Origin of the sequence: Dickeya sp. NCPPB 3274 (assembly GCF_000406205.1) — a bacterium.
GTDB lineage: Bacteria > Pseudomonadota > Gammaproteobacteria > Enterobacterales > Enterobacteriaceae > Dickeya > Dickeya fangzhongdai.
Window position 1 is genome coordinate 4238621 of record NZ_CM001979.1, and the last position, 178940, is coordinate 4417560.

The 178940-nt window shown below is 56.5% G+C and carries 151 protein-coding genes, 2 tRNA genes and 1 other annotated feature; of the genes, 54 read left to right on the forward strand and 99 right to left on the reverse strand.

Annotated features, from left to right (window positions below; translation table 11 throughout):
• Positions 1 to 123 precede the first annotated feature (123 nt).
• The 9 genes from DXX3274_RS18900 to DXX3274_RS18935 form a co-directional block, all read right to left on the reverse strand.
• The gene (locus DXX3274_RS18900) at positions 124 to 699 is read right to left on the reverse strand and encodes a hypothetical protein (protein ID WP_042861096.1); all 576 of its coding nucleotides are present in this window, start codon (positions 697 to 699) and stop codon (positions 124 to 126) included.
• 249 nt (positions 700 to 948) lie between these two features.
• Positions 949 to 1335 carry a hypothetical protein gene (locus DXX3274_RS18905; protein ID WP_042861097.1) on the reverse strand — a complete coding sequence of 129 codons (387 nt, stop codon included), beginning with the start codon at positions 1333 to 1335 and terminating at the stop codon, positions 949 to 951.
• On the reverse strand, positions 1336 to 2031 hold the full coding sequence (locus tag DXX3274_RS18910; RefSeq protein WP_042862219.1) for a hypothetical protein: 696 nt from the start codon (positions 2029 to 2031) through the stop codon (positions 1336 to 1338). It abuts the gene before it with no gap.
• Between the two features lie 40 nt (positions 2032 to 2071).
• Positions 2072 to 2551 carry an Hcp family type VI secretion system effector gene (locus DXX3274_RS23105; protein WP_071603990.1) on the reverse strand — a complete coding sequence of 160 codons (480 nt, stop codon included), beginning with the start codon at positions 2549 to 2551 and terminating at the stop codon, positions 2072 to 2074.
• 238 nt (positions 2552 to 2789) lie between these two features.
• Positions 2790 to 3485 carry an ABC transporter ATP-binding protein gene (locus DXX3274_RS18915; protein WP_042861099.1) on the reverse strand — a complete coding sequence of 232 codons (696 nt, stop codon included), beginning with the start codon at positions 3483 to 3485 and terminating at the stop codon, positions 2790 to 2792.
• A complete protein-coding gene (locus DXX3274_RS18920; protein WP_042861100.1) occupies positions 3478 to 4257 on the reverse strand; it encodes an ABC transporter ATP-binding protein in 780 nt (259 codons plus the stop codon). The genes DXX3274_RS18915 and DXX3274_RS18920 overlap by 8 nt, the downstream gene beginning before the upstream one ends.
• On the reverse strand, positions 4247 to 5290 hold the full coding sequence (locus DXX3274_RS18925; RefSeq protein WP_042861101.1) for a branched-chain amino acid ABC transporter permease: 1044 nt from the start codon (positions 5288 to 5290) through the stop codon (positions 4247 to 4249). Before DXX3274_RS18925 ends, DXX3274_RS18920 begins: the two co-directional genes overlap by 11 nt.
• A complete protein-coding gene (locus DXX3274_RS18930) occupies positions 5290 to 6189 on the reverse strand; it encodes a branched-chain amino acid ABC transporter permease (RefSeq protein ID WP_042861102.1) in 900 nt (299 codons plus the stop codon). The genes DXX3274_RS18925 and DXX3274_RS18930 overlap by 1 nt, the downstream gene beginning before the upstream one ends.
• 239 nt (positions 6190 to 6428) lie before the next feature.
• Positions 6429 to 7565 (reverse strand): ABC transporter substrate-binding protein, encoded by a 1137-nt coding sequence (locus DXX3274_RS18935; RefSeq protein WP_038669270.1) that lies wholly within the window; start codon positions 7563 to 7565, stop codon positions 6429 to 6431.
• A gap of 580 nt (positions 7566 to 8145) precedes the next feature.
• Between DXX3274_RS18935 and DXX3274_RS18940 the strand changes: the two genes are divergently transcribed.
• From DXX3274_RS18940 to rluA, 3 genes are all read left to right on the forward strand, one after another.
• Positions 8146 to 10518 (forward strand): DNA polymerase II, encoded by a 2373-nt coding sequence (locus DXX3274_RS18940; RefSeq protein ID WP_042861103.1) that lies wholly within the window; start codon positions 8146 to 8148, stop codon positions 10516 to 10518.
• A gap of 212 nt (positions 10519 to 10730) precedes the next feature.
• On the forward strand, positions 10731 to 13634 hold the full coding sequence (rapA, locus tag DXX3274_RS18945) for an RNA polymerase-associated protein RapA (RefSeq protein WP_042861104.1): 2904 nt from the start codon (positions 10731 to 10733) through the stop codon (positions 13632 to 13634).
• Between the two features lie 80 nt (positions 13635 to 13714).
• Positions 13715 to 14368, forward strand: coding sequence for a bifunctional tRNA pseudouridine(32) synthase/23S rRNA pseudouridine(746) synthase RluA (gene rluA / locus DXX3274_RS18950; protein ID WP_038920257.1), 654 nt, complete (start codon positions 13715 to 13717; stop codon positions 14366 to 14368).
• 96 nt (positions 14369 to 14464) lie between these two features.
• On the opposite strand, the gene djlA is transcribed toward rluA, so the two are convergent.
• Positions 14465 to 15442 carry a co-chaperone DjlA gene (gene djlA, locus DXX3274_RS18955; protein ID WP_042861106.1) on the reverse strand — a complete coding sequence of 326 codons (978 nt, stop codon included), beginning with the start codon at positions 15440 to 15442 and terminating at the stop codon, positions 14465 to 14467.
• 150 nt (positions 15443 to 15592) lie between these two features.
• Here djlA and lptD point away from each other — a divergent pair, with 150 nt between their 5' ends.
• From lptD to apaH, 6 genes are all read left to right on the forward strand, one after another.
• Positions 15593 to 18022 (forward strand): LPS assembly protein LptD, encoded by a 2430-nt coding sequence (gene lptD / locus DXX3274_RS18960; RefSeq protein WP_084478830.1) that lies wholly within the window; start codon positions 15593 to 15595, stop codon positions 18020 to 18022.
• Positions 18023 to 18120: 98 nt separating this feature from the next.
• Positions 18121 to 19413: a peptidylprolyl isomerase SurA gene (gene surA / locus DXX3274_RS18965; protein ID WP_042861107.1), complete on the forward strand. Its 1293-nt coding sequence runs from the start codon at positions 18121 to 18123 to the stop codon at positions 19411 to 19413.
• Positions 19413 to 20414, forward strand: coding sequence for a 4-hydroxythreonine-4-phosphate dehydrogenase PdxA (gene pdxA, locus DXX3274_RS18970; protein WP_042861109.1), 1002 nt, complete (start codon positions 19413 to 19415; stop codon positions 20412 to 20414). The genes surA and pdxA overlap by 1 nt, the downstream gene beginning before the upstream one ends.
• Positions 20407 to 21225, forward strand: coding sequence for a 16S rRNA (adenine(1518)-N(6)/adenine(1519)-N(6))-dimethyltransferase RsmA (gene rsmA / locus DXX3274_RS18975; protein ID WP_042861110.1), 819 nt, complete (start codon positions 20407 to 20409; stop codon positions 21223 to 21225). The genes pdxA and rsmA overlap by 8 nt, the downstream gene beginning before the upstream one ends.
• Positions 21226 to 21240: 15 nt before the next feature.
• Positions 21241 to 21618, forward strand: a complete 378-nt coding sequence (gene apaG, locus DXX3274_RS18980; RefSeq protein ID WP_038665589.1) for a Co2+/Mg2+ efflux protein ApaG — start codon at positions 21241 to 21243, stop codon at positions 21616 to 21618.
• Between the two features lie 6 nt (positions 21619 to 21624).
• Positions 21625 to 22464 (forward strand): bis(5'-nucleosyl)-tetraphosphatase (symmetrical) ApaH, encoded by an 840-nt coding sequence (apaH, locus tag DXX3274_RS18985; RefSeq protein WP_042861111.1) that lies wholly within the window; start codon positions 21625 to 21627, stop codon positions 22462 to 22464.
• A gap of 55 nt (positions 22465 to 22519) precedes the next feature.
• Here apaH and DXX3274_RS18990 read toward each other — a convergent pair whose 3' ends face one another.
• The 4 genes from DXX3274_RS18990 to DXX3274_RS19005 form a co-directional block, all read right to left on the reverse strand.
• A complete protein-coding gene (locus tag DXX3274_RS18990; protein ID WP_042861112.1) occupies positions 22520 to 24424 on the reverse strand; it encodes a PhoX family phosphatase in 1905 nt (634 codons plus the stop codon).
• Between the two features lie 188 nt (positions 24425 to 24612).
• Entirely contained in the window at positions 24613 to 25095 is a 483-nt protein-coding gene (gene folA / locus DXX3274_RS18995; protein WP_042861113.1) for a type 3 dihydrofolate reductase, read from the reverse strand.
• Between the two features lie 107 nt (positions 25096 to 25202).
• A complete protein-coding gene (locus DXX3274_RS19000) occupies positions 25203 to 25673 on the reverse strand; it encodes a threonine/serine exporter (protein ID WP_042861114.1) in 471 nt (156 codons plus the stop codon).
• Positions 25658 to 26440, reverse strand: coding sequence for a threonine/serine exporter ThrE family protein (locus DXX3274_RS19005; protein WP_042861115.1), 783 nt, complete (start codon positions 26438 to 26440; stop codon positions 25658 to 25660). Before DXX3274_RS19005 ends, DXX3274_RS19000 begins: the two co-directional genes overlap by 16 nt.
• Before the next feature lie 159 nt (positions 26441 to 26599).
• Between DXX3274_RS19005 and DXX3274_RS19010 the strand changes: the two genes are divergently transcribed.
• On the forward strand, positions 26600 to 27214 hold the full coding sequence (locus DXX3274_RS19010) for a LysE family translocator (RefSeq protein WP_042861116.1): 615 nt from the start codon (positions 26600 to 26602) through the stop codon (positions 27212 to 27214).
• Positions 27215 to 27316: 102 nt separating this feature from the next.
• Here DXX3274_RS19010 and carB read toward each other — a convergent pair whose 3' ends face one another.
• The 9 genes from carB to ribF all read right to left on the reverse strand — a co-directional run bounded on the left by carB (position 27317) and on the right by ribF (position 40153).
• Positions 27317 to 30541, reverse strand: coding sequence for a carbamoyl-phosphate synthase large subunit (gene carB / locus DXX3274_RS19015; protein ID WP_038920264.1), 3225 nt, complete (start codon positions 30539 to 30541; stop codon positions 27317 to 27319).
• A 185-nt stretch (positions 30542 to 30726) separates the two neighbouring features.
• Entirely contained in the window at positions 30727 to 31899 is a 1173-nt protein-coding gene (gene carA, locus DXX3274_RS19020) for a glutamine-hydrolyzing carbamoyl-phosphate synthase small subunit (RefSeq protein ID WP_042862222.1), read from the reverse strand.
• A 454-nt stretch (positions 31900 to 32353) separates the two neighbouring features.
• Positions 32354 to 33175: a 4-hydroxy-tetrahydrodipicolinate reductase gene (dapB, locus tag DXX3274_RS19025; RefSeq protein ID WP_042861117.1), complete on the reverse strand. Its 822-nt coding sequence runs from the start codon at positions 33173 to 33175 to the stop codon at positions 32354 to 32356.
• Positions 33176 to 33432: 257 nt separating this feature from the next.
• On the reverse strand, positions 33433 to 34350 hold the full coding sequence (rihC, locus tag DXX3274_RS19030; protein ID WP_042862223.1) for a ribonucleoside hydrolase RihC: 918 nt from the start codon (positions 34348 to 34350) through the stop codon (positions 33433 to 33435).
• A gap of 72 nt (positions 34351 to 34422) precedes the next feature.
• Complete coding sequence (gene ispH / locus DXX3274_RS19035; protein WP_042861118.1) at positions 34423 to 35373, reverse strand: 4-hydroxy-3-methylbut-2-enyl diphosphate reductase; 951 nt, start codon at positions 35371 to 35373, stop codon at positions 34423 to 34425.
• Positions 35354 to 35827 (reverse strand): FKBP-type peptidyl-prolyl cis-trans isomerase, encoded by a 474-nt coding sequence (gene fkpB / locus DXX3274_RS19040; RefSeq protein ID WP_042861120.1) that lies wholly within the window; start codon positions 35825 to 35827, stop codon positions 35354 to 35356. Before fkpB ends, ispH begins: the two co-directional genes overlap by 20 nt.
• A gap of 3 nt (positions 35828 to 35830) precedes the next feature.
• On the reverse strand, positions 35831 to 36337 hold the full coding sequence (gene lspA / locus DXX3274_RS19045) for a signal peptidase II (protein ID WP_038665559.1): 507 nt from the start codon (positions 36335 to 36337) through the stop codon (positions 35831 to 35833).
• Entirely contained in the window at positions 36337 to 39177 is a 2841-nt protein-coding gene (gene ileS, locus DXX3274_RS19050) for an isoleucine--tRNA ligase (RefSeq protein WP_042861122.1), read from the reverse strand. The genes lspA and ileS overlap by 1 nt, the downstream gene beginning before the upstream one ends.
• 34 nt (positions 39178 to 39211) lie before the next feature.
• Positions 39212 to 40153 carry a bifunctional riboflavin kinase/FAD synthetase gene (ribF, locus tag DXX3274_RS19055; RefSeq protein WP_042861123.1) on the reverse strand — a complete coding sequence of 314 codons (942 nt, stop codon included), beginning with the start codon at positions 40151 to 40153 and terminating at the stop codon, positions 39212 to 39214.
• A gap of 395 nt (positions 40154 to 40548) precedes the next feature.
• Between ribF and rpsT the strand changes: the two genes are divergently transcribed.
• The gene (rpsT, locus tag DXX3274_RS19060; protein WP_038665549.1) at positions 40549 to 40812 is read left to right on the forward strand and encodes a 30S ribosomal protein S20; all 264 of its coding nucleotides are present in this window, start codon (positions 40549 to 40551) and stop codon (positions 40810 to 40812) included.
• 76 nt (positions 40813 to 40888) lie between these two features.
• Here rpsT and nhaR read toward each other — a convergent pair whose 3' ends face one another.
• The 4 genes from nhaR to dnaK form a co-directional block, all read right to left on the reverse strand.
• On the reverse strand, positions 40889 to 41779 hold the full coding sequence (nhaR, locus tag DXX3274_RS19065) for a transcriptional activator NhaR (protein WP_042861124.1): 891 nt from the start codon (positions 41777 to 41779) through the stop codon (positions 40889 to 40891).
• A 34-nt stretch (positions 41780 to 41813) separates the two neighbouring features.
• Positions 41814 to 42989 carry a Na+/H+ antiporter NhaA gene (gene nhaA, locus DXX3274_RS19070; RefSeq protein WP_042861125.1) on the reverse strand — a complete coding sequence of 392 codons (1176 nt, stop codon included), beginning with the start codon at positions 42987 to 42989 and terminating at the stop codon, positions 41814 to 41816.
• A gap of 199 nt (positions 42990 to 43188) precedes the next feature.
• Complete coding sequence (gene dnaJ / locus DXX3274_RS19075) at positions 43189 to 44322, reverse strand: molecular chaperone DnaJ (protein ID WP_042861126.1); 1134 nt, start codon at positions 44320 to 44322, stop codon at positions 43189 to 43191.
• A gap of 109 nt (positions 44323 to 44431) precedes the next feature.
• Positions 44432 to 46342 carry a molecular chaperone DnaK gene (gene dnaK, locus DXX3274_RS19080; RefSeq protein WP_042861127.1) on the reverse strand — a complete coding sequence of 637 codons (1911 nt, stop codon included), beginning with the start codon at positions 46340 to 46342 and terminating at the stop codon, positions 44432 to 44434.
• Positions 46343 to 46726: 384 nt separating this feature from the next.
• Between dnaK and satP the strand changes: the two genes are divergently transcribed.
• Entirely contained in the window at positions 46727 to 47299 is a 573-nt protein-coding gene (gene satP / locus DXX3274_RS19085; RefSeq protein WP_022634932.1) for an acetate uptake transporter, read from the forward strand.
• Positions 47300 to 47393: 94 nt separating this feature from the next.
• Here satP and DXX3274_RS19090 read toward each other — a convergent pair whose 3' ends face one another.
• Positions 47394 to 48713, reverse strand: coding sequence for an MFS transporter (locus DXX3274_RS19090; RefSeq protein ID WP_042861128.1), 1320 nt, complete (start codon positions 48711 to 48713; stop codon positions 47394 to 47396).
• 128 nt (positions 48714 to 48841) lie between these two features.
• Complete coding sequence (gene mog, locus DXX3274_RS19095; protein WP_038665531.1) at positions 48842 to 49429, reverse strand: molybdopterin adenylyltransferase; 588 nt, start codon at positions 49427 to 49429, stop codon at positions 48842 to 48844.
• Between the two features lie 413 nt (positions 49430 to 49842).
• Here mog and DXX3274_RS19100 point away from each other — a divergent pair, with 413 nt between their 5' ends.
• Positions 49843 to 50991 (forward strand): GGDEF domain-containing protein, encoded by a 1149-nt coding sequence (locus tag DXX3274_RS19100; protein ID WP_042861130.1) that lies wholly within the window; start codon positions 49843 to 49845, stop codon positions 50989 to 50991.
• A gap of 30 nt (positions 50992 to 51021) precedes the next feature.
• Here the strand turns inward: DXX3274_RS19100 and tal are convergent, their stop codons facing one another.
• Positions 51022 to 51975, reverse strand: a complete 954-nt coding sequence (gene tal, locus DXX3274_RS19105; protein WP_042861131.1) for a transaldolase — start codon at positions 51973 to 51975, stop codon at positions 51022 to 51024.
• Positions 51976 to 52278: 303 nt separating this feature from the next.
• Between tal and yaaA the strand changes: the two genes are divergently transcribed.
• Positions 52279 to 53058, forward strand: a complete 780-nt coding sequence (gene yaaA / locus DXX3274_RS19110; protein WP_042861132.1) for a peroxide stress protein YaaA — start codon at positions 52279 to 52281, stop codon at positions 53056 to 53058.
• A 109-nt stretch (positions 53059 to 53167) separates the two neighbouring features.
• Here the strand turns inward: yaaA and thrC are convergent, their stop codons facing one another.
• The 4 genes from thrC to DXX3274_RS19130 form a co-directional block, all read right to left on the reverse strand.
• Positions 53168 to 54457, reverse strand: a complete 1290-nt coding sequence (gene thrC, locus DXX3274_RS19115; protein ID WP_042861133.1) for a threonine synthase — start codon at positions 54455 to 54457, stop codon at positions 53168 to 53170.
• Positions 54458 to 54460: 3 nt separating this feature from the next.
• Positions 54461 to 55390 carry a homoserine kinase gene (thrB, locus tag DXX3274_RS19120; protein WP_042861134.1) on the reverse strand — a complete coding sequence of 310 codons (930 nt, stop codon included), beginning with the start codon at positions 55388 to 55390 and terminating at the stop codon, positions 54461 to 54463.
• A gap of 2 nt (positions 55391 to 55392) precedes the next feature.
• On the reverse strand, positions 55393 to 57849 hold the full coding sequence (gene thrA / locus DXX3274_RS19125; RefSeq protein ID WP_042861136.1) for a bifunctional aspartate kinase/homoserine dehydrogenase I: 2457 nt from the start codon (positions 57847 to 57849) through the stop codon (positions 55393 to 55395).
• A 114-nt stretch (positions 57850 to 57963) separates the two neighbouring features.
• Positions 57964 to 58083: a sequence feature (Thr leader region), on the reverse strand.
• 201 nt (positions 58084 to 58284) lie between these two features.
• Entirely contained in the window at positions 58285 to 58986 is a 702-nt protein-coding gene (locus DXX3274_RS19130; RefSeq protein ID WP_042861137.1) for a tRNA/rRNA methyltransferase, read from the reverse strand.
• A gap of 564 nt (positions 58987 to 59550) precedes the next feature.
• Here DXX3274_RS19130 and arcA point away from each other — a divergent pair.
• Positions 59551 to 60267, forward strand: a complete 717-nt coding sequence (arcA, locus tag DXX3274_RS19135; protein WP_012768295.1) for a two-component system response regulator ArcA — start codon at positions 59551 to 59553, stop codon at positions 60265 to 60267.
• Between the two features lie 97 nt (positions 60268 to 60364).
• Here arcA and creA read toward each other — a convergent pair whose 3' ends face one another.
• Entirely contained in the window at positions 60365 to 60838 is a 474-nt protein-coding gene (gene creA, locus DXX3274_RS19140; protein ID WP_152495317.1) for a protein CreA, read from the reverse strand.
• Positions 60839 to 61043: 205 nt separating this feature from the next.
• Here creA and robA point away from each other — a divergent pair, with 205 nt between their 5' ends.
• The gene (gene robA, locus DXX3274_RS19145; RefSeq protein WP_042861139.1) at positions 61044 to 61910 is read left to right on the forward strand and encodes an MDR efflux pump AcrAB transcriptional activator RobA; all 867 of its coding nucleotides are present in this window, start codon (positions 61044 to 61046) and stop codon (positions 61908 to 61910) included.
• On the opposite strand, the gene gpmB is transcribed toward robA, so the two are convergent.
• The gene (gene gpmB / locus DXX3274_RS19150; RefSeq protein ID WP_042861141.1) at positions 61907 to 62557 is read right to left on the reverse strand and encodes a 2,3-diphosphoglycerate-dependent phosphoglycerate mutase GpmB; all 651 of its coding nucleotides are present in this window, start codon (positions 62555 to 62557) and stop codon (positions 61907 to 61909) included. The two genes, robA and gpmB, sit on opposite strands and share 4 nt — an antisense overlap.
• A 51-nt stretch (positions 62558 to 62608) precedes the next feature.
• Here gpmB and yjjX point away from each other — a divergent pair, with 51 nt between their 5' ends.
• On the forward strand, positions 62609 to 63148 hold the full coding sequence (gene yjjX, locus DXX3274_RS19155; RefSeq protein ID WP_042861142.1) for an inosine/xanthosine triphosphatase: 540 nt from the start codon (positions 62609 to 62611) through the stop codon (positions 63146 to 63148).
• Positions 63149 to 63162: 14 nt separating this feature from the next.
• On the opposite strand, the gene trpR is transcribed toward yjjX, so the two are convergent.
• Positions 63163 to 63495 carry a trp operon repressor gene (gene trpR, locus DXX3274_RS19160; protein ID WP_033567439.1) on the reverse strand — a complete coding sequence of 111 codons (333 nt, stop codon included), beginning with the start codon at positions 63493 to 63495 and terminating at the stop codon, positions 63163 to 63165.
• A 194-nt stretch (positions 63496 to 63689) separates the two neighbouring features.
• Positions 63690 to 65621, reverse strand: coding sequence for a murein transglycosylase (gene sltY / locus DXX3274_RS19165; protein ID WP_042861144.1), 1932 nt, complete (start codon positions 65619 to 65621; stop codon positions 63690 to 63692).
• A 468-nt stretch (positions 65622 to 66089) separates the two neighbouring features.
• Here sltY and ettA point away from each other — a divergent pair, with 468 nt between their 5' ends.
• Positions 66090 to 67754, forward strand: a complete 1665-nt coding sequence (ettA, locus tag DXX3274_RS19170) for an energy-dependent translational throttle protein EttA (protein WP_038665495.1) — start codon at positions 66090 to 66092, stop codon at positions 67752 to 67754.
• 183 nt (positions 67755 to 67937) lie between these two features.
• On the opposite strand, the gene DXX3274_RS19175 is transcribed toward ettA, so the two are convergent.
• Positions 67938 to 69644: a methyl-accepting chemotaxis protein gene (locus tag DXX3274_RS19175; RefSeq protein WP_042861146.1), complete on the reverse strand. Its 1707-nt coding sequence runs from the start codon at positions 69642 to 69644 to the stop codon at positions 67938 to 67940.
• Between the two features lie 510 nt (positions 69645 to 70154).
• Positions 70155 to 71051, reverse strand: coding sequence for a LysR family transcriptional regulator (locus DXX3274_RS19180; RefSeq protein WP_042861147.1), 897 nt, complete (start codon positions 71049 to 71051; stop codon positions 70155 to 70157).
• A gap of 110 nt (positions 71052 to 71161) precedes the next feature.
• Here DXX3274_RS19180 and DXX3274_RS19185 point away from each other — a divergent pair, with 110 nt between their 5' ends.
• Entirely contained in the window at positions 71162 to 72163 is a 1002-nt protein-coding gene (locus DXX3274_RS19185) for a zinc-binding alcohol dehydrogenase family protein (protein WP_042862224.1), read from the forward strand.
• 90 nt (positions 72164 to 72253) lie between these two features.
• On the opposite strand, the gene serA is transcribed toward DXX3274_RS19185, so the two are convergent.
• Positions 72254 to 73486: a phosphoglycerate dehydrogenase gene (serA, locus tag DXX3274_RS19190; RefSeq protein WP_042861148.1), complete on the reverse strand. Its 1233-nt coding sequence runs from the start codon at positions 73484 to 73486 to the stop codon at positions 72254 to 72256.
• A 303-nt stretch (positions 73487 to 73789) separates the two neighbouring features.
• Positions 73790 to 74452 (reverse strand): ribose-5-phosphate isomerase RpiA, encoded by a 663-nt coding sequence (gene rpiA, locus DXX3274_RS19195; protein ID WP_042861149.1) that lies wholly within the window; start codon positions 74450 to 74452, stop codon positions 73790 to 73792.
• A 195-nt stretch (positions 74453 to 74647) separates the two neighbouring features.
• Between rpiA and DXX3274_RS19200 the strand changes: the two genes are divergently transcribed.
• Positions 74648 to 75541: a LysR family transcriptional regulator ArgP gene (locus DXX3274_RS19200; protein WP_013319558.1), complete on the forward strand. Its 894-nt coding sequence runs from the start codon at positions 74648 to 74650 to the stop codon at positions 75539 to 75541.
• 31 nt (positions 75542 to 75572) lie between these two features.
• Here DXX3274_RS19200 and DXX3274_RS19205 read toward each other — a convergent pair whose 3' ends face one another.
• The 9 genes from DXX3274_RS19205 to speA form a co-directional block, all read right to left on the reverse strand.
• Positions 75573 to 76301: an oxidative stress defense protein gene (locus DXX3274_RS19205; protein WP_042861150.1), complete on the reverse strand. Its 729-nt coding sequence runs from the start codon at positions 76299 to 76301 to the stop codon at positions 75573 to 75575.
• 122 nt (positions 76302 to 76423) lie between these two features.
• The gene (locus tag DXX3274_RS19210; RefSeq protein ID WP_152495281.1) at positions 76424 to 77242 is read right to left on the reverse strand and encodes an IclR family transcriptional regulator; all 819 of its coding nucleotides are present in this window, start codon (positions 77240 to 77242) and stop codon (positions 76424 to 76426) included.
• A gap of 139 nt (positions 77243 to 77381) precedes the next feature.
• Entirely contained in the window at positions 77382 to 78266 is an 885-nt protein-coding gene (mscS, locus tag DXX3274_RS19215; RefSeq protein ID WP_042861151.1) for a small-conductance mechanosensitive channel MscS, read from the reverse strand.
• Positions 78267 to 78357: 91 nt separating this feature from the next.
• Positions 78358 to 79434, reverse strand: a complete 1077-nt coding sequence (gene fbaA, locus DXX3274_RS19220; protein ID WP_024107364.1) for a class II fructose-bisphosphate aldolase — start codon at positions 79432 to 79434, stop codon at positions 78358 to 78360.
• Positions 79435 to 79620: 186 nt separating this feature from the next.
• Positions 79621 to 80784, reverse strand: a complete 1164-nt coding sequence (pgk, locus tag DXX3274_RS19225) for a phosphoglycerate kinase (RefSeq protein WP_042861153.1) — start codon at positions 80782 to 80784, stop codon at positions 79621 to 79623.
• A 67-nt stretch (positions 80785 to 80851) separates the two neighbouring features.
• On the reverse strand, positions 80852 to 81868 hold the full coding sequence (gene epd / locus DXX3274_RS19230; RefSeq protein WP_042861154.1) for an erythrose-4-phosphate dehydrogenase: 1017 nt from the start codon (positions 81866 to 81868) through the stop codon (positions 80852 to 80854).
• Positions 81869 to 82193: 325 nt separating this feature from the next.
• On the reverse strand, positions 82194 to 84188 hold the full coding sequence (gene tkt, locus DXX3274_RS19235; RefSeq protein ID WP_042861155.1) for a transketolase: 1995 nt from the start codon (positions 84186 to 84188) through the stop codon (positions 82194 to 82196).
• A 444-nt stretch (positions 84189 to 84632) separates the two neighbouring features.
• Entirely contained in the window at positions 84633 to 85826 is a 1194-nt protein-coding gene (gene tsgA / locus DXX3274_RS19240; protein ID WP_042861156.1) for an MFS transporter TsgA, read from the reverse strand.
• A 228-nt stretch (positions 85827 to 86054) separates the two neighbouring features.
• On the reverse strand, positions 86055 to 88031 hold the full coding sequence (speA, locus tag DXX3274_RS19245; RefSeq protein ID WP_038665455.1) for a biosynthetic arginine decarboxylase: 1977 nt from the start codon (positions 88029 to 88031) through the stop codon (positions 86055 to 86057).
• A gap of 847 nt (positions 88032 to 88878) precedes the next feature.
• Here speA and metK point away from each other — a divergent pair.
• The 7 genes from metK (at position 88879) to ruvX (ending at position 94386) form a co-directional block, all read left to right on the forward strand.
• Entirely contained in the window at positions 88879 to 90033 is a 1155-nt protein-coding gene (gene metK, locus DXX3274_RS19255; protein WP_038665452.1) for a methionine adenosyltransferase, read from the forward strand.
• A 111-nt stretch (positions 90034 to 90144) separates the two neighbouring features.
• Positions 90145 to 90657 carry a SprT family zinc-dependent metalloprotease gene (locus DXX3274_RS19260; RefSeq protein ID WP_042861159.1) on the forward strand — a complete coding sequence of 171 codons (513 nt, stop codon included), beginning with the start codon at positions 90145 to 90147 and terminating at the stop codon, positions 90655 to 90657.
• A gap of 99 nt (positions 90658 to 90756) precedes the next feature.
• Positions 90757 to 91455, forward strand: a complete 699-nt coding sequence (gene endA, locus DXX3274_RS19265) for a deoxyribonuclease I (RefSeq protein WP_042861160.1) — start codon at positions 90757 to 90759, stop codon at positions 91453 to 91455.
• 133 nt (positions 91456 to 91588) lie between these two features.
• Positions 91589 to 92323: a 16S rRNA (uracil(1498)-N(3))-methyltransferase gene (gene rsmE, locus DXX3274_RS19270; RefSeq protein WP_042861161.1), complete on the forward strand. Its 735-nt coding sequence runs from the start codon at positions 91589 to 91591 to the stop codon at positions 92321 to 92323.
• An 11-nt stretch (positions 92324 to 92334) separates the two neighbouring features.
• Entirely contained in the window at positions 92335 to 93288 is a 954-nt protein-coding gene (gene gshB, locus DXX3274_RS19275; RefSeq protein WP_042861162.1) for a glutathione synthase, read from the forward strand.
• A gap of 103 nt (positions 93289 to 93391) precedes the next feature.
• Positions 93392 to 93955, forward strand: a complete 564-nt coding sequence (locus DXX3274_RS19280; protein ID WP_042861163.1) for a YqgE/AlgH family protein — start codon at positions 93392 to 93394, stop codon at positions 93953 to 93955.
• Entirely contained in the window at positions 93955 to 94386 is a 432-nt protein-coding gene (gene ruvX / locus DXX3274_RS19285; protein WP_042861164.1) for a Holliday junction resolvase RuvX, read from the forward strand. Before DXX3274_RS19280 ends, ruvX begins: the two co-directional genes overlap by 1 nt.
• Before the next feature lie 102 nt (positions 94387 to 94488).
• Here ruvX and fbp read toward each other — a convergent pair whose 3' ends face one another.
• Positions 94489 to 95493: a class 1 fructose-bisphosphatase gene (fbp, locus tag DXX3274_RS19290; RefSeq protein WP_038665429.1), complete on the reverse strand. Its 1005-nt coding sequence runs from the start codon at positions 95491 to 95493 to the stop codon at positions 94489 to 94491.
• 170 nt (positions 95494 to 95663) lie between these two features.
• Between fbp and mpl the strand changes: the two genes are divergently transcribed.
• Positions 95664 to 97046: a UDP-N-acetylmuramate:L-alanyl-gamma-D-glutamyl-meso-diaminopimelate ligase gene (mpl, locus tag DXX3274_RS19295; protein ID WP_042861165.1), complete on the forward strand. Its 1383-nt coding sequence runs from the start codon at positions 95664 to 95666 to the stop codon at positions 97044 to 97046.
• Between the two features lie 105 nt (positions 97047 to 97151).
• Here mpl and DXX3274_RS19300 read toward each other — a convergent pair whose 3' ends face one another.
• From DXX3274_RS19300 to DXX3274_RS19355, 12 genes are all read right to left on the reverse strand, one after another.
• A complete protein-coding gene (locus DXX3274_RS19300) occupies positions 97152 to 98450 on the reverse strand; it encodes an adenylosuccinate synthase (protein ID WP_042861166.1) in 1299 nt (432 codons plus the stop codon).
• 99 nt (positions 98451 to 98549) lie between these two features.
• Positions 98550 to 98750, reverse strand: a complete 201-nt coding sequence (locus DXX3274_RS19305; RefSeq protein WP_038923952.1) for a DUF2065 domain-containing protein — start codon at positions 98748 to 98750, stop codon at positions 98550 to 98552.
• Between the two features lie 62 nt (positions 98751 to 98812).
• Positions 98813 to 99808 (reverse strand): protease modulator HflC, encoded by a 996-nt coding sequence (gene hflC / locus DXX3274_RS19310; RefSeq protein WP_033567468.1) that lies wholly within the window; start codon positions 99806 to 99808, stop codon positions 98813 to 98815.
• A gap of 3 nt (positions 99809 to 99811) precedes the next feature.
• Positions 99812 to 101077 carry an FtsH protease activity modulator HflK gene (gene hflK / locus DXX3274_RS19315; RefSeq protein WP_042861168.1) on the reverse strand — a complete coding sequence of 422 codons (1266 nt, stop codon included), beginning with the start codon at positions 101075 to 101077 and terminating at the stop codon, positions 99812 to 99814.
• A 72-nt stretch (positions 101078 to 101149) separates the two neighbouring features.
• Entirely contained in the window at positions 101150 to 102430 is a 1281-nt protein-coding gene (gene hflX, locus DXX3274_RS19320) for a ribosome rescue GTPase HflX (RefSeq protein ID WP_042861169.1), read from the reverse strand.
• A gap of 89 nt (positions 102431 to 102519) precedes the next feature.
• Positions 102520 to 102819 (reverse strand): RNA chaperone Hfq, encoded by a 300-nt coding sequence (hfq, locus tag DXX3274_RS19325; protein WP_033567471.1) that lies wholly within the window; start codon positions 102817 to 102819, stop codon positions 102520 to 102522.
• 127 nt (positions 102820 to 102946) lie between these two features.
• Positions 102947 to 103888 (reverse strand): tRNA (adenosine(37)-N6)-dimethylallyltransferase MiaA, encoded by a 942-nt coding sequence (gene miaA, locus DXX3274_RS19330; protein ID WP_042861170.1) that lies wholly within the window; start codon positions 103886 to 103888, stop codon positions 102947 to 102949.
• Positions 103881 to 105812, reverse strand: a complete 1932-nt coding sequence (gene mutL / locus DXX3274_RS19335; protein ID WP_042861171.1) for a DNA mismatch repair endonuclease MutL — start codon at positions 105810 to 105812, stop codon at positions 103881 to 103883. Before mutL ends, miaA begins: the two co-directional genes overlap by 8 nt.
• Before the next feature lie 26 nt (positions 105813 to 105838).
• A complete protein-coding gene (gene amiB, locus DXX3274_RS19340) occupies positions 105839 to 107524 on the reverse strand; it encodes an N-acetylmuramoyl-L-alanine amidase AmiB (RefSeq protein ID WP_042861172.1) in 1686 nt (561 codons plus the stop codon).
• On the reverse strand, positions 107521 to 108003 hold the full coding sequence (gene tsaE / locus DXX3274_RS19345; RefSeq protein ID WP_042861175.1) for a tRNA (adenosine(37)-N6)-threonylcarbamoyltransferase complex ATPase subunit type 1 TsaE: 483 nt from the start codon (positions 108001 to 108003) through the stop codon (positions 107521 to 107523). Before tsaE ends, amiB begins: the two co-directional genes overlap by 4 nt.
• Positions 108000 to 109541 carry a bifunctional ADP-dependent NAD(P)H-hydrate dehydratase/NAD(P)H-hydrate epimerase gene (nnr, locus tag DXX3274_RS19350; protein WP_042861177.1) on the reverse strand — a complete coding sequence of 514 codons (1542 nt, stop codon included), beginning with the start codon at positions 109539 to 109541 and terminating at the stop codon, positions 108000 to 108002. Before nnr ends, tsaE begins: the two co-directional genes overlap by 4 nt.
• A gap of 109 nt (positions 109542 to 109650) precedes the next feature.
• Complete coding sequence (locus DXX3274_RS19355; protein ID WP_042861179.1) at positions 109651 to 110523, reverse strand: hypothetical protein; 873 nt, start codon at positions 110521 to 110523, stop codon at positions 109651 to 109653.
• A gap of 175 nt (positions 110524 to 110698) precedes the next feature.
• Between DXX3274_RS19355 and queG the strand changes: the two genes are divergently transcribed.
• Positions 110699 to 111853, forward strand: coding sequence for a tRNA epoxyqueuosine(34) reductase QueG (queG, locus tag DXX3274_RS19360; RefSeq protein WP_042861181.1), 1155 nt, complete (start codon positions 110699 to 110701; stop codon positions 111851 to 111853).
• A 285-nt stretch (positions 111854 to 112138) separates the two neighbouring features.
• Here queG and DXX3274_RS19365 read toward each other — a convergent pair.
• Positions 112139 to 112214, reverse strand: a tRNA-Gly gene (locus DXX3274_RS19365).
• A 139-nt stretch (positions 112215 to 112353) separates the two neighbouring features.
• On the opposite strand from DXX3274_RS19365, the gene DXX3274_RS24050 reads away from it, so the two are divergent.
• The 9 genes from DXX3274_RS24050 to DXX3274_RS19405 all read left to right on the forward strand — a co-directional run bounded on the left by DXX3274_RS24050 (position 112354) and on the right by DXX3274_RS19405 (position 121675).
• On the forward strand, positions 112354 to 112506 hold the full coding sequence (locus tag DXX3274_RS24050) for a hypothetical protein (RefSeq protein WP_193747048.1): 153 nt from the start codon (positions 112354 to 112356) through the stop codon (positions 112504 to 112506).
• 325 nt (positions 112507 to 112831) lie between these two features.
• Positions 112832 to 114229, forward strand: coding sequence for a mannose-1-phosphate guanylyltransferase/mannose-6-phosphate isomerase (locus tag DXX3274_RS19370; RefSeq protein ID WP_039693176.1), 1398 nt, complete (start codon positions 112832 to 112834; stop codon positions 114227 to 114229).
• Between the two features lie 24 nt (positions 114230 to 114253).
• Complete coding sequence (locus DXX3274_RS19375) at positions 114254 to 115627, forward strand: phosphomannomutase/phosphoglucomutase (protein ID WP_042861183.1); 1374 nt, start codon at positions 114254 to 114256, stop codon at positions 115625 to 115627.
• A 35-nt stretch (positions 115628 to 115662) separates the two neighbouring features.
• Positions 115663 to 116781 (forward strand): GDP-mannose 4,6-dehydratase, encoded by a 1119-nt coding sequence (gene gmd / locus DXX3274_RS19380; protein ID WP_038665385.1) that lies wholly within the window; start codon positions 115663 to 115665, stop codon positions 116779 to 116781.
• A 64-nt stretch (positions 116782 to 116845) separates the two neighbouring features.
• Positions 116846 to 117619 carry an ABC transporter permease gene (locus tag DXX3274_RS19385; RefSeq protein ID WP_042862227.1) on the forward strand — a complete coding sequence of 258 codons (774 nt, stop codon included), beginning with the start codon at positions 116846 to 116848 and terminating at the stop codon, positions 117617 to 117619.
• Between the two features lie 3 nt (positions 117620 to 117622).
• Complete coding sequence (locus DXX3274_RS19390; protein ID WP_042861185.1) at positions 117623 to 118354, forward strand: ABC transporter ATP-binding protein; 732 nt, start codon at positions 117623 to 117625, stop codon at positions 118352 to 118354.
• Between the two features lie 10 nt (positions 118355 to 118364).
• Positions 118365 to 119303: a GDP-L-fucose synthase gene (locus tag DXX3274_RS19395; protein ID WP_042861186.1), complete on the forward strand. Its 939-nt coding sequence runs from the start codon at positions 118365 to 118367 to the stop codon at positions 119301 to 119303.
• Entirely contained in the window at positions 119300 to 120499 is a 1200-nt protein-coding gene (locus DXX3274_RS19400) for a hypothetical protein (protein ID WP_042861188.1), read from the forward strand. The genes DXX3274_RS19395 and DXX3274_RS19400 overlap by 4 nt, the downstream gene beginning before the upstream one ends.
• A 51-nt stretch (positions 120500 to 120550) precedes the next feature.
• Positions 120551 to 121675: a glycosyltransferase gene (locus DXX3274_RS19405; RefSeq protein WP_042861190.1), complete on the forward strand. Its 1125-nt coding sequence runs from the start codon at positions 120551 to 120553 to the stop codon at positions 121673 to 121675.
• A gap of 42 nt (positions 121676 to 121717) precedes the next feature.
• Here the strand turns inward: DXX3274_RS19405 and DXX3274_RS19410 are convergent, their stop codons facing one another.
• The gene (locus DXX3274_RS19410; RefSeq protein ID WP_042861192.1) at positions 121718 to 122644 is read right to left on the reverse strand and encodes a D-2-hydroxyacid dehydrogenase; all 927 of its coding nucleotides are present in this window, start codon (positions 122642 to 122644) and stop codon (positions 121718 to 121720) included.
• 127 nt (positions 122645 to 122771) lie between these two features.
• Positions 122772 to 122847, reverse strand: a tRNA-Gly gene (locus DXX3274_RS19415).
• A 689-nt stretch (positions 122848 to 123536) separates the two neighbouring features.
• Between DXX3274_RS19415 and DXX3274_RS19420 the strand changes: the two genes are divergently transcribed.
• Positions 123537 to 124214, forward strand: coding sequence for a hypothetical protein (locus DXX3274_RS19420; protein WP_042861194.1), 678 nt, complete (start codon positions 123537 to 123539; stop codon positions 124212 to 124214).
• Here the strand turns inward: DXX3274_RS19420 and DXX3274_RS19425 are convergent.
• Positions 124198 to 125193: an LLM class flavin-dependent oxidoreductase gene (locus DXX3274_RS19425; protein ID WP_042861196.1), complete on the reverse strand. Its 996-nt coding sequence runs from the start codon at positions 125191 to 125193 to the stop codon at positions 124198 to 124200. The genes DXX3274_RS19420 and DXX3274_RS19425 overlap by 17 nt on opposite strands.
• A gap of 428 nt (positions 125194 to 125621) precedes the next feature.
• Here DXX3274_RS19425 and DXX3274_RS19430 point away from each other — a divergent pair, with 428 nt between their 5' ends.
• The 6 genes from DXX3274_RS19430 to DXX3274_RS19455 are packed head-to-tail and all read left to right on the forward strand — an operon-like array spanning position 125622 to position 131275.
• Entirely contained in the window at positions 125622 to 126998 is a 1377-nt protein-coding gene (locus tag DXX3274_RS19430) for an LLM class flavin-dependent oxidoreductase (RefSeq protein WP_042862228.1), read from the forward strand.
• The gene (locus DXX3274_RS19435; protein ID WP_042861198.1) at positions 126995 to 127915 is read left to right on the forward strand and encodes an ABC transporter substrate-binding protein; all 921 of its coding nucleotides are present in this window, start codon (positions 126995 to 126997) and stop codon (positions 127913 to 127915) included. The genes DXX3274_RS19430 and DXX3274_RS19435 overlap by 4 nt, the downstream gene beginning before the upstream one ends.
• A gap of 46 nt (positions 127916 to 127961) precedes the next feature.
• Positions 127962 to 128909 (forward strand): ABC transporter substrate-binding protein, encoded by a 948-nt coding sequence (locus DXX3274_RS19440; RefSeq protein ID WP_042861199.1) that lies wholly within the window; start codon positions 127962 to 127964, stop codon positions 128907 to 128909.
• A gap of 29 nt (positions 128910 to 128938) precedes the next feature.
• Positions 128939 to 129484: a GNAT family N-acetyltransferase gene (locus DXX3274_RS19445; protein ID WP_042861201.1), complete on the forward strand. Its 546-nt coding sequence runs from the start codon at positions 128939 to 128941 to the stop codon at positions 129482 to 129484.
• Positions 129485 to 129496: 12 nt separating this feature from the next.
• Positions 129497 to 130438: an amino acid ABC transporter permease gene (locus DXX3274_RS19450; RefSeq protein ID WP_042861203.1), complete on the forward strand. Its 942-nt coding sequence runs from the start codon at positions 129497 to 129499 to the stop codon at positions 130436 to 130438.
• Positions 130439 to 130456: 18 nt separating this feature from the next.
• Positions 130457 to 131275 (forward strand): amino acid ABC transporter ATP-binding protein, encoded by an 819-nt coding sequence (locus DXX3274_RS19455; protein ID WP_039693163.1) that lies wholly within the window; start codon positions 130457 to 130459, stop codon positions 131273 to 131275.
• 60 nt (positions 131276 to 131335) lie between these two features.
• On the opposite strand, the gene DXX3274_RS19460 is transcribed toward DXX3274_RS19455, so the two are convergent.
• The 6 genes from DXX3274_RS19460 to DXX3274_RS19485 form a co-directional block, all read right to left on the reverse strand.
• Complete coding sequence (locus DXX3274_RS19460; RefSeq protein ID WP_042861205.1) at positions 131336 to 132346, reverse strand: alpha/beta hydrolase; 1011 nt, start codon at positions 132344 to 132346, stop codon at positions 131336 to 131338.
• 72 nt (positions 132347 to 132418) lie between these two features.
• On the reverse strand, positions 132419 to 132844 hold the full coding sequence (locus tag DXX3274_RS19465) for an organic hydroperoxide resistance protein (protein WP_042861207.1): 426 nt from the start codon (positions 132842 to 132844) through the stop codon (positions 132419 to 132421).
• A 121-nt stretch (positions 132845 to 132965) separates the two neighbouring features.
• On the reverse strand, positions 132966 to 133436 hold the full coding sequence (locus DXX3274_RS19470; protein ID WP_042861209.1) for a MarR family winged helix-turn-helix transcriptional regulator: 471 nt from the start codon (positions 133434 to 133436) through the stop codon (positions 132966 to 132968).
• Between the two features lie 183 nt (positions 133437 to 133619).
• Positions 133620 to 135143 (reverse strand): p-aminobenzoyl-glutamate transporter, encoded by a 1524-nt coding sequence (gene abgT / locus DXX3274_RS19475; protein WP_042861211.1) that lies wholly within the window; start codon positions 135141 to 135143, stop codon positions 133620 to 133622.
• 246 nt (positions 135144 to 135389) lie between these two features.
• A complete protein-coding gene (locus DXX3274_RS19480) occupies positions 135390 to 136841 on the reverse strand; it encodes a M20 family metallopeptidase (protein WP_042861213.1) in 1452 nt (483 codons plus the stop codon).
• On the reverse strand, positions 136838 to 138169 hold the full coding sequence (locus tag DXX3274_RS19485) for a M20 family metallo-hydrolase (protein ID WP_042861215.1): 1332 nt from the start codon (positions 138167 to 138169) through the stop codon (positions 136838 to 136840). Before DXX3274_RS19485 ends, DXX3274_RS19480 begins: the two co-directional genes overlap by 4 nt.
• 160 nt (positions 138170 to 138329) lie before the next feature.
• Here DXX3274_RS19485 and DXX3274_RS19490 point away from each other — a divergent pair, with 160 nt between their 5' ends.
• Complete coding sequence (locus tag DXX3274_RS19490; protein ID WP_042861216.1) at positions 138330 to 139226, forward strand: LysR family transcriptional regulator; 897 nt, start codon at positions 138330 to 138332, stop codon at positions 139224 to 139226.
• A 178-nt stretch (positions 139227 to 139404) separates the two neighbouring features.
• Here DXX3274_RS19490 and DXX3274_RS19495 read toward each other — a convergent pair whose 3' ends face one another.
• From DXX3274_RS19495 to nifL, 5 genes are all read right to left on the reverse strand, one after another.
• Entirely contained in the window at positions 139405 to 141075 is a 1671-nt protein-coding gene (locus tag DXX3274_RS19495; protein WP_042861218.1) for a methyl-accepting chemotaxis protein, read from the reverse strand.
• A 406-nt stretch (positions 141076 to 141481) separates the two neighbouring features.
• Positions 141482 to 141994 (reverse strand): nitrogen fixation protein NifQ, encoded by a 513-nt coding sequence (locus DXX3274_RS19500; protein WP_042861220.1) that lies wholly within the window; start codon positions 141992 to 141994, stop codon positions 141482 to 141484.
• Positions 141994 to 143391 (reverse strand): nitrogenase cofactor biosynthesis protein NifB, encoded by a 1398-nt coding sequence (nifB, locus tag DXX3274_RS19505; protein ID WP_042861221.1) that lies wholly within the window; start codon positions 143389 to 143391, stop codon positions 141994 to 141996. Before nifB ends, DXX3274_RS19500 begins: the two co-directional genes overlap by 1 nt.
• A 176-nt stretch (positions 143392 to 143567) precedes the next feature.
• Entirely contained in the window at positions 143568 to 145139 is a 1572-nt protein-coding gene (gene nifA / locus DXX3274_RS19510) for a nif-specific transcriptional activator NifA (RefSeq protein ID WP_042861222.1), read from the reverse strand.
• Positions 145136 to 146665, reverse strand: coding sequence for a nitrogen fixation negative regulator NifL (nifL, locus tag DXX3274_RS19515; RefSeq protein ID WP_042861223.1), 1530 nt, complete (start codon positions 146663 to 146665; stop codon positions 145136 to 145138). Before nifL ends, nifA begins: the two co-directional genes overlap by 4 nt.
• Positions 146666 to 147085: 420 nt before the next feature.
• Here nifL and DXX3274_RS19520 point away from each other — a divergent pair, with 420 nt between their 5' ends.
• The 3 genes from DXX3274_RS19520 (at position 147086) to DXX3274_RS24425 (ending at position 149815) form a co-directional block, all read left to right on the forward strand.
• Complete coding sequence (locus DXX3274_RS19520; RefSeq protein WP_042861224.1) at positions 147086 to 147616, forward strand: flavodoxin; 531 nt, start codon at positions 147086 to 147088, stop codon at positions 147614 to 147616.
• Positions 147617 to 147857: 241 nt separating this feature from the next.
• A complete protein-coding gene (locus DXX3274_RS19525) occupies positions 147858 to 149222 on the forward strand; it encodes a DNA-3-methyladenine glycosylase 2 family protein (RefSeq protein WP_042861226.1) in 1365 nt (454 codons plus the stop codon).
• A 50-nt stretch (positions 149223 to 149272) separates the two neighbouring features.
• Entirely contained in the window at positions 149273 to 149815 is a 543-nt protein-coding gene (locus tag DXX3274_RS24425) for a methylated-DNA--[protein]-cysteine S-methyltransferase (RefSeq protein WP_084478879.1), read from the forward strand.
• Here the strand turns inward: DXX3274_RS24425 and nifM are convergent.
• The 6 genes from nifM to nifU are packed head-to-tail and all read right to left on the reverse strand — an operon-like array spanning position 149736 to position 154495.
• On the reverse strand, positions 149736 to 150530 hold the full coding sequence (gene nifM / locus DXX3274_RS19535; protein ID WP_042861228.1) for a nitrogen fixation protein NifM: 795 nt from the start codon (positions 150528 to 150530) through the stop codon (positions 149736 to 149738). The two genes, DXX3274_RS24425 and nifM, sit on opposite strands and share 80 nt — an antisense overlap.
• Positions 150502 to 150972: a nitrogen fixation protein NifZ gene (locus DXX3274_RS19540; protein ID WP_042861229.1), complete on the reverse strand. Its 471-nt coding sequence runs from the start codon at positions 150970 to 150972 to the stop codon at positions 150502 to 150504. The genes nifM and DXX3274_RS19540 overlap by 29 nt, the downstream gene beginning before the upstream one ends.
• Positions 150956 to 151225 (reverse strand): nitrogenase-stabilizing/protective protein NifW, encoded by a 270-nt coding sequence (locus tag DXX3274_RS19545; RefSeq protein WP_042861231.1) that lies wholly within the window; start codon positions 151223 to 151225, stop codon positions 150956 to 150958. The genes DXX3274_RS19540 and DXX3274_RS19545 overlap by 17 nt, the downstream gene beginning before the upstream one ends.
• A 4-nt stretch (positions 151226 to 151229) precedes the next feature.
• Positions 151230 to 152378 (reverse strand): homocitrate synthase, encoded by a 1149-nt coding sequence (gene nifV, locus DXX3274_RS19550; protein ID WP_042861233.1) that lies wholly within the window; start codon positions 152376 to 152378, stop codon positions 151230 to 151232.
• 12 nt (positions 152379 to 152390) lie between these two features.
• Positions 152391 to 153635 (reverse strand): cysteine desulfurase NifS, encoded by a 1245-nt coding sequence (gene nifS / locus DXX3274_RS19555; RefSeq protein WP_050569908.1) that lies wholly within the window; start codon positions 153633 to 153635, stop codon positions 152391 to 152393.
• A gap of 32 nt (positions 153636 to 153667) precedes the next feature.
• Positions 153668 to 154495 (reverse strand): Fe-S cluster assembly protein NifU, encoded by an 828-nt coding sequence (gene nifU / locus DXX3274_RS19560; RefSeq protein ID WP_042861235.1) that lies wholly within the window; start codon positions 154493 to 154495, stop codon positions 153668 to 153670.
• 120 nt (positions 154496 to 154615) lie between these two features.
• Here nifU and DXX3274_RS24430 point away from each other — a divergent pair, with 120 nt between their 5' ends.
• The gene (locus DXX3274_RS24430; RefSeq protein WP_256379565.1) at positions 154616 to 154738 is read left to right on the forward strand and encodes a hypothetical protein; all 123 of its coding nucleotides are present in this window, start codon (positions 154616 to 154618) and stop codon (positions 154736 to 154738) included.
• A 142-nt stretch (positions 154739 to 154880) separates the two neighbouring features.
• Positions 154881 to 155684: a glycoside hydrolase family protein gene (locus tag DXX3274_RS19565; RefSeq protein ID WP_042861236.1), complete on the forward strand. Its 804-nt coding sequence runs from the start codon at positions 154881 to 154883 to the stop codon at positions 155682 to 155684.
• 481 nt (positions 155685 to 156165) lie between these two features.
• Here DXX3274_RS19565 and DXX3274_RS23120 read toward each other — a convergent pair whose 3' ends face one another.
• The 4 genes from DXX3274_RS23120 to nifE form a co-directional block, all read right to left on the reverse strand.
• A complete protein-coding gene (locus DXX3274_RS23120) occupies positions 156166 to 156645 on the reverse strand; it encodes an Hcp family type VI secretion system effector (protein WP_071603991.1) in 480 nt (159 codons plus the stop codon).
• A 525-nt stretch (positions 156646 to 157170) separates the two neighbouring features.
• Positions 157171 to 157638 carry a NifB/NifX family molybdenum-iron cluster-binding protein gene (locus DXX3274_RS19580; protein WP_042861241.1) on the reverse strand — a complete coding sequence of 156 codons (468 nt, stop codon included), beginning with the start codon at positions 157636 to 157638 and terminating at the stop codon, positions 157171 to 157173.
• The gene (gene nifN, locus DXX3274_RS19585) at positions 157625 to 159010 is read right to left on the reverse strand and encodes a nitrogenase iron-molybdenum cofactor biosynthesis protein NifN (RefSeq protein WP_042861243.1); all 1386 of its coding nucleotides are present in this window, start codon (positions 159008 to 159010) and stop codon (positions 157625 to 157627) included. Before nifN ends, DXX3274_RS19580 begins: the two co-directional genes overlap by 14 nt.
• Positions 159011 to 159019: 9 nt before the next feature.
• Positions 159020 to 160393: a nitrogenase iron-molybdenum cofactor biosynthesis protein NifE gene (gene nifE / locus DXX3274_RS19590; protein ID WP_042861245.1), complete on the reverse strand. Its 1374-nt coding sequence runs from the start codon at positions 160391 to 160393 to the stop codon at positions 159020 to 159022.
• Positions 160394 to 160739: 346 nt separating this feature from the next.
• Here nifE and DXX3274_RS19595 point away from each other — a divergent pair, with 346 nt between their 5' ends.
• Positions 160740 to 162332: a methyl-accepting chemotaxis protein gene (locus DXX3274_RS19595; protein ID WP_042861246.1), complete on the forward strand. Its 1593-nt coding sequence runs from the start codon at positions 160740 to 160742 to the stop codon at positions 162330 to 162332.
• A 276-nt stretch (positions 162333 to 162608) separates the two neighbouring features.
• A complete protein-coding gene (locus DXX3274_RS19600; RefSeq protein WP_042862231.1) occupies positions 162609 to 162959 on the forward strand; it encodes a hypothetical protein in 351 nt (116 codons plus the stop codon).
• A gap of 11 nt (positions 162960 to 162970) precedes the next feature.
• On the opposite strand, the gene DXX3274_RS19605 is transcribed toward DXX3274_RS19600, so the two are convergent.
• From DXX3274_RS19605 to DXX3274_RS19640, 8 genes are all read right to left on the reverse strand, one after another.
• Positions 162971 to 164182, reverse strand: coding sequence for a type II toxin-antitoxin system HipA family toxin (locus DXX3274_RS19605; protein WP_042861248.1), 1212 nt, complete (start codon positions 164180 to 164182; stop codon positions 162971 to 162973).
• On the reverse strand, positions 164182 to 164655 hold the full coding sequence (locus DXX3274_RS24080) for a helix-turn-helix domain-containing protein (protein ID WP_202960825.1): 474 nt from the start codon (positions 164653 to 164655) through the stop codon (positions 164182 to 164184). Before DXX3274_RS24080 ends, DXX3274_RS19605 begins: the two co-directional genes overlap by 1 nt.
• A gap of 18 nt (positions 164656 to 164673) precedes the next feature.
• The gene (locus DXX3274_RS19615) at positions 164674 to 165336 is read right to left on the reverse strand and encodes a NifB/NifX family molybdenum-iron cluster-binding protein (protein ID WP_042861250.1); all 663 of its coding nucleotides are present in this window, start codon (positions 165334 to 165336) and stop codon (positions 164674 to 164676) included.
• Positions 165337 to 165348: 12 nt separating this feature from the next.
• The gene (nifT, locus tag DXX3274_RS19620) at positions 165349 to 165567 is read right to left on the reverse strand and encodes a putative nitrogen fixation protein NifT (RefSeq protein ID WP_042861252.1); all 219 of its coding nucleotides are present in this window, start codon (positions 165565 to 165567) and stop codon (positions 165349 to 165351) included.
• Between the two features lie 100 nt (positions 165568 to 165667).
• Positions 165668 to 167236 (reverse strand): nitrogenase molybdenum-iron protein subunit beta, encoded by a 1569-nt coding sequence (nifK, locus tag DXX3274_RS19625; RefSeq protein ID WP_042861254.1) that lies wholly within the window; start codon positions 167234 to 167236, stop codon positions 165668 to 165670.
• Positions 167237 to 167323: 87 nt separating this feature from the next.
• A complete protein-coding gene (gene nifD / locus DXX3274_RS19630; protein WP_042861256.1) occupies positions 167324 to 168772 on the reverse strand; it encodes a nitrogenase molybdenum-iron protein alpha chain in 1449 nt (482 codons plus the stop codon).
• 60 nt (positions 168773 to 168832) lie between these two features.
• Positions 168833 to 169714 (reverse strand): nitrogenase iron protein, encoded by an 882-nt coding sequence (gene nifH, locus DXX3274_RS19635; protein WP_038665259.1) that lies wholly within the window; start codon positions 169712 to 169714, stop codon positions 168833 to 168835.
• Positions 169715 to 170141: 427 nt separating this feature from the next.
• Entirely contained in the window at positions 170142 to 170858 is a 717-nt protein-coding gene (locus tag DXX3274_RS19640; RefSeq protein ID WP_152495283.1) for a hypothetical protein, read from the reverse strand.
• A 604-nt stretch (positions 170859 to 171462) separates the two neighbouring features.
• Between DXX3274_RS19640 and nifJ the strand changes: the two genes are divergently transcribed.
• Entirely contained in the window at positions 171463 to 174975 is a 3513-nt protein-coding gene (gene nifJ / locus DXX3274_RS19645; protein WP_042861261.1) for a pyruvate:ferredoxin (flavodoxin) oxidoreductase, read from the forward strand.
• An 84-nt stretch (positions 174976 to 175059) separates the two neighbouring features.
• Here nifJ and DXX3274_RS19650 read toward each other — a convergent pair whose 3' ends face one another.
• Together DXX3274_RS19650 and DXX3274_RS19655 are read right to left on the reverse strand one after the other, a co-directional pair.
• The gene (locus DXX3274_RS19650) at positions 175060 to 176568 is read right to left on the reverse strand and encodes a TolC family protein (RefSeq protein WP_042861262.1); all 1509 of its coding nucleotides are present in this window, start codon (positions 176566 to 176568) and stop codon (positions 175060 to 175062) included.
• Between the two features lie 89 nt (positions 176569 to 176657).
• Positions 176658 to 178940 (reverse strand): putative Ig domain-containing protein (locus tag DXX3274_RS19655; RefSeq protein ID WP_238556061.1); only part of this gene is annotated, 2283 nt, incomplete at its 5' end.

Here is a 178940-nt window from a genome sequence, read left to right on the forward strand (position 1 = left end):
ACATCAGGTAGTTGTAACTTCAAATTTTCATTAAACTCTTGGGGCATCATTATAGAAGCAATATCACTTAAATCTCCGATAGGTAAAATATAAGGTCCGGTTTTTTATTGTTAGTCTTAATTTTCACTCTGTACTCACGCTGATGAGCGAAAAGACTTCGTTTTTGAAAGCCAAGATTATCTTTTGCCATATATCCGTGATACTTATGCTCATCAAAATAGTCGACCAATCCAAGATGACCGGCAAAGTTTTTTCCAAAATTGCGGCACGGCAACGGTCGATAAATTTCGAAGCATTCAAAAAAACTACACAGAATTTACCTAAACCAAAACATGATTTATTAAGTTCAATAGTACGCTTAAAATCAGATAAAGTTTCTGTTGAAACTGAACTATATCCTCGGCTATTCAATGAGTATATGCAAAAAACATTATGGTCTAATAAATCCTCTCCATGAATGACTATTGGTGCCGCATGATCTGAAGCCGGAATTGTAACCTCACCAATTTTTACCTCTCTTAATTTCTCAGGTTGATAAAGAGCAATAATACCTTCATATTCATCACCACTTAACTCACCATTTTCATCTTTGTATTCCTTGAATGAGCGGATTGTATTCATGAAAAGCTTACCTTTAAGAAAATCTTCTGCATATTCCTTACATTCAAACAATTTGACGAACGCAAATATTGTAGACATTTCGCCCCTTTGGTTTCATGGAGATTGCTTAACGCTTTCTGAGAAGCTTATTTATCAGAGACCCAAATTTTTTCGTGCAAGTTTGACCTATTTCCGGTTAATTAGCATACCTGAAATGTAAGCATATCCGCCACTGGCACAAAGCTATCCGTCAGATTAGTTATAATTTTGCACCACAAAATTATCAATTCAAACCTGAGTTAATATAGCTTAAATTTAATTATCAAACATTTAAATTAAATAGTATTTTTATAACAAAACCTCAAAATAAGTAGCATTATCCTCACGGTTAACGGAAAGCACAATAAACTTATTTTTATCTGGCGATTCCCACACTTCTCGGTAGCCGTCATCTATCTTAATCATAAAACCTAATGATTTAACATACTTCCTTAACGTATTAATATCCGTAGTGTTTTCAAAATATACACCTATCACCTGCTTCCCTGGCCCCTCTGCATCTCCATGTTTAATTTGATACTTTTGAGATATTTTTGGTACGTTTTTTATTATTGGATCAGTTATACTACTATCTTCCAAAGAAGAAATTTGATTTTCTGAACTATTATTATAAAACAAAAAATAAGCGATCGCTGCTCCTAAGAGGAAAAACAATATTATAGCTTTATTTCTCATTTAATCACCATTAAAGTAATTATTATGTATCTCAGTACCATCCTCTACTGCAATACCAACTTTATCTGATGTGAAACGAGAGTATGGTTTTATAGTTAGCATAAACGATGGCAAAAAACCCCAATATGGTCTTGAATTTGGTTCTTTATCTGGATCAGGGAACAACATAGGCCTGAATGTTTTATTCTTAAATGAGCCAATAGGGCCATAAAAATCCCATCGTTTCAAAGCACTTTCTTTACTCACAGGCCTTAATTCAGGAAAGTAATTCTTATTATATATTGCCCGATAAAAGCCAAGTAAATCAGACACCAAGTCTTCACCACTAAATCCACTGTCAGTAATAGTGCTGAAAGGAAACGAGTCCTGCAAATTCTCAAATCGAAAAGCCACCTTCATCATCATGGCAAGAGCAATGCTATATCTTTCATACAAAGTAGTTCCTTTCTTTATTCTCCAAACAATATATTTAGATATTCCAACTTTTTTTTTGAATTTCCACATCCCTTGGAAGTACTTGACATCATAGTATGGTTGACTTCCATTTTCACCGGCCTCAAACTGACTCATCAAAGCCTTTATATCAAGACCTTGAGCATGACCCAAATCGACCCACCCCAAAACTTCTGTATAGACTAAACCATAGCTTTTTAAGGTGGCTTCAGAGCCATTTAATATATCGGAGCGTTTACTCATAATCATCTCATTCCATTGAATTTGATATAATCAAGCGATACTACATTGTAGAATCCCTCCAAAACATATAAGAATTTGTGCGCGCAGCAACATTTTCCCACTCAATTGTATTGAATTTGATAGAAATATTTTCACATGGCTGTATATCGTTATGCGTTAATGAGTTTGGATAAAAACTGCTAATATTAGATATTATTGCTCCCAGAAGATTTATCTTAAAGTACAACTCTACCCCTCCAGAGATACTAGTCCTGAAAATGGAAAAATTACATGTCAGCGTTTCATTCTCATTTAATGCTTGAGATATCAATGGTGTGGCTTTATCTATTGGTTTTCGTACCTGAACAGGCTGGAATGATATATTCTCTTCACGCATGATATTGGTATTTAATTCATATATAAATATTTCATCCTCATGCCCAGCCTGATACAAATTCCCTATTGATGGAACAGTAGAACATCCTGCTGATATAAGCCCTTGTTTTTCTCCATGAAGCGAAAGATAAATAATGTTTGCCATATCAAATCCCTGATTACATTAGTTTATAGGTATAAAGTTACTAACCATTACATTTTATGTCAACGATAAATAAAACCGAAACGGATCAAGCCCAATGCTGCCGTAATACCTCAAAAGGAGTTTTGGTTTTCCGCTAACTCGCTCACTGGATATGGAAAAACCGATTGCTCAGAGGCAACCGGCTTTTCACATGATACCTCCACCTTAACATTTGATAAGCAAAGTACCGCTATTCACTCTACCCCCCCAAATACATCCGCTTCACCTCCGGGTTGGCGAGAATGTCCTGCGCCGGACCGTGCAATGCGATACGCCCGTTTTCCAGCACATAGGCGCGATCGGCGATTTTCAATGCGGCGGTGGCGTTCTGCTCCACCAGCAGGATGGTGATGCCTTCCCTCTGCAACTGCTTGATGGTGGAGAATAATTCCCCGACTACCTTTGGCGCCAGCCCCAGGCTTGGTTCGTCCAGCATCAGTAACACCGGTTCGCTCATCAGTGCACGAGCGATCGCCAGCATCTGCTGTTCACCGCCGCTCATGGTGCCCGCCATCTGGCTGCGCCGCTCCTGGAGACGCGGGAACAGCGCGTACATTTTGTCGCGCAGATAGGCGAAATTGACCGGGTTGTTGTAGGCGCCCATACGCAGGTTCTCCTCAATGGTCAGATTGGTGAACACCTTGCGCCCTTCCGGCACCAGCGCCAGCCCTTTACGCACGATCTGATGCGTTGGGCTGTGGGAAATATCCTCGTTGAGAAAACCGACCGTTCCGGTAGATTTCACCAGATTGATGATGCCGTTGAGGGTCGAGGTTTTCCCGGCGCCGTTACTGCCGATCAGGGTGACGATTTCGCTGTTGTTGACCTCAAGATCGATGCCTTTTAGCCCCTGAATCAGCCCGTAAAACACCTGCAGATCGCTGGCTTTAAGCATAATCGATGTCCCCCAGATAGGCGGCGATCACCTCGGGGTGATTCACCGCATCCTGCGGCGTACCGCTAAATAGCGGTTTGCCGTAATCCAGCACCATCACCCGTTCGCACAGCGTGTTGACGAACGACATATCGTGCTCGATCAGCAGCACCGTCAGGCCGTAGTCGGCGCGCATGCGGAAAATCAGCTGCGCCAGCTCGGCCGTCTCTCGTGGGTTCATGCCGGCCGCCGGTTCGTCCAGCAGTAAGAGCTTGGGCGAGGTCGCCAGCGCGCGGGCAATCTCCACCTTGCGCTGATTGCCGTAGCTGAGATTGGTGGCCAGCGAATGCGCGTGTTCGGCGATACCGATGTATTCCAGCAGCGCCATACCGGTTTCCCGCGCCTGTCGCTCGGCGCGGAAAAAGCGGCCGATACGCAGCGCCGCCTCCAGAAACGAGTACGGGATAAAGCGATCGAGACCGATCAGTACGTTCTCCAGCACCGTCATTGATGGAAACAGGCGGATGTTCTGGAAAGTACGGGCGATACCACGGTTGACCACCTGATTGGGTTTCAGCCCGGCCAGCGACTGCCCGTCCAGCCAGACGGCGCCGCCGGTCGGTTTATAGTTGGCGGTGATCACGTTGAACATCGTGGTTTTACCGGCGCCGTTGGGGCCGATCAGCCCAAAGATCTCCGCCGGACTGATAGTAAAGCTGACGCTATCGATGGCGCGCAGGCCGCCAAATTGCATGGTGACGTCCTCAACGCGCAATAACGGGTTATTTTCCATTCGCGCTTCTCCTGCGGATATCCCAGACTTCCTGCTTGCCCAGCAGCCCTTCACGAGCGAACAGCATGATCACCAGCAACACCAGCGAGAACACCACCATGCGCAGCCCCGGATGGGCGCCCAGATCCTGGCCGAACAGCGTTAGCGGTTGATCGAGGAAGCGCAGCCACTCGCCGCTGCCGATCACAATGATCGTGCCGAGAATGGCGCCGGTGGTGCTGCCCAGCCCGCCGAGTACGATGATGATCAGCAACTGGAAGGTCAGCATGAAGTCGAACAGATCCGGCGAGATGATGGTCAACAGCGACGCCAGCAGCCCGCCGCCGATCCCCTCGAAAAAGGCGCTGGTGGCGAAAGCGCAGGTCTTGATGCGAAAGGTATTGATGCCCATCGCAATGGCGGCGTCTTCATCGTCACGCACCGCTTTCATGGCGCGGCCGTATTTGGAGTACACCACCTGCAGGATAAACAACACCGCCGCCAGCGCAATGAAACCGCACCAGTACAGAATGTGGCTGACCTGCGGGATCTCGTTCAGGCCGATGGCGCCGTTGGTGAATTGTGGATTGTTGATAGCGAAAATCTTGATGATGAAGCCGAACCCCAGCGTGACGATCGCCAGATAATCGCCGCGCACGCGAAATACCGGAAACGCCAGGCACACCGCCACCACCGCCGCGCATACGCCGCTGATGATCAGCGCCGGCAGAAACGACGCATGCACCGCCAGAATCAACGGGCTGGGCGCCGTCATCTCGAACATGTTGGTTTTGGCGTCCGAGCTCAGCAACAGCAGCGCGGTAATGTAAGCGCCGATCGCCACAAAACCGTTAGGCTCCAGAGACAATTGCCCGGTCACGCCGTTAATCAGGTTATAGCTGACTGCCAGAATCATAAAAATGAAGATGTTACAGAAGATGCGCACGATATAGTCGTCGAACAGCGTATCCAGCCCGGTCAGCGCCAGCAAAGCCAGCGCAAACACAGCAAGGTACCCCAGCCACATCGTCGGGGAAGTCCGCGGCATTCTCATCAGAAACGGCTCCTTTCCAGTCGTTCGTCGCCCATGATGCCCACCGGTCGGAACAGCAGCACCAGAATCAAAAACATGAAGGCAAAGGCGTCTTTATAGCCGCCCAGTTCCGGAAACATCGCCACCGCCACCACTTCGGTGAACCCAAGGATAAAACCGCCGATCACTGCGCCGGTGACGCTGCCGATGCCGCCCAGCACCGCCGCCGCGAAGGCTTTCAAACCGATCAACACCCCCATCAGCGGATCGATGGAGGGGTAACTGATGGCGTAGAACACGCCGCCCAGCGCCGCCAGCGCGCTGCCGAGGGCGAACACGAAGGCGATAATCTGATTGGCGTCGATGCCCATCAGCCGCACGGTGTTGACGTCAAACGCCACCGCGCGGATCGCCATCCCCTGCCGGGTGCGATACAGAATGCACAGGATCACTGCCAGCAGCGCCAGCGTCATCAACGGTACGATCCAGGCCACATTGGTGACGACGATCGACCCGAGATTGATGGTCTGATTAAAGAACGGCGGCGACTCGAAGTAGCGCGGGCTACCGCCGAACACCACATTGAACAGGTTCTCCAGAAAGAAGCTGACGCCGATGGCGGTGATCAGCATCGAGATCTTCGACGCCTGCCGCAGCGGGCGGTAAGCGATTTGATCGATGGCGATCCCCAGCAGCGCGGCAATGAGAATGGCAAGAATCACGGCGGCCCCGAAAGGCAGCCCGAGGGAAGTAAAACCGAGCAGGGCCATAAAAGCCCCGACCATCATGATATCGGCATGAGCAAAGTTGATCAGCCGCAGCACGCCGTACACCATGGTGTAGCCGATAGCGATCAGCGCGTACATGCTGCCAAGGCTCATGCCATTGACCACTTGCTGTAAGAAAACGGCAAGATCCATCATGTCATCCTTTACTGTTAGGCTGCGCCCCGCCTTTTTATTCGCGGATGTCGCTGGCGGCGAGGGTTCCGCGCGGCAGGGCGCAAGCCGTGAAGTGTGGTAGACCAGACCAGCGGCGAGTCACGCAGCGGCGCGAAAAAATAGGGCATCCGCTTTCTGCATTATCGGGCTTGTCCATCGGCTCTTGTGAACCCGCGTCCAGTGCATTGATAGCGACAGTCGGCCGCGGGCACCGCCGATTACGGATTGATCACCGTTTTAAACACCATCTCGCCGCCTTTCACCTCGTTGATCACCGCCGGACGAATGGCGTCGCCGTCTTTCAGGGTCAGGGTGCCGGTGATGCCGGTGAAGTTGCTGGTGGCGCGGATCGCCTTGTTGACGCAAACGCGATCGTGCGGATCGCTACAGGTGTTCATGGCGTTGACGATCATCTTGTAAGCGTCCGCCGTCATCGCTCCCCAGGTGTGGGTCGGTTCCTTGTATTTGGCGGTCCAGGCTTTGATGAACTTTTCCCCTTCCGGCGTCTGCTCTTTGGCGTTCGGCGAGTAGTAGTCGGTGGTCATCCACCCTTCCACCGCGTCCTGCCCCATTTTGAAGAACACCGGGTCCGCCGCCAGACCGTCGCCGCCGACCACCGGCACCTTCAGCCCGAGCTGTTTGGCCTGCACCGCGATCAGCGCGCCTTCGGTGTAGTAAATCGGCATGTAGATCACGTCCACATTGTGAGATTTGATGGTGGAGAGCTGGGCTTTGAAATCCTTACTGCCGCCGGGCGCCTGCACTTCAATCGGAATGGTGCCGCCGTTTTTCAGGAACTGGGTGCGGAAGGATTTGGCCAGCCCGACCGAGTAGTCATTGCTGCTATCGAACATAATGGCGGCTTTCTTCGCTTTCAGGTCGCGCGTCGCCAGGTTAGCGCCGACCACGCCCTGAAAACTGTCGGAGAAGCAGACGCGGCTGACGTACTCTTTGCCTTTGGTTACCCGGTCGTTGGTGGCGGTCGGCGAGACGATCGGCGTTTTAGTGTCTTCCGCCATCTTGGTCATCGCCATCGTGTTGGTGGAGGTTACCTCGCCGATCACCGCGTCCACCTTATCGCTGGACACCAGTCGCTGCATGGCGTTGGCCGCTTCCACTTTGTCGCTCTTGTCGTCAATCACCACCAGCTTGATGGTGTCACCATTCTTCAGTTTGGTTTCGATACCGTTAATCAGTTCCAGCCCTTTCAGGGACGGCTGACCGTAACCGCTCAATGCACCGCTCAGGGGCAATACCACGCCAATCTTGATGTCATCCGCCCACGCCCCCACTGAAGCCAGTGAAGACGATACGGCTACCGCTGCGACAGTAAATCTGAAAAATTTGTTCTTCATGATCGCCTCTTCAAAAATAACGTTCACATTTCAGTGATGAAATGACGCTGTATACAGGGTGATAAAAAGAAGATCTGTGTGACAGGATATCCAGGCTGTTCACCGGGGAAGAGGCAGCAATAAATATGCCAAATACACAAAAATAATTAATGTATTAATAATCAAAACGTAAAAGAAAAAGATATGAATAATTTCCAGCGCAGCTGATTAAGCGTTAACGGTCATGCACCACTTCGTCACCGCCATGCTTTTTATTAGTGCGAAAGCGGCGTAATTTTTCACAGATAAATCAACCAATAGCAAAACATGCCATCCTGGCGTTCATGCATTTCCCCATAAATGTATTATTCTCTGTTTATCATTTTTCGGTCTGCCGGTTTCAGCGATTATTTCTGGAATGCTTTCGTTTTCATCGTTTTATTCTGAATGGAATATGTTCAGGTTAAATAAATAAACGTTTTTAACAATCACACAACACGCCGGACCAGCCATCACGATGCCGGGGAATAGCGCTGGACAAACACTGTATGTATATACATAATTTACTGCATTATTTCCTTTATCCATCTGACTACACGCCATGACCCTTTCACCACCGCGTCAGGGATTCGTATTGACCCGCCACTGGCAGGACACGCCCGCCGGGGTTCAGGTCGAATGCTGGCTGGCGACCGATAACGGTCCCTGCCGGGTCAGGCTATCGCCGCAGCAGGCCGTGGCGTTTGTGCCGATGCGGCATCAGGCACAGATTACCCAGCTACTGGGCGGTGAAAGGAACTGGCAACTGCGGCCGCTGGCGCTGAAAAACTTCCGCCACGAGCCGCAACTCGGGCTCTACTGCCTGCAATATCGCCAGTTGCTGCGTCTGGAGAAGAAGCTGCAGGAAGCCGGGATTGCGGTGTACGAGGCGGATATCCGCCCGCCGGAACGGTTTCTGATGGAACGCTTTATTACCGCCCCGGTCTGGTTCAGCGGCGAAGAAACCGCTGATGGTTTGATCGACCAGGTCAGGCTGAAACCGGCGCCCGACTATCGCCCGCCGCTGAAAACCGTGTCGCTGGATATCGAAACCAGCCGTCACGGCGAGCTTTACTGCATCGGTCTGGAAGGCTGCGGCCAGCGTCAGGTATTTATGCTGGGGCCGGAGAACGGCAACGCCGACGATGCCGGCGATCTGACGCTGGAATACGTCGCCAGCCGCCCGCAACTGCTGGAAAAACTCAATCAGTGGCTGCAAACCCACGACCCGGATGTGATCATCGGCTGGAATCTGGTGCAGTTTGACCTGCGGGTGCTGCAACAACACGCCGAGCGTTACCGTATTCCGCTACGGCTCGGGCGCGGCGGCCAGGAGCTGGAATGGCGCGAGCACGGCTACCGGCAGGGGCACTTTTTCGCCGGCGCGCCGGGCCGGCTCATCGTGGACGGCATCGAAGCGCTGAAATCCGCCACCTGGAACTTTGCCTCGTTCAGCCTGGAATTTGTCTCCCAATCGCTGCTGGGCGAGGGCAAGGCCAGCGACAATCCCTATCAGCGGCTGGAAGAGATCGAACAACGCTTTCAGCAGGACAAGCCCGCGCTGGCGCGTTACAACCTGAAAGACTGCGAACTGGTGACGCGCATTTTCGAGAAAACCCACCTGATGCCTTTTCTGCTGGAGCGCGCCAGCGTGACCGGGCTGGCGGCGGACCGCAGCGGCGGTTCGGTAGCGGCGTTCACCCACCTGTACCTGCCGCGCATGCACCGGGCCGGGTTTGTGGCGCCCAATCTCGGCGAAGTGCCGCCGGAAGCCAGCCCCGGCGGCTACGTGATGGATTCCCGCCCCGGTCTGTACGATTCGGTGCTGGTGCTGGACTACAAAAGCCTGTATCCCTCGATCATCCGCACTTTTCTGATCGACCCGGTCGGTCTGGTAACCGGTTTGCAGCAGCCGGATGAGCAACATGCGGTGGAAGGTTTTCGCGGCGCCTGGTTCTCCCGCCGTCACCATTGTCTGCCCGCCATCGTGGAAGGCATCTGGCATGAGCGCGACCTCGCCAAGCAGGAAAACAACAAGCCGTTGTCGCAGGCGCTGAAAATCATCATGAATGCGTTTTACGGCGTGCTGGGCTCCAGCGGCTGCCGCTTTTTCGATCCGCGCCTCGCCTCCTCCATCACCCTGCGCGGCCATGAGATCATGCGCCAGACTCGTTCCCTGATTGAAGCCAAAGGCTATCAGGTGATTTACGGCGATACCGACTCTACCTTCGTCTGGCTTAAACGCGCTCACCGCGAGGATGAGGCGGATGCTATCGGCCGTGAACTGGTGGCCTATATCAACGACTGGTGGCAGTTGCACCTCCACCAACAACACGGGCTGAACAGCGCGCTGGAGATGGAGTACGAAACCCATTTTCACCGTTTTCTGATGCCCACCATTCGCGGCGCTGAACTGGGCAGCAAAAAACGCTACGCCGGCATGACCATTACCGAGCAAGGCGAGCAGATGGTGTTCAAAGGGCTGGAAACGGTGCGTTCCGACTGGACGCCGCTGGCGCAGCAATTCCAGCAACAACTTTACCAACGCATCTTCCATCGAGAACCGTATCAGGAATGGGTGCGGGAGTACGTGGCGAAGACGCTGAACGGCGAACACGACGACCTGCTGGTGTACCGCAAACGTCTGCGCCACAAACTGAGCGACTATCAGCGTAACGTGCCGCCGCAGGTACGCGCCGCCAGAATGGCCGACGACTACAACCGCCAGCATGACCGGCCGTTGCAATACCAAAGCGGCGGCTGGATAAGCTACGTCATCACGGTGAATGGTCCGGAACCGCTGGAAAATCGCCGCTCGCCGCTGGATTACAGTCACTACGTGGAAAAGCAGTTACAACCGGTGGCCGATGCGATACTGCCTTTCATTCACGATGATTTTGCTACACTGATTACCGGACAGATGGGGCTATTTTAACAATCCGGTGGTGCCTGACAGGTGACGAACAGGCTACCATCCAGTACCATAGCGCCCTTTCAAAAATATCAGGCGTTCCCCACACCCGCATCACAGGCTGTGCCCGACATCACCACTGTCGCGCAGGGCGGGTAAGGTATTGCCGGCCGCAGGGGTCGGCGGCCCTCTGTTCAGACATTCTCCGACAACGACGAGTATCGAGCTTAGAATTTATGCCTTTTACACTTGGTCAACGCTGGATCAGCGATACAGAAAGCGATTTAGGATTGGGTACGGTAGTGGCGATGGACGCCCGCATGGTTACTCTGCTGTTTCCGGCCAGTGGCGAAAACCGTCTCTATTCCAGAAGCGACGCCCCCATTACCCGTGTCATGTTCAATCCCGGCGATACCATCACCAGCCACGAAAGCTGGCAGTTACGGGTGGAGGACGTGCGTGATGAGAATGGCCTGCGCACCTACATCGGCCAGCGGCTGGACACCGATGAACCCGCCGAACTGCGGGAAGTGTTCCTCGACAGCAAGCTGACGTTCAATAAGCCGCAGGATCGGCTGTTCGCCGGTCAAATCGACCGAATGGATCGCTTTGCGCTGCGTTATCGCGCGCACCGCCATCAGCTCGAACAGGCGTTGCAGCCGTGGGGTGGACTGCGCGGCATGCGCGCCAGCCTTATTCCGCACCAGTTGCACATCGCCCGCGAAGTGGGCCAGCGCCATGCGCCGCGCGTACTGTTGGCGGATGAAGTGGGGTTGGGCAAAACCATTGAAGCTGGCATGATCATCCACCAGCAGTTGCTGGCGGGCCGGGCGGAACGCGTGCTGATCGTGGTACCGGAAACATTGCAGCATCAGTGGCTGGTGGAGATGCTGCGCCGCTTCAACCTGCTGTTCTCGCTGTTCGACGACGAGCGCTACGCCGAAGCCCGCCTTGACAGCGACAACCCGTTTGAAACCGAGCAGTTGATCATCTGTTCGCTGGATTTTGTACGCCGCAACCCGTCCCGTTTCGAACAACTGCTGGACGCCGACTGGGACCTGCTGGTGGTGGACGAAGCGCACCATCTGGTATGGAGCGAAGCCGCGCCCAGCGCAGGATACAAGGCGGTTGAGCGTCTGGCGCGCGCCATCCCCGCGGTGCTGTTGCTGACCGCGACGCCGGAACAATTGGGTCAGGAAAGTCATTTTGCCCGCTTGCGGCTGCTCGATCCGAACCGCTTCCATGACTACCACGAGTTTATCGCCGAACAACAGCAATACCGCCCGGTGGCCGACGCGGTCACCCTGCTGCTGAGCGGCAACAGCATCAATGACAGCGATCGCAACGCGCTCGGCGACATGCTGGGCGAGCAGGATATCGAGCCGCTGCTGAAGTCCATCGCCAGCGGCAGCGACGACAGCGCCGCGGCGCGTCAGGAATTGATCACCATGCTGATGGACCGCCACGGCACCAGCCGCGTGCTGTTCCGCAACACCCGTCAGGGGGTGAAAGGCTTCCCGAAACGCGAACTGCATCAGATCAAGCTGCCGTTGCCGACGCAGTACCAGACGGCGATCCGCGTGTCCGGCATCATGAATGCCCGCAAATCCGCTGAAGACTGCGCGCGCGACATGCTCTATCCGGAGCAGATCTATCAGCAATTTGAAGACGACAACGCCACCTGGTGGAGCTTCGATCCGCGCGTCGAATGGATGCTGGATTTTCTGACCAGCCACCGCGACGAGAAGGTGCTGGTTATCTGCGCCAAAGCGGCCACCGCGCTGCAACTGGAGCAGGTGCTGCGCACCCGCGAAGCCATCCGCGCCGCGGTATTCCACGAAGGGCTGTCGATTCTGGAGCGCGACCGCGCCGCTGCGTACTTCGCTTCCGAAGAGGAAGGCGCGCAGGTGCTGATCTGTTCCGAGATCGGCTCCGAAGGCCGCAACTTCCAGTTCGCCAGCCACCTGATCATGTTTGATCTGCCGTTTAACCCGGATCTGCTGGAACAGCGCATCGGTCGACTGGATCGTATCGGTCAGAGCCGCGATATCCAGATTCTGGTGCCCTATCTGGAAAACACCGCCCAGGCGCTGCTGGTACGCTGGTACCACGAAGGGCTGGATGCGTTCGAGCACACCTGCCCGACCGGCCGCTCGATTTACGACAGCCACTACGAGCAATTAATCAACCTGCTCGCCAAGCCGTCCGAGCAGACGGGGCTGGACGAGTTCATCCACACCTGCCGCCAGCAACATGACGCGCTGAAATCCCAACTGGAACAGGGCCGCGATCGCCTGCTGGAGATGCATTCCAACGGCGGTGAACAGGCGCTGGCGCTGGCCGAAGCGATCGCCGAGCAGGATAACGACGTCAATCTGGTGAATTTCGCCCTCAACCTGTTCGACATCATCGGTATTCATCAGGATGACCGCAGCGATAACCTGATCGTGCTGACGCCGTCCGACCATATGCTGGTGCCGGATTTCCCCGGCCTGCCGCAGGACGGTTGCACCATCACCTTCGACCGCGATCAGGCGCTGTCCCGCGAGGACGCTCAGTTCGTCAGTTGGGAACACCCGCTGATCCGCAACGGTCTGGATCTGATCCTGTCCGGCGACACCGGCAGTTGCGCCGTGTCGCTGCTGAAAAACAAGGCGCTGCCGGTCGGCACCCTGTTGGCGGAACTGGTATACGTGGTGGAAGCGCAGGCGCCGAAGAAATTGCAGTTGACTCGCTTCCTGCCGCCAACGCCGATTCGCGTGCTGCTGGACCGCAAAGGCACCAATCTGGCGGCACAGGTGGAATTCGAGAGCTTCAACCGCCAACTGAGTTCGGTCAATCGCCACACTTCCAGCAAACTGGTGAATGCGGTGCAGGACGATGTGCATGACATGCTGCAGAAAGCCCAACCGCTGGTGGAAGAACAGGCGCAAGCGCTGATCGCCGAAGCGCAACGCAACGCCGAAACGCAGTTGCGCCGCGAACAGGAGCGGCTGGAAGCGCTCAAGGCGGTCAACCCGAACATCCGTGACGACGAACTGGAGGCGCTGGAAGAACAGCGCGAGCAGGTGCTGCTCAACCTGCAGCAGGCCAACTGGCGTCTGGATGCCATCCGTCTGGTGGTGGTGGCGCACCAGTAAGCCCCATCGGTTGTCTATATACTTCTGTCTATATACACGTCGCGGCAAGATCTGTTCTTGCCGCGATGCCGGAGCCATGCATGGAACCCTACAACCCGCCCCGCGATCCCTGGCTGCACATCCTGTATCAGGATCAGCACATCATGGTGGTGAACAAACCCAGCGGACTGCTCTCCGTCCCCGGCCGCGCCGAGGAACACAAGGACAGCATCATGACCCGCATTCAGGCCGACTTTCCCGCCGCCGAATCCGTCCATCGTCTGGACATGGCGACCAGCGGCGTGATGGTGGTGGCGCTGACCAAAGCGGCGGAACGGGAACTGAAACGCCAGTTCCGCGAACGGGAACCGAAGAAATCCTACATCGCCCGCGTCTGGGGCCATCTGGCGTCGGATGACGGACTGGTGGATTTGCCGTTGATTTGCGACTGGCCGAACCGCCCAAAACAGAAAGTCTGTTTTGAACAGGGTAAACCGGCCCAGACCGGTTATGCCGTGTTATCACGGGACGGCGACGGCACCACCCGCGTGAAACTGATGCCGATCACCGGCCGCTCGCACCAGTTACGCGTCCACATGCTGGCGCTGGGCCACCCGATTCTCGGCGACGGCTTCTACGCCCACCCGCAGGCAAAAGCCATGGCGCCCCGCTTGCTGCTGCACGCGCAGGAACTGGCGATCACCCATCCGGCTTTTAACACGCCGATGCATTTTCGCTGCGAAGCGGATTTCTAGCGCACGTGCCCGGGCGCTAAATCGGGTTCGCAGCAAACGACTATTCCTGAAAAACAAACGCTAACAGGAGACGGTCAGAGGACAAAGGGAAGAGAATCAGCGGGAAAACTTGTTGATTTTGAGAAACTCATAGGCGGCCTGAATATCCTGCGCTTTGCGCTTGGCCATTTCAATCATGCGCGGCGACAGGCCTTTACCCATCATCTTATCGGGGTGGTGTTCGCTCATCAGTTTACGATAAGCCCGTTTCACCGTGGCGGCGTCATCGCTGCTGCGCACTCCCAACGTGCGGCAGGCGCTCTCAACCGTCGGCCCGTGCGACGACACAGGCGGCCGCTGGCCGTAAGACTGCCCGCCGCCATACGACTGGTTTCGCCGCTGGTAAGATTTGTTGCCCTGACGCGATGACTGATTGCTGTTTTGTCGGGACTGATAGTTGTTCTGCCGTGACTGGTAATTGCTGTTCTGCCGCGACTGATGGCTGCCCTGCCGCGACTGGTAACCGCTGCTGTTGTTCTGCTTTGATGATTGGTGGTTGCCGCGTTCCATATTCCGCATGAACAACTCGAACTGTTCGCGGGTCACGCCCAGTTCATCGGCGAACAGGTACAGCAACCGCCGCTCGCTAGGGTGCAATGCGCCGTCCACAAACGCCACCTGTAGCTGAATCTCCAGAAACATCCGGATCAAATCAAAGCGGCCGATACAGGCGTCGCGCAATTTGCGCAGTTTGTTGCGTACCGGAAACTGGCTGGCTTTACCTTCCCGAAACGCCTGTTGCGCGGCATTGCGCGCCTCGCCATGCAGCTCCAGCCGGTCCATCATGGTGGTGGCGATACGGATATCGGACTCCGTCACCCGGCCTTTCGACTTGGCCAGGTGCCCCATCGCCTGAAAGGTTGTCAGACAAAACAGCGCCTGGCGGGTGGCTTGCGCGGAAAAAAAGTCGCGCTGACGGGATGCACGGGCTCTGTCAAGCAAATGACCCAACAACAGTCCGATTATCAACCCGCCGACACCGGCGCTGGACGCAATCCCCAGCGCTAGCCCCAGCAACTTTCCCCAATACCGCATATACTCCTCAAATCCCCATGCCGTCGGCCAAAAATTGCTTTATCATACCCGTCATTTATCTTTGCTCCTAACGGCAACGCATAGAAAATGGCGGGGATTTTGCACTGGCGCCACGCCGGTGGCTGATATAGTCTCTGACCGTTTGCCGGCATGATGCCCTTGATGACGGAACACCAGATACCGCGTATGAAAAAAAGTTTTCCAACCCTGCTGGCCTCATTAATTTGGTCGGCGCTGTACAGCCAGCACGCGCTGGCCGATCTCGCCTCTCAGTGTATGTCGGGCGTTCCCGTATATAATCGTCCGCTGGTTAATGGCGACACCAGCCAGTTGCCGGTGCACATCAAAGCCGATCAGTCACAGGCTAATTACCCGGATAGCGCCGTTTTTACCGGTAACGTCAACGTCGAGCAGGGTAACCGCGTGCTCACCGCCGACCAGGTACAGCTGCATCAGAAGCAGCAACCCGGTCAGACTGATCCTATCCGCACCGTCACCGCTATCGGCAACGTGCATTACGATGACAACCAGGTCATCCTGAAAGGCCCGCGAGCCTGGTCCAACCTCAACACCAAAGATACCGACGTGGAAAACGGCGACTATCTGATGGTGGGTCGTCAGGGGCGCGGCGATGCCGACAAGATGAAACAGCGTGAAAATAACCGTTACACCATTCTGGATAACGGTTCGTTTACATCCTGTTTGCCCGGTGATGATAGCTGGAGTGTAGTCGGTTCGGAAGTGATCCAGGACCGGCAGGAAGAAGTGGCTGAAATCTGGAACGCTCGCTTCCACATCGCCGGCGTACCTGTGTTCTACAGCCCTTACATGCAACTGCCTATCGGCGATAAGCGCCGTTCCGGTTTCCTGATCCCCAATGCCAAATACGGTAACCGTAATGGTTTTGAACTGATCACTCCTTACTACTGGAACATCGCCCCCAACTACGATGCCACCATCACGCCGCATGTGCAGACCAACCGCGGCATCCAGTGGCAGAACGAGTTCCGTAATCTGTCCCGCTTCGGTTTCAGCGTGGTCGAATTCGACTGGCTGCAAAACGACAGACAGTATAAAAGCGATGTGCTGTCCGGAAAGTCAGGCTACGCGGCTGATGATAATTACACCCGTTGGCTGTTCCACTGGATGCACAGCGGCGTTGTCGATCAGGTCTGGCGTATCAACGTCGACTACACCAAGGTCAGCGATCAGAACTATTTCACCGACCTGGACTCGGTCTACGGCAACACCACCGACGGCTACGCCACCCAGAAGTTCAGCCTGGGTTACGCCACCCGCAACTGGGACGCCACGCTGTCGACCCGCCAGTATCAGATCTTCAGCAACCTGGCTAATCGGGACGTGTACCGGGCCATGCCGCAGTTGGATATCAACTTCGCCAAGAATGATATCGGCCCCTTTGACTTATACCTTTACGGTCAGGCGGCGAAGTTCACTAACGTCAACCCCACTTACCCGGATGCAACCCGGCTCCATATCGAGCCGACGCTGTCGCTGCCGCTTTCCAACGGCTGGGCCAGTCTGAGTACCGAAGCCAAGCTGATGGCCACCCACTATCAGCAGGATAATCTGGATACGTATCTGGCCAACCACGCCGACAATACCGATGCAACATTGTTGAAAGGCAGTGTGAATCGCGTCATGCCGCAGTTCAAAACCGACGGCAAGATGGTGTTTGAACGCGACATGGATTGGGCCAAAGGTTACACCCAGACGCTGGAACCACGTGTGCAGTATCTGTACATCCCATACAGGGATCAGTCATCCATTCGCACCTACGACTCCACCCTGTTGCAAGCCGACTATGCCGGCCTGTTCCGTGATAAAACTTTCGGTGGTTTAGATCGTATCGCCTCTGCCAATCAGGTGTCCAGCGGCGTTACCACCCGGTTGTACGATAGCGCCCTTGAAGAACGTTTCAACGCCTCTCTCGGCCAGATTTATTACTTTGAGCGCCCGCGTACCGGCGCAAATTCCACCATTGACCAGAATGATGATAGCGGTAGTCTGGCTTGGGCCGGTGACGCTTACTGGAAGTTTGCCGACAACTGGGGGCTTCGCGGCGGTGCACAATATGATAAACGAATTAACAACTTCACTTTGGGCGACGCAATACTGGAATACCGTGGCGGCGGTGAAAAATTGCTCCAATTGAACTATCGTTTTGCCAGCAAAGAATATATCCAGTCAGTCCTTGCAGAGAGCAGCAAAAACTCAAGTTTCGTTCTCCCTGCATATCAGCAAGGCATTTCCCAGATTGGCGCCACCGCCAGTTGGCCGTTGACGGATCGCTGGGCTATCGTGGGCGCTTACTACTACGACACCAAGGCCAACCAACCGGCCGACCAGTTGCTGGGCCTGCAATACAATACCTGCTGCTGGGCGGTGAACGTCGGCTATGAGCGCAAAATCACCAAGTGGGATAGCAACACCAATCAAAGCGTTTACGACAACAAGATTGGCTTCAGCTTTGAACTGCGCGGCCTGAGCAGCAATTACGGTCTGGGTACGGAAAAAATGCTGAAAAACGGTATTTTGCCTTACCAGCGCGCGTTCTGATGAGGTAACGCCGGGAACTCTGGCGGCAATAAACGTCTAATGACCGGTAGCGATTAAACATTTAACCCGCCCTGGCGGATAAAATTAACGGGAAAGGTATGAAGAACTGGAGAGCGCTTGTTCTGGGACTGGCACTGAGTGCCAACATGGCGTTTGCGGCGCCGCAGGAGGTCAACAAGATCGCCGCGGTCGTCGACAACAGTGTGGTTCTGGAAAGCGATATCAATAGCCTGCTGCAGTCCGTCAAGCTGAACGCGCAAGAAGCCGGTCAACAGTTGCCGGACGACGCCACGCTCCGTCACCAGATTCTGGAGCGCTTGATCATGGATAACATCATCCTGCAGATGGCGCAGAAGATGGGCGTTCAGGTAACCGACGAGCAACTGGATCGTTCCATCACCAACATCGCCGCGCAGAACCGCATGAGCGTGGACCAGTTGCGCAGCCGCCTGGCGGCCGAAGGCGTCAGCTTTGATACCTACCGCAACCAGATTCGCAAAGACATGGTCATTGCCGAAGTGCGCAACAGCGAAGTGCGCCGTCGCGTCACCGTGCTGCCGCAGGAAGTGGATTCGCTGGCCCAGCAGATTGCCAGCCAGGGAGCGAGCGGCCCCGAGGTTAACCTGAGCCAGATTCTGATCCCGCTGCCGGAAAACCCGACGCAGGATCAGGTCGACAAGGCGGAAAGCCTGGCTAATCGTCTGGTGAAAGAAGCCTCGCAGGGCGCCGACTTCGGCAAACTGGCTATCACCTACTCCGCCGATCCACAGGCGCTGAAAGGCGGGCAAATGGGCTGGGGCCGTCCGCAGGAATTGCCGTCGCTGTTCGCCGAACGGCTGACCAATCCGCAGAAAGGCCAGGTTATCGGGCCGATCCGCTCCGGCGTCGGTTTCCATATTCTGCGCGTAAACGACACCCGCGGCGGCGATCAGTCCGTATCGGTGACCGAAGCACACGCCCGCCATATTCTGCTGCGTACCTCGGTGGTAATGAACGATGCGCAGGCCAGAGCCAGACTGGAAGACATCGCAAACCAGATCAAAAGCGGCAAGTTAAGCTTCGCCAACGCCGCCAAACAGCTGTCTCAGGATCCGGGCACCGCCAATCAGGGCGGCGATCTGGGTTGGTCATCGCCGGACATGTATGACCCCTCATTCCGTGACGCGTTGACCCAATTGAAGAAAGGCGAAATCAGCGCGCCGGTGCATTCCTCCTTCGGCTGGCATCTGATTCAGTTGCTGGATACCCGTCAGGTGGACAAGACCGACGCCGCCCAGAAAGATCGCGCCTATCGCATGCTGTTTAACCGTAAATTCGCCGAGGAAGCGCAAACCTGGATGCAGGAAAAACGCGCCGCGGCTTACGTGAAAATCCTGAATGGGCAGAACTGATGCCGACTGAAGCTCTGGTGCAGCGAGTGGTGATCACGCCCGGCGAACCCGCCGGGATTGGTCCTGACCTGGTGGTGGCGCTGGCCCAGCAAAACTGGCCGGTGGAACTGGTGGTATGCGCTGACGCAGAGCTGCTGTTGAGCCGCGCGCTGGCGCTGAAACTGCCGCTGACATTGCGTGAGTACCAGCCGCATCAGAATGCGCAGGCGCAGGCTGCCGGGACGCTGACGCTGCTGCCGGTCGCCGCCGACGCCGCCGTGGTGCCGGGGCAACTGAACGTGGCGAACAGCCGCTATGTGCTGGATACGCTGACCCGCGCCTGCGACGGTTGCCTGAATGGCGACTTCGCCGCGCTGATCACCGGGCCGGTGCACAAGGGCATCATCAACGAGTCCGGTATTCCGTTTTCCGGCCACACGGAGTTTTTTGCCGAGCGCAGCCACTGCCAGCGCGTGGTGATGATGCTGGCGACCGAGGAGCTGCGCGTCGCGCTGGCGACCACGCATCTGCCGTTAAAAGACGTCGCGGACGCCGTCACCCGCGACAGCCTGCATGAAGTAGTCACCATTCTGCATCAGGACTTGCAGCGCAAGTTCGGCCTCGCCCAACCGGTCATCTACGTCTGCGGCCTGAATCCGCACGCCGGCGAAGGCGGCCACATGGGGCGTGAAGAACTGGATGTCATTATTCCGGCGCTGGATGAACTGCGTCAGTCCGGTATCCAGTTGGTCGGCCCGCTGCCGGCCGATACCTTGTTCCAACCCAAATATCTTGAACACGCCGACGCCGTACTGGCGATGTATCACGATCAGGGCCTGCCGGTGCTGAAATATCAGGGCTTCGGCCGGGCCGTCAACATCACGCTGGGGCTGCCGTTTATCCGTACTTCCGTCGACCACGGCACCGCACTGGAGCTTGCCGCCAGCGGTCAGGCCGATCCGGGCAGCTTCCGCACCGCATTGAATCTCGCTATCCACATGATTGCTAACCGTAATGAATAATCGCGTCCATCAAGGTCACTTCGCCCGTAAGCGTTTCGGCCAAAATTTTCTCAACGATCAGTTTGTGATCGACAGTATTGTTTCCGCCATCCACCCGCAGCCGGGTCAGGCAATAGTGGAAATCGGCCCCGGTCTGGGGGCGCTCACCATTCCGGTCGGCGAGCGTATCGACCGCTTTACCGTGGTGGAACTGGACCGCGATCTGGCCGCCCGGCTGGAGGTTCACCCGACGCTCAGGGACAAGCTGACCATCATCCAGCAGGATGCGATGACGGTGGATTTCGCCGCCCTGTCACAACAGGCGGGACAACCGCTGCGGGTTTTTGGTAACCTGCCGTATAATATTTCGACACCGCTGATGTTCCACCTGTTCAGCTATACTCAGGCTATTCGCGACATGCACTTCATGTTGCAGAAAGAGGTGGTAAACCGGCTGGTGGCGGGGCCGGACAGCAAGGCTTATGGTCGACTGAGCGTGATGGCGCAGTACTATTGTCAGGTGATTCCGGTGCTTGAAGTGCCGCCGACCGCGTTTAAACCAGCCCCGAAAGTGGATTCCGCAGTGGTTCGCCTGGTGCCGCATACCACATCGCCTTATCCGGTAGTGGATACCCGTATGTTGGGCCGGATTACCACGGAAGCCTTTAATCAGCGACGCAAAACGCTGCGCAACAGCCTGGGCAACCTGTTCACGCCGGAGCAATTGACCGCGCTGGAGGTGGACCCGAACGACCGGGCGGAAAACGTCACTATTGCGCAATACTGCCGTCTGGCCGAATGGCTGACCGCGCACCCCACATCGCAGGAATAAGCTGGAGTTGTCGTCATGATGAACGCGCCCCGAGTGTGTATACAGGTTCAGAGCTTCTATGTAGAAGCGCAGTCCCAGCCAGAGGAAGGGCGCTTCGTGTTCGCTTACACCATCACTATCCGCAATCTGGGTCGTCATGACGTCAAACTGCTCAGCCGTTACTGGATGATTACCAACGGCAACGGCAAACAAACCGAAGTACAGGGCGAAGGCGTGATCGGCCTGCAGCCCGTGATTCAACCGGGCAATGAATTCCAGTACACCAGCGGCGCCATTCTGGAAACGCCGATGGGCACCATGGAAGGCCATTACCAGATGATTGACCATCAGGGTGAAACATTTCAGGTCCCCATTACGGTATTCCGCCTGGCCATTCCCTCACTGATACACTGAAAGACTATGGCTACCTATCTTATTGGCGACGTTCACGGCTGCGCCGTCGAACTCAAGGCGCTGTTGGCGCAAGTCGCCTTTGACCCCGAGTATGACACGTTGTGGCTGACCGGCGATCTGGTCGCCCGCGGCCCCGATTCGCTGGACGTGCTGCGCTATGTCCGTTCGCTGGGCGATGCGGTGCGCATGGTGCTCGGCAACCACGATTTACATCTGCTGGCGGTATACGCCGGCATCAGCCGCAACAAACCCAAAGATCGTCTGGACGCGCTATTGTCGGCGCCGGATGCCGACGACCTGATCAACTGGCTGCGTCGTCAGCCGCTGTTACAGGTGGACGACGAGCGCAAACTGGTGATGTCTCATGCCGGCATCACGCCGCAGTGGGATCTGGACACCGCTAAAATGTGCGCGCGGGAAGTGGAAGCGATCCTCAGCAGCGACAGTTACCCGCTGTTTCTGGACGCAATGTACGGCGATATGCCGAACCACTGGAGCCCGGAACTGAGCGGGCTGGCGCGTCTGCGATTCAGCACCAACGTATTTACCCGCATGCGTTACTGCTTCTCCGGCGGTCAGCTCGACATGCTGTGCAAGGAGCCGCCGACACAGGCGCCGTCGTTGCTGAAACCCTGGTTTGACCTGCCGGGACCGGTAACGGCCGAATACGCGATTGCGTTCGGCCACTGGGCGTCGCTGGAAGGAAAAGGCACACCGGAAGGCATCTACGCGCTGGATACCGGCTGTTGCTGGGGCGGCGTTCTCACCTGCCTGCGCTGGGAAGACCAACGCTACTTCACCCAACCGTCGCTGATGGCGCCGGATACGGAAGCCTTCGCCATCTGATGTAACCGGCGGTTCTGCCGCCGGTCATATTGCCTCTCGCGTGTATCTCGCGCCGTTACGCCCCGATCACGCCGCCGTCTTCACGGGTGATCATGATGACTGAGGAACGGGGCCGCACACTGTTATTCGGGAAATGCGAATCCCCCTTTTCTCCGGGATGCTGCACATTGACGAACATCGTGCGGTAGTCGGACGTGAACGCAATGCCGGTGAGTTCGCAGGATTTCGGGCCGACCATAAACCGACGGATCTCGCCGCTGGTCGGGTCGCCCGCCAGCATCTGGTTATTTCCCTGCCCGGCAAAATCGCCCTTGTTGCTGTAATTGCCGTCGGTCAGGATCCACAGACGCCCGTCGTGATCGAACCCCAATCCATCCGGGCTGTTGAAACTGTTTTCCGCCGTAATGTTCGGCGTACCGCGATTAATGCCATCCGGATGCGCCACCGGATTGCCGCACAGCGCGTACATGTCCCAGTCGAATACGTCCGCCGTCGCATCGCCGTTTTCGTTCCAGCGAATGATCTGGCCGTAGACGTTATTCGGCCGCGGATTGGCCGCATTGATCGGCATACCGTCCTCGCCGCGCTTGCTGTTATTGGTCAGGGTACAATAGGCACGGCCGTCATGCGGGTTGACCGCAATCCACTCCGGGCGATCCATCCGCGTCGCGTTCACCTGCGAGGCGGCTTTGCGGGCAAAGACCAGCACCTCCGCCTGATCGCGGAACCCGTTTTCCGGCGTCAGCCCGTTCTTGCCGAACTCCAGCGCTACCCAGCGCCCTTTGCCTTTCAGCGGCGTGCCGCCCGCATCGCCGTCAAACTGCGCCACATATAGTACGCCGTCATCCAGCAGACGTGCGTTGGCCGAGGGATTAGCGTGATCCACCTTGCCGTTGGAAACGTATTTGTAGATGAACTCGCCGCGCTCATCATCCCCCATGTACACCACCAGATGCCCGTTCTTCGCCACCGTCACCGCGGCGTTCTCATGCTTGAAACGCCCCAGCGCGGTACGTTTTACCGGGGTCGATGCCGGATTCAGCGGGTCGATTTCCACAATCCAGCCATGCCGGTTGAATTCATTGGGGTGCTTCGCCACATCGAAACGCTCGTCAAAATCCACCCAGTTGCGTTCCGGTTCATGCACTTTCAACGTATAGCGCTTCTGTTCCGGCGTGGTTTGGTAATCGGCCTGCCGGGTGCCGAAATAGGTATCGAAATTCTCTTCGCAGGTCAGATAGGTGCCCCACGGCGTTTTGCCGTTGGCGCAGTTACCGAAGGTGCCCAGCACTTTCATGCCCTGCGGATCAGCCGCCGTTTTCAACAACGCATGGCCCGCCGCCGGGCCGCTGAAGGTCATAACCGTATTGGCGGTAATGCGACGGTTGTAACGTGCAGGGCGCTCCACTTCCCAGCGCGTCGAATCGGCTACGCGTTTCACCGCCACTACCGACACGCCGTGCGCCGCCTGAGACTTGCGCACATCTTCCAGGCTGGCTGCTTTGGCGCCGCCGTGCGCAAACAGGTATGGCTCGTTCACATATTCGTTGTTGATCGCCATCACGCCGTGACGGTCATCAATCGGGAAAAAACTCATGCCGTCGTTGTTGTCGCCAAACTGCTTTTCCTGATCGATGGCGCTGTTCTTGCCTTCGGCATGAAACGCCGGCGCGCCGTCCACCAACGGGTCGCCCCAGGAAATCAGCACCTCGGCCCGGTAGCCGGGAGCGATGGCGATATGATCATCGACGGAGGCGGCAATACCCTTGAAACCCAACAGTTTGCTGCCTGTCGGCTGACCTTCCGCCAGCCCCGTTGCCGGAAAAGACCAGATACCGCCGCCGAGGAAACCGGCCAGCCCCAGTGCCCCCGCATTGCCCAGCAGTTTGCGGCGGGCAGGATTGCTCAGGCGGTCGACATTCAGCTCATCAGTACTCAGGTGCTCAATCTTGTCGGTCATGTTCGACTACGTCCTCTTGCTTTCGTTCTGGTTCCAGCGCCGTTACCGTCCGGTGCTGAGGCGATGATGAAAAACAAAAGCAAATACTACGCAATGATTGTGACTAAATGGTTACATATGGATACATTAAGATAACAAAAGAAAAACCCGCTCGGTGAGCGGGCTTGAGATGGGAAAATCAGCGGCAATCAGCGGCGTTCGAGGATCTCGAAGCAATAGCTGTGGGAGTTTTGTTCGTCCGCGTCATGGAACTCGCTGAAGGTGGAAACCCACTCATCCGGCTCGTAATCCGGGAAATGGGTATCGCCTTCCACCTCGGCGTCAATGTGGGTCAGATAGAGACGGCTGGCTTGCGACAACATCTGCTGATAGATACTGCCGCCGCCGATCACCATCACCTCGTCCACGTCGCCGGCGGCCGCCAGCGCCGCTTCCAGCGAAGCCACCCAGGTCACACGGTCATCGTCGCCCGGTTGAGTGCTCACCACAATATTCAGCCGCTCCGGCAACGGCCGACCGATGGAGCGGAACGTGTTGCGCCCCATAATCACGGGTTTGCTGAGTGTATTGCGCTTAAACCACGCCAGATCGGCCGGCAAATGCCACGGCATGGCGTTCTCCATACCGATCACACGATCCACTGCCAGTGCGGCAATCAAACTAATCACCATGGTAAAACCCTGCAGGCTACAAAATTGGTGCCACTATACGGAAAGCCCGTTCATGCGTCGATATGATTACCGGGTCGCCGCCCAATATTTAAGAGAACACCGAATCCTTATACTCCCGGCCGTTTACGATAAATCCAGATCCCCGGCAACGACAGTCCGATGGAGAGCGCGCCGACGATAAAACTGGCCTTCAGGAAGTTGGTAATCAGCATTTGCATCAACGCTTCGCTGTACCCCTGATGGGAAAGCTGCACCACTGAAATCATCGCGGTATAGGCTGAGATGCCGGGGAACATCGGGATCACGGCCGCGACGGTAAACACTTTGGGATGCGCCAGAAACCAGCGGGACCAGCGAATACCGATGATGCCCACCATGATCGATGCCACGAATGTCGCCCATTCGATGGGGATGCCGAAGTGAATCATCAGAAAACGCGCGCCGTGCCCCAGCCCGCCCAGCAACGCGCAGTAAGGCAATGCCTTCACCGGCACGTTAAATACCATGGCGAACCCCACCGCCGGTACCGCGGCCAGCACCATGTCCTGAACCAGCGCCCAAATCAATTCAATGACCATCCGTGCAGCCCCCATACCGCCATTGCCGTTACCACGCCAATACAGGTCGCCAGCGTCAGCAGGCTGGCCATCGTCCAGCGCGCCAACCCGGTGTTGACATGACCTTTGAACATATCCGCTACCGCATTGATCAGCGGGAAGCCGGGCACCAGCAGCAACACGCTGGCGGCCATCGCCACGGAGGAACTGTGTTCCAGACCAGGAACTCGCATCAGCAACCCGGACGCCGACGTCGCTACAAAAGCGGTAATACAGAAGTTAATCAACGGATTGAGATGCCGGCCGGTCAGCACCTGCCGCACATACATCGCCATGCCGCTGGCAAGCAGCGTGACCAGAAACGCATCCCAGCCGCCGCCGTTAAGACGGCTGAAGCAGCCGCACGACAGCGCCACGATCGTCACCATCAACCAGCGCGGATAACGCAGCGGTTTGATATGACTAAAGCGCTTTGCCACCCCGTCCACATCCAGCAGCTTATGTTCAGCCATGATCACTACATGCTGCACCTCGGTCACCACGTGCATATTGATGCCGCGATCCACATTTTTACGGGTAGATGTCAGGCAATGCCCCTGCATGATGGTGGTCAGCACAATCGCGTTAGCCGAAATCGAGCTTTCCACACTGTCCATCCCCAGCGCAACGCCGAGCCGCGACGACAGCTGCTCGACCAACATACTTTCCGCGCCATGCTGCAACAGCAACAGCGCGCACTGAATACACAACCGGGTGATATCCCGCTGCTGTGTGGTTTCATTTACCATGTTACTTTCCGTCCCCTGCCTGAATACAACCACTATAAGCGCGGTTTTTATAAGTTTATTAACATTTCAAATCGATGATTGAGAGTGCGAAAAAATGCCACCGGCGGTATTATGCCCACATTTTCCAGTCGGATCCTTGATTGTCATTCGTAATCCATCATGCTTGAAACTTCTTTATTTGTTGCGACCATCGCCGCGCTGGGGATGATCTCCCCCGGTCCGGACTTCTTTTTGGTGATCAAAAACGCGGTTCGCTACCCGCGGCTGGCCGCCATGATGACCGCCGTCGGCGTGATCGCCGGCGTCGCCACCCACATGGCGTACTGCGTCGCCGGGCTGGCGGTCGTCATCACCACCACGCCCTGGCTGTTTAACCTGTTGAAATACGTCGGCGCCGCCTACCTGATTTGGCTGGGCATTCAGGCGCTACGCTCGCGCGGCGGCAACAAGCTGGACCTGTCCGGTCTGGCGCCGCAGCGCGTCGGGCTATGGAAAGCCTTTATTCAGGGCTACCTCTGCAACCTGTTGAACCCGAAAGCCACGCTGTTTTTCCTGGCGGTGTTTACCCAGGTGCTGAACCTGAATTCCAGCTTTGGCGAAAAACTGTGGTACGCCGGGATCATCTGGGGACTGACGCTGATTTGGTGGCCGCTGCTGGTTATCCTGATCCAGAGCGAGCCGGTACGTCGCGGCCTGACCAAAGCCCAGAAACTGATCGACAAACTGCTCGGCGGCGTGTTGATCACCCTCGGTATCAAAGTCGCCTTAAGCTAAACGCTCCCCCTGTATACGGACGAAAAAAAACCGGTCAAATGCAACTGACCGGTTTTCTCTTTCACAGAACCGTGCCGGAACCGGCACGGTTTTTTTTACCCGTTATCCCTGAATACGGGCATGCATTTCCTGAACGGAAATCACCTGCTCGGTCGGGTCGGCATTCAGCGACATCGCCGTGGCGAAACCGCCGTTCATGGTGGTGTCGTAATGCACCTTATACTGCAGCGCGCTGCGGCGAATCAGTTTGGAATCCTCAATCGCCTGACGGCCGGCCGTGGTGTTGACGATGTAGGTGTATTCGCCATTCTTGATGCGATCCTGAATGTGCGGACGGCCTTCATGCACCTTGTTCACCAAACGGGGGTTGATACCGGCTTCGCCCAGCACCACGGCGGTGCCGTGGGTCGCGTCCAGTTCAAAACCGTGCTTGAGCAGTTTGGCGGCCAGATCCACCACGCGCGCCTTGTCGCCTTCACGCACCGACAGCAACGCACGGCCGGTCTTCTTCATCGGCGAGTTGCTGCCCAGCATCGCTTTGGCAAACGCTTCGGCGAAGGTACGGCCCACACCCATCACCTCACCGGTGGAGCGCATTTCCGGCCCGAGGATCGGGTCTACGCCCGGGAACTTGTTGAACGGCAACACCACTTCCTTGACGGAGTAGTACGGCGGGATCACCTCTTTGGTGACGCCCTGCTGCGCCAGCGTCTGCCCAACCATCACGCGGGCCGCCACTTTCGCCAGCGGCACGCCGGTCGCCTTGGAAACGAACGGTACGGTACGGGCGGCGCGCGGGTTAACCTCAATCAGGTACACTTCGTTGTTCTTCACCGCGAACTGCACGTTCATCAGGCCGCGCACGGAGAGTTCGAACGCCAGTTTTTCTACCTGACGGCGCATCACGTCCTGAATATCTTTGCTCAGGGTGTAGGCCGGCAGCGAACAGGCAGAGTCGCCGGAGTGCACGCCCGCCTGCTCGATGTGTTCCATGATGCCGCCAATCAGCACGCGCTCGCCGTCGCAGATAGCATCAACGTCCACTTCCACCGCGTCGTCCAGGAAACGGTCCAGCAGTACCGGCGCATCGTTGGACACGCTGACCGCGGTCTGGAAGTAACGGCGCAAATCGACTTCATCGTAAACGATTTCCATCGCCCGGCCGCCCAGTACATAAGACGGACGCACCACCAGCGGATAGCCGATGCCGACCGCTTTTTCCACCGCCTGATCGATGGTGCTGACGGTGGCGTTAGCCGGCTGCTTCAGACCAAGACGGTTGACCGCCTGCTGGAAGCGCTCACGGTCTTCCGCGCGGTCGATGGCGTCCGGGCTGGTGCCGATCACCGGCACGCCGGCGGCTTCAAGCTGACGCGCCAGTTTCAGCGGAGTCTGACCGCCGTACTGCACGATCACCCCTTTCGGCTGCTCGATGCGTACGATCTCCAGCACGTCTTCCAACGTTACCGGCTCGAAGTACAGGCGATCGGAGGTGTCGTAATCGGTGGACACGGTTTCCGGGTTGCAGTTGACCATGATGGTTTCATAGCCGTCTTCGCGCAGCGCCAGCGCCGCGTGCACGCAGCAGTAATCGAACTCGATGCCCTGACCGATACGGTTCGGACCGCCGCCCAGCACCATGATCTTGTCGCGATCCTGATTCGGGTTGGCTTCGCACTCCTCGTCATAGGTGGAGTACATGTAGGCGGTATCGGTGGCGAACTCGGCGGCGCAGGTATCCACGCGCTTGTAAACCGGGTGCAGGTCGTATTTGTAACGCAGTTTGCGGATTTCACCTTCAGACACGCCGGCCAGCTTCGCCAGACGGGCGTCGGCAAAGCCTTTGCGTTTCAGCAGACGCAGGAATTCCTTCGTCAGACCGTTGGCGCCCTGCTCGGCTACCTGCTCTTCCAGACGCACCAGCTCTTCGATCTGCACCAGGAACCAGCGGTCGATGTTGGTCAGGTTGAATACGCCGTCAACCGACATCCCGGCGCGGAACGCATCCGCCAGATACCAGATACGGTCGCCGCCGGCGTCTTTCAGCTCGCGGCGGATTTTGGTCAGCGCTTCCGGGTCGTCCAGATCCACTTTCGGATCGAAACCAGTGGCGCCTACTTCCAGACCGCGCAGCGCTTTCTGCAGTGATTCCTGCTGGGTGCGGCCAATCGCCATCACTTCGCCCACGGATTTCATCTGCGTGGTCAGGCGATCGTTGGCGCCGGCGAATTTTTCAAAGTTGAAGCGCGGGATCTTGGTGACTACGTAGTCGATGGACGGCTCGAACGACGCCGGGGTACGGCCGCCGGTGATGTCGTTCATCAGCTCATCCAGCGTATAGCCGACCGCCAGCTTGGCGGCGATCTTGGCGATCGGGAAGCCGGTAGCTTTGGAGGCCAGCGCCGAAGAGCGGGACACGCGCGGGTTCATTTCGATGACGATCAGACGGCCGGTTTTCGGATTAACCGCGAACTGCACGTTGGAACCGCCGGTTTCCACCCCGATTTCACGCAGTACCGCCATCGAGGCGTTACGCATGATCTGATATTCCTTGTCGGTCAGGGTTTGCGCCGGCGCCACGGTGATGGAGTCACCGGTGTGGATCCCCATGGCATCGAGGTTTTCGATGGAGCAGACGATAATGCAGTTATCGTTTTTATCCCGCACCACTTCCATTTCATACTCTTTCCAGCCGATCAGCGATTCGTCGATCAGCAGTTCCTTGGTCGGCGACAGATCCAGACCACGGGTGCAAATCTCTTCGAACTCTTCACGGTTGTAAGCGATGCCGCCGCCGGTGCCGCCCATAGTGAAGGACGGGCGGATAATGCAGGGATAGCCCACGTCCGCCGCCACCGCCAGTGCTTCTTCCATCGTGTGCGCGATGCCGGAACGAGCGGTTTCCAGGCCGATTTTCTTCATTGCAATGTCGAAACGGCGACGATCTTCCGCTTTATCGATGGCATCGGCGGTAGCGCCGATCATGGTCACGCCGAATTCTTCCAGCACGCCCTGACGCTCCAGCTCCAGCGCGCAGTTCAGCGCCGTCTGGCCGCCCATGGTTGGCAGCACCGCATCCGGACGCTCTTTTTCGATAATTTTGCGCACCACTTCCCAGTGGATCGGTTCAATATAGGTGGCGTCGGCCATCTCCGGGTCGGTCATGATAGTGGCCGGGTTGGAGTTCACCAGAATCACGCGGTAGCCTTCTTCGCGCAGCGCTTTACACGCCTGAGCGCCGGAGTAGTCAAACTCGCACGCCTGACCGATCACGATCGGGCCGGCACCGAGAATCAGGATACTTTTTATGTCTGTACGTTTTGGCATTTTTCGCTCCTGCGAACCCGTTTACTCACCGCCGCGCCGGCGTTCTCGCCCTGTACTTTTATCGCAGCGTGACTAAACGGATTCTGATTATTTGGTGTTACGGTATACCCGTCATACTTCAAGTTGCAGGTGTGTTGGCTGCCCTTGCTCACCCCAGTCACTTACTTATGTAAGCTCCTGGGGATTCACTCGGTTGCCGCCTTCCTGCGACTCGAATTATTTTGGGTATAAGACTCAATCAGCTCGATGAAGTGATCGAACAGCGGCGCGGCGTCATGCGGGCCGGGGCTGGCTTCCGGGTGACCCTGGAAGCTGAACGCCGCTTTATCGGTGCGGTGAATGCCCTGCAGCGAACCGTCGAACAGCGACTTGTGCGTCGCGCGCAGCGTGGCGGGCAAAGACGTTTCGTCTACCGCAAAGCCGTGGTTTTGCGCGGTGATCATCACCCGATTGCCGTCCAGATCGTTGACCGGATGGTTGCCGCCGTGGTGGCCGAATTTCATTTTGATGGTTTTCGCGCCGCTGGCCAGCGCCAGCAACTGGTGGCCCAGACAGATGCCGAACACCGGAATCTCGGTTTCCAGGAAGGTTTTGATCGCGTTGATGGCGTAATCGCACGGCTCCGGGTCGCCAGGGCCGTTGGACAGGAAAATGCCGTCCGGATTCAGTTTCAGCACGTCTTCCGCCGGGGTTTGCGCCGGCACGACGGTCAGACGGCAGCCGCGATCCACCAACATACGCAGGATATTGCGTTTCACGCCGTAATCGTACGCCACCACGTGGTACGGCAGTTCACTCTCTTCTTTCGCCGCCGGCAGCTCGCCTTCCAGCGTCCAACTGCCCTGTAGCCAGCTATAGCTGGAACGGGTGGTGACTTCTTTCGCCAGATCCATACCTTTCAGGCCGGGGAAGGCTTTGGCTTTTTCCAGCGCCAGCGCCGCATCCGGCGCATCGCCCGCGATGATGCAGCCGTTCTGCGCGCCTTTTTCACGCAGCAATCGCGTCAGTTTGCGGGTGTCGATATCAGCAATCGCCACGATGTTGTTGCGCTTGAGGTAATCAGACAGGCTTTCTTCGCTGCGGTAGTTGCTGGCAATCAGGGGTAAATCGCGGATGACCAGGCCCTGAGCATGAACGGCGGGGGATTCTTCATCGGCTTTATTGGCGCCGACATTACCGATATGGGGATAAGTAAGAGTGACAATCTGGCGGGAATAGGAAGGATCAGTGAGGATTTCTTGATAACCGGTCATTGACGTATTGAAAACCACTTCCCCCACTGCCGTTCCCTCTGCCCCAATGGCCCGACCGTGGAATTGGGTTCCGTCTTCCAGAACCAATAGCGCTGACTTAATCAAAACACCCTCCAAGGAATAAAAAATCACGTTATTTGCATATTAATTCAGATTTGACGTACTAAATCAATGCAAAAACCACCTGTAAGGCAAATTTTTGGCAAATTGCGCGCATTTTAATGAGGCCCCTGACCGTTGTCTAGCCAAACCGGATTTTTTTTCACTATTTTATGGCTTCAGGAGGTAATGTGCGGTCATACCCGCAAAAACACACATCAACTATCGGAAGTAAACGGTTGCCAGCGCCAATGAGTGATGGAATGATTAAAATCGCGCCAAAAACGGCAAACGGAATCGTAAATGGCTAACGCACACCAGAGAAAAAGACAGATAACTGCAATAAAAATCAGTTTTGATAAAAATTAAGTTCAAAACCAATATTTTCATATAAAAAACAATGGCGCCAAATTTAGCGCCATTAAAATCAATAGATTAAAGACAGGAAAATTTTCACCCGTTATATATCATCAAGCCCCAACACATCTCTCATATCAAAAAGACCATGATTACGAGAGCTTACCCACAATGCAGACCTGACTGCGCCATTTGCAAACGTCATTCGGCTGGAAGCCTTGTGCGTTATCTCTATACGCTCACCGATATCTGCAAACATAGCGGTATGTTCACCCACGATATCGCCGGCCCGAATGGTGGCAAAACCAATGCTTTTCGGCTCCCGTTCGCCGGTATAGCCTTCACGTGCATAAACCGCGCATTGCTTCAGATCGCGGCCCAGCGCCCCGGCGATCGCTTCGCCCATCGCCAGCGCGGTGCCCGACGGCGCATCGACTTTGTGGCGGTGGTGCGCTTCAATGATTTCAATGTCCGTGTAATCGCCCATCACTTTGGCCGCTTTTTCCAGCAGCTTGAGCAACACGTTCACCCCAACGCTAAAGTTGGCGGCAAAGACAATCCCAATGTCGGCGGCGGCCTGCTGGATCGCGGCTTTGCCCTGATCGTCAAACCCCGTGGTGCCAATCACCATCCCTTTACCGTGTTGACGACAAAAAGCCAGGTGGCTCAGCGTGCCTTCCGGACGGGTGAAATCGATAAATACATCGAAATCGTCAACGACCGCCTCAAGGCTGCTTTGTACGGTGACATCCGTTTTACCTGCGCCGGCCAGTTCTCCCGCATCGCTGCCCAGCAGGGACGAACCTTCACGTTCCAGCGCAGCGCCCAGCACTACGCCATCCATCTGCAACGCAGCCTGAATCAACTGCCGTCCCATGCGGCCACCCGCTCCCGCGATGGCGACGCGGATTTGTGCATCACGCATATTCGTACTCTTTATCTGTTGATGAATGAGAAAACGTTATCAGGTTAACCAGCCCGGCCAAGGGCTGCCAGCCGAAAACGCCAATAATTAGAAATTTATGACAAAACAGCGGGGATATCAGTAAAAGCTATCGATTAGCCATAGCCCCCCGGCCGCCGCGGTTATCCGCCGCCAGCGAGTAGACCGACCCCCGCAAATATTCATACCGCCAGCGCCTATTCATGAGGCTGGCCGACGGCGCATCGTTACGAGACCGCTTAGGGAGCCAGCGCCAACACCTGCGCCACCCAGGCGCGAAAACCGTCCACATCCAGCGCTAACGCCACCTGTGCGTTGGCCGGACGATTCAGCCGATGTTGGAGATCCACCACCGTGGTGCCCGCGGTGTACTCGCCCCGGGTTTCCACCGCCACAAAACAGTGTTTCAGGGTAAACAACGCCGGTTTCACCAGATAAGCAATAGCGCATAGATCATGCATCCGCAAACCGGTCGCCATGCTGCCGCTGCGATAGTGACTGAATAACGCATGAAGCATGGCGCCCGTTCGGTTAAGCCCCGGCAACGCTTCCAGATAATCCGGCGCCAGTACCGCGTTATTGGTGACGTCCAGACCGCACATCACGATGTCGATTCCGCTGTCGAACACCCGCCCTGCCGCCTCCGGGTCAATCGCGATATTGAATTCCGCATTCGGCGTAAAGTTGCCGCGCCCTGATGAACCGCCCATCATCACCAGACGCTTGATGTTGTTTTTACATTGCGGGTATTGGGTCAGCAGCAGTGCGACATTGGTGAGCGGCCCGATGGTGACCAGCGTCACCGGTTCGGCGCTGCTGCTCAGGCATTCATACATCGCCTGCACGGCGGGCTTTTCCAGCGCTACCCGGTCATGCGCCACAAAGTCGTACCCCGCCATCCCGGACTCGCCGTGGACGTAGGCCGCATCACGCAACGCGCGCGTCAGCGGCGTCGCCGCGCCTCGTGCGACCGGCACCGTCGAGCCCCAAAAATGCAGCAGTTGCAGCGCATTGCGGGTGGTTTTTTCCACATCCACATTTCCCGCCACCGTGGTGACGAGCTTCAGCTCCAGTTCAGGAGCAAACAAGGCGGCGGCGATAGCAACGGCATCGTCAATGCCCGGGTCGGTATCCAGAATAATGGGGATTCGGTTCATGAGCTTGCTCCCAAAAAAATGCCAGGCGATTTTCATCGTCTGGCATCTTCTCATAATGATAAGGCGAACGTGTTATTCCACTTCACGAACATCCATACGCAGTTCCTTCGGCACTTCGAACACGATGTTCTCTTCGCGCCCCTGCATCTCCATCGCGATCTGTCCGCCCATGTTCTGCAAGCGTTTGATCACCTGCTGAACCAGCACATCCGGCGCGGAAGCCCCGGCCGTGACCCCGACGCAGGCGACATTTTTCAGCCACTCTTCCTGAATATCATCAGCGGAGTCAATCAGGTAAGACGGTTTACCGACGCGCTGCGCCAGCTCGGCCAAACGATTGGAGTTGGAGGAGTTTTTCGAGCCGACCACCAGCACCACGCTGGCTTCCGCCGCCAGATTACGCACCGCTTCCTGACGGTTGGTGGTGGCGTAGCAAATATCGTCCTTACGCGGCCCGACAATCTGCGGGAAACGCGCCCGCAGCGCATCGATCACCGCCGAGGTATCATCTACCGACAAAGTAGTCTGGGTCATGAAACAGAGGTTGGATTCGTCTTTCACCTGCAACGCCCAGACATCATCGGGGCCTTCCACCAGATACATGCCGCCGTTCGGGTTGTTGTACTGGCCCATGGTGCCTTCCACTTCGGGGTGCCCGGCATGGCCGATCAGGATCGCTTCCGTTCCTTTACGGCTGGCGCGCGCCACTTCCATATGCACCTTGGTCACCAGCGGGCAGGTAGCATCAAAAACGGTTAGTTCGCGGCTTTTGGCCTCCGTCCTCACCGCCTGTGATACGCCATGAGCGGAAAAAATCAGAATGGCGCCATCCGGCACGTCTTCGATTTGCTCAATGAAGATGGCGCCGCGCTCACGCAGTCCTTCCACCACATAGCGGTTATGCACCACTTCATGACGGACGTAAATCGGCGCGCCGTAGACTTCCAGCGCCCGCTCGACAATGCTGATGGCGCGATCGACGCCAGCGCAAAATCCACGGGGATTAGCCAGCAGGATTTTCATGCGTTGCCTCCGTCTGAAGGGGATGAATCTCCAGTACTTCTACGTCAAACGTGATGGTGTGCCCGGCCAGCGGATGGTTGAAGTCCACCGTTACCGACTCTTCCGCCACGTCGCGGATGATGCCCGGCATATCGTTACCGGCCATGCCGCTGAACAGCATGATGGTGCCCACTTCGGGCACCCCGGTCTGCGCAAAGTCGCGACGCAGGAAGAACTGGATCAGGTCCGGATTCGAGGGACCGAACGCCGACTCCGGCACCAGACTGAACTGGCGCCGGTCGCCGACGCGCAGGTCCAGCAACTGAGCCTCCAGCGCTGCCGACAGGCTGCCGTCGCCCAGCCGGAACATCGCCGGCTTACCGCTTTCGCGCGTCGCCTCCGCCACGGAACCGTCTTCCAGCATCAGCGCAAAATGCACCAGCACTTCACAGCCGTTTGTCACGAATTCCGCCATGCGTTATTTACCTTCCGCCTGCTTTTTTTGCGGAGAAGCCAAAAACCCCTCCAGCACAATCAGCAGTGCGCCGACCACAATCGCGCTATCCGCCAGATTAAACGTCGGGTAATGCCAGTTGCCGACATAAAAATCCAGAAAATCGATCACATAACCATGTACCAGTCGATCGGCCAGATTGCCGATCGCGCCGCCGATAATCAGCGAATACGCAATATTATTCAGCTTCTGGCTGGCGCTGGAACGATGCATCATCGCCAGCAACGCCACAATAATCACCAACGCGATCACGGCAAACAGCCAGCGTTGCCAGCCGCCCTTGTCTGCCAGGAAGCTGAACGCCGCGCCATAGTTATGGGCGTAGGTAAAATTGAAGAATGGCACCAGCGGTACCGATTCGCCCAGCTGAAAGTGGGTCATCACCCACTGTTTGCTGCCCAAATCGACCACCAGTACCAGTGCGGCCAGCCACAGCCAGCGCAGACCCGTTGCTCCAATAGATTTACTCATCAGACAAATTTACGCTCTTCGCCATTGCCGCCAACATTGGTCGCACAGCGACCACACACCTCTGGATGCGCGGCATCGCTGCCGATATCCGTTTCATAGTGCCAACAACGCGGGCATTTCTCCCCGTCGGCCTTACTAAGGACAACTTTCAGGCCGGGTAATTCACTCTGCTGGGCATCCGCCGGCGCATTTTCGTAATGTTCCAGACGCGCTTTGGAGGTTAACAAGGCAAAGTGCAGTTCGCCTTGCAGGCTGTTGAGCTGCGTAAACAGCGCGTCGTCGGCATATAGCGTCACCGCGGCTTCCAATGAACCACCGATGCGCTTGTCGTTACGCGCCTGCTCGATCACCTTGTTCACTTCGCCGCGCACGTTCAGCATGTCGGCCCAGAAGGCATCGTTCATCGGCTCGCTGTCGGCCAGCCCGAACAAACCGTCATACCACTCTTCGGTGAAGACAAACTGCGCGCGCTCGCCCGGCAGATACGCCCAGATCTCATCCGCGGTAAAGGAGAGGATCGGCGCCATCCAGCGTACCAGCGCTTCGGCAATATGGAACAGCGCGGTCTGGCAACTGCGGCGCGCCACGCTGTCGTGCTTAGCGGTGTACTGGCGGTCCTTGATGATATCCAGATAGAACGACCCCATTTCGATGGAGCAGAACTGCATCAAACGCTGCACCACACGGTGGAAATCGTAGCTCTCATAGGCTTCGACAATTTCGTCCTGCGCGGCTTTGGCGCAGCCCACCGCCCAGCGATCCAGCACCACCATGTCTTCCGGTTTCACCGTATGCTGCGCCGGATCGAAACCATTCAGGTTGGCCAGCAGGAAACGCGCGGTGTTACGGATACGGCGGTAGGCGTCGGCGGAACGCTTGAGGATCTCGTCGGACACCGCGATCTCGCCGGAATAGTCGGTAGAACCGATCCACAGACGCAGAATATCGGCACCCAGCTTATCCATCACGTCCTGCGGGCTAACGGTGTTGCCGATGGATTTCGACATCTTGCGGCCCTGACCGTCCACGGTGAAGCCGTGGGTCAGTACCTGACGGTACGGCGCCTTGCCTTTGATAGCGGTAGAAATCATCAGCGAGGACATGAACCAGCCGCGATGCTGGTCGGAACCTTCCAGATACATATCCGCCGCATGGCCGCTGAATTCCGGACGCACATCCACCACCGAAGCGTGGGTCGATCCGGAATCGAACCAGACATCCAGCGTATCCGGCACTTTTTCATAATCGGCGGCGTCCGCGCCCAGCAGGTCGGCCGGGTTCAAATCCCACCATGCCTGAATACCGTCCTGTTCGACGCGTTTTGCCACCGCTTCGATCAGCTCTGCGGTACGCGGATGCAGCGCCTGCGTTTCTTTGTGGACAAACAGCGACATCGGCACGCCCCAGGTACGCTGACGGGAGATACACCAGTCAGGACGGTTCGCCACCATGGATTCAATGCGCGCCTGCCCCCAATCCGGGATCCACTGCACACCTTTGATTTCAGACAGCGACTGCTTACGCAGGCCCTTCTGGTCCATGCTCACAAACCACTGCGGCGTAGCACGGAACAGAATCGGCGATTTATGACGCCAGCAGCATGGGTAGCTGTGCTGCAATTTTTCATGGTGCAGCAGCGCGCCGCGCTCACGCAGCAGTTCAACAATCTTGTCGTTGGCCTTGAACACAAACAGACCGTCCAGCCCTGGGAAGGTGCCCGACAGGTAACAGCCGTTCGGCCCAACCGGGTTGGCGATTTCCAACTGGTATTTCTGGCTGATAACGTAGTCGTCCGGGCCGTGACCACCGGCAGTGTGTACCGCACCGGTACCGGCATCCAGCGTGACGTGATCACCCAGAATCGCCGGGACATCGAAATCCAGGAAGGGATGACGGAAACGCAGCAGTTCCAGATCGCTACCCTTGACTTTATTAGGCGTTAACTCAATGAAGCTCACTTCCCCGCTAGCATTCCCTGCGATTCTCTGAGCGACAGCAATAGCCAGCCCGTCAGCCACAATGATATTTCTCCCTGCCACCTGAATCAGTACATAGTCAAATTCAGCATTCAGGGCAATCGCACGGTTGGCTGGCAGCGTCCAGGGGGTGGTGGTCCAGATAACCAACGACACATCGCCGTTTACCGCATCGGCGGTCAGGCCGAATTTCGCCAGCACCGCAGCGCGATCGACCGCGTTAAACGTCACATCAATCGCCGGAGAAGTTTTGTCGTAATACTCGACCTCAGCTTCCGCCAGTGCGGAGCCGCAGTCGGCGCACCAGTGCACCGGCTTGGCGCCCTTGTGCAGATGGCCGTTCTCGATGATGCGGCCCAGCGCACGAATAATGTTGGCTTCGGTCTTGAAATCCATCGTCAGGTAGGGACGATCCCAGTCGCCCAGCACGCCCAGACGGATGAAGTCTTTCTTCTGCCCGGCAACCTGCTCGGCGGCATACTTGCGGCACTCTTCACGGAACTGCGCGGCGCTGACTTTCTCGCCCGGTTTGCCCACCAGTTGTTCTACTTTCAGTTCGATCGGCAGACCGTGACAGTCCCAGCCCGGCACGTACGGCGAATCATAGCCGGACAGCCCTTTGGACTTGATAATAATGTCTTTGAGAATCTTGTTAACCGAGTGACCAATGTGAATGTTGCCGTTCGCATACGGCGGGCCATCGTGAAGGATAAAGGTTTTTTTACCCTTCTTGGCGCCACGAATAATCCCGTACAAATCCTGCTCATACCAACGTTTCAGCATGTCAGGTTCGCGCTTGGCCAAATCGCCACGCATCGGGAACCCTGTTTCCGGCAAATTCAGGGTAGTTTTATAGTCACTCATTCGCTTCTCGATTTCGTTTTCGGCTAGAGAAAAATTAAACCGGTGCCTTCAACCCGAAGAACTCACGGGCGGCCACCACATCGTTGGCGATTTGCTGCTTCAGCGCATCCAGCGAAGCAAACCGCTGCTCACTACGTAATTTTTTACACATCACTACATCTATATGTCGTCCATACAGATCCAGTGTCACATCCAGCAGATGCACTTCCAGTTGCTGGCGTTTGTCTCCGGTCACGGTCGGACGAGTGCCGATGTTGGCCACGCCGGGCAACGGCGCGTCGCCCAATCCGTACACCTGAACCGCATACACGCCGCTGACCGGCGATACCTGGCGCTTGAGAGGCAGGTTGGCTGTTGGAAAACCGATGGTGCGCCCCAGTTCATTGCCGTGTACCACCCGACCAGAAATACTGAACGGGTGTCCCAGCAGTTCCTCCGCCAGGATCAGATCGTCCTGTACCAGCGCTTCGCGTACCGCGGTGCTGCTGACCCGCTTGCCGCTGCTGCAGAAAGTGGTGGTGCTGATCACCTCGAAATTCTGTTCGGCGCCAGCTTTCTGTAATAACAGGAAATCCCCTTCCCGGCCAGCCCCGAAGCGGAAGTCATCCCCCACCACCAGAAACTTCACTCCCAGCTTTTCCACCAGCAGACTGGAGATAAAGGTATTGGCATGATTAGCGGCAAAGCTGGCGTCAAACGTCACGCACAGCAGGTAATCCACGCCGGCCTGCGCCAGATATTTCACCTTGTCGCGCAGGCGGGTCAGCCGTGCCGGCGCTTTCTCGGCGGCAAACAGCTCCAGCGGCTGAGGTTCGAAAATCATCACCATCACCGGCAACCCGCGTGCCTGCCCTTCCTGCTTCAGGCGTTCAAGCAGTGCCTGATGTCCGCGGTGGACACCGTCAAAGTTACCAATAGTTAGCACACAGCCGTAATGGCAGGCCTGAAGATTGTGTATACCGCGAATTAGCTGCATAACTGGCTCAAAACAGTGGAAATCGGCGGATTATACCTTGTACAGCGAGCAAGGTTAACCCGCGATTCATGCCTTTTGTGCCGGCCCGGCGGATTTCAGCGTCCCGCTTCGATGAGAATTTTTCATATACCGAAAATCGGGCGCATCGCCGGGTGCGCGGCTTTTGACCCGTAATCAAACGCTTGACGCCACAAAGGCGGCAAACGGTGAATTTATGACGCGAAAGGCTGTATTCCCGGCGCTTAAGCTGTTAAAATCCCGCGCCATCACAACGTAACAAGCGCTGGCGTACAAACGGCGCTTATTTGCACAAATCCATTGACAAAAGAAGGCTAAAAGGGCATATTCCTCGGCCTTTGAATTGTCCTCGATAGAATATATTTGGGAGTTGGACCTTGGCTAATATCAAATCAGCTAAGAAACGCGCCGTACAGTCTGAGAAGCGCCGCAAGCACAATGCAAGCCGTCGCTCCATGATGCGTACTTTCATCAAGAAAGTGTATGCGGCCATCGCCGGTGGCGATAAAGAAGCTGCACAGAAAGCATTTAATGACATGCAACCGATCGTGGATCGTCAGGCCAGCAAAGGTCTGATCCACAAAAACAAAGCTGCTCGTCATAAATCTAATCTGACTGCGCAGATCAACGCGATGCAGTAATCACGTTTACGTGATGAATCGCTGAAAAAACCGGCTCAGGCCGGTTTTTTTGTGCCTGCTCGCCAGTGAAATGGTTTCACTCGCAAAACAGGGAAGAGAAATCCGCATTGCAGACGCGCTGCACCGCCGGATGCTGAATCATACGTTCCGCGAAGATGACGTAATACTCGTCCTGAATGTTGTCGAGGCGGCCGATTTCCATAATGTCGTCTTGCGCGGCCATCTCGCGGGCATGCAGCGACGGCGCGACGAAAACCGCGTCATGGTTCATACCGAAAGCGGTCATCAGCGCCGCGTCATCAAACTCGCCCATAATGTCCACCGGCAGATTCTGCTCGCTGAACCAGTTGAGTAACTTGCGGCCCAGCATGGTGCGACGTGCCGGAATCAATAATTTACGCTGCGACAGACAGGCGGGAAAAGGCAGACTCGGCCCCGGCCGGCGACAGTAAAAACTCACGTCGCACTCGCCGAGCTTGCGGGAAAACAGCCCCGCCTGCTGGCCGGAATCGACCGGGCAATCCGACAGAATCATGTCCAGCTTATGCTGACTCAACTGCTCGATCAGCATCTCATGGGTAGACTCGAAGCAGCGCAGATGAATCGGCGTCTGTTCATTTACCACCGTTTCCAGCACCCGGCTCACCAACCGTTTGGACAAGGCATCCGCGACGCCGACATCAAACAGCAGGCTGGACTCCTTGCGGTAATTCACGATATCCAGCATTTCCTGGCTCAACGCAAACATCTTGTCCGCATAGCGAAACACCAGTTGCCCCAGTTCAGTCGGCTCCAGGCCGCGTCCTCTGCGTTTGAACAGCTTGCCCTGCAAACGTTCTTCCAGCGATTTGATCTGCCCGGTAATCGTCTGCGGCGTCAGGAACAACCGTTCGGCGGCACCCGCCACCGAACCGGTCTTGCACACCTGCCAGAAATAATAGAGATGATTGAAATTGATATGCGACATGCGATCGATCCCCTTCTCTACTCTCGTGCACACCTCAGCGTTGCGCGGCAGGCAATACCGAACGCAACGTCAGGTAGCCCAGCACCGCCGTCGTGAGCGACGTCAGCAAGATCGCCAATTTGGCATACAGAATGTCCTCTGCGGATACGTCGCTAAACGCCAGCAACGTAATGAAAATAGACATGGTGAACCCGATGCCGCACAGCACCGACACCGCCATCACCTGACGGAAATCCACGCCGCCCGGCAATTTTCCCAGCCCAAGGCGGATCACCAGCCAGCTAAACAACGACACGCCAATCGGTTTACCCAGCAATAACCCGCTGGCGATGCCCAGCGCCAATGGCGACAGCAAATGGTCCGCGGTAACGCCCTGCAGCGTAATGCCGGCATTGGCGAAAGCAAACAGCGGGATCACCAGAAACGCGATCCAGCTTGCCAGCCCATGTTCCAGCGTACTGGCGGGCGAGGGGTTGCCCGCCGGAACGCGCAGCGGAATAAAGAAGCCGACAATCACGCCGGCCAGCGTGGCATGCACGCCGGATTTAAGAATGCAGACCCACAACACAATCCCGACCAGCAGATAAGCAGACGTTTTCATCACCTGCTGGCGATTCATGTACGCCAATAAAGCAATCGCCGCCAGCGCACCCGACAATGCTCCCCAGTGCAGTTGCTGGGTATAGAACAGCGCGATAATTATGATGGCCCCAAGATCATCGATAATCGCCAACGCCAGCAAAAACACTTTCAGCCCGATCGGCACTCGCTTGCCCAACAACACCAGAATACCGACCGCAAAAGCGATATCCGTCGCGGTGGGAATCGCCCAGCCTGAACGGGTTTCCGCTTCAGCGGCGTTAAACAGCAGGAAAAACAGCGCGGGAACCAGCATCCCGCCAAAGGCCGCCACCACCGGCAGTATCGCCTGCTGCCGGCTCGCCAGCGCGCCGACCACCAGTTCGCGTTTCACTTCCAGACCGACCTGCAGGAAAAACAGCGCCATCAGGCCGTCATTGATCCACAACAGCAGCGGCTTGTTGATTTCCAGCGCGCCAATGCCCATCACCACCGATATCTCCAGAAAGGACTGATACCACGGCAATGTGGCCGGTATGTTGGCGACTAGCAGCGCCAGTAAAGTCGCGGCAATCAAAATCATGCCGGCGGCCGCTTCCAGCCCGGTCAGATAGCGGAACAGCTTTATCATATTTATTCTCCCTTACAGTATCGGCGGACATCACAGCCCGATAATGGATAGCAAGGTTAAGCCACAGTACTCATCGTTAAAAGCAGTTTTAAATTGGATTAATACTCGTAAAAACCGAATCAGTGAATGATGGCAATAAAAAAACCGGCCAGGATTAGTCCAGCCGGTTTTTATCACAGTGCTACTGTGGTGCTCAGGATCAGCGCGTCAGGTCGTCAAAGAATTTCTTCACGCCGTCGAAGAAACTTTTGGAACGCGGGCTGTTGCTTTCGCCTGTCGGGCCGCCAAAGCTCTCCTGCAATTCCTGCAACAGCTGTTTTTGACGATCGCTCAGATTGACCGGGGTTTCCACCACCACCCGGCACAGCAGATCGCCCTGAATGCCGCCGCGTACCGATTTCACGCCTTTGCCGCGCATGCGGAACAGTTTGCCGGTCTGCGTTTCCGCCGGTACTTTCAGCATCACGCGCCCATCCAGCGTCGGCACTTCAATTTCACCGCCCAACGCCGCCATAGCGAAGTTGATCGGCACTTCGCAGTAGAGGTTGTTGTCTTCGCGCTGGAAGATCGGGTGCTCGCGCACCTGCACCTGTACGTACAGATCGCCAGCCGGGGCGCCAAATTCCCCCGCTTCCCCTTCACCCGCCAGGCGGATGCGATCGCCAGTGTCAACGCCGGCCGGAATCTTGACCGACAGCGTTTTGCTTTTCTCAACGCGCCCGTGACCGTGACACTTCGTGCAAGGATCTTTGATGATCTTGCCGCGGCCATGACAGTGCGGACAGGTCTGCTGCACGGTGAAGAACCCCTGACGCATCTGCACCTGTCCGTTGCCGTGACAGGTTGGACAGGTCACCGCATTGCTGCCCGGTCTGGCGCCGCTGCCATGACAAACGTCGCATTCCTGCAACGTCGGGATACGGATCTCTTTGGTGACGCCGCGTACCGCTTCTTCCAGCGTCAGCTCCATGGTGTAGCGTAAATCAGAGCCGCGGCTCGCACGCTGACGGCGACCGCCGCCAAAGATATCACCGAAAACGTCGCCGAAAATATCGCCGAAATCAGCGCCGCCGAAACCACCAGCACCGCCGCCGCCCATACCGCCCTGCTCAAACGCGGCATGTCCATACTGATCGTAGGCCGCGCGTTTCTGAGCATCGGTCAAAATCTCATAGGCTTCTTTGACTTCCTTGAATTTGGCCTCGGCGTCTTTGTCGCCCGGATTGCGATCCGGGTGATATTTCATCGCCAGCCGTTTGTAAGCCTTTTTGATTTCACGCTCATCCGCGTCTTTCGCAACGCCCAGAATCTCGTAGTAGTCTTGCTTCGCCATTCTTTTTTCCTGCCCTCAACATGCGTGCACGGGCGCAGAGTTTCCCCGACGCCCGTGCTGGTTGCCAGCAACAGTATGAGCTACCGCTACTGCGCCCGCCTAAGGGCGATTATTTCTTGTCTTTGACTTCTTCGAACTCGGCGTCAACGACATCATCATCCTGACGGGCCGCATTGTCGGCACCGGCAGCACCGGCCTGAGCCTGTTGCTGCTGAGCGGCTTCCAGCAGTTTGGTAGACGCTTCCGCCAGCTTCTGGATCTTCGCTTCGATGTCCGCCTTGTCTTCGCCTTTCAGCGCGGTTTCCAGCGCTTTCAGCGCCTCTTCGATAGCGGTCTTGTCAGCAGCGGCCAGTTTGTCGCCGGTTTCTTCCAGCTGTTTGCGGGTGCTGTGCAGCAGGTGGTCGCCCTGGTTGCGCGCCTGCACCAGCTCTTCAAACTTACGATCCGATTCGGCGTTGGCTTCGGCTTCACGCACCATCTTCTGGATTTCGTCCTCGTTCAGGCCGGAAGACGCCTTGATGGTGATGTTCTGCTCGCGGCCGCTGTTCTTGTCTTTGGCGGAAACGTGCAGGATACCGTCGGCATCGATATCGAAGGTAACTTCGATCTGCGGCATACCGCGCGGCGCCGGCTGAATACCGTCCAGGTTGAACTGACCCAGCGACTTGTTATCGTGGGCGCGCTTACGCTCACCCTGCAGTACGTGGATAGTCACCGCGGACTGGTTGTCTTCCGCCGTCGAGAACACCTGGCTGTGCTTGGTCGGGATAGTGGTGTTCTTGGTAATCAGCGGAGTCATCACGCCGCCCATGGTTTCGATACCCAGAGACAGCGGAGTGACGTCCAGCAGCAGCACGTCTTTCACGTCGCCAGCCAGCACGCCGCCCTGCACCGCGGCGCCAATCGCCACCGCTTCGTCCGGGTTCACGTCTTTACGCGGTTCTTTACCGAAGAAATCGGCGACTTTCTTCTGCACCAGCGGCATACGGGTCTGACCGCCGACCAGAATCACGTCTTGGATTTCGGAAACCGACAGCCCGGCATCCTGCAACGCCACTTTCAGCGGCTCCAGAGAACGGGTCACCAGATCTTCGACCAGCGATTCCAGTTTGGCGCGCGTTACCTTGATGTTCAGGTGTTTCGGGCCGGTGGCGTCCGCCGTGATGTACGGCAGGTTAACATCGGTCTGCTGAGCGGAAGACAGTTCGATCTTCGCTTTTTCCGCCGCTTCTTTCAGACGCTGCATCGCCAGCGGGTCGTTACGCAGGTCAAAGCCCTGCTCTTTTTTGAATTCGTCAACCAGGTAGTTGATCATACGGCTGTCGAAGTCTTCGCCGCCCAGGTGGGTATCACCGTTGGTCGCCAGCACTTCGAAGGTTTTCTCGCCGTCGACATCATCGATTTCAATGATGGAGATATCGAACGTACCGCCGCCCAGGTCGTATACGGCGATAGTGCGGTTGCCGACGCCTTTGTCCAGGCCGTAAGCCAGCGCAGCCGCCGTCGGTTCGTTGATGATACGTTTGACTTCCAGACCGGCGATACGGCCGGCGTCTTTGGTCGCCTGACGCTGAGCGTCGTTGAAGTAAGCCGGTACGGTGATGACCGCTTCGGTGATGGTTTCACCCAGATAATCTTCCGCCGTCTTCTTCATTTTTTTCAGCACTTCAGCGGAAATCTGCGGCGGAGCCAGTTTCTGGTCTTTCACTTCCACCCAGGCGTCGCCGTTGTCGGCCGGAAGGATTCTGTACGGCATGATGTTGGTGTCACGCTGTACTTCTTCATCCTGGAAACGACGACCAATCAGACGCTTGATGGCGAACAGCGTATTTTTCGGGTTAGTCACCGCCTGACGTTTAGCCGGTTGGCCAACCAGAGTTTCACCATCTTGCGTATAGGCAATAATGGAAGGCGTGGTGCGATCGCCTTCGCTGTTTTCCAGTACCTTAACCTGCGTACCGTCCATAATCGCTACACAAGAGTTGGTTGTACCCAAGTCGATACCAATAATCTTACCCATCTAAACATCTCCACTTAAAAGTCATATCCGGTGTGGTGGTTTAACCTACTATGCGGGCGAAATACTGCTTTTCAACACCCCGAAATCGTCTTTGTCTTTTCGGTCAAACCGCTTGATGACTCTAAGATGGGGACGACAATTCCTGCATCAAGGGGCACTAACCAAAAAAAACTGCATCTTCCCGGTTTTTGATCAAAGTATTCGCATCCTATCTGGTTGTATCGCCCATTCCCGCCCGCTATGATGCCGCGCTCGCCGCAGAAAAGGGATTGACCCGGCCTGACAGCGGGTACCGGCGACGCTCCGTTTACCTCATGGGAACGCCCGCCGGGCAAACCTTGAGACACAACAACACATTGACCATTTTGTTATTGCAGAGGATGTATGCACGCGAAAACGTTGGCGAATCCGGGCCCACTGGGACTGATGGGCTTCGGGATGACCACCATTCTGTTAAACCTGCACAACGCAGGCTTTTTCCCACTGACTTCCATTATTCTGAGCATGGGAATCTTCTACGGCGGCATCGCCCAGATTCTGGCCGGTCTGCTGGAATATAAGAAAGGCAATACCTTTGGCGTGACTGCCTTTACCTCCTACGGCGCGTTCTGGCTGACTCTGGTCGCCATCATCATGCTGCCGAAAATGGGTCTGGCGGAAGCGGCCGATGCGCAGTTCCTCGGCGTGTTCCTGGCGCTGTGGGGTATCTTCACCCTGTTCATGTTCTTCGGCACCCTGGGCGCCAACCGCGCACTGCAGTTCGTGTTCGCCAGCCTGACCGTGCTGTTCGCCCTGCTGGCGATCGGCAACATCACCGGCAACCACGCACTGCTGACCTTCGCCGGTTATGAAGGCATTATCTGCGGCGCCAGCGCCATCTATCTGGCGATGGCCGAAGTGCTCAACGAACAGTACGGCCGTACCGTACTGCCGATTGGCGCTCGCGGCGCGCACTGACGGAAAACCGTTTAGAGCGGCACCCACGCAAATCAACGCAAAAAAGAGAGGCGCATCAGGCGCCTCTCTTTTTTGTCCGGATGTCCGCGCGAGTCTACACCCCGGCCGGAGAACCGACCTGTTCAGCCTGCGCTTCCACCTCGCGGTGAGTCTGGCTTTGCAGATAAACGCCCAGCACCAGCCCCAACGCGCACAACGCCAGCACATAGAAGGCCGGCGCCAGCGGCGTCCACTTCATCATCAGCGTGACGAAAATGGGCGTCATGCCGCCAAAAATGGCGTAAGCCACGTTATACGAGAAGGAAATACCGGAGAAACGCACCGCCGCCGGGAACGCCCGCACCATCACGTAGGGCACCGCGCCCACCACCCCGACGCTCAATCCCGCCAGCGCATAGCTGACAAACAGCAGGCTATGGCTCTGCGCGGCATGGGAGTAAAACAACCAGCTGCACGTCGCAAACAACAGACTGCCGATGATGAAGGTACGACCCACGCCAATGCGGTCCGCCGCCAGCCCGGCGACGATACAGCCGACCATCAACGCGACGGTGGCCAGACTGTTGGCCTGTAATGTCAACGCCGCCGGGATGCCATGCAATTTTTGCAAATACACCGGCGCCATCAGAATCACCACCACAATCCCGGCGGACAACATCCAGGTCAGCAACATGCTGACCAGTATCGCTTTCTTATGACGCAACACGATGGTCTTGAGCGGCAGTTCCTCCGCCAGCGCTTTGTGCGCCTGCATCTCGCGGAAAATCGGCGTTTCCTGCAACCAGCGGCGCAAATACAGCGCGATAAGTCCGAAGATACCGCCAATAAAGAATGGGATACGCCAGCCACCGGCGACGATCTGCGCGGGCGGCAGCAAGGTATTGAGCAACGTGGCGATCATCGACCCGAACAAAATCCCCAGCGTCAGCCCGGCGGTCAGCGTGCCGCAGGCGAGGCCGATACGGGAGCGGGGAACGTGCTCCGCGACGAACACCCAGGCGCCCGGCACTTCACCGCCGATCGCCGCGCCCTGCAACACCCGCATCAACAGCAGCAGCAAAGGGGCCGCGATGCCGATGGAGGCATAGGTCGGCAACATACCCATTCCCAGCGTGGGCAGCGCCATCAGTAATATGCTCAGGCTGAACATTTTTTTGCGACCGACCCGATCGCCAAAATGCGCCATCACGATACCGCCCAGCGGGCGAGCCAGATAGCCGGCGGCAAAGATGCCAAAGGTTTGAACCTGCCGCAGCCATTCGGGAATATCCGACGGGAAAAACAGATCGCCGATAACAGCGGCAAAAAAGACGAAGATGATGAAGTCGTAAAACTCCAGCGCGCCGCCCAGCGCCGCCAATGAAAGGGTTTGATAATCGTGTCGATTCAATCGACGGTGTTGTTCGCCAGCCATAAATCACCGCACAATGCCAGTACAATAAGAAAATAATTTCAAATCGCTGTGTAAATGAAACCTTACTATAGCGGCAGTTTTTTGACACACCAGCACCGGGCGACGGTTATCAACAAAATGCGTCAACTTCAGCTTTTTATATCGCGTATCGCACTCTTGGGGCGAAAAGCTGCTACTACGTCCGGATTGGTTTCGATATAAGGTCCTTCCAGCAGTTGGATGCAGTAGGGAACACTGGCGAAAATCCCCGGCACGATGACCTGGCCGGACGCATCTTTCAGGCCGGTCAGGGTCTCGCGGATGGATTTCGGCTGCCCCGGCAGGTTGAGGATCAGCGCCTGTTTACGGATTACGCCAACCTGGCGCGACAGAATGGCGGTGGGAACAAAACGCAGGCTGATCTGCCGCATCTGCTCGCCGAATCCCGGCATTTCCCGATCGGCCACCGCCAGCGTGGCGTCCGGCGTCACATCCCGACGCGCCGGGCCGGTGCCGCCGGTGGTCAGCACCAGATGGCAGCCGCACTCATCCACCAGTTCACACAGCGTCTGTTCAATCAGCGGTTGTTCATCCGGCACCAGACGAGTTTGCACGTCGAAGGGAGTGGTCAGTGCTTCCGCCAGCCATGCCTGCAGAGCCGGAATGCCTTCATCCTGATAGACACCGCTGGATGCGCGATCAGAAATCGATACCAAACCAACACATAGACTGTTCATAAGCACCTCTTGTTTATCAAAAAATTTATTCTATCAGTCTGATTAATTATCCGATGCGTTAAATCCATTCAAAAATCCGCTCGCTAATGCGACAATGTTCGAAATCTGCGCGGTTGCACCAGAAAATGCGCTACGACCGTGCACAATATCTAACGATTCAACGAGTTAATTCTCGCTCATCGATTAATGTTTCTGACAATAACAATAATTAAGAGTCTACCTCAGCCAGCGTGATTGTCGCAGCCAGATTGAACAAGGAAAGTGAACGGAAACCACAACGTTAATCACGACGGTGCGAATTCCGGGCACCATTCGGTTCAACCCGGTAAAGGAAATCCCCGAGCGGAGCAGACTCTGTAAGTAAGACCGATTGCCGGGCAACGGCGCATCACCGGGAAATGCAGGAAAAGTGAATGAATTTTATTAAAAATCACATTGTCAGGTTGCTTGCCAATCCGGTTTCCGCTTTTGTCTTGTTTGGCCTGTTCTCGGTTGCTCTAACCAGCCTGTTGTTGCTGAATTCCCGCCAGAAAGACTGGCAGGAGGAAAAGCGCAATTTCGACAGCATCATCCGCCTGTACGAATCCTATAACACCGGCGGCGAAATCGCCGAAAGCGACCATTTCTACAAGGTCGGCAACTCGATGTTTTCCCGGGTGCGGATTATGGCGTTCAACACCCGCGACGTCAGTCATGAATGCATCAACCGCCTGTCAGAACTGAATCTTTCCCTTAACGACATGGCGATCATCCGGGTATGCCAGAATCTGCTGCCGTCCGCCGGTAACCCGCCGGAAAAGGAGCAGCTCACCACCGTCATGCCGATTCTCTCACCCACCGACAAACTGATCGGCTTACGTGTACGCGTCACCACGCTGGGTTCCTCGCCCGGCTTTGGCAACATTGCCACCTCTTCGGCGGAAATCATCACGCTGGCCTGCATCAGCCTGATGATTGCCGTTATGGGTAGCCTGCTGTCGCTGGTCGCAAAAAAATATCTGATTGAACTGCCGACCACGGCTCGTTACGACGACCTGACCGGCTTTCTGCGTCGGGATGCGTTTTACCAGTCAGCCAACCGCGCGTTGAAAGCTGCGCGTCATGAAAACAAGCCGCTGTGCGCCATGCTGATTGATATCGATCACTTCAAGCAGGTGAACGACACGCTGGGGCACGCGGCAGGCGACGAAGCGCTGAAAGCGGTGGCGGACGTCATTCGGCATTCGTTTCGTCGTCATGACATTCTTTGCCGTCTGGGCGGCGACGAGTTTGCCGTCGTACTGCCCAACATCTTGCAGGAAAACGCCGTGCGCGTGGCGGAGCGCGTCAGAGAGGGAATCCATGAGCTTGGCCACGCCTCGACCTCAATGTCGCCGGGAATTACCGTCAGCATCGGGCTGGTGACCGTCGAGTCGCCGGACGAAAGGCTGGATGACATCATCCGCCGTGCCGACGTTAACCTGTATCTGGCGAAAAGAACCCGCAACTGCACGATCACCACCCCGCTCGCACAGCCTCTGCGCCAGGGCGACGCAGAAACAAAAACGGCCAGCGCCAGCTGACCGTTTTCCACACTAACGAGACGTCGCGTCTTACAACAGCGCGGCGATCATTTTTTCCAGTTTTTCCTGGTCTACCGCAAACTTACGGATACCGTCGGCCAGCTTGTCCACCGCCATCGGATCCTGATTATGCTGCCAGTAGAATTCGGACTCGGTCAGTCTGGCCGGGCGCGCTTTCACCTCGCCGCTGTAAGACAGTTTGTGCGCCACGTCGCCCTGGCTTTCCGCCAGTTCTTTGAGCAGCGCCGGCGCGATGGTCAGGCGATCGCAACCAGCCAGTTCCAGAATCTCGCCGACATTGCGGAAGCTGGCGCCCATCACCACCGTTTCATAACCGTGCTGTTTGTAATATTTGTAGATGTCGGTAACGGAGATGACGCCCGGATCTTCGTGCGGCGCGAACTCTTTCTTGTCGCCGTTGGCTTTGTACCAGTCCAGAATACGACCCACGAACGGGGAAATCAGGAACACGCCCGCTTCGGCGCAGGCACGCGCCTGAGCAAACGAGAACAGCAGGGTCAGGTTACAGTTGATGCCTTCTTTTTCCAGTTGCTCGGCGGCGCAGATACCCTGCCAGGTGGACGCCAGTTTGATCAGAATACGGTCATTGCTGATGCCGGCATCGTTGTACAGTTTGATCAGGCGTTTCGCTTTGGCGACGCTGGCTGCGGTGTCATAGGAAAGACGGGCGTCCACTTCGGTGGAGATGCGCCCCGGAATCAACTTGAGAATTTCCAGACCGATATTGACCGCCAGTTTGTCCGTCGCATCGACAACCTGCTGCTCGCGTTTGTTGCTCTGCGCGCGGGCCCAGGCCACAGCGTCATCAATCAGCGCACGGTATTCCGGGATTTGCGCGGCATTCAGAATCAGGGAAGGGTTGGTGGTGGCGTCCTGCGGCTGGTAAAGCTTCATTGCCGCGATATCGCCGGTATCCGCCACCACAGTGGTGAATTGGCGTAGGGAAGTCAGTTTATCCGTCATGTTGGCCTTTCTCATTGTTTGTGCATGAACTGGTGGCAGGAACTGTCGCCAGAGCCTGATAATAACACGCGCCCAAGCCCGCGCAAGCGGACCAGAAAAAAACCGCACGCAGGAAACAGCACCTTTTTTCAATTAAAAATCAACAAAATAAGAGTCATTCATTTTTCTTTTCTCTCTATGTTTGATGAAAAATCACACGGAAGCCTAAACCACGCTGATTTATCGCGCCTGTCACAGCCATCGCCCCTTTTTTACCGGCTTTTGCTACAGTAAGGCCATTCAAGACACCAACGGGATACGTTTATGCTGATCACCCTTTCACCTGCCAAAACGCTGGATTACACCAGCCCGCTGCCCACACAACGCTACACGCAACCCGCTCTGCTGGAGTATTCCCTGCAGTTGATGCGGCACTGCAAACAGCTGACCCCGGCGCAGATTGCTTCGCTGATGGGCATCAGCGATAAGCTGGCGGACCTGAATGCGGCCCGTTTTCAGGAATGGCACCCAGAATTTTCGCTGGATAACGCGCGTCAGGCATTGCTGGCGTTCAAAGGCGATGTCTATACCGGGCTGGCGGCGGAGGATTTCAACGAGGCGGATTTCGATTTCGCCCAGCAGCATCTGCGTATTCTGTCCGGCCTGTACGGCGTGCTGCGGCCGCTGGACCTGATGCAGCCTTACCGGCTGGAAATGGGTATCCGGCTGAAAAACGACGCGGGCAACGACCTGTATCAGTTCTGGGGCGATACCATCACCGACACGCTCAATCAGGCGCTGAAAGCGCAGAACGACGATATTCTGATCAATCTGGCATCCGACGAATACTTCAAATCCGTCAAACCGGCCAGACTCAAGGCGCGGCTGATAAAACCGGTTTTTCTCGATGAGAAGAATGGCAAGTTTAAGGTGATCAGCTTCTACGCCAAGAAAGCGCGTGGCTTGATGAGCCGCTTCATCATTCAGAACCGCCTGACCACGCCGGAGCAACTGAAAGACTTCGGCAGCGAAGGCTATTACTTTGACGCCGCCGACTCCTCGGCAGACGAACTGATCTTCAAGCGCCGCGAGCGCGACGCCTGACAAAACGGGTTACCCGTTCCATAAACGAACACGGCCGGAAAGCGGTTTCCCTCTTTCCGGCCGTAATGCGTGCAGAAGTAATACGTTGCGGAAGTAATACGTTGCCGAATTAGTGCGGCAGTTCCATCAGGAATTTACGCAACTGCGCGAAGTCCGGCGCGAAGTGGTGCGACAGCAGCGCCAAATCGGCGCGTTCGGCCAGCGCCACCGGCAGCGACAATGTCTTAGCGAGAATCGCCTCGACGCTCTCCTTGAACTTCGCCGGATGGGCGGTACCCAGGAACAGACCGTATTCGCCCGGCTGCAACTGATCGCGCAGCAGACGGTAAGCGATCGCCGCGTGCGGCTCGGACGTGTAGCCCAGCGCCTCCAGTTCCAGCATGGTGGCTTTGGTGGTCTCATCGCTCACCGCGCCGAACGCCAGCTCTTTCAGTTGCCAGTTCTTGCGACGGAACAGTTCTTCCACACGCGGCCAGTTGTTCGGCTGACTCACATCCATCGCATTGGACAACGTCGCCACGGTCGGATTCGGCTGCCAGGCGCCGTTTTGCAGAAAACGCGGCACCGTGTCGTTGGCGTTGGTGGCGGCGATAAAGCGTTTCACCGGCAGGCCCAGCGATTTCGCCAGCAGGCCGGCGGTCAGGTCGCCGAAGTTGCCGCTCGGCACCGATACCACCAGTTGATTGCGTGCTTCCTGCGGCAACTGCGCCACCGCTTCAAAATAGTAGCTGATCTGCGCCAGCAGACGGCTGATGTTGATGGAGTTGGCGGAATTCAGCCCTATCGCACGTTTCAGCTCTTCATCATCAAACGCCTGCTTCACCAGCGCCTGACAAGCATCGAAATCGCTGTCGACGGCGATGGTGTGAATGTTGCCGCCCAGCGTACAGAACAATTTTTCCTGCAGCGGACTGATCTTGCCGTTCGGATACAGTATCACCACCCGCACGTTCTTCAGGCCGTAAAACGCATGCGCAACCGCCGCGCCGGTATCGCCCGAAGTGGCGGTCAGAATCGTGATTTGCTGATCGCCCGCGACTTCCGCCAGCATTTGCGCCATCAGGCGGCCGCCGAAGTCCTTGAATGCCAGCGTCGGGCCGTGAAACAGCTCCAGCGCGGCGATGTCTTCGCTCACCGGCACTACCGGCGCCGGGAAGCGGAAAGCCGCTTTAACGCGCTGGTAGACGGTTTCATCGGACATCTCATCACCAATGAACGCCGACAGAATGCGGCTGCTGCGGGTGACAAAATCCTGTTCCAGCAGTTCATCAATCGTCGTGCGGTCGAATTCCGGCAGTTCCAGCGGGAAAAACAGGCCCTGATTGCTCCCCAGCCCTTTGCGGATCGCTTCGGCGAAATTCACCTGTTCATTGTGATCTTTCAGATTGTACAGTTTCATGCGTTATCCCAATTGTCGCGCGCCTGCGGTATCCAGACGGCAAATATGAACAAAACCTTCGTCGTTCTGCAGATAGTTTTCCCGCAGCCAGCTTGCCAGACGCTCTGCCGAGCCCATGTTGTTGCACACGGAGAACAGCGTCGGCCCGGAACCGGAAATGCCGCAGGCCAGCGCGCCCAACTCGTTGGCCGCCTGACGCGCTTCGGCAAAACCGGGCAACAGACGCGTGCGGTAAGGCTCGGCGATGACGTCTTTCATCAGGGTCGCCGCCAGCGCCGCCTGGCCGGTATGGCAGGCGTGGATAAAGCCCGCCAGATAACGGCCGTGGCTGATGCAATCCTGACGACGGTACTGCGCCGGCAGAATCGCCCGCGCTTCAACCGTGGACACCTTGATGCCCGGATAGGCCATCACCCACAGCCAGTCGTCAAATCCCGGCACCGGCTGACTGACGATGCCCATCTCTTCCACCATCAGTTGGATACCGCCCAGGAAGCACGGCGCCACGTTGTCGTAATGCACGCTGCCGGAAATGCGCCCTTCCAGTTCGCCCATCAGCGTCAGCAGGCGGGTATCGTCCAGCGGTTTGCCGCAGAATTCGTTCATCGCCATCAGGCCGGCAACCACCGAACAGGCGCTGGACCCCAGCCCGGAACCAATCGGCATGTTTTTTTCCAGCGTCATCGCCACCGGCACGGTCTTGCCGATCTCCTGACAGAAACGTTCCCAGCACTGATATACGATGTTTTCTTTCGGGTTGTCCGGCAGCTTGCTGACAAAACGCCCTTCGTTGTGCAGGCTAAACAGTTCGGCTTCCCGCACGGTGACGCAATCGCCCAACAGGGTGCCGTCCACCGGCGATACCGCCGCGCCCAGCACGTCAAACCCCACGCTCACATTCCCGATGGATGCCGGGGCATAAATCCTCACCATTCTCACACTCCCACCTTCCACGACAGCGTACGCAACAGGTCTGCAAACACCCCGGCCGCCGTCACATCATTGCCCGCCCCGTAACCCCGCAACACCAGCGGCAGCGGCTGGTAATAGCGGCTGTAAAACGCCAGCGCGTTCTCGCCGTCCTTCACCTTGAATAGCGGATCGTTGCCGCCCACCACGCTGATCGTCACCTGGCACTTGCCGTCGTCGATCTTACCGACGTAGCGTAACACTTTACCTTCCGCCCGCGCCGCTTCAACCCGGCGGGCAAATTCGGCGTCCAGCTCAGGCAGGCGCGCCAGGAAGCTGGCGACATCGCCCTGCGCATATTCCGGCGGCAGCACGGAATCGACCTGAATGTCGTCCAGTTCCAGTTCATAACCCGCTTCACGCGCCAGAATCAGCAGCTTACGCGCCACGTCCATACCGGACAGATCGTCGCGCGGATCCGGCTCGGTAAAGCCTTTTTCTTTCGCCAACAGCGTAGCGGCGGACAACGACATGCCTTCATCCAGCTTACCGAAGATAAAGGACAGCGAACCGGACAGAATACCGTTGAAGCGAATCAGCTCATCGCCGGCATTCAGCAGATTTTGCAGGTTCTCAATCACCGGCAGGCCGGCGCCGACGTTGGTGTCGTACAGGAACTTGCGACGGGATTTGGCCGCCGCCTGACGCAACTGGTGGTAATAACGCAGCGTGCCGGTGTTGGCTTTCTTGTTAGGCGTGACGACATGGAAGCCGTCCGCCAGGAAATCAGCGTATTGATCGGCGACCACCTGACTGGAGGTACAGTCGATGATTACCGGGTTCAGCAAGTGATACTCTTTCACCAGACGGCTGAGCGCGGCCGGGCTAAACGGCTCACGCGCCCGCGCCAGCTCGTCGCGCCAGCGATCCATTGGAATGCCGTGCACGTTGGTCAGCATCGCTTTGGAGTTGGCGATGCCGCATACCCGCACGTCGATGTGTTTTTGTTTCAGCCACGGCTGCTGGCGCTGAATCTGCTCCAGCAATGCGCCGCCGACGCCGCCGACGCCAATCACGAACACGTCCAGCGCCTGATTGGTGTTGAACAGCATCTGATGCGCTACCCGCACGCCGGTGGTCGCCACGTCATTGTTCACCACCACCGAAATCGAGCGCTCGGACGAACCCTGAGCGATCGCCACGATATTGATATTGGCGCTGGCCAGCGCGGTGAACAGACGGGCAGACAGGCCGCGCAGCGTGCGCATGCCGTCGCCCACCACGGAAATGATCGCCAGCCGTTGCACCACGTCCAAAGGCTCCAGTACGCCTTCTTTCAGCTCCAGATAGAATTCGTCTTCCAGCGTTTTGCGCGCGCGCGGTAACTCATTCTGAGACACGCAGAAGCTGATGCTGTATTCGGAAGAGGACTGGGTGATAAGCACCACCGAGATACCGGCGCGGGACATGGCGGCGAACACGCGCGCCGCCATCCCAACCATCCCTTTCATACCGGGGCCGGAAACGTTGATCATCGCCATGTTGTTCAGGTTGGTGATGCCTTTGACCGGATACTGGTTATCGTTGCTTTCCAGCCCGATCAGCGTACCGGGCGCCTGGGGATTTTCGGTGTTCTTGATAAGGCAGGGAATCTGGAACTGGGCGATGGGAGCGATAGTGCGGGGGTGGAGAACTTTGGCGCCGAAGTAGGACAATTCCATCGCTTCCTGATAGGACATCGACTTCAGCAACCGCGCATCCGGCACCTGACGCGGGTCGCAGGTGTACACGCCGTCGACGTCAGTCCAGATCTCACAACAGTCGGCCCGCAGACACGCGGCCAGCACCGCCGCCGAATAGTCAGAACCGTTGCGGCCCAGCACCACCAGTTCGCCTTTATCATTGCCGGCGGTAAAGCCCGCCATCAGGATCACATGGTCAGCGGGGATCGCCTGCTCATCAATGCGGCGGGTGGATTCAGCGATATCTACCGTGGATTCCAGATAATGGCCCTGCGCCAGCAGGCTGCGCACCGGGTCGATGATCGATACCTGATAGCCGCGCGCCTGAAATACGGCTTCCATGATGGCGATGGAAAGTTTTTCGCCCCGGCAGATAATGGCGGCGTTGACGCTGTCCGGGCACTGCCCCAGCAAGGCGATGCCATGCAGCACCTGCTTGAGCTGGGAAAACTCTTCATCCACCCGCGCTTTCAGCCGGTCATGGGCAAAACCGGGCTGGGATTGCGCCAGTCCCTGCAGCAAATCGGCAAAAATGACTTCCGCTTCGGTGATATTTGGCTGGATATCCTGTTTAGCCACGGTTTTTTCAATCATGGCCACCAAGTGATTGGTGATTTTCGCCGGTGCCGACAGCACCGTAGCGACCTGTCCCTGACGTGCATTGCTTTCGATGATATCGGCAACACGCGCAAATCGTTCCGCGTTGGCTACCGAGGTCCCGCCAAATTTCAACACTCGCATTTTTGTCTATTCTCCTGAATTTTCAGTTGCCAAAAACGCCGGGAGCGTTTTTGAAAGCCATTTGCAACGGCCTTATAAGGTTGGCGGGCAGCAATAAACCCGCGATAACGGTAAAAAAAAAAGACCCGCACTGTGAAGTGCGGGCTTTTTCTGGATTCATCTGTACGCGTCAGCCCGCACCGTTACTCGTCGTACCGGTGGTAATAATAATGGTGGTGGTAACCAGGCTGATGTGATGCATTGCGTAACGTTCTCGTAGATCGAAAAATTATCTGCTCTATTAGTTAGGGCAATCGCCCTGCTAAGTCAACGGATTTCTTCATTCCTCCCTCCACTTTACGCCAGTGACGGCGGATAAAGTCACTATGGAAAAACAAAAAACCCAAACAATGATTCAGAAAAAGCGGCCTGTCGTGATGATTCGCCAGAGAATCCTCATTTTCCCTGATCTTCTGCCGATAGCGCTTTTTCCACATCATGCAGTAGCCTATGCAGCATGGCGCTGTCACGTTGCTCCAGTAATCCGAGCCGCTGTTGCAGCCAGTCGCGCAGTTTTTCATCCTGCTGCGCGCCGACCCGAACCAGCAAACGCGCAAACCGCTCGCGCAACGCCGCCAGTTGTCCGGATTCAGCCTGCGTCGGCTCGGCCGCGGTCACCTGCATCAACGACGCCAGTTGATAACAATACACCATCACCGCCTGCCCCAGATTCAATGACGGATAATCCGCCGCCATCGGCACGCCGGTCAGGATGTCCGCCAGCGCCAGCTCCTCATTGGTCAGCCCGGAATCTTCGCGGCCAAACACCAGCGCCGCCGAACCGACCCAGTGCCGCTTTTCCTCCAGCACGTTCAACAACTGCGCTGGTTCACAGTAGTAATGAAAACGGGCGCGGCTGCGAGCGGTGGTCGCCACCGTAAACTCAACATCCGCCAGCGCGTCGGCCAGCGTCGGGAAAACGTCGACCCCGTCAAGAATATCGCCGGAGCCATGCGCCACCCAACGCGCCGCTGGCTCAAGATGCGCTGTGCTGTCGACAATCCGCAACCGGCCAAACCCCATGGTTTTCATGGCGCGCGCCGCCGCACCGACGTTTTCGGCCCGGGCGGGCGCCACCAAAATGATATAAAACTGCACACAACCTCCCAGCCCGCACCTGGCAGGTGCGCTGACGAATAAAATGTAGCGATGATTTACGCTGGAAAATAAGTCCATACCGGGATTTGACGCATCCCGCCAGATGGCCTGAAATCGTAGCCGTATTGACACGCCGCCGGATAGCGCGACGGAAATGGAAACGCTTCAGCTATCAGCATTTATTATGCCGTGGTGAATATAAAAATGTTAAATTGTGATAGATAGCGGTATTCGTGGTGCGTTTTCCACAAATTGCTAACGTGCTACAATGAAATTTGATATATGTCAATGGAACCGTAGATTTGCCAGTCGGCGAAATCAGTGCTCACTGTTATGTTGCTGTTAATAAGGTTAAACTGTGCGCCACAATAGGCTCTGTTGAAAAACCTCATCGCCACCTGTTATCAGGCTCGCGTCGGGTGGAAACAAGTGCTTCAAAACGTATTTACGTACTTGAGTCAGTCGGCGAAAAAACGGTGAACACGATTTCCCAAAGCGCCCGAGAGAACCAGGACTTCTGTACTTTCGAATCTCTATATTAGTTGGCAATTTTAGGTAGCAAACATGCAGACCCCCCACATTCTTATTGTCGAAGACGAGTTGGTAACTCGTAACACCCTCAAAAGCATTTTTGAGGCCGAGGGATACGTTGTTCACGAAGCCACCGACGGCGCCGAGATGCATAACATCCTGTCCGAACATGACATCAATCTGGTCATTATGGATATTAACCTGCCGGGCAAGAATGGCTTGCTGCTGGCGCGTGAACTGCGCGAGCAGGCAAGCGTAGCGCTGATGTTCCTGACCGGGCGCGATAATGAAGTCGACAAGATTCTAGGCCTGGAAATCGGCGCAGACGACTACATCACCAAGCCGTTCAACCCGCGAGAACTGACCATCCGCGCACGCAATCTGCTGTCCCGCACCATGAATCTGGGCGGCGGCACCGAAGAGCGTCGTCTGGTGGAAAGCTACCGCTTCAATGGTTGGGAGCTGGATATCAACAGTCGTTCGCTGGTCAGCCCGAACGGCGAGCAGTACAAACTGCCGCGTAGCGAATTCCGCGCCATGCTGCATTTCTGCGAGAATCCGGGAAAAATCCAGTCCCGTGCCGAACTGCTGAAGAAAATGACCGGCCGCGAGCTGAAGCCGCATGACCGTACGGTAGACGTCACCATCCGCCGGATCCGCAAACATTTCGAATCCACCGCCGATACGCCGGAGATCATCGCCACCATTCACGGCGAAGGTTATCGCTTCTGCGGCGATCTGGAAGACTGATTCCCGGCGCGTACATCACGCGCCAGTATGTAAAAAGCCGGGTCTGCCCCGGCTTTTTTATTTCTGAGATGTTGTTTATTTCCGGGATAGATAGCCGTTACTTGCTCCAGGGCAGAATCGGCACCGCGCTGAGCGCGTTTTTCGGCGACCCTTCCACTATACGATCGGAATAGGTCAGATAAACCAGCGCATTACGTTTTGCATCGTAAAAACGCACCACTTGCAGTTTCTTGAAAATCAGCGACGTGCGCTGCTGAAACACCACGTTGCCTTTTCCCTTGTTGCTGGTGATCTTATCGCTCAGGGTAATCGGCCCCACTTGCTGACAGGAAATGGCGGCATCCGACGTATCCTCCGCCAGGCCAAGTCCCCCTTTGATGCCGCCGGTTTTGGCTCTGCTCAGATAACAGGTCACGTTTGCCACATCCGGATCGTCAAACGCTTCCACGATGATTTTGTGGTCTGGTCCCAGCAGCTTAAAGACCGTATCCACCGATCCGATTTCCTCAGCCCAGACTGACGTTACACCGCAGAGCAGGGCCGCAGCCATCAACACAATTCGTCTTTTCATCATTGCCTTTCTCTCACTTTGTCGCCGCCATGGCGTAGTTTCTGTGGTTCAAAGACCGTTTGTCGGATAGATTTCTTTAGCAGCCTATGTTAATCAGATTCTTTATTCATAAGGCACAAAAATCTTGGTAAGTGCCCCAGGGAAAAAGTTGCTATTATGCCGGGCTTATACGCTTAGCTCTCGGTGTGTTCTATGAGGACGATCTATGGATCAAGCCAGTATCATACGTGACCTGCTCAACTGGCTGGAGGGTCATCTTGACCAGCCTTTATCGCTGGATAATGTCGCAGCCAAGGCCGGCTATTCCAAGTGGCATTTGCAGAGAATGTTCAAGGACGTAACGGGTCATGCCATCGGTTCATACATTCGTGCCCGTCGGCTCACCAAAGCGGCTGTCGCACTGTGTCTGACCAGTCGCCCGATTCTTGATATCGCCTTGCAGTACCGTTTCGATTCACAACAGACGTTCACCCGGGCGTTCAAAAAGCAGTTTGCCCAGACGCCGGCGTCCTATCGTCGGTCGGATGACTGGAATACTTTCGGTATCCATCCACCGATTCGTCTCGGCGCGTTTACCATGCCGCAACCGCACTTCGTCACCTTGCCGGAAACGCAGTTGGTTGGTCTGACCCAGAGCTATACCTGTAATCTGGAGCAAATTACCTGTTTTCGTACCGAAATACGCGTCCATTTCTGGCGGCAGTATTTGGGAGAAGTCAAACAGGTCCCGCCGGTGCTGTACGGTCTGCATCATTCTCGTCCAAGCAAGGAGAAGGATGATGAACATGAAGTGCTGTATACCACCGCGCTGGAACCACATCATGTTCCAGAGGGCGTGCATCCCGGCGAACCGGTGGTATTACCGAGCGGTGACTATGCCATGTTTATTTACGAAGGCCCGGCGGATGATTTGCAGGATTTCATCATCACCCTATACGACACCTGCCTGCCAACTTATAAACTGACCCGCCGCAAAGGTTTTGATGCTGAACGCTTTTACCCCAAAGGCCACAAGGAAGCTGAGCCGCCCAAAATCATCCGCTGCGAATATCTGATTCCAATTCAACGTTAACGCTGCAATTCATCCAACGCCGGAGCGTCAAGATGGGAGACGTCTCCGGCGGTTTCCACTATCCACCCAGGCGCCAGCCAGGGGCTCTGCTGATAATCAACGCGAGACAATGAACAGTTGCGCAGCCGCAAGCGACGCTCCGCCCAGGCCGGTAATCCCAGCAACGTACTCAGCAGGCAGCCCAGCGCAATACCGTGACTCACCAGCAGCGGGCGGCTGCCTTCCGGCAACGCCAGGCACTTTGCCAGCACGCTCTGCATACGCAGAGCCAATTCCGACATGGACTCGCCGTTGGGAATACGGCCATCGCGGGTGCCATCCACCAACTGTTTACGCCAGCGCTCTTCCTCGGGGCTCAGCGAATCAATCAGCCTTTCCTCCAGCACGCCCATGTTCAGCTCTCTCAGAGCTGGCTCCATGATCACCGGGCAGTCGCCGCAAGCCTGCGAGATAATGTCGGCAGTGCGCTGGGTCCGCCCCAGATCGCTGGTAAAGATATGGGTAATCCCCAGTTTCCTGACCCTTGCAGCAACCAGCCGGGCCTGATGCTCGCCACCTGAGGTCAGCGGACTGTCCGACTGCCCTTGAATTCGCCGCGCCACGTTCCACTCTGTTTCACCATGGCGAACAAGATATACCTGTAACATGATTTTTTTCCGTTATACTGCGTCAAATTAACTACAAGGTAGGGAAACATTATGTACCATGTTGTCGCTTCTACGACCAACCCGGCCAAGATTAACGCCATAACTTTAGCATTTGCCGACGTTTTTGGTGTGGATAATTGCCGCATCGAAGGGGTTGATGTAGATAGTGGAGTTCCCAGTCAACCGTTAGGTTCTGTCGAAACCCGAACAGGCGCCAGGAATCGTGTGATGAGAGCGCGGCAGGTCCGTCCGGAAGCTGATTTCTGGGTAGGTGTGGAAGCCGGCATCGAAGAAAGCATGACGTTCGCCTGGATGGTGATTGAAAATGCGGTCATCCGCGGCGAATCCCGTTCAGCCAGTCTGGTATTGCCGGAAAGCATTCTGCAGGGGATTGGCGAAGGCCGCGAACTGGGCGATGAAATGGCCCGCCTGACCGGCATTCAGGATATCAAACGTCAGGGGGGCGCGATTGGCGTCTTCACGGATGGCAAACTGTCCAGAACCAGCGTGTATTATCAGGCGTTGCTGCTGGCGCTGGTGCCGTTTCATAATCCGGTTTATCAGCACCCGATTCATGCGCCGTCCATTTAATCGCTTCCCGAGCGCTAACCCTTCTTCTCTGGTAGCAATTGTTCCTCCAGCCAGACTTTCAGCCTGGCCGGGGCGGATTTGAGGCTGTTGGAACCTCGGGTGATGGTCGCAATGCCCGCACCCAGCTCATTTTTCAGCTCACGCTGGCTCATCTCGCCGCGCATCAATTCCTGAATAATACGAACCCGGGTTCCCAGCGCGGTTCGCTCATCCGGCGTTAACAGCAGTTGCAGCAGCGGTTGCTCCAGCCCTTCCGCCATCGCCTGTTGGAACAGACTGACAAACGCCTGCCAGTTTTCATCGTCTTGTTCGGAAAATACCGGATCATGAAGTGAAGGTGATGTCATAACGGCCGCCATACTATTTAACTAGTACATCAGCATAACATACTCTTCATAATGAAAAAAAGCGTAGCAAATAGGATAAACGCCCGCCTTAGCGAGACGGGCGTGAGGTAATGACTACCGGCATAATGGCTCTTTCTTCACCTGCGTCCTGCGTAAGACGGGGAATGCGCATGTCAGGCAATCCCCGCTAACGGTCAGTAACGCCGCTGCCATTCGTTGTCCATCAGCAACGTAGTCGGGCGCTGTTGCATCAGGCTACGGTAGAAAACGTCATAGGCCAGTACATTTTTGACGTATCCCCGCGTCTCGGAAAACGGAATACTTTCCACAAACGCGATGGCGTCAACCCGGCCGTCGCTATCTTTCAACCAGTTGCTCACCCGCGATGGCCCGGCATTGTAGGCAGCGGATGCCAGAATGCGGTTCTGACCGAACGATTGATAAACATAATCCAGATAGCTGGTGCCAAGCTGGATATTCATCTGCGGATCCAGTAACTGACTGCTGTTGGTATAGCTGGCGATATTAAACATTTCGGCAGTGTGCTGCGCGGTGGCAGGCATCAGTTGCATCAGGCCGGCCGCACCCACGGCGGAACGCGCTTGCGGGTTCCAGGCGCTTTCCTGACGGGCAATCGCCATGGCATAACTCTGGCTGATGCCCTTACCTTGCGTCGCCCGACGGAAATCGTCATTCCATGCCAGCGGGAAACGTTCCTCCAGATTGTCCCAGAGTTTCGCCACAATCGTGGCCTGAACACTCAGGTCATACCAATGCTGTTCGAACGCAAAACGCGCCAGCGCTTCCTGCTGCGGACGATCCCGGCTAGCCACCAGCCCCGCCCATTCAGAACGAGCCAGGCTTTCCAGTCCCCAGAACATCAGCTCGCGTACCCGCGCCACTTCCGGTAACTGCCCAATCGAGCGCTCCGGTTTGGCGGCAATCATAATGGTCAACGGATAGTTCACATTGAGCTTTTGCGCGGCGGCCATCGGGTAAAAACCGCGAATCGTCATCAGTTCGCGCAGTTGGTTCTCGCCTTCCTGCTTTTGCCCTTGTTCTATCAGCAGTATTGCTCGCCAGTAGCGCCACTCATCCTTTTGCTGCACGTCGGCCGGCAAGCGCGCCATCCACTGCTTCAGCCCGGGCCGATCCCCCTGCCCCAGCGCCATACGGACGCGTCGTTCCAGCAGCGGCGCCGAGGCGCTGCGCAGAATGACGGCATCACGCCAAAGCGCCTGCTCCTCGGTGGCATCGCTGCTCATCAGGCGCCAGGCGATGTCATCTTCCATGCTCTGACGTTCCTGCGGGCGCATTTTCTGCAGGCGAATCAGCTGTGGCAGCAACGCCCGCGCCTCATCCGGATCCTGACGGGCAATGCGGCTGAACGCCGATAATACTGCTCTTCGGGTAAAATCCGTCGGGCCGACAGAGCGGGCGAAGCGCTCGATCGTTTTAGGATTGCTTTGCAATCTCAGCAACGCGTCGGTGATGGTCTTGTAATCCGCCGGCAATTGTCTGGAAAGATGATTCACCAGACCTGCGCTGCCTGCATCCATCGCCAGTCGCATCCGTTCAAGAACCATTAACGACGTCAATCCTCCTTGCTGCTGCCAGGCTGAAAATAACTTGTCACAGGTCGGCGGCAATGAGCGGCCGGTCAACCAGATTTCGCGGGTCTGCTCCCAGACGCCTTGCGGTTGCCCCACCATGACTTTGGCATACAGATAATTGCAGAGAGAAGCGACCGGCTTGGGTTGTTCCGGGCTGAACACCAGCAGTCCATTCCAGTCCTGACGACGAGCCAGTTCATTGATAAAACTGTTATTGAGCGTACGCACCGCAGGCAGTGTCGGGTGCGAAGCCATAAACTGTTTGACCTGAGCCTCGCTGACGGTCGATAAATCCTGCGTCAGCGCCCGGTATTCCAGATAAGGGTAAAGCGGGTAATCACGTAGCGTCGGCATTAATTGGGAAACCACATCCATCTGGTTATTATCCCACGCGGACTTTATTTGCTGATAACGCTGCCGCTGCTCATCCAGAGAGTCCGCCAGCGCCTGGCACGATACCCCAATGAGACACAGCGCGGCGGCCACATATCGCCAATACCCTAATTTGAACATAACTGCCCTGACCTCACTCGTTATCGTTTCCGCCATTACCGCCGAACGCCGTCATTAATCGCCGTCATTAATGTTCACGGCAATCGCCCATACCCATGACAGCTGCAGTGCCTTGACTGACGTTGGTTTTTTCAAACTAAATCAGTGTGGCATATCCTGCCCGGCAACGATACGCCGAAAGCAGCTTAAAACAGAACGAAATTCGCAGCGTTAACATCCTTTTACCAGAGCGCCCGCAGTTTCGGCTGGCATTCGCCTCAATGGTTCCATCATGGGTGGAATCTGCCTCGCAGAGTCCACAACACGATGACGGGATGGCTGGGATCATGCGGCGAAAACAGCTAAACTCCGTCAACAGTAAATTCCTTTTGCCGGCGGGGCGTCAGCGCGCTTCCGGCATCATGCCCCTACAGGCGCCATGCTTTAATGGCATAACGCTAAACTGGACAGAAAGAGGCTCAGAGCAACGTGGCTCAATACGTTTACACCATGCACCGCGTCGGCAAGGTTGTTCCGCCGAAGCGTCATATCCTGAAAAATATTTCCCTCAGTTTTTTCCCAGGCGCCAAAATCGGTGTGCTGGGTCTGAACGGGGCGGGTAAATCCACCCTGCTGCGCATCATGGCGGGAATTGATAAAGACATCGAAGGCGAAGCCCGCCCGCAGCCAGGTATCAAAATTGGCTACCTGCCTCAGGAGCCCCAGCTAAATCTGGAACATACCGTCCGTGAAGCGGTTGAAGAGGCTGTCAGCGAAGTGAAACGCGCGCTGACCCGGCTGGACGAAGTCTATGCCGCCTATGCCGACCCGGATGCCGACTTCGATAAGCTGGCGAAAGAACAGGGCGAGCTGGAATCGATTATTCAGGCTCACGACGGCCACAATCTTGATAACCAGCTTGAGCGAGCCGCCGACGCGCTGCGCCTGCCGCCGTGGGAAGCGAAAATCGCCAACCTCTCCGGGGGCGAACGCCGCCGCGTCGCTATCTGCCGCCTGTTGCTGGAAAAACCGGACATGCTGCTGCTCGACGAACCCACCAACCACCTGGATGCGGAATCGGTCGCCTGGCTGGAGCGTTTCCTGCACGACTACGAAGGCACCGTGGTTGCCATCACCCATGACCGTTACTTCCTCGATAACGTTGCCGGCTGGATTCTGGAGCTGGACCGCGGCGAAGGGATTCCGTGGGAAGGCAACTACTCGTCCTGGCTGGAACAGAAAGACCAGCGTCTGGCACAGGAAGCCTCCACCGAAGCCGCTCGTCGCAAATCCATCGAGAAAGAGCTGGAGTGGGTGCGTCAGAATCCGAAGGGCCGTCAGGCCAAAGGCAAGGCGCGTCTGGCTCGTTTCGACGAACTCAACAGCGTCGAATACCAGAAACGCAACGAAACCAGCGAGCTGTTCATTCCGCCTGGCCCGCGCCTTGGCGACAAAGTGCTGGAAGTACAGAACCTCACCAAATCCTACGGTGACCGGGTGCTGATTGATAACCTGTCGTTCGCCATTCCGAAAGGCTCCATCGTCGGGATTATCGGCCCCAACGGCGCCGGTAAATCGACCCTGTTCCGTATGTTGTCCGCGCAGGAACAACCGGACTCCGGCACGATATCGCTGGGCGAAACGGTGCAACTGGCGTCGGTTGATCAGTTCCGCGACAAGATGGACGGCAGCAAGACCGTATGGGAAGAAGTCTCAGGCGGTCAGGACATCATGCGTATCGGTAATTTCGAGATCCCGAGCCGCGCCTATGTCGGCCGTTTCAACTTCAAAGGCGTCGATCAGGGCAAACGTATCGGGGAACTCTCCGGCGGCGAACGTGGTCGCGTGCATCTGGCAAAACTACTGCAGGTTGGCGGCAACATGCTGCTGCTTGACGAACCGACCAACGACCTGGATATCGAAACCCTGCGCGCGCTGGAAAACGCCCTGCTGGAATTCCCCGGTTGCGCCATGGTGATTTCCCATGACCGCTGGTTCCTGGACCGTATCGCCACCCACATCATCGACTATCAGGATGAAGGCAAGGTGGAATTCTTCGAAGGCAACTTCACAGAATACGAAGAGTACAAGAAACGGACTTTGGGTGCGGAAGCGCTGGAGCCGCATCGTATCAAGTACAAGAAAATGGCGTGATATTGCGTCTGCCTACCGTGTCACGGCGTCTTCGCCGTGACAGCAAAAGCCCGCCAACCGGCGGGCTTTTTCATTGTCAGCGTGAAACCATCTCCTGGGAGGTGGTAACTGTTTTGACCATTTAACTCGATCGCATTTGATTCAATCAGATGTGTGGCCTGATACCGCCACACATTACAGCAATCAGAACGTTTCCCAGTTCTGGTCGTTACGACCCGCTCTGCCTGCACCAATAGCGGCTACCGCCGGGACCGGCTGTAAGACCGGCCGGGATGGCAGCGAGGCACGCACCGGCTCGCTTTCCTTGCGATGGTTCAACTTGAAGACCGCCACCGCCTGAGTCAAACGTTCAGCCTGTGATTCCAGCGAGACGGCGGCGGCCGAAGCCTCCTGCACCAACGCGGCGTTCTGCTGGGTTGTGCCTTCCATCTCCAGCACAGCCTGATTCACTTGACCGATACCCCGGCTTTGCTCATCAGATGCTGAAGCAATTTCCCCCATAATATCCGTCACGCTGACCACCGCTTTCACAATCTCTTCCATCGTACTCCCAGCTTTGGCAACCAGTTCCGAACCGGCATCCACCAGCCGACCGGATTCGCCAATCAGAGATTCGATTTCTTTCGCCGCCTGCGCACTACGCTGCGCCAGACTACGTACCTCTCCGGCAACCACCGCGAAGCCCCGACCCTGCTCGCCAGCGCGGGCAGCCTCTACGGCGGCGTTCAATGCCAGAATATTGGTCTGGAAAGCAATACTATTGATAACACTGGTGATTTCGGAAATTTTCTTCGAACTGGACGAAATATCCCCCATGGTTTTCACCACATCCTGAACGATATTTCCGCCCAACTCCGCCTTGCCGGAAGCATTGCGCGCCAGCTGGCTGGCATGGTTGGCGTTATCCGAGTTCTGTTTCACCGTAGAGGTCAGTTCCTCCATACTGGCCGCCGTCTGCTCCAGCGCCGCCGCCTGTTGTTCAGTGCGGGAAGAAAGATCGACGTTGCCGGCGCTGATTTCGGAAGCGCCCTGATAAATAGAGTCAGCGCCTTCACGAACCACCGTCACGGTGTTGGTCAACGACTCCTGCATATGCTGCAGGTTTTGGCCCAGAATACCGATTTCATTGCGACCCAGGTTTTCTGCCGGCTGCGTCAGGTCGCCCTGCGCAATTCTTTGGATACGGGTGATCAGCACATTGACCGGCACCAGAATCGCCCGGCGGATCACCAGATAAGTCAACGCCGCCAGCAGAATCGCCAGAATGAACGACACGCCCATCAGGATATTCCCCAGACGAGCATTATCAGAAGCCAGCGTATTAATATTGTTCGCATGATCCGTCAGGTATTTCACTTCTTTTCGTACCTGCATGGCATAACTGGTATCCAGCTGGCGCGCCAGCGAGGTTTCCAGCTCAATAGTGCTTTCGAATTCGCCGTTACGCACAAACTCCACCATCGGCACCATCACTTTATCCCGATAGGCGGTGTAATTGGTGGTCAGGTCAGCATCCAGCGCCTTCTCTATATCCGACTTATCGCTACGGGCCATATAATCATCAAAGCGCTTCTGCGAGCTTTTGATGCGTTCCATACCTTCATTAAACGCCTGATTGTAGGAGTCTTTATCACCAATACGCGACGCCGCTACCGCCTGCACCAGCAACTGACGGGAAACGCGGAAATTGTCCATGCTGCTGCTGATCCCGGCACGGATCTCGGACACCAGATTAGCCCGCTCCAGAGAAGCGTTACTCTGTTTGAGGAAATAACTGGCAGAGCCAATTGAGAGGGCAAACAGAATCAGAATAATGGTTAACAGCGTGATAAAGAGCGTCACAAGACGAATGTTGTTTATGGAAGAGATATTCCCTTTTTGTTCTGCCATTCCGATTTCTCACTTTCACTACAAGATGCTGATCACTTCCGCCGCGTCAACAGCAGAAGCACATATAGCTTTGCGCCATTCACTAATTTCCTGACAAACACCGACCACAGCCACATAAGCGCCCGGCAAGGCAACAGACGTCACACAGGAGCAGGAAAACAAAACAACATTTTAATTTAATTGCATTGTTGTTTCTTTAAAAAAGAAAAACCGTGATGACTGTAGCATGCTCTGCGGATAAGTGGTCAACAGAAACGGTCAGGTTCCTTTTTCTGGCTGAATCATCCGTGCATGGCAGGGATATAAACCGAAAAAACCGTGTTTGCAGCCAGAAAACGACAAGGATTAAAACCATTAATAGCTAAACCATTAATGCTTAAAACTATTAAGGCTCGAAGCCATTAACGTTTGCAGCGATTGAGGCAAGCAATAACGTTCTCTGACGAGGCGGACGGCGGCGTGTAATCACGCGCGATCAGATCTCCGGCTCCGTGGAGAACGAGGTACAGCTTAACGAGCAGAATAATCACACAATGACTCAAAACTCAGGGCAAAATCAATAAAGCAGTTGAGGGCGGGCGAGTTCAGTTTACGTCCGGGATAAATCAGATACAGATCGTTGGTATCCGCCCGCCACCCAGGCAGCAGGCAGACCAGCTCGCCGTTGTCCAACTGCTCCCGGCACAGGAACTCCGGCAACAGCGTAATGCCGCCGCCGGCCAGCGCGCAGGCTCGGGCATACAGCAAATTATCGGTAATATGCGACTGCGGCAGCCGCCAGAGAAAATACTCCGCTTCATGGTGAAACCCCCACTCCGGCCAGGCTCGATGCGCAATGCAGCGGTGCGACTGCAATTCACGCGGATGCGCGATCGGCGCGGAGCCAGCCAGATACCCGGCCGACGCGACCAGATAATGCGGCACCTGCCCCAGCGAGCGGCCGATCAGGGAAGAATCCTGCGGCTTGCCGGTGCGCAACGCGGCGTCAAATCCTTCCTCCACCAGATCGATGACCCGGTCGGCAACAACGATATCCAGCGAAACCGCCGGAAAGCGCGACTGAAACTCCGCGGTCAGGCGCGCCAGCAAGGTGGCCCCCAATCCGGCCGGACTGGTGATCCGCAAACGTCCGCTGGGGTTATCGCGCAAATGCTGCATCGCCATCTCGGCGCGTTCGCTGGCTTGCCGCATCTCCCGGCAATGCACCAGATAGCGTTCGCCGGCAAAGGTCAGGTTGAGCTTGCGGGTAGTGCGGTTAAACAGCCGCAACCCCAGCGACTGCTCCAACTGACTGATTCGCAGGCTAAGGCTCGACTTGGCCATACCCGCCTGCCTGGCGGCTTCGGTAAAACTGCCGCATTCCGCCACCAGCGTAAATAGCGCCATATCCTGTAATTGTTTGAACATGATTGTTCTTCATAGCCGAACACTTCGTTAGTAATTGTCCATCTTATCAGCACTATCGACAGGTTCTACACTGTTATGCAGTCCAACACGTAACAATGGAAGAACTCATCATGACAGTAAAAGCCATCGCCGTTGACCCCAGACAACCCGATAACTTCGTAGAAATCACCGCCGAATTACCGCAACCCGGCGAACACGACCTGCTGGTAGCCGTAAAAGCGGTATCGGTTAACCCGGTAGATACCAAAGTTCATGCCGGGTTGCGTCGGGACGGCCTGCAACATCCGCGCATTCTCGGGTGGGACGCCAGCGGCGTAGTTATCGAAACCGGCTCAGCGGTAAGCGGTTTTAAACCAGGGGACGAAGTCTGGTATGCGGGCGATATCACGCGCCCCGGCAGCAACAGCACGCACCAACTGATCGATGCGCGTATCGCCGCGCATAAACCCGCCACGCTGGGCTGGGCTGAAGCCGCCGCCCTGCCGCTGACGGCCCTGACCGCCTGGGAAGGATTATTCGAACATCTGAAAATTCAGGATGCGGCTAAAGGCAAAACGCTGCTGATTATCGGCGGCGCCGGCGGCGTCGGTTCGCTGGCTATTCCTCTGGCGGCGCAGCGCAGCGAGGCGACGATCATCGCTACCGCTTCCCGTCCCGACTCCGCACAATGGTGCCGCGACCGGGGCGCGCATCTGGTGGTGGATTATCGCCATCTGGTGGATGAATTGAAAAAGCAGAATATTGAGCAGGTCGATTACATTTTCTGCCTGAATGATACCGACGGCCATTGGGATGCCATCAGCCGGCTAATCGCCCCGATGGGACACATCTGCACTATCGTGGAAAACACCCGGCCGTTGGACCTGAATCAACTTAAGCTGAAAAGCGCGGCGCTGCACTGGGAATTCATGTTTACCCGCAGCATGTTCACTACGCCGGACATCGCGCGTCAGGGCGAAATCCTGCGCGAGGTGGCGCAACGGGTGGATAGCGGCGAATTGCAGGGCACCCTCAGCCAGACGTTTAACGGACTGACGACGACAACGCTGAAACAAGCGCATGATGCCGTACTGGCCGGTCATATGCGCGGCAAGGTCGTGATCACGCTGTAGCGCCAAACCAGTATAAAAAAAGCCAGCCCGGTGGGCTGGCTTCCTCATTATTAAGCCGAATTATCGCTTACAACCGGCCTGCTCTCGCACTTAGTACAGCAAACGGGCGCGAATGGTGCCAGGGATGGATTTCATCAGTTGCAGTGCGGTGTCGGCGCCGTCGGTTTCCACATCGATCACCACATAACCGATTTCCGGGCTAGTCTGCAGATACTGCGCCGCAATGTTAATGCCCTGCTCGGCAAAAATGTGGTTAATCTGCGTCATGATACCCGGACGGTTTTCATGAATGTGCAGCAGACGGCTGGCACGGTCGCTATGCGTCGGCAGCGACACTTCCGGGAAGTTGACGGCAGACAACGTGGAGCCATTGTCGGAATACTTCACCAGCTTACCGGCGACTTCATCACCAATGTTCTCCTGTGCTTCTTCAGTAGAGCCGCCGATGTGCGGCGTCAGGAGCACGTTATCGAACTCGCACAGCGGCGACAGGAACGGATCGCTATTGGTCGCCGGTTCCTGCGGGAACACGTCGATAGCCGCGCCGGAGAGGTGCTTGCTGGCAAGCGCATTGCTCAGCGCCGGAATGTCCACCACCGTGCCGCGTGACGCGTTGATCAGGATAGAACCCGGCTTCATCAGCGCCAGTTCGTCGGCGCCGATCATATTCTGGGTGCTGTCGGTTTCCGGCACATGCAGGCTGACCACATCGCTCATGTTCAGCAGATCGGACAAGTGACGGACCTGTTGGGCGTTGCCCAGCGGCAATTTGCTTTCGATATCGTAGAAATAAACGTGCATTCCCAGGCTTTCGGCCAGAATACCCAACTGGGTACCGATGTGACCGTAACCAATAATGCCCAGTTTCTTGCCGCGCGCTTCAAAGCAGCCAACCGCCTGTTTGTGCCAGATACCACGGTGAGCTTTGGCGTTGGCGGTCGGAATGCCGCGCAGCAGCAGCAGCAATTCGCCGATCACCAGTTCGGCCACGGAACGGGTATTGGAAAAAGGCGCGTTGAAGACCGGAATACCGCGTTTGGTCGCGGCCGACAGTTCAACCTGATTGGTGCCGATGCAGAAACACCCAACGGCCACCAGTTTCTCGGCAGCGGCGAAAATCTCTTCCGTCAGATGCGTGCGCGATCGAATCCCCACAAAGTGTGCATCGCGAATCGATGCTTTCAGCGCTTCCGGGTCAAGCGCCCCCTTATGGTATTCAATATTGGTGTAACCTGCGGCGCGCAGATTCTCCAGCGCATTCGGGTGTACCCCCTCCAGCAGCAGAAACTTAATCTTGTCTTTTTCCAGTGATACCTTTGCCATTTCCCGACCTTATTTTCAGACTTCAGATATGACGGTTTGCAAACCGGTCTCTGCAAACATAACAAAAAATACGCAAGCGGCAATACAAACGATTGCCTACCCGTTTTTTCGCGCCGCCTCGCTCAGACGGTTTCATGGCAAAAAATACTGCCAACCACCAGCCGGACCACACAGGGATGATGCGAAATAAGAAAAACTGATATTAAGTACCAAAAATGAGCCGTTAACAATAGCCGGATTTTTTAGATAAAAAAATCCGGCCGCCGTTAGCGTCACCGGATGTTGGCAAGAAACAACAACGATTTATTTCAGGCGAACCGTTTTCACCCCGTCGGACGTGCCCACCAGCGCGACATCCGCGCCGCGATTGGCGAACAGCCCTACCGTCACCACGCCGGCCAGCCCATTGATACGGTTTTCCATCGCCACCGCATCGGACAGATCCATGTTGTGCACATCCAGAATGATGTTGCCGTTGTCGGTAACCACGCCGTCGCGGTATACCGGCTGCCCGCCCAGCTTGACCAGTTCGCGAGCCACGTAGGCGCGCGCCATCGGAATCACTTCCACCGGCAGCGGAAAACGCCCCAGCACATCCACCTGTTTGGACGCATCGACAATGCACACGAACTGGCGAGCGATCGCCGCCACGATTTTTTCCCGGGTCAGCGCCGCGCCGCCGCCCTTGATCATCTGCATGTGCGGGTTGATTTCATCCGCGCCATCCACGTAAACATCGAGCACATCCACGTCATTACAGTCAAATACCGGGATCCCCAGACTTTTGAGTTTGGCGGTGGAAGCGTCCGAGCTGGAAACGGCGCCTTCGATCTGATGCTTGATCGACCCCAGCGCATCAATAAAGTGGGCGGCGGTGGAGCCGGTGCCCACGCCAACAATAGTACCGGGGCGAACATAGTCGAGTGCGGCCCAGCCAACGGCTTTTTTCAGTTCATCCTGCGTCATGGTGTGCTTGTGCCTGTAGCTACGAAAACGTGTGCGTATTATAGGGCATGACCTGCTCAAAAGCAGAGGGTTGTGCCCTGAGCGCGGCAATATTTCAGTCTTCGCGCGCAGAGTCAGGCGATTTTTTTCGGCGGTGCATCACAAAAATGTGGCATATTGCCGAAATGGTTTTTACGCAAAGGAATCTTCACCTTCATGAAACGCCCGGACTATCGCACCCTTCAGGCGCTGGACGCCGTGATCCGTGAGCGAGGCTTTGAACGCGCCGCACAAAAACTCTGTATTACACAGTCCGCCGTCTCGCAGCGCATCAAACAGCTGGAGAACCTATTCGGCCAGCCGCTGCTGGTGAGAACGATTCCGCCGCGTCCGACCGAGCAAGGGCAGAAGCTGCTGGCGCTGTTGCATCAGGTGGAATTGCTGGAAGAAGAGTGGCTGGGCAACGAAAATAGCAGCGAAACACCGCTGTTGCTGTCGCTGGCGGTCAACGCCGACAGCCTGGCAACCTGGCTGCTGCCCGCGCTGCAACCGGTGCTGGTGGATTCGCCGATCCGGCTGAATCTGCAGGTGGAAGATGAAACCCGCACCCAAGAGCGCCTGCGCCGGGGCGAAGTGGTGGGCGCGGTGAGTATTCAGCCTCAGCCGTTGCCAAGCTGTCTGGTGGATAAACTGGGCGCGCTGGACTATCTGTTCGTCGCATCGCCGGGATTCGCCAACCGTTACTTCCCGAACGGCGTGACCCGCTCCGCGTTGCTGCGTGCGCCGGTAGTGGCGTTCGACCATCTGGATGACATGCATCAGGCGTTTTTGCAGCAGAACTTCGACCTGCCGCCCGGCAGCGTACCCTGCCACATCGTTAACTCGTCCGAAGCCTTCGTTCAGCTCGCTCGTCAGGGCACCACCTGCTGTATGATCCCCCATTTGCAAATCGAGAGAGAACTGGCCAACGGCGAGCTGATCGACCTGACGCCGGGACTGTTCCAGCGCCGCATGCTGTACTGGCATCGTTTTGCGCCGGAAAGCAGGATGATGCGGCAGGTCACTGACGCCCTGCTCACGCATGGGCATCAGGTTCTGCGCCAGTCCTGACGTTAAAAACCGCCGCCCTGCTCAGTCTTTTTCAGGGCGCGCGTTGCAGTTCAAACACCACATCCACCTGATCGTCAAAGTGAATGGTCTGTTGTTCGTAGGTCTGAGAGACTTCGCTTTGCGCCACCATGTCGGCGGTTTTGAACATGCGGGCGACCGGCATCGGCTGATAGTTGGCGACGTGATAGCGGATGCTGTAGACCGGCCCCAGCGCGGCGTTAAACCCGGTAGCCAGCGACTGCGCCTGCTGCGTTGCCTGTTCTATCGCCTTTTTGCGCGCCTGTTCGCGGTAGGCGTCCGGATTGGAGACGCCCAGATCCACCGCCCGAATCTCGTTAAGACCGGACTTGAGCGCACCGTCCAGCAGTTCGTTGAGTTTGTCCAACTGGCGCAATGTCACCTCCACCTGGCGCACCGCCCGGTAACCTTTCAGCACCGAACCGCCGTTTTTCAGGTAGTCGTACTCCGGCTGCGTGCGCAGGTTGGCGGCGTTAATATCTTTCTTATCGATACCGCTTTTATCAAGAAAAGCAAAGTATTGCGCGACCCGTTCATCCACCTGCTTTTTGGCGTCGGCCACATCCTTGGATGAAACGCTGACTTCTATCGCCAGCCGGGCGATATCCGGCGTCGCATCGACGCTGGCGGTGCCGGAAGTCACGATGTGCGGCCCGCTGGGTAATTCATTGCCGGCCTGAACCGTCATCGACGACAGACCAATACCAAGCAGAGTGGTCAGTGCCAGAACTTTCAGCTTCACGTTATCCCCTTTGCATATGAGTGAATGACAAAGCCTACCCCGGGCAGGCTCCATTCAATATAGGCGAATGTCCGAATACCGGTTAAGCATGACGTAACCGCATGAAAACCGGACGAAGGCGCTTACGCCGACGGCGTAAAGCCTAGCTCGTGGGAAATGTTCCGGGCGGTTTCCTGCAACGGCGCGACCAGCGCGTCGATGCCGATCTGCTGCAAACGCGCCATCGACAGCGAAATGGAAACGGCATAAACCACCCGGTGCTGAATATCAAACACCGGCGCGGAAATGCAGGAAACGCCAAGTTCATTCTCTTCCCGATCCATTGCCAGACCCTGGCGACGAATCTCCGCCAGCTCCCGCTCCATGTCGGGTAGTTCGATGATGGTATGGTCGGTCAGCGGACGAATGCTGTCCTGATGGGTATGCCAGTATTCGGCCGGATAGTCATCTGCGCCATAAGCCATGAAAATCTTGCCCATCGCCGAACTGTGCAGAGACATATGCTGGCCGATATAAGCACGGGTTCGCATCATGCCGGTGGTGGGTTCCAGCTTGTAAATCAGGATCGCGTGGTCGTCTTCACGCGTTGAAAAATTGACGGTCTCTCCCACCGTCAGGTTGAGCTCTTCAAGGTGCGGCGCCGCCACATGCAACACATTCAGCGACGAGAGCGCCTTCTGGCCGATAGCGATGAACTTGGTGGTCAGGCGATAGCTGCCCGGCTGGCGTGCCGGCGCGACATAGCCGCACCCGGCCAGTCCTTGCAACAAGCGGTGGACGGTGCTTTTGTTCATGCCGGACAACTCGGCAATCCGCGCCAGTGGGCACCCGTTGGGGTAATCGCTCAGTATTTCGATCAACTGCAAACCGCGAAACAGGCTTTGGCTACCCAGCGGCTTTTCCGCCTTCCCCTCTTCATCAATGCTATGTTCATTTATCACGTCTGATCTTCCTCATCATAACGCCCGTCAGGACATCAACCTCTGACGGGACGGGGACCATCATGAAACAGCATTTTATGTGATGCAATAGAGGAAACCGCCTCCGCGCCGTCATCAGGTGCCGGCCGGAGGTGTGTTGTTACAGCGTAGGCGCGCCCTGGGAGCCAGTCTGCACCGAAGAAGCGGCATGATGCAGGTGCACGTCCATCTGCGGGTAAGGAATACCAATGCGGTGTTCATCCAACGCGCGTTTGAAGCTTTCCAGCAGGTCCCAGTACACCGCCGCCGCATCGCCGTTGGTGGTCCATACCCGAACCACGAAATTGAGCGCGGACGCGCCCATTTCATTCAAACGAATGGTGACGCCCTTATCCTGCAGGATGCGCGTATCCGCCGCCACAATGTCGCCCAGCACCTTTTTCACCACATCGATGTCAGCGTCATAGGCCACGCCGACAATAATTTCGGTGCGGCGATCCGGCTCACGGGAACTGTTGGTGATATTGCCGGCGATAATCTTGCCATTCGGCACCACGATGACTTTGCCGTCGGCGGTCAGCAACGTGGTGGAAAAAATCTGCACCTGCGTCACCGTACCGGCGACCCCGCCCAGATCTACCGACTCGCCGGTACGAAACGGCCGGAACACCACCAGCAGCACCCCGGCGGCAAAGTTCGACAGTGAGCCTTGCAACGCCAGACCAACCGCCAGGCCGGCGGCGCCCAGTACGGCAATGACCGACGCGGTCTGTACCCCGACCCGGCTTAACGCCGCGATTAGCGTGAAAGCGATAATGCCGTAGCGCACCAGCGCGGACAGAAAATCCGCCACCGTGACGTCGATGCCGCGAGCCACCATCAACCGGTTTATCGTGTTCGACATAATGCGGGCGATAAGCATCCCGATGCACAGGATCACCAGCGAGGCGACAATATTCACCGCGTACTGCAGCAAGATATGTTGGTTGTTCACCAGCCATGACTGCAGGCGACCCATGCTTTCGGCTACGTTGAGTTCTTCCATCTGTTCGCTCCTGTTAGCGTTATTAGCGTCATCTGTGCGCAGATAAAATTAAGGCTCCCGTAGGAGCCTTAGTCAAACCATACTGAGAAAATTACAGCACGTCGATCGCGTTCAGTTCTTTAAACGCTTTTTCCAGACGAGCTACCATGCTCGCCTGACCGGCACGCAGCCAGACACGCGGGTCATAGTATTTCTTGTTCGGCTTGTCGCTGCCTTCAGGGTTGCCCAGCTGGCCCTGCAGATAGCCTTCGTTTTTCTTGTAGTAGTTCAGGATGCCTTCCCAGGTCGCCCACTGGGTGTCGGTGTCGATGTTCATCTTCACCACGCCGTAGCTGACCGCTTCGGCGATTTCTTCCGCAGAAGAACCGGAACCGCCGTGGAATACGAAGTCCAGGCTGTTGTGCGGCAGGTTGAATTTCTTGGACACGAATTCCTGAGAGTTGCGCAGGATTTTCGGCGTCAGCTGAACGTTACCCGGCTTGTACACGCCGTGTACGTTGCCGAAGGACGCCGCGATGGTGAAACGCGGGCTGATGGCGTTCAGTTTTTCGTAGGCGTAAGCCACGTCTTCCGGCTGAGTATACAGCGCAGAGTTGTCCAGGTGGCTGTTGTCCACGCCGTCTTCTTCGCCGCCGGTGCAACCCAGTTCGATTTCCAGGGTCATGTCCAGTTTGGCCATGCGCGCCAGATACTTGCTGCAAATCTCGATGTTTTCTTCCAGAGATTCTTCAGACAGGTCGATCATGTGGGAAGAGAACAGCGGTTTACCAGTGGCGGCATAGTGCTTCTCGCCGGCGTCCAGCAGGCCGTCCAGCCACGGCAGCAGTTTCTTCGCGCAGTGGTCAGTGTGCAGAATCACCGGCACGCCATAATGCTCAGCCAACTGATGTACATGGTGAGCGCCAGAAATCGCACCCAGAATTGCCGCCTGCTGACCTTCAGCTTTCAGACCTTTACCAGCGGTAAACACAGCGCCGCCGTTGGAGAACTGAACGATTACCGGCGCGCGCACTTTGGCTGCGGCTTCCAGAACGGCGTTAATAGAGTCGGTACCGACACAGTTAACCGCCGGCAATGCAAAGTGGTTTTCTTTGGCAATTGCGAATACTTTCTGAACGTCATCACCCGTGATGACACCAGGTTTTACGAAATCAAAGATTTTAGACATGTCACGTGTCCTGTTTCGTTGGCCGTGGAGGGTTAGAGATTTGTCTGTTACTACACTACCGACATAACCGCGATTGTGCCGGCATCATTACGATTTACTGCACGATTTACTTGCTGGTTGCCCGACCGGTGACCGGGCAACCGGAAGCGGGAAATACGCCCGCTTCGGATAACGGATTAAAACTGCTTACTGACGAGCGCGCTCTTCAAGCATTACCACCGCCGGCAGTTTTTTACCTTCAACGAACTCCAGGAAAGCGCCGCCACCGGTAGAAATATAGGAGATCTTGTCGGCAATGCCGAACAGATCGATCGCCGCCAGCGTATCGCCGCCGCCTGCGATGGAGAACGCGTCGCTGTTGGCGATGGCATTGGCGATAATTTCCGTACCTTTACGGAAGTTCGGGAATTCGAATACGCCGACCGGGCCATTCCACAGAATGGTTTTGGCGTTTTTCAGAATTTCAGCCAGACGCTCTGCGGACACATCGCCCAGGTCCAGAATCTGTTCATCATCTTTAATGGCGGCAACGGATTTCAATGTCGCCGTGGCAGTTTCGGAGAATTCCGTAGCAACGCGAACGTCGCTTGGTACCGGAATATCACAGGTTTCCAGCAGTTTCTTCGCTTCCGGAATCAGTTCTGCTTCATACAGCGATTTACCGACGTTATGGCCCTGAGCGGCTACGAAGGTATTGGCGATACCGCCGCCGACGATCAGCTGGTCAGCGATTTTGGACAGCGAGTCCAGCACGGTCAGTTTGGTGGAAACTTTAGAACCGCCCACGATAGCTACCATCGGACGGGCCGGGTTACCCAGCGCTTTGCCCAGCGCTTCCAGTTCGTCGGACAGCAGCGGGCCGGCACAGGCGATCGGCGCGAATTTGCCCACGCCGTGGGTGGAAGCCTGGGCGCGGTGCGCGGTACCGAACGCATCCATCACGAACACGTCGCACAACGCGGCATATTTTTTGGACAGTACTTCGTCGTCTTTCTTCTCGCCTTTGTTGAAGCGGACGTTTTCCAGCACCACCAGTTCACCTTCCGACACGTCAACGCCGTCCAGATAGTCTTTCGCCAGACGCACCGGTGAAGACAGGCGATCTTTCAGGTAGTTCACGACCGGCAGCAGGGAGAATTCTTCGTTGTACTCGCCTTCGGTCGGACGGCCCAGGTGGGATGTCACCATCACGCGAGCCCCCTGCTTCAGGGCGATTTCAATGGTCGGCAGGGATGCGCGGATACGGGCGTCAGACGTCACTTTGCCATCTTTAACCGGCACGTTCAGATCCGCACGGATCAGCACGCGTTTGCCAGCCAGATCCAGGTCGGTCATCTTAATTACAGCCATGGTGAATCCTCTTGTTGATTCTCTTTAAAGTTGCTTGAGTGAGGCGTCGGTCTCCCGGCGCCGCCTATCAGAAACCGCAGGCCGCCATCGCCCGAGTTGTATCCAACATTCGGTTGGCAAAGCCCCATTCGTTATCGCACCAGACCAGCGTCTTGATCAGATGCCCTCCGCTGACCCGGGTTTGCGTTCCATCCACAATCGCGCTATGCGGGTCATGGTTGAAATCCACGGAGACCAACGGCAAATCGGTATAGTCAACTATACCACGAAATGTATTCTGCGCTGATTGGCGAAACAGCGTATTGATTTCACTTACGTTTACCGAGTTTTTCACACTGACGCTCAGGTCAATGGCCGTCACATTGATGGTCGGCACCCGCACCGAAATCGCCTCAAAACGGTCTTCAAATTTCGGAAAGAAACGGGTAATACCTACCGCCAGTTTGGTGTCCACCGGAATGATCGACTGACTGGCCGCGCGGGTGCGTCTCAGGTCATGGTGATAAGCGTCAATCACCGGCTGGTCGTTCATCGATGCATGGATCGTGGTGACGGTGCCGCTCTCGATGCCGTACGCATCGTCCAGCAGCTTGATAATCGGAATAATACAGTTGGTGGTGCAGGACGCGTTGGACACCAGACGGTGAACCGGCTGCAAATCCGGATGGTTGACGCCGTATACGATGGTGGCGTCGAGATCCGGCGCGCCGGGATGGGAGAACAACACTTTCTTAGCCCCCGCCGCCAGATGGGCTTCGCCATCGGCGCGACTGCCGTATACCCCGCTGCAATCCAGCACGATATCGACGCCAAGCTCCCCCCACGGCAGGGAACGAAGGTCCGGCTCATGCAACAGGCGGATAGTGTCATCCCCTACCGACAAGCGATCGCATTCCTGACGCACATCCCACGAAAAGCGGCCATGACTGCTGTCGTATTTAAGCAGGTGGGCAATCCCTTCGGCGTTGGCCAGTTCGTTAATCGCCACCACCGCAATCTCGGCCCGCCGACCGGACTCATACAACGCGCGCAGTACGCTACGACCTATGCGACCAAAACCGTTTATCGCAATACGGATTGTCATGAAATTCCCTGTGTAGTGATAAAAGCATCGCGCATCATAGAATAATCAGTACGTCGTCAGGAATAAACCGCTTGTTGCGCGCGGTGGGCTGCGAACCGGATCCTATTGGGATCCCGACTGCCAAATGCTGTCACACCAACAACTGAAACGCTTCAGCTAGCATAAACGAATTGCCGGTCAAAGGAAATATGGCGACAGGGTGGATGCCAGAAGAGTGATCTGCGTCAAAAAATTACCGCACGGTTTGCTACCAAAAAACTGACGGGATCAAAAAAGGCCGGGAGACGATCCCGGCCTTGAAAGAGAGGCTAACGAAGCGATGTGCTTATTTCAGCAGCGCTTTCGCCTTCGCTACCACGTTGTCGGTGGTGAAGCCAAATACGTCGAACAGTTTTTCTGCCGGCGCGGATTCGCCAAAGCTTTCCATACCGACAATCGCGCCATTCAGACCGACATATTTGTACCAGTAGTCAGCGATACCGGCTTCGATCGCCACACGGGCAGCCACAGCAGACGGCAGCACCGCTTCACGGTAGGCAGCATCCTGTTTGTCGAACGCATCGGTAGACGGCATGGACACCACGCGCGCCTTAACGCCTTCGTCGGTCAGTTTCTGCCAGGCGGCAACCGCCAGTTCCACTTCGGAACCGGTCGCGATCAGAATCAATTGCGGCTGGCCGCCGCTGTCTTTCAGCACATAGGCGCCTTTGGCGACGTCCGCCAGTTGCTGAGCGGTACGCTCCTGCTGCGCCAGGTTCTGACGAGACAGGATCAGCGCCGTCGGGCCGTCTTTACGCTCAATGGCGTATTTCCAGGCCACCGCGGTTTCTACCTGATCCGCCGGGCGCCAGGTGCTCATGTTCGGCGTCACGCGCAGGCTGGCCAGCTGTTCCACCGGCTGGTGGGTCGGGCCGTCTTCGCCCAGACCGATAGAGTCATGGGTGTAGACATAGATGCTGCGCACTTTCATCAGCGCCGCCATACGCACCGCGTTACGGGCATATTCAACGAACATCAGGAAGGTCGCGGTGTACGGCACGAAACCGCCGTGCAGCGAGATACCGTTGGCGATAGCGGTCATGCCGAATTCGCGCACGCCGTAGTGGATGTAGTTGCCTGCCGGGTCTTCATTCAACGCTTTGGAACCGGACCAAATGGTCAGGTTGCTCGGCGCCAGGTCGGCGGAACCGCCCAGGAATTCCGGCAGCAGCTTACCATAGGCTTCCAGCGCGTTTTGCGAGGCTTTACGACTGGCGATCTTGGCCGGGTTGGCCTGCAACTGTTCGATCACCTTGGCCGATTCCGCCTGCCAGCTAGCCGGCAGTTCGCCGCTAACGCGACGGGTGAATTCGGCAGCCAGTTCCGGATAAGCGCTGGCGTAAGCGTTAAACGCCTGTTGCCAGGCCGCTTCTTTGTTCTGACCGGCTTGGCGGGCATCCCAGGCGGCGTAGATATCAGCCGGGATTTCAAACGGACCGTATTTCCAGCCCAGCTGTTCGCGGGTGGCGGCCACTTCAGCGTCGCCCAGCGGCGCGCCGTGGGAATCGTGGGTGCCGGCTTTGTTCGGCGAACCGAAACCGATCACGGTTTTGCACAGCAGCAGCGACGGTTTGTCGGTCACGCTCTGCGCTTCTTTGATGGCGCGCTGGATAGCGTCGGCGTCGTGGCCGTCAATACCGCGTACCACATGCCAGCCGTAGGATTCGAAACGGGCGGCGGTGTCATCGGTAAACCAGCCATCGATGTGGCCGTCGATGGAGATGCCGTTGTCGTCGTAGAAGGCGACCAGTTTGCCCAGTTTCAGGGTCCCGGCCAGCGAACAGACTTCATGGGAAATCCCTTCCATCATGCAACCGTCACCCAGGAACACATAGGTGTAATGGTCAACGATGTCATGACCCGGACGGTTGAACTGCGCCGCCAGCGTGCGCTCGGCAATCGCCATACCGACTGCGTTGGCGATCCCCTGGCCCAACGGACCGGTGGTGGTTTCCACGCCCGGCGTATAACCCACTTCCGGGTGGCCCGGCGTTCTGGAGTGCAGCTGGCGGAAGTTTTTCAGTTCTTCAATCGGCAGATCGTAACCGGTCAGGTGCAGCAGGCTGTAGATCAGCATGGATGCGTGGCCGTTGGACAGCACGAAGCGGTCGCGGTTGGCCCAGTGCGGGTTGGCCGGGTTGTGGTTCAAATGGTCACGCCACAGGACTTCGGCGATATCCGCCATACCCATCGGTGCGCCCGGATGACCAGATTTGGCCTTCTGCACGCCATCCATACTCAACGCACGGATAGCATTGGCAAGTTCTTTACGAGAGGACATGCTTTACTCCAGATCGGATTGAACAGTTGCCTGTCGAACATAAAACATATTAATCAATGTGTTAGCTCAAAAAGGCAAAGAAAAGATATTCACAAATGTACATGAAAACCCGGCCGATTGCACATGGAACAGCAAGCGGAAAAAACGCACGAATCTGCTGACATGCAGGCCGGATAGCAGGCGTTTCGCTTTATCAGCGCGGTTTTATTCGTTCCAGCTCACACGATGTAGCAGCTTTGCCTGTTTACGCCTGTCGGTTTTTCATTACATTTTGGGCGGTATGATTTTGAGCGGATATGATTGCTGCGCTCACCGGGGCGACGGATCGTCTGGCGCGCGGATGAGCGCGTCTGCTAAATAATCACCCGGCATCCATCAGAAAGATAGATAAAAAAGCATCCCAGGGATGCCTTTTTGGTGTTACTGGCCGGAGTTTATCTCCGATTAATGGGCGGCGGCTTCATGCCCGTGCAGACGGTGACGGGTCACCAGCCCCAGCAGGAAGCACATCACGAACACCACAAAATACAGACCGTTGGCGGTCACCAGTGCGGCATGCACGCCAAAGTGCTGCACGATCGGCCCGGTGACGATAAAGGTCAGCATGGTCCCGACCGTTCCGCAGGTCAGAATGAAGTTCACCAGTTTCGGCGACGGTACTTTAGTCTGCTGGGAACCCAGAGTAATCAGCGTGGTGTAGATAGCGCTGGAAATGAAGCCCAGACCAAAGATGAAGTATTTCAGCAGTTGGGGCTGATCGCTGCTCACGAACAGGTACATCGCCCCGGCGGCCAGAATAGCCAGTACGGTAACGACGCGCTGCAAATCAAAGAACTTGAGCACAAAGCTAAAGACCCACATGCCAATCATGTATGACGTCCAGAAACTGCTGACCAGTTCACCGGCGTCGCCGATGCTCATGCCAAAGGATTTGGTCACATACTCCGGCACCCACTGGATAAACGCCAGTTGTCCCAGGATGTAGCACAGCGCCGCAATCGACAGAAATACCACGCCCATGCCCCATTTTTCCGTCTCGACAGCCGTCGTCTGAGCGCTGGCTTTATCCGTGCCGATGGCGGGGAAGTCAGACAACAGCGTCAGTACCAGAATCGCCACGTACAGCAGCCCGATGCAGGCGTAAATCCAGTACCAGCCGAAATGGCGGGACAGTAACGCCGCGGCCACAATCGGGAAAATCATGCCGGCCATACTGAAAAACGAGTCGGTGAACAGCAGACGAGCGCCGCGCTGGCGGCCGGAATACAGCTGCGTAATCAGGAAGGTGCCGATCGACATGGTAATGCCGCTGACCACGCCCAGCGTAAACATACAGACGGAAAAGACAGCCAGCGATTTACCCACGAACAGCCCGATGATCGACAGTACGATCAGGACAAAACCGAAGACCAGCTGTTTTTTCAGCGGGAAGATATCCATCAGCCACACATTGAGGAAAATGGACAGCAAAATACCGGCGTTCAGAAACGTAAAGGTATTGCTCATATTGGCTATCGGAACATTGAAATACTGGGCGATATCACCCATGACCATACCGGTCACGATAACCAGCGCACCGGTCAACGCGTAAGAAAAGCAACTGGTAAAAAACAGCCGCTGACGATTGAGATCAGACATATATCATTCCTGTCATAAACGTGAAAAACGCCACCCCGATACTGAATTTAATATCGAAATAACGCGCAACCCACAATCAGAGTATTTATTTGGCCGCAATGATTAAGGTATTGCCAACCAATTATTCTGACTCCGCAGCATGCCTCACTACCGGATCAGGCATTCCGCCACCCTGAAAAAGAAAAAGGTTGAGTACCTCATCAGTACTCAACCTTTCCGTACGAAATATTATTCGTCTTCCAGATACGTATAACCGTACAAGCCGGTTTCAAATTCTTCAAGGAATTGTGCTTGCAGTTCCGGCGCCAGATCGGTTTCCTTGACCTGATCGCGGAAGCGGGACATCAGCACGTCCGGGTCCAACTGCACATATTCCAGCATATCGGCCACGGTGTTGCCTTCATCCGACTCTTCCAGTTCGACGGTGCCGTCCTGGAACACGAACACGTCCACAGTGGAGGTGTCGCCGAACAGGTTATGCATGTTGCCGAGAATTTCCTGATAAGCGCCGACCATGAAAAAGCCCAGCAGCGGCGGGTTTTCCGGGTCATACGGCGGCATCGGCATGGTGGTGGCGACGCCGTCGCCGTCGACATAGTGGTCGATGGCGCCATCGGAATCACAGGTGATATCCAGCAGCACCGCGCGACGCTGCGGCGGCTTGTCCAGCCCTTCCAGCGGCAGCACCGGGAACAACTGGTCGATCCCCCAGGCATCCGGCATCGACTGGAACAGCGAGAAGTTGACGTACAGCTTGTCCGCCATACGCTCCTGCAGTTCATCGATAATCGGCCGGTGGGCACGGTTGCTCGGATCAAGCTGCTGCTGAATCTGCTGACAGATATTGAGATACAGTTGCTCCGCCTGCGCGCGTTGGGTCAAATCCAGCATGCCGTGGGTGTATTGCGTGTGGATGTCGTGCAGGTCCATCTGGCTGTCGTGCAGCCACTCGCGCAGAGAGCGACGGTTGCCCGGCTCCTTGATTTCCTGCCAGGTATTCCACAGGCTTTCCAGCGCGCGCGGCGCGTCTTCATCCGGCGCCACCGGTTCGCTGAATTCGTTGCGCTCCACCCCGATGATGTTGGACACCAGTACGGTGTGATGCGCGGTGACGGCGCGTCCGGATTCGGTGATCACCGTCGGGTGCGGCAGGCCGTATTCGTTACAAGCGTCGCCGATACCCCAGATGACGTTGTTGGCGTATTCGTTCAGGCCGTAGTTGACCGAACAGTCGGACTGCGAACGGGTTCCTTCATAATCGACGCCCAGCCCGCCGCCCACGTCAAAGCACTGGATGTTGACGCCCAGCTTGTGCAATTCGACGTAGAAACGCGCCGATTCACGCACGCCGGTCGCGATATCGCGGATGTTCGCCAACTGTGAGCCGAGGTGGAAGTGCAGCAGTTGCAGGCTGTCGAGACGATTGGCCTTGCGCAGCAGTTCCACCAGTTGCAGTACCTGCGTCGCCGCCAGACCGAACTTGGATTTTTCGCCGCCGCTCGACTGCCATTTGCCGGAGCCCTGCGATGCCAGACGAGCGCGCACGCCCAAACGCGGCACCACGTTCAGCCGCTCGGCTTCTTCCAGCACCATGTTGATTTCCGACATCTTTTCGATGACCAGATACACCTTGTGGCCCAGTTTTTCACCGATCAGCGCCAGACGGATGTACTCGCGATCTTTATAGCCGTTGCAGACGATTACGGAGCGGGTCATACCGGCGTGACCCAGCACCGCCATCAGTTCGGCTTTGGAACCCGCCTCCAGCCCCAGCGGCTCGCCGGAATTGATCAACGATTCAATCACGCGGCGATGCTGGTTAACTTTGATGGGATATACCAGGAAATAGCCGCCTTCATAGCCGAAGGACTCACGCGCGCGTTTAAACGCCGCGTTGATGGAGCGCAGACGGTGCTGCAGAATCTGCGGAAAGCAGAATAACGCCGGCAGACGCTGATTGCCCTGTTGACGGGTTTTCACCAGCTTGGCCAGGTCAACGCGCGCTTCCGGCACATCCGGATCCGGGCACACGCTGATGTGCCCCAGCTCGTTGACGTCGTAATAGTTGTTACCCCACCAGGCAATGTTATAGGTTCTCAGCATCTCGCTGGCGTCGCGGTCATTCATGGCTACCTCCTGCATGGAGCGCAGATGATCGTGTTTACCCGCCGCTGACGAGTACGGTTGAATCATATCGTCAGACATGGCGATCCCCTTCTTCCACTTCTTGATGAATACTCACATTTTTTCCCGCAACAAACACCGGCGGCACGGCAAAAGCGCGCAACGTCGGCAGTGAAAAACCCGACGGGCAGTAGTATGCCGCCGTTTTATGACTCTTATTAGTGTAAAACACGATGTCAGACTCCGAGGTTCGGGTCGTTGAAAACCAGGGAAAACATCACCAGGAAGAATGCAATCGCATTCACTGGCGCGGAGAAAAAAGCAGGTTAGCCAGCTCGGGAGTCCTGCGTTGCGCTGCGGGACAGGCAACTTCGGGCAAATGTCGGAAAGGATTGAGTCAGTGACGCGACGGCGTCAGAAGAAAAGCGCAGCGAGCGCAACTCACTCAATAAACAACGGATCATTAATCCTATCACCTCCACGCTCGCCGCAGATGATGCGGTCAGGCTATCACGAAAAACCATCAGGAAAATGGTCAGACAGTATCGGGCCGAACCCCGTCGTCACCGCTCACGTATCACCCTGGATAAGCGTCGCGCAGCGCGCCGGAACCGCCCGAATTACGGACAACAAAACCGCCCGCCGTTTATACCTATCCGGCCCCGGAAAAGCAAAATGAAAATGGTAAAAAACCCTATCATTTCTGCAAAAGATGCCGATGAACATCTTCAAGCGGCCCGCGCGGCATAAAAACTGCTGGCATGGGGCTACAGTGTGACCTAGAATAGCCATCCAGATGTTAATCCATCTATACTGATTAACTTAATACCCAAAATAATTCGAGTTGTAGGAAAGCCAACGCACCTGCGACTTGAAGTATGACGGTATATATTGCTTAACGGCTTTAGCTTATAAGGTAAAGAAACTCATGGCTAAACACCTTTTTACGTCCGAGTCGGTCTCCGAAGGACATCCTGATAAAATCGCTGACCAGATTTCCGACGCCGTCCTTGACGCGATTCTGGAGCAGGACCCCAAAGCGCGGGTTGCCTGCGAAACTTACGTAAAAACCGGTATGGTGTTAGTTGGTGGCGAAATTACCACCAGCGCCTGGGTTGATATCGAAGAAATCACGCGCCGCACCGTCCGCGAAATTGGTTATGTCAACTCCGAGATGGGTTTTGACGCCAACTCCTGCGCCGTACTGAGCGCGATTGGCAAACAATCTCCGGATATTAATCAGGGCGTTGACCGTAAAGACCCGCTGGAACAAGGCGCAGGCGACCAGGGCCTGATGTTCGGTTACGCGACCAACGAAACCGACGTGCTGATGCCGGCGCCGATCACTTACGCGCACCGCCTGGTACAGCGTCAGTCCGAAGTGCGTAAAAACGGCACCCTGCCGTGGCTGCGCCCGGACGCCAAGAGCCAGGTGACCTTCGCGTACGACAACGGCAAGATCGTCGGTATCGATGCGGTAGTGCTGTCTACCCAGCATTCGGAATCCATCGCGCAGAAAGATCTGCAGGAAGCGGTGATGGAAGAGATCATCAAGCCGGTTCTGCCGTCTGAGTGGCTCTCCGCCAATACCAAATACTTCATCAACCCGACCGGCCGTTTCGTGATCGGCGGCCCGATGGGCGACTGCGGCCTGACCGGTCGTAAAATCATCGTCGATACCTACGGCGGCGCAGCGCGTCACGGCGGTGGCGCGTTCTCCGGCAAGGACCCGTCCAAAGTGGACCGTTCCGCTGCTTACGCCGCCCGTTATGTGGCGAAAAACATCGTTGCCGCCGGTCTGGCGGATCGCTGTGAAATCCAGGTGTCCTACGCTATCGGCGTAGCGGAGCCGACTTCCATCATGGTGGAAACCTTCGGCACCGAGAAAGTGTCCAGCGACCGTCTGGTCGATTTGGTCCGCCAGTTCTTCGATCTGCGCCCGTACGGCCTGATCCAGATGCTGGACCTGCTGCACCCGATCTACCAGCAAACCGCGGCCTACGGCCACTTCGGCCGTGCGGAATTCCCGTGGGAAAAAACCGACGTGGCAGAAAAACTGCGTGACGCCGCCGGCCTGAAATAATCGACCCGCGCTGTTATGCCAAACGGCGAAGCTTCTGCTTCGCCGTTTTTTATTGCCGGGCCGCTGGCGGGCGTTATTGCATCCAGCCGGCTCAGACCGTAAGCTGCCAGCATGAACACGCCACGACTCCCTATCGCCCTGCAGCAAGCGGTGATGCGCTGTTTGCGGGAAAAACTCCAGCAGGCCAACACGGCATTGGGCTGTGATTACCCCGAGCCCGTCATCAACTATCAGCAACGCGGCTCCACCGCCGGCAGCGCCTGGCTAAAAACGTGGGAAATCCGCCTTAATCCGGTATTGCTGCAGGAAAACCAGCAGGCGTTTATTGATGAAGTGGTCCCGCATGAGCTGGCGCATCTGCTGGTATACGCCCGTTTCGGCAAAACCGCGCCGCATGGCCGGGAATGGCGCTGGATGATGGAAAACGTACTAAACGTGCCCGCCCGCCGGACCCACCAGTTTGCGCTCGCCTCGGTGCAGGGCAAAACCTTCCCTTATCAGTGCGCCTGCCGCCGGCATGAACTGACGCTGCGTCGCCATAACCGTGTCGTTCGGGGCGAGTCGGAATACCGTTGCCGGTCTTGCGGCGAGCGGTTACGCGCCCTCGTAACAAACTCTGTTTAAACCAGAAATCCAGCGTTTCATGCTGTCTTTTTTGCGTTTGCCTGCATGGTGTTCTTCAGGTACGCTGCCCACTTTCAACCCTGCTGGTGATTCTGGAATATGCTTCGCAATCTTGTCATTTTCGCTGTGTTAGGCGCCGGCCTGACGACGCTGGCCGCCGCCGGTCAGAACATCAACAATTTTACGCAGGCCAAGGCCGCCGCCGCCAAAATCCATCAGGATGCGCCCGGCACCTTCTATTGTGGCTGTAAGATCAACTGGCAGGGCAAAAAAGGGACGCCGGACCTGGCTTCCTGCGGTTATCAGGTGCGTAAAGACGCCAACCGCGCCAGCCGCATCGAGTGGGAGCACGTGGTGCCGGCGTGGCAGTTTGGCCACCAGCGCCAATGCTGGCAGGACGGCGGCCGCAAAAACTGCGCCAAAGACGATGTTTACCGCCAGATAGAAACCGACCTGCACAACCTGCAGCCGGCGATTGGCGAAGTGAACGGCGATCGCGGCAACTTTATGTACAGCCAGTGGAATGGCGGCGAACGCCAGTACGGCCAGTGCGAGATGAAGACTGATTTTAAAAATCAGTTGGCGGAGCCGCCCGAACGCGCCCGCGGCGCGATCGCCCGCACCTACTTCTATATGCGCGACCGTTACAACCTGAACCTGTCTCGCCAGCAAACCCAGTTGTTTGACGCCTGGAACAAGCAGTATCCGGTCACCGCGTGGGAGTGCACCCGCGAAAAACGCATCGCCGCCGTACAGGGCAACCATAACCCGTACGTGCAACAGGCTTGCCAGCCCTGACGCCGCTCCCTACTATAACGGCTTGTCTCTTATAATGATTGCCTGCCGCTGTCGCCACCGTCGCCGCACGGTGGCTGACGTCCGCCGGGCTATTCGCCCACCCGACTGATAACCACGTAAGGCCAGATTATTCATGCGAATACCGCGCATTTTTCATCCCGATACGCTTGCCCCGCAGGGGGGAGAGACGGATTTGAGCGAAGACGCCGCCAACCATGTAGGCCGGGTGCTCCGCATGAACGTCGGGCAGGCGCTGCAACTGTTCGACGACAGCAACCAGGTATTTGACGCCGAGATTTTGCAGGCAGGGAAAAAAAGCGTGCGGGTTCGTTATGCCGCCGGGCAGACCGAAGATCGGGAATCGCCGTTGCACCTGCATCTGGGCCAGGTGATGTCGCGCGGCGAGAAAATGGAGTTCACCATCCAAAAATCCATTGAGCTGGGGGTTAATGTCATCACCCCGCTGCTCTCCGAACGCTGCGGCGTCAAACTGGACGGCGAACGGCTGGAGAAGAAAATCGCTCAGTGGCAGAAAATCGCCATTGCCGCCTGTGAACAATGCGGCAGAAACCGCGTGCCGGAAATTCGCCCCGTCCAGACGCTGGAAAGCTGGTGCGCGGAACCGGACAATGGGTTAAAACTGAATCTGCATCCGCGGGCGGCGCACAGTATCAACACGCTGCCGTTGCCGGTATCGCGCATCCGGCTGCTGATTGGCCCGGAAGGCGGGTTGTCGGCGGACGAAATCGCCATGACCGCAACCCAGGGTTTTACTGATATTCTGCTGGGGCCTCGCGTTCTGCGAACAGAAACCACCGCGCTCACCGCAATCACCGCGCTGCAGGTACGATTCGGCGATCTGGGGTAAAGGAGATAACTATGATTAAACTCGGTATCGTGATGGACCCAATCTCGTCCATCAATATCAAGAAAGACACCAGCTTTGCGATGTTGCAGGAAGCGCAGCGTCGCGGCTGGGAACTGCACTATATGGAAATGGGCGATCTCTACCTGCATGCGGGTGAAGCGCGCGCCACGACCCGTATTCTGAGCGTTCAGTACGACTACAACGGTTGGTACGACTTCGGCGCGACGCAGGACATCGCCCTGCATGAACTGGACGTGGTGCTGATGCGTAAAGACCCGCCGTTCGACACCGAATTCATCTACGCCACCTATATTCTGGAGCGTGCGGAAGAGAAAGGGACGCTAATCGTCAATAAACCGCAGAGCCTGCGCGACTGCAACGAGAAACTGTTCACCGCCTGGTTCCCGCAACTAACGCCGGACACATTGGTGACCCGCAACGCCGACCGACTGCGCGCCTTCCATCAGCAGCATAGCGACGTGATCCTCAAGCCGCTCGACGGCATGGGCGGCGCGTCGATTTTCCGTCTGAAACCGGAAGACGCCAACGTATCAGTGATCATCGAAACCCTGACCGAACACGGCAGCCGTTACTGCATGGCGCAGAATTACCTGCCCGCCATCAAAGACGGCGACAAGCGCGTGCTGGTGGTGGACGGCGAGCCGGTGCCCTACTGTCTGGCCCGAATCCCCAAAAGCGGTGAAACCCGCGGCAACCTGGCGGCCGGCGGCCGCGGCGAAGCCCGCCCGCTCAGCGAAAGCGACTGGCAGATTGCCCGTACCGTAGCGCCGGTGCTGAAACAGAAGGGACTGATCTTCGTCGGACTGGACATCATTGGCGACCGCCTGACTGAAATCAACGTCACCAGCCCGACCTGCGTGCGTGAAATCGAAGCGGCTTATTCGGATGTCTCTATTACCGGCATGCTGATGGACGCCATTGAACGCCGGCTGGCTCAGCGTTAACGATACACGGACCGTATCCCGGTCGGTGATGTATCCCTGCCCGGTTTGCTGCCCGGCGGCGAACCGGAAACATCCACTCCGACAGAGAAGCGATAATAAGACGATGAATTTACAGCACCATTTTCTGATTGCGATGCCCTCTCTGCTGGACCCCGTGTTCAGGCGGACGGTGATTTACATCTGCGAGCACAATGAGGACGGCGCCATGGGCCTTATCATCAACAAGCCAATGGAACAGTTCACCGTCGAAAATATCCTCAAAAAGCTGAAAATCACGCCTAACCCGCGCGATACGACGATTCGCCTCGACAAACCGGTCTTTTCCGGCGGCCCGCTGGCGGACGATCGTGGTTTTATCCTGCATACGCCGCTCCCCGGCTTCGCGTCCAGCATCAGCATTTCCGACGAAACCATGATTACCACCTCAAAAGATGTGCTGGAAACGCTTGGGACGCCGGAACAACCGCGCAATACGCTGGTGGCGCTGGGTTATTCCGCCTGGGAAAGCGGTCAGTTGGAAAACGAACTGCTGGACAATGCCTGGCTGACGGTGCAGGCGGACCATCATCTGTTGTTCCACACCCCGATTGCCGAGCGCTGGCGCGCCGCCGCGAAAAAACTGGGCGTGGACATTCATAATATCGCCGCCGAAGCGGGGCACGCCTGATGGGAAATCGTACTTTGCTGGCCTTCGACTTCGGCACCCGCAGCATTGGCGTCGCCATCGGCCAGGAGATCACCGGCACCGCCCGCCCGCTAACGTCGCTGAAAGCGCAAGACGGCGTACCCGACTGGCAGAAAGTGGAAAAGTTGCTCAACGAGTGGCAGCCCGCGCTGGTTATCGTCGGCCTGCCGCTGAACATGGACGGCACCGAGCAGCCGCTGACCGCGCGGGCGCGCAAATTTTCCCAGCGCCTGCATGGCCGTTTCGGCGTCAAAGTTGAGCTGCACGACGAGCGGCTCAGCACGGTGGAAGCCCGGGCGGATCTGTTCGAGCGCGGCGGGTTCCGGGCATTGGACAAAGGCAGCGTGGATGCCGCCTCCGCCGTGATTATTCTGGAAAGCTGGTTCGAGCAGCAATTCGACAGACCGCAGTAAATCAGGCTCGGTGGCTCACACCACGCTCTTTCCCTATACTATCAACACCATAAACGACTCAGGCCCGCATTTGCGGGCCTGAATGACATGACTGGCGTGAACTTACGCGTCCGGATAGTCGCGCAGGAACCCTTCCAGATCTTCCACCATCGACGTGTTGCCGACGAAGAACGGCGCACGCTGATGCAGTTTCTTCGGCGTGATGTCCAGAATACGATTCTTGCCATCGCTGGCTTTGCCGCCCGCCTGTTCCGCCAGGAACGCCATCGGGTTGCATTCGTACAGCAAACGCAGTTTCCCTTCCGGGTAGCTGGCCGTGCTCGGATAGAGATAAATACCGCCTTTCAACAGGTTACGGTGGAAATCCGCCACCAGCGAACCGATATAACGGGTGGTATACGGGCGCTGAGTCGCCTCATCCTGCTCCTGACAGTATTTGATGTACTTCTTCACACCCTGCGGGAATTTAATGTAGTTCCCTTCGTTGATGGAGTACATGTTGCCTTTCTCCGGGAAACACACACGTTCGTGAGACAGGCAGAATACCCCCAGCGACGGGTCATAAGTGAAGGCATGCACGCCATGACCGGTGGTGTACACCAGCATGGTGGAAGAGCCATACACGATATAACCGGCAGCCACCTGCTTGTGGCCGGGCTGGAGGAAATCCTCTTCGCGCACCGGCATACCCAGCGGGGTGATACGGCGGTAAATAGAGAAAATGGTTCCGACAGAGACGTTAACGTCAATATTGGAAGAACCGTCCAGAGGGTCCATCAATACCACGTATTTGGCGTTTTCGGCGCGCTCACCGTCGAAGATAACGATCTCGTCTTCTTCTTCGGAAGCAATCCCTGCCACCTCGCCACGTGCTTTCAGCGCCGCTTTCAGCTTTTCATTGGCGTACAGATCGAGCTTCATCTGCACTTCGCCCTGAACGTTGGAAACGCCGCTGGTGCCCAGAATATCCACCAGACCAGCTTTGTTGATGTCGCGGTGGATAATCTTCGCACCCAGTTTGATGGCCGACAGCAGCGCAGTCAGCTCACCAGTGGCGTGAGAGAAATCGTGCTGTTTTTCGACGATAAATTCGCCTAACGTTTTCATAACACTATTCCAGAATCTACGAATGAAAAGCGGTTTCATTTTTGTACCGCCAGCGTTTGCGTCTGCAGTGTAGCCCAAAGAGAAAGCGAGTACCTAGCAAATCCATTTCTTATGACGTATTCCAGGCGTTAGAATGGACGGCAGACTCTCTGAATATAGATGGAAAACGTATGCGTATTCATATTTTAGGAATCTGTGGCACCTTCATGGGAGGACTGGCGTTGCTGGCCCGATCACAAGGGCATCAGGTAACCGGTTCGGATGCTAACGTCTATCCGCCAATGAGTACCTTACTGGAAGAACAAGGGATTACCCTTATCCAGGGATACGACCCTGCGCAGTTGGACCCGGCTCCGGATCTGGTCATCATTGGCAATGCCATGACCCGTGGCAATCCCTGCGTTGAGGCGGTGCTGGAACAAAATATCCCTTATATGTCCGGTCCGCAATGGCTTCATGATCACGTGCTGCGCGAACGCTGGGTTATCGCCGTCGCCGGCACCCACGGCAAAACCACCACCGCCGGCATGGTGACCTGGATTCTGGAAGACTGCGGCTACCAGCCGGGATTCGTCATCGGCGGCGTGCCGGGCAACTTCACCGTCTCCGCCCGCCTGGGCGAAAGCCCGTTCTTCGTGGTGGAAGCGGACGAGTATGACTGCGCCTTCTTCGACAAGCGTTCCAAGTTCGTGCACTACAGCCCGCGCACGCTAATTCTGAATAATCTGGAATTTGACCACGCGGATATCTTCGACGACCTCAAGGCCATCCAGAAACAGTTCCACCATCTGGTGCGTCTGGTTCCGGGCAAGGGCCGCATCATCGTTCCTTCTCACGACCTGCATTTGAAACAGGTAATGGGCATGGGGTGCTGGAGCGAGCAGGAGCTGGTGGGAGAGGAAGGCATCTGGAAAGCGAAAAAGGTCACCACCGACGCCAGCGTGTTTCAGGTGTACCTCAATGACCAACTGGTCGGGGAAGTCACCTGGAATCTGGTGGGCGAACACAACATGCATAACGGCCTGATGGCGATCGCCGCGGCGCGTCATGTCGGCGTCCCGCCGGAAGAAGCCTGTCGAGCGCTGGGTGGTTTCATTAACGCCCACCGCCGGCTGGAACTGCGCGGCACCGCGCACGGCGTGTCGGTCTATGACGATTTTGCCCATCACCCGACCGCGATCCTCGCCACGCTGGCCGCCCTGCGCAGCAAGGTGGGAGGCACCGCGCGGATTCTCGCCGTGCTGGAGCCTCGCTCCAACACCATGAAAATGGGTCATTGCAAAAACGAGTTAGCACCGGCGCTGGGCCGCGCTGACGGTGTCTTCCTGTTCCAGCCTCAGCATATTCCCTGGCAGGTGGCTGAAGTGGCTGACGCCTGCGTTCAGCCAGCCTACTGGAGCGCGGATATCGACACGTTGGTGGAGATGATCAGCAAAACCGCTCAGCCTGGCGATCATATTCTGGTAATGAGCAACGGCGGCTTCGGCAATATTCACAACAAACTGCTGGATGTGCTGAACGCCAAAGCGCAGGCGACGGACAACGAAGACTGACGGGTTTCTCGCAGACTGCGAGCACCGCCGGCAACATGTTTGCCGGCAAGCAGATAGCAAAAAGGACGGGCAAGCCCGTCCTTTTTCATGCAGCCACCATTGCGATTACGCGTCGAAAGGGTCGCGCAGAATCATGGTTTCTTCACGGTCCGGACCTGTGGAAATGATATCCACCGGCACACCGGTCACTTCTTCGATGCGTTTAATGTAGTTCAGCGCAGCCTGCGGCAATTTGCTGTACTCTTTCACGCCAAAGGTGCTTTCAGACCAGCCCGGCAGCGTTTCATAAATCGGCTCAATGCCTTCCCAGCCTTCAGCAGCCAGCGGGGTCACATCCACTTCGTTGCCATCCGGCATACGGTAGCCGACGCAGATTTTCACTTCTTTCAGGCCATCCAGAACGTCCAGCTTGGTCAGGCAGAAGCCGGACAGAGAGTTAATCTGCACCGCGCGACGCACCGCGACCGCATCCAGCCAGCCGGTACGACGGCGACGGCCAGTCGTTGCGCCAAACTCGTTGCCCTTCTGCGACAGATGCTCGCCAACGTCATCGAACAGCTCGGTCGGGAACGGACCGGCGCCAACGCGGGTGGAATAGGCTTTAACGATACCCAGCACGTAATCCACATAACGCGGCCCCAGACCGGAACCGGTCGCCACGCCGCCAGCGGTGGTGTTGGAAGAGGTTACATACGGATAAGTACCGTGGTCGATGTCCAGCAGCGTGCCCTGCGCGCCTTCGAACATCACCAGATCGCCACGCTGATGCGCTTTGTGCAGCAGATCGGAAACATCCACAACCATCGCGGTCAGGATGTCGGCAACCGCCAGCACGTCGTCCAGCGTTTTCTGGTAATCCACCGCATCTGCTTTGTAGTAGTGCACCAGCTGGAAATTATGGTATTCCATAATTTCTTTCAGCTTGACGGCAAAGTTTTCCCGATCGAACAGATCGCCGACGCGCAGACCGCGACGCGCAACCTTGTCTTCATACGCAGGCCCGATACCACGACCGGTGGTGCCGATTGCTTTAGCGCCGCGCGCTTTTTCACGGGCATTATCCAGCGCCACATGGTACGGCAGAATCAACGGGCAGGCTTCGGAAAGCAACAGACGCTCACGCACCGGCACGCCACGTGCTTCGAGTGCGGTCATTTCTTTCAGAAGCGCATCCGGCGCCAGCACCACACCGTTACCGATGATGCTGATGACATTTTCGCGCAGAATACCTGAGGGAATTAAATGAAGAACGGTTTTTTCACCGTTGATAACCAGCGTGTGACCAGCATTGTGACCACCCTGGTAGCGCACAACATATTTGGCCCGTTCAGTCAGCAGGTCTACGACCTTGCCTTTACCTTCGTCACCCCATTGGGTGCCCAGTACGACAACGTTCTTACCCATCTCAAGAATCACCAGATTGGTTAAAAAAGGATTCTAGCATCTCATCTTGCGGCTTTCAGTACTTTTAGCACACGTTTGCGCACATTTTTAGCGGAAATTTCAGCCGCCTGCCCGGCTACGCAACATGTAGTAGATCACACAGCCGGCGACCACAATACCCCCGCCAAACCGGCGTAAAATATTATCGGGCAACTGTGCCATGGTCAGGATCATCCGCCGCCAGATACGAGGAAACAGCAACGGCCCCAACCCTTCCATGATTAGCACCAACCCCAGCGCCAGCCAGATGCTCACATTCATAAAAAAACTCCAGACAGAAAAAAGCCCGTAAACACGGGCTTGATAGTGGCGGTTAAATAACCTTAACGAGTAGAGAGGCTTTTCTCAGGCGATTTCATATAACGGAAGAAATCACTATCGGGACTCAACACCAACACATCCTGATTGGTGCTGTTAAAGCTATTCTCATAGGCTCGCAGGCTACGAATAAAACCATAAAAAGCCGGATCCTGACTAAACGCGCCGGCGAACAGTTTAGCCGCGTCGGCATCCCCTTCACCGCGCAGGATTCGCCCCTGACGCTCAGCTTCCGCCAGTGTACGAGTGACCTCGTAGTCGGCCGCCGCCTTGATTTTCTCGGCCTGCTCCTGACCCTGAGAACGATGACGGCGAGCAACCGCTTCACGCTCCGCACGCATACGTTGGAAGATCGCGTCCGATACTTCAGTTGGCAGGTTGATCTGCTTGATACGTACGTCGATCACCTCGATCCCGAGCGCCGCCATACTGTTAGGGTTAACCCGCGGACCACCGCTGGAGGTCTCGCGCTCCACACGCGCCGCCGCCGAGGCAATGGCGTTATCCGCTTCCGTGGTTTCGCCGGTACCGGCGTTCAGTGCTTCACGCACATCGGACATCAGTTGGCCGCGGGAATCGGTCACGATGCCTTTCACATCCAGACGACCGATTTCAGAACGCAGACGGTCGCTGAACTTACGCTTCAGCAGGACTTCCGCCTGAGACACATCGCCACCGCCGGTAGCCAGGTAGTAACGGCTGAAATCGCTGATACGCCATTTGATATAAGAGTCGACGATCAGGTCTTTCTGCTCTTTGGTAATGAAGCGATCGGCCTGGTTTTCCATGGTCTGGATACGGGCATCCAGCATTTTTACCGACTCCAGGAACGGAATCTTCACATGCAGACCAGGCAAATACACCAGCGGTTTGTTTTCGTTGTCGCGCAGGACTTTGCCAAAGCGCATCACGATACCGCGCTGGCCTTCCTGCACCACAAACAGCGAGGCATAGACCACCAGCAGTAACAGGACAAGAATAAAGAGGACTGACTTACGCATTGATTATTCTCTCCCTACGCGAATGTTCTCGTCGCGCTGCGCGTTGGCGCGGCGTTGATCCATAATGTTGCCGTTGTTGCCGGAAGAACGCGGCGCATAGCCGACACCACTACTGTTTGATGAGGTTGACGGCAGACGCAACGGCGCCTGATTGGCGGCATTGCCGCTCGTCGGCGCACCGGTCGAAACGCCCCCCTGACCACGCATAATTTGATCAAGCGGCAGGACCATCAGATTGTTGCTCTTGTCGCTCACCAGCACCTTGTTGGTGTGGCTCAGCACGCGCTCCATCGTCTCTATGTAAAGACGCTCACGGGTAATTTCTGGTGCGGCTTTATACTCCGGCAACAGACGCGAGAAGCGGGAAACTTCACCCTGAGCTTCCAGCACGGTGCGGTCTTTATAAGCGCGGGATTCCTCCAGAATACGCTGCGCCTGACCATTGGCGCGCGGCTGGACTTCGTTGGCGTAGGCTTCCGCCTCACGAATGTACTGCTGCTCGTTTTCACGAGCGGCGATCGCATCGTCGAACGCGGCTTTGACTTCCTCCGGCGGACGAGCGGTCTGGAAGTTCACGTCCAGCAGGGTAATACCCATATCATAAGGACGCACGGTTTCCTCCAGCACACGCTGGGTATCCGTACGCACAATGGTGCGCCCTTCGGTCAGGATTTTATCCATGGTGTATTTGCCGATCACCCCGCGCAGCGCGCTGTCGGTGGCCTGACGCAGGCTGTCATCGGCATTGGTGACGCTAAACAGATACTTGTCCGGCTGGGTGACGCGGTACTGGACGTTCATCTCCACCCGCACCACATTTTCGTCGGACGTCAGCATAACGCCGGACGTCGCCAGTTCGCGCACGGACTCAACGTTTACGGCACGCACCGAATCAACAAAGGTCGGTTTCCAGTTCAGGCCCGGACCAACCAGATGGCTGAATTTGCCAAAACGGGTGACCACGCCGCGCTCGGCTTCCTTGATGGTATAGAAACCGCTGACGCCCCAGACCACCACGGCAGCCGCCACGACCAGCCCCAGAATACGGCCGCCGTTGCCGCCGCCCCCCTGAGAACCGGTACCGGAACCAGACGACTTGCCACCCAGTTCGCCGAGCTTTTTGCTCAACTTACGGAAGATATCGTCGAGGTCAGGCGGTCCCTGATCCCGTCCACCTTTATTGTTTCCGCCAGAGTTGCCGCTATTGTTATTGCTGCTCCCCCACGGGTCGCGGTCCTGTCCGTTGTTACCGGGCTGATTCCACGCCATGTTTAGCTCCATTCATTATGATAGGTATTTTTCGGGGTCAATGTCCCAGAGTTATGAGACTGTCTGTGTCGCTCAGACAATATAATCCTGCAATTTCTGCTCCTGCTTGCACAGGCGCCGCCAGTCGATAATGGGCATTCTGACCACCAACCCTACGCTGCCGTCTTCCTCAATCCATTCTTTTTCTATTGCCTGAAGCTGGTAGAAACGGCTTCGCAGACGCCCGGCCTGCGGAGGAAGATGCAGAGAATAATGCGCAATTTCTCCGGAAAGCCGTTCAGTCAACGCCTGGAATAATAATGGAATCCCTTCTCCGGTCTGGGCAGAAAGCCATACCCTGATCGGTCGGTTCTCTTCATCACGGTCGATACGCGGTTCAATGTTTTCCAGCCGGTCGATCTTGTTCATGACCAGCAGAAACGGAATATCGTCCGCTTCGATTTCAGCCAATACCTCATTCACCGCATCAATGTTTTCATCGATGCGAGCGTCAGAAGCATCAACCACATGCAACAGCAAGGTCGCTTCCCGGGTTTCCTGCAGCGTCGCTTTGAACGCCGCCACCAGGTCATGCGGCAACTCACGGATAAAGCCGACGGTATCCGCCAGCACGGTATCCCCGACGTCATCCACATTGATGCGTCGCAAGGTCGGATCCAGCGTGGCAAACAGTTGGTCGGCGGCATAGACATCCGCCGATGTCATGCGGTTGAACAGGGTCGATTTGCCGGCGTTGGTGTACCCCACCAGCGAAACCGTCGGCACTTCGGCTCGGGTTCGCGCCCGACGCCCCTGTTCACGCTGCTTTTCCACCCTTTCAAGGCGGGACAAGATCTGACTGATACGGTTACGCAGCAAGCGCCGGTCGGTTTCCAACTGGGTTTCACCCGGCCCGCGCAAACCAATCCCGCCCTTCTGTCTTTCAAGGTGGGTCCAGCCGCGCACCAGGCGCGTCGCCAGGTGGCGCAACTGCGCCAGCTCAACCTGCAGCTTCCCCTCATGGGTGCGGGCGCGCTGAGCGAAGATATCCAGAATCAACCCGGTTCGGTCGATAACCCGGCATTCGCACAGCCGTTCCAGATTACGCTCCTGCGCGGGCGTCAACGCATGATTGAACAACACGACAAAGGCGCCGGTCGCTTTGACCGCTTGAGCGATCTCCTCCGCCTTGCCTTCGCCGACAAAATATTTGGAGTGCGGCGCCTTACGGCTGCCGGTAATCACCTGCAACGCGTCTATTCCGGCTGAAGACACCAGAGATTCGAACTCCAGCAAATCCTCAGTATCTTTCTCTTGCGAAAAGTAAATATGAACTAGTATGGCCTGTTCACCGGCTTCATAACGGTCAAACAACCGGGCACCCTCTCAGAAAAAAGCGACCACGGCAGTGAAAGTCGCTGCAATCAGCGCTTTTCCCGCCGTGGTAAACTGGTAAGGACGCGTTATTCAGCGTCATCACTTTCCTGCTGCGGCTGTTGCTGCGCAGACTGGTTATTGGCATGGTAGTTATTTGAGCCGGGATTATTGCTATGATGCGACACCGGGCGAGACGGAACTACCGTAGAAATGGCGTGTTTGTACACCATCTGGCTAACCGTGTTTTTCAGCAGAATCACAAACTGATCGAAAGATTCAATCTGACCTTGCAGTTTGATGCCATTAACCAAATAAATCGAAACCGGAACACGTTCACGACGCAAAGCGTTCAAGAACGGATCTTGCAAAGATTGCCCCTTAGCCATTCTATATTTTCCTTATTTGCTTGTTATTTGTAACAAAGAACCCTGCGGCCCTAAAATAACGTTATAAAAATTTTGTGCCGAGAATCAGTCAATTGTAGACACAGGCAATTGTACACAATCGTCTAACCTATGCACTAACAACCTGAATCACCTTGCGTAACGCCTCTCCGGGCCGGTCGCTGTCAAGCCAGCAAACTTCTTCCCAGCCACGCAACCAGGTCATCTGGCGCTTCGCCAGCTGCCGGGTGGCGCAGATGCCACGATACACCATCTCATCGTAATCGATCTCGCCCGACAAATATGACCACATCTGGCGATATCCGACACAACGGATTGACGGCAACGCAGGATTCAAATCCGGCCGGGCGAACAGCGCCCGAGCCTCTGTTTCAAAACCTGATTCCAACATCTGCCGGAAACGCAACGCTATCCGCTCATGCAACAACTCGCGCGTTGCCGGAGCAATCGCAAACTGATGAACACGATAGGGCAACGCTTCACCGGATGTCTTTGTCAACTCGGTTAAAGTGTTACCTGAAACGAAAAAAACTTCCAGTGCCCGAGACAGTCTCTGCGGATCATTTGGATGAATCCGAGCCGCCGACACCGGATCGATGGCACTCAACTGACGATGCAACGCTTCCCATCCCTCGGTCCGCGCGCGCTCTTCGATTTCCCGCCGTACCTGCGCATCCGCCGACGGCAGCGGCGACAACCCTTCCAGCAGCGCCTTGAAATACAGCATGGTGCCGCCCACCAGCAGCGGAATGCGCCCGGCGGCGGTGATCTCCGCCATCGCCTGCAGCGCATCGCGCCGAAAATCCGCGGCGGAATAGGCTTCGGCCGGATCAAGAATATCGAGCAGGCGATGCGGGGCTCGCGCCAGCTCTTCCGGACCAGGCTTGGCGGTACCGATATCCATACCGCGATAAATCAGCGCCGAATCCACACTAATCAACTCAACGGGAAGTTGCTCGCGCAATGCCATCGCCAGCGCGGTTTTCCCGGACGCCGTCGGCCCCATGATAAAAATAGCCGGCGGATGCTGCGCCGTTTCAAACTCATTCATGCTTCTTCAACGCCCTGATGGCGGATTCAATATCCATCACATATAACAATTCTGACGGCGGCGTTTTCACGTGCAAAGGACATAAACGCTCTACGTCGGACAGCAGTTGTACGGCCTGAGCAAGCGTCCAGTTTTCACGCTCGCTGCCAAGTCGCCGGGCTATCCACGCCGCTACCGCATCAGGCTTCGCGTCATGAGAATCAGCAAGATAGCCTAGCAGGTCAGAAATCAAGTTTTGTAAATTTTGTTGTCTCAATGGTAAAGGTACCGCCCGCAGCGTAGCGCGCGGCGGCGCCAGTTCCACCTCTATTCCCATACGGGTCATTAGCGGCTGTTGCTGCTGCATGACCGCCAGCTCGGACGGGCTCAGCGTCAGCCGTTGCGGAATCAGCAACGGCTGCGGCCGTAATCCCTCGCCGGCCTCCAACGGCGTCAACTGCGCCTGCCGGAGGTAACGTTCCGCCACGGTCAGCGACAACAACGCCAGACCTTGCTGATATTCCACCAGCGCGTAGCTGGGAGGATACACCGTCAGCACGCGCCCTAGCCCCAATGCATGGCTCTCCAGCGGTGCTTCTACCGCTGCCTTTACCGTCACATCGCGCTGCGCCGCGGGCACATCCCTAACCGGCGGCATCTCCCGGGCGACCGTTTGCTGCCGCGATGACTCAGTATGCAGCAACTGCTGGTACAGCTCGCCCTGTTTCTTTTGATAACCGGCCGTCTCGGTCCGGGCGGACTGGCGCTCACGAGCATGGTGACTCTCCACGTGGCGCCCCGCGCTACCCGACGATGCCGCTCTCGGCGTCTCCGGCGTGGGTTCTGCCGGCCGGGCAAACTGGTTTTCACCTGCGGCAGTCCGGTTTTCCGGCTGCCATGTCGTCGCCGGCGTCTGCGTATCGCCGACGCCGCTCAACCCCGGCGCCGCCGCCTGCTGTAATACCGTTATCACCGCCTGATAGATAAAGTCATGCACCAGACGGGCCTGATGGAAGCGAACCTCATGCTTGGCCGGGTGCACATTGACATCCACCTGATGAGGGTCGACCTCCAGATACAGCACATAAGCCGGCTGTTGTTCATCGCGCAACTGATCCTGATACGCCTGACGAATCGCATGATTGATTAAGCGGTCACGCATCATGCGCTGATTGACGTAGCAATACTGCATTTCCGGCAACTGGCGCGACCCAGCCGGATCCGCCACCCAGCCGTGAATTTTCAGATCGCCATGTTGCCAGGAAACCGCCAGCGCATGCTGCAGAAACGCCGCGCCACAGATGCTGCCAAGCCGCCTCTCGCGCTGGGCAGACTCCGACACCGCGCGATATTGCCGGATCAACTTACCGTTGTGATGCAACGTGATCGCCACATCGAAGCGCGCCAGCGCAATGCGCCGCACCACTTCATCGATGTGCATAAATTCCGTTTTTTCGGTACGCAGAAACTTGCGCCTGGCCGGGGTATTGTAAAACAGATCCAGGACTTCCAGCGTAGTGCCAACCGGGTGCGCCGCCGGTTTGACGGTCACCGCCATCTCTCGCCCTTCGGCGTAGGCCTGCCACGCTTCCGCCTGCGCGTCGGTACGGGAGGTCAGCGTCAGGCGGGAGACCGAACTGATACTGGCCAGCGCTTCGCCGCGAAACCCCAGGCTGACGATCGCTTCCAAATCGTCAAGCGTGGCGATCTTACTGGTGGCGTGACGAGCCAGCGCCAGCGCCAGATCCGCCTTACCGATGCCACAGCCGTTATCCCGAATGCGAATCAGCTTCGCGCCGCCGCGTTCGATTTCGATATCGATCCGCGTCGCTCCGGCGTCCAGGCTGTTTTCCACCAGTTCCTTGACGACGGAAGCAGGCCGCTCCACCACCTCGCCGGCAGCGATCTGGTTCGCCAACTGGGGCGGCAGCACCTGAATCGGCATGGACTCTCCTCGTTTTATCACCCGGATCAGGCAGAAGGGATAATCAGCGTCTGCCCCAACTGCACGGTTCCGGAAGACATGTTGTTCGCCTGCTGGATCGCTTTCATGCTCACGCCATACCGGCTGGCGATGGCACTCAGCGTATCGCCCCGCGACACTTTATGTTTTATCACGGTTGCGCTTTTCTTCGCGCTCGAAGACGACGCGGCCGCAACGGGTTTGCTCTTCGTCGCCGAAGCCGTTTTAACCGCCGATGAGGCGGCGCCGGACGGGATCCTCAGCCGTTGCCCCACCCAGACCACGTCTTTTTTCAGGCGGTTTGCTTCACGAATAGCGTCCATACTGACGCCGTAATGCGCGGCGATCCCCGATAATGTTTCTCCGGTCGCAACAGTATGGCGTACCGTTGCTCCTGTTGCGATCTGAGCTGGCTCAGGGGCTGCTGCGTTTTTCACCGTCTGCGAGCCGAGCGGACGGTTTTCCTGCTTTGGGATATTTTGTAACGGATGAGTCTGGAAATAGCTGCGCAACCCCTGATAGATGGCGTTGGCAATTTTTTCCTGATACTCGTTGCTGCCCAGCAGCCGCTCCTCGCTCGGATTAGAAATGAACCCGGTTTCCACCAGCAAAGACGGAATATCCGGTGAACGCAATACGCCCAGACTGGCGTGTTCCGGCCGGCGCTTATGCAGGCTACCGACACGCTGCAGTTCGCGCAGCACTTTCACCGCCACATCATACCCCACCCGCTGTGAATGCCCGAACTGCAGATCCAGCACCGCCTGACTCAGGTACGGATCGGCCGCGCTGTTGGCCAGCAGATCGCCCGCGCCCCCCAGCAATTCAGACTGTTTTTCATGCTGTTCCAGCCAGTTGGCCATTTCACTGTTGGCGCGCCGGTTGGACAGTACCCATACTGATGCGCCGGTCGCGCCGCGGTTAGGCGCCGCGTCCGCGTGAATGGACACCAGCAGGTTAGCCCCTTGCTTGCGCGCCACGTCGGAACGCCCCATCACCGAAATAAAATAGTCGCCGTCGCGGGTCAGCACCGGTTTAAACGCCGGATCGGCGCTCATGATGGCGCGCAGTTTACGGGCTATCGAAATGGTGACATTTTTTTCATGTAGCCCGCCCGGCCCGGTGGCGCCCGGATCCTCACCGCCGTGGCCGGCGTCAATCGCGACAATGATTTTCTCGCCGCTGCCCGCCCGCCCCGATACCCGGGTCGGCGCAGCCGCTACCGCCGCAGCCGATGTCTGAGGAACCAGAGGATTACGTCCGACCTGCGACGACGGTTGCACGGGCTGGGCCACAGGTTTGCGGGCCGCCGTTTTGCGCTCGCCAGTCAGGGTAAAGACGGCGCCATTGCCTTCTTTCACGGCCCGAACCTGTACCTTTTGGGTCAGGTCCAGCACCAGACGCAGGCTTTTCGGGTCCTTAGCGTTGCTGGTGCGAATGCGGGCAATCAGATTCTGGCCGTTAAACGCTAGCGGCAGTCCTTTCATCACGCCGGATTGGCTGATATCGATAACCACCCGGTTTGGATTATTCAGCGAAAAGTATTCATACACCGGCTGACCGCTAAAACTCAGCGTAACGACCGCCTCGCCGGCAGCGTTGTTCACCCGGATATCGGTCAGGCTGCTCGCCCACAGCGGCCATGACAACATCAGCAATAGCCCCAGCAGGGCCTTCATCAACCGCACGGTCATGGCGCTTCCTGCTCCGGCCAGGCGGCCAGCGCCGCTACGATCTGCTCGCCCTGCGGCGTACGGGCCTTGATCTCCGCCTGTCGGCCCGCAGCCTGATAGCCAAGATGTAATTCAACATCGGCTTGCGGCAAGAAGCCTGCGCCTTGTTGCGGCCACTCAATCAGGCAGATAGCATCCTGCGACAAATAGTCACGAATGCCCATGAACTCCAGTTCTTCAGGATCCGCCAGTCGATAAAGGTCGAAGTGATACACCGGACGCGGCAGCAGCGCATAGGGCTCTACCAGCGTATAAGTCGGGCTTTTCACATTGCCCTGATGACCCAACGCCTGCAGGAATCCGCGGCTCAGCGTGGTTTTACCCGCCCCCAGATCGCCCAGCAGATAAATAATGGTGGCGCGCTCGCAGGCTCGGGCTAACGCCGCTCCCAGCGCAATGGTGGCTGCCTCGTCCGGCAAAGGTAACAAAAGCGTCTTCATTCTGTGTTTTCTAAGGATATCCGCTCAGGATTTACATACTGCGGCAATACCGCCATCAAATCGGTTGCCAACATCCCGCGTGTGCCCTGCCGCTGCGCCAGCCAGTCCGCTGCCGCTCCGTGGGCTACACAACCGGCGCAGGCGGCGTCGTACAACGACAGCCCTTGCGCCAGCATCGCCCCAATCATGCCTGCCAGCACGTCCCCCATACCGCCGGTCGCCATGCCGGGATTTCCCACATCGGCGATCGCCAATTCGCCCTGCTCGCCAGCCAGCACCGTACCGGCGCCTTTTAGCACTACCACGCCGCCATAGCGTTTCACCAGGCGTTGTGCAGCAAGTAAGCGATCACTTTCAATATCGGCAATCCGGCAGTTCAACAGACGGGCGGCTTCGCCGGGATGAGGCGTTAAAACGCGATTCTGACGTTTATGCGGGCTGATTGCCAGCAGGTTGAGCGCATCGGCATCCCATAACATGGATTTGTTACAATTTTCTGCGATCCGCAGTGCGTTTTTTCCCCATTCGCGCTGCCCCAGCCCCGGCCCGATCACCACTACATCCGCCCATTCGACGCCGGCCTTGACCGAATCGGTGGTCAGTTCCTGCACCATCAGTTCCGGACGAGCCACCAGCAAGGCGGCCAGATAGCTTTTGTGAGTAAGCACTCGCACCAGCCCTGCGCCACCGCGTAGCGCCGCCTCTCCTGCCATGAAAATCGCACCGCCGGTGCCTTCGTCGCCGCCGATAATCAACAAACGGCCGTGCTCGCCTTTATGCGCGCCCGGACGCCGTGGTTTCAGCCATTGCGTCAGCGACGCCGCGGTCAAACGCGCGATCGGCGCCGATTGTTGCGCCAGCCAGTCGCCGAGCCCCAAAGCATGGTGATGAAGCTGCCCGACGACATCCCGTGCCTGGCCGGTTAATAAACCGGGCTTCAGCGCAATAAACGTCACCGTGTGCGCGGCGTGGATCGCAGCCCCTGCGCAGACGCCGGTTTGCGCATTCAATCCGGAAGGAATATCCAGCGCGACAATCGGCGCCGAATGGCGGTTGGCCTTAGCGATCAGGGCGTCATAAGGCGCGCGGGGAGCGGACGACAGCCCGGTTCCCAGCAGGCCGTCAATGATCAGATCGATATCATCAGGCCACGGCGCATCGATATGCTGCTCGCGTCCCCCGACATCAAACCATGCCTGACGCGCCAGATGCGCTTCTGCCGGCAGCGGCCGATCGCCGATCGCCGCAACCACCGTGACCGCAATTCCTGCGGCGCGCGCCAGAGCGGCGACCACATACCCGTCGCCGCCGTTGTTGCCATGTCCGCACAGAATCAGCCAGTGCCGGGCGGTAGGGTATTGCCGTTGCGCTATACGAAAAGCGGCATCGCCCGCACGCTGCATAAGCGTATTTAATGAGACGCCGACATAGCCTGCCGCATGAGGCTCCTCACGGCGCAGCCAGTCGGGTAAAAAAACAGTATGAGGCAGGTCGGGTAATGATCCGCCGGGCTGATACACGCGATGATCTTGCTGCATGTCATCCCTCCGTCGGTAGCAGGATAGTGCGCCTCAACTTAGCAAGGTCTGCCGGGAAGCGCCATATGCGGAGAAACGGAAATAAGGATAACAATACGCTGAACGCCATTCAGCGTAGCGATCCTTCCAGCACGTCGACAAACTGTCTTAATGCTTGTACATGCGTCTGCACGGTTTGTTCGTCGTAGCTCATCAGCAACGTTTCACGCACATCGTTAATCAATGTCGCCGACGAAGACAGATCCGCCGAGGCAAAACGGTTCGCTAGCTGGTCGCCGGCAATCGACTGGAACAATTTCCCGGCATTTTCCTGATATTCACTAATCCATTCGGGGTGTTGGGGAAGTTGCTTCACAAAATCGAGATAAGGCGCAAACCAGTCGCCACCGCTTTCCAGCGCGCCCAGATATGCCTGATAGCGGCCGGGATCTTTTTCCTTCATCAGTTCGGCGACATCCACTTTATACTCGTTCGTGCCGGGAACACGCTCAGGCAGGGTAAGATAAGAAATGTTGCCGTTGTCATCGACCTGACGTGTTTTCACTACCGATGCCAGCAGGTTCATGCTTTCCATAAACGCCGTTTTCTTATTGCCACTCAAATAGCGCTCGGCGAAATAGCCGGCCTGAGACAAACCAAGCTCCAGCGCCAGTTGACGCTGCTCGTCGTCCAGCTCAGCCGCATTCACGAAGTTGTCGTCAATTAGGCGGTAAATGGCTTGCGAAACCTGTTCCGGCTGATCGACCAGCGCCGCCGACACCCCATTATCGATCTGCGAAGAAAAATAATACCGGGCCGGCGACGCCACAATATCTCCCTCTGCCAGTTGGCGCCCCTCATTGCTGATTTGGACGTATTCAACCGTCGGTTTCTCCGCAGGAGTCACATACGCCAGAGTCGCCTCCTGTGGCTGATTGGGGTCAATATGCAAATTCAGATCCCGATTCACCAGCCGGTAGGCCGAAAGCGCGACTGTTTCCACTTCATTTCCTCCCAGAGCCATAAAGAAAATTGTCAATTCGCTCAAGTTATCGACATCTTGTGCGAAAATATTAATAAATATGTCTGTTTGTTACCCACCCATCACCGACTCGCCGCGAACGACGCCAGGACAATGTGATAAAATCAGACGCCCAGTTTCTTCTCGATGGTTACGCATGACATACCCCTACGATCTCAACGAACTCGCACAGCTCATCAAGCAATGGGGGCTTGAATTGGGTTTCCAGCAAGTGGGGATTTGCGACACTGATTTGTCTCATGAAGAACCCCGCCTTCAGGCGTGGCTCGACAAGCAGTATCACGGCGAAATGGAATGGATGGCGCGCCACGGCATGATGCGAGCCCGCCCGCATGAACTGTTGCCCGGAACGTTACGCGTCATCAGCGTACGCATGAATTATCTGCCGGCCAAAGCCGCGTTTGCCAGTACGCTGAAAAACCCGCACCTTGGGTATGTTAGCCGTTACGCCCTGGGGCGTGACTATCATAAGTTACTGCGTCAACGGCTGAAAAAGCTGGGCGACCGAATTCAGGAGCACTGCGGCGAGTTGCAGTTTCGCCCCTTTGTCGATTCAGCACCGATCATGGAACGGCCTCTAGCCGCTAAAGCCGGGCTTGGATGGGTTGGCAAGCACTCACTGGTGTTGAACCGGGAAGCGGGTTCCTGGTTCTTTTTGGGGGAACTGCTTATCGACCTGCCTTTACCGGTAGATCAACCGGTTGAAGAACAGTGTGGTAAATGCGTAGCCTGTATGACGACCTGCCCTACCGGCGCAATCGTCGAGCCTTACACTATTGATGCCCGCCGCTGTATTTCCTACCTGACCATTGAGCTGGAAGGCGCGATTCCGGAACCTCTGCGTCCGTTGATGGGAAACCGCATCTACGGCTGTGACGATTGCCAGTTGATTTGCCCCTGGAATCGCTTCTCGCAACTTACCGACGAACCCGATTTCAGCCCGCGGGCGGCGTTGCATGCACCGGAGTTACTGGCGTTGTTTAGTTGGGATGAAACCCGTTTTTTGCGGGTAACTGAAGGTTCCGCTATCCGGCGCATCGGCCACGGGCGCTGGCTGCGTAATATCGCCGTCGCACTGGGCAACGCGCCCTACGACGGTAGGATCATCCCGGCGCTGCAGGGCCGACTGGGAGAAAGTGCCCTGCTGGACGAACATATTCACTGGGCCATCGACCAACAGCTAACCCGACGCAGTCAACAATCGATTGACGCTCAGCCTATTGATGTTCAGCCGCCGCAAAAAAAACGGTTAATCCGTGCGATAGAGAAAGGTTTGCCGCGAGACGCCTGAAATTTTGCGTTGCGATTGTTTGACGATCCTGAACCATCCATCTGTGGATAATTTTAAAAAAGCGTTGTCAATCAATCATCACAAAAAGTACAAGTGATCTGGATAGCGTTTTTTATCATAAATTTATCTTTTTATTTCAATATCTTGAAATCATATCTTTTTCATGACATTTCCAGACAGACGTACGCGACCCATTTTCAGGCTGTGGATAAGTCTGTTCAGAAAAGTATGAACATATGCAGAAAAATTGTATGACAACGGAGAAGATATGAAGAAGTGTAAAACTGGAGCGGGAAACGAGACTCGAACTCGCGACCCCGACCTTGGCAAGGTCGTGCTCTACCAACTGAGCTATTCCCGCACACGCAACGCTTAAGTATTGACGCTTTTCCGCCAAACGCAAACTGACGTGATCACATTTCGCGCTACTTTTATGAAATCACAGCTAACTTATTGATTTAACTGTATTTTGAAAGCTATATCGCGAAGAGGGCAGCATTATGAACCAATCCGCCCATTCTGGCAAGGGGGGGCAAACAATTTTCTTTGCGCCGCACGGACACCCCGGTAAATGGTTTTATCCGCCAACCATCGCCGCCGCTCCGCACTCTGCCGATGACGTAAAAACTTATTCAGCCTTACTTTTGAAATAAGGAAGCTCTGTCCTATTTCAAAACATTCTACTATAAAGGGTAAACGATAAAAATTCTTATTATCGAACATGGCAAATAGGAAAATCACCACTAAAAAAAGTCTGTCATTGCTGTAAAATAGTGACTTAACCTGTAAAATCGGGACAGTAAAACATAGGTACTGAACATAGACGATGCAGGCGCATCTGCTTGATATATATAAAACCCATACAATTCAGAACTTTGGCAACTGTGAGCCAAGGGCGGTAGCTTGTCTGAATTAATATATCCCCAAGCGATTCGAAAAACCCTTTTTCGAACAGAAAACAATCAAGGTTATTACAAGATGTTACTCCCCGTAATCATGGCTGGTGGTACAGGTAGTCGCCTGTGGCCGCTTTCACGTGAACTCTATCCCAAGCAGTTCATTTGTCTCCACGGTCAGAATTCCATGCTGCAGGAAACGGTTAACCGCCTGAGTGGTATTGAAACACGAGCGCCTGTAGTTATCTGTAACGAAGAACACCGCTTCCTGGTTGCAGAGCAGTTGAGACAAATTAACCAGCTATCCAACAATATCATTCTGGAACCTGCGGGGCGTAATACCGCTCCGGCGATCGCGCTAGCCGCACTGAACGCGATCAGACAAGGGGAAGACCCTCTCCTCCTGGTGCTGGCCGCCGACCACATCATTGAAAATAAAGCCGCATTTCACTCCTCCATCAAAAAAGCCATCGCTTACGCCCAGAAAGGGAGTTTGGTCACGTTTGGTATCGTCCCTACCGGCCCCGAGACCGGCTACGGATATATTCAGCGCGGCGAAAAATTACCCGGTGACGAATTTGCGCCTCATAAGGTTTTACGGTTTGTTGAAAAACCAAGCCTTGAGATTGCTGAGGAATATTTGCAATCGGGCGAATATTACTGGAATAGCGGTATGTTCATGTTCCGCGCCAAACGTTATTTGCAGGAACTGGAAAAATTCCGCCCCGATATTTTGAAAGCGTGCCAATTATCTATTGATGGCGTTAGTCAGCAAGGGGACTTTATTAATGTCCAGACCGAGCACTTTATTACCTGCCCGGATGAGTCCATCGATTACGCTGTAATGGAAAAAACGGAAGACGCCGTTGTTGTTCCTTTGGACGCAGGATGGAGCGATGTCGGCTCCTGGTCGGCGCTATGGGAAGTTAATGAAAAAGACGACGACGGCAACTCCCTGAAAGGCGATACCTTCCTGCATAACACCAAGAACTGTTATATCAATACCGATGACCAACTGGTTGCCGCAATCGGCGTTGATAACCTGGTAATTGTAAATACCAAGGATGCCGTGCTGGTCGTCCAGAAAGACCAGGTTCAGGATGTAAAACGGGTGGTTGAATTCCTGAAAGAAAAATGCCGCCGCGAATACCGCCGTCACCGGGAAACTTACTGGCCCTGGGGACGCTGCGACCTGATTGTACGCACCGACAGATTTAACGTTAACCGCATTACCGTAAAACCCGGCGAATCATTCCCACTGCAGATGCATTATCACCGCACCGAGCATTGGGTCATTCTGTCTGGGACAGCCAAGGTTACCATTCAGGACAAAACCCAGTTATTAACTGAAAATCAATCCACTTTTATCCCAATCGGCGCTATGCATAAGCTTGAGAATCCTGGGAAGATCCCGCTGGAAATGCTGGAAATCCAGTCTGGATCCTATTTGGGTGATGATGATTTTATTGAAATAAACTGATAATCAAAATTTCAGAAGGGATATATGTCAGCATTAACGTGTTTCAAAGCCTACGATATTCGCGGTGAATTAGGCAAAGAGTTGAATGAGGATATCGCTTATCGCATCGGCCGTGCCTACGGGCAATTCCTTTCACCCAAAACGGTTGTCGTAGGCGGCGATGTTCGTCTCACCAGCGAATCCCTGAAAATGGCGCTGGCAAACGGGTTGATGGACTCTGGCACCGATGTGCTGGATATCGGGTTAAGCGGCACGGAAGAAGTGTATTTCACCACTTTCCACCTGAACCTTGACGGCGGCATTGAGGTCACAGCCAGCCATAACCCGATGAATTACAACGGCATGAAGTTAGTCCGGGATAATGCAAAACCGATCAGCGGCGACACTGGGTTACGCGATATTCAGCGGCTTGCGGAAGAAAACACGTTCCCTGCGGCTGATCCGCAAAAGCGTGGTTCTTATAAGAAGATCAACATACTGAATGCGTATGTCGATCATCTAATGAGCTATATCGACCTCAACAATTTCACGCAACCGCTCAAGCTGGTCATCAACTCTGGCAACGGCGCTGCAGGCCACGTTATCGATGAGATCGAGAAACGGTTCAAACAAGCCAACGCTCCGGTTGAATTTATCAAGGTACACCATCAGGCGGATGGTAATTTCCCTAATGGTATCCCGAACCCTCTTCTGCCTGAATGCCGCAAAGATACGTCTGATGCCATGCTCAAGCATAATGCGGATATGGGTGTCGCGTTCGACGGAGATTTTGATCGCTGCTTCCTTTATGATAATCATGCCGAGTTTATCGAGGGTTACTACATTGTCGGTTTGCTCGCCGAAGCCTTTCTGCAGAAAGAATCTGGCGCAAAAATCATCCATGACCCACGCCTGACCTGGAATACGATTGATATCGTTAAGAAAGCCGGCGGTGTTCCCGTCATGTCAAAAACCGGCCATGCGTTCATCAAAGAACGGATGCGCAGCGAAAACGCCATTTATGGCGGCGAAATGAGCGCACACCACTACTTCAGGGATTTCGCCTACTGCGATAGCGGCATGATCCCCTGGTTGTTGGTTGCAGAGTTACTGTGTATTAAAAAAACCACGCTTTCAGACACCCTGAATGAAAGAGTGAATTTATTCCCGTGCAGCGGAGAAATAAATTATCGCGTTGAGAATTCAAAAGAAGTCCTGGCCCGGATTGAAGAAGTCTATGTGGGTAATGCCAAGCGCGCAGAATATGTTGATGGAGTGAGTATTGAATACGAGGATTTTAGGTTCAATGTCCGAGTTTCCAACACCGAACCGCTTCTGAGACTGAATGTAGAAACCAACAACAGCAGCGAGTTACTGCGTGCCGAAGTTGAGAAGCTAGATAAAATTATTAAATCTTAATATCAAGACAGTAAAATAATATTGGAGAATTATAGATGAAGAAAGTTGCTTTGATTTCCGGTGTAACAGGGCAGGATGGTTCTTATCTTGCTGAGTTCCTTTTGGAAAAAGGTTACGAAGTTCACGGTATTAAGCGCCGTTCATCACTCTTTAATACACAGCGTGTTGACCATTTGTATCAGGATCCTCATGAAGAGAACGTAAAATTCAACCTTCATTATGGCGATCTGACTGATACTTCCAACCTGACTCGTATTATTGCTGAAGTTCAGCCTGACGAAATTTACAACCTGGGCGCCCAGTCACACGTTGCAGTCAGCTTCGAATCCCCGGAATACACTGCGGATGTTGATGCTATCGGTACACTTCGCCTGCTGGAATCCATCCGTTTCCTGGGCCTGGCCGAAAAGACCCGTTTCTATCAGGCATCCACCTCCGAACTGTATGGTCTGGTGCAGGAAATCCCGCAGAAAGAAACCACGCCGTTCTACCCGAGAAGCCCGTACGCCGTAGCTAAAATGTACGCTTACTGGATTACAGTAAACTACAGAGAATCCTATGGCATGTACGCCTGTAACGGTATCCTCTTCAACCATGAATCTCCGCGTCGCGGCGAAACGTTTGTGACTCGTAAAATCACACGCGGCCTGTCCAACATTGCACAGGGCCTGGAAAAATGCATTTACATGGGCAACCTCGATTCTCTGCGCGACTGGGGTCATGCTCGTGACTACGTCAGAATGCAGTGGATGATGCTGCAGCAGGAAAAACCGGAAGACTTCGTCATCGCGACCGGCGTTCAGTATAGCGTACGTGACTTCATCAGAATGTCTGCGGCTAAACTGGGCATCGAACTGGAATTCACCGGTACTGGCGTCAACGAAAAAGCAGTAGTATCCAAAATCACCGGCAATAATGCGCCGGCACTGAAAGTAGGCGATGTGATCGTGGCTGTCGACCCGCGTTACTTCCGCCCTGCTGAAGTAGATACGCTGCTGGGTGATCCGAGCAAAGCCAAAAACAAACTGGGCTGGGTACCGGAAACAACACTGGAAGAAATGATCGATGAAATGGTCGCTTATGACCTGGAAAAAGCCAAGCAATTCGCTTTGCTGAAATCCAACGGTTACGATGTAAGCGTAAGCGTAGAATAATTCGATACAACAAATTAAAAGAGCTGTATTAATCAGCTCTTTTATTAATTTGGGCATTTTCTACATGTTAAATGACTTAAAATCAGCGTTAAAGAACCCGGAGTCGTGGGTAGTTTTATCCTGGTATGATATTAAGCAGAGATATAAACGCTCAACGCTAGGCCCTTTTTGGGTAACGATCAGTACTGCTATTCTGGTAGGGATGTTGAGCTTATTGTGGTCAACTCTCTTTAAGTTGGATGTAAAAGATTACCTTCCCTTTTTCTGTATAGGTCAGGTATTCTGGACATATATTTCTACCCAACTGACGGAAGCCAGCAACGGTTTTATTCAGTTTGATTATATAATTCGCCAGTCGAAAATATCTTTCACATCAATAATGTTAAGAATATTAAGTAGAAACATTATTGTTTTCCTTCATAACTTCATCATTATTATTTTTGTTATTACTTTTGTCGGTCCGGGATGGACGGTTACCGCCCTGTTATCTATTATAGGGTTTGTATTGCTATCAGTAGCATTAGTCTCAAGCTCTCTGATCTTAGGTGTCATATGTACCCGATTCAGAGATATGCAGATGATTATTCAAAACATTTTGCTAGTCAGTTTCTACTTTACTCCAATTATGTGGAAAACAGATCAACTGAATGAGCAATGGCTTTATTGGGTACAATTCAATCCATTAGTTCATTTCTTTAACATCATCCGTGAGCCCATGCTTGGTCATCTGCCAGACCAGAACTCATTAATTATTGCAACTGCAATAACCATTGTTCTGTTTATACTGTCAATGATAACTCTCAATAAGACTAAAACCAAGATTGCGTACTGGCTTTAATATATGAAGAAAATAATTGAGGCGGTAAACGTTAGCGTTGAGTTTCCGATATATTCATCATCCCAGCGAAGCCTGAAAAAAATGCTTTTCAAGCGCACCGTCGGGGGTGGATTCAACGATAGCACAAGTTATGTCACGGTTAAGGCCCTGAATAATGTCTCCTTTGATGTACATGAAGGCGAGCGGGTCGCGCTGATAGGGCATAACGGCGCAGGGAAAACTACGCTGTTACGTGTTCTGGCCGGTGTCTATCACCCTTCTTCCGGCGCTATCAATATTGCAGGGGAGGTTGTCTCCCTCATCGATATGGCAATGGGAATGGACAGTGAAGCGACGGGATACCAGAATATTTATATACGAGGGATCCTGCTTGGTTTGAGAAGAAAAGAAATCGCCAAGCATATCGATTACATTATCGAATTCAGTGAACTCGGTGATTATATCAATCTCCCCGTCAGAACCTATTCCAGCGGTATGCTGTTACGACTTGCTTTCTCTATCATCTCGATCCTGAAGCCCAGTGTTCTGTTGATGGATGAATGGCTGACCGTTGGCGATACCTATTTCAGAGAAAAAATGGGGAAAAAACTGGAAGAGATGATCAACAATACATCTGTTCTGGTACTGGCCTCTCACTCTAAAGATATTATCAAGAAATACTGTAATAGGTTCCTCTTACTACAGAATGGAACTATTACAGAATTGGCACTCTCTGATATAGATAATTATCTATAATGGTGAATAAATGGAAAGGAAGAGCAAGATTTTAATCACTGGCGCAGGCGGTGTCTTAGGATATGGCTTGATCGATGCGCTGGCGAAAAATGGTTATGACAATGTACTCACACCAAATAGAAATGAGATGAACTGCCTGAGTCAGGAAAGTGTTGATGATTACTTCAATCAGCACCAACCTGATTATGTTTTCCATCTGGCATCGCTTGTATTCGGTTTGAAAGGAAATCTGGATAACCAGCTAAAATCGATATCCAACAATACCATTATCAACCAGAACGTTATTCTGGCTTGCCATAAGTTTAACGTAAAGAAAATCTTCTTTGCTGGTACCGTCGCCTCTTATCCTTTCCCGTATGTTCAGCTACCATTGGATGAAGACGACTTGATGTTGGGCGAGCCTCATGGAGGCGAGTATGGGTATGCCATGTCAAAACGGCATGCTCTGGCCTATCTCAAAATATTGAACCAGTATCATAATGTTGATTATTGTTATGCCCTGTTCACCAACCTGTTTGGCGCAAACGATAAGTTTGATCCAATCAATGGACATGTCATTCCTTCATTGATCGATAAAACATACAACAGCTTGCAACGCGGTGATAATCAACTGACAGTGTGGGGTAGACCGGAAACGACACGAGATTTCTTATATAATAAGCAAGCTGGTCTGGCAGCGCTACACGTCATGAATAACCTGAGCGGTGTGGTCAATATTGCCAGCGGCGTAGAAACGTCAATGGGAGATATCGTTAACGCGATTGCCCGTTATTATGATAACAAGATAACGGCAGTGTGGGACGCGGACGCTCCGATCGGAATTCCGAAAAGAAGTGTATCAATAAAACGCTTGAATGATTCAGGCTTTCAGCCAGAGTTTGATTTAAACCTGCAAATCTCAGATACAATTTCTTGGTATGAGAACAATGTTTCCAGGATAAGAAAATGAAAAAAATAGCTATAATTTCCAGCTTCTCCGAAAGCTGTGGCAACGCTTATTTTACAAAAATTTTAATGGACTCCATGACAGATGCTGGTGTTCAAGTTGAGTGTCTCAGTTTAAACTTGTTGTTAACTCAATCTGTTAACCCTGAGGTCAGAAAGAAAGCCGACAAACATATCGACGATCTGTGTGAAAAACTCAAACAGTTTGACGGTGTGAATATTCAGTTTGAAGCCGGACTTTATGGCACCATCCCGTCCGATATCATCAAGCGCACATTAAAGCTGGTTTCCGCCAACCCGCACACCAGTGTGACGCTGCATAGCCCAAGACTGGTTAGCGATAGCGCGTCACAGCGTGAAGCCATTAAACAGGCTCTCAAGCTGCGTATCAAAACAGCTATCAGGATGTATTTCGCCGAACTCAGACGTAATGTATCGACCCGACTGAACGCGACCATTATCAAGAACTTGATCAAGAGAAGAATCAATATCATCGCTCATACTTTAAGAGCGAAGGAACAGATTGAATTATTCTTTAATTACGACAACGTTCATGTACATCCGTTGAAAATCGTGGATGAATCACATGAAACATCGCCGGACCTCCTGAAGGCGATTAGAGTAAAATATAAATTCCGTGAGAATGATAAAATCATCGGTATGTTTGGCTTTGTGAATGAATACAAAGGCCACTCAATGGCGATCAAGACGTTATCCTGCATGCCGAAAGGTTATAAATTAATGATCTTTGGCAGACAGCACCCTCAGACGATCAAGAATAACGAACTGGTTAACCATTACATTTCATCACTTCAGCATCAAATTCATTGTGATAAAGTCGCGGACCGCGTCTTCTTCATGGGTGAATACGATAACGAAGATTTTATCAACCTTGCAGGATCGGTTGACTACGTTTGGCTGCCATACGTAGAAAACGGTCAGGATGGTTCCGGTATCGCCTCCATTTGTATGGACGTATCCAAACAAGTGCTGTGCTCTTCGTCATTTGCATTTGATGAATTGTTCCGTCTGATTCCAGATTACAGTAACTATTCTCGATTCGATATCGGTAACTATTTGGAACTGGCGACTAAAACAACACGCTTTATTCCTGCCAAACCCAAACAAGCATCATCCGGAGAGAAAAAATATACTCTGCGGTCTCAGGCTGAGCTTTATATCAAACTGTCAACAGAATAAAGCGAAAGAGCCGTCTCTTTATGAGGCGGCTCGTTATCTTCTGGGAAAAACATGATTAACGTTCTGCATTTTTATAAAACTTACTACCCCTATACTTATGGTGGAATTGAGCAGGTTATATTTCAGCTTTGTGAGGGTGCGGCCCATCATGGCGTTAACTCAACGGTTGAATATATTGCTCCCAAAGACAGCGATATAGAAAAGTTTCACCACCATAACGTTACCTGCGACCATAAATTTTTCGAAATATCTTCTACCCCGTTTTCCTTATCATCGATAAGAAAATTCAAAAAGCTGGCCGAATCCGCAGATATCATTCACTACCACTTTCCTTATCCTTTTGCTGATATGCTGCATTTTATCTGCAAAATTAAAAAGCCGACGGTCGTCAGCTATCACTCTGATATCCTGAAACAAAAATATCTGCTGAAATTGTATAAACCGCTGATGTACAATTTTTTGGAGTCGGTGACATCAATTGTGGCAACGTCGCCAAACTATCTGGCTACAAGTGAGACGCTGCAAAAATTCAGCCATAAAACCTCGGTGATTCCTATTGGGCTGGATACCCGCTCTCACCAGGTTATTGATAATGACAATAAGCTGAAATGGCAAAAAACCCTGCCCGAGCGCTTTCTGCTTTTTATCGGAAATCTAAGGTATTACAAAGGGCTGGGCACGCTATTAGCTGCCATAGAGAATAATCCGGAAATAAATATTGTTATTATTGGATCCGGGCCTCAGGAAAAACAGCTAAAAGAACAGGTCGCAAGAAAAAACATTGAAAATGTCTATTTTCTTGGTGCACTGCCTGACAACGATAAAACCACATTACTTGAGCTTTGCTCCGGCATTGTTTTTCCATCTCAATTAAGAACAGAGGCATTTGGGATCACCCTGCTGGAAGGGGCAATGCATGGTAAACCGCTGATCTCCTGTGAAATTGGCACCGGCACATCTTTTATTAACATTGATGGTCAGACCGGGCTTGTCGTGCCGCCATCGGATCCGGCAAAACTGCGTGAAGCGATGGAATATTTGTGGATGAATCCGGAAAAAGCGCAGGAAATGGGCCAAAACGCCCAAAAACGATTCCATGAGCTATTCACGGCTGAAAAAATGGTGAATGACTACGTCAATCTTTACAAAAAGCTTCTGCATAGAGAGCACGTATAGTCATCCCCTCTTCCGGCGGCAAGGATGCCTGATTTCCCGCTATCAGTAACTTCTATAGAAATCCACCTCTCCAGCTAACGCCTGCCCTTGTCTAAAGCGCGGCAGGTTGTCCAGGAACAGTTTCCCCAGCCGAGCAGGTACCAGCGGCCCGGCGACATGCGCCGTGATGGTGAGGTTCAGTGTCCGCCAGAACGGATGATCGCCCGGCAGAGGCTCCTGCCGAAACACATCCAGCACCGCCCCGGCAATCTGCCCCTCGTGCAAGGCTGCGCACAAATCCGTATCCACCACCGCGGTGCCACGGCCAACGTTGATAAACAACGCCGAAGGCTTCATCGCTGCAAACACGCCGGCGTGATAGATATCCGTTGTGGCTGGCGTATCCGGCAAAATGTTGATGACGTAATCCGCAGACGCTACCGCCTGCTCAAGCGATGACAACCCTTCTACCCGTACAAACATCGGCATCTCACGCGGTGAATAAGCAACCCCGAACAGCTCCACGCCAAAAGGCTGCAAAAAAGCCGCCACCTCCCGGCCAATATCCCCCGCGCCGACAATCAGCACCCGACGCCCGAACAGCGACCCCGGCAATATCTTTTTCCACTCGCCGCTTTGCTGACTCCGCAACCGTTGTGATAAATGAAGCTCATGCTGCAACAAGTAGGCCAGCACGTATTCAGCAATAGGCTGCCCAAACACCCCGACAGCCCGGCTCAGCCGATAATCACGCGGCAACCCCGCTGCCAGTAAAGGTTTATAGCCGGCCCAGGTCGATTGTAACCAACGAGGTTTCGCCCCCTGAGCCAGTAGTGGAGCAGCCTTATCCGGCTCGCCCACCCAGATATCACAGGCAGCAGCCTGAGCAACCTCACCGGAGCCGATCAGCAACGGTAAGTCCGGCGCCGCTTCACGCAGCACGTCTCGTAGCTCATCCGCACGGGAGTCCAACAGCAGAATGGATGTCATGTTCGTCGTCTATGGAAAACACATGCGACGATAATATATGAAATCGAGATAGCGCCAAATAGCAGTGGCTTATGACTGAGACTGTTTGGGAAACGATAAGAAAACAAGAAAAAACAGAGAGAAAACTTGGAGCGGGAAACGAGACTCGAACTCGCGACCCCGACCTTGGCAAGGTCGTGCTCTACCAACTGAGCTATTCCCGCGTAGGATGGTTATTCAAAGCGCCTTGAAGCATCTAATTCTTTGTAACCAATTGATTAAAAAGGCTTTAACACTTTAAGGCGTTTGGAATGGCGCTGATTATGGACTGGTTCGCCCACTATGGCAAGTGCTTTTTCGTGCCTTTAGTTTCGTTTGTTTATAATATCGACAATCCGTTACTGTACATCCCCCGGCTGGCGATACAGCGCGGCAATGCCGCCCCGCGCCTTTTCCCGCCATCGACGTCGTTCAGGATACACCGAAGCAGCCGAGGCCACGCCAGCGCCTTCCCTGTTTCCATTTGTCGGACAAGATGGCTATTTAGCGCCACGACTCTCCCGTATTTAGTTTTTGCTCCAATCATTATCATCTATCGCGCAACGTCATAATATCGCCGTGGAATAATTGTCATTTTAGAACGCTCGTCATCACGCGCGTTTATCGGTAATATCCGGCGAGTGAAATAAATAAGATGCGGTAGATATAAAATCTGATTGAGCACGCGCGGGCATTCTGGCAAATTAAATCGACATCCAATGGCGCATCAATCACTGTTGATGTCATGAATTAAAAATAAAGCCGTTAATTTCACATAGCGTTATTACTCGACAACACCACAACCACTATTTCATTCTTCTTTATGCAGGCTTTTGAGAAGCAGGTTGCTGGCTCATTTCTGGAGAGTACGCGTATGCCAGATATCAATATATTTTTTTCTTCCCTGCTCGAACGGCAATTACATGATGCCGCCGGGCGCGCCAGTGCCCGGGCGGCAGCGTTGAGCCGTCAGGAATTGCATCAAAAAGCCCGTGCGCTGCTCGACCAGCTCACCGGTATAGACAACGACGATAGCTATCAGGATGACCGCTCCGGGCAACCCGCTGACGATGCCCCTGAACGGCTGGCGCGCGCCCGGCAGGCCTCCGCTTTTGTCAACGACCACGGCGCAAACCCGTTCAACTGCCTGACTTACCAGCAACTATCGCTGATTGTCTACGATGAAAGCGGCGTGTTTACCCTGAATGAACGCCGGGCCGCCTGGAGCGAAGCCTACGCCCAGGATCAAGCCTGGCGACAGCACATCGTTACGCAGGCTCGCCTAAACTACCGACATCCTCAGTGGCAAATACGCTTTTTTACCGAGGTCCTGAAAAATTATCGGGCGCTGTCGGCGATTGAAAAAGCGCAATACCCGCGTTACTACGAACGGGAATTGCAATGCCACCTGCTGCCTCACCGCGACGGGGCTCACCCCTTCGACTTTTCCGGTCTGGCCGATTACCCAAGCCTACTGGAAATGCTGCTTGCCATCCGGCAGGACAGCCCCAGACGGGAAATGTCGCCGTCTACCGTCAATCCTGCGCCCTAAGCCCGGCGGCCAGCCCTCTGATCGACGTCAGCCGCGCGGCCGGGTCGTTAACCGGGGTATGAATGATGAACTCGCCGACGCCAAAGCGCTGGTGATAGTGCTGCAACTGGCGGTGGACCTCCGCCGCCGTGCCATACAGGATATTCTGCGCCTGCTTCTCGATACGAAACTGCGTGCTGCCGGACTGCCGCACCAACGTGTCCGCCTGTTCCTGCGACAGCACGTTCAGCGGCGCCCGGTCCCCGATATATACCTTGTAGTTATACCGCTCGCCCGCCAGCGCTTTCGCCTCGTCATGGCTGTCCGCCACGATCACCGATAGCGATAACAGCGCCTGTGCCTGCTCAGGCTGATACTCGCGCCAGGTCAACAATGCTTCCGTCAACAGGGTTTCACTGGGCTGGATAAACCCGGCGAACACAAAATTCCAGCCCAGCGACGCCGCCAGACGCGCGCTTTCCGCACTGGCGCCCAGCAGAAAACGCGCCGGCGCCGCCGGTGGCGACGGCGTAGCGCGCAGGTCGGCATCCGGTGCCGCTCCCGGCTCCAGCAGCTCATGCAATTGCCGCAGTTTATCGGCAAACGACACCTGGCGCGCCGGGTCAACCTCCTGTTGCAGCGCACGGGTCGACAGGGGAAAACCGCCCGGCGCCTTGCCGACGCCCAGATCGACCCGATCCGGCGCCAGCGACGACAGTACATGGAAATTCTCCGCTACCTTATAAGGGCTGTAGTGTTGCAACATCACCCCGCCGGAGCCAATCCGGATATGACGGGTATGGGCCAGCAGCCAGGCAATCAACACTTCCGGCGACGATCCCGCCAGTGCATCGGAGTTGTGGTGTTCAGACACCCAGAAACGGGAATACCCCGACGCTTCGGCGAGGCCAGCCAGCTCGACGGTCCGGGCCAGCGCATCGGCGGCGGTCATCCCCTCCGCAATCGGGCTTTGATCCAATAAGCCAAGACGATAACTCATATATTTCCCTTCTGTGATCCAGCCTAAATTTCCCGCATGTTTTCATAGCCTGGAAAAATCCATAAATAACAAAACAGGGTTTGGTTAGTACAAATCCGCACTATAAATAAAATGAGAATCACAATAATCAGCGTAGTGAACTGCATACTTTCCTAACTTAATTTTCATTCTGCTCATGTTCGAAAAATAGGCGCACGCCATAAGCATCAATTTCAATTCCTGAATAAACAAATCACAAAACCCCCTGAGACATTTTTTTGCTTTGTCATATTCAATTTTGTTGTTTTACATCCTGTATCCTCTCATCAATAGTATTTTTCAGTTTTGTTAACCCTCTATTAACCACCTGAACATGAGGTTTCTCCGGCACCTTATCCGTGCCGGAGACGGGTTTCTTTTCGCCAAATTTCGCTGTAGGGAGCATGCTGATGAGTGAAAAAACGATTCCCCGACAAAAGACGAGTCCTGACCAGCGTCAGCTGAGGCTGGGCGTGATATTGCAGGGCGCGGCCGGAAACATGTCGGCCTGGCGGCACGGCAATGTGGTGCCGGACGCCAGCATCAACTTCGGGTTTGTGCTGGATACCGTGAAAAAAGCCGAACAGGGGAAATTCGACTTCGCCTTCGTGGCTGACGGCCTGTACATCAACGAGAAGTCCATTCCCCACTTTCTCAACCGGTTCGAACCGCTGACGCTGTTGTCGGCGCTGGCGGCGTCAACCCATCACATCGGCCTGGTCGGCACCCTGTCCACCTCCTATAGCGAGCCGTTCACCACCGCGCGGCAGTTCGCCAGCCTCGACCATTTGAGCCACGGTCGCGCCGGCTGGAACGTGGTGACCTCGCCGCTGGAAGGATCGGCGAAAAACTTCTCGCGCGCCCAGCACCCGGAACACGCCCTGCGCTATCGCATCGCCGATGAATTTCTGCAGGTGGTGAAAGGGCTGTGGGACTCCTGGGAAGACGATGCGTTTATCCGCGACAAAGCCAGCGGCCGCTTCTTCGACCCGCAGAAACTGCATACCCTGAATCATCAGGGGGAATTTTTCTCGGTCGCCGGACCGCTGAACATCGGCCGCACGCCGCAGGGCCGCCCGATTATCTTTCAGGCCGGCGCGTCGGATGACGGCAAGAAACTGGCCGCCAGCCACGCCGATGCCATTTTCACCCACCAGCACACGCTGGCGGAAGCGCAGGCGTTTTACCACGACGTCAAGCAACAACTGGTGGAACAAGGGCGGCGCGAAGACCAGTTGCACATCTTTCAGGGCGTCAGCGTACTGGTGGGCGACAACGCGGAAGACGTGGAACGCCAGTATCAGAACACCGCCGCGCTGGTCACTATAGAAGACGCGCTGAATTACCTCGGCCGCTACTTCGAACACTACGACTTTTCGCAGCACCCGCTGGATGAACCGTTCCCGGATATCGGCGCGCTGGGCCAGAACAGTTTTCGCAGTACCACTGATGAAATCAAGCGCAACGCCCGCGAGCGCGGACTGACGCTGCGTCAGGCGGCGCTGGAAGCCACCACCCCGCGTCCGCTGTTCAGCGGCACGCCGCAACAGGTGGCGGACGGGTTGCAATTGTGGTTTGAACAGCGCGCCGCCGATGGCTTCATCATCCAGAGCGCCACGCCGGATAACTTCACCCGGTTTGTCGATCAGGTAGTACCGTTGCTGCAACAGCGCGGCCTGTTCCGCCGGGAGTACCCCGGCTACACGCTGCGGGAAAGCCTGGCGTTGGATTATCCGACCAATCGCTACGCCGCCACCCGCCAACCGGCAGAGGAAACGGCACCGTGAACGCGCGCCACGCCACGCCGCTGCTGCTTGCCGCACTGCTGTTCAGCGCTGGCGGGCACGCCGAGCCCGCCACCGTCGGGCGCATCGACCTGAAGGCCAATCAGTTGCCGGTGCGCGCGCCGGGCAACCCGCAGGCCATCGCCGAGATCCCGGCCGGGTTTACCTTTGCCGAACCCGGCACGCTGACGGTGGCGATCTCCAACCACAGTTCCCCGCCGCTGGCGTTGCTGGCGGATGACAACAAGACGCGCATCGGCAGCGATCCGGACATCGCCCGGCTGCTTGCCGACGCGCTGGGGCTGAAGCTCAAGCTGGTGCCGACTGCCTGGGAAGACTGGCCGTTGGGTATCGCCTCCGGCCGCTATGACGCCGCCATCATCAATATCGCGGTGACCAAAGCGCGCAAGGAGCGATTCGATTTCGCCACCTACCGCGTGGATACGCTGGGTTTTTACGTCAAATCCACCAGCCGGATTCAGGCGATTCGCGGGCCGGCGGATGTGGCGGGGCTGAAAGTGATTGTCGGTTCCGGCACAAATCAGGAAAACATCCTGCTGGGCTGGGATCGCCGGAATCGCGCTCAGGGTTTGCCGCCGGTACAGCCGATCTACGTGACCGACGATGCCGCCGCCAACCTGAGTATTCAGTCCGGCCGGGTGGATGCCTTTTTCGGCCCGCATTCCATCGGGGCGTACAAAGCGGCGTTGACCGGCCAGACGCGGATGGTGGGCATCGGCCCCACCGTCGCGCCGGTGGCGGTCACCACCCGTAAAGGCAACGGGCTGGCGCAGCCGATCAGCACCGCGATCAACGGCGTCATCGCCGGCGGGCAGTACGCGCAGGTGCTGGATCGCTGGGGCGAGAATGACGAAAAAGTCACACGCTCCGACGTCAATCCACGCGGTCTGGACGAATAACCCGGCTCGCACCGACCGTCGATTTTTTATGTTCAAGGAATACGCTATGCAGACTCTCGCCGTTCGTTCGTTTTACCGTCTGGTCGCCACGCTGCTCGGCGGCTGGCTGTTGCTCGGCAGCGCACAGGCCGCCGGCATCGACCTCCAAGCTAATCAGCAACCGATCCATGCGCCCAAAAACCCGCAGGCCATCGCCCAGATTCCGGCCGGATTTACCTTTGTCGAACCGGGCAAACTCACCGTCGCGGTCGCGGCATTGGGTTCCTCGCCGCCGCTGGCCTTTCTGGCGGATGACAACAAAAGCGTCATCGGCAGCGAGCCGGACATCGCCCGGTTGGTGGCCGACAGCCTCGGGCTGGAACTGAAGCTGGTATCGACGTCGTGGGAAGACTGGCCGCTGGGCGTCGCTTCCGGCAAGTACGATGTCGCCATCACCAACGTGACGGTGACCAAAGCGCGCAAAGAGCGTTTTGACTTTGCCACCTACCGCGCCGATACGCTGGGCTTCTACGTGAAATCCAGCAGCAAGATCCAATCGATCCAAAGCGCTAAAGACATCGCCGGGCTGCGGATCATCGTCGGCTCCGGCACCAATCAGGAGGCTATCCTGCTCGACTGGGACAAGCAAAACCACGCCGCCGGCCTGCCGCCGTTTCAGCCGGTCTACGTCACCGATGCCGCCGCAGCCAACCTGAGCATTCAGTCCGGCCGCGCCGACGCCACATTCGGCCCGAACGTCACCGGCGCGTACAAAGCGGCGCTGAACGGCCAAACCCGGCTGGTGGGCACGGTCAACGGCGGCTGGCCGCAGGTGGCGCACATCGCGGTGACCACCCGTAAAGGCAACGGGTTGGTGAGCGCCCTCAATACCGCGCTCAACGGCGTGATTCAGGGCGGCGAGTACGACCGGGTGCTGAACCGCTGGGGAGAAAGCGTGGAACGCATCAGCCGTTCGGAGATCAACCCGCCGGGCCTGGGCGACGCGCCGCTGTAATTCGCATCCGGCTGAACAGGGAGGACACCATGTCTGAAGAACGCTTTATTATCACCTACCCGGAAGACGCCCGCATTGCGCCGGTGCTGGACGGCCTGTTCGCCGAATACCGCCAGCGCTACGGCGATTACTTCGCCCATCGGGATCCGGAGCCGGAAGGTCTCTATCTGCAGCCGGACGGCATCTTCATTGTGCTGCTGCGCGATGAGCGGCCGATCGCCACCGGCGCACTCAAACGCTACGACGCCACCACCGCTGAACTCAAACGGATCTGGACCGACAGAACCTTGCGCCGTCAGGGGCTGGCCAAACGGGTACTGCGTGAGCTGGAACAGCACGCCCGCCGACTGGGCTACCGGGATTTATTCCTGACCACCGGTTTTCGTCAGCCGGAAGCGGTCGGCCTGTATCTGAGCGAAGGCTATCAGCCGCAGTTCGATACCCAGGTCGACCCGGAATACTACAGCCTGCCGCCGCACGATGGCCGCTTGCCGTTTCGCAAACCATTGTATGGCCGTTTCACAAACCATTGTATGGCTCGGCGCCTAACCGGGCGGCGCAACAGCAACGGGTAAAGGTATAAGCTCATGACGCAATCCATCCATCCTTCACTGCCCCAGAATCCGGCCGATGTCCCTGCCGCACCGTTGCGCGTGGTGCCGGCGCGTTATCCGCTGCGTATCGCAGGCGCACTGTTTTCGCTGTTTATTTTCGCCGGCATCGCCGAGTCGGTAGCGCTCAACAGCCGCTGGGAATGGCCGGTGTTCGCCAGCTATTTCTTTAATCCGGTGATACTGGAAGGGCTGGGGCGCACGCTGCTGCTGACGCTGCTCGGCACCCTGTTCAGCATTATCGCCGGCACCGGACTGGCGCTGGCGCGGCTGTCGTCGTCCACGTTACTCAGCACGCTGGCCTGGCTGTACATCTGGCTGTTCCGATCGCTGCCGCTGATTCTGGTGCTGATTATCCTCTACAACTTTTCGTACCTGTACGACGCGCTGGCGCTGGGCATCCCCTTCACGTCCATCGAGTTTTTCCGCTACCCGACCATTGATGTGCTCGGCCCGTTCTCCGTGGCGGTGCTGGGGCTGACGCTGGTGCAATCGGCCTATACCGCCGAAATCATCCGCGGCGGCATCCTCGGCGTCGACGCCGGACAATTTGAAGCCGCCGCCGCGCTCGGCCTGCCGGGCTACCGCCGCACCTGGCGGATTATTTTGCCGCAGGCGCTGCGTTCGATTCTGCCGACCGGTTTCAACGAAATCATCAGTCTGGCTAAAGGCACCTCGGTGGTATACGTGCTGGCGCTGCCGGAGCTGTTTTACACCGTGCAGGTGATTTACAACCGCACCCAGCAGGTGATTCCGCTGCTGATGGTCGCCACCGTCTGGTATCTGGTGATCACCAGCGTGCTGTCGGTGCTGCAATATTTCGTGGAGCGCTACGTCGCCCGCGGCGCGGTGCGGGAAATAACGCCTCATCCGCTGCGGCGGTTATTCCGGCGCCTGAGCGCGCGCCGCCGACACTGATTTTCAGGGAGAAGCAACATGTCTGAAGCCATTGATCTCTATTCCATCCCGCGTACCGCGCCCCGCGCCGTGACCGAACAAGGCCGGATCGATATTCAGGGGGTCGGCAAGTGGTTCGGCGCGCACCGGGCGCTGGATAACATCAGCCTGACGCTGCCGCCCGGTTCGGTCACGGTGATTATCGGGCCGTCCGGTTCCGGCAAGTCCACCTTGCTGCGCGCCATCAACCACCTGGAACGGGTGGACGAAGGCACCATCCGCATCGACGGCGACTACATCGGCTACCGCCGTGAAGGCGATACGCTGTACGAACTGAAAGAACGGGAGATCCTGCGCCAGCGCCTCGGGGTCGGCTACGTATTCCAGAACTTCAACCTGTTCCCGCACCTGACGGTGCTGGAGAACATTATCGAAGCGCCGCGGGTGCATCGGTTGTATCGCCGCGCGCAGGCGCAGAGCGTGGCGCTGGCGCTGCTGGACCGGGTCGGATTACGCCACAAGGCGAATGCTTACCCGCGCCACCTGTCCGGCGGGCAGCAGCAACGTATCGCCATCGCCCGCGCGCTGGCGCTGAACCCCAAGGTGATGCTGTTTGACGAACCGACCTCGGCGCTGGACCCGGAACTGGTGGGCGAAGTGCTGGACGTGATCAAGGATCTGGCACGATCGGGCGTCACGATGGTGATCGTTACCCATGAGATCGGCTTCGCGCGCGAAGTGGCGGATCGGGTGGTGTTTATGGTGGACGGCAAAATCGTGGAAAGCGGCGACGCGCATCAGGTGCTGAACCATCCGGCCCATCCGCGCACCGCCAGCTTTTTAAACAAGGTGCTCTAGCTTTAAACAAGGTGCTATAGATTGTGTCCCGATTCCCCGGCTGACGCCGGGGAGAGAGGGTTATTTCAGTCGTTCACGCAATTCGGTGGACGCCTGCAACAGTGCGGCGCGGGTGGCCGGCACGTCGCTCAACGCATTGAGCAGACCGAAGTCATGGATCATGCCGTTATAGCGCGTGACGGTAACATCCACCCCGGCGGCGTCCAGCTTACGGCCGTAGGCTTCGCCCTCGTCGCGCAGTACGTCCAGTTCGGCGGTTTGAATCAGCGCCGGCGGCAAGCCGGTCAGCTGTTCGCGGGTCGCCTGCAGCGGCGAGGCCAGAATATCGCGGCGCTGCTTGCTGTCGGTGGTGTAGGCATCCCAGAACCATTCCATCATGTTGCGGCTCAGGAAGTAACCATTCTGGAACTGCCGGTAAGACGCGGTGTTGAAGTTGGCGTCGGTCACCGGCCAGAACAGCACCTGATAACGAATACGCGGCGTACCCGCCTGTTTGGCCTGCTGCGCCACCGCCGCCACCATGTTGCCGCCCACGCTGTTGCCCGCCAGCGCCAGTCGTGAACCATCAACGCCAATGTCTTTGCCATGCTCCGCCACCCAGCGGGTCGCGGCATACGCCTGACGAATCGCCACCGGATAGTGCACTTCCGGCGATGGAGAATAATCGACGAACACCGCCGCCGCGCCGGACTGTACCACCAGATCCCGTACGAAACGCTCATGCGTCTGGTAATCCCCCAGAATCCAGCCGCCGCCGTGGAAGAACATGAACGCCGGCAGAACCCCGGTGCTGCCCGCTGGTTTAACGATGATCAGCGGGATTTTCTGGCCGTCGACGGTAATGGTTTTCTGGGTGACGTCGGCCGCCGGCAGTTTCGCACCCGCCTGCGCCGCCACCAGCACTTCGCGCGCTTCCGCCGGCGACAGCTGTTCGATCGGCTTGCCGCCGCCCGCGTTCAGTTTATCCAGAAACGCCTGCACATGACGTTCGGCATACGGCGCGTTGTTATCCGCTGCGGCGGCATTTCCCGTTACAGCGGCCAGCAAGGCCGCGACAAGACATTTTCTCATGATGAATTACCCTGGTGTTAAGTGAAAAAGAGTTTATTTTTTATTTATTTATTCACCTTATTTCTCACTGACTCAGATAACGGTCAGTTTTACATCGATGTTGCCGCGCGTCGCGTTGGAGTACGGGCAAACGATGTGCGCTTTCTGTACCAGGTCTTCCGCTACCGCACGCTCCAAACCCGGCAGAGAGATTTTCAGTTCGACTTCGATGCCGAAACCGTTCGGAATCACGCCGATCCCCACGCTGCCATTGATGGTGGTCGCCGCCGGAATCGATACTTTGTCGCGTGCGCCGACGAACTTCAGCGCCCCCAGGAAACAGGCGGAGTAACCGGCAGCAAACAGTTGCTCCGGATTGGTGCCTTCACCGCCGGCGCCGCCCAGCTCGCGCGGGGTAGTCAGTTTGACATCCAGTTGCTGGTCGGAAGAGACCGCACGTCCGTCACGACCGCCGTTAGCCTGGGCATGAGCAACATAGAGAACTTTTTCAATAGACATGGTGTGACTCCTTTTGAGTGGATTGGGTTGGCGATTTAAATCGATAAAAATTAAATCGCACACTACTTAATTGGATATAAAAAAACATAATCAACAAACGCGCATCCCACGACATCAATCATCAAATATGCCTGATGAGGCTGGCGCGCAGCGTTTCCAGATCCGTCTTGATGGCGCGTAACTGCTCGATGTTGCATTCCGCCGCGCAGAACACGCCTTCCGGCACCGCCTTCGCCTGATTCTGCAATTCACGACCGTCATCGGTCAGCTCAATCAGCACCTGACGTTCGTCTTCAGTACCGCGGCGGCGCGTCACCAGCCCTGCGGTTTGCAGGCGCTTGAGCAGCGGCGTCAGGGTGGCGGAATCCAGAAACAGACGTTCGCCCAGTTCAGATACCGTTACCCCGTCGCGCTCCCACAACACCAGCATCACCAGATACTGGGGATAGGTGAGGTTCAGCTCGGTCAGCAAGCGGCGATACAACTTGTTCATCGCCAGATTCGCCGAGTAGAGCGCAAAGCAGAGTTGGCCGTCCAGCCGGAGGGCGTCATCACTCAGTGTCGGTTTGGTGTCGGTATCTTTTCTGTTCATGGTCGCCACTCTACATCGCTCAAAATTAAATAGCAAACGATTTAGATTAAAAAATGACAAAACCCGAAGAGAAAATTCTAATGCATTGATAATAAATAAAAACCGGCGAATAGCACCGCCGGTTTACCGTCAGTTATGGTTACAGGCAGCGCTGGTTACAGCCAACGCTATGCCGTATGGCGATTATAAATGCGGATAAACACCCGGTCCGATCGGCAGCCCCAGCAGATACCACACCAGCAACAGCGCCAGCCAGACGGTAAAAAACACCAGCGGATACGGCAACACCAGCGAGTAATAGGTGCCCAGCCGCGCCGTTTTGTTATAGCGCTGCAGGAATCCGAGGAATAGCGGAATGAACGGCGACACTGGCGCCAGCGGGATCACCGACGAATCCGCCACCCGGAACACGATCTGGGCAAAGGCCGGATGAAAGCCCAGCAACATGAACATCGGCACGAAAATCGGCGCCAGAATCGACCAGATGGCCGAACCGCTGGCGATAAACATGCACAGGAACGCCGACAGGAAGATCAGCCCGACAAACGCCGGTATCCCGGTCATGCCCAGCGATTCCAGCAAGTCGGTCAACCCGATGGCGATGAACTTGCCCATGTTGCTCCAGTTGAAAAACGCCACGAACTGCGACAGCGGAAACACCATGACGATGAAACCGGCCATGCCCTTCATCGGGTCCACCATCAACTGCGGCAGATCGTTCTGGGATTTGATTTGGCCGGTGACCATGCCGTAAGGAATCGACACCACAAAGAAAAACAGAATGATCAGCGGCACAATGCCCTGAATAAACGGCGACGGCATCACGGTATGCTTGACCGGATCGCGCAGCGGCCCCCATTCCGGCACCACCAGCAACGCGACGATAGCGATGAACGCCAGCCCGGCGATACCGCTGGCGCGCAGGCCGCGATTTTGCTCCGGCGTCAACCGCGACAGATGCTCGTTGCGTTCACCCTGATAAGGCGGCAGACGCGGCTCGATGAATTTGTCGGTCAGCAGCGCCCCGGCAATGGTCAACACGACCACCGACGCCGCCATGAAAAACCAGTTATCAATCACGCTGACATGTACCGCCGGATTGATGACCTTGGCCGATTCGGTACTCAACCCGGACAACAGCACATCGGTGGTGACGATCAGCAGGTTGGCGGTAAAACCGGAACCGACGCCGGCGATCGCCGCCAGCAGACCGGCCACCGGATGACGGCCGACCGCCAGAAAAATCAGCGCCCCCAGCGGCGGCATCACCACCAGCGCGGCGTCCGACGAGATGTGGCTGAAAAACGCGATAAACAGCACCATGTAGCTGGCGTAGCGGGCGCTGACGCGCGAGGCCATCTTGTACATCAGCGTTTGCAGCAGGCCGACGCGCTCCGCCAGCCCGGCGCCCAACACCAGCGCCAGAATGGCGCCCAGCGGGGTAAAGGCGCTGAAATTCCTGATGACGTTGGGCAAAATCCATTGCAGCCCTTCTACGCTGAGCAGGTTTTTCACCCGCACCACCTCGCCGTTGGCCGGGTTGGTGGCGGTAATGCCAAACCAGGAAAACAGCGCGCTGGTCACCATCAGCGCGGCAATCAGGTATACAAACAACAGAAACGGATTGGGGATTTTGTTCCCCACCCGCTCTACCCACTGAAATAGCCCGCCCGGCTGCGGCTGACTGCTTTCCGCTGTCACACTCATGGTTTTCCCCTCTGTACTGAATTTTTATGTGGTTGTTTTGTTGTGATTTATAGGTAAAACACGGTCAGGTATCGGGCGGTGATTCACGTGTATCTCTCTGAACACATCGTTGACTCGCCCCCAAACCCTGCCGTCGGGTAATAGCGACCTTCCCCTGCTCGGTTTCTCCGCCACGTTTGCGGCGGTTGCGGGAACGACGCAACGACAGCAAACGATTGCCGGACTACGGTCAACAAACCGGGAGCATTAGCCTTGCAACGGCGATGGCTGGATACCGGCCGGGATCGGGCAGCGGTACGGCGTTTCCTGCCGTTGCTGCCGCCACTCCTGCCGACAGGCTTGCAACAACGCACTGTCGGTCAACAGCGCCAGCGCGGTGGCCGACATCACTTTCGCCGCCAGCAGCATGCCCTTGTGCGCCAGCGAAGTGCGGCCCTGCGCCACCGCCTGCCAGGTATGCAGCGGCGTGCCGAGCGCGTAGCAGGGGCTGAAGCACTGGGCGGTCGGCACCAGCCAACTGACATCCCCGACGTCGGTGGAGCCGGACAGCAACGATTCGGTCGGCGCATAGGGCGCGACCTGCGAGGTCAGCGCCTGGCCTTTCAGCGTGCGGCTGAACGCCTGACCGGCCGCGCCGCCGGTGCGGGCGATGGTCGCCAGATTGCTGGCGATATCCTCGGCGCTCAGCGTCCGGGCTATCTCAGCGGCGTACTCCTGCTCCTGCCCGCTGTATGCCGGCACGCCAAACGCCGCGACAAAGCCGTACATCGCCTGTTCCAGCGTCCGGTTGGGCACATAGTTGGAACAAGCCTTGTCGAAGCGCACCGTCAGGGTGGTGTCGGTCATCAGCGCCGCGCCGCGGGCGATATTCACCACCCGCTCGTAGATGGCTTGCGCCTGATCGATCTGCGGCGCGCGCACCAGATACAGCACTTCGGCGTCCGCCTGCACCACATTGGGCGAATGGCCGCCGGTGTCGGTCACGGCGTAATGCAGCCGTGCGTCGGGAATGATGTGCTCGCGCAGGAAATTAGCGCCGGTGTTCATCAGCGTTACCGCATCCAGCGCGCTGCGCCCCAGATGCGGCGCGGCCGCCGCGTGCGCCGCCACGCCTTTGAAACGAAAGGCGGCCTGAATGTTGGCCAGCGTCGGGGTACAGAACATGCCGCTGAAGGTTTCCGGGTGCCAGGTCAGCGCCGCGTCCACGTCATCGAACACGCCCTCGCGCGCCATGAAGGTTTTACCGGAGCCGCCCTCTTCCCCCGGGCAGCCGTAAAAGCGAATAGTGCCGGCCTGCGGGTGTTGTTCCAGCCAGGCTTTCACCGCCAGCACCCCGCCCAGCCCGGCGGTGCCGAGCAGATTGTGGCCGCAACCGTGGCCGTTGCCGCCCGCCGCCAGCGGCGACGGCGCCGCGCAACCGGCCTGCTGGCTCAACCCGGCCAGCGCGTCGAACTCGCCCAGCAGCGCTACCACCGGCTGGCCGCTGCCAAAACTGGCGACGAACGCGGTATCGATGCCGGCGATGCCGCGCTGCACGCAAAAACCCTCCGCCTCCAGCGCACCAGCCAGCCGTTCGGCCGAGTAATGCTCGGTAAAGCGGGTTTCCGGGTGATCCCAGATATCATCCGCGATGGCGGCCAGCTGTTGCGCGCGGGCGGCCAGCGTGTGGTTAACAAATCCGACGATGGCCTGGGTCATTGCGCCTCCCCAAACTCGCGGATATTGAGCGCCAGCAGCGCCAGCGTTTTCACCGCCACCGCCATCACGCTTTCGTCAAAATCGAACTTCTCGTTGTGATGCCCGGCGCTGAGTTCGGTGCCGAACACCGCGTAAGACGCCAGACCGCCGTGCGCTTTCACCCGCTCCATCAGGTAGGTGGCGTCTTCAGAACCGGCCGCGCCGTCTTTGCGGTCGATAATGTGGGTCAGTTCCCGCACCTGCTCCGCCTGACGGCGAATGAACGCCACCCATTCCGGGCTGGGCTGGCTGCACTGCGCCGCGCCCATCAACGCGATATCCACCTCAACGCCGTGCATGGCGGCCGCGCCGTCGATCACCTTCAGCGCCTGCTGATAAATAAACTCGTTGACCTCGTTGGTGGCGCCGCGGGTTTCCACTTTCATCACGGCGTGCGACGGCACCACGTTGCGCCCGGTGCCGGCCTGCAACACGCCGACGTTGATACGCGAGCTGCCGCCGCTGTGGCGAGGAATGGCATGCAGCCCCAGCGTGGCCTGCGCCGCCGCCAGCAGGGCGTTGCGGCCTTCTTCCGGTCGACCGCCGGCGTGAGACGCCACGCCGCGGTAGGCAACGTCCAGCTTGGTGGTCGCCATGAAGGTGTCGTTACCGCACACCAGATGCCCGTTCGGAATACCGGTGCCGATATGAATGGCGGTGAAATAGTCCACGTCGTCCACCACGCCCGCTTCCGCCATTGATTTACCGCCGCGGGTGCCCTCCTCCGCCGGCTGAAACAGAATTTTGATGGTGCCGCACAGGTGCTCGCGCATCGCCATCAATACCTGCGCCAGTCCCAGCCCGATAGTGGTGTGGCCGTCATGACCGCAGGCATGCATCATGCCGGCGTTGCAGGAAGCGAACCCGTCGCGGAACGGGCGGTGATCGTCCGCCAGTTGTTCGTTAAGATCGAGCGCGTCCATATCGACGCGATAGCCGATGACCGGGCCGGGGCGTCCGGTGTCCAGCGTCGCCACGATGCCGGTAAAACCGCCGGAGAAATAGGGCAGCCATTGCGGCAGCGCGCCCTGCGCCAGCGCCCGTTGTTCCTGCGCCTGCAATACCTCGTCCGGCGGCAACCCCATGCGGGCGTCGGCGTTGATGACGTCCCGCCCAAGCTTAAGCGGATAACCCAGTTGGTGCAGCGCCTCGGCGACCCGCGTGGCGGTACGAAACTCCAGCCAGCCGGATTCCGCATATTTATGCAAATCGCGGCGCGTTTCCCGCAGCCACGGAATGAGTTTTTCCACGCGTTGTGACAAATCGGAATAAAGAACGTCTGAGTGCATAAGCCTGTTTTCTCTGGTGGTGTCCTGATCGATGACGCCCGTGCAACGGGCTGTCACGTAATTGAAAAAAATGTACACAAACCCACCAGTGTGAATAAGATGTCAGGATCTTTGGCGTGATAAATCACAGTTATCACCAGAACGGCGATCAGAGAACGAGATGACTCAGAACGTAAAGCTGCATCAGTTGCAATCATTCGTAGAAGTGGCGCGCCACGGCAGCATTCGGGCCGCGTCGCGGCAACTGAATCTGTCGCAACCGGCGCTGACCAAATCCATTCAGGAGCTGGAAGCCTGTCTGGGCGCACGCCTGTTTCTGCGCCACCGCCAGGGGATGGCGCTGACCGACTGCGGCGAAGCCTATTTCCGCCACGCCAGCCTGATTATGGAAGAGTTGCGCGTGGCGCGCGAAGACATCCAGCAGCGGCTTGGGCAGGCCAGCGGACGGGTCAATATCGGGGTCGGCGCCAGCATCGCCCACACGGTGATGCCGGAGATCGTCAACCGTTTTCACCGGCTTTATCCGCAGGTCAAACTGCGCATCACCGAAGGGCAACTGGTGGCGATGATCCACGAGCTGCGGCAAGGAGAGCTGGACTTCACCGTCAATACCTACTCCGGATCGTCCTATGATAACGAACTGTTATACGAAAAACTGATGGAAAAGGAATACTGCGTGGTGGTGCGGCGCGACCACCCGATTCAACGGGCGCATTCGCTGGAGGATTTGCTGGACTACGAGTGGACCATGCCCACCCCGCGCGGCAGTTACTACAAACAGCTGTTTGACCTGTTCGCCACGCTGCCGGTCACGCCCCGGGTCAGCGTCACCTGTGAAACCCTGATGTCCAGCGTCAGTCTGGTCGCCAAAACCGACTTCGTCAGCATCCTGTCGCGGGACGTCATCCGCGACCCGATCCTCGGCGAACGCCTGCGGGTGCTGGAGCTGGACCAGCCGCTGCCCAAAGCCACCTTCTATCTGATTCAGCGTAAGGACACCATGCTGTCGCCGATGGGCGCTCAATTAGCCAAACTGTTTCGGCGCTATTGCCGGTAATCGGCGCCATACGCGCTGGCTCATGTTTTTCGCCAGACCACATGGCGGAACAGATTCCTGGTTTAACACGTCGATGACTTAACACGTCGCTGATGCAAAAAAGCGGCGACAACCCGCAGGCCGCCGCCGCTGTGAGGCTCGCGCTAAAAGCGCCGCGTGAAGTCTGACGCCAACGGGATCAGAACGACGTCCAGTCGTCGCCGGCCTTCTCCTGTCGGGATGCCGGGCTCAGATTCGCCAGCGCGGCTACCCTCCCGGCCGGTTTGAGTTCCCGACGCGCCGCCGTTGCGCCGGCCACGCCCGGCAGTTTGAATACCGAGACAATCTCGTTCAATTGATGCGCCTGTTCTTCCAGCGAAGACGAGGTTGCCGAAGACTGTTCAACCAGCGCCGCGTTCTGCTGCGTCACGCTGTCCATTTGCGTGATGGCGGTTCCCACCTGGGAAATGCCCTTGCTCTGCTCGCTGGACGCCGAGGCGATTTCCCCCATGATATCCGTCACATTGGTGACCGACTTCAGGATATCCTCCATCGATTTGCTGGCCAGCGACACCTGCTCGTAGCCGTTTTTGACGTTGTCCACCGACTCGTCGATCAGGGTTTTGATTTCCTTCGCCGCCTGAGCGCTGCGCTGGGCCAGATTTCTGACCTCGCTCGCCACCACCGCGAACCCGCGACCGGCTTCTCCGGCGCGCGCCGCTTCCACCGCCGCATTCAGCGCCAGAATATTGGTCTGGAAGGCGATACTGTCGATCACATTGATGATGTCGACGATTTTCTGCGAACTGTGGGTGATGTTCTGCATGCTGTTGCTTACCGCTTTCACCACGTCGCCGCCGTTGTCGGCCGCTTTTGACGCATCCCGCGCCAGCGAGCTGGCCTGGTGGGCGTTATCCGCGTTCTGTTTCACCACCGCGCTCAGTTGTTCCATACTGGCGGCGGTCTCACTCAGGGCGGCGGCCTGCTCTTCGGTACGAGAGGACAGATCACTGTTGCCGGCGGCGATCTCGCTGCTGCCGTGATAAATCTCGCTGGCGCTGCGGCGAATATCGGTCACCGTCTTTATCCAGTTATTCTGCATGGTGTGAACAAACGGAATTAACTGCCCAATCTCATTGCGCCCCATCTCGCCGATTGTCGAATCCAGTTGCCCGTTCGACAGGATTTGCAGATGCGCTTTCACCTTCTCCAGCGGGCGGCCCATCTGAATAGCGAGATAGCGGTCGGTTAATATCACCACGCACAACCCAACAATCATGGCGACGATCAGCGTAACCTTACACCAGTATACCCAGGCTGAAATGCGGGCCTGCGCTTCTATTTTCAGATTTTTAATAATCTGATTATATTCGTTGATGGCAGCGGTGAATTTTACTCGCAACGGGTTGTATTTCTCCCTGACGAGTTTGTCATAGACATCGTGGTTATTCTGTTTGACCGCATCCAACATCGGCACAATCGCTTCGCTGAACAGTTGATAGGAGCTATTGTAAATATCATCAATGGTGTTGCTGCTGATATTGGCGTGGTCGGTCACTTTGAACTGCGCCAGCCCGCCTTTCAGAAAATCCACGTCCGCGGTGGCGTCGTTGAGCAATGTGCGAGCGCGTTCACTGTTATTTCCAGCAATGACGGCTTCGTCCATCGACAATTTAACTTTGTAGTAACGATCGCTGGCGCCATTAATAATATCGCCGTTAGTTTGCTGCACATTCGTCAGACCAATCTCGCCGGTCAGACTATTCAGTGAATACAGAGAGAAAACTGACACCCCGCCCCATAACAAGGTAAATATGATCAGGATAGCCAGCATCATAATTTTAACCCTGACGTTACAAATAAAACTCATTTAATACCTCTCGAACATGCGATTGATTATTGGTTTTATGGCTATTGATTCGTTCTCATTTTAATTAATTGTTATCAGCCTCCTGTTATCGCAGCAGAGATGCCTGCTATATCGGCCATGCTGCCTTTTTATTTAATCGACGACTCGAAAATGATAAGTAAGAAAGATATTTAAAATAAATATATTTTTAAACGCGGGAGAAACGAAAGAGAATAAAACAGGAAACGGCAGGAAACCTTCCGTAGGACCGGTTGTCGTCTACGCGCCTCAAGATGAGGCCGCCAGTAACGCCAGCACCATGTTCAATAAAATAGCGCGCAGCTATCAGGCATCATTTACGCCTCATGGCGGGACATCGTCCAATGAAGTTATTCCGGCGCAATGAAGTTATTCCGACGCCATGAAGCTATTCCGGCGCAAAGCACAGCGACCATTCGCAGCAGTCGTCGCAACTGGGGGAGCGGCACACCAGTTCACCGTCCTGATGCAGGCAACGCTGACGGTAGAAGAATTTTTTCCAGCGCATGTTTTGATGGTTCAGCGCCACCAGTTCCGGGAAGCAATCGCTCATCAGCAGACGCAGCTCAGCGCGGGAATCCAGCCCCAGATCCTGCCACAGGTGATTGAAGCCCAGCGAGGCGCTGGCGATGATCTGATGCATCGGCGCGCCGTCCGCCGCCAGATAGCCGTACAACCAGCCGGCCAGTTGCGCCCGCTCTTCCCGCCGGGTCTGTTGCAGTTCGCTCATCAGCGACTGACGCTGATCCCGCGCGGCGTTCTCCCCCGGCGCGGGCCCGTTCAGCCGCTGTCGCAGCGCCAGCCAGGCGGCGTTATCCAACCCCATTTGCCGGGGGAAACAGGCCGCGCCGGTGTCATGTAACGCCAGCAGCCGCCGCAGCCAGTACTCCGCCCCAGCCATCAGGCCGCTCCCTGCGCACGTTCCCCGACGGGTTGCGCTTGCCGGCGCTCCCGCCACCAGCGACCCAGCACCTCGGCGATATTCTGCCAGGCGCCTTCCACGCAGGGCTGGATACCCTGCTGTTCCAGCTTCTGCCACGGCGCGTAGCCGATGCGGGCGCAGAACACCGCCTCCACGTCCGCCAGCAACGCCAGCATCGCCGCCATGCGATCCTCGCTGTCGGCAGGTTCGCAGTCATCGCTGCCGCGGCAATATTTGGGTGCAAAACGTTCGTTAACCAGAATCACCCCCGCGGCCGACAGGCTGTAAATTTGGAAGCGATCGGCATGGCCGAAATGGCAGTCGATCACCTCGCCGCCGGACGACGCCACCGCCACCAGACAGGCGTCCGGCTCTTCGGACTCGCCGCGCGAGGCGATACTGGCGTGCACCTGCGCGCGCTGGTGCAGCAACGGCAGGTAAGGCTGCGGCTCGGCAGGCAGCGACGACAGCCGAAACTGCTGGCTGCGGTCTTCGCCCAGCATACCGATAGCGTCGGCCCGGCACTGCTGGCAGTGCGCCATTTGCGGCATCGCCGCGCCGCACTGCGTGCGCGCCGCCGCCAGCGCCTCGGCGTCCGGCTCCGGCTGACCGTTGAGGCCGAATACCGTGCCGTGTTCCGGCCGGGCGATCAGCGGCATGATGTTGTGCAAAAACGCCCCCCAGCGCCGCGCCTGCTGGCTGACCTCAAACAAATGCCGATCGTTGATGCCGGGGATCAGCACCGAGTTGATCTTCACCAGCACGCCGTTTTCCGTCAGCCGCCGGATCCCCTCCTGCTGGCGTTCCAGCAGGATCGCCCCCGCCTCGCGCCCGGTATAGCGATCGCCGTCCAGCCACAGCCAGGCGTAGATCCGCGCCGCGATATCCGGATCGAGCGCGTTGACCGTCACCGTGACGTGATCGACGCCGACATCCAGCAGCCGATCCACCGCCTCCGGCAGCATCAGGCCGTTGGTGGACAGGCACAGTTTGAGATCCGGCAACTGTTCGCGCAGCAGCGTCAGGGTGCGAAAGGTGCGGGCGAGATTCGCCAGCGGGTCGCCCGGCCCGGCGATGCCGACCACCGACAGTTGTGGAATGACCGCCGCCACCTGATGCGCTTTCGCCACCGCCTGCTCCGGCGTCAGCAATTCGGACACCACGCCGGGGCGGGATTCGTTGCTGCAATCGTACTTGCGGTTGCAGTAATGGCATTGCAGGTTACAGGCGGGCGCCACCGCCAGATGCATGCGGGCGTAGTGATGGTGCCCGCTCACCGAGTAGCAGGGGTGATGCGCCACCTTGCTGGCTTGCAATGGGGTAAAACGGTCGGTCTGGTCGGAACGGCAGCCGGATGCGGAAGAGCAGGATGTCATGGTTATGGCCTATCAAAGGATGGAGTCATACCCGGAGAGTGCAAGCGCCATACCGTATAGCCAAAAAATTTATTACTTGAAAAACAAAGTGATAATAAAGAAAACCGCCGAAGCGGTTTGTCGGGATTGCGGCATTCGGCCGACAATGTGCCACATGCCACAATCCCATCGTCCGGTTACAGACGGTGCATATTGATGTCCATAATCTGGATGCGATAGGCCACCTGCCGCGGCGTCATCCCCAGTAGCCGCGCCGCCTTGGCCTGTACCCAGCCGGTTTTCTCCAGCGCGGCGATCAGCCGCTGGCGTTCATCCAGATTCTGATCAAGCCAGCCCTCTTCGGCGGCGGCCGGCGGCGTCGGTTTGTTCATCATCGGCGCCGCGTCGTGGTGGTTAAACAGGATGACGTCGCGGTCGATCAACCCGGTGTCGGTCATCACCGCCGCCCGCTCCAGACAGTTTTCCAGCTCGCGCACGTTGCCCGGCCAGTTGTACCCCATCAGCAGGCGGATGGCGCCGTCGCTGATACGCAGCGACCGGCCCTGATGCGCGGCGATCTTCTTCACCAGAAACTGCGCCAGCTCGACGATATCCTCCTGCCGTTCCCGCAGCGGCGGCAGCGACACCGGCATCACGTTCAGCCGGTAGTAGAGATCTTCACGGAAATGACCGGCGCGCACCTCCTCCTCCAGATGGCGGTTGGTGGCGGCGATAATCCGCACATTGACGCGCAGGGTTTCGTCGCCGCCCACCCGCTCCATCTCCCCTTCCTGCAGGATACGCAGCAGCTTGGCTTGAAACGAGGCGCTGCTTTCGCCGATTTCATCCAGAAACAGCGTGCCGCCGTCCGCCAGTTCGAAGCGCCCTTTACGCTGACGTACCGCACCGGTGAAGGCGCCTTTTTCATGGCCGAACAGTTCGCTTTCCAGCAGGTTATCCGGCAGCGCCGCGCAGTTGAACTTCACGAACGGCGCCGCCGCGCGCGGCGAATTGTAGTGGATGGCGTTCGCCACCAGTTCTTTACCGGTCCCGCTCTCGCCGCGCACCAGCACCGTGGTGTCCCAGCGTGACACCTGACGGATGATCTCCATCGTCTGGCGCATCGCCGCGCTTTTCCCCACCATGCTGTCAAAACCGAACGGCCGCGGCGTTTTACAGGCGGCCGGACGGCTCGCTGCCGACGGCGATTCGCCGTCGTGTCGGGGGGCGCGCATCAGCCGCACCGTCTGCACGATCAGGCTGGCTACCGTTTCCAGAAAACGGGTGCTGGCCGGCAGGCGTTCCTCGTAACGCGCCATCGGCTGGGCCGCCAGCACGCCGATCGGCTGTTGTTCAATGCCCAACAACGGCACGCCGATAAACGGCAGCTCGTAGTCATACAGATTAAGCCGGTCGAGAAAACGCTGATCGTCCGCCACGCGCGGCAGCGCCAGCGGCTGACGCTGGGTCATCACCGTGCCCACCAGCCCTTCGCCCGGCCGGTAACACACCTGGCTGCTGCTGGACAGTACCCGCTCATCCTCGCAGTACAGCGCTTCCACTCTCAGCCCGCCGCGCTGCGGGTCATACAGGCAAATCATGCCGTGCTGCATGAAGGCATCATCATGCAGCACCCGCAACACCGCCTGTAACGCCTGCCCGACGTCGGTGGCCCGGCTCAGCGCCGCGCTAATACGCTGCACCGCCGTAAACTGCTGAGACAAATCAAAACGCCATACGACGTTCCCCGTATCGGGTGCCTGTGTCATTTTGAGCCTCCTGTCAGTGAAGTGGAGAGTCTGGTTAATGGAGCGGAGAGTTCCGTTAGTGAAGCAGATAGAGGGAAACGCAGCGCCAGACAGGTACCGCCGCCTGGGCGGGAAGTCAGGTCTATCGCCCCCTGATGATGCGCCACCAGCGTCTGGATCAAACGCAATTCCATCCCTTTGCCCGGCGTGGTGAGCGCGGTCTGAGTACTGACGTAGCGCACCTGCTCCAGCGGCACATTGTCTTCCAGATACAGCGCCAGCCAGTCGCCGTCCTGACGGGCGAACAGATGCACCGAAAGCGCGAAAGGCCGGATTTCTCCCGCCAGCGCCAGCGTGCGGTCCAGCCACAGACTGAGGCAGGCCAGAATCTGGGTACGCTGCCCGAACCCGGTCAACTGCGGCGTGTCCAGTTCGCAGCGCAGCTGGTCGCCGTCGGTAAAACGGGTGTGATACAGCGCGGCCAGATCCTCGGCCAGCACGCCGAGCGGCCAGTCCGCCGCCGGTTCGAAATCCAGCGACGGGCGGCAGGCCTGCAACCGCGCCACCGCCTCCTCGCCTTCACGCCAGGCGGATTCCAGCGCCACGTTGCTGCGGTCCGCGCCGTTAAGCCGACGGGCGGCCGCCAGCATGTTGAGCGGGCAATTGAGCTGAATCAGCGCCGCATCCAGCGACTCGCGGATCGCCGCCAGCAGCTTGCCGTTGGTCATCTGCTGTTTGAGGCGATCGAGCCGTCCCTGCTGTTGTTGCTGCTGCTGTTCGGTGCAGTCGCTGATGACGATCAGCGTGCGCGGCAGCGCGGTGTCGGTGAAATAGCGGCTGGCTTCCTCATTGACGCCGGGCAGCGCCCAGTAGCCGAGCGTCAGCCAGCGCACCGCGCCGCGAATGGTGACCGGCAGCGCCGTTCCCTGCTGCAACGCCGCCTTATTGGCCGGGTAATCCAGCACCGCCAGCAGTTCGCGGCCGCCGCAGTCGGCGCACAGCGTCTTGTAGGCCAGGTTATCCATGATCACCCGATCCTGCTCGTCCACGACTACCACTGCCGCCGGGATATTGTTCAGCACCGCAGTGATCATGGTCATGTGGTTGCGCAGCCGCTGTTCCAGCGCATAACCGGCGCTGATGTCTTTATGCATGCCGAGGTAGTGCTCCACCTCGCCGTGGGAATTGAAAATCGGCGTGATGTCGATTTCCGCCAGATACAGGCTGCCGTCGCGGCGGCGGTTAATCAGCTGACCGCGCCAGGCGCGCCCTTGCAGCAACGTCTGCCACAGCGTCTGATACACCTCGGTCGGGGTCTGCTGGCTGGCGAGAATGCGGTGATTCTGCCCGAGCAACTGCGGCAGGCCGTAGCCGGTCAGGCGGCAAAACGCCGGGTTGGTGTACACGATATTAGCGTGCGGGTCAGTCAGGGAGATCGCCACCGACGACTGTTCCACCACGGTGGAAAACAGCGACGGATGCTGTCGGGACAAATGGCTGGCGATTTCGCCCAGCGGAAAAGATTCCGTCATCAAATGCATGGACATGGGGTGGCTCCCTTACAGTGTGGCGGCGGGGATGTCGGCTTGTCGACAATTTGTCGCAGGCTGCGACACCCCGTCCGGCTGGCGAATAACGGAGAATAACCATGCAAACAATGCACCTTTTATTGATTAAGCGGACTAAACATTGATCCGGATCCCTGTTTTGCCGCCCAAAACCGTCAATCCCTGTTGCCATGCGCCCTGCCCATGAAAAACCGCCGGTTTGTCAGTACAAAAAAAGCACAATAAAAGTGCAGCAGTGCGCCATCAATGTGCAGAAAAATCCATATTGCACGCCGACCAAAACTGGCACGAGATTCGCAAATGGCAAGTGAATGAACGGCCTGATGCATCCTTCACGGAGGGCTGTTTTTGTTTTCATCACCTGTCTTTTGTTTTCATCACGTAATCAGGAGCACCGCTATGGCGAACATTGGCATTTTCTTTGGCACCGATACCGGCAAAACCCGCAAGATCGCCAAACTGATTCATCAGAAACTGGGCGAGGCGGCGGACGCGCCGGTCAACATCAACCGCACCTCGCTGGAAACCTTTCTGTCCTACCCGGTACTGCTGCTGGGCACCCCGACGCTGGGCGACGGTCAGCTACCCGGTATCGACGCCGGTTGTGAAAATCCGTCCTGGCTGGAATTTGCCGATGAACTGGCCGGCACCGATCTGAAAGGCAAAATCGTCGCGCTGTTCGGGCTGGGGGATCAGCAGGGCTACCCGGACAATTTCGCCAGCGGGCTGAAACCGCTCTACGACGTGGTGACCGATCTGGGCGCGCGCGTGGTGGGCGACTGGCCGAGCGACGGCTACGAATTCAATACGTCCGCCGCACTACAGGAAGACCGCTTTGTCGGCCTGGTGCTGGATCAGGACAACCAGCACGACCTGACGGAACAGCGCCTCGACAGTTGGCTGGCGCAAATCAAGCTCGCCATCCTGTAACGCCCATTCTATTCCCCGCCCAATAACCACCCGGCCTTTCCCGCGCATCGGAGAAAAGGTCGGGTGCATCCGACCAAAAAATCACTAATCATTTGATTTTTAAAATCAAAAAATATCCACTTTGATTTTTTTGTGACATAAATCACATTTTATTACCAAGACCACTATCCTGTTCCGAAACGCGGAAGATTGGGGAACGCTTTTGCGGTTTACTGAAGGCCGGAATTCAGGGGAGAACCACATGAACGATACCGTGCTGACCACATGGCAACAGGCGAGAATCAGCCGCGATCCGCGTTTTGACGGCACCTTTTTCGTCGCCGTCAAATCCACCGGTATCTTCTGCCGCCCCATCTGCCCGGCGCCGTTGCCGCTGGAGAAAAACGTCGTTTACTACCGCACCCGCACCGAGGCGATTCAGGCCGGTTTTCGCCCCTGCCTGCGCTGCAAGCCGGAATACGCGCCGCGTTTCGCCGAACTGGACCGCAAGCAACAACTGCCGGTGCGCATCGCCGCCGCCATCGACAGCGGCGAACATCTGCTGTCGAAGGTGGAGCAGATTGCCGCGGCCCACCATCTCTCCAGCCGCTACCTGAACCGGCTGTTCCGGGAGCATTACGGCTGTTCGGTGAAGGAATACCAGAACATCGCGAAGATTTTTTTCGCCAAAAAGCTGTTCCAGAGTTCCAGCCTCAGCATCACCGACATCGCCGCCTCGTGCGGGTTTAACGGCCTGAGCGGGTTTTATCAGCTTATCGACAAGTACCTGAAAACCACGCCCAAACGGATGATGCTGTCGCCATCGGACAGCCGGGATAAGGCGGAACACATCAGGCTGCGCCTCCCGGTCGGCGGCCGCTACCACTGGGATTATTTTCTGGCTTTTCAGTCCCGGCGGTTGATCGACGGCGTGGAATGGATCGAGGGCGCGACTTACGGCCGCCGCTTTATCCTCAACGGCGAGAAGGGATCGTTTCAGATACGTCCGGCGACCGGCGGGTTTGACGTGACGATCGCGCTAAGCCGCCTGACGCTGTTGTCTCAGGTGCTGGAGCGGATCCGCAACATGTTCGATCTTAACGTCAATATCGACGCGATCGAGGACCAGTTGCGTCAGGCTTATCCGGCATTGCCGATCGCCTCCGGCATCCGCATTCCCGGCGTGTTCTCGCCGTTTGAAGCCGCCATCCGCGCCGTTTGCGGTCAACAGGTGAGCGTCGGTGCCGCGACTACACTGCTGAACCAACTGGTGTCGCTCTGCGCCATCGAGGAAGACGGCCAGCGTTACTTCCCTACGCCGGACCGCATCACCCCGGAAATTGTTGAGCAGTTGCGCAGCATGCGGTCGAAAAAAACCACGCTGGTGAACGTCGCTGACTGGTTCTGCCGCCACGACATCAGCGACATCGATCGACTCACCGAGGTTAAAGGCATCGGTCGCTGGACGCTCGACTATCTGAAACTGCGATCGCTCAACGATCCCGATATCTGGCTGGGCGGCGATCTGGGCATCCGCAACGCCGTGCGTCAGTTGGGAGAGATCGACCCGCAACGGGCGGCGCCGTGGAAAAGCTACCTGACACTTCATCTGTGGAACACGCTGTAAACATGCAACATGTGGTGAAAAAATATTCTGTGGAGGAAAATCGTGTGAAAATGGCGACGCAACAACTGGACTGCCCAGGCAGCTTTCCCTGGCGCTACGCCGACGTCACCGCGGCAAACGGCTGCGTGACCAGCGTTCTGTTCAGCAACGAGCAAAAACCCACCCGGCCGGATGCCGTCACCCAAGCCTGCTGCCAGCAGTTGCAGGCGTATTTCGCCGGGCAGCGCGCCACCTTCGACCTGCCGCTGCATCAGGACGCCACGCCGTTCCGCCAGCAGGTCTACGCCCGGCTGCTGGACATAGGCTACGGCGTTACCCGTACCTACCAGCAAATCGCCGCCGCCGTCGGCAATCCCAACGGGTCGCGGGCGGTAGGCATGGCGTCGTCCAAAAACCAGATATCCATCATCGTGCCCTGCCATCGGGTGATCGCCACCTCCGGCGCGCTGACCGGTTACGCGGGCGGGCTGGCGACCAAGCAGTGGCTGCTGGAGCACGAACGGCGTTATGCCGTCAGCACGGCAACAACGTCTGCAACCATTGGCGCTGGTGCTGACGCTGGCGCTGTGCCCGCAGATAATCGCCCGCTTTAGCCAGCGCCTCCGCCTCCGGCAGCGGCGCGGCCGGGCGAATCGCCTCGCAGCGCAGCAGGTGCAAGCCCAGTTCGGTTTCCACCGGCTCGCTCAGCGTTCCCGCCGCCAGCGCAAACAGGCAGCGGTCGAGCGCCGGAAACAGTAAGCCCTGGCTGACCCAGCCCATCAACCCGCCGTCCAGCGCGGTTGGGCAGTGAGAATGCCGCCGCGCCAGCGACTCGAAACGCTCCGGATCGGCGCGCAGCTGGCGCAACAGCGCGACCATCTGCTGCCCGACTGCCGGGCGATTATCGTCGACGGTCAACAACAGGTGGCGGGTCAGCCGCTGCTCCGGGCGAAAAAACCGCCCGGCGTGTTGTCGGTACCAGCGCCGAATCTCGGCCTGCTCCGGTTCGCCGGCCTGCGCGCCAATGCTCGCCAGTTGCAGTTCCATCACTGCGTGATGCAACACGATGGTCTGTTGCTCGTCGGTGGAAAAACCGGCGCGGGTCAGTTCCTCCACCAGTTGCTGCGCCACCTGCTGCAACTGCGCGCTTGTCGCCGCCAGCGACTGTCGACGGGCCGCCGTCACCACCGCGTGCTCCAGCGCCAACTGGCGCAGCAACTGACGCTCAAAGCGCGGCCGTTCCGGCTCAGGCAGTTGCTCCGGCAGACAATGCCAATGGGTCTGCGCCAGCCGCAGGCGGCTAAAGCGCTGCCAGGCCGGTTGCGTCATTCGGGGCCGCCTCCAGGTTATGCAACGCCGATATCGGCACCTGAAACTGCCGCTCGCCGAACAGTACGATGCAGCTGTCTCCCCGTTCGCCCTGCGCCGTCGCCAGCACCTCGCCCTGCTGGCCCATCGCCACGACGATGTCGCCATTGATCGCCAGCGGCTGCGTGCTGCACACCCGATCGCCGTACTGAAAATCGCCCGCCAGCCAGGGCTGATCCGCGTCGATCAGTTCTGACTCGCGGCAGCCGACGACCCGATCCCGATCGAGAAAATGCACCTGATAGACTATCTGATCCTGCAGGAATACCCCCCACTCGCGTACATAGCCGACACTGCCGCGCCGTACCAGCAGTTCGCCGCGCGCCCGTCCGACGAACGTGCCGTCGTTGCGCAGCGCGCGCACTACCCGCACGGCATCGCCGCATTCAAACCTCGGCGTCATCGCGGCCTCCATTCACCCAGTGTTGATAGCTCTCCGCCAGCAGCCGCCGCGCTAACTGCCAGTCAGCATTCGGCGCATCGTCCAGCGCGTTGCGCAGCGGCACCGCTGTCGTCAGCCGACGGTGAAACTCACGCAGCACCGGCACCTGGCACCGGCTCAACCGGTCGGCGTCGTACGGTACCTCAAAAAAGGCAAAAAAAGCGTCGGCGCCCTGTAACGCCTGTACTCCCGGCAAACGGTAGAACCACTCCATCGCCTTATCCCCCCTGACAGCGCAACGCCCGATCGTCGCCAAACAGATCCTGATAGATCTGGTGCAATTCGGTATCCCGCGGGTTACGTTTGCCGTTTTCCGCGAACACCCGCACCGCGTCGAGCAACGTGTCGACCTGCTGCGCGTCCAGCCCATAGCCCAGACGGGCGAACACGCCGCCCACCGCCTGACGGCCGGAATGCTTGCCCAGCACCAGCCGGAACTCCCGCCCCATCAGGTGCGGATCGATGCCCTGATAACTTTCCCGATCGTGCAGCAACGCCGCCACATGCACCCCGGACTCATGGGTAAACACCTGCTCTCCCACCAGCGGTTGCTGTACATCAATGGCGCGCTGCGCGGCGTTCGCCACCAGGTGGCACAACGCCGGCAACTGCGCGAAGCGGATGCCGCTTGAGCGCCCGAGGCAGCGCTGCAACCCCAGCGCCACTGGCTCCAGCGCCGCGTTGCCCGCCCGCTCGCCCAGCCCCAGCACCGTGGTGTTGACGTGGGTGGCCCCCGCCCGTACCGCCGCCAGCGTGTTGGCGGTCGCCAGCCCCAGATCGTTATGGGCATGCATCTCGATCTCGCCGGGCCAGCACTGACGCAGCGCCTGAATCCGGTCATAGGTGGCGAACGGATCCAGCACTCCCAGCGTATCGGCGAAACGTAGCCGCTCCGCGCCCGCGACCTGCGCCGTCTGCGCCAGCTGGCGCAACGCCTCGTCGCCGGCGCGCGAGGCGTCTTCACACCCGATGCTCACCCGCAGCCCGCATTGACGCGCCAACGCAATCAACGCCGCCAGCCGGGGCAACAGCACGGACAGCGGCTGGCGCAGTTTCTGCTGTCGCAGCCTGTCGGACGACGGCACCGAAATATCCACCCAGTCCATGCCCAGATCGGCGCTCTGACGAATTTCGTCCTCGTTCATCCGGCACCAGGCCATCATCACGATGCCCGGCAGCCGCCGTCTGACCAGCGCCATACGTGAACGTTCTTCCGCCCCCATCGCCGGCGTGCCGACCTCCAGCTCCGGCACCCCCGCCTCCGCCAGCGCCTCGGCAATCGCCAGCTTTTCGCTGGCGCGAAATGCCACACCGGGGCTCTGCTCGCCGTCGCGCAGCGTGGTGTCGTTGATGATCACCTGCTCCATCGTCGGCGCTCCTTAACCGTAGGTCGGCGCGAACGCCGTCCCGGCCAGCGCCGCCGGTTTGTCCTGCTGCCAGTAAGGCGACAGCGTTCTCAGCCGGGCGATAATCGGCGGCAGTTGTTCAATCACATAGTCGATCTCTTTTTCGCGGGTATAGCGCGACAGCGAGAAACGGATGCTGCCGTGGGCGGCGGTATAGGGAATGTCCATCGCCCGCATCACATGCGACGGCTCCAGCGAGCCGGAAGTGCAGGCGCTGCCGCTGGACGCGGCGATGCCGACATGGTTCATCAGCAACAGGATCGCTTCCCCTTCGATGAATTCGAACGCCATATTGAGGGTATTGGGAGTGCGCGGCTGCCCGTCGCCCATCACCATCACGCTGGGAATACGGCGGGCCAGTTCATGCTGCAAGGTGTCGCGCAGCGGCGCCACGGCCGCCGTCATCATCGGCAAATGCACCTCCGCCAGTTCGCAGGCGCTGCCCATGCCGACAATACCGGCGATATTTTCCGTACCGGCTCGACGGCCGCGCTCCTGATGCCCGCCGCGCAGCAGCGGGCGAAAGCGGGTGTTGCGGCGCAGATACAAGCAGCCCACGCCTTTCGGGCCGTGGATCTTGTGCGCCGAGCACGAGAGCATGTCGATATCGGTGGCGGACAGCACGATCGGGATCTTGCCCACCGCCTGCACCGCGTCGCAGTGGAACAATACGCCGTGCTCATGCGCCAGCGCCGCCATCTCCGGCACCGGGAACAGCACCCCGGTTTCATTGTTGGCCCACATCACGCTGACCAGCGCGACGCGATCGCTCAGCAAACGACGGTATTCCGCCAGATCCAGCGCGCCCTGCGGCGACACCGCCAGCCGATGGATGGTATAGCCCTGCCGCGCCAGATGCTCGCACACCTCCAGCGTGGCCGGATGCTCCACCGCGGTGGTGATGATTTCGCGCCGTTCCGGCGCCAGATTCACCGCGGAATAAATCGCGGTGGAGGTGGCTTCGGTGGCGCAGGAGGTAAACAGGATCTCGCTGTCATAGCGCGCGCCCAGCAGGCTGGCGACCTGTTGGCGCGCCCGTTCCAGCGCGCCGCGGCACGGCGTGCCGAAATCGTGAATCGACGACGGGTTGCCGTAGTGTTCGGTCAGAAACGGCAGCATCGCTTCCAGCACCATCGGGTCAAGCCGGGTGGTGGCGTTATTGTCCAGATAGATTTTTTTGTCTGGAGCGCTTTTTTTGTCCGGATAAACGTTGTTCATGGTTGTGTTCCTCATGCCTGTCTGTCTGACGGTTATGCCGCCACCACGTCCATATACTGCCCGGTGCGTTCCACCAGCTTCTGCTGCAGCCAGGCCAGCGTCATGTCGGTCATCATGCAACCGCTGCAACTGCCGGACAGGCTGACTGTGACCTGACGCTCGCTGACATTCACCAGCGACATATCGCCGCCGTCGGCCTGAATGTGCGGCCGCAGCTCCGCCACCGCCTCCGCCACCTGTTGCCAGCGCGCATCCTTCACTACCATCGTCGCCGCCGCCGGCGTCGCCTCGTGCTCGCTCAGGATCTGCGCCAGCGCCAGTTCGATCTTTTCATGACAGGCGCTGCAACCGCCGCCCGCTTTGGTGTAGTTGATCACTTCCTGCAGCGTCGTCAGGCCGTTGGCCACCACCGCGCGGCGGATCTGCCCTTCATCCACCGCAAAGCATTTACAGATCAGCGCCCCTTCCTCGTGATCGTCCTCCAGCGTTTCGCCACGGTAGTTGGCGATCGCCACCCGTAGCGCTTCCTGACCCATCACCGAGCAGTGCATTTTTTCCGGCGGCAGGCCGTCCAGATAGTCGGCGATCTGCTGGTTGGTTACCTGCTCCGCTTCCCGCAGGGTGCGGCCGATGATCAGCTCCGTCAGCGCCGAAGACGACGCGATGGCGCTGCCGCAGCCGAAGGTCTGAAACCCGGCGTCGAGGATGGTCTCGCTGTCCGGATCGACGCGCAGCATCAGCCGCAGGGCATCGCCGCAGCTGAGCGAACCGACGTCACCCACGGCGTTGGCCTCCGCCACCACCCGTGCGTTGCGGGGATTAAAAAAATGGTCTTTCACTTTCTCGGAATAGTTCCACATCTGCTCTGCTCCCTACTGAATGGGTGAAAACACCGGGCACCCAGCCGCCCGGCGCTCACCCGCGTTGCGTGATCTGAGTAAGCAAAGTCAGAGCAAATGTGATGCCAGTCACAGAAACAAATGCAGATCAACGAGATAGCGGCGATAGCTGCTAAGAAAACCGCGACGAATGTCGCGGTTTATGTCGGTTTTGTCAGAGAGGTGACATTAGTCAAAGGCGATCCTTACGGCACGGAAGCCTGACAGCAGGTAAATAGATTCACGCTAATGTATATTCGAATTGGAAAATTATTTAACCATTTTAATTTCAAAAAATATTATTTATGATATAAGATCATCTAATTAGATGATGAAGGAGAAATGAATTTTTTCATAAGGAGATGGTATGGATACTATTGAGTCATCAGTTGGCCTTGGTGGTATAAATAGAAAAAATGATGTTACCACCGTACAACTATTACTGAAGAAAAGTGGTTTCCCATATTTACGCGTGGATGGGATTTGTGGAAGAAACACAAAAAGAGCAATTATTGCGTACCAAAAACACTTTCATTTTTCTCCCTATGGAATTATAAATCCTGGCGGAAAAACTATTGAAAACCTTACATCAGAATCTCATGAAGACTCTTTACCTAATCCTCATGGTTCAACCGGAATAAACCCTAGAGGCGAAAGGAAAAGAGCATCCCTGATGTCTCCCAGCTCTCAATGCATTCATTTAATGAAGCAATATGAAAAACTAAAAACCAAACCCTATGATGATCAAACAGGAAGAGAAACAACATATTGGAAGGTAGGTGCTACAATAGGCTACGGACATTTAATTAGCGAAAATGAATTTGAAAGATATAAGCAAGGAATAGCTATTTCAGAAGCGGACATGTTATTCTCTCAGGATCTTAACAGATTCATACTCGCGGTTAGAAATTTTGTTAAAGTCGATATAACTCAAAATGAATTTGACGCAATCGTCATGCTGTCCTTTAATATTGGAATAAAAGATAGACAGAGACACAGGGGGCTATATTACTCAACCGTATTAAAAATAATAAATGGTGAATCATCCGAGAACATAGATAACGCATGGATGAGATATACAATATCTCAGGGACACCAAATGCGAGGGTTGGTTAATAGAAGAAGAAGCGAACTCAATGTATATCACAAAGGTATCTATGTAAAATTATGAAAAATATAATTATATCTATAATCGCAGTCATTATTTCCTTCAATGCATTTTCTAAAGAAGAAACTCTCCCATTTTTTGAAGGAAAAACATATGATATTTATCTATCCTATGGTAATTGCTCTCAGCATGAGATCGAGTGCAGTGATATAACATATCATTCAAATTAAACAAAAAAAATAAAAGCGAGCTAAATATAAAAGGAAAGACATTAAATATTGGACCATCAAAAGACTTCAGGGGATATATATTTAAAAACGGATCATATACTTATACACTCACCCCCTCTCCAGAAGCAGATAATTATGATGACAGCATATGGTTCCTGGATGTCTATAAAGCAACAGATAATGGTGACAAGCCTATCTTCAGAGAAAAAGGAAGAGTCTCTGATTAGAAAATATGGGGAAATAACAAGGATAATTACTCTGCCGTAAAAGCCTGTCATTACAGGCTTTTACTAAAAAATAAATATTAATTTAAATCAAAATTGACCATCATTCCATATACTATACCCTGATGTACCTGCAGTCTTATGGGTCCATGCTATAGTGTTATATCTGAGCATGATAACTTCATATGGCAGAGAGTCACTATCATTTAATGAATGTGGATAGGTCGCTGATACCTCAACAACTCTGGCGTCAGTAAGTTTTAATTCATAAAAAACTTCTAGTTGCCCAGCTTGGTTTGTCCGATAAAAGAAAAAAGTAGCAGTAAGCGACTCATTTGATGTAACAGAAACACCAAGCAAAGGAGAAGATTTATCTATCGGTTTAATTAACTGTATAGGGTGATGAGCCACATTCTCCTCTCGGGTTATCGTATGATTTAACCCCAGTACCTGTATTTGGTCTTCATGTCCTTTCTGATAACGATTACCAATAGAATCAAATGTTGAACACCCCGAAGAAATCAGCCCTTGCTGATTACCTTCCAGAGTCAGATAAATAACATGTGACATTGATTACCATCCTTGTGAAAAATAGTATAAAAAACTGCATTGATAGTGTGCACGAATAATACATCAATAACATTCAACAAAGAAATTAAATTGATAAGTAAATATATAATCCCTTGGGTAGTTATCCAATTGGGATACTATACTAGTTATCTAAATAAATTTTAGAATAGTAGGTAATTAATATTCATTCAAAATAATATCATTGCTTAACAAACAGTTATAATAATACTTCATTAATCATTATGATCTTCCGATATAGCAGGTAATAGAACTTCATCAGGATGATAATGTCAGTACTGAAAGTGATTGCCGCTAAGAAAACCGCGACGAATGTCGCGGTTTATGTCGGTTTTGTCAGAGAGGTGACACTAAACGGCAGGAGCAGAGATGTACATGTGAATGCACGGAGATACCCGCTAACCGCCCCAGTCGCGGCGTTCAACGAGCGGATCAGCCTGTCAAACAACAGGAAAAGCTTGTCACGCGGCAACCGCGTGAATCCCCGGAAGGTTACATAAATATCACTCACAACACATCATCCTCCTCGCTCCATTCCTGTTCGGCGATCAGCCGTTCGAAACGGTTAGGGTCGCGCTGACGGCGGGCGACGCGCGGCTCGCCGTCATGCCAGCATTGCTGGATCTGCTGCAGCAGTTGGGCGATCGGCGTATCGGCCGGTACGCGCACCGCCCGTACCCCCACCTGCAACAACTGGCGGAATACGGCGTCGCCAATCGCCACGCAATACAACGTGACGCAATCCTCCAGCGCGTCGATGCGACAGGTGAGTTTGTCCTCCTGATGACCGTAACGCACGTTGAAGTCCACCACTTTCAGCAGCGTGACCTGATCTTCTTTCACGCCGTAGATCACCAGCCGGGGCGTGGCGCCAAAGTGTTGATCGACATGGTGATAGTCAGAACTGGCGAACGCCACCTTCATTGACCAGACGCCGGCGCTGATGGCGCTGAGATGCCGGTTAACATGCTGCATGGTCCGCCTCCTGACGCCGCGGCGGCGCAAACTGCTGCTTGAGCGGCGAGTGGTAAACCGGCTGATGATGATGGCCCGCCAGCATCAGGTTCGCCAGTTCGAACAGGGTGTCGCGCATACCGGCATAGCCCTGACGCGGGCGGCGAAACTCGCCGATCTTATCGAAGATCGGAAATCCGGCGCGGATCAGCGGAATGCCGAACTGTTCCGCCAGATCGACGGCATGGGAATTGGACAGCAACAGGTCGGCCGGGCTGTCGCACAGGAGATCCTGCAAATCTTCCAGATCGCCGATCACCACCTGCTCCACCGGCAACGCCGCCAGACTTTGCTGGTTGACCGGCGCCACCACCGGGCCCGGTGTGATGCCCTGACTGAGGGCGAAGTCGCACCAGCCCGCCAGCAGATCGCCCTCCGCCGCCAGCGCCATACGCCGACCTTGCAGCCACATATGGCAGTCGATCATCGCGTCCTGCAACTGGCCGCGCTGGCGGTCGATCCACGCCGGTACGTCGCGCCCGGCCAGCTGTTGCAGATGCCGGATAAAGCAGTCCATGTGCTCCAGCGTCATCAGATGCGGCAGGCTGAGCGACTGACCGCGGCTGCGCATCGCCAGCAAACTGGCGGCGCGGCTCAACGACACGCCGATGGCGACGGTACTCAGGCTTTGCCCCATCTGCTCGATGCCGCGCAGCGGCGTGCCGCCCTGCGTCACCGCTTGAAAATCGCCGCCGGCGAGGTGCCCGTCCAGCGATTGCGACAGATCCGGCAGGATCACCGGCTGTAGCCCGAACGCTTCGACGTAGCTGCGGATCAGCTCGACATCGCCGGGATTAAACAGGTGGCTAAGCAGCAGGTTGACGCGCCGATTGCGCATCCCCACCGGCGGTTTGTCCGGCACCCACTGCTGGATAATGCTCTCCACCACCGCGCTGAAGCCATTCTCCAGCGATCCGTAGAAATCCGGCGTGTTGACCGTCAGGATCGCCACCGATTTAAAGCGTGGATAGTCGTCGCGGAACTGCCGCACCGCCCGCGCCATATCGCTGCCTTGCGCCTCGGACAGCCCGGTGCTGACCAGCACGATCGCTTTCGGCGTGTTGCGCTGGCACAGCGTAGCGAGCGCGGTGAAGATGTTGTCGTCCGCCCCCATGATGGTGGTGGTCGGGTCCATCGCGGTGGACTGCAACGGAATCGGCTCGTGAAAATGCTGGATGAAAAACACCTTGGCGAACGCGCTGCACCCCTGCGCGCCATGTACCAGCGGGATGCTGTGTTCGATGCCCTGAGCGGCCAGAATCGCCCCCAGCGGCTGGCCGCTTTTAATCGGGCTGGTCGCCAGCGGTTTTTTACTGCGAATCACCTGTGCCATCGCTGCTCCTTAGTGCCACGGGGCTCGTTGATGAGTTTGCCGCCAGATGGGGCTATCGAGCGTCAGGCACAGCTGCTGCGCCAGCGCCACCAGCCCGCGATATCCGGCGAAAGCGTGCTCGCGCTCCTGATTGATATCCAGAAACGGCAGCCGCGCCTTGTACGCGGTATACATGTTGCGCCCGCCAGCGATCATCATGTCTGCGCCGTAACGGTAAACCACATCCAGCAGCGTGCGGGCATTGCCTTCTTCCAGCATCAGCGCGTCGTCGCCCATCAGCTCGCGGATGCGCTGCTTGTCCTCCTCGGTGGATTTACGGGTGCCGGTGGCGACCACGGTGATGCCCAGATCCTGCAACGCCGACACCACCGACCAGGACTTGACGCCGCCGGTGTACAACAGGACTTTACGCCCCTGCAAACGTTCGCGGTACGGCGCCAGCGCCTGCGTCACGGCGACTTCTTCGCGGGCGATCAGCGCGTCGGTGCGGGTCATCAGGTCCGCATCGCCGGTCATCGCCGCCAGTTGCCGCAGCGCGTCGGACATCGCCCGTACGCCGTAGAAGCTGCCTTCAAACCACGGAGTGCCGTAGCGCTGCTCCAGTTGCCGGGCGACATTGATCAGCGCCCGCGAGCACACCAGCATGTTCGCTTCGGCCCGGTGCATCGTTTGGATTTCAGCGAAGCGGGCATCGCCGGACAGGCTGCCCAGCACCCGGATACCCAGTTCATCCAGCAGCGGCAGCACGTTCCAGAACTCGCCGGCGATGTTGAACTCGCCAATCAGGCCGATATCGTGCCGGTGTTCGGGAGCGAATGGGGTGTCCTGCGGCCAGGGCGCCGGTTCCCGCTGACCCATCACCTTTTTCACCATCACCTCGCCCGCCAGCCGGTTGCCGAAATTCTTGCTGCCGTAAAAACCGGCGGCGTCGATGGCGATCACCGGCACACCCACCGCCGCCGATGCCGCCTGACATACCGCTTCAATGTCGTCGCCCTCCATCGCCGGTACGCAGGTGTTGTAGATAAACACCGCCGCCGGGCGGTAGCGGTTGACGATATGCCGCACCGCATGGAACAGCCGCCGTTCGCCACGCCCCATGATCACGTCCTGCTCATTGAGATCGGTGGTGAAACCAAGCCGGTTGAGCGTCGGGCCGGAGCTTTGGCTACCGCGGTTATCCCAGGAACTGCCGGTGCAGCCAATCGGCCCATGTACCAGATGGGCGACGTCCGCCAGCGGCAGTAACGTGATCTGCGCGCCGTCAAACGCGCAGCCGCCTGCGGTGGCGCCGGGTTTGGGCGCGCTGCACCCCGACTTTTGCTTGTGGTTATGTTCACAGGCTGGCTCGTCGAACAACGCCAGAATTTCACTTCCCTTCATCTCACCCTCGCCGCGTTTGTTGATATTCCTCATGCGGTGCAAAACGCAGGCCAGCGCTGATAATTTGATTTATAAGGAAAAAGTGGTGTGAGGTTTACGACAAAGCAGACAATTGGCGGAGATGAACAGCACAGGGGGACGCGAATCATTGCGGGGCACAGCCTGACCTACATCAACAACCCTTCGTTATAAAACTATTAGGCTGTCCCCCCTATCGGGCCGGCACGCCACGTCTGATGAAAAACACAGCTTAATAGTCGCCTTACCGATATTGACTTCATGTCAGCAAGACATCAGAAACCATAGCGGCAGGCAGGGAAAACCCGTCGTTTAAAGGAGATAGGGAATGTTAGAAAAAATCAAAATAAAAAATGGGCTTTACTGCGTGATCGCGGTATTTGTGCTGCTATTACTTTCTGTTTGCACGTTCAGTCTGTATTCCTCCATGCAAAGCAACCTGTCTATCCGCAAGGTCAGCAGCATCGAAGGAGAACAGCTTATCCCCCTTTATTCCGCCTATTCGGAAATGCTGAACGCCAGGCTGGCCGGCATCAATGTTGCGCTGGCTATTCAGGACAAAAAGGATGACGCCACCATTCAGGCCGGTCTGGAACGGCTGAACGGCTACATCGCTTCCGCCAACAGCACCATGGAGGAACTGCACGGTATTCCGGCGCTGACGTCGCAAGGCCGGGCGCTGCGCGGTGAAATCGACGACGCCTTCAATGACTACATGAACAACGCCGTCGCTCCGATGCTCACGGCGCTGCGCGACCGAAACGTTGATCGGTTCTACACGACGCTGGTGCCCGAGGCGCTGGAAAAAGGCGCGACCTTCCGCCAGAAACTGACGCAGTTTGTCACCTTCGCCAAAGGTATCGGGCATGAAGAGATCGCGCATGCGGACGGTTTCTATCAGCAAACATTAACTATCCTGATTTCCACACTGCTAGTGGTGCTGTTCATCAGTCTGTTCACGCTGAAATTCATTCGCACCGTGGTGCTGACGCCGATGCAGAAAGTCAGAACCTACTTCGGCATGATGGAACAAGGCGTGCTGACGCTGGATATTCCTCCTCAGCACAATACCGAGATGGGCGGGCTGATGGTTTCGCTGAAAGACATGCAGCAGGCGTTCCGCAAAATCGTGCTGGATGTCAGAGACTCGGCCGGTTCCGTGGCGGCCGGCGCGGAACAAATCTCCGCCGCCAACCGGGATTTCGCCGCCCGTACCGAAGCGCAGGCGTCATCCGTCGAACAAACCGCCGCCAGCATGGAGCAGATCACCGCGTCCGTGCAGGAAAACACCGCCAACACCGGCAAAGCCATGACACTGACCAACTCCGTGGCGGCGCTGGCGGAAAAGAACGCCAGCAACTTTAGCCAGATGATCGAACGCATCCAGCACATCGCCGACAGCTCCAACAAGATCAACGATATCATCAGCATCATGGACGGCATCGCCTTCCAGACCAACATTCTGGCGCTTAACGCGGCGGTGGAAGCCGCCCGCGCGGGCGAAGCCGGTAAAGGCTTTGCGGTCGTGGCGTCTGAAGTGCGCAGTCTGGCACAGCGCAGCGCCGGGTCGGCACGCGAAATCAAAGAGTTGATCGAAAAAACGGCCAATGAAATCACCCAGGGCGAAAAAGTCGCGTCGCTCTCCACCCAGGACATGGCGCGGCTGATGGACGAGATCAAACGCGTGAATGAATTCATGGCGGATATCTCGATGGCCTCATCAGAACAAGCCAAAGGCATCGAGCAGGTTAACACCGCCATCACCCTGCTTGAGCAAGCCTCCCAGCAAAACGCGGCGCTGGTCGAAGAGTCCGCCTCCGCCAGTTCCTCGCTGCACGAACAGGCGAAAAATCTGGACGACACCATGACGTTTTTCAATCTGAACGACAATAGCCCGCTGGCTATCGCCGCGCCGCGTTGATGCTTTCCGGCCGCAACCGCCGCCCCGTTGTCAGCCCGCCGCCATCAGCGGCGGGCTGATTTTTCCCAATATTGCGCGGGCAGAAACAGCCGCTCACACCAATCAGCGCGCTTGTTACACCCGGCACGCGATCTTTTACATCCAGCGACGATAATAGACGGTGTATCGCAATGAGGCGTGACACCGCCCAACGTTGAAGAAGGCGACCTCTTACCCGCAACGGCTTTATCAGGAGGCATCATGGCGCTCAAGCCTGTCCGAACCGGCATTATCCCTATGAGATCGTTGTTATCCGGCACATTTTTGTTATGCGGTACGTTGCTGTTGTCCGGTTGCCCCCGAACGTCAGAATGGCCTGATAGCGGCCCAGCCAACCAGCCGGTGCCCTACAACCAATGCGACAAAATCGGCACCTACAACATCCGTTTCGATCGCTTCGACGAAACCGCCCAGCAGATCGCCCACGCCACCGGCTGCGGCATCATCACCGACACCAGCAAAACCGGCGCGGTGCGCCCTCACCCGGTTATCGGCACGATGACCATCCGTCAGGCGGTGCAAACGGCGATTACCGGCACCCGACTGCGGATCACGCATCAGGACGGAGAGAGCATAACGGTGGAGTGATAACACGGAACTTAATTGAATTTTTTCTTTTTATCATGACGATACGGCTTCGCGCTGTAAGTCGGCGTCATGACTGTCGATACCGCGTGTTTAATTGACGCTTTTAATCCCTTAAACACGCTGATTTCATTTGAAATATCCAGGTAATCACTGATCCCCTGAGCCAGGGACTCAATAATAGTTTGGGCGTCACGAATACGAAAAGTAGACGACTCCGCCAGTTTCAGCAGGCAGGCCTTATCCGGAAACACCTTACTGTTTGCCATCTTGAGCGCCATCTTATTATCAATGGTGTCATAAATCAGGGTGTGGGTGATATCAAACGGTGGAGAAACAAATATCCGTTTCATGTCGGGCGTATATTGCAAAGCAAAATTTTTCAGATGCGCATCGCCATTACCGATCAGACAATTAAACACAATGTACCGATACATTCTGGATACTTCATCATAACTACCGGTGTAAAGATACGTTGCTTTCAACAATGTCTCATAGCTGCCGCTATATTTCGCATCAGGATTGTTGGGTTTCTTCAACAATGTGGTGAAATCTTCATACCCCAATCGCTGCCCTTCTGGTTTGTCGAAACGCGCGACGATGAAGGTTTCGAGATTCTCCGACAACCAGGTTTCAGGCGGTTCCAGACCGCAATACCTCGCCGCGCCCATACATACAAACTCATTAACCGTCAGTAATGGAAATAGCTCGTCAAACGATTTAACGATAAGCGCTTTCTGTTCCACCGTCCTGCCTGTTTCAGGCAAGCTGACCTTGGGCTGCACGCCAGCCAGCGTATTACGTAAATAATATTTTTCCAGCAATTGGGGAAACAACGGCTCCGCTCCCTGATAATGCAAAATCTCGGATAACGAGATATTTTCAGTTTCAGGAAAATGCAAATCGCTTTGGTAATCCAGCATGCCGATACCATGTTCGCCCTGTAATGCAAGTAGATACATATCATTGACCCGCGCATAACGGGCCAGTTTTTCCGCGATGTAGCGTCGGTTAAATCCCTCAGGCAAGTTCTGCGCGAAAACAGGATGTAGGGCGCCGGATACATAGCCATCCAGCGTAGAGTTGGTCATGGTTAACGATACATGGCGCTGAACCTGAATGGGCTGGTAATGATGAACCGAACCGTGCGTCAGCACGCCCAATGGCTGGCCTGACGAACACACGGTAATCTTATCGATTTTTCCGGGTAGTTGCTCCAGCACCATTACTCATCCTCCGCAAAAAGCTTGTCGACCTCATCCCAGCCTGGCAGCCGATGCTGCTTCGTCGCCAACTCAAGCTGTAAACCGACCGCATCCAGATATCGTTCAAAAATATCCAGCGAGCCAGTAAACCGGCCGTTCTCAATCTCGGATAGCGTGGTTTTGTTAATCCCTGTTTGCTCCGCCAATTGTTTTTGTGTTAGCCCGCGCGCCTTACGGGTACTGGCTATCGTTTTCCCCATATTCTCTCTGCTTGCCATGTTCGCCGCCGTCAACGTGATGCCATCGCCTATCAAAAGAATATCACCGAAAAAGTTAGCCATATAGCTAACAAGAAAAATAAAATGTAAAAAGTTAGCCATATGGCTAACATTTATCAAAAAACAGGTATCAACCGTTAACGATGATGGCGCCGTCAACAGCGACACGATGCAGAACAGCGGACGCCAGCCATCAGGGAAAGCATACCAACGCACTGGTATGCTTTTAGGATATCAAAACACCCTATCCTCCAGCGGGTTGCCCTTTTCCAGCCGCTTGGCGAGCCACGGCGGCAGCGTGCCGGCCAGCAGGGTTTGCAGCGCGTCGCGCTGGGGTTGAATCCGGGTGCCGGGCGCGACCTTGACCGGGTGGATGTTGTGGCGAATGATGCGCGCCGCCGCCGGGCCGCCAATCGCCTCGCAGAACAGCAAGTGGCAGTCGTTCAGCAGCGCCGAACGCACTTCATTGCCTTCCTGCTCGCCTCCGGCCGGTTGATAGCGGCGCAGGTCGTGCAGCCAGGAACCGTCCTGATCGAACGCGTAGATAAAAAACAGCCGACACTGACCGAAGTGGCCGTTAATGGTCAGCCCATCCTGCGAGGCGAACGCCGCCAGCAGTTGCGGCCTGCGGCGGGAAGGCGCCGCGACAGCCAGATGCGGCGGCAGCGCGCCGCGCAGGCAGTCCATCACCGTGCGCCAGCGCGCCGGGGTCATGCCGTCGGCATCAATCGGGAAACGCGCCGCCAGTTCCGCTTGCGTCAGCGACGCCAGCCGGTCCGCATCCAGCGACGCTTCATCGCCGTCGCCGAGCCAGCCCAGCAGCCGTGGCGGCGGCAGCTCCGGCAGGCACTGGATCAGCGCGAACAGGCGCCAGAACAACACATCATCATCAGACATGCTCCTTTCTCCTTATCCGAGCTCAGCACGGCTGGCACGCAAGCTGACCGGGAACACCGGCTTCGCGTCCTGAGGATTGACGTAATAACACTTGCCGCCTTCCAGCTCGACGCGTCCGCCCCAGTAATCGTGCCGATCAAACTCCATGCCCGTTACTTTGGCTTCCAGGTCCAGCTTGGCGATGTAGCAGTACAGTTGTGTATTGCGCTCACGAAAAATCACCACCGGCATCGGTTTCTCCTTAGCGAAACCAGGCAGCCCGGACAACGCCGGGCGCCTGAGAGTGGAAGAAGGTTGCAGCGCTCCCTGCGCGCAGGGAAACGCCGCCACCTCAGCGGATCAGATCGAAGTTGTAATCGGTCTTGCCGAGCGTCATGGTGTCGTGATCCAGCTTCTCCAGCACCGCATTCACCAGCGTGGTGAGGATCGACATCGCCCCCTCGTAACCCCAGGTGGTCTGGCGATGCAGGTGGTGGCGGTCGAACAGCGGGAAGCCGAGCCGGATCAACGGCACTTCAAACTGTTCACCCTTCGCCAGCGTGTCACGCTGAATGAACTTGCCGTAGGAGTTGCCGATCATGAAATCCGGTTTGTTGGTGAACATCAGCGAGCGGAAGTGCCACAGGTCGCAGTTGATGTATACCTCGCTGTCCTGACCATAGGGCGACGCTTCCAGTAATTTCTTCATCGCCTTGTGCCAGCGTTTGCTGCCGTTGTGACACAGGATCACCGTCGGTTCGCAGCCCAGCTCCAGTAGAAACTGGGTTAACCCCATGACAAAATCCGGATCGCCGTACAGGCCGAAGCGCTTGCCGTGCAGCCAGGTGTGGGAGTCGAGCATCATGTCCACTAGCCGGCCGCGCTCCAGCGTCAGCGCCTCGCCAATCGGTTTACCGGTCAGTGCGCTGACCGTCATCAGCAGTTTGTCGGTGGCGGCCAGGCCGATCGGCACCGGTACCTCGGTGGCGGGCTGGCCCCATTCGTCCTGCACCATTTTTTTGGTCTTCACCAGATGCCACGGTTGCAGCAGCAGCGTATCGATGGCGTTCGGCGCCTCGCGCATCTCCTGCTGGCTGGTGCCGCCGGCGTACATACGGTAGTGGCCGTCGGCCGGGGTATCCAGCACCTCGGACGGATCCGACAACAGGCTGCACGGCACCTCCATCTGCGCCATCATCCGTTTTATCACCCGGTAGTTACCGAGGTAGGTTTCAAACCCGGTAACCAGATTCAGCCGCGCCAGCGAGCCGGGCTGATGGTTTTTCCCTTCGCCGGTGGTGAAGGTGCGGGCGAAGCCTTCGAACATGTTGTCCCAGCCGGTGATGTGGCTGCCGATAAAACTCGGGGTGTGGGCGTACGGAATCGGCATGTCCGCAGCGACAAATCCATCTTTCTTGGCGTTGGCGATAAAGGCCTGCAAGTCATCGCCGATCACCTCCGCCATGCAGGTGGTGGAGACGGCGATCATCTCCGGCTGGTACAACGCGCTGGCGTTCTGCAAGCCGCTGTTCATATTGTTATTGCCGCCGAATACCGCGGCATCTTCGGTCATCGAGTCGGAAACGCAGGCGATCGGCTCTTTAAAGTGGCGATTGAAATAGGTGCGGAAATAGGCCACGCACCCCTGCGAACCGTGTACGTAAGGCAGGGTGTTGGCAAACCCGAGCGCGCACAGCACCGCACCCAGCGGCTGGCAGGCTTTCGCCGGGTCGATGGTCAGCGCTTCGCGCTGGAAATTCAGTTGCTGGTACTCTTGGGTGGTGGTCCACTCGAAGACATCGCGCACGCGCTGTTCGTCGTGGGCTTCCTCCATACCGCGCTTGTTGCGAAACAGCGTCTGGTATTCTTCCTGCTCGAACAACGGGTAGCAGGGCTGGGTTTTTTCAGCAGTTTGACTCATGGTGTTCTCCTCCCGCGCCACTAATCGGTGAACTGACGGGATATCAGGATGGTTTTATAAATAGTCATCGTTGATAAATAATCATCATCAGGCGGACTTCAGCCACGGGGCGGTTAATTCGCTCCAACTGGGGTTATTGAGCGTCATGTCCATATCGCGGGCGAAGATGGCGAAGCCGTCATAGCCGTGGTACGGACCGGAGTAATCCCAGGAGTGCATCTGACGGAACGGCACCCCCATTTTCTGGAAGATGTACTTCTCCTTGATGCCGGAGCCGATCAGGTCCGGCTTCAGCGCCTTGACGAAGGCTTCCAGCTCGTAGCTGCTGGCGTCGTCGAACATCAGCGTGCCTTCCTTCAGCTCCGGCAAGGTGCGGTCGTAATCGTCGTTATGACCGAATTCATAACCGGTGCCGATGATCTCCATACCGAGGTCTTCATACGCGCCGATGATGTGACGCGGCCGCAGCCCGCCGAGGTACAGCAGCACCTTGCGCCCTTCCAGCCGCGGGCGGTATTTGGCGATTACCGCGTCGGTCTGTGCCTGATAGCGGGCGATCACCGCCTCGGCGTTTTTCTGGATGGTTTCATCGAACTGCGCGGCGATTTTGCGCAGCGACTCGGCGATTTTGGTGGGACCGAAGAAGTTGTATTCCATCCACGGAATACCGTGTTTTTCCTCCATGTGGCGCGAGATGTAGTTCATCGACCGGTAGCAATGCACCAGATTCAGCTTCACATGCGGCGTGTTTTCCATCTCCACCAGCGTACCGTCGCCGGACCACTGCGCCACCACCCGCAGCCCCATCTCTTCCAGCAGAATGCGCGAGGCCCAGGCGTCGCCGCCGATGTTGTAGTCGCCGATAATCGCCACGTCGTACGGCGTGGATTCGAACGGTTTGCCGTCGCGGTTATCCAGCACCCAGTCGCGGATCACGTCGTTGGCGATGTGGTGCCCGAGCGATTGCGACACGCCGCGAAACCCTTCACAGCGTACCGGCACCACCGGTTTGCCGATGGCTTTGCGGCTGGCGTTGGCGACCGCTTCGATGTCGTCGCCAATCAGCCCCACCGGGCACTCCGACTGAATGGAAATGCCCTTGGTCAGCGGGAACAGCAGTTCCAGTTCCTCAATCAGTTTGGTGAGTTTTTTATCGCCGCCGAACACGATGTCTTTTTCCTGAAAATCAGAGGTGAAATTCAGGGTACCGAAACTGTTCACGCCGCTGACGCCGGTGTAGTAATTGCGGCGTCCGGCGCGGGAATACTGTCCGCAGCCGATCGGCCCGTGGGAAATATGGGCCATGTCCTTGATCGGGCCGAACACTACGCCTTTGGAACCGGCATAAGCGCAGCCGCGAACGGTCATCACCCCCGGCTGGGATTTGCGGTTGGACACGATGCATTTGCCCACGCTTTCCATCGCCGGGTCGGTCACCATCATGTGTTTTTTGCGCTCTTTGCGCGCTTTTTCAGGGAAGACCTCCAGCACTTCCTGGATGATCGCCTGATTGCGTTCACTCGTTGCGTTTGTCATTCCGGCTTTCCTTTATTCATCGCCAGACGCCCGCCCCCGCGGCCGCCGGCACAGGGTTCATCAGGCGGCATTCTCTTCGGCGGCGGTCTTGCCGATGATGCTGGTGTCTTCTTCTTCCATGATGCCGAACTCCATCAGCAACGCTTCCAGTTCGTCCATCGTCACCGGCGTGGGCACCACCATTTTGGTGTTGTTGACGATCTTGCCTGCCAGCGTGCGGTACTCATCGGCCTGTTTGCATTTGGGGTCGTATTCGATCACCGTCATGCGGCGGATTTCGGCGCGCTGCACGATGTTGTCGCGCGGCACGAAGTGAATCATCTGGGTGCCGAGTTTTTCCGCCAGCGCGATGATCAACTCATCTTCCCGATCGGTCTGACGGGAATTGCAAATCAGCCCGCCCAGGCGCACCTTGCCGGATTTGGCGTATTTGACGATGCCTTTGGAGATGTTGTTGGCGGCGTACATCGCCATCATCTCGCCGGAGCAGACGATGTAGATTTCCTGCGCCTTGTTTTCGCGGATCGGCATGGCGAAGCCGCCGCACACCACGTCGCCCAGCACGTCGTAGAACACGAAGTCGATGTCCTCTTCATACGCGCCTTCCTCTTCAAGGAAGTTGATGGCGGTGATGACGCCGCGACCGGCGCAGCCCACGCCCGGCTCCGGGCCGCCGGACTCGGCGCAACGCACGCCGCCGTAGCCGATTTGCAGCACATCTTCCAGTTCGAGGTCTTCCACCGAGCCGACTTCCGCCGCCATTTCCATAATGGTGTTCTGGGCCTTGGCGTGCAGGATCAGACGGGTGGAGTCCGCCTTCGGGTCGCAGCCGACGATCATCACTTTCTTGCCCATCTCCGCCAGCGCGGCGACCAGATTCTGGGTGGTGGTGGATTTACCAATACCGCCTTTGCCATAGATGGCACATTGACGCATTGCCATAATTGCTTCTCCTGTTCGGGTTGAATGCTTGTTGCACACCCCATGAGGAGTGCAGGGAACGTACCAGCCGGGCCATATCCATCAATTTATTGATTTAATTTGATTTTGAGAAAACGTCAGCCGCCACGGCGGCACAGAGACAAGACAATCGGCAGACCAATTGTTGGAAAAGGGACAATCAGGATAGCGTCTGAATGCGGTCTGCGGCCGGCAGCGCCGCCAACCGGCATGCAGCCGGAATACGGTACGTTTTCTTAAACGCCGCCATAGCCGATGCGATAAAGAAATGACCGACGCGATAAAGAAGATGAATGAAAAGAAAAATAAAAAAACCACGTATGTTATCCAAACGTGGTTATTATTGAAGAATACATTTACACATATTTTATCTATGATTCTGAATTATCTTTTCAGAAGAAAACCATCGTTATGAAATTTTTTGTATAGAGATAGAACCATCCTGGGTGGTATTAGCCGCGGATATCGGCGAATAAACCAGCTGGCTCGAAACACCGTAAAAATTCTTGGTATAAGAATTTCCCGGATTTACCAAAATATCAAAATCCGTGCTGGCGATACCGCTGCCGGAGGTGGCAATCACTTTGGTGCTTAATAATTCCTTGATTTCATTCGGCGTATTAACCGCAATGACATCAACATGACTACCGGAGAAATACAACCCTACCTGCCCGGTATTGCCGGATTGAACGGTCAGTGCATACCAGGCCAGCGGCGGGGTGGCGTACGAGCGGGAATAACCGTTAAAGTGTACGGCACGCCCATCCAGCGGGATTTCCTGATTCTGGATTTTACCCAGCGGAAAATAGAGACTGACCGCGTAGACATCAATGGACGATCCCTGCTGTTCCGTTTTCGGTACGGAAACCGTGATCTCGCTGGCATGGGTTACACCGGGGTTGATGAGGTAAGCCAGCCCGAGAGAAAAGCCCTGAGCCTGCACGGAATCAATCTGATAATTGGTCGGTGCCTGATTGTTATAAGCCACATTAAAACTGGTTGTATTCCCGGTATTGTTATACGCCACAATGGCAACCGGCTGATTGGGTAAATTAGTGAATGTCACGGCATCCCCCGTACCTAATGTCGTACGGCTGCCATCACTAATACTTGATTTCAACTGCACCGCATTCAGGGTTTCGACTGCAATAGCCATATTCCGTTCCTCTTAATAAATAATATATTGGAGTTGAAGCGGCAATATCACCGCCGTCTGATAACTGTAGGCAGTGAATATTCCCCTCTCAAGAAAATAGAATATGATATTTTCGTCAATACTAATCCATTAATGCCAATTGAATTAATTAATTCACTGCATTCCCCATCCTCATTGATATATAGGGTGTTTTTAAAACATCTACGCATATTATTTAGAATAAAATAATTCAAAAGCGTAGTTCTTATTATCAGGCCACAAATTTTGATGGCGGCGGCTCCGTTATGCGCGCCGCCCTCGTCTGACGCCCGGCAACAGTAGCCACGAGAGTGGGAACCGGCACAACACTTTGTTGGCAGGCCGACAGGATGTCGCAGTCCGTGTCTTGTTCCGCTCAATCACACCGACGCCACATTTCCACAGCCGCGGCAGCGACCATCGTAACCCATTCAATCTTCTGCCTTTCCTGGATCAGGCGCTAACTGGCATAAGCCGTGCTAGGTCAGCCCATGACGGTGCGCCAGCCGGCAAAGCGTAGCTGGCGACCTTCGACACCACAGAGAGGAACCCGTACATGGCAAGAAAGATGAAAACAATGGATGGCAACGCCGCGGCGGCGTATATCTCGTACGCCTTTACCGAGGTGGCGGCTATCTATCCCATCACCCCCTCCACGCCGATGGCTGAAAACGTGGATGAATGGGCGGCGCAGGGCAAAAAGAATCTGTTCGGCCAGCCGGTCAGAATGGTGGAAATGCAGTCGGAAGCCGGAGCGGCGGCGGCGGTGCACGGTTCGTTGCAGGCCGGCGCGCTCACTACCACCTATACCGCGTCGCAGGGGTTGTTGCTGATGATCCCCAACCTCTACAAAATCGCCGGCGAGCTATTGCCGGCGGTATTCCACGTCAGCGCTCGCGCGCTGGCCACCAGCTCGCTCAATATTTTCGGCGACCACCAGGACGTGATGGCGGTGCGGCAAACCGGCTGCGCCATGCTGGCGGAGAGCAGCGTACAACAGGTGATGGACCTGTCCGCCGTGGCGCATCTGGCGGCGATCAAAGGCCGGGTGCCGTTCATCAACTTCTTCGACGGCTTTCGCACCTCCCACGAGATCCAGAAGATCGAACTGCTGGAGTACGACGAACTGGCTACGCTGCTGGACCGGCAGGCGGTGGATCGCTTTCGCCGCGGCGCCCTGCACCCGGACCATCCGGTAGCGCGCGGCACCGCGCAAAACCCGGATATCTACTTTCAGGAGCGGGAATCGGTTAACCGTTTCTATCAGGCGCTGCCGGAACTGGTGGAAGAAACGATGGCGCACATCAGCCGGCTCACCGGCCGCGAATACCATCTGTTCAACTATTACGGCGCGCCGGACGCCGAACGCCTGATTATCGCGATGGGTTCGGTGTGCGAAACCATTCAGGAAACCGTCGATTACCTCAACCAGCGCGGCGAACAGGTCGGGCTGCTGACCGTGCACCTGTACCGCCCGTTCTCGCTGACGCATTTTTTTGCCGCCATCCCGCCCACGGTGCAGCGCATCGCGGTGCTGGACCGCACCAAGGAGCCGGGCGCGCAGGCCGAACCGCTGTATCTGGACGTAAAAAACGCCTTCTACAATCACGATGACCGGCCGCTGATCGTCGGCGGCCGCTATGCGCTAGGCGGCAAAGATATCGCACCGGCGCACATCGCCGCGGTATTCAATAACCTGCTGCAGCCCATGCCGCAGGATGGTTTTACCGTCGGCATCGTAGACGATGTTACCCACAGCTCGCTGCCGTTGCCGGTCGATGATATCGATACCGCGCCTGCGGGCACCACCGCCTGCAAGTTCTGGGGGCTCGGTTCCGACGGTACGGTCGGCGCCAATAAAAGCGCCATCAAGATCATCGGCGACCAGACGCCGATGTACGCGCAGGCCTATTTCTCCTACGACTCGAAAAAATCCGGCGGGATTACCGTGTCGCACCTGCGCTTCGGCGCCCAGCCGATTACCTCGCCGTACCTGATCCGCAACGCCGATTTCATCGCCTGTTCGCAGCAATCCTACGTCGATAAATACGACCTGCTGGCGGGGCTGAAACCCGGCGGCATTTTCCTGCTCAATTGCAACTGGAACCCGACGGAGCTGGAAGCGGCGTTGCCGGCGGCGATGAAACGCTATCTGGCGCGCAACCAGATTCGCTTTTATGTGGTCAACGCGGTGGACATCGCCCGACAGCTCGGGCTGGGCGGCCGCTTCAACATGATCATGCAGGCGGCATTCTTCAAACTGACCGGGATTATTCCTGCCGATACCGCCGCCGATTACCTGAAAAGCGCGGTCGCCCTGTCCTACGGCAAGAAAGGCCAGAGCGTGGTGGAGATGAATCAGGCCGCCATCGATCAGGGCATGCAGGCGCCGGTTCAGGTGCGCATCCCGGCCGACTGGGCCGACCTGCCGGAACCCGTTGCGACCCTCGACGGCGCCCAGCCCGATTTTATCCGGCGCATCCTGACGCCGATGAACCGGCAGGAGGGCGATAACTTGCCGGTCAGCGCCTTTACCGGCATGGAAGACGGCACCTTTCCGCTCGGCACCGCGGCGTTTGAGAAACGCGGCATCGCCATCAGCGTGCCCGCCTGGCAACCGGAAGGCTGCACCCAGTGCAACCAGTGCGCATTTATCTGCCCCCACGCCGCCATCCGCCCGGCTCTGCTGACCGAAGAAGAGCGGGCGCGGGCGCCCGACACCCTGCTCAGTAAACCGGCCACCGGCGCCAAAACGCTGCACTACCATCTGGCGGTGTCGCCGCTGGACTGCTCCGGCTGCGGCAACTGCGTGGATATCTGCCCGTCGCGCGGTAAATCGTTGACCATGCAGCCGCTGACGTCGCAGCAGCCCAAAATCGCGCTGTGGGAACAGGTGCTCGGCCTGCCGCCCAAAGCCAACCCGTTCAGCAAAACCACCGTCAAGGGCAGCCAGTTCGAGACGCCGCTGCTGGAGTTCTCCGGCGCCTGCGCCGGATGCGGCGAAACCCCATACGCCCGCTTGATTACCCAGCTGTTTGGCGACCGTATGCTGATCGCCAACGCCACCGGCTGCTCCTCCATCTGGGGCGCCAGCGCGCCGTCCATCCCTTACACCGCCAACCACCGCGGACACGGCCCCGCCTGGGCCAACTCGCTGTTTGAAGACAACGCCGAATTCGGATTGGGGATGCTGCTGGGCGGCAACGCCATCCGCGAACAGTTGGCCGGCGACGCCGCGACGGCGTTGATGCAACCGCTTAGCCCGGCGCTGGCCGACGCGCTCAACCTGTGGCTGGAACTGAAAGACCGCGGCGACGACACCCGCGAGCGGGCCGATCGATTAATCACCCTGCTGGAGCATGAAAAAGGCGACGACCCGGTGCTCAACCGTCTCTATCAGAACCGGGATTACCTCGCCAAGCGGTCGCAATGGATTTTCGGCGGCGACGGCTGGGCCTATGACATCGGCTTCGGCGGGCTGGACCACGTGCTGGCCTCCGGCGAAGACATCAACGTGCTGGTGTTCGACACCGAGGTGTATTCCAACACCGGCGGCCAGTCGTCCAAATCCACCCCGGCGGCGGCGATGGCGAAATTCGCCGCCGAAGGCAAACGCACCCGCAAGAAAGACCTCGGCCTGATGGCGATGAGTTACGGCTACGTGTACGTGGCGCAGGTAGCGATGGGGGCGGACAAGGCACAAACGCTGCGCGCCATCGCCGAAGCGGAAGCCCACCCCGGCCCGTCGCTGGTCATCGCCTACGCCGCCTGCATCAACCACGGCCTGAAAGCCGGCATGGGATGCAGCCAGCGTGAAACCAAGAAGGCGGTGGAAGCGGGATACTGGAACCTGTACCGCTTCAACCCGCAGTTGCAGGCGGCGGGCAAAAACCCGTTCACGCTGGATTCCGACGAACCGGAAGCCGATTTCCAGGACTTTTTGATGGGAGAAGTGCGCTATAGCGCGTTACGGCGCCAGTACCCGGAGCAGGCGAGCCAGTTGTTCGCCAAAACCGAACAGGACGCCAGAGAGCGTTTCGAGCGGTACAAACGTCTGGCGGAGGGGTAATGCTGCCGGCGCCTATGATTGTCAGGCAAGGATAGCCGCTGCTCTGGCGCCTGCGTTGCAGGCGCCATCTTAATCACCGGGGAATCAGAATGACTGCAACGCGCCGATCTTCCCTTGCTGCCAGTTGGTTTCCGACTGGCGCAGCGCCTGACTGATATCCGCCAACCGGTCGGAAGGCAGCGTTTTCGGCAGCAAATCCAACCCAACGGTCGAGAGAATTTGGCCGTAGGTATTGCGCAGTTCCGCGTAGGCCAGATCCTGACGCAGATTAGCATTCAGAGCGTTCAGTTCTCCCTGAATCAATTGCAGTTCGCCGATACTGTTGGCTTTATAGCGATTGCGCAGTTGTTCGGCAATCTGGCCGTCGAGATCGCGCAGTTCCACACTGGTTTTATACTGGCGCACCGCTTCGTTGAAGTTGGCGCGGGCGATATACAGCTGCGCCATAACGGCCAGCGACATCGCCTGACGCTGAACTTCCGACACTTTTTCATTGGCCTGAGCCGTCTTATACGCCGCCGGCCCAGACAGCAGATTAAACAGGTTCCAGGTCACCTTCACGCCGACGTCCGCCCAGCTCTGGTTAACCATGAACGAGTTGCTGTCGTAGTGACCGCCCGCGCTGACCTCCAGCCCCGGCAACATGCGCAGCAGAGATTTACGGGTTTCCGCTGCGTGAACGCGCACCTGATAATCCTGTTCCTTCAGTTCCGGACGGCTGAGCAACGCGGTCTGTTCCAGCGTATTGAAGTCGACGTTTAATTGCGGCACCGGCATGTCGTTACTGTTCGGCAACGCCAGCGAATACGGGGTATCCAGCGGCAGATTCATCAACGTCGCCAGTTCGGTCTTCGCCAGCGACAATGCCCGGCGTTGTTCTTCCAACTGGCGTACCGCGTCGATCAGCGCGCGGCGATAACTGAGCGCTTCAACCGGATCGCCAACCTGCTGCGTACTCATGTGCTCACTGGCTTCGCGCGCCTGATTCACCCGATCGATCAGGCTATCAATCCGCCCCAGCAGGCGCTCTGCCGCTACCGCCCGCCAGTACGCCGAGCGCACGTCCTGAATAATGGTATGGACGACCTTGCGCTTACGCTCGTCGGCGATCCAGCGCTGATCGGCCTTTTGTTTGGCGCTGACATAGCTGACGCCGAAATCCAGCACGTTCCACACCATCGTCAGGTCGGCAACGTCGCGGTTGCGGTCCAGCGAGGTGGACGGCTCCAGCGACTGCCGCCCGGTTTCGATGCTGCGGCTACTGGACGCACTGGTATTGCTGCGCCCGACATAGCCCGCCGACATCGCCATCTGGGGCAGCATGTCATAGCGCGCCAGCTCCAGTTGCTGTTGCGACAACGCCTGTTCCATCACCTTAAGCCGGGCTTCCAGGTTGTATTTAAGCGCTCTCGCCATCGCATCGTACAGCGTAATAGGCGCCGTTACCGGTTCCTGTTTGCTGAACATGGCCACTTTATCCTGCTGGATACGCTGCTCGCTTTGCTCTTTCGAAATAGGCTGACTGGTGACGGCACAACCGCTCATCGCCATGACGATGAGGCTGAGACTGAAAAGTTTCCGACCCTTTGACACGATTCCACTCCTGACCTTTGTTGTTATTTTTCGGCTGCTATTGTCATCACTACTGCTATCGCTATGAATGCCTTGTCCCAAGACCGCGTTTATCCTTGCTGTCTATCGCTGTTGCTCTGACCGCGATCGGCCTGAGCGCTATTGAACTGCCCCATATCCAGCAACGCCTGTTCAATGGCGGCCAAACGTTGTGATTCCATGTCCCCAATGTGCCGCAACTGCCGCTCCAGGCCGGGGGCGAACTCCATCGCCATGCCGCCGGATGACGTCGTAAGCCGCGCCTCATTTCCGGTGTTGTCTGCGTTGACGCTGATGTCACGCCAGCTACCGCCGGAGAACACCGCCATCGGCGACAAGGAAGGCAGGTTGATCCCTGAAAACACGCCTGCCAGCGAAGAGCTTCCGCCCATCGCGCCGCCGTTATTGAAACTTGGGAATGACCCCAGCGAACTGTCAAACCGGCTGGCGCCGCCGGAAGCAGCGACCTGCCCGAAGGCACCGGCGATCTGACTGACCGGCGCACTACCGGTTTGCGGCGTATTCTGGGCAGCCTGAAAGATCGTTGTCGTTGCCGTCGTGTTATCGGCCGCTCCACCAGTATTCAGGGAGCCGAGCGGCGTCGGGGCAAATAATGCGCCTAACGTGACCGGTGCATTATTTGCCACCGTAATCATCGGTGCTGGCGCAACGTTAGGCGACGTCGGACCCGCGCCGTTAACCCTGAATTCCGGGTTGCCGTTATCCACATTATTGCTGTTATCCACACTGCTGCCGGTGACGGCAAGCCCAAAGGTGGTGCTGACCGAGGCATTGCCGCTGTCGGTCGCCGTTACCCGAATGGTCAGGTTGCCCACATCGCTGTTGCCCGGCGTGCCTGAGAAGGTGCGCGTCGACGGATTGAAAGCCAGCCAGCCCGGCAGCGCCGAACCATCCGCCTGCGCCGCGCTCAACGTCAGCGTGTCGCCGGTATCGGGATCGGTGAAAATACCGGCCGGTACGGTAAAGCTGAAACCACCGTTTTGTGTCGCCGTTTGGGCATTCAGCGAGCCGGACACCACGGGCGCATCGTTGACGTTGGTGACGGTCAGCCCGAAAGTGGTGCTGACCGACGCATTGCCGCTGTCGGTCGCCGTCACCCGAATGGTCAGATTGCCCACATCACCGTTACCCGGCGTGCCCGAGAAAGTGCGGGTTGAAGGATTAAAGCTCAACCAGCCCGGCAGCGCCGAACCATCCGCCTGCGCCGCTCTCAACGTCAGCGTGTCGCCGATATCGGGATCGGTAAAGGTGCCAGCCGGTACGATAAAGCTGAAGCTGCCGTTTTGCGCGATGGTCTGGTCGGCCACCGGTATGGAAACGACCGGCGGAAGATTACTGTTGTTAACCGTCAGCCCGAAGGTGGTGCTGACCGAGGCATTGCCGCTGTCGGTCGCGGTTATCCGAATGGTCAGGTTGCCCACATCGCTGCTGCCCGGCGTGCCTGAGAAGGTGCGCGTCGACGGGTTGAAAGCCAGCCAGCCCGGCAGCGGTGAACCATCTGCCAGCGTCGCGTTCAGCGTCAGCGTGTCGCCGCTGTCTACGTCAACAAACGTACCGGCTGGCACCGTGAAACTGAACACCGCATCTTTCGTTGCACTTTGACCACTGACAGTGCCGCCGACCGTGGGCGCATCATTCACGCCGCTCACCGCCAGCGACGCCTGCGCGCTATTGGTAGAGAACGCGCTGCTGCCGCCGGAGGTCGAGGTATCCGCCAGGCCCTTGCTGGCCCCCGCTGTCGCCGTACCGCTGGTTTGATCCCACGCTCTGAAACCCAACGTTGCGGTTTCGCCGTTAGCGTTGTCCGGCACATAGCGAATCTGCGCCGTCGAACCAAGCAACAGAGCCGATGAACCCGATACCGTGCCGACATTGAACCAGTTGGCCCCGCTGTCGGTGGAGTATTGCCATGTACCATTCCCCGTCAGCGCGGTAACGGCGATGCCGCTGACGGCACCGCTGTCCACATCGCCGTAACCGGAAGTGCTCAGCAACGACGATACCAACGTGGACGACGAAGTTACGTCTTCCGTCGTCGAGGTCAGCGTCACCGTGGCGCCGCTGGATAAGGTCGGCGCATCGTTGACGTTGCTCACTGCCAGCGACGCCTGCGCACTGTTGGCGGAGAACGCGCTGCCGCCGCCGGAAGTCGAGGCATCCGCCAGCCCCCTGCTCGCGCCTGACGTCGCTGTGCCACTGGTTTGATCCCAGGCTCTGAAACTGAAGGTGGCGGTTTCGCCATTGGCGCTGTCCGGCATATAGCGGATCTGCGCCGTCGAACTGAGCAGCAGCGCCGACGAGCTGGATACCGTGCCGACGTTGAACCAGTTGGT

Coding starts and splice junctions, on each gene's coding strand:
- DXX3274_RS18925 (WP_042861101.1), bottom strand. CDS start 5,290: ATGAGAATGCCGCGGACTTCCCCGACGATGTGGCTGGGGTACCTTGCT.
- lspA (WP_038665559.1), bottom strand. CDS start 36,337: ATGAGTAAATCTATTGGAGCAACGGGTCTGCGCTGGCTGTGGCTGGCC.
- DXX3274_RS24430 (WP_256379565.1), top strand. CDS start 154,616: ATGCAGATCAACGAGATAGCGGCGATAGCTGCTAAGAAAACCGCGACG.
- nifS (WP_050569908.1), bottom strand. CDS start 153,635: ATGAACAACGTTTATCCGGACAAAAAAAGCGCTCCAGACAAAAAAATC.
- nhaA (WP_042861125.1), bottom strand. CDS start 42,989: ATGATAAAGCTGTTCCGCTATCTGACCGGGCTGGAAGCGGCCGCCGGC.
- DXX3274_RS19000 (WP_042861114.1), bottom strand. CDS start 25,673: ATGGTCATTGAATTGATTTGGGCGCTGGTTCAGGACATGGTGCTGGCC.
- nhaR (WP_042861124.1), bottom strand. CDS start 41,779: ATGTCGCATATCAATTTCAATCATCTCTATTATTTCTGGCAGGTGTGC.
- DXX3274_RS19565 (WP_042861236.1), top strand. CDS start 154,881: ATGGATACTATTGAGTCATCAGTTGGCCTTGGTGGTATAAATAGAAAA.
- DXX3274_RS19385 (WP_042862227.1), top strand. CDS start 116,846: ATGTTAAATGACTTAAAATCAGCGTTAAAGAACCCGGAGTCGTGGGTA.
- hfq (WP_033567471.1), bottom strand. CDS start 102,819: ATGGCTAAGGGGCAATCTTTGCAAGATCCGTTCTTGAACGCTTTGCGT.
- DXX3274_RS19485 (WP_042861215.1), bottom strand. CDS start 138,169: ATGCACTCAGACGTTCTTTATTCCGATTTGTCACAACGCGTGGAAAAA.
- yaaA (WP_042861132.1), top strand. CDS start 52,279: ATGCTGATCACCCTTTCACCTGCCAAAACGCTGGATTACACCAGCCCG.
- mpl (WP_042861165.1), top strand. CDS start 95,664: ATGCGTATTCATATTTTAGGAATCTGTGGCACCTTCATGGGAGGACTG.
- rihC (WP_042862223.1), bottom strand. CDS start 34,350: ATGAACCGAATCCCCATTATTCTGGATACCGACCCGGGCATTGACGAT.
- DXX3274_RS19300 (WP_042861166.1), bottom strand. CDS start 98,450: ATGGGTAAGAACGTTGTCGTACTGGGCACCCAATGGGGTGACGAAGGT.
- DXX3274_RS19520 (WP_042861224.1), top strand. CDS start 147,086: ATGGCGAACATTGGCATTTTCTTTGGCACCGATACCGGCAAAACCCGC.
- arcA (WP_012768295.1), top strand. CDS start 59,551: ATGCAGACCCCCCACATTCTTATTGTCGAAGACGAGTTGGTAACTCGT.
- rsmA (WP_042861110.1), top strand. CDS start 20,407: ATGAATAATCGCGTCCATCAAGGTCACTTCGCCCGTAAGCGTTTCGGC.
- epd (WP_042861154.1), bottom strand. CDS start 81,868: ATGACAATCCGTATTGCGATAAACGGTTTTGGTCGCATAGGTCGTAGC.
- DXX3274_RS18930 (WP_042861102.1), bottom strand. CDS start 6,189: ATGGATCTTGCCGTTTTCTTACAGCAAGTGGTCAATGGCATGAGCCTT.
- tsgA (WP_042861156.1), bottom strand. CDS start 85,826: ATGTCTGATCTCAATCGTCAGCGGCTGTTTTTTACCAGTTGCTTTTCT.
- serA (WP_042861148.1), bottom strand. CDS start 73,486: ATGGCAAAGGTATCACTGGAAAAAGACAAGATTAAGTTTCTGCTGCTG.
- nifN (WP_042861243.1), bottom strand. CDS start 159,010: ATGGCACAGGTGATTCGCAGTAAAAAACCGCTGGCGACCAGCCCGATT.
- ileS (WP_042861122.1), bottom strand. CDS start 39,177: ATGAGTGACTATAAAACTACCCTGAATTTGCCGGAAACAGGGTTCCCG.
- DXX3274_RS18905 (WP_042861097.1), bottom strand. CDS start 1,335: ATGAGAAATAAAGCTATAATATTGTTTTTCCTCTTAGGAGCAGCGATC.
- dnaJ (WP_042861126.1), bottom strand. CDS start 44,322: ATGGCGAAGCAAGACTACTACGAGATTCTGGGCGTTGCGAAAGACGCG.
- dnaK (WP_042861127.1), bottom strand. CDS start 46,342: ATGGGTAAGATTATTGGTATCGACTTGGGTACAACCAACTCTTGTGTA.
- abgT (WP_042861211.1), bottom strand. CDS start 135,143: ATGAGTGTGACAGCGGAAAGCAGTCAGCCGCAGCCGGGCGGGCTATTT.
- apaH (WP_042861111.1), top strand. CDS start 21,625: ATGGCTACCTATCTTATTGGCGACGTTCACGGCTGCGCCGTCGAACTC.
- nifA (WP_042861222.1), bottom strand. CDS start 145,139: ATGACACAGGCACCCGATACGGGGAACGTCGTATGGCGTTTTGATTTG.
- nifL (WP_042861223.1), bottom strand. CDS start 146,665: ATGTCCATGCATTTGATGACGGAATCTTTTCCGCTGGGCGAAATCGCC.
- tkt (WP_042861155.1), bottom strand. CDS start 84,188: ATGTCCTCTCGTAAAGAACTTGCCAATGCTATCCGTGCGTTGAGTATG.
- DXX3274_RS19465 (WP_042861207.1), bottom strand. CDS start 132,844: ATGTCTATTGAAAAAGTTCTCTATGTTGCTCATGCCCAGGCTAACGGC.
- DXX3274_RS19425 (WP_042861196.1), bottom strand. CDS start 125,193: ATGAGTTATCGTCTTGGCTTATTGGATCAAAGCCCGATTGCGGAGGGG.
- nifM (WP_042861228.1), bottom strand. CDS start 150,530: ATGACGCAACCGGCCTGGCAGCGCTTTAGCCGCCTGCGGCTGGCGCAG.
- DXX3274_RS19010 (WP_042861116.1), top strand. CDS start 26,600: ATGCTTGAAACTTCTTTATTTGTTGCGACCATCGCCGCGCTGGGGATG.
- pdxA (WP_042861109.1), top strand. CDS start 19,413: ATGCCGACTGAAGCTCTGGTGCAGCGAGTGGTGATCACGCCCGGCGAA.
- mog (WP_038665531.1), bottom strand. CDS start 49,429: ATGAACAGTCTATGTGTTGGTTTGGTATCGATTTCTGATCGCGCATCC.
- DXX3274_RS19580 (WP_042861241.1), bottom strand. CDS start 157,638: ATGCAGCATGTTAACCGGCATCTCAGCGCCATCAGCGCCGGCGTCTGG.
- rsmE (WP_042861161.1), top strand. CDS start 91,589: ATGCGAATACCGCGCATTTTTCATCCCGATACGCTTGCCCCGCAGGGG.
- nnr (WP_042861177.1), bottom strand. CDS start 109,541: ATGCAGCAAGATCATCGCGTGTATCAGCCCGGCGGATCATTACCCGAC.
- tal (WP_042861131.1), bottom strand. CDS start 51,975: ATGACGGATAAACTGACTTCCCTACGCCAATTCACCACTGTGGTGGCG.
- DXX3274_RS19445 (WP_042861201.1), top strand. CDS start 128,939: ATGTCTGAAGAACGCTTTATTATCACCTACCCGGAAGACGCCCGCATT.
- amiB (WP_042861172.1), bottom strand. CDS start 107,524: ATGACCGTGCGGTTGATGAAGGCCCTGCTGGGGCTATTGCTGATGTTG.
- endA (WP_042861160.1), top strand. CDS start 90,757: ATGCTTCGCAATCTTGTCATTTTCGCTGTGTTAGGCGCCGGCCTGACG.
- DXX3274_RS19405 (WP_042861190.1), top strand. CDS start 120,551: ATGATTAACGTTCTGCATTTTTATAAAACTTACTACCCCTATACTTAT.
- fbaA (WP_024107364.1), bottom strand. CDS start 79,434: ATGTCTAAAATCTTTGATTTCGTAAAACCTGGTGTCATCACGGGTGAT.
- metK (WP_038665452.1), top strand. CDS start 88,879: ATGGCTAAACACCTTTTTACGTCCGAGTCGGTCTCCGAAGGACATCCT.
- queG (WP_042861181.1), top strand. CDS start 110,699: ATGACATACCCCTACGATCTCAACGAACTCGCACAGCTCATCAAGCAA.
- DXX3274_RS19370 (WP_039693176.1), top strand. CDS start 112,832: ATGTTACTCCCCGTAATCATGGCTGGTGGTACAGGTAGTCGCCTGTGG.
- DXX3274_RS19420 (WP_042861194.1), top strand. CDS start 123,537: ATGCCAGATATCAATATATTTTTTTCTTCCCTGCTCGAACGGCAATTA.
- DXX3274_RS19605 (WP_042861248.1), bottom strand. CDS start 164,182: ATGGTGCTGGAGCAACTACCCGGAAAAATCGATAAGATTACCGTGTGT.
- nifH (WP_038665259.1), bottom strand. CDS start 169,714: ATGGCAATGCGTCAATGTGCCATCTATGGCAAAGGCGGTATTGGTAAA.
- nifJ (WP_042861261.1), top strand. CDS start 171,463: ATGGCAAGAAAGATGAAAACAATGGATGGCAACGCCGCGGCGGCGTAT.
- mscS (WP_042861151.1), bottom strand. CDS start 78,266: ATGGAAGAACTCAACGTAGCCGAAAGCATGGGTCGCCTGCAGTCATGG.
- DXX3274_RS19410 (WP_042861192.1), bottom strand. CDS start 122,644: ATGACATCCATTCTGCTGTTGGACTCCCGTGCGGATGAGCTACGAGAC.
- DXX3274_RS23120 (WP_071603991.1), bottom strand. CDS start 156,645: ATGTCACATGTTATTTATCTGACTCTGGAAGGTAATCAGCAAGGGCTG.
- DXX3274_RS19400 (WP_042861188.1), top strand. CDS start 119,300: ATGAAAAAAATAGCTATAATTTCCAGCTTCTCCGAAAGCTGTGGCAAC.
- surA (WP_042861107.1), top strand. CDS start 18,121: ATGAAGAACTGGAGAGCGCTTGTTCTGGGACTGGCACTGAGTGCCAAC.
- mutL (WP_042861171.1), bottom strand. CDS start 105,812: ATGCCGATTCAGGTGCTGCCGCCCCAGTTGGCGAACCAGATCGCTGCC.
- DXX3274_RS19500 (WP_042861220.1), bottom strand. CDS start 141,994: ATGGCTGGGGCGGAGTACTGGCTGCGGCGGCTGCTGGCGTTACATGAC.
- ruvX (WP_042861164.1), top strand. CDS start 93,955: ATGGGAAATCGTACTTTGCTGGCCTTCGACTTCGGCACCCGCAGCATT.
- DXX3274_RS19460 (WP_042861205.1), bottom strand. CDS start 132,346: ATGAGAAAATGTCTTGTCGCGGCCTTGCTGGCCGCTGTAACGGGAAAT.
- DXX3274_RS19200 (WP_013319558.1), top strand. CDS start 74,648: ATGAAACGCCCGGACTATCGCACCCTTCAGGCGCTGGACGCCGTGATC.
- speA (WP_038665455.1), bottom strand. CDS start 88,031: ATGTCTGACGATATGATTCAACCGTACTCGTCAGCGGCGGGTAAACAC.
- DXX3274_RS24425 (WP_084478879.1), top strand. CDS start 149,273: ATGGCGACGCAACAACTGGACTGCCCAGGCAGCTTTCCCTGGCGCTAC.
- pgk (WP_042861153.1), bottom strand. CDS start 80,784: ATGGCTGTAATTAAGATGACCGACCTGGATCTGGCTGGCAAACGCGTG.
- rpiA (WP_042861149.1), bottom strand. CDS start 74,452: ATGACGCAGGATGAACTGAAAAAAGCCGTTGGCTGGGCCGCACTCGAC.
- apaG (WP_038665589.1), top strand. CDS start 21,241: ATGATGAACGCGCCCCGAGTGTGTATACAGGTTCAGAGCTTCTATGTA.
- DXX3274_RS19280 (WP_042861163.1), top strand. CDS start 93,392: ATGAATTTACAGCACCATTTTCTGATTGCGATGCCCTCTCTGCTGGAC.
- miaA (WP_042861170.1), bottom strand. CDS start 103,888: ATGAATGAGTTTGAAACGGCGCAGCATCCGCCGGCTATTTTTATCATG.
- DXX3274_RS19615 (WP_042861250.1), bottom strand. CDS start 165,336: ATGTCTGATGATGATGTGTTGTTCTGGCGCCTGTTCGCGCTGATCCAG.
- gpmB (WP_042861141.1), bottom strand. CDS start 62,557: ATGTTACAGGTATATCTTGTTCGCCATGGTGAAACAGAGTGGAACGTG.
- DXX3274_RS19595 (WP_042861246.1), top strand. CDS start 160,740: ATGTTAGAAAAAATCAAAATAAAAAATGGGCTTTACTGCGTGATCGCG.
- DXX3274_RS18915 (WP_042861099.1), bottom strand. CDS start 3,485: ATGCTTAAAGCCAGCGATCTGCAGGTGTTTTACGGGCTGATTCAGGGG.
- rapA (WP_042861104.1), top strand. CDS start 10,731: ATGCCTTTTACACTTGGTCAACGCTGGATCAGCGATACAGAAAGCGAT.
- gmd (WP_038665385.1), top strand. CDS start 115,663: ATGAAGAAAGTTGCTTTGATTTCCGGTGTAACAGGGCAGGATGGTTCT.
- djlA (WP_042861106.1), bottom strand. CDS start 15,442: ATGCGGTATTGGGGAAAGTTGCTGGGGCTAGCGCTGGGGATTGCGTCC.
- tsaE (WP_042861175.1), bottom strand. CDS start 108,003: ATGAAGACGCTTTTGTTACCTTTGCCGGACGAGGCAGCCACCATTGCG.
- folA (WP_042861113.1), bottom strand. CDS start 25,095: ATGGTGATTAGTTTGATTGCCGCACTGGCAGTGGATCGTGTGATCGGT.
- DXX3274_RS18940 (WP_042861103.1), top strand. CDS start 8,146: ATGACCCTTTCACCACCGCGTCAGGGATTCGTATTGACCCGCCACTGG.
- ispH (WP_042861118.1), bottom strand. CDS start 35,373: ATGAAAATCCTGCTGGCTAATCCCCGTGGATTTTGCGCTGGCGTCGAT.
- dapB (WP_042861117.1), bottom strand. CDS start 33,175: ATGCGTGATGCACAAATCCGCGTCGCCATCGCGGGAGCGGGTGGCCGC.
- DXX3274_RS19480 (WP_042861213.1), bottom strand. CDS start 136,841: ATGACCCAGGCCATCGTCGGATTTGTTAACCACACGCTGGCCGCCCGC.
- DXX3274_RS19185 (WP_042862224.1), top strand. CDS start 71,162: ATGACAGTAAAAGCCATCGCCGTTGACCCCAGACAACCCGATAACTTC.
- DXX3274_RS19455 (WP_039693163.1), top strand. CDS start 130,457: ATGTCTGAAGCCATTGATCTCTATTCCATCCCGCGTACCGCGCCCCGC.
- rluA (WP_038920257.1), top strand. CDS start 13,715: ATGGAACCCTACAACCCGCCCCGCGATCCCTGGCTGCACATCCTGTAT.
- gshB (WP_042861162.1), top strand. CDS start 92,335: ATGATTAAACTCGGTATCGTGATGGACCCAATCTCGTCCATCAATATC.
- nifE (WP_042861245.1), bottom strand. CDS start 160,393: ATGAAGGGAAGTGAAATTCTGGCGTTGTTCGACGAGCCAGCCTGTGAA.
- DXX3274_RS18900 (WP_042861096.1), bottom strand. CDS start 699: ATGTCTACAATATTTGCGTTCGTCAAATTGTTTGAATGTAAGGAATAT.
- DXX3274_RS19525 (WP_042861226.1), top strand. CDS start 147,858: ATGAACGATACCGTGCTGACCACATGGCAACAGGCGAGAATCAGCCGC.
- DXX3274_RS23105 (WP_071603990.1), bottom strand. CDS start 2,551: ATGGCAAACATTATTTATCTTTCGCTTCATGGAGAAAAACAAGGGCTT.
- DXX3274_RS19490 (WP_042861216.1), top strand. CDS start 138,330: ATGACTCAGAACGTAAAGCTGCATCAGTTGCAATCATTCGTAGAAGTG.
- nifK (WP_042861254.1), bottom strand. CDS start 167,236: ATGAGTCAAACTGCTGAAAAAACCCAGCCCTGCTACCCGTTGTTCGAG.
- DXX3274_RS19545 (WP_042861231.1), bottom strand. CDS start 151,225: ATGGAGTGGTTCTACCGTTTGCCGGGAGTACAGGCGTTACAGGGCGCC.
- DXX3274_RS19600 (WP_042862231.1), top strand. CDS start 162,609: ATGAGATCGTTGTTATCCGGCACATTTTTGTTATGCGGTACGTTGCTG.
- thrC (WP_042861133.1), bottom strand. CDS start 54,457: ATGAAACTGTACAATCTGAAAGATCACAATGAACAGGTGAATTTCGCC.
- DXX3274_RS18990 (WP_042861112.1), bottom strand. CDS start 24,424: ATGACCGACAAGATTGAGCACCTGAGTACTGATGAGCTGAATGTCGAC.
- DXX3274_RS18910 (WP_042862219.1), bottom strand. CDS start 2,031: ATGAGTAAACGCTCCGATATATTAAATGGCTCTGAAGCCACCTTAAAA.
- DXX3274_RS19100 (WP_042861130.1), top strand. CDS start 49,843: ATGAATTTTATTAAAAATCACATTGTCAGGTTGCTTGCCAATCCGGTT.
- nifU (WP_042861235.1), bottom strand. CDS start 154,495: ATGTGGAACTATTCCGAGAAAGTGAAAGACCATTTTTTTAATCCCCGC.
- DXX3274_RS19430 (WP_042862228.1), top strand. CDS start 125,622: ATGAGTGAAAAAACGATTCCCCGACAAAAGACGAGTCCTGACCAGCGT.
- DXX3274_RS19495 (WP_042861218.1), bottom strand. CDS start 141,075: ATGAGTTTTATTTGTAACGTCAGGGTTAAAATTATGATGCTGGCTATC.
- nifV (WP_042861233.1), bottom strand. CDS start 152,378: ATGGAGCAGGTGATCATCAACGACACCACGCTGCGCGACGGCGAGCAG.
- nifB (WP_042861221.1), bottom strand. CDS start 143,391: ATGACATCCTGCTCTTCCGCATCCGGCTGCCGTTCCGACCAGACCGAC.
- DXX3274_RS19305 (WP_038923952.1), bottom strand. CDS start 98,750: ATGAATGTGAGCATCTGGCTGGCGCTGGGGTTGGTGCTAATCATGGAA.
- DXX3274_RS19260 (WP_042861159.1), top strand. CDS start 90,145: ATGAACACGCCACGACTCCCTATCGCCCTGCAGCAAGCGGTGATGCGC.
- DXX3274_RS19175 (WP_042861146.1), bottom strand. CDS start 69,644: ATGGCAGAACAAAAAGGGAATATCTCTTCCATAAACAACATTCGTCTT.
- fkpB (WP_042861120.1), bottom strand. CDS start 35,827: ATGGCGGAATTCGTGACAAACGGCTGTGAAGTGCTGGTGCATTTTGCG.
- thrA (WP_042861136.1), bottom strand. CDS start 57,849: ATGCGAGTGTTGAAATTTGGCGGGACCTCGGTAGCCAACGCGGAACGA.
- creA (WP_152495317.1), bottom strand. CDS start 60,838: ATGAAAAGACGAATTGTGTTGATGGCTGCGGCCCTGCTCTGCGGTGTA.
- DXX3274_RS19450 (WP_042861203.1), top strand. CDS start 129,497: ATGACGCAATCCATCCATCCTTCACTGCCCCAGAATCCGGCCGATGTC.
- DXX3274_RS19440 (WP_042861199.1), top strand. CDS start 127,962: ATGCAGACTCTCGCCGTTCGTTCGTTTTACCGTCTGGTCGCCACGCTG.
- DXX3274_RS18920 (WP_042861100.1), bottom strand. CDS start 4,257: ATGGAAAATAACCCGTTATTGCGCGTTGAGGACGTCACCATGCAATTT.
- DXX3274_RS19470 (WP_042861209.1), bottom strand. CDS start 133,436: ATGAACAGAAAAGATACCGACACCAAACCGACACTGAGTGATGACGCC.
- trpR (WP_033567439.1), bottom strand. CDS start 63,495: ATGACATCACCTTCACTTCATGATCCGGTATTTTCCGAACAAGACGAT.
- DXX3274_RS19395 (WP_042861186.1), top strand. CDS start 118,365: ATGGAAAGGAAGAGCAAGATTTTAATCACTGGCGCAGGCGGTGTCTTA.
- ribF (WP_042861123.1), bottom strand. CDS start 40,153: ATGCAGCTAATTCGCGGTATACACAATCTTCAGGCCTGCCATTACGGC.
- DXX3274_RS19390 (WP_042861185.1), top strand. CDS start 117,623: ATGAAGAAAATAATTGAGGCGGTAAACGTTAGCGTTGAGTTTCCGATA.
- lptD (WP_084478830.1), top strand. CDS start 15,593: ATGATGCCCTTGATGACGGAACACCAGATACCGCGTATGAAAAAAAGT.
- DXX3274_RS19180 (WP_042861147.1), bottom strand. CDS start 71,051: ATGTTCAAACAATTACAGGATATGGCGCTATTTACGCTGGTGGCGGAA.
- DXX3274_RS24050 (WP_193747048.1), top strand. CDS start 112,354: ATGAACCAATCCGCCCATTCTGGCAAGGGGGGGCAAACAATTTTCTTT.
- DXX3274_RS18935 (WP_038669270.1), bottom strand. CDS start 7,565: ATGAAGAACAAATTTTTCAGATTTACTGTCGCAGCGGTAGCCGTATCG.
- nifD (WP_042861256.1), bottom strand. CDS start 168,772: ATGACAAACGCAACGAGTGAACGCAATCAGGCGATCATCCAGGAAGTG.
- nifT (WP_042861252.1), bottom strand. CDS start 165,567: ATGCCGGTGGTGATTTTTCGTGAGCGCAATACACAACTGTACTGCTAC.
- robA (WP_042861139.1), top strand. CDS start 61,044: ATGGATCAAGCCAGTATCATACGTGACCTGCTCAACTGGCTGGAGGGT.
- hflC (WP_033567468.1), bottom strand. CDS start 99,808: ATGCGTAAGTCAGTCCTCTTTATTCTTGTCCTGTTACTGCTGGTGGTC.
- carB (WP_038920264.1), bottom strand. CDS start 30,541: ATGCCAAAACGTACAGACATAAAAAGTATCCTGATTCTCGGTGCCGGC.
- DXX3274_RS19005 (WP_042861115.1), bottom strand. CDS start 26,440: ATGGTAAATGAAACCACACAGCAGCGGGATATCACCCGGTTGTGTATT.
- yjjX (WP_042861142.1), top strand. CDS start 62,609: ATGTACCATGTTGTCGCTTCTACGACCAACCCGGCCAAGATTAACGCC.
- sltY (WP_042861144.1), bottom strand. CDS start 65,621: ATGTTCAAATTAGGGTATTGGCGATATGTGGCCGCCGCGCTGTGTCTC.
- DXX3274_RS19375 (WP_042861183.1), top strand. CDS start 114,254: ATGTCAGCATTAACGTGTTTCAAAGCCTACGATATTCGCGGTGAATTA.
- DXX3274_RS19540 (WP_042861229.1), bottom strand. CDS start 150,972: ATGACGCCGAGGTTTGAATGCGGCGATGCCGTGCGGGTAGTGCGCGCG.
- hflK (WP_042861168.1), bottom strand. CDS start 101,077: ATGGCGTGGAATCAGCCCGGTAACAACGGACAGGACCGCGACCCGTGG.
- fbp (WP_038665429.1), bottom strand. CDS start 95,493: ATGAAAACGTTAGGCGAATTTATCGTCGAAAAACAGCACGATTTCTCT.
- DXX3274_RS19090 (WP_042861128.1), bottom strand. CDS start 48,713: ATGGCTGGCGAACAACACCGTCGATTGAATCGACACGATTATCAAACC.
- thrB (WP_042861134.1), bottom strand. CDS start 55,390: ATGGTGAGGATTTATGCCCCGGCATCCATCGGGAATGTGAGCGTGGGG.
- satP (WP_022634932.1), top strand. CDS start 46,727: ATGCACGCGAAAACGTTGGCGAATCCGGGCCCACTGGGACTGATGGGC.